Origin of the sequence: Streptomyces sp. NPDC002232 (genome assembly GCF_042890295.1) — a bacterium.
Lineage (GTDB): Bacteria > Actinomycetota > Actinomycetes > Streptomycetales > Streptomycetaceae > Streptomyces.
This window is the reverse complement of the sequence record NZ_JBIARV010000006.1, coordinates 56,493-284,019: the sequence shown is the minus strand read 5'-3', so window position 1 is coordinate 284,019 and position 227,527 is coordinate 56,493. Positions and strand designations below refer to the sequence as shown.

Here is a 227,527-nt window from a genome sequence, read left to right as displayed (position 1 = left end):
GAGCGCGCCCAGGGCGGTGGAGCCGTCGGCGTTGCGCTTGAACCAGATGTTCGGGAAGCCGAGGAAGCGGTGCCAGGCGACGCCCATGTTGGTGTTGAGCGAGACCGTGATCATCCAGGTGAAGGACGTGACGATCTTGAGGCACGCGAAGAAGTAGGTGAGGTACTGGATCGTGCTGAGGTCCAGGCCGTCGAGCAGCGCGATCAGCGGGTACGAGGCGAAGAAGCCGGGCTCCCAGCCGGTCACGTGGTGCTGGACGCCTTCGAGCGCGCGGAGCGTCATGATGCAGACGCCGACGATCAGGATGACGGCCTCGACGAAGTACGCCTGGCCGGTCTTGGAGCCGGCGAAGCGGGACTTGCGGCCGGCCTTGGTCGGCTTGCTCAGCTGGCGGATGACGATGAGCGTCACGATGCCGAGGACCGTCATGAGGCCGAGGAACTCGGTGAAGATCTCGTACGGCAGCCAGTCGCCGATGATCGGGATGAGCCAGTCGGCCTGGAAGAGCTGGCCGAAGGCGTTGACGATCGTGAGGAGCAGCGAGAAGAAGCCCACCGCGACGAACCAGTGCGCGAAGCCGACGATGCCCCATCGGTTCATGCGCGTGTGGCCGAGGAACTCCTTGACCAGCGTGATGGTGCGCTGCTTGGGGTCACCGGTGCGCGTGCCGGCGGGCACCGGCTGACCGAGCCGCACGAAGCGGTAGATCTGCACGGTGGCGCGGCCGAACAGCGCGACGGCCACCACCGTGATGGCGATCGACACGATGATCGCGGCGAGTTGCATGACGGGCTCCTCGGGCGGGCCTACTAAGCGGTAACTTATTGAGTTCCTGCTGAGATTACCCGGTCGCGGCGCCGCGCTGTAGCGGCGCTCGCGGTGATATGTGTCGCTCAGGCAAACCTTGCCGCGCGACGCCTGCGGACTGCTGGAAGGGTACGCGCAAGGATCACCAGGTCCATCCCCAGCCAATGGTGGTCCACATAGTGGAGGTCGAGCAGTTCGCGCTCCTCCCACGGCAGGTCCGAGCGGCCGCTGATCTGCCACGGTCCGGTCAGCCCCGGACGTACGGACAGCCGGCGGCGGCCCTCGCCCGCGCACTCGCGGTGGGCCGGGGTCAGCGGGCACGGTCCGACCAGCGACATCCGGCCCGCGACGACGTGCAGGAGAAGGGGGAGCGCGGCGAGCGGGCTCCTGGTGCGGAAGGTCAGCATGGTGAACGGCCGCCCTTCCAGGCCCGCCACCGTGCGGCGGCGCAGCACGGCGCCGCCGCCGAGCGCGACGGACAGGGCGATCCCGGCGATCAGGGGTGAGAGCGCGAGGAGCAGGGCGAGCCCGCCCGCCACGTCGAACGCGCGCTTCGCCGTCATGCGCTCACACCCTTCGGCGGGAATCCTGGGATATGTCCAGACTATGTCCGGACCCTCTCATGCGAATCGGGTCAAACGGGGGAACGGCACGCTCGTTGAGCGCTCACCTCGGCGAAGAGTTGAGTCGACCCCGCTCATGTCTGTTGACGCGATCCGGTTCGTCGTGCATCCTTGAGTCAGTTCCACTCAAGTCAGTCAGCTGGAGGAATCGAAATGGCACGTGCGGTCGGCATCGACCTGGGCACGACTAACTCCGTCGTCAGCGTTCTGGAAGGCGGCGAGCCCACCGTCATCACCAACGCCGAGGGTGCCAGGACCACGCCGTCCGTCGTCGCCTTCGCGAAGAACGGCGAGGTGCTCGTCGGCGAGGTGGCCAAGCGTCAGGCCGTCACCAACGTCGACAGGACCATCCGGTCGGTCAAGCGCCACATGGGCACCGACTGGAAGATCGAGATCGACGGCAAGAACTTCAACCCGCAGCAGATGAGCGCCTTCATCCTGCAGAAGCTCAAGCGTGACGCCGAGGCGTACCTGGGCGAGAAGGTCGTCGACGCGGTCATCACCGTCCCGGCGTACTTCAACGACTCCGAGCGTCAGGCCACCAAGGAGGCCGGTGAGATCGCGGGCCTCAACGTCCTGCGCATCGTCAACGAGCCGACCGCGGCCGCCCTGGCCTACGGCCTCGACAAGGACGACCAGACGATCCTCGTCTTCGACCTCGGTGGCGGCACCTTCGACGTGTCCCTCCTGGAGATCGGCGACGGCGTCGTCGAGGTGAAGGCCACCAACGGTGACAACCACCTCGGTGGTGACGACTGGGACCAGCGCGTCGTCGACTACCTGGTGACGCAGTTCCAGAACGGCCACGGCGTGGACCTGGCCAAGGACAAGATGGCTCTCCAGCGTCTCCGCGAGGCCGCGGAGAAGGCGAAGATCGAGCTCTCGTCCTCGACCGAGACCACGATCAACCTGCCCTACATCACGGCTTCCGCCGAGGGCCCGCTGCACCTGGACGAGAAGCTCACGCGCGCCCAGTTCCAGCAGCTCACGTCCGACCTGCTCGACCGCTGCAAGGTGCCGTTCCACAACGTCATCAAGGACGCGGGCATCCAGCTCTCCGAGATCGACCACGTCGTCCTCGTCGGTGGCTCGACCCGCATGCCGGCCGTCGCCGAGCTCGTCAAGGAGCTGACCGGCGGTCAGGACGCCAACAAGGGCGTCAACCCGGACGAGGTCGTCGCCATCGGCGCCGCGCTCCAGGCCGGTGTCCTCAAGGGTGAGGTCAAGGACGTCCTGCTCCTCGACGTGACCCCGCTGTCCCTCGGCATCGAGACCAAGGGCGGCATCATGACCAAGCTCATCGAGCGCAACACCACGATCCCGACCAAGCGGTCCGAGATCTTCACGACGGCCGAGGACAACCAGCCGTCCGTGCAGATCCAGGTCTACCAGGGCGAGCGCGAGATCGCGGCGTACAACAAGAAGCTCGGCATGTTCGAGCTGACCGGTCTCCCGCCGGCCCCGCGCGGCGTCCCGCAGATCGAGGTCGCCTTCGACATCGACGCCAACGGCATCATGCACGTGACCGCGAAGGACCTGGGCACGGGCAAGGAGCAGAAGATGACCGTCACCGGCGGCTCCTCGCTGCCGAAGGACGAGGTCGACCGCATGCGCCAGGAGGCCGAGCAGTACGCGGACGAGGACCACCGCCGCCGCGAGGCCGCCGAGTCCCGCAACCAGGGTGAGCAGCTCGTCTACCAGACCGAGAAGTTCATCAAGGACAACGAGGACAAGCTCCCCGGCGACGTCAAGGCCGAGGTCGAGTCCGCGCTCGTCGAGCTGAAGGAGAAGCTCAAGGGCGAGGACACCGCCGAGATCCGCACCGCCACCGAGAAGGTCGCGGCCGTCTCGCAGAAGCTCGGCCAGGCGCTCTACGCCGACGCCCAGGGCGCCCAGGCCGCCGGTGCCGAGGGCGGCGCCCAGGCCCAGGCCGACGACGACGTCGTCGACGCCGAGATCGTCGACGAGGACAAGCCGAAGGGTGGCCAGGCGTGACCGAGGAGACCCCGGGCTTCGAGGAGAAGCCCGACGTCCCCTCCGGCGCCACCGCTGACGACGCCGCCGAGGCCGTCGAGTCCGACGAGGACGCGACGGCCCCGGCCGGGGACGCTACGGACGTAGCCCTGCTGGCGCAGCTGGACCAGGCCCGCACCGCGCTCTCCGAGCGCACCGCGGACCTCCAGCGGCTCCAGGCCGAGTACCAGAACTACCGCCGCCGCGTGGAGCGGGACCGGGTCACGGTCAAGGAGATCGCCGTCGCGAGCCTCCTCGCCGAGCTCCTTCCCGTGCTCGACGACGTCGGCCGGGCCCGGGACCACGGCGAACTCGTGGGCGGGTTCAAGTCGGTGGCCGAATCGCTGGAGACCGTCGTCGCCAAGATGGGTCTGCAGCAGTTCGGCAAGGAGGGCGAGCCCTTCGACCCGACGATCCACGAGGCCCTGATGCACTCGTACGCGCCGGACGTCACGGAGACGACGTGCGTGGCGATCCTCCAGCCGGGGTACCGCATCGGCGAGCGGACCATCCGGCCCGCCCGCGTGGCCGTCGCCGAGCCCCAGCCCGGGGCCCAGGGCAAGGCCGAGGAGTCGGAGGACGCCGACTCCTCCGAGCAGGACAGCGAGTAACAGCCGTACCCGTGCGCGGGAGGAGGGACGTCGATGAACACGAAGGACTTCGTCGAGAAGGACTACTACAAGGTTCTCGGCGTCCCCAAGGACGCCACCGAGGCCGAGATCAAGAAGGCGTACCGGAAGCTCGCCCGCGAGAACCATCCGGACGCCAACAAGGGTGACGCGAGCGCCGAGGCGCGCTTCAAGGAGATCTCCGAGGCGAACGACATCCTCGGCGACCCCAAGAAGCGCAAGGAGTACGACGACGCCCGCGCCCTCTTCGGGAACGGCGGCCTCCGGGCCGGCGGCCCCGGCGGCGGCTCGTTCAACTTCGACCTGGGCGACCTCTTCGGAGGCGCCCAGGGTGGGGCGGGCGGCGGCTTCGGGGGCGGCGGCGGCATCGGCGACGTCTTCGGCGGCCTGTTCAACCGGGGCGGGGGAGCGGGCCCCCGCACCCAGCCGCGGCGCGGTCAGGACATCGAGTCCGAGGTGACGCTCAGCTTCACCGAGGCCATCGAGGGCGCGACCGTCCCGCTGCGGATGTCCAGCCAGCAGCCGTGCACGGCGTGTTCGGGCACCGGCGACAAGAACGGCACCCCCCGGGTGTGCCCGACCTGCGTCGGCACCGGGCAGGTCTCGCGCGGCAGCGGCGGCGGCTTCTCGCTGACCGACCCCTGCGTGGACTGCAAGGGCCGCGGCCTCATCGCCGAGCACCCCTGCGAGGTCTGCAAGGGCAGCGGCCGGGCCAAGTCCTCCCGCACCATGCAGGTCCGCATCCCCGCGGGCGTCAGCGACCACCAGAAGATCCGTCTCCGCGGCAAGGGCGCGCCGGGCGAGCGCGGCGGGCAGAACGGCGACCTGTACGTCGTCGTGCACGTCGACGACCACCCGGTCTTCGGCCGCAAGGACGACAACCTCACCGTCACGGTGCCGGTCTCCTTCACGGAGGCGGCGCTCGGCGGCGAGATCAAGGTGCCGACCCTCGGCGGCCCCGCGGTCACCCTCAAGCTGCCCGCGGGCACCCCGAACGGCCGGACCATGCGCGCCCGGGGCAAGGGCGCGGTCCGCAAGGACGGCACCCGCGGCGACCTCCTCGTCACGGTCGAGGTGGCCGTGCCCCAGGAGCTGGACGACAAGGCACGCGAGGCCCTGGAGACCTTCCGCGAGGCGACCGCCTCCGAGGACCCGCGGGCCGAGCTGTTCCAGGCGGCGAAGGGAGCGTGACCCGGTGAGACGCAATCCGTACGAACTGACCGACGAGAGCCCCGTGTACGTCATCTCGGTGGCGGCGCAGCTCTCCGGTCTGCACCCGCAGACGCTCCGGCAGTACGACCGCCTCGGTCTGGTCTCCCCGGACCGCACGGCGGGCCGGGGCCGGCGCTACTCGGCCCGTGACATCGAGCTGCTCCGCCAGGTGCAGCAGCTGTCGCAGGACGAGGGCATCAACCTGGCCGGAATCAAGCGGATCATCGAACTGGAGAACCAGGTCGCGGCGCTCCAGGCCCGGGTGTCCGAGCTGTCGGCGGCCGTCGAGGGCGCGGCGGCGACGCTGCGCCAGCGCGAGGCCCAGGTGCACGCCTCGTACCGCCGGGACCTGGTCCCGTACACCGACGTGCAGCAGGCGAGCGCCCTCGTGGTGTGGCGCCCGAAGCGCGGCGAGTAGCTCCGCACCCCGTACGACGTCCGGAAAGAGGCCCCCTCCCCCAGGGAGGGGGCCTCTTTCCGCTGTCCCGGCCGAGGTTCAGCTGTCCCGTTCGAGGATGCCGGACTGGGCGATCAGATAGCCGAGTTGCGCCCGGCTGCCGCTGCCGAGGGCGGCGGCCAGCTTGGCGATGTGCGCCCGGCAGGTCCGCACGTTCATGCCGAGCCGGCGGGCGATGGCCTCGTCGACGTGCCCCTCGACCAGGAGCCGGGCGATGGAGCGCTGCACGCCGCCGATGCCGTCGGTCTTGATGTCGTACGGGATCTCCTCCCGTATCGGCACGGCCAGCTGCCAGAACTGGTCGAAGACACCGCAGAGGTACGCGACGAGGCCGGGGTGGCGCAGCTCCAGGGCGACCTGGCGGTCGCTGCGGGCCGGGATGAAGGCGACCTCGCGGTCGACGATGATCAGCCGGTCGATGATCTCCTCGAGGGTGCGGACCTGCACCTCGGGGCCGACGTGCTCCAGATAGGTCAGCGTGAGCTCGGTGTGGCGCGCGGTGTGCTGGTAGAGCGTGCGCATGGTGATGCCGCGGCCGAGGAGCGGGGAGACGCGGTCCAGGGCCTCGCTGAGGGCCTGGGCGGGGCGGCCGCCGCCCGGCTGGACGGTGAGGAGCTCGTGGCGGCAGTTGGCCACGACGCGGTCGAGGGTCGAGTTGATGCGGTCGATGCCCTCGAGGACCGTGATGGCGTGTGTGGTGGGGGAGTCGTGGGCGCTGATGGCCATGAACGGCTCGAACGCGTCCGACAGGGCGACGGTGCGCCGACGGCGGTCGAGTATCTCCCGTTCGATCGGCTGGAGCAGCTGGGCGAGGGCCGCGGACGGGGGAACCGGGCGGAGCCACTGCGCGTCGTCGGGGTCGGGGTGGAGCAGCGAGAGGTCGAGGAGGCACGGCGTTCCGACCGCCTCTGACCGGGGTATTCGCCCGGTGTGCAGAGCGGCCGCATACAGCTCGGACCCCGCTTCGCACAGTTCGGCGTGCGAATGAGGGTGACCTGATTCGTCCGCTTGTTTCCGCATATGTACACCCCCAGGCTCCTGCATCTCAGGAACATGATGCCTGGGTTTGGTGGTGCAGGCGCAGAGAGTAAGCCATCGTCTTACTCGCGGGGGTTGGAAAGAGACGTTGCCTTCAAGTGAGGTTGCTCGGTGATGATGAAGAAGCTCATACGCGCGGCGGCCGGAGTCGCCTTCATCGCGGCCGCCACATTGGGCGCGGTGGGAGTGGTTCCGGATCCGGGCTGGCACTCGGAGACGGCGCAGGTGCAGGCCGCTCCGCTCGACCCGGGCTGGCACCTCGCCGGCCCCGCGCTCCTCGGTGACCCGGGCTGGAGCGTGGCCCCCCAGCAGGACCCCGGCTGGAATTAGACGGGCGCATGAACGTTCCCGATGACCCCAGGTTCCGCCGTGAGATGGCCTCGGCCTATCGCTCCGGCTGGCACTTCGTCGACCTCGCCTCGGCCATCCCCCACCGTGGTGACTCGCTGAAGGTCACGCTCTTCGGAGAGCCGATCGTCGTCGCCCGTGAGCAGGACGAGGATGTCCGTGCGTACCGCTGTCTGCGCCGCCCCCGAGGCGCTCCACAGCCCATCCGCTGTGCCATCCGGTACGGCATGATCTTCGTCAACCTCGACCAGCGAGACCACCAGCTGATCGAGCCCGAGACCATCACCGCCACCCCCCGCAGTGCCTGAGCGATTCCCCCGTCGTTGTAGATCGCTCCGGCACTTCCCCCACACAGCGGCGCCATCGCGGACCTGAAACGCGATGGCGCCGCTGTGCGTTCCGCCGTCCGCCGTCAGGCGCGGCCCATCGCCCGGGTCAGGGCGATCTCGATGACGACCCGGTCCGGGTTCGGGGCCGGGGTCCGGCCGTAGCGCTCGGCGTAGCGGGCGACGGCGTCCGCGACCGTCGCCGCCTCCGTGCGGATGTGGGCGACGCCCTCCAGGGTGGCCCAGCGCCCCTTGTCGACCTGGCAGACCGCGACCCGCGCGCCGTCCGCGCCCGCCGCCAGGACGTGGGCGACCTTCCGGCTGTTCCTGTTGGTGATCACGCGCGCGTACCCGCCCTCGGGGTCGTACGTGACGCCGACCGCGACGACGTGCGGCGTGCCGTCCGGGCGCGGGGTGGTGAGGGTGCACATGTGGTACTCGCGCCAGAAGCTCAGGTACGAGTCGGACGGGTTCCTGGGGTCTGTGGCCATGCCCGGAAACTACCCGTGACGCACCTCCCTCCGATACCTTGAGCGGAATAGGCTCAACTTTGTGTACGTTGGAAGGGTCAGAGAGAGAAGTCGACCCACGACGTTCGAGGAGGAGCACCGCACGTGGACGCCGAGCTGACCAACAGGAGCCGGGACGCGCTCAACGCGGCGAGCAGCCGCGCCGTGTCCGAGGGGCACGCCGACCTGACCCCCGCCCACCTACTCCTCGCCCTCCTGGCCGGTCAGGACAACGAGAACATCATCGACCTGCTGGCCGCCGTGGGCGCCGACCAGGCCGCCGTCCGCGCCGGAGCCGAGCGGCTGCTCGCCGCCCTGCCGAGCGTCACCGGGTCCACGGTCGCGCCCCCGCAGCCCAGCCGGGACTTCCTCGCCGTGATCGCCGAGGCCGACCGGCGCGCGAAGGAGCTCGGCGACGACTTCCTGTCGACCGAGCACCTGCTCGCGTCGGTCGCGGCCAAGGGCGGCCCGGCCGGTGAGATCCTCGACGCGCAGGGCGCGAGCGCATCGAAGCTGCTCGACGCGTTCGAGAAGAGCAGGGGAGGACGCCGGGTGACCACACCCGACCCGGAAGGGCAGTACAAGGCGCTGGAGAAGTTCGGCACGGACTTCACCGCCGCCGCGCGCGAGGGCAAGCTGGACCCGGTCATCGGCCGCGACCACGAGATCCGCCGCGTGGTCCAGGTGCTGTCCCGCCGCACCAAGAACAACCCGGTCCTCATCGGCGAGCCCGGCGTCGGCAAGACCGCCGTCGTCGAGGGCCTCGCCCAGCGGATCGTGAAGGGCGACGTCCCCGAGTCCCTGAAGAACAAGCGGCTCGTCTCGCTCGACCTCGGCGCGATGGTCGCCGGCGCGAAGTACCGCGGCGAGTTCGAGGAGCGCCTGAAGACCGTCCTCTCCGAGATCAAGGCGAGCGACGGCCAGATCATCACCTTCATCGACGAGCTGCACACGGTCGTCGGCGCGGGCGCCGGCGGCGACTCCGCCATGGACGCCGGCAACATGCTGAAGCCGATGCTGGCCCGCGGCGAGCTCCGCATGGTCGGCGCGACCACCCTCGACGAGTACCGCGAGCGGATCGAGAAGGACCCCGCCCTCGAGCGCCGCTTCCAGCAGGTCCTGGTCGCCGAGCCGACCGTCGAGGACACCATCGCCATCCTCCGCGGCCTCAAGGGCCGCTACGAGGCCCACCACAAGGTGCAGATCAACGACTCCGCCCTGGTGGCCGCCGCGACCCTCTCCGACCGGTACATCACCTCCCGCTTCCTCCCCGACAAGGCCATCGACCTCGTCGACGAGGCCGCCTCCCGGCTCCGCATGGAGATCGACTCCTCGCCCGTCGAGATCGACGAGCTCCAGCGCTCCGTGGACCGCCTCCGCATGGAGGAGCTGGCCCTGAAGAACGAGACGGACGCGGCGAGCCGGCAGCGCCTGGAGAAGCTGCGGCGCGACCTCGCCGACCGCGAGGAGGAGCTGCGCGGCCTGACCGCCCGCTGGGAGAAGGAGAAGCAGTCCCTCAACCGGGTCGGCGAGCTCAAGGAGCGCCTGGACGAGGCCCGCGGCCGCGCCGAGCGCGCCCAGCGGGACGGCGACTTCGACACCGCCTCCCAGCTGCTCTACGGGGAGATCCCGGGCCTGGAGCGGGAGCTGGCGGAGGCGAGCGAGGCCGAGGCCCAGCAGGAGTCCTCGAAGGGCGCCGACGGCAAGGACGCCATGGTCAAGGAGGAGGTCGGCCCCGACGACATCGCGGACGTGGTCGGCGCCTGGACCGGCATCCCCGCCGGCCGCCTCCTGGAGGGCGAGACGCAGAAGCTGCTCCGCATGGAGGACGAGCTCGGCCGGCGGCTCATCGGCCAGTCCGAGGCCGTGCAGGCGGTGTCCGACGCCGTGCGCCGCACCCGCGCCGGGATCGCCGACCCCGACCGCCCCACCGGCTCCTTCCTCTTCCTCGGCCCGACGGGCGTCGGCAAGACGGAGCTGGCGAAGGCGCTCGCGGACTTCCTCTTCGACGACGAGCGGGCCATGATCCGCATCGACATGTCGGAGTACGGCGAGAAGCACTCCGTCGCCCGCCTGGTCGGCGCGCCCCCCGGCTACGTCGGCTACGAGGAGGGCGGCCAGCTCACCGAGGCGGTCCGCCGCCGCCCGTACAGCGTCGTCCTGCTCGACGAGGTCGAGAAGGCGCACCCGGAGGTCTTCGACGTCCTGCTCCAGGTCCTGGACGACGGCCGCCTCACCGACGGCCAGGGCCGGACGGTGGACTTCCGCAACACCATCCTGATCCTCACGTCGAACCTGGGCAGCCAGTACCTCGTGGAGCCGCTGACCCCGGCGGACGTGAAGAAGCAGCAGGTCCTGGAGGTCGTGCGGGCGAGCTTCAAGCCCGAGTTCCTCAACCGGCTGGACGACCTGGTCGTCTTCTCGGCGCTCGACCGGGCCGAGCTGGGCCGGATCGCGCGGCTCCAGATCGACCGGCTCGCGAAGCGGCTCGCCGACCGGCGGCTCACCCTGGAGGTCACGCCCGAGGCCCTGGAGTGGCTCGCCGAGGAGGGCAACGACCCCGCGTACGGCGCGCGGCCGCTGCGCCGGCTCATCCAGACGGCGATCGGCGACCGGCTCGCGAAGGAGATCCTCGCGGGCGAGGTCGTGGACGGCGACACGGTCCGGGTGGACCGCGTCGAGGACGGCCTGATCGTCGGGGCGGCCCGCTGAGGGGTGTCCTCGGCCCGGCTCACATGTCGAAGGCCTCCACGCGTACGAGGGCGGTCCCCCCGTCCTCGTACGCGACCCGGACGTGCACCCACAGGACGTCGTCGAAGGACACGTCCACGCACCGGTCGGCGTCGCAGGAGAACGGCGGCTTCCCCGTCGGATAGGCGGCTTCCAGCCACCCGGCGACCTCGGAGCGCGGCATCCGGAAATCGGCGGTCGCCCGGGTGTCCTGGAAGTGGGCCGCGGTGCAGTGGGCGTCCTCGGCGCCCATCGGGAGGCTGCCCCGGGCGAACGTCATCACCTCGGAGCAGTCCACCTGCTTCGTCTCGCCGAGTCCGCTCCACGCCATCGCGCCCCAGACCACGAAGGCGATCGGGCCGCCGCAGAGCAGGGTGACCACGGCAGAGGCCCAGACCCAGGTCCAGGGCTTCGGCCGTACCGGTCGCGTCCGCTTCCCCGTGTTCTCCCCCATGAGGACCAGATCTTGTCAGCCCGCAGCGGATCGCGGGAGGGGGGACTTGCCACGTACCGCCCGGCATGGGGGAGGATGGCGAGCATCCGTACGAAGGGAAATAACGGTGAGCATCGACCCGTCCTCGATTCCGAATTTCGGGGGCCAGCCCCAGCCTCAGGCCGCAGGACCGGCGGGCCCCGTCGTCCCCGACCAGGACCTCGTCAAGCAGCTCCTCGAGCAGATGGAACTCAAGTACGTCGTCGACGACGAGGGTGACCTCGCGGCGCCGTGGGAGGAGTTCCGCACGTACTTCATGTTCCGCGGCGAGGGCGAGCAGCAGGTCTTCTCCGTGCGGACCTTCTACGACCGTCCGCACGCCGCCGACGACCGCGCGAAGATCCTCGACGCGATCGACGACTGGAACCGCCGCACCCTGTGGCCGAAGGTGTACACGCACCTGCACGAGGAGGAGGACGGCTCCGCCACCCTCCGCCTCATCGGCGAGGCGCAGATGCTGATCGGCACCGGCGTCGCCCTGGAGCACTTCGTGTCCTCCACGGTCAGCTGGGTCCGCGCCTCCATCGAGTTCGACAAGTGGATCGTCGAGCAGTTCGGCCTGGAGTCCCCCGAGGGCCAGGCCCCGGGCGACGAGGAGGCGTAAGCCCCCTCGTACCCCCGGCGTCTCGGACCGCCACGCGCGCGAGCGCCGGGGCGTACGCCCCGTAGCAGCACGACAGCCCGGCCAGGGCCGCGACCACCAGGACCGCGGCCCCTCGGCCGGGCTTTCGCGCGTGCCGCCACGGGCGGCCCGCCGTCAGGTGCTGAGGGCCTTGAGCCGGGAGACGGCCTCCTCCAGGACCTCGGTCCGCTTGCAGAAGGCGAAGCGGACGAAGGGGGCGCCGGCCTCGCGGTGGTCGTAGAAGACGGCGTTGGGAATGGCGACGACGCCGGCGCGCTCCGGGAGGGAGCGGCAGAAGGCGAAGCCGTCGGTGGCGCCGAGGGGACGGATGTCGGTGGTGACGAAGTACGTGCCGGCCGGGCGGTAGACCTCGAAGCCGGCCTGCGCGAGGCCCTCGCTCAGCAGGTCCCGCTTGGCGCTCAGGTCGGCCCGCAGGCCGTCGAAGTAGGCGGCCGGGAGGCGCAGGGCCTCGGCGACCGCGTACTGGAAGGGGCCCGAGGAGACGTACGTGAGGAACTGCTTGGCCGAGCGGACGGCGGAGGTCAGTTCCGGGCTCGCGGTGGTCCAGCCGACCTTCCAGCCCGTGAAGGAGAACGTCTTGCCGGCCGAGCCGATCGTGACCGTGCGCTCCCGCATGCCGGGGAGGCTCGCGATCGGCAGGTGCTCGGCGTCGCCGAAGACCAGGTGCTCGTAGACCTCGTCCGTGACGACCAGCAGGTCCCGCTCGACCGCGAGCTCGGCGACGGCGGTCAGCTCGGCCCGGGTGAGGACGGTGCCGGTGGGGTTGTGCGGGGTGTTCAGCAGGATCAGCCGGGTCCGGTCGGTGACGGCGGCCCGCAGTTCGTCGAGGTCGAGGACGTAGCTGCCCTCGTGGGGGCGCAGGGTGACGGGGACCCTGGTGCCGCCGGCCATCGCGATGCAGGCCGCGTAGGAGTCGTAGTAGGGCTCCAGGGCGATCACCTCGTCGCCCGGCTCGACCAGGGCGAGCAGGGACGCCGCGATGGCCTCCGTGGCGCCCGCCGTGACGAGGACCTCGGTGTCGGGGTCGTACGCGAGGCCGTACCGCTCGCGCTGGTGGTCGGCGATCGCCGCGCGCAGCTCGGGTACGCCGGGGCCGGGCGGGTACTGGTTGCCGTGGCCGTCCCGCAGGGCGCGGACCGCGGCCTCCCGGATCTCCTCCGGGCCGTCGGTGTCGGGGAAGCCCTGCCCGAGGTTGATCGACCCGGTCCTGGCGGCGAGCGCGGACATCTCGGCGAAGATCGTCGTCCCGAACTCGGCGAGGCGGCGATTGAGCAGCGGTCGTGTCATGCCCGCCATCCTGGGGGCAAGCTCGGGACTTGCTCAAGTGGGCGCCGGGTCGGTGGGCGCCGGGTCCTCGCGGCGGCTCCTGGCGCAGCGGCCTCTCCTGCACCGGTTCCTCGCGGGCCGGCTCCTCGCGCACGGGCCCCTCCCGCACCGGTTCGTCGCACCTGTTCCTCCCGCACCGGTTCGTCGCACCTGTTCCTCCCGCACCGGTTCGTCGCACCTGTTCCTCGCGCGCCGGCTCCTCGTGCGGCCGAAGCTCTGGACTCGCTCAAGTCGGCTTTGGCGGGGGATCGCACCGGGCATCTCCCTCGCACAGAAGAACGGGGGTAGTACCGATGGGATTCTTCCTTCTCCTCATCGTTGTGTTCGTGGTGATCGGAGTGTTCTCCGGCGCCCGGAAGAGCGGGCGCAAGCGGCGCGGCGGACCGCTCTCCGGCACCCGGAAGAGCGGGCGCAAGCGCCGGAGCGGTGGCGGCTGGGCCGACGGGGGCGGTGGCGGCTGTGGCGGCAGCAGCTCGTGCGGCGGCAGCAGCTCCTGCGGATCGGGGAGCTCCTGCGGGTCCGGCTGCGGCGGTGGTGGCTGCGGAGGCGGCAGCTGAGTGAACAAGTGAACTGTGGGGGCCCCGAAGGGGTTGGAAAACACAGCAAGTTGGGTAAAAACGCTGCGAGTCGCCCGGGGTCCGTGGTTCTCTCACTCTTGACAGAGACAGCCCTCGGACCGTCTGTGGACCCGAGTCGGCGATTCCCCTCTGCCGTAGAACCCTTCTCCGGGGCGCCCCCGGCCCACCCGTCGAACCGTGTTTGCGGAGCCGACCCATGCTCACCACCCTGAAGACCACCTACACCGATACGCGCGCGGCCGATCTGGCCTGGGCCCTCGGGCGCGAGCCGCTGCCCGCGCTCGCCATGCTCGACCTCGAACTCTCCGGCGCCAAGCTCCAGTTGAGGCTGCTCGGCGCCTCGCACCAGGTCCTCCTGGAGGAGGAGGGGCGGCACTGCTCGGAGACCGTGGCCTGCATGGCCGGCAGCAGCACCCCGCTCCCGCTCGGCGTCTCCAAGCGCGTCGGCGGATGGGAGTACGAGTTCGCGGCGCGCGTCGAGACGCTCTCGCACGGCTCCTTCGCGGGCCGTGCGCAGGAGCTGCTCGCGCTCGTCGCCGACCACCCGAACGGGCTCGCGGGGACCTTCCCCGGCTCCCCGCACGCCTTCACGGCCATGCTGGCGCAGCGCCACGAGGGCCAGGTGCGGTGGCGCACCTGGCACGCCTACCCGCAGGAAGGGCAGTTGGTGGTGACCAGGACACGGATCGGTGCACGTATGCCCGCAACGCTCTGATGCGCCCGCCTGGAGCCCCATGTGCACTCGTGTGGGTGACAAGGGGTGTGGCGGTCGTGACGTAGCGTTACGGGCATGATCGAGCCGACCGTGACCATGCCGCCCACGAGGGTGCGCCGGCCGCCTCCGCGGCGGTCCGTGCGGCCGCCGCGCGACGCGGTGCGGTTCCCGGTCCTCGCGGTCGTCTTCGTCTGCGCCGCCTGCGGGCTGGTCTACGAGCTCGAACTGGTCGCCCTCGCCTCCTACTTGATCGGCGACTCGGTCACCCAGGCCTCCGTCGTGCTCTCCGTGATGGTCTTCGCGATGGGCGTGGGCTCGCTCCTCGCCAAGCGGCTGCGCTGCCGCGCCGCCGTCGGCTTCGGCCTGGTCGAGGCCGGGCTCGCGCTGATCGGCGGCTGCTCCGCGATGGTGCTGTACGCGTCCTTCGCCTGGCTCGGCGAATCGCGGTACGTGCTGGTCGCGTTCTCGCTCGCGATCGGGGTGCTCATCGGCGCCGAGATCCCGCTCCTGATGGCGCTCATACAGCGGCCCGCGCGCCCGGGCGGGCCGGTCCCCGCCGACCTCTCCGGCGCGGGACTCCCGGGTCCGGGGCTTGCGGCGGCGGGCCTTACCAGCCCGGGTCTCCCCGGGCCGGTCCTTCCCGGGGCGGTCGCGTCCGGTCCGATCCTGCCCGGGGCGGTAGCGTCCGGTCCGGTGGCGTCCGGTCCGACGGGCCGGGCCGGGCGGCCGGCCTCGCTCGGGGAGCAGGACGACGCCGCCGGGACGGTCGCCGACCTCTTCGCCGCCGACTACGTCGGAGCGCTCGTCGGCGGCCTCGCCTTCCCCTTCCTGCTGCTGCCCTGGCTCGGTCAGCTCACCGGCGCGCTCGTCACCGGCGCGGTCAACGCCGTCGCGGGCGGCGGCCTGGTGCTCTGGGTCTTCCGGCGCGACCTGACCCGCCGCTCCCGCGCGCTCCTGGTCGCCGTGAACGTCGGGGTCCTCGCCGTCCTCGCCACCGCGACCGTCCTCGTCGACGACTTCGAGCAGGCCGCGCGCCGCGCCGTCTACGGGGAGCGGGTGCGCGTCGCCGTCCACACCGGCCTCCAGGAGGTCGTGGTGACCGGGGACCGCGAGCACGCGCCCGACCTCTTCCTCGACGGACGCCTGAGGGTGGCCGGCCGGGACGAGTACCGCTACCACGAGGCGCTCGTCCACCCCGCGATGAACGGCCCGCACACGCGCGTCCTGATCGTCGGCGGCGGCGACGGGATGGCCGCCCGGGAGGCCCTGCGCTACGCCGGGGTCCGCTCCGTCACCGTCGTCGAGCTCGACCCGGGCGTCGTCCGCCTCGCCCGCACGGACCCGGCGCTCTCCGAGCTGAACGCCCAGGCCTTCCGCGATCCGCGCGTCCACGTGGTCTCCGCGGACGCCTTCCGCTGGCTGAGGGACGCCGCCGACCGTCCGCGGGAACGGTACGACGTGGTGATCTCCGATCTGCCGGACCCCGGGATCACCCCCAGCACCAAGCTCTACTCGGAGGAGTTCTACGGTCTGGTCGCCCGGGTGCTCACCGACACGGGACGGTTCTCCGTGCACGCCGGATCCGCCACCGACCGGCCCCGCACCTACTGGACCGTCGACGCCACCCTGCGCGCCGCCGGGTTCGCGACCCGCCCGTACAGCGCGAGCGGCCGCACTCCCGGCTTCGCCGCAGGGCCCGACCGCGCCGACCGCACCGGCGGCACCGGACGGGGCCCTGGGGACTGGGGCTTCCTCCTGGCCGTACGCGGCGGGCGGCCGCCCGTGCTCGGCCTCGCCCCCGACGCGCCCCGCCTGCGGTCGCTCGGCGCGGGCACCCTGGAGGCCGCCGCGCGCCGCGCCGAGCGGACCCGCGGCGCCGCGCCGCCGCCCTCGACCCTGGTGCACCCCCGCTACGGGGCCTGACCCGCCCGCCGGGCGCAAACAGGCGACGCCGCGCCCCGCCCTGAGTAGGCTCGGCTTCCATGGAGCATGAGGTGTTCGTACCCGTCCCGGCCGAGTCCCTGCGCGCGACGCTCACGGACCCGGCCCGCGTGGCGCGCTGCGTGCCCGGTCTCCAGCGCGACGCCGACGCGGCGGCGGGCCCCCTCGCGGGCCGCCTCAAGGTGCGGATCGGCGGCGCCACCATCACCTACCGGGGCGCCCTGCGGATCGTCGAGCGCGACGGTGCCATCACCTACGAGGGCGAGGGCGCCGAGGCGCGCGGCAAGGGCTCCGCCGAGCTGTCCCTCACCGTCGTCCTCACCCCGGTGGCCGAGGGGACGAGCCTGAGCTTCACCGGCGCCCTCACGGCGGCCGGCCGGCTTGCCGACGCCACGGACGAGGCGCGCTCCGCGGCGGGCGCCAAGCTCCTCGACCGGTTCGTGGAGGCGCTGGCCGCCCTGAAGGAGCAGCCGCCCGCCGACGACGCCCCCGGCGCCGGAACCGACACCGACGAGTCCGGAACCGACGCGGACACCACCGCCGGCGCGGCGGACACCGCCGACACCGACGACGACGGGGTCGACGACGGAGCCGAGGAGCCGTCCGGCCGGAGCGCGGGTCTCGCCGCACCCGTCCCGCCGGTCCCCCTCGAACCCCTCCTCGGCGAGGACTTCGCCGACACCCCGATCGAGTTCCCCGCCCCGCAGCCCGCCGCCGAGGCCGCGCACGCCCGCCGGACCATGATCGGGCGGAGCGCCGAAGAGGTCGACCACGCCCCGCCGCGCGGCCGGTACGCCCCCGTCCCCGCCCCCGAGTCGACGAGCGCCGGGGCCACCCTGCGCTGGATCGCGCCGGCCGCGGCCCTCGCGCTGGCCTCCGCCGTCGTCGTCGGCCGGGCGCTGCGCCGCCGCCGCTGACCCGGCCCCAGGCCTTAGGGTCGGGGCGTGAGCATGCAGACGCGACTGACGGCGGGCGACGCCGAGTTGACCATCGACCCCGAGAACGGCTGCCGGATCGAGAGCCTGCGCATCGGCGGCACCGAGGTGCTGCGCCAGGGCGAGCGGTTCGGAAGCTTCCCGATGGTGCCCTGGTGCGGGCGGACCGAGAACGGCCGCTTCCGCAACGGCGCCACCACGCACCAGCTGCCGGTCAACGCCGCCCCGCACGCCATCCACGGCACCGTCCGGGACCGTGCCTGGAAGCCCGCCCGGACCTCCGCGACCGAGGCCGTCCTCACCTGCGAGCTCGACGACCCCTGGCCGTACAAGGGCCTGGTGACCCAGGTCTTCGAGCTCGCCGAGGACTCCCTCACGCTCCGTTTCGGCGTCGAGACCTCCGACGCCTCCTTCCCGGCGCAGGCCGGCTGGCACCCCTGGTTCCTGCGCAATCTCGGGCAGGGCGGCCAGGACGCCTCGATCGCCTTCGCACCCGCCTGGCAGGAGGAGCGCGGCGAGAACCACCTCCCCACCGGCCGCCGCATCGACCCCCTCCCCGGCCCCTGGGACGACTGCTTCGGCATGCCCGGCGGCGTCGACGTCACCCTCACCTGGCCCGGGGAGCTGGAGCTGAGGGTCGCGAGCCGCGCCGAGTGGGTCGTCGTCTACGACGAGCCCGAGGAGGCCATCTGCGTGGAGCCGCAGTCCGGCCCGCCGAACGGCCTCAACACCCTCCCGCGCCTGGTCACGCCGATCGACCCCCTGGAGGTCGAGGCCACCTGGAGCTGGCGGCGGCTTTAAGCTCGGGGCATGACTGACGTACGCGCTGAGCTGCTCCAGCAGATCAAGGACAAGGCCGTGGTGCACGGCAAGGTGACCCTCTCCTCGGGTCTGGAAGCCGACTACTACATCGACCTGCGTCGCATCACGCTGGACGGCGAGGCCGCGCCGATGGTCGGTCAGGTCATGCTCGACCTGACGGCCGACCTGGACTTCGACTGCGTCGGCGGCCTCACCCTCGGCGCCGACCCGGTCGCCACCTCGATGCTGCACGCCTCCGCCGCGCGCGGACAGCGCCTCGACGCCTTCGTCGTCCGCAAGGCCCAGAAGGCGCACGGCATGCAGCGCCGCATCGAGGGCACCGACGTCAAGGGCCGCCGCTGCCTCGTCGTCGAGGACACCTCGACCACCGGCGGCTCGCCGCTGACCGCCGTCGAGGCCGTGCGCGAGGCCGGCGGCGAGGTCGTCGCCGTCGCCACGATCGTGGACCGGGGCGCCGCCGGGGCCATCGACGGGGCGGGTCTGCCGTACCTCACGGGCTACCAGCTCGGCGATCTTGGCCTGGCGTAACCGCCGCGAAGTCGTGACTTAGGTCCCGGACCCCGCCCAGAGCGGTCCTGACCTGCGTTTTTACCCAAGGGCGGGGTGTTTCACGTGAAACACCCCGCCCTTCGGCATGCCGCGCCCGTGGGAGCCAGGTCAAGAGTCTGGAAGGATGGGCGGCGACGATGACGTCGCCCCTAGGTCAGGGACCGCAACGCACACACCCCGCACATCACAAGGAGCGGACGAATGCCCATCGCAACCCCCGAGGTCTACAACGAGATGCTCGACCGGGCGAAGGCAGGCAAGTTCGCCTACCCGGCCATCAACGTGACCTCGTCCCAGACCCTGCACGCTGCGCTGCGCGGCTTCGCGGAGGCCGAGAGCGACGGCATCATCCAGATCTCGACCGGCGGTGCCGAGTTCCTGGGCGGTCAGTACAACAAGGACATGGTCACGGGCGCCGTTGCCCTGGCCGAGTTCGCGCACATCGTCGCCGCGAAGTACGACATCACGGTCGCCCTGCACACCGACCACTGCCCGAAGGACAAGCTGGACGGCTACGTCCGCCCGCTGCTGGAGGTCTCCGCCGAGCGCGTCGCCCGTGGCGAGAACCCGCTCTTCCAGTCGCACATGTGGGACGGCTCCGCCGAGACCCTCGCCGACAACCTGGCCATCGGCCAGGAGCTGCTCGCGAAGGCCGCCGCCGCCAAGATCATCCTTGAGGTCGAGATCACCCCGACCGGCGGCGAGGAGGACGGCGTCAGCCACGAGATCAACGACGAGCTGTACACCACCGTCGACGACGCGCTCCGCACCGCCGAGGCCCTCGGCCTGGGCGAGAAGGGCCGCTACCTGCTCGCCGCGTCCTTCGGCAACGTCCACGGCGTCTACAAGCCGGGCAACGTCGTGCTCCGCCCGGAGCTCCTCAAGGACCTCCAGGCGGGCGTCGCCGAGAAGTACGGCAAGGCCTCCCCGTTCGACTTCGTCTTCCACGGCGGCTCGGGCTCCACGGCCGAGGAGATCGCCACCGCGCTGGAGAACGGCGTCGTGAAGATGAACCTCGACACCGACACCCAGTACGCCTTCACGCGTCCGGTCGCGAACCACATGTTCAAGAACTACGACGGTGTCCTGAAGGTCGACGGCGAGGTCGGTGTCAAGTCGACCTACGACCCCCGCACCTGGGGCAAGCTGGCCGAGGCCGGCATGGCCGTCCGCGTGACCGAGGCGTGCGCCGCGCTGCGCTCGACCGGCACGAAGCTGAAGTAAGCGTGTGAACGACGGGCCCGGTACCTCCCGAGGTGCCGGGCCCTCGTGCGTCCCTGGAGGGCAGATGTACGACTTCGACCGGGAGATAGACCGGCACGGGACCTGGTCGGTCCAGTGGGACGGCGTGGCCGCCCGCTTCGGCGTCCCCGACCTGCTGCCGTTCACCATCTCCGACATGGACTTCGCGTCCCCGCCGGAGGTCCTCGCGGCGCTGCGGGAGCGCGTCGACCACGGGGTCTTCGGCTACACGGACTGGCGGCTCGGGGAGTTCCGCGAGGCGATCCGCCACTGGTACGCGAGCCGGTACGGCGCCGAGATCGACCCCGACACCCTGGTGTACGCGCCCTCGGTGCTCTCCCAGCTCTCGCAGCTGCTCCAGATGTGGACCGCCCCCGGCGACGGCGTGGTCGTCCACACCCCCACGTACGACGGCTTCCGCAAGGCCGTCACCGGGCTCGGGCGCGAACTGCGGGGCGTCCCGCTCGGGGACACCGAGGCCCTGGAGCGGGAGCTCGCCCGGCCGGACAGCCGGATGCTGCTGCTCTGCTCCCCGCACAACCCGACCGGCCGGGTGTGGACGGAGGAGGAGCTCCGGGACTTCGCCGCACTGGCCGAGCGTCACGGCGCCGCCGTCGTCAGCGACGAGATCCACGGCGACCTGACGGCCGACGGTCACCGGCACGTCCCCTGGACCCGGATCGCCGAGCCGGGACGGGGCCGCCGCTGGGCCCTGGTCACCTCCGGCACGAAGGCCTTCAACTTCCCGGCCCTCTCCGGCTCGTACGGCATGATCGGCGACCCCGACGAGCGCGAGGCCTTCGTCCGCCGCATGGAGACCGGCGAGGGGCTCGCCTCGCCCGCCGTGCTTTCGCTGACCGCCCACATCGCGGCGTACCGGCAGGGCGCGGCCTGGCTGGACGAGCTGCGCGGCTATGTCGCGGGCACGATGGAGCTGGTCCGCGAGCGCCTCGCGGGGCTGCCGGGCGTGGACTGGGCGCCCCCGCAGGCCGGGTACCTGGCCTGGATCGACCTGCGCCCGCTCGGGATCGAGGAGACCCGCCTCCAGGAGGAGCTGGTGGAGGTGGAGAAGGTCGCGATCATGCCGGGCGGTGTGTACGGCACGCCCGGTTTCGTCCGGCTGAATGTCGGCTGTCCCCGGAGCAAGGCCGAGCGGGGCGTGGACGCGCTGGTCAGGGCGGCGGAGCGGCTGCGTCGCGCCTGACGGGCAAACCGGTGGGCGGTGTGTCGGCGGCGTGATCTACTCTGCGCTGACCGAGCCCCGATGTCCGTGGGCCGGAGACCATGTTGTGTGGGGGGTCTCTTCATCGTGCGCAAGCGCACTCTCTCGGCCGCGACGTCGCTCGCGGTCCTCTTCAGCTCCGCGGCCCTCGTCGCGGGCACGGCCGGCCAGGCGGCCGCCGACAGCAGCACCGCAATTCCCGTGTCGTCCGTGGGCGACATGGTGGTGGACGGCGTCCACCGCAAGATCTTCATCAGCGACCCTTACCTCGGGAAGGTCGTCGCGACCGACTACGCGGGCCGGGTGCTCAGCACCGTCACCGGCCTGCCCGGGGTCACCGGTCTGGCCCTCTCCGCCGACGCGGGGAGCCTGTACGCCGCGGTGCCGGGCGCCGACGCGGTGGTCGCCCTGGACGCGGCGACGGTGACCGAGCGGGCCCGGTACGCCACCGGCGAGGGCACCGATCCGCAGTACGTGGCCCCCGCGGGGGGCCGGATCTGGTTCGGCTACGGCACGAACCAGGACGGTGACATCGGCTCGATCGACGCGTCCGGCGAGCAGCCCGTGGTGACCCTGGGCCAGGACGAGGAGATCAACTACTCCGGCGCCCCGCGGCTCGTCGCCTCGCCGACGGACCCGAACGCCATCGCCGCGGTGTCCTCGTACTACCACTGGTTCCGCATCGGCGCCTACGACGTGAGCACGGGCACCGCCGTCCGCACCGCCCGGTCGTCCGAGTCCCTCTCGGGCAGCGGGGGCATGGTCAGCGACCTCGCCTACACCCCGGACGGCAGCAAGCTGATCACGGCCACCGCCGGCAACCGCCACCGCGTGTGGCAGACCTCCGACCTCACCGAGGCGGGGGCCTACGCCAGCGAGTTCCACGGCGCCGCCGTGGCCGTCGCGCCCGACGGCACCGTGGCGGCGGGCTCCGACGCCTGGTACGCCCCGGACGTGTTCGTCTACCGCTCGGGCGAGACCAAGGCCGTGCGGCAGTACGACTTCCCCGGCACCGGCAGCAGCAGCGGGGGCGACAGCCTCGCCCCGAGCGCCCTCGCCTGGGAGCCGGGCGGCAGCCGCCTCTTCGCGGTGACCACGGCCAGCGGCGGCAGCACCCGCCTGCACGTCCTCGACCAGCCCACCAAGTCCGTGCCGACGGTCACCGTGAAGGTCCCGGCCTCCGGCACGGTCCTCAAGGCGGTCACCGTCTCCGGCACGGTCGGGGCGACGCTGGGGCTGCCGGCCGGCACGCCGGTCACCGCGACCCGGTACGACGCCGAGTTCCCCCAGGGCAAGGCCCTCGGGACGAAGAAGCTCGGGGCGTACGGATCGTTCTCCTTCACCGACACCCCGACCGCGGCGGGCAACGTCACCTACCGCGTGACGTACGCGGGCGACGCCACGCACGTGGGCGCGAGCGGCACGGCGCTGGTCAAGGTGGCGCCGTTCAAGTCCGCGCTCACGCTGGACCAGAACCGCCGCACCGTCAACTACGGCACCAACGTGACGTACACCGCCACCCTCGGCTGGTCGTACCGCAACCGGGTGGTGGAGATCTGGGCCGACCCGTACGGCAAGGACCCCAAGCGGCTGCTGAAGCGCGGCACGGTCAACTCGGCGGGCAAGCTGTCGGTCACGATGAAGATGACCCGCGACACCTGGGTGACCGCCGACTTCGCCGGTGACACCCGCTCCGGCCGCGCCCACACCGGATCCACCGTGTACACGCGGGCCGGTGTCACGACCGCGCTGTCCCGGCACTACAAGTGGTCGAAGATCGGCTCCATCTGGTACCAGACGTACCACCAGACCGCCGACCCGCTGGTCACCGCCTGGAACAACCCGTACCCGGGCCGCAGGACCAAGGTCGAGCTCCAGGTCTGGTACTCGGGCGCCTGGCGCTCCGGCGGCGAGGACTACGTCCCGCTGAACAGCGGCGGCATGGCGTACATCGCGTTCGACGGCGACGGAGCGGCCGGCGTCCGCGCCAGGGTCCGCACGGCGTATGTGGACGGCACCTCCGGTGACGACGTGAACACCTCGGTCTACGGCGCGTGGAAGTACTTCAACTTCACCCGCTGACCCGTCGGCCTCCCGCGGCCCCGCCCACCCTTCCCGGTGGGCGGGGCCGCGGCGTTCGCGGGATCATGCAGGCATGGACATCCGGATGAGATCCGGGACGGGACGCTGGATCGTCTTCACCACCGTCCTCGGGTCCGGGATGGCGCTGCTCGACTCGACCGTCGTCAACGTCGCCCTGCCCCACATCGGCGAGGACCTGGGCGCCGACCTCGCCGTCCTCCAGTGGACGGTCAACGCCTACATGCTCACCCTGGCCGGACTGATCCTGCTGGGCGGCTCGCTCGGCGACCGGTTCGGGCGGCGGAAGGTCTTCCTGGTCGGCGTGGTCTGGTTCGCCCTCGCCTCCCTGCTGTGCGGGCTCGCCCCGAACGCCGGAGTGCTGATCGGGGCCCGCGCCCTCCAGGGCGTCGGCGGGGCGCTGCTCACCCCCGGCTCCCTCGCGCTGATCCAGGCCAGCTTCCACGAGGACGACCGGGCGCGGGCCGTCGGGCTCTGGTCGGGCTTCGGCGGCGTCGGCGCGGCGATCGGCCCGTTCGTGGGCGGCTGGCTGGTGGACGGCCCCGGCTGGCGGTGGGTGTTCCTGCTGAACGTGCCGCTTGCCCTGATCTGCGTGCCCGTCGCCCTGCGGCACGTGCCGGAGTCGCGGGACGAGACGGCGCACGGCCGGTTCGACGTGCTGGGCGCGTTCCTGGGCGCGGCGGGGCTCGCCCTGGTCACGTACGCGCTGATCGGCGCGGCCTGGTGGGCCGGGGTGGCCGGAGTGCTGGTCGGGGCCGGGTTCGTCGCGGTGGAGCGGCGGCGCGGGGAGCGGGCGATGGTGCCGCCGTCGATCTTCCGCTCGCGGCTGTTCACCGCCGTCAACCTGGTCACGCTCTGCGTGTACGCGGCATTCGGCGGGTTCTTCTTCCTGGCTGCCCTCCAGCTCCAGGTGGTGGCCGGCTACTCCGCCCTCGGCGCCGGCACCGCGCTGCTGCCGACGACCGTGCTCATGCTGCTGTTCTCGGCCAGGTCCGGCGAGCTCGGGGAGAAGATCGGGCCCCGGATCCCGCTCACCGTCGGGCCGCTGCTGTGCGCGGCGGGCATGCTCCTGATGATGCGGGTCGGGGAGGACGCCTCGTACGTACGGGACGTGCTGCCCGCGACGCTCGTCCTCGGAGTCGGCATGACCGCCCTGGTCGCCCCGCTGACCGCGACGGTCCTCGCCTCGGTGGACGTGGCCCGGGCGGGCCTCGCGAGCGGCATCAACAACGCGGCGGCCCGCGCGGCCGGCCTGGTCGCGGTGGCCGCGCTGCCGCTGCTCGCCGGGATGGGCCCGGACGCCTACCTGTCGGCGGACGAGTTCGACGCGACGTTCCGCCGGGCGATGCCGATGTGCGCGGGGATCCTGGTGGTGGGCGCCGCCCTCGCCTGGACGACCATGCGGACCCCGGCCGCACCGGCCGGCTGCCACCCTGAGTGCCGGGTCCACTGCGGCGTGCAGGCGCCGCCCCTGGACCCGGGACGGGGGGACGCCCGCGCCGGGGAGGGGGAAGCCGGGCGGGACGGGGACGGCGGGGCGCGCGCCTGAGGCAGACTGGGCCCATGGCCATCCACGAGAACCTCCTGGGGGGACCGGCCCCCACCCACCTGCCCGACGACCCGGGTCCGCGCGAGCTGCTCGCGAACGGCACGGCGCCGGCGGACGTCGCCGCGAAGTACCCGACGTCGTCGCTCGCCTGGGCCCGGCTCGCCGACGACGCCTACGAGCGCGGCGCGGTCGTCGAGTCGTACGCCTACGCCCGTACGGGCTACCACCGCGGACTGGACGCGCTGCGCCGCAGCGGCTGGAAGGGCCACGGCCCGGTGCCGTGGGAGCACGAGCCGAACCGGGGCTTCCTGCGCGCCCTGCACGCCCTGGCCCGGGCGGCCGGTGACATCGGCGAGAAGGACGAGTACGAGCGCTGCACGACCTTCCTGCGGGACTCCTCGGAGACCGCGGCGGAGACGCTCGGCTGACGTCTCCCGACCCTCTCGCGGCACGCCCTTCCCTCCCGTACGGAGGGAAGGGCGTCCCTGTTGATCGAACTCCGATTCGTGTCATGATGCGCTTGGGACGCGCGCGAAGGAGCGCGCCTCCCGAGGGGACCGGAGCTCCCGTGGCGCACCGCCGAGTGCGCGCGGTGGAGCGGACCGCTACCCGGTAGCACGTATCGAGGAGACAGAAATGTCAGCCTTCTCAGGTTCTCCCGATGCCTCCGGAGCCGGCTCGGTCGTCGACGACCCGAACCTCGACTTCGCGGGCACGACGCCGTACGAGGACTACGTCCAGGCGGACGTCCTCACCCACCTCCAGCACCTCCGCTCGGACGACCCCGGCGAGATGGTCTTCCTGGTCACCACCCAGGTCATGGAGCTGTGGTTCACGGTGATCGTCCACGAGTGGGAGACCGCGAGCCGGGCCCTGCGCGAGGACCGCGTCCCGGTCGCGATGGACGCGCTCAAGCGCTCCGTGCGCGAGCTGGAGGCGCTCAACCACTCCTGGCGTCCGCTCGCCCAGCTCACCCCCGGCCAGTTCAACGCCTACCGGGCGGCGCTCGGCGAGGGCTCCGGCTTCCAGTCGGCGATGTACCGGCGCATGGAGTTCCTGCTCGGCGAGAAGTCCGCGTCGATGCTCGTCCCGCACCGGGGCGCGCCCCGCGTCCACGCCGAGCTGGAGAAGGCGCTCCAGGAGCCCAGCCTGTACGACGAGGTCCTCGGGCTGCTCGCCCGGCGCGGTCTGCCCGTGCCGGCGTCGGTCCTCGGCCGCGACCTGGCGCAGCGGTACGAGCCCTCGCCCGAGGTCGAGGCGGTCTGGGCCGGGATCTACGCGGACGCCGACCAGAACGCCGAGCTCGTCCGGCTCGGCGAGGCGCTCAGCGACGTCGCCGAACTGGTCTGGCGCTGGCGCAACGACCACCTGGTGGCGACCCGGCGCGCGATGGGCGCGAAGACCGGCACCGGCGGCTCCGCCGGCGTGGCCTGGCTGGAGAAGCGCGCGCAGAAGAACGTGTTCCCCGAGCTCTGGACGGCCCGCAGCCATGTCTGAGACGTACGAGGAGAGGGCCGCGCGACTCGACGCGGCCGACGGACTGGCCGGGCACCGCGCGAAGTTCGCGCTCGACGAGGAGACCGTCTACCTCGACGGCAACTCGCTGGGCGCGCTGCCCGCGCACGTCCCGGCCCGGATGGCCGACGTCCTCACCCGCGAGTGGGGCGAGCTGCGCATCCGCTCGTGGGACGAGTCCGGCTGGTGGACCGCTCCCGAGCGGATCGGCGACCGGATCGCCCCGATCGTGGGGGCCGCCCCGGGGCAGATCGTGGTGGGCGACTCGACGAGCGTGAACGTCTTCAAGGCGGTCGTCGCCGCGGCCCGGCTGAGCCCCGCCGGACGGGACGAGATCCTGGTCGACGCGACGACGTTCCCCACGGACGGGTACATCGCGCGGTCCGCGGCGCGGATGACAGGCCACACGATCGTGCCCCGCGACCCGGCCGACATGGCGGCCGCGGTGAGCGACCGCACCGCCCTCGCGCTCGTCAACCACGTCGACTACCGCACGGGCCGGCTCCAGGACCTGCCCGGACTCACCGCCGCGCTCCATGCGGCGGGCGCCCTCGCCGTCTGGGACCTGTGCCACAGCGCGGGCGCCCTGCCCGTCGGCCTGGACGCGCACGGGGTCGACCTGGCCGTCGGCTGCACCTACAAGTACCTGAACGGCGGCCCCGGTTCGCCCGCGTACCTGTACGTCGCCGAGCGCCACCAGGCCGCCTTCGACTCGCCGCTGCCCGGCTGGAACTCGCACGCCGACCCGTTCGGCATGACCCCCGGCTACGAGGCGGCGACCGGCGCGCTCCGGGGCCGGGTCGGCACGCCCGACATCCTGTCCATGCTGGCCCTCGAAGCGGCGCTCGACGTCTGGGACGGGGTCGGCATCGAGGAGGTGCGGGCCAAGTCCCTGGCGCTGACGGACTTCTTCCTGGAGTGCGTCGAGGCGTACGTCCCCGCCGGCCGGGTCACCTCCGTGACCCCCGCGGCGCACGGCAAGCGCGGCAGCCAGGTGGCCCTGCGCTGCGAGGACGCGGCCGCCGTGATGCCGGAGCTGATCAAGCGCGGGGTCATCGGTGACCTGCGCCGTCCGGACGTCCTGCGCTTCGGGTTCACGCCGCTGTACGTGGGATTCGCGGACGCGGAGCGGGCGGCGAGGACCCTCGCGGAGGTTCTCCGCTAGGCGCCGGATCGGGTGCTCCGGCAGGTCGGTTCGGGTGTCGGGCGGGTCGGTTCGGGTGTCGGGCGGGTCGGTTCGGGTGTCGGGCGGGTCGGTTCCGGTGTCGGGTGGGTCGGTTCGGGTGTCGAGCGGGCGGGTTCGGGTCTTCGGCGGGCCGGATCGTCGGCTGATCCGCGGGGTTCCGGTGCTGGTACCGTCCCCGCAGGTCAGGCCGATTCGGCCGCACGTCCGAGAGGTTGGAACAGCATGTCGGACCCCGCCGCGCGCGATGCCGCCGAAGAGGCGTCGGCCTTCTCGCACCCGGCCGTCGCCCCGGACGCCACCGCCGCGTACGGCGACCACCCGGACCAGGTGGTCGACTTCTACGCCCCGCGTGACGGGCGGACCGGCGCCCCGCTCGTCGTCGCCCTGCACGGCGGCGCCTGGCGGGCGCCGTACGACCGGTGGCACCTGACCCCACTCGTGGACTTCCTGGCCCGGCGGGGCTTCGCCGTGGCGAACGTCGAGTACCGGCGCGGCCCCGGCCTGCCGCACCAGGGCGGCACGGCCCCGGTGGCCGGGCGCTGGCCGGAGACCTTCGACGACGTGGCGGCGGCGCTCGACGCGCTGCCGGAGCTGGCCGCCGCGCACCTGCCGCAGGCCGATCCCCGGCGGACGGTCCTCACCGGCCACTCGGCGGGCGGCCACCTCGCGCTGTGGGCCGCCGCCCGGCACGTCCTGCCCGCCGGGTCCGCGTGGCGGCTGCCCGCCGCGCCGGAACTGCGCGGGGTGGTGGCGCTGGCCCCGATCGCCCACTTCGGCCGGGCGGTCGAGCGGGGGGTGTGCGGCGGCGCGGTCACGGAACTCCTCGGCGGCGAGGCGCGGTACGGCACGAGGGCGGCCGAGGCGGACCCGTCCGTCCTGCTCCCGACGGGCATCGCGACCACCGTCGTCCAGGGCCGCGAGGACATCGTCGTCCCGTACGCGGTGGCCGAGGCGTACGCCGAGGCGGCGGCGAAGGCGGGCGAGGAGGTCGGCCTGACGCTCCTGGAGGGCATCGGCCACTTCCCGCTGATCGACCCGGCGGCGGACGCGTGCGCGGTGGTGGCGGAGGAGATCGCCCAACTGGCCTGGTGAGCCGGACGATCCGTACAACCATGCGAAGGGCTCGGAGGTCTCATCGGGCGGCGCGACTGCCGCGCCCGGTCCTTCTCGTGGGGGTTTCACCTTGCAGCTCCGTTCCACCGGCACCCGTCTCGCCCTGGCCGTCACGGCCGTCCTCGCCGTCACCGCCGTGGGCGCGGGCACCCTGGCCACGGCGCCTGCCGCCTTCGCGGCGCCCGCGGCCCCGGCCGAACGGGCGGACGGCCTCGCCGTCTTCCCCGAGGGCTCCCAGCTCGGAGGGGCCGGCACCACCGGTTTCCTCAGCTTCTCCTTCGCCTCCGACAGCAGCCGGGAGCTGCTGTGGACGCCGTACGACGGCGGCGCGGTCCCCCTCGGCGCCCCCGAGGGCTGGGCCACCGGAGCCGGTGACGTGGTCGTCCTCGGCGACGCCTCCTGGTCCGCCGAGTTCCGCTCGATCACCCTGCGGAACATGGCCGCCCCCGGCGCCCCGGCCGTGGCCCTCGACCTCGGCGCGCTGCACGCCACCTACGTCGCCGTGTTGAGCCCGACGAGCGTGCTCGCCCAGGTGACGAACGCGGTCGGCCAGGCGGAACTGCACGTCGTGACCAAGGACGGCGCCTCGACGACGAGCCGCAAGGTGACGGGGCTGCCCGCGGACGCCACCGACTACTTCGGCTCCGCCGTCGACGACGGCTCCGTCCTCGTCGGGTACGAGACGGGCCCTGAGGGGAACCGGACCGGCGGCCGTGCCGTGGTGGACGTGGCGGCCGGGCAGGTGACGGCGACGTACGCCTCCCCCCAGTCCGGCTTCGGCTACGGCGGCCTCGGTCTCTCCGCCTCCCACGTGACCTGGTTCGGCTACGAGTCCGGAGTCGGCGACTACGTCACCTCCGTCGACCGCGCGACGGGCACGGAGAAGAGGACCTCCCTCGGCCCCCACCTCGACGAGTGGTACCAGGCGCTCGTCGGCGGCTGGCTCGTCCACGGCAACCCCGAGAAGCCCGCCCAGGCCGTCTCCCTGACCAGCGGCGAGATCGTCGACCTCGGCGTCACGGCCTCGGGCGTCGTCTCCTCGTCCGACGGCAGCGCGGTGCTCCAGGGCACCCGGGCGGCCGACGGCAGCGGCCTGTTCCGCGTGGTGGCGGGCGCCGACGGCGCCCCGACCGTCACCAGGACCGCCGAGACGGGCACGCCGCCGGTCGTCGCGCCGCCGCTGGAGATCCGTGAGGTCGACGTCCCCGACCGGGCGGAGCTGGACAAGAACGACGGCAAGGTCGTCCTCGGGTGGACGCTGTCGCGCGCCGATGCCTACCTGGACGTCACGCTCACGCACATCGCCACCGGCAAGGAGTTCACGAAGCGTCTGACCGCCCCCGCGTCCGGCACCGAGTTCCTCCTCGACTGGGACGGCGTCATCGGAGGGGTGGACGCGCCGAACGGCAAGTACGGCGTGGAGGCCGAGGCGACGCTCGCCGACGGCACGGGCGAGCCCGCCTACCAGGGCTGGTTCATGAACGTCGTCCGTACGGCCAACCCGCACGACTACAACGACAACGGCTCCACCGACGTCCTCGCCCGGGACGCCTCCGGCGTGCTGTGGCGCGACGACCTGCGGGACCGCCCGGTCGACGGCACGTTCACGAGCGCCCAGCGGACCAGGATCGGATCCGGCTGGAACACCTACCAGCAGATCGAGTCCGTCGGCGACCTCGGCGGCGCCGCCACCGGCGACCTGATCGCGGTCGACGGCGCCGGCCTTCAGTGGTCCTACCTCGGCAAGGGCGACGGCACGTTCGCCGCCCGCCGGCAGGTCGGCACGGGCTGGCAGATCTACAACAAGATCACCGGAGGCTCGGACCTCGACGGCGACGGCCGCGCGGACCTGGTGGGTACGGACGGCGCCGGCGTCCTGTGGTTCTACAAGGGCACGGGCGACTACGCGAAGCCGTACGCGGCCCGCGTCCGGGTCGGCGGCGGCTGGCAGGTCTACAACCAGATCACCGCCGTCGGGAACATCGCCGGCACGGCCGCCGGCGACCTGGTGGCCCGCGACACCACCGGTGTCCTCTGGCTCCACCCGGGCAACGGCCGCGGCGGCTTCGACCCGCGCGTCCGGATCGGTGGCGGCTGGGGCGTCTTCTCCCAGCTCGTCGGCGCCGGCGACTTCGACAACGACGGGCGCCCGGACCTGATCGCCTACGGCGCGGGCGGCACCTCCGTCTACCGCTCCACGGGCTCCGTCACCGCCTCCTTCGTCCGCCGGACGACCTCGCTGTACGCGGGCGAAGGCGCGAAGTTCACCAGCGTGCTCTAGGGGCTCCGGGGGCTCCGGGGGGAGTCTTGTCGATCGGGCGTCGCGAGCCCGGCCCGATCGACAAGGCTCCCCCTAGTCCTCAAGGGGGACCCGGAAGGATCCGCATCCAGCGGGACGACCGGGTCCCCCACCCCCCCGTACCGTTTTCGGTGTGACTCAGACACAGACCACCGAGACGAGCCGCAGCCCCGAGTTCCGCCTGGCGCAGGACGCCCTCGGTGGACTGCGCGCGGACCTCTTCCACGACGCCTTCGCCTTCCGGCCGCTGTCCCGCATGGACGTGAACACCGGCCCGACGCGCTTCCTGCCGCAGCGCATACGGATCTACGCGGGACTGTTCCCGCACGCGGTCGTCGCCTTCTGCGCCGTGATCGTCTTCGCCCTGGGGTACGAACGCATCTACTACTCCTTCGGTCTGCTGGCGCTCGTGACCACCGCCGTCCCGGCCGCGGTCGTCCTGCTCACGCTGGTCCGCCCGGTGCTCGCCTTCTGGGCCTCGCTCGCGTCGGCCCCCTTCGTCGGGTACATCTCCGGCTACGAGATCGGCTGGCCCTGGGCGGCGAACTCGCTCGCCGCCCACCTGGTGGTCCTCGCCGTCGTCGCCGCCCGCACCCGGCCCCGCACCGCCGCCTGGATGTGGCTGGTGACCGCCGGCTACTGCCTCTTCTCCGAGGTGTTCCTCGGCGTCGGGCGCGGCTCCGACTCCGTCCCGCTGCTGTTCGTCGCGGCTCTGGTCCTCCTCACCGTCACCGTCTTCCAGGTCCGCCGCCAGGCCGATCGCGCGGTCTCCGCCGAGCAGACCGTCACCGCCCAGGAGCGGTCCAGGCGGACCCTCCTGGAGGAGCGGACGACCATCGCGCGGGAACTGCACGACGTCGTCGCCCACCACATGTCCGTCGTCGCCATCCAGGCCGAGGCCGCGCCGTACCGGGTGGAGAACCCGCCGCCGGAGCTGGAGCAGGCCTTCCTCACGATCCGCGAGAACGCCGTCGCCGCGCTGACCGAGCTGCGCCGGATCCTCGGGGTCGTACGGGCCGAGGACTACGAGGCCCCCGACGCCCCGCAGCCCACCCTCGGCGACCTGGACGCGCTCGTCGCCAACGTCCGCGAGGCCGGGCTCGACGTGGAGAAGACGGTGACCGGCGCGGTGCGCGAGCTGCCGCAGGGCGTGGAGCTCTCCGCCTACCGGATCGTCCAGGAGGCCCTGTCGAACGTGCTCCGGCACGCACCCGGAGCGGCGGCGAAGGTCGAGGTCAGCTATGTCCTGGGCGGCCTGGGACTGCGCATCGCCAACGGTCCGGCGCGCGGGCTCGTGAAGCCCTCCCCGGGGGCCGGGCACGGCATCACCGGCATGCGGGAACGTGTGACGATGCTGGGCGGGGAGATGACGGCCGAGGCGACCGAGGACGGTGGCTACGAGGTGGCGGCCTTCGTCCCCGTGAGCCGTGAGGAGGCCGAGCAGTGATCCGCGTACTGATCGTCGACGACCAGATGATGGTCCGTGAGGGCTTCTCGGTGCTGCTCGGCGCGATGCCGGACATCGAGGTCGTCGGCGAGGCGGTCAACGGCCGGGAGGCGATCGCGCAGGTCGCCGCCCTCCGCCCCGACGTGGTCCTCATGGACATCCGGATGCCCGAGCTGAACGGCATCGACGCCACCCGGGAGATCGTCGCCGCCGACGCGGACGCGAAGGTGCTGGTCCTGACGACCTTCGACCTCGACGAGTACGTGTACCAGGCGCTGCGCGCCGGAGCGTCCGGCTTCCTGCTCAAGGACGCCTCGGCCCGGCAGCTCGCGGAGGGCGTCCGGGTCGTCGCGGCCGGCGAGGCGCTGCTGGCGCCGACCGTCACCCGCCGGCTGATCACCGAGTTCGCGAAGGCGCCGGGTACGTCTCCGCGCCCGCCCGCGATGGCCCAGATCGGCGAGCTGACGGAGCGGGAGACGGAGGTCCTGGTCCTCATCGCCCAGGGCCTGTCGAACGCCGAGATCGCCGACCATCTCGTCGTCGCCGAGTCCACGATCAAGACGCACGTCAGCCGGATCCTGGTGAAGCTCGGCCTCCGCGACCGCACCCAGGCGGCCGTCTTCGCGTACGAGGCGGGCCTGGTCCGCGTCGGCGGCTGACCGGTCGGGGCGGGGCGCGTGCGTTCCGGGGGCGGGCCGCGACGGGTGTGTGTCGCGACGGGTGCGCGTCGGGGGCGGGCAGGAAGCGGTGTGCGGCGGGCGCCGGGGTGGGGTGGCGGGGGTAGCGTCCGGGCATGGACGCTGAGGACGCTGTGTACGACCCCTGGTCGGCGGAGTTCGTCGCCGATCCCTATCCCGCCTACGCCCGGCTGCGCGCCGCCGGCCGCGCCCACTGGCACGGCCCCACCCGCCAGTGGCTGATCCCGCACCACGAGGACGTGTCGGCGCTGCTGCGGGACCGGCGCCTGGGCCGGACGTACACCCATCGCTTCACGCACGAGGAGTTCGGGCGCACGCCTCCGGACGCCGCCCACGAACCGTTCCACACGCTCAACGACCACGGGCTGCTCGATCTGGAGGCGCCCGACCACACCCGGATCCGGCGGCTCGTCTCCAAGGCCTTCACACCGAGGACCGTGGAGAACCTGGCCCCGACGGTGCGGCGGCTCGCCGCCGGTCTCGTCGGCGACCTGGTGGCGGCGGGCGGCGGCGATCTGCTGTCCGCCGTCGCCGAGCCCCTGCCCGTCGCGGTCATCGCCGAGATGCTGGGCGTCCCCGAGGAGGACGAGGAACGGCGGCTGCTGCGGCCCTGGTCGGCGGCGATCTGCGGGATGTTCGAGCTGAACCCCTCGGAGGAGACCGCCCGGCGGGCGGTCGAGGCCTCGGTCGCGTTCTCCGCGTACCTGCGGGAGCTGATCGCGCGACGGCGCAAGAGCCCGGGGGAGGACCTGATCTCCTCGCTGATCGCGGTGGAGGAGCTGACGGAGCAGGAGATGATCTCCACCTGCGTCCTGCTCCTCAACGCGGGCCACGAGGCCACCGTGAACACCACGGTCAACGGCTCGTGGACGCTCCTCCGGCAGGGCGTCCGTCCGGATCCCGAAAAGTTGTCCACAGCTGTGGAAGAACTCCTGCGCCACGACACCCCGCTCCAGATGTTCGAGCGCTGGGTCCTCGACGACATCCAGCTCGGCGACGTGACCATCCCGCGCGGATCCGAGGTCGCCCTGCTCTTCGGCTCGGCCAACCGCGACCCCGCCCGCTTCGGTCCCACCGCCGACGTCCTCGACCTCGAACGGGCCGACAACCCGCACGTCACCTTCGGCGCCGGCATCCACTACTGTCTCGGCGCCCCGCTCGCCCGCCTCGAACTGACCGCCGTCTTCGGCGAGCTGCTGCGGCAGGCCCCGGGCCTGCGGCTCGCGGCGGAACCGACGTGGAAGCCGGGCTACGTCATCCGGGGCTTCGAGGAGCTGCTCGTGGAGCTGTGACCCCGCCCCCCGGCTCAGCACGTCTCCGCCAGGACCTGGCGCAGACGCGCCGCGTAGGCCTCCGGGTGGCTGGTGTTGCCGTTGTGGCCGCCGGGGAACTCGGCCGGCTCATGGCCGACGAGCCCGGCGAGCGCGGTCGCGCAGGCGTGGTCGAAGACGGTGCGGGGCGTGGTGCGTCCGGCCGCCGGGACGATGTGCGTGCCGGTGCCCGCCAGCGCGGCGGGGTCGAGGGTGTCGTGGACGATCGCGCCGAAGTCGTGACGGATGAAGTGGTCGAAGTTGGCGATGCGCCGGGCGTTCATCGGCTGGGGCGTCAGGCCCGGCTCGGCGTCGGCGCGGGCGGGGTCTATGCCCAGGGTCCGGGCGATCTCCGGCAGCGCGGCGCCGAGACCCCCTCGGGCGTAGAGCTCCTGGAGTGCGGTGAGCTCCCGCTCGTGGCGGGCGCGCTCCGCCCCGGGCAGCAGGCGCGGGGCGACCGGCTCGTGGGCGACGAGCGTGCGGAGGAGGCCGGGGTGGCGCACCGCCGCGTGCAGCCCGATGACGGCCCCCAGGCTGCATCCGAGCATCAGGACGGGCGCGTCGGTGAGGGCGCCGAGGAGGCGGTGGACGTCGTCCGCGTGCTCGACCAGCGTCGCCCCCCGCTCCGGGTCGTCGAGCCGGCTGCGGGAGAGGCCGCGGCGGTCGTAGGTGATCACGCGGTAGGAGTCGGCGAGCCGGTCGACGAGGTCGGTGCTGCGGTCGGCGTCGCCCTCCCCGCTCTGCGAGATCAGAAGCGTCGATCCCGCGCCCCGGACCTGGTAGTGCAGGACCGCGCCGGGCACGTCGAGCGTGCCGGTGGTCGCGGTCGTGGTCGCCCTGGCGGTAGCGGTGGTCGTTGCGGTCGCGGTCCTGGCGGTCGCGGTGGCGGTCCCGGTCATGCTGCTCCCCCTCGGTGCGCGGCGGGCCTCGCGTCCGCCGTCTTCCTCGACAATATTCTATCCAATTCGATACATCAATCCTGATGCATCAAGATGGATGAATCGAAATGGATGTATGTTGACGGGGTGAATGGAGCCGAACTGTTCCTGCTGGGCCGTGTCCTGATGAAGATCGGCGAGGAGTCGCTGCCCGAGCCCCCCGGCGGCGAGGGCCGCTACGCCGGCAGCGCACGGCTGGTGCTGATCGTCGCCGGCGACATCGCGGCGCACCCCGACAGCGCCGTCGGCGAGATCGCCGCCCGGACCGGCCTGCCGCAGAGCCAGGTGTCCACCGCCGTGGCCCGCCTGAAGGAGGCCGGATCGGTGCGGGCCGTGCCGGACCCCGCCGACCGCCGCCGCGTCCTCGTCCGCCCGGCCGCCGAGGTCTCGGACCGTGTGGCCGAGGTCAGGGCCACCCGGATCGAGGGCGCCCTCGCCGCGGCGCTGGGGTCCGACGACCCGCACCGCCTGCGCGAGGTCACCGACGCGCTGGAGGTGCTGGCCCGCACGCTCATGCCGGAGTCCCCGGCCAGGTCCTGACCGCGGAGGACGGCCTCAGGGCGTGCCGGGCGTCCCGGGGCGGACGGGAGTGCGACGGCACGCCTCAGCCCGTCGTCGCAGCACCGCGAGCCCCGCGAGCGCCCAGACGGCCGGCAGCTGCACGAGCGCGGCGCCCATCACGGGGCCGGGCTCGTGCCCGTACGAGAGGGCGGCGAGCGCCCGGACGGCCGCCAGCTGCAGGCCGAGTCCGGCCAGGGCCAGGATCAGCACGGAGCCGCCGAAGGCGATCGCCAGGTGCCCGGCGGCCCGGCGGAGCCGGCCGAGGGCGCCCGCGAGGAGCGGTTCGGCCCGTACCGTCAGGCTGCGTCCTCGGGAGGGTCAGGCCCCCACGCCCGACCGCCCGTACCGTCAGGCTGCGTCCTCGGGAGGGTCAGCCCCCACACCCGACCGCCCGCCCCGTCAAGCCGTGTCCCGAGGCAGCGTCAGCCCCCACGCCCCCGCCCGTACCGTCCACGTCCGGCGGCGTACCGGTCCCGTCAGCCGGCCGTCCGCGCGGTAGCGGAAGTCCGGGCCCGAGACCGTGATCGTCCGGGCGGTCGCGTGCCGGGCCGGAGCCGCGGCCGGGCGGACGGTGACCTCGGCCGAGCCGCCCACGGCCCGCACCGTCAGGCCCTCCACCGGCGCGTCGACGTCGGCGAGCAGCACCCCGTCCGCCTCCACCCTCAGCCGCGCGGCGGGCGCGGGCGCCGGGCGGACCAGGGTGCGGACGAGGGAACGGCAGGTGCCCCAGACGGTGGGCGCGGCGGGGACGGCGGCGGGGGTGCCGGGGACCCACAGGTCGCCGAGGACGACGCCGTCGCTGTCGTCGACGAGCAGGTCGAGGCGGCGCACCGCTCCGTGCAGGACCACCCGGGCCGCCGCCGGTGTGGAGTGCGGCACGCCGAGCGCGTGGGCCACTTCCAGGGCGTCCGGGGCGCCGATCGGGACGAGTGAGAGGGCCCCCTCGGCGAGCTCCCGCTCGCGGTGCAGCAGGGCCACCGTGCGGAGCAGCGCGCGGTCGTCGCCGAGCACCACGGGGCGCCGGGAGCCGCGCCGGGCCAGGGCCCGGGAGAATTCCTCCGGCCCGTCCGGCAGGCAGATCTTCGCCTCGGCGCCCGCGGACAGGACATCCTTCGCGATCCGTACGGACTCGCCGTCACTTCGGCGGGCGACCGGGTCGACGATGACCAGCAGCTGGTCGTGATCCGACACCTCGGTCCTTCCTCGGGTAGCATCTTTGTGCAAGAGCCCCTTGCGCTATTGCGCCAGGGGCTTCGTCTATTCCGGGGCACACCGGTGAGGCGGCGTATGCCCCCTGACCTTGGACATGCCCCACCCGGAAGGGGTGTACGCCTGTGCCCGCACTTGTGCTGCTCGGTGCTCAGTGGGGTGACGAGGGCAAGGGAAAGGCCACCGACCTGCTCGGTGGATCCGTGGACTACGTGGTGCGTTACCAGGGCGGCAACAATGCCGGCCACACGGTCGTCGTAGGCGACCAGAAGTACGCGCTCCACCTCCTCCCTTCCGGAATCCTCTCCCCGGGGTGCACCCCGGTGATCGGAAACGGTGTCGTCGTCGACCCGGCGGTCCTGCTCTCCGAGCTGAGCGGGCTGAACGACCGCGGCGTCGACACGTCGAAGCTCCTGATCAGCGGCAACGCCCACCTGATCACCCCGTACAACGTCACCCTCGACAAGGTGACGGAACGGTTCCTCGGCAAGCGCAAGATCGGCACCACGGGTCGGGGCATCGGTCCGACCTACGCCGACAAGATCAACCGCGTCGGCATCCGGGTCCAGGACCTGTACGACGAGTCGATCCTCGCGCAGAAGGTCGAGGCGGCGCTGGAGGGCAAGAACCAGCTCCTCGCCAAGCTGTACAACCGCCGCGCGATCGAGGCGGAGCAGATCGTCGAGGAGATGCTCCAGTACGCGGAGCAGATCAAGCCCTTCGTCGCGGACACCACGCTGATCCTGAACAAGGCGCTCGACGACGACAAGGTCGTGCTCTTCGAGGGCGGCCAGGGCACCCTGCTCGACGTCGACCACGGCACGTACCCCTTCGTCACCTCCTCGAACCCGACCGCGGGCGGCGCCTGCACGGGTGCGGGCGTGGGCCCGACGAAGATCTCCCGCGTGATCGGCATCCTGAAGGCGTACACGACCCGTGTCGGCGCCGGCCCGTTCCCGACGGAGCTCTTCGACGCGGACGGCGAGGCGCTGCGGCGCATCGGCGGCGAGCGCGGTGTGACCACCGGCCGTGACCGCCGCTGCGGCTGGTTCGACGCGGTCATCGCGCGCTACGCGACCCGGGTCAACGGCCTGACGGACTTCTTCCTCACCAAGCTCGACGTGCTCACGGGCTGGGAGCAGATCCCGGTCTGCGTCGCGTACGAGATCGACGGCAAGCGCGTCGAGGAGCTGCCCTACTCGCAGACCGACTTCCACCACGCGAAGCCGATCTACGAGATGCTGCCGGGCTGGTCCGAGGACATCACGAAGGCGAAGACCTTCGCGGACCTGCCGAAGAACGCGCAGGCGTACGTGAAGGCGCTGGAGGAGATGTCCGGCGCCCCGATCTCCGCGATCGGCGTCGGCCCCGGCCGCACCGAGACGATCGAGATCAACTCCTTCCTCTAGGAGCGCGTGACGAAGGGCCCGCACCCCGGCCGGACCGGGGTGCGGGCCCTTCGTCGTGCCTCACCCCCCCCAGGAGGGCGGGCGTGGCTCAGGCGTCGAGCTTCGTGTCGCGGCCGACCTTCTCCCAGGTCGTGAGGTCCGAGCGGACCTGGTCCAGGTGGCCCAGGATCGTGTCGATCGAGTCGTCGCCGAGGGCGAGGCGGAGCGGGGTCTCGTCGGCGTCCAGCGCGGCGATGACGGCCGCCGCGGCCTTCGCCGGGTCGCCGGCCTGCGTGCCGCCGCCGGTCTCGACGAAGCCGCGGGTGGCGCCGACGGTGTCGGCGTAGTCGGCGATGCCGTCGCCGCTGAGGCTGTGGTTGCCGAAGAGGCCGGTGCGGAAGGCGCCGGGCTCGACGATGAGGACCTTCACGCCGAGCGGTCCGACCTCGGCGGCGAGCGCCTCGGACAGGCCCTCCAGGGCGAACTTGGTCGCGCTGTAGGCCCCGAAGCCGGCCATCGACATCTGGCCGCCGACACTGCTGAGCTGCACGATCGCGCCGGAGCGGCGGGCCCGCATGTGGGGCAGGACGGCGCGGGTCAGGGCGGCGGGCCCGAAGACGTGCACGTCGAAGAGCGAGCGCAGCTCCGCGTCGGCGGTCTCCTCGACCGAGCCGACGTGGGTGCGGCCCGCGTTGTTGACGAGGACGTCGACGCGGCCGTGCCGCTCGACCAGGCCGGCGACGACCCGGTCGACCGCGGCCGTGTCGGTGACGTCGAGGGCGACCGGATCGACCTGGTCGGGGTGGGCGGCGACCAGGTCGTCCAGGGTCTCGGTGCGGCGGGCCGCGGCGACGACGACGTCGCCGGCGGCGATCGCGGCCTCGGCGAAGGCGCGCCCGAACCCGCTGTTGGCCCCGGTGATCAGCCAGACCTTGCTCATGTGCGTGTTCCCCCTGCTCGTATCGGTCTCTCCGTCCCGACAAGCTTGGGACGGCGGGCCGTTGCCTGTCCAAGATCCGCCGTGATAGCCAGAGGGCATGGATGTGCACGGGCGGGAGCTGCGGTACTTCCTCGCGGTCGCCGAGGAGCTCCACTTCACGCGGGCCGCCGCCCGGCTGTACGTCTCGCAGCCCGCGCTCAGCAAGCAGATCCGGGCGCTGGAGCGGCAGCTCGGGGCGGCGCTCTTCGACCGGGACCGGCGGGGCGTGGCCCTCACCCCCGTCGGTACGGCCCTGCTGCCGCACGCGCGGGCGGTGCTCGCCGCGTGGGAGGAGGGCAGGGGGGCGGTGGAGCGGGCCCGGACGGCCGCAGACCGGACCCTCGTCGTCGGGATGACCACCAGTCCGGGGCGCGGCGGGCTGCTGCCCGCGATCCGGTCCCGGTTCACCGAGGCGCACCCGGAGGCGCGGCTCAGGCTGCGTCAGGTGGGCTGGGAGGACCCGACGGCGGGGCTCGCGGACGGCACGAGCGACGTGGCGTTCGTGTGGCTGCCGATGATCGGTCCGGACCGCTTCCGCTGGGTCGTCGTCGCCGCCGAACCGCGCCTCGCCGCCCTTCCCGAGGCCCATCCGCTGGCCGCCCGCGCCACCCTTGCCATGGCGGACCTCCTCGACGAGCCGTTCCTCGCCCTGCCCGGCACCGGGCCCGAACTCCGCGACCACTGGCTGGCCGTGGAGGCCCGGGGCGGCCGCCCGCCGGTCGTCGGCGCCGAGATCGCCAGCGCGGACGAGGCGTACGAGGCCCTGGTCGGCGGCCTGGGGATCTGTCTGGTCGCCGCCGGGAACGCGCCGCTGCTGACCCGCGGCGGCGTCGTCACCCGCCCCGTCCGCGACGTCACCCCGAGCCGCTTCGCCGTCGCCTGGCGCGCCTCCGACGACCGCCCCCTGGTCCGGGACTACGCGCGCGCGGCGGCCGACGCCGTCCACAGAGAGACCTGAACTCCCCTTGTGGGAAAGGTGGTTCGGGTGCGTAATGAGGGGCACGTCGTAGCGGTTCCACTCGGGGGGATGCATGGGAACGAACGAAACGCCGCCGCCGAAGCCGACGAGACCGCCCGGGCCGCCGTCCCGGCCGCCGAGGCCGTGGAACGAGCCGGGGAGGTCCGCCGACGCCCCGGCCGCCCCGGTCGGGACGCCGATCCGGCACGGACTGGTCATCAGCAAGCGGCTGCTGTGGGTGCACGGCGGCGCCTATCCGCTGGAGAACATCGTCCGTGTCCACACCTTCGTGCTGCGGCCCCGGCGCGGGGAGGCCCTCGCCCACTTCCTGAAGCGGGGAGGAGTCACGCTCGTCGTCCTCCTGATCCTGGCCAACTTCACCGACTCGTCGTCGAGTTCGTGGGACTCGTCCGGATCCGACAGCGGTCTCGACGGGTTCCTCTCGATCGCCACGGTCTTCGTGGTGTTCCTGCTGATCTACTACTTCGCCGACATGGCCTCGGTGGTCTTCGCCGGCTCCCACGACGTCCTCGCCGTCGAGACGAACGGCCGGTCCACGGCCCTGGTGACGGGAAAGCGCAAGCATCTGGACGACCTCGTCCACGCGATCGCCGAGGCGATCGACAAGCCGGACGCGGAGCTGCACGCCCACGTGGCGGCGCTGGCGATCACGAACTACGGCAACTACCACTTCGGGGATTCGGTGAACATGTACGGCGGCAGCGGCAACACGGGGGTGGCGAAGTGAGCGGGGACCACTACTACGGCGACGTCGTGAACATGCACGGCGGCCAGGGCAATCAGGGCATCGTCCACCACCACGGCTCGCCCGACCTCGAACGGGCCCTGGCGGCGGTTCTCCAGCAGGTCGAGGAGCTGCGCGGCAGCCTTCCGGCCGGGGCGCTGGAGTCCGTGGACGGCGCGACGACCGACCTCGCGGTGCCGGACCGGCGGCGCGGCGCGCTCCAGGTCCTCCTGGCCGTCGCCGCCACCGTCGGCGGCATCGGCCAGCCCCTGCTGGAGTCCGTGCGGACCGCGCTCGAACTCCTCGCGCGGTAGCCCGGTGTCCGCTACGGCTTGTCCCGGACGAACTCGGCCGGCTCCCCCTCCGCCGACATCCCGTAGACCTGGAGCCGGTCCTTGCCCTGGTACGGGACGATGCGCAGGTTGCTGGAGCCGTTCTCGACGCAGTCCGGGTCCCAGCTGCCCGGGTCGCGGGTCTCGGGGCCGATGACGAGCAGGGAGCCCGCCGCGCCGACGAGGGCGGTGGTGGCGCAGTCGATGTCCTCGGCGAGCGCGTTGCCCTGGTCGTCCATGCGCGGGTACGACTGCTCGAACCGGACGAGCGGTGCGCCGACCGGGCCCTGGCTGACGGTCACCCGGTAGGACCAGCGGTCCGGGTCGGGCTGGTTCATCGTGTCCGGCGCCTGCTTCCAGGTGCCGACGTACGCGGCGGGCACGACGTCCGTGCCCGCCTTCACCCGGCGGAAGGTGCTCGTGGCGACGCCGGAGCCCCATTCGACGACATCGGCCGAGCGCAGCCGCAGGGTCTGGCGGGCGGCCGGCGTGCAGCGCCGGGCGGGCACGCTCGCGGTGATCTCCGCCTCGCCGAGGACGAGCTCGCCCTCGGTGGCGGAGACCAGGGTGGCCCGGCCCATGCAGAGCTGCTCGCCGGTGACGTGGGTGTAGACGGCGGCCCTGGCACCGGCGGGTCCCTGGGTGATCTCGATCCGGCTGGTCTCGTACGGGACGTTCGCCGAGCCCTTGAGGACACCCTCCCAGGCGCCGAGGAAGGCGGCCGGGACGATGCCGGAGGGGCCGGCGGAGGAGCCGTTCCTCCCGCCCCCGCCGGTGTCGCCGTCCTGGGGCCAGTAGGTGTACGCGGCTCCGGCCGCCGCCGCGACGACGAGGGCCGTGACGGCGGCGAGCAGGGCGGTACGCCCCCGGCGCCGGGGCGCGACGGGAGCGGCCCCGGGGCCCGTACCCGCGGTCCCGGAGGCACCTGCGGTCCCGGCAGCCCCTGCGGTCCCTGAAGCACCCCCCGTCCCCGTAGTCCCGGAAGCCCCCGCAGTCCCAGAGTCACCCGTAGCCCTGGAAGCCCCCGCGGTCCCGTTAGTCCCCGCCCCGCCCCGGCCACCCTCCCCCGGGTCCGGGCTGCCCTCCGCCTCCAGGAGCCGGGCCGCGTGCCGTCCGAGCCGGGCCAGGACGTCCGCCGGGAGCCAGGGATCGGCGACCGGGAGCGTCTCGACGATCTCGGCCGCCGTGGGCCGGGCCTCCGGGTCCTTCGCGAGGCAGGCCCGGATGAGCCCGGAGAGCTCGGGCGGGAGGTCCGTCAGGTCGGGCTCGTCGTGGGCGATGCGGTACAGGGTGGCGTGGACGCCGCTGTCCGCCGTGCCGAAGGGCGCGCGGCCGGTCGCCGCGTACACGAGCACGGACCCGAGGCAGAAGACGTCGGAGGCGGGCGAGACCGGGTCGCCCCGGACCTGCTCGGGCGACATGAAGCCGGGGGAGCCGACGACGGCCCCGGTGGTGGTCAGGTTGCCGCCCTCGGCGACGTGGTCGACGGCGCGGGCGATGCCGAAGTCGATGATCCGGGGCCCGTCGACGGTCAGCAGCACGTTGGACGGCTTGAGGTCGCGGTGGACGAGCCCGGCGGCGTGGATGTGGTCGAGGGCGCGGGCGAGTCCCGAGGCCAGGGTCCGTACGGTCGCGGGCGGCAACGGCCCGAACTCGTCGCCGACCACGGTCCGCAGCGAGGGGCCAGGGACGTACCCGATGGCGACCCACGGCGAGCCGGCGGTGGTGTCGGAGCCGAGGACGGGCGCGGTGCCGGTGCCGCCGACCCGCTCCAGCGCGGCGACCTCGCGGGCGAACCGGCGCCGGAACTCGTCCTGCGCGGCCAGCTCCGCGTGCACGACCTTGACCGCGACGGTCCGCCCGCCGGCCGAGCGCGCCAGGAAGACCCGGCCCATCCCGCCGACCCCGAGGCGGCCGATCAGACGGAACGGGCCGACGCTGACCGGATCTTCCGCGTTCAATGACTCCACGTCGCCAGAGCATGCCAGACGGCGAGTTCGGCGATCAGTCCTCTCCGCACACCTTCAGCCCCTTCGGGGTGGAGCAGGGCAGGTGGCCGTGGGCGCTGATGACGTCCTGGCCGCGCCCCGACCGGAGGTAGGTGAGGAAGTCGGCGGTCAGGGAGTCGGCCCGGGGCACGCCCCAGGTGTACGCGTACTCGATCTCCCGGTACGGGTAGGGGGAGGTGCCCAGCTCGTCCACGGCGGGCCGGCGGCCGTCGACGGAGACCCGGTGCAGACCCTCGCGGCCGTCGCTCGCGCGGAGTTCGGCGTAGCCGAGGGCCCCGGGGAGCCGGGCGACGGCGGACAGGACCTGTTCCGTCGAGTCGAGCTCGCAGCGGATCACCCGCGCCGCCGGGTCGTCCGCGTGCTCGCAGTCCCGGGAGGAGTTGGCGGGCTCGTTGTGCCCGAGGACCCGGCGCTGGAAGACCTCCCGGGTGCCCGAGTTGGCGTCCCGGCTGACGAGGAGGACGGGACGGTCGGGACCGCCCACCTCGCTCCAGTTCCGGATCTCGCCCCGGTAGACGGCCCGGACCTGCTCCAGGGTGAGGTCGTCGACGGGGATCCCGTCGTTCACGACGAGGGTGAAGAGGGAGACCGCGACCCTGTGCTCCCGCAGCTCCGGGTAGCCGCCCGGCTTGCGCCCGTCGGAGAGGGCGACGACCGGCGGCGACCCCTTCCCGGCCTTCGCCCCCGCCTCGGCGAGCTCCCGGATCCCGGCGGTGGAGCCGTGCACGTCGACGGCCACGGTGGAGCCCTCGCAGTCCTTCTCGTACTGCCGTGCCGCCGCCCGCAGGGCGGGCGCGAAGGCGGTGGACCCGGTGACGGTGAGGGTGCCCCGGGCGCAGCCGATGGGCGGCGGGGTCTGCTCGCGGACGATGATCGCGGCGAGGGCCATCACGCAGACGGTGAGGACGACGGTGACGGTCCGGGAGGCGGGGCTGAACCTGGGCGGCTTCTCGTCGGGGGTGATGCTCCTGTTGCGCCGGATGGAGCCGCCCTGGAGGCTGCCGACGATCCGGATGTCGCGGTCGGCGACGCCGCCGGAGAGCTGGACGAGCAGCTTGAAGTACTGGCCCCGTTCGAGGGCGACCTTGGGGACGAGCACCGCGCTGCCGCTCCGGCCGAGGGTGGGGGAGCGCTCCAGGTCCTCCCGGACGGAGTCCCAGGCGGCCGGGATGGAGGCGACGACGCCCTGGACGGTCCGGTCGGCGAAGGTGATCCGCAGGCCGTGGGGCTCGGCGGCGGCGCCGTAGTCGTCGGAGCTGATGTCGAGCTCGCGGTCGTTCTCGATGCGGAGGAGGACGAGCGTGGACCCGTCGGCGGGGGGTGCCATGCCCACCACCTGGCCCTCCCGCACGGTCGTGACCTCGCTGTCGCGGCGCTCCTCCCGGTGGAGCGGGGTGTTCAGCTGCACGCGGTAGCCGAGCCGCTTGCGCTGGGGCGAGAACCGGTCGATCCAGACGACGGCGAGCGTCACCAGGACACCGACCAGGGCCGTCCCCACGGCGATGACGTTCTCTGCGGTTATCCACTCCATGGCCGGGACGGTACGGAGGCCCGGACGGGGGCGGGGGCGGCGTAGCGGGAGGCCACCTGGACTTCTCCGTTCCTTCAGGTGGACCGACCGGGGTTGCTGGGGGCTGCGGGGCGTGGGTGTAATGGCGGCGAGGGGGCCTTCCGTCTGAGGAGATACCCCATGCGCGTCGTCGAAGTGACCGCCTACGGCGGACCCGAGGTCCTCAGGATGGCCCGTCGGCCGGAACCGGAGGCAGGGGCCGAGCCGGGGAAGGTGCGGGTGCGCCTGAAGGCGGCCGGAGTGAACCAGGCGGACCTGCGGATCCGCGCCGGCCTGTACGCCGACGTGGTCGGCCCGCTCAAGCCCCCGTTCGTGCTGGGGACGGACTTCGCGGGGAAGCTGCTCGACGCCGCGCCCGGCGTGCCCGTGGGCACCCGTGTGGGCGGTTTCGTGCCCTGGTTCGAGATGCTGACGGGCGACGGGACGTACGCCGAGACGATCTGGGCCGACCCGGAGTGGCTGGCCGTGATCCCCGAAGAGGTGGACTTCACGGTGGCCGCCTCCCTCCCGCTGGCCTCGGCCACCGCCCAGCAGGGCCTGGACCGGCTCGACCTCCCGGCGGGGTCGACGGTGCTCGTGACCGGCGGGAGCGCGGTGGTGGGCCGTGTGGCGGTCCAGCTCGCGCAGGCCGCCGGGCTGCGTGTCGTGGCCGTGGCCCACGCGGGTGACGAGCCGGAGCTGAGGGTGCTCGGTGCGGAGCACGTCGTCGCGCGGGGCACTCCGGAGGACGTGGTCGCGAAGGTGCGGGCGTCCGAACCGGAGGGGGTGGACGCGGTCTTCGACGGCGGGATCATCGGCGACGGCCTCCTGCCGGTCCTCAAGGACGGCGGGGTGTTCGTGGCGATCGCGCCGGACCGGGTGCCGGCCGTCGAGCGGGGCATCCGCGTCGAGGCCGTACGGGCCGTGCCGGACGCGGTCCGGCTGGCGGAGAACCTGCGGAAGGTGGCGGACCGGGAGCTGGTCACCCGGGTGGCCGATGTGATGCCGCTGGAGGAGGTCGCGGAGGCGCACCGCAGGGCGGAGGCGGGTCACCGGCCGGGCCGGATCGTCCTGATGATCTGAGTGCGGGACGGTACGGGGGTCGTCCGGACGATCCGAGTGCGTGACGGCGCGGGGATCGTCCTGATGATCTGAGCGGGTGGCGGCGCGGGGATCGCTCTCAGGGTCTGAGCGGTTGACGCACGCGGATCGTTCTCAGGATCTGAGCGGGTGACGCACGGGGAGCGTGATCCGGGTCACAGGGGCTGGACCTCAAGTCCGCTTGAGGTAGCAGGCTTCTTCCTGTCCGGCCGAGACGTTCGGCCGGGCGGGAACCGCGACCCAGGAGACGATCCCCATGGCCACGCTGCTGCACATCGACACGTCCTTCAACGGCGACGACTCCCACTCGCGCGCCGTCACCGCCGCCTACCGCACGGCCTGGGAGGCGGAGCACCCCGAGGGGACGGTGATCTACCGCGACCTCGTCGCGGACCCGGTCCCCCATCTGGAGGCGGCGGCGTACTACGCGGGCGCCACGGCTCCCGGCGACCGGTCGCCCGAGCAGCGGGCCGCGTTCGAGCTGCGGGGGCGGCTCATCGAGGAGGCCGAGCGGGCGGACGTCATCCTGCTGGGCGCGCCGATGTACAACTACACGATCCCGTCCACCCTGAAGTCCTGGATCGACCACGTCTTCCTGGTGGGCCGCACCTCGATCACCGAGAACCCCTCGCTCGCCGGCAAGCGGGCCGTGGTCGTCGCCAGCCGTGGCGGCTCCTACCGCGAGGGCACGCCCCAGTACGGCAACGACTACGTCGAGAGCTACCTGCGGCTGACCCTCGGTGACATGTTCGGCATGGACGTCGACTTCATCGCCCCCGAGCTGACGCTCGCTCCGTACGTCCCCGCGATGGCCGAACTGGTCCCGCTCTTCGAGGCCTCCCGCACCGACGCGCTCGCCGCGGCCGAGTCCCTGGCGAAGGAGACGGCGGTGCGTCTGGTCGCGTAGCGGACGGGGCCGTCCGGAAAAAGGCACTCCGGGTCGCGGAGTGCCTTCTTTCTGGTCTGGACCTTGACAGGTCCAGACCAATCGCGCTTCGCTGTGGATTCCCCATCCGGCTCCACCCGGCCCCACCCGGAAGGAAGTTCGCATGCTGCGCAAGCTGTTCACCTCTTTGGCCGCACTCTGTACGGCCGTGGGACTCGCCGTCCTCCTCCTCCCCACGGCCTCCGCCGGCGCGGCCGCCGCCTGCGCCGCCGCGTGGAACTCCTCCGCCGTCTACACGGGCGGGATGGCGGCCTCGTACAACGGCCACAACTGGCAGGCCAAGTGGTGGACCCAGAACGAGACCCCCGGCTCGACCGGCGAGTGGGGCGTCTGGGCCGACCAGGGCGTCTGCGGCGGCGGGGGCACCACCCCGCCCACCACGCCGCCCACCACCCCGCCGTCGAGCGGCGGATTCGTGGTCTCCGAGGCCCAGTTCAACCAGATGTTCCCGAGCCGGAACTCCTTCTACACGTACGCCGGCCTCGTCGCCGCGCTCAAGTCGTACCCCGGCTTCGCCAACACCGGCAGCGACACGGTGAAGAAGCAGGAGGCCGCCGCGTTCCTCGCGAACGTCTCCCACGAGACGGGCGGGCTCGTGTACGTCGTCGAGCAGAACACCGCCAACTACCCCCACTACTGCGACACGAGCCAGCCCTACGGCTGCCCGGCCGGCCAGGCCGCGTACTACGGGCGCGGCCCGATCCAGCTCTCCTGGAACTTCAACTACAAGGCCGCCGGTGACGCCCTCGGCATCGACCTCCTGAACAACCCCTGGAAGGTCGAGCAGGATCCGGCCGTCGCCATGCAGACGGGCCTCTGGTACTGGAACACCCAGAACGGCCCCGGCACGATGACCGCCCACAACGCCATGGTCAACGGCGCCGGCTTCGGCCAGACCATCTGGGCGATCAACGGCAGCCTGGAGTGCAACGGCCGGAACCCGGCCCAGGTCCAGAGCCGGGTCACCAAGTACCAGCAGTTCACCCAGATCCTGGGCGTGCCGGCGGGGTCCAACCTGTCCTGCTGACGCTCCCGGTCCCGCCCGACGAGGACCGCGCTCCACGAGAACGGCCCCACGGCACACGTGGGGCCGTTCCGCGTGGGAGGCACGGGCCTGCCGGTCCGTGGGCGGGGCCATGTGGCGCCCGGTTCAGTCCCGGTCCGGGCTCCCGGTTCACGCCCGGTCCGCGGGCAACGCCTCATGGCTCGCGCTCACCGTCTCCAGGGCCGACGACAGCCGCTCCAGGACGCGTACGGTCTCGTCGAAGGCCTCCTGGCCGCCCAGTTCGCGGGCGAGCAGCGCGGCGAGCTCCGCGTGGCCCGGGTCGATGCGGTGCACGGCCGCCCGTCCGGCCTCCGTGGGGGCGAGCAGCTTGGCGCGCCGGTGGGCCGGGTTCGGCTCGTAGGCGGCGAGCCCCTCCCGTACGAGCAGGTCGGCGACGCGCTGGACGCTCTGCCGGGTGATCCCCATGGCGCGCGCGATCCCGGCGACGGGGAGGGGCTCGGGGAGCACGGCCCCGAGGACCTGCCACCAGGCGGCGGTGAGGCCCGCCGGTTCGGCCAGCCGCTCGGACACGGCGAGGAACTGGCCGTTGAGGCGGAAGACGCCCAGGGCCGTGCGGGAGAGGGCGTCCTGCTGCTCGCGGCTCATGCGGGGCCTCAGCCGTTCAGCTCGGCGTAGGCGGCCGGGTCGGAGTGCTGGAAGAGGCGGTACCAGGCGTCCCGCTTGCCCTCGTAGGCGCCGAGCCGGGCGAAGATCTCGCGGGCGAAGGCGACCGGGTCCGTGGGGCCCGCCGTGATGAGGTCCCCGTCCCGCACGGCGTCCGCGTCGACGTAGTGCTCGCCGCCCCGGTAGCCCGTGGCGGCGAGGTAGAACGAGACCGCGCTCGTGTGGGGGCGGTCGTCGAGCAGTCCCTCCCTGGCCAGTCCGGCCGTGGCGCCGCAGATCGCGGCGACCGGGACCCCGGCGTCGAGGAAGGCGCGGGCCTTCGCCGCGAAGGGGGCGAGCTCGTCGCCCTCGTCGTACTTCTCGGCGCCCGGGAGGATCAGCAGGGCGCTCTCCCCGGGGTCGAGGTCGGCCAGGGCGAGGTCGGGGACGATCCGGAGGCCGGCGATGGTCGTGACGGGCTCCCCGGCGACCGGGCCGACGGTCCGGATCGTGTAGCCGGCGCGGGCGAGCCAGGCCGTGGCGTGGCCGGTCTCCCAGTCGGCGAGGGTGTCGTAGACGGCGAGATGGACGGTCGTGGTGTCAGTCTCGGTTCCCATGACAGAAGGCTGTCACATCGACAGCATGCTGTCAATGTTGGCCCGAGAGAAGAGCGGGAACAACAACGTGTCGCGTCCGTCCCGGTCTCGGTGGACAAGATGGCCATGGCCGGTCCCACCTGCGGTTCCTTACCCTCGACCCATGACCCCTCATGTCGAACCCGATCCGCAGGCCGGCGCGGCCGTCAAGGCCGCCGACCGCGCGCACGTCTTCCACTCCTGGTCCGCACAGGGACTGATCGACCCGCTCGCCGTCGCCGGCGCGGAGGGTTCGTACTTCTGGGACTACGACGGCAACCGCTACCTCGACTTCACCAGCGGTCTCGTCTACACGAACATCGGCTACCAGCACCCCAGGGTCGTCGCCGCGATCCAGGAGCAGGCCGGGAAGCTCGCGACCTTCGCCCCCGCCTTCGCCGTGGACGTCCGCTCCGAGGCCGCACGCCTCATCGCCGAGCGCACCCCGGGCGACCTGGACAAGATCTTCTTCACCAACGGCGGCGCCGAGGCCGTCGAGAACGCCGTCCGCATGGCCCGTCTGCACACGGGCCGCACCAAGGTGCTCTCCGCCTACCGCTCGTACCACGGCGCCACCTCCACCGCGATCAACCTGACCGGTGACCCGCGCCGCTGGGCCTCCGACACCGGCTCCGCGGGCGTCGTGCGCTTCTGGGCGCCCTTCCTCTACCGCTCGCCCTTCTACGCCACCACCGAGGCCGAGGAGAGCGCCCGGGCCCTCCAGCACCTGGAGGACACGATCGCCTTCGAGGGTCCGGCGACCGTCGCCGCGATCATCCTGGAGACCGTGCCCGGCACCGCCGGCATCATGACGCCGCCGCCCGGCTACCTCGCCGGCGTCCGCGCGATCTGCGACAAGTACGGCATCGTCTTCATCCTCGACGAGGTCATGGCCGGCTTCGGCCGCACCGGAAAGTGGTTCGCCGCCGAGCACTTCGACGTCGTGCCCGACCTGATGACCTTCGCCAAGGGCGTGAACTCCGGCTACGTGCCGCTCGGCGGCGTCGCCATCAACGCCGAGATCGCCGCCACCTTCGACAAGCGTCCGTACCCCGGCGGCCTGACCTACTCCGGTCACCCGCTGGCCTGCGCCGCGGCCGTCGCCACCATCCAGGTGATGGAGGACGAGAAGGTCGTCGAGCACGCCGCCCACATCGGCGAGAACGTCCTCGGCCCCGGCCTGCGCGAGCTCGCCGAGCGCCACCCGTCCGTCGGCGAGGTCCGCGGCCTGGGCGTCTTCTGGGCCCTCGACCTGGTCAAGAACCGCGAGACCCGCGAGCCGCTCGTCCCGTACAACGCGGCCGGCGAGGCCAACGCCCCGATGGCCGCCTTCGGCGCCGCGGCGAAGAAGCAGGGCCTGTGGCCCTTCGTGAACATGAACCGCACCCACGCCGTTCCCGCCTGCAACGTCTCCGAGGCCGAGGTCAAGGAGGGTCTGACGGCCCTCGACGCGGCCCTCTCGGTGGCCGACGAACACACCGTCTAGCAGCGAAACGGGGAGGTCCTCTCCGTCTGGACTAGGGTGTCCGGAGCCGGACGGAGGGGGCCGACCCATGCCCGCGAGCGGAGCTGTCACTCGCAACACCTTGCGGCAGCAGATCGCGGACGCGCTCCGTGACGAAGTGCTCGCGGGCCGTCTCCAGCCGGGCGAGGAATTCACCGTCAAGCAGATCGCCGAGCAGTACGGAGTCTCCGCGACACCCGTCCGCGAAGCCCTCGTCGACCTCTGCGCGCAGGGCCTCCTCGACTCCGACCAGCACCGCGGCTTCCGGGTCCACCAGTACTCGGTCGCCGACTACCGGAACATGGTCGAGGCCCGGATGCTCGTCGTCGACGGCATCTTCCGCCGGCACGCCCCGCGGACCGTGCCCCCCGAGCCCGACCACGGCATCGGGGTCGCCCTCGTCTCCGTGCGGCGCCGGGGCGAGGCCGCCGCCCGCGCCGCCCGCGCCGGGGACCTGGACATCCTCATCGGCTACGACATCCGCTACTGGCGCGAGCTTGGCCGCCTGATCGCCGCGAACGACCACATCGCCGACTTCCTGCACCGGCTCCGCGTCCAGGCCTGGGTCTTCTCCGTGCCCTACCTGCGCTCCGAGCGGGACGTCCTCGGCTGGCTGTGGAACGGACACGTGGACCTGGTCGACGCCATCACCCGAGGGGACGCCGAGGCGGCCGTCCAGGTGGTCCGGGAGTACAACGCGCACGCGCTGGAATGGGCCGACCGGCTGGAGCACCGGGCCCGCTGAGGACGGCGCCGGCCGGGGCGTACCCGGGGTCGTATCAGGTGCGGGGCGCGTCGTGCAGGGTCCGGAGCCCGGGGCCGGGCGCGCCGGGCCGGGGCCCGGGTTCGGGTTGAGGCCGGGTCCGTGAGGGCAGGTGGTCAGCGGGTGGGCGTCGTCGTCCGATCCGACTACCCTGGCCGTCCCTGCAACTGACGGAGAGCGAGCCTCCCTTGGCCTGTGACCTGTGGCTGGTCCCCCTCGTCGACGTGCTGTGCCACAGCCCCGACAACCCGTTCGCCGAAGAGATAGCCGCCTACGACGCCGTCCTGACCGCCTCGGGCATGCCGACCGTGCCGGTCTACGCGTACATGCCGGGGCTCTCCGGCGACGTCGCCCCGGTCGCCGGCTTCGACTACGAGGCCCTGCACTTCCTGCGCCGCGCCTACCTGCTCGGCATGTGCGGGCTGCCGGTCGAGCCGGTCGGCGAGCTCGGCGGGGACTACGAGCAGCTCCTGGAGATGTTCGAGGCCACCGCCCAGCAGTCCCACCTGGTCTGGCACTACGACCACGCGGGCGCCTACGTCCCCGTGGACTTCCCGGTGCCGCTCGCCAACGACGAGCTCCTGGAGGGCGGCGGGCCGCTCGGCTCCTCGTACGGACTGCTGCGCGAGCTGCAGTTCGTGGCGCCCTGGATCGGCATCGACCCGGCGAACCCGCCGGCCGCCCCGCAGCCGCCCGACCGGCCCACCACCCTGGAGGAGCCGGCCGCGGTGCCGTCCGAGGACCACCCCTTCGCCCGGGAGCGGCACGTGTGGCTGGGGCTGCACGCGGCGGCGACCCGGAGCCTGGCCCAGGGCTCGATGATCATCCTGAGCTGACCGCCGCGTCCCGGAGGCCCGCCCTAGCGGGCCTCCGGGGGGCGCTGGCGCGGCATGTTCGGGCGGGTGACGGGCGGCAGCGGGAAGCGCCCGGACGGGTGGGAGCTCTCCGACCTGGCCGGGACCACGCCGACCGACTGGAGCGCCAGCGGCGCCGGTCCCGAGCGGAACTCGACCATCCAGTCCGCGGTCTCCGCCCGTACCAGCTCCGTCACGTCCTCCGAGAAGCGGCGCAGCACGCCGAGGCAGCGCTCGGCGGCCTCGCTGGCCGTGCCCTCGGTGGGCCCCAGGACCTCCCGGACGCTCTCCGAGGCCCAGTCGAACTGGAGCGCCTGGAGACGGCGCTGCACGGCCTGGGCGGTCGCCACGTCCCTCATCCAGCCGGACGTGAGGCCGAAGTAGCGGTCGCAGGCCAGGCAGGCGGCGCCGAGCAGCAGCGACAGATAGCCCCAGCCCGCGGTGCCCTCGGCGACGCCGGTCAGGTCGAGCAGCGGCAGCGCCGCCCCGGCGATCACGCCGGCGGCCGTGCCGAGCCGCAGGATCCGGGCGCTGCGGCGCTTCCAGACGCGGTCGGAGAGGTACCACTCGGCGGTGCGCAGGGCGTTCGACTCGACCCAGCGGTACAGCTCGTCGAGCCGTTCGGCCGGCTCGCCCCAGTCGCCCAGGGGGAACGGCGTACCGGTCAGATCGCGGGTGACGTCTCCCCCGGGGGGTCCCGGTGGCTGCATCTCCGGCTGCTGGCTCACCGGGGGACTCCTCTGTTCAGCTCAGCGCGCGTGTCCTTCTGTGACGTGCGGTGCACGTGGTGCCTGCCCTTCCTACCGCCGAATGGTGGGCGGCGGGCCCGGAATCCCGGGATTTCCGTCCGCAAGAGGGTCTTGATCAGGTAGAGGAGCCCGCAGTTTCTCACTCGAAAGAGTTGCGTCGGCACCCCGGTCGAGGAGCACGTAGGCTCGGGATACCGACGTTCCGAAGACCCGGACGTCCGGCCAGACGTTCCGACCAGCAGGAGTGAGTGACCGTGATCCCCGGTGGTGGCCAGCCCAACATGCAGCAGCTCCTCCAGCAGGCCCAGAAGATGCAGCAGGACCTCGCCCGCGCGCAGGCGGAACTCGCCGCCACCGAGGTCGACGGGCAGGCCGGCGGCGGGCTCGTCAAGGCGACCGTGACCGGCTCCGGCGAGCTCCGCGGCCTGGTCATCGACCCCAAGGCGGTCGACCCGGAGGACACCGAGACGCTGGCCGACCTGATCGTCGCCGCCGTCCAGGCCGCCAACGACAACGCGCAGCAGCTCCAGCAGGCCAAGCTCGGTCCGCTGGCGCAGGGCATGGGCGGCATGCCGGGCCTGGGGTTCTGAACCCCTTCTAAGGCTCGCTTCCAGCCACTACCGTAAGAATCAGGCACCTCCGAGAAGGGCGCGGCGTTGTACGAAGGCGTGGTTCAGGACCTCATCGACGAACTGGGCAGGCTGCCCGGCGTCGGTCCCAAGAGCGCGCAGCGGATCGCCTTCCACGTCCTCCAGGCCGAGCCCACGGACGTCCGGCGTCTCGCGCACGCCCTGCTGGAGGTCAAGGAGAAGGTCCGCTTCTGCGCGGTCTGCGGGAACGTGGCGCAGCAGGAGCAGTGCAACATCTGCCGCGACCCGCGCCGCGACCTGACGGTCGTCTGTGTGGTCGAGGAGCCCAAGGACGTCGTCGCGATCGAACGGACGCGCGAATTCCGTGGGCGGTACCACGTCCTCGGCGGCGCGATCAGCCCGATCGAGGGCGTCGGCCCGGACGACCTCCGCATCCGCGAGCTGCTCGCCCGCCTCGCGGACGGCACCGTCACCGAGCTGATCCTCGCGACCGACCCGAACCTGGAGGGCGAGGCCACCGCGACCTACCTGGCGCGGATGATCAAGCCCATGGGCCTCAAGGTCACCCGGCTGGCGAGCGGGCTCCCGGTCGGCGGCGACCTGGAGTACGCCGACGAGGTGACCCTCGGCCGTGCCTTCGAGGGGCGGAGGCTGCTAGATGTATGACGACAGGGTCGGCGCGCTCGCCCGCGCTCTCTCAGGGAGGCTCCTCGATGTCTGACGCCACACTGCACTCCGTCACGCAGGACCCGGACGACTTCGCCGTCCAGATCGCCGACTCGATCGAGAGCTTCATCGTCGCGACGACCGAGGTCGCCAAGGGCGACGAGCCCGACAGCGCGGTGCCCTTCCTGCTCCTGGAGATCTCCCAGCTGCTCCTGGCGGGCGGCCGGCTCGGCGCGCACGAGGACATCGTCCCGGACGAGCAGTACGAGACGGACACGGGCCCGGAGCCGGACGTCGACGACCTGCGCGAGCGGTTCGCGCTGATGCTGGACCCCGTGGACGTCTTCTCCGAGGTCTTCGACCCGTACGAGCCGCGCAAGGCCCCGGTGCCGGCCCGGATCTCGGACAACCTCGCCGACATCGTCACCGACCTCCGGCACGGCCTCGCGCACTACCGCGCCGGCCGCACCAGCGAGGCGCTGTGGTGGTGGCAGTTCTCGTACTTCTCGAACTGGGGCCCGACGGCCTCGGCCACCCTCCGCGCCCTCCAGTCCCTGGTCGCGCACGTCCGCCTCGACCAGCCCCTCGCGGCCCTCGACGGCCTCGACACCGACGAGGACCTCACCGAGGACGACCTCGCGGAGGAGGCGGGCCGCGTGATGCTGGAGGAGATCGGCACACCGCTGGGCCTGCGCGGCGGACCCGTCACGAAGTGAGCTCCAGAAGGGCGCTGATGTCCTTCTCGTACGTGAATTCGCGCAGCAGCGTCCCCCAGCCGCCGTGGGGGGCGCGCCGCCAGACGAACGTGTAGAGCACGGGCAGGCCGTCCTTCACACGGCGCATGACGATCGAGCCGTACGCGTCACAGGTGCTGGTCGTCACGAAGGTCGCGTCGTCGACGGACTCCCCGATGCTCACCCCCCGCGCCTTCAGGGCGCGGAACCGGCCCATGAACAGGCCCTTCGAGAGGGTCACGGTCCGGCCCTCCTCGTCGCAGCGGACGTTCTCGAAGGCGGGGTCGTACGTCGCGTCCAGTGCCTCGACGTCCATGGTGAGGCCCGCGTCCAGGTAGGCGCGCATCCGGTCCACCAGGGTCTGGTCCATGATCGGCTCCTCTGCTCGGTGTTGTCCGTGACTGCACCCTGGCGCAGCCCGCCGACAGATCGCCGACCGACCACCGACCGTTCACCGACGGGCCCGGCCGATCTCCTCTCCCAGTCCCGAGTGATCACTCCGTGAGCGGCCCGTCTCACGATGCGATATCACGCTGGCGTTTCCAGGTCCCTCGATAGACTGAACCGATCGCAGCACCGGCTGCGGCACAGACTGAGCGAGGAGCGCACGTGGGCCTTGTCGTGCAGAAGTACGGAGGCTCCTCCGTTGCCGATGCCGAAGGCATCAAGCGCGTCGCCAAGCGGATCGTGGACGCCAAGAAGAACGGCCACCAGGTGGTCGTCGTGGTTTCCGCGATGGGCGACACGACGGACGAGCTGATCGATCTCGCCGAGCAGGTATCCCCGATCCCTGCCGGGCGTGAGTTCGACATGCTGCTGACCGCCGGAGAGCGGATCTCCATGGCCCTGCTGGCCATGGCGATCAAAAACCTGGGCCACGAGGCCCAGTCGTTCACGGGCAGCCAGGCAGGTGTCATCACCGACTCCGTCCACAACAAAGCGCGCATCATCGATGTCACGCCGGGCCGCATCCGCACCGCCCTCGACGAGGGCAACATCGCCATCGTCGCGGGCTTCCAGGGTGTGTCCCAGGACAAGAAGGACATCACCACGCTGGGCCGCGGCGGGTCCGACACCACCGCCGTGGCGCTCGCCGCGGCACTCGACGCCGAGGTCTGCGAGATCTACACCGACGTCGACGGTGTGTTCACGGCCGACCCGCGCGTGGTGAAGAAGGCGAAGAAGATCGACTGGATCTCCTTCGAGGACATGCTGGAGCTCGCCGCCTCCGGCTCCAAGGTGCTGCTGCACCGCTGCGTGGAGTACGCGCGCCGCTACAACATCCCGATCCACGTACGCTCGTCCTTCTCGGGGCTTCAGGGCACCTGGGTCAGCAACGAACCGCTCTCCGACGCAAAGGACCAGAAGGTGGAGCAGGCCATCATCTCGGGTGTCGCCCACGACACCTCGGAGGCGAAGATCACCGTCGTCGGCGTGCCGGACAAACCGGGCGAGGCCGCGGCCATCTTCCGGGCCGTCGCGGACGCCGAGATCAACATCGACATGATCGTGCAGAACGTGTCCGCCGCCTCCACCGGCCTCACGGACATCTCCTTCACCCTCCCCAAGGCCGAGGGCCGCAAGGCCATCGACGCCCTGGAGAAGGCGAAGACCTCGATCGGCTTCGACTCGCTCCGCTACGACGACCAGATCGGCAAGATCTCCCTGGTCGGCGCCGGGATGAAGACCAACCCGGGCGTCACCGCGGACTTCTTCCGCGCGCTGTCCGACGCGGGCGTGAACATCGAGCTGATCTCCACGTCGGAGATCCGCATCTCGGTCGTCACCCGCGCCGACGACGTCAACGAGGCCGTGCGCGCTGTCCACTCCGCCTTCGGCCTGGACAGCGACTCGGACGAGGCCGTCGTCTACGGAGGCACCGGCCGATGACCCCGAAGCCGACGCTCGCGGTCGTGGGAGCGACCGGGGCGGTCGGCTCGGTGATGCTCCAGATGCTCACGCACCACGCGGACGTCTGGGGCGAGATTCGCCTCGTCGCCTCCCCGCGCTCGGCCGGCTCCAAGGCCGCCGTGCGCGGGGAGGAGTGCGAGATCCTCGCGCTGGGCGAGGAGGTCTTCGACGGCGTCGACCTGGCGCTCTTCCTGGTGCCGGAGGACGTCGCCGCCCGCTGGGCGCCCGTTGCCGTCTCCAAGGGCGCCGTCGTCGTGGACAGCTCCGCCGCCTTCCGCGCCGACCCCGACGTGCCGCTCGTCGTCCCCGAGCTCAACGGGCACGCCGCGCGCGTACGCCCCCGGGGCATCGTCGCCGGACCCGGCTCCACCACCCTCGCGCTCATCGTCGCCGTGGGCTCCCTGCACGCCGAGTTCGGGGTCGCCGAACTGGTCGTCACCGCCCAGCAGGCCGCCAGCGGCGCCGGCGCGGGACAGGCCGGTGTCGACGCGCTCCGGGCCCAGCTCGGTCTGGTGGCCGCCGCGGGCGACCTGGGCACCCACCCCGGCGACGTACGGCGGGCCGTCGGCGAGAACACCGGACCCTTCCCCGGTCCCCTCGCGCTCAACGTCCTGCCCTGGTCCGGCACGCCCGGCGCCGACGGCGCCTCCTCCGAGGAGGAGCACGTCCGCGACGAGACCCGCCGGATCATCGGCCTGCCCGGCCTCCGGATCGCCGCCACCTGCGTGCGCGTGCCCGTCGTCACCGGGCACTCCGTCTCCGTCCACGCGCGCTTCGAGCACCCCGTCCCGCTCGGACGCGCCCACGAGGTCCTGGCGACCGCGCCGGGGGTCGTCCTCTACGACGACCCGGCCGAGGGCGACTTCCCCACCCCCGCCGACGTCGTCGGCACCGACCCCGCCTGGGTCGGCCGGGTCCGGCGCTCCCTCGACGACGAGCGCGCGCTCGACTTCTTCGTCTGCGCCGACAACCTCCGCAAGGGCGCGGCCCTGAACGCGCTTCAGATCGCCGAATCGCTTGTCACGGATTTGTGGGATCTGTGAACGTCCTGTGAGCAAAAAGGCGTCAGATACCTCTTGAACTGCGGTGATGCCGTGGTTGACGATGCAATTTCCCCGTTCTGCAACCAGAGTTGGGCGGGGCGCGTCTCTGCGTGCACCCACGACCGTGTGGCGCGGGACACGCCGAAAGCGGGGCATCGGGGGAGAACGGTTACGCATGAGGACGAAGAACTCGCCGTCGAAAAGGGTGGCGTACGCGTACAACCCTTTCGGGGAGAAGCGTGTCCAACAGGCGTGGCAGAGGTACTCGACATCGCGACCATCGCCCCGCTGCGCGGCGCGGGCACGGCGGTGCTCCCCGTGCGGAGCAGCGCCGTCGTCCCCGTACGCGGCCCCGCGGTTCGTCCGCTCAGGCGCCCGCGCGCACTCGGCGGCATGCCGGTGATCGCTCCCGTGCCCACCGGATCCCGCACCGGCGAGGTGGACGGCATCCCGGCGCCCCGCAGGAGCACCGAGACCGTCCCGACGGCCGGCACCACCGTCGACCACCTGACCGAGACCTACCGCGCCCACTACCGGTCGCTGCTGGGTCTCGCCGCGCTGCTCCTCGACGACACGGCCTCCTGCGAGGACGTCGTCCAGGAGGCCTTCATCCGCGTCCACTCGGCCCGCAAGCGGGTCCGTGAGCCGGAGAAGACGCTCGCCTACCTGCGCCAGACCGTCGTGAACCTCTCCCGGTCCGCGCTGCGCCGCCGCATCCTCGGACTGAAGCTGCTGTCCAAGCCGATGCCGGACATGGCCAGTGCGGAGGAGGGGGCGTACGAGCAGCTGGAGCGCGAGGACCTGATCAAGGCGATGCGCGGCCTCCAGCGGCGGCAGCGCGAGGTGCTCGCCCTGCGGTACTTCTCCGACATGACCGAGGTTCAGGTCGCCGAGACGCTCGGGATATCCCTGGGTTCGGTGAAGGCGTACGGTTCGCGGGGCATCGCGGCGCTGCGCGTCGCGATGGGAGCGACGACATGACCCAGGCACCAGGCGGGGACGGCGTGGCCCACGAGCACCGTGACGGCGACGACGCCCCCGAGAGCCATGCGGCGGAGACGGCCGCGGGGGAGACCCGCGAGGCTGCTGCGGGGAAGGCCGGCGAGGCGGGGCCGGAGTCTGCCGCGGGGGAGTCCCGCGAGGCGGGGCCGGAGTCTGTTGCGGGGAAGCGCCGCGAGGCGGCACCGGGGGCGAAGCCCGAGGCGGGTCCCGAGGTGGCGTCCGGCGTGGCGCCCGAGGCGGGGCCGGGCGCGGCGTGCGGTGCCGGTGCCGTGTCCGACAAGCCTGACGCCCTGGATGAACGTGACGAGCTGAGTGGACAGCGCATGGTGAAGATCGAACACGGGCCCGGCGCGGGCGACGACGAGCTCGCGCTGCGGCGGCTGTTCCAGAACACCGTGGGCGACCTGGAACCGGCCCGCGGCTCGCTGGAGCACCTGCGTCGCGCCGTGCCCGCGCGCCGTGCCCGCAAGCGGCAGGCCGTCGTCGGCGCCGCGGCGGCCGCCGTCCTCATCGGCACCGCCGTCCCCGCCTTCGTGCACGTCGCCGCGTCCGGCGGCCTCTCCGCCGCCAACCCCGTGAACGCCGGCCACGGCGAGCAGGCCCAGGGCGGCACCGGCACCGAGACCGGCATCGAGGGCGGCCACAGCTCCACCGCCCCCGCGAGCAGCGTCTCGCCGAGCCCGGAAGGTGCCGACGGCACCTCGGGCAAGCCGGAGCGTCCTGGCGGCGGGGCCTCCGGAGACGGCCCCCGGGCCACGCTGGGCGGCGACCCCGGCTCCACTCCGCGCTGCACCCCGGGCCAGCTCGGCGTCGGCGCGGCCCAGGCCGGTGGCACCGAGGCCGACGGCAAGGTGTACGGCACCTTCCGGATCGCCAACGTCTCCGGCCAGGACTGCCTCGTGGACGGCGCGGGCCTCGTCGGCTTCGAGGCCCGCGGCGCGGCGGACCCCGGGAGGATCTCGGTGGCCCGGCACACCTCCGGGGACGAGGGCGGCGGACTGCCCGACCCCTCGCAGGAGGCGTCCTCGCTCGTCCTCAAGCCGAGCGCCAGCTACGAGGTGCGGTTCGTCTGGGTGCCGAGCGAGACCTGCCCGACGACCGGCGGCACTCCGACCCCCACACCGACCACCCCGCCCGAGCCCACGGCGACCCCGCCGGAGCCGACGGCCACCCCGACGGGTGGCACGAGCAGCCCCGACCCGAGCACGGGCACCGATTCCGGCGGCACCGGCACCGGACCGGGCCCGGAGCAGGGTGCGGGAGCCGACTCCGGTGCGGCACCCCAGCTGCTCCGCGCCGACGGAGGCACGGCGGACGGCAGCGTCGTCATCAGCCACACGGCAGAGCCGGGCGGCCCGACGGCCTCGGCCGTCGTCCCGAACGCCTGCGCCGGCACGATCTACCGCACCGGAGTCCTGGCCACCTCCTGAGCCCTTGCCGGACTCCTCCGACAGGGCCCCCGGTGGAACGGAACGGCCCCCGGCAGCTGACCCCGGGGTCCCGGCCCCAGCCGGGATCCTGCGGGCGGCCGGCCTCCGACGGGCCCGTTCCGGCCTTAGGGCTCCAGACAGGCGGGCCCTGGCGAACCAGCTCCACCAGGGTGTCCCGGCGGGCGGCCACCGGCGGGCCCGCTCCGGCCTCACGGCTCCAGGCTGCCGGGCCCTGGGAAAACCAGCTCCACCAGGGGTGTCCCCGCGGACGGCCACCGACGGGCCCGCTCCTGCGGCCCGACTCACACGGGCCCCGCGACGGGCAGGCTCCTAAGCGCTCACGCGGCGCCCCCCGCCACGCTCCGCAAGACCGGCTCTACAGCCCCAACGCCTCGTCGCGGGAGGCCTCCGCCTCGCGGCGGAAGAGGCGGAACCACATGAAGACGACGAAGCCCGCGAAGACGAACCACTCCGCCGTGTAGCCGAGGTTCTGGAAGGCCTTCGCGTCCAGGCTCGTGCCCGCCGCGGCCGCTGCCGGGACCGGGGTGAGCCCGGCGGGGGAGTCCGCGAGGGTGATCCAGCCGTCGTAGACGTCGTCGGTGACCACGTTCACCAGGGCCGCCGCGCTGATCATGCCGAGCTGCCCCTCCGGCAGCCCGCCCGCCGCGTGGACGCCCTTCGTGCCCGGGTTCTCCGAGGCCTGGAGCGCGCCCACCACCGTCACCTCGCCGGACGGCGGGGCGGGCGCCTTCGCGCCCGTGGGGAGCCAGCCCCGGACCACCGGCAGCGCCCGGCCGCCGTCGGTCTTCAGCAGCGTCAGGACGTAGGCGCCGGTCCTGCCGTCCAGCTCGCGGTTCGGCACCAGGAACTGCGCCCCGAACCGGCCGCGCGCCTGCGCCGACCGGCCCGAGGTCTCCGTGTCCACCGGCAGCAGCGAGTCCAGCGGCTCCGCCTTCAGCGAGCCCCGGTCGGGCCGCTCCTCGGCCTCCCGGTGGGAGTCGACGCGGTCCTCGAACTTCCCGAGCTGCCAGGTCCCCATGAACACGCAGAACGGGATCGCGAGGAGGACGAAGACGTTGATCCCCCACCAGCGGGGTGTTCTCAGGAACCGGTACACACCCCCCACGGTACGCAAGCCGGGTCAGCTGCCCGACGTCCGGGTCCCCAGGTGTCGGGCCGCGAAGTCCAGGTCCAGGGCGACCTGCTTGATCCGCTCCTCCACCACCAGCGAGCCGTGGCCCGCGTCGTACCGGTACACCTCGTGGACCGCGCCCCGCTCCGCCAGCCGGTCGACGTAGTTGTCGATCTGCCGGATCGGGCAGCGCGGGTCGTTGACCCCGGCCGACACGTGCACCGGGGCCTTGACCGCGTCCACGTACGTCAGCGGCGACGAGGCCGCGTACCGCTCGGGCACCTCCTCCGGCGAGCCGCCCAGGAGGGTGCGGTCCAGCGCCTTCAGAGCCTCCATCTCGTCCTCGTACGCCGTGACGTAGTCGGCGACCGGGACGGCCGCCAGACCGACCGCCCAGTCGTCCGGGCGGGTGCCCAGACCCAGCAGCGTCAGATATCCGCCCCAGGAACCGCCGGAGAGGACCAGCCGCTCCGGGTCGGCGAGGCCGCTCGCCACCGCCCACGCACGGACCGCCGTGATGTCCTCCAGCTCGATGAGGCCGACCCGGTGCTTGAGCGCATCCGTCCACTCCCGGCCGTACCCGGTGGAGCCCCGGTAGTTGACCCGCACCACCGCGTACCCGTGGTCCACCCAGGCCGCCGGGCCCGACGCGAAGGCGTCGCTGTCGTGCCAGGTGGGGCCGCCGTGCACCTCGAAGACCGTCGGGAAGGGGCCCTCGCCCTGCGCCGGGCGCTGCACGAGCGCGTGGACCCGGCCGCCGGGGCCGTCCACCCACACGTCCTCCACCGGCACCGACGGCGGCGCCTTCGGGCCGGGCGGGTCGAGGACGACACCGCCGGCCGTGGAGCGCACCACCGGCGGCTCGGCGGCCGAGGACCACAGGTACTCCACGGAGCCGTCCGGCCGGGCCGTGGCGCTCGACACCGAACCGGCCGGGGTCTCCACCCGCACCAGCGCACCCGTCGCGATCTCGTACCGCCACAGCTCGCTGCGGGCCTCGAAGCCGTGCACGATCAGCAGCCCCGAGCCGTCCGGGTACCACTCCGCCGACACGTCGCCCGGCAGATCGAGCCGGAGGTCGGTCTCGGTGCCCGTCGCCACGTCCCAGAGCATCGGCTCCCAGCGGCCGCGACGCTGGTGCCCGACCAGCAGCCGGGTGTCCCCGGCCAGCGGGGCGAAGCCGAGGACGCTCAGCCCCAGCTCCTCCGTGCCGCCCTTGGTGTCGTCGAGCTCGGCCACCACAGCCGCGTCGGAGGCGCGGAGCACGCGCAGCGAGGAGTGCATCGCGTCGCCGTGCTCGGTGTGCTCGATCGCGATCAGCGAGCCGTCGTACGAGAGGTCGCCGACGCCGGCCGACTCCCGGTGCCGGTAGATCTCGACCGGGGCGCCGGCCCCGGGCCGTACGAGATGGACCGTCGAGCCCTCCTCGTCCGTGGAGCGGCCCACCACGACCGTGCCCTCACGGCCGATGGCAAGCCCGGCCGGGTAGGACGCGGCGAGGCCGGGCACGGCCGGCTCGTCCGCCCCGCCCGCGAACGGCTGGCGCATCCACACCCCGAACTCGTCCCCGTCGGTGTCCGCGAACCACCAGATCGAGGCCCCGTCCGGCGACAGCGTGCCGTCCGTCGTCCCGTTCGGCCGGTCCGTCACCTGCCGCTGCCCTCCACTCGCCCGGTCCCAGGCGTACAGCTCGTAGGTCCCGGTCGCGTTGGACACGAACAGTGAACGGTCCGGGGCCTCCTCGGCCCACTCGGGCAGGGAGACGCGGGGCGCCCGGAAGCGCTGCTCCCAGAGGGGGGTGTCGCTGTGCTTGCTCTCGGTAGTCATGGCATCCATCATGCTCCGCGCGGCCGACAATCGGGTCGCGTCCTCCGCAGCCTGTGGATAACCTCGCCGACATGTACTCTCCGACGCCCGAGGACTGGCGCGACGCCAACCGCGCACGGTGGGACGAGCGCGTTCCGATCCACGCCTCCAGCGCGTTCTACGACCTCGACGCCTTCCGTGCGGGCCAGGACGCCCTGCGGGACTTCGAGCTCGCGGAGGTCGGTGACGTCACCGGACGCTCCCTGCTCCACCTGCAGTGCCACATCGGTCTGGACACCCTGTCCTGGGCCCGGCACGGCGCCTCCCAGGTCGTCGGCCTGGACTTCTCCGAGCCGGCCGTGGACACCGCCCGCTCGCTCGCCGCCGACCTGGGCCTCCCGCAGGAGCGGGCCGCGTTCGTCGCCGCCGACGTGTACGACGCCGCCGAGGCCGTCCCCGACCGGTCGTACGACATCGTCTACACCGGCAGCGGGGCGCTGTGCTGGCTGCCCGACATCGAGCGCTGGGCGGAGACCGCCGCCTCGCTCGTCGCCCCGGGCGGCTTCCTCTACGTGGCCGAGTTCCATCCGCTCACCGACTCCCTCGACGACGAGACCGGCAGCCGGGTGGTGCACGACTACTTCGTCCGCGACCCGTGGGTGGACACCACCCCGGGGACGTACGCCGACCTGGACGCCGTCACCGTGAACAACCGCAGCGTGGAGTGGGTGCACCCGGTCGGCGAGGTCGTCACGGCGCTCGCGCGGGCGGGCCTGCGGATCGAGTTCCTGCACGAGCACGACGCGTCGCTCTTCCCGCGCTACGGCTCCCTCCAGCGCCACGAGGACGGCTCCTACCGCTTCCCCGCGGACCGCCCCCGCATCCCCCTGATGTACTCGGTCAAGGCCTCGCGCCCCGCCTGATCCGGCTGTCCGCCCCGCTCGCGTGTCAGGGGTCGGTCGCGGGCCGGACGTGGTGGGTCCGCCGGCCGTCCGCGCCGATGACCTGCGCGCCGATCTTGTGGGTGCGCAGGGACACCGCGGTGCCCGTGATCCGCAGCGAGGGAGCGGCCCGCACCAGACCCGCCGTCACGGCGTCGAGCTCCTCGACCGTGCGGAGCCACAGCGCGAGGGCCAGGTTGTGCGGCCCGGTGACCGAGGTGACCACGCGGGTGTGGCGCAGCCGGGACAGCGACGCCACGCACTCGGCCACGTCCAGCGGCGGCACGACCGCGGTGACCCTCGCCCACACGGGCCGCCCGGAGAAACGCGGCGCGGGCAGACAGTGGTGGTGGCAGGCGCCTGACGTGCCGAGGGCGTCCAGCCGGCGGCGTACGGTCGACTCGCTCGTCCCGCACTGACGGGCCAGCTCCGCCGCGCTGCGCCGGGCGTCGCCCGCCAGCTCCGCGACGATCCTCCGGTCGAGCTCGGTGACGACCGGGTACGCGCGCGGGGCGGCCCGCGTCCGCCGGTCGCCGCCGATGATCTCGGTGAGGTGCTGCACCTGCCCCGGGGTGAGCTGTTCGATCCGCGAGCGGTACGGGCGGTTGTGCATCTGCGTGACGACCTGCGTGCGCGCCCTGAGCACTCCGGGGAGGCGCCGCACCCGTCCGGTGAGGTAGCCGTCGAGGGCGCGCAGGTCGGGGCAGTCGACGAGCAGGACGAGGTCCGCGTCGCCGGTCACCTGATGGACGCCGAGGGAGTGCGGATCCTCCGCGATCGCGAGTGCGGTGGCCTCGGTGGCTCCGGCGGCGCATTCCAGCTCCACCCACGCGTAGAGGGTGCCTTCGGTGCCTCGGCGGGCGGTGAGCAGCGAACTCCACGCGTACCCGCCGGTGGTGAGGGTCTCCCAGCGCCGGGCCAGGGTGTCCGGGCTCACCGCGAGCACCCCGGAGAGCTGGGTCCAGCTGGCGCGCGGTGCGATCTGCAGCGCGTGGATCAGCGCCAGATCCGCCTCCCCCAGGACGGATTCCCTGGTATGCATGTGCCTCCTTGGTCGATCCCGGGGAAACCCTGGGCGCGGGCACGGGAAGGCCCCAGGATGTGGACCGGGGCACATGCATTCAAGCCGCGAAGCTGGCTGATTTCCATTGAATCCGTCCGAAGGTGCAGGAGAAGGGCGGAGAAGTGACACGGGGGCTGGAAACACATGTGGGCTGGAGCACCACGGGGGACCGAACTTCTGTGGGGTGAACACGTCGGTCTCGACCAGGTCGCCGCGGCGGAGCGCGGGTACGAGAGCTGTGGACCGGCCGAACGGCTCCTGTGGGAGCGGCTCTCCGTCTTCGAGGGCGCCTTCGGCCGCGAGGCCGTCCGCGAGGTCTGCGCCTCCGGCGCCCTTCCGGCCGGAGTGATCCAGGCGGTCCTGGACCGGCTCGCGCCGCACGCGCTCCTTCCCGTCGACGACCTCTTCGACGGCGAGGACGGCCTGCCCCGCTACTGGATGCCGCACCCGATGCGCGCCGTCGGCGCCCGCCGGCTCACCGCGCGCGGCGACCGCTGGGCCGTCCTCCTGCACCACCGCAGATGGTGCGTGAAGGTGGCCCGCAGGGCCGCCGACTGGTGGCAGCGGGGCCGGCAGCTCGACGCCCGGGACCTCGCGCTGCGCGAACTCCCCGACCTGGCGGCCGCCATGGACCCGACGACCGCACGGCTCTCGCCGGGCGCGGAGGCCGAGACGTCGGTCGAGGTCGCCGTCTCCCTGTGGTTCCTGTGGGTGGCCTGCGGCCGCGTCGCCGAGGGCCGCACCCGGCTCCGGCACGCCCTCAGCCTCCAGGAGGGGCAGCCCTCCGCCCGCGCCCTGTGGCTCGCCGCCTTCCTGGAGCTGGAGTCGGGGCGCCCCGAGGACGCCGACCCGCTCCTGGTACGGGCGTGGGCGGCGGCCGTCCGGGACGGCGACGAGCGCTGTCTGGCGCTCCTGGCCCATCTGCGCGGCGCGACCGCGCTCTACCAGGGGCGCACGCGCGCGGCGGAGGCCGAGTTCCGGGAGGCCCTCGCCCTGATGGAGGAGCACCCGGAGTTCGGGCCGACCCGGCGGGCCTGCTGGGTCGGGATCGCGCTCTCCCTGTGCCGCTCCGACCCGGACGCCGCGCAGGAGGCGCTGGACCAGGGCGACCTGGACCGCGAGAGCCGCCGGGCCTTTGTGGGCCGGGACATGTCCTCCGAGGCCTGGGCCCACCACGTACGGGCCGAACTCGGCGCCTGGGACGGGGACCGGGAGCGCGCCTCGGAGCACGCCCGGCGGGCCCTGCGGGAGCATCTGCGGCTCGGTTCCACGGTGGGCGCGGCCTGCGCGGCGGAGCTCCTGGCCCAGATGCGCGCCCTGGAGGGGCGGCGCGGCGCGGCCGCCCATCTCCTGGGCGCCGTGGACCTGTTGCGGACCTCCGTCTTCGACTCCTCGTACCGGCCAGCGGAGTACTGCGTGGTCACGCGCGTGCGGGGCGAGGAGGCCCTCGGCGCGCCCCTCGTCGACCCGGAGCTGCGGAGCGCGTACGAAGAGGGCGCGAGACGCGGCCTGTTCGCGCTGTCGGCCGAGGTCTAGGGCGTGTCGTCGGACCGGAGCGGAGTTGTCCACAGGCCGCGGCTCTCGTCGGCCCGGCCGTCGGTCCCGGTGCCTACGATGTCGCCATGATCGCCTTCGTCGTGGCCGCCGTCTGCCTCCTGCTCGCCATGGTCGGTGTCCTGCGCGACCGGCGCCGCTTCGGCAACGCCGTGTACCTCGGTCTCGCCGTCACCTTCCTCGGCATCGGGCTGCTCTCCGGCATCGACGACGCCCCTCCCGGTCTCGCCGAGACCGCGATGGTCCTCCTGGTGCTCGTGCTCGGCCTGGGCCCCGCCGTCCTCGCCGGACTGCTGTGCGCCAACGGCGTGAAGATGCTCCGCAAGGAGGGCAGGAGCCCGGCCAACCTCCTCGCGCTCCTCGCCGGACTCGCCATGTTCGGGGTCATGGGCCTCACGGCGGCGACCGCCGCCACCGGCTCCCCGGTCCTGGGCCTGATCACGGGGACCAGCCTGCTGCTCCTCGGCTACGTCTCGTTCCTGTTCGTCTGCTTCGTCGGCTACGCCTTCCTCTACGGCCGGCTGAGACTCCGCCGCGACGCGGACTACGTGGTCGTGCTCGGCTCGGGCCTGATCGAGGGACATCGGGTCCCGCCGCTCCTCGCGAGCCGCCTCGACCGGGGGCGCGAGGTGTGGGAGGCGCTGGCCGCCAGGAACGGGTACGCGCCCGTCCTCATCACCTCCGGAGGCCAGGGACCCGACGAGACGGTGCCCGAGTCCCACGCGATGGCCGACTACCTGATCGACGGCGGATTCCCGGCCGCGGCGGTGGTCCGCGAGGACCGCTCGCGCACCACCGAGGAGAACATGCTCTACAGCAGGGAGCTGATGGAGCGGGACAGGCCGGGCTCCGCCTGCGTGATCGTCACCAACAACTTCCACGCCTTCCGGGCCGCCCTGACGGCCCGGAGAGCGGGGATCGACGGACAGGTGGTCGGCTCGCCGACCGCCGCCTACTTCTGGCCCTCGGCCACGCTCCGCGAGTTCGCGGCGGTCTTCCTCCAGTACAAGGTCGTCAACCTGGGGATCTGCCTGACGCTGGTCCTGCTGGGCGTCCTGGCGTGGGTCGTCCGGTGACGGCTCATGCGGGGGCTCCTTCGCCGTTCAGGGCGTGACGATCGGGAACCGGGGATCGGGCTTCGTCACGTACGAGAAGAGCCGGGCGAGCAGGGCCGGGTCGCCCTCCACCCCGATCCCGAGCTCCTGGAGACTCCTCCCGGCGAGGAGGCCGAGCAGCTGGGCCTTCGCCAGGGTGAGGGTCAGTCCGGCGGGCGTCCGGGGCTCGGCGAGCACCCGGTGGGTGAGGACGCCGTGGCGCAGGGTGAGGCGCCGCAGCTCGCCCGCGCCGGTGGGAGCGCCCTCGTCGGTCAGGACGAGGTCGATCGTCAGGTCGTCGTCCCAGGCGCGCGGCCCGTCGACCGCGATGGCGATCGAGTCGACCAGCATCGGGACGGTCAGCGCCATCGCCATCTCGGGGTTCGTCATGTCGACCATGTCGCCGGTGACGCCCCGGCGGAGCTCCTGGGCGCCGCGCAGGTAGAAGTTCCGCCAGGTGGCGTTCTCGGCCCCGTACCCGAGCGTCTCGTACACCCCGGCAAGCGCGTCCTTCGCCTCCTCGTTGCCGGGGTCGGCGAAGACCACGTGATTGAGGAGGGTCGCGGCGAAGCGCGGGTCGCCGCCCTCCGCGTACGAGCGGGCCTTGGCCACCGCCTCGGCGGGGCCGCCGGCCACGTCCACGTACCGCCGCGCCAGCTCCACGGGCGGGTGCTCCCACAGGTGGGCCGGGTTGCCGTCGTACCAGCCGAGGTACCGCTGGTAGACCGCCTTGGCGTTGTGGCTGAGGGAGCCGTAGTACCCGCGGGCGTGCCAGGCCTTCTCCAGCGCGGGCGGCAGCTCGATCCGCTCGGCGATCTCGACGCCCGTCCACCCCTCGTTGAGCAGGCGGAGGGTCTGGTCGTGCACGTACGCGTAGAGGTCGCGCTGCTCCTCCAGGAAGCGGACCACGTTGTCGTGGCCCCAGGTGGGCCAGTGGTGGGAGGCGAAGCCGACGTCGTACTGACCGTGGAAGAACTCGATCGCCTCGTCCAGGTAGTGGGCCCAGATCCGGGAGTCCCGGACGACCGCGCCGCGCAGGGTGAGCACGTTGTGCATGTTGTGCGTGGCGTTCTCCGCCAGGCACAGGGCACGGTGGTCGGGGAAGAGGAAGTTCATCTCGGACGGGGCCTCGGTGCCCGGTGTCAGCTGGAACACGATCCGCACGCCGTCGACCGTCTCCTGCTGCCCGGTCTCCGTGATGTCCACGGTCGGCGGGATCAGGCTGATGGTGCCGGTGGAGGTGCCCTGGCCGAGGCCCACGCCGATCTGGCCGTCCGGCGCCTTCGGCAGGCCGACGCCGTACATGTAGCTCGCCCGCCGGGTCATGGCCGTGCCCGCGTACACGTTCTCGCTGATCGCGTGCTCCAGGAAGCCGGCCGGGGCGAGGATCGGGACGCCCTCCTCGGTGCCGTGCGGGAGGACGCCGCGGACCCCGCCGAAGTGGTCGCCGTGCGAGTGGGTGTAGATCACGCCGGTGACGGGCCGCTCGCCCCGGTGCTCCCGGTAGAGCGCGAGGCCGGCGGCGGCCGTCTCCACGGAGATCAGCGGATCGATCACGATCACCCCGCGCTCGCCCTCGACGAGCGTCATGTTGGAGAGGTCCAGGCCGCGGACCTGGAAGACGCCCGCGGTCACCTCGTAGAGCCCCTGGCGCGCGCAGAGCTGCCCCTGCCGCCACAGACTGGGGTGCACGGTGTCCGGGCAGTCGCCGCCGAGGAACGCGTACGCGTCGTTGTCCCAGATCACGCGGCCGTCTTCGGCCGTCACGACACCGGGGACGAGCGCGCCGAGGAAGCCCCGGTCGGCGTCGGCGAAGTCGGTGGTGTCGTCGAAGGGCGGCAGCGTGTCGCTCATGACCCGGGTGCTCCGTTCCGCGGGGGCGGTGATCGGCGTACCGGTCCATCTGAACACCGGGGTGGTACGACCGCACTCCGGAGCGGCGGGGGCGCCGGACCGTGCCGGGGCCATCGTCGTGCCGCCGGGAACGTACCGAGCCGCTCAGGCCGCGCTCACCCTGCCACCGGGATCGTACGGAGAGGCTCCGGGCCCGCTCAGGACAGCCAGGCCATCCCGATGATCAGGAAGACCACGAAGGCGATGGCCCCGGCCACCGCGGCCGTCTTGCGCGGGCGGCGACGGGAGATCTCCGCGAGCCGGTCGCTGGTGCTCGCCTGGCTCTGGCGCCGCCGCGCGGCGGGCGCGGAGCGGGTGACCGGCGGCCGGTTCGCCGGCGGCGGGGTCGGCGCGGGCGTGTGCGCCGCGGGCATGGGCAGGGGAGCGGGCCGCTGGGGCGCGTGGGTGCGGCCCCGGGAGTGCCCGGCGGGCTGATGGGACGCCTGGGGCGGCCCGGAGACACCCGCGGAGTAGGAACGCCAGGCGCCGGACGAGAACCAGTCCGCGATCGCCTGCGCCGAGGGCCGCTGCTCCGGTTGCTTGGCGAGCAGGCTCAGCAGGTACGTCTCGAAGGCGGGCGGCAGAGCGGCCCCGAGCCGGTTCGGCGGCATCGGGGCGGTGTCGATGTGCTGGTACAGCAGGGCGGTCGCGGTGTCCGCGCGGAACGGGGGTCTCCCGGTCAGGAGTTGATAGAGCACGCAGCCCAGCGAGTACACGTCCGAGGCGGACGACGCGGGCTGCCCGAGGGCCCGCTCGGGCGCGAGGTAGAGCCCGGTGCCCACGATCTGACCCGTCGTCGTGAGCGCGCCCGACGGATCGTCGACGAACCGCGCGATGCCGAAGTCGGCCAGCTTGACGGTGCCTTCGGCGTCGACGAGCAGGTTCCCCGGCTTGATGTCGCGGTGCACCACGCCCTGCCGGTGCGCGGCGGCGAGCCCGGCGGCGGCGTGCGCGGCGACCACGGCGACCCGCTCGGCGGGCAGGATCAGCGGATCGGCCGGGTTCCCCTGAAGGCTGTCGCCCTCCACCAACTCCATGACCAGGAACAGCTTTCCGTCCCAGGTGCCGAAGTCGAAGACGCCCACCACGTGCGGGTGGCTCAGCCGCGCGGCGGTCTGCGCCTCCAGGCGGAAGCGGTCGGCCGCGGAGGGGTCGGCGGCCTGGGCCAGCATCAGCTTCACGGCCACGGAGCGGCCCAGGACCTCGTCGGTGGCCTGCCACACCTCGCCCATGCCGCCCCGGCCGATACACACATGAAGCCGATATCGGTCCGCGACCAGCACCGGGAGACCACCCTTTCGACGATCGATCAACCTGACGGAAGAGAACCAGCGTAGAGCCGCCCGCCGCCGCCCCGCGCCGCGCGCCCCCCTCCGGGCTCCCGACGGGTGCACGACACCCGTGGTCCGGGTGAACGGAAGGTGTCCCCGGCCGGTTAGCATCGCGTGCCCGGAGCACGTTTCCGGGGCGAGTGCCGGAGCCGAGGCCCGGCGGACATGGACGGAGTGGGTCGTGGCGCGACCGCGTGTAGGTGTGGCGGTACTGACGATGGGCACGCGCCCGGCCGAGCTGCGGGCGCTGCTCGACGCCGTGGCGGGCCAGGACGAGCCCGCCGCCCGGATCGTCGTCGTCGGCAACGGCACCGGGTCCCTCCCGGCGCTGCCCGAGGGCGTGACCGGAGTCGAACTCCCCGAGAACCGGGGCGTCTCGGGCGGGCGGAACGTCGCGATCGAGACGCTGCGCTCCTTCGGCGACGTCGACATCGTCGTGGACCTCGACGACGACGGCCTCCTCGTCGACAAGGACGTCTTCCGTCGCCTGGCCGACCTGTACGAGGCGGACCCCGCGCTCGGCATCGTCTCGTTCCGCATCGCCGACGAGACCGGCGAGACCCAGCGCCGGCACGTGCCCCGCCTCGGGGCGAAGGACCCGCTGCGCGGCGGCGAGGTCACCACCTTTCTCGGCGGCGGGCACGGCCTGTCGATGCCGATGCTCGACCGGATCGGCGGCTGGCCCGAGGACTTCTTCTTCACCCACGAGGAGACCGACCTCGCCTGGCGGGCCCTCGACGCGGGGTGGAAGGTCCTGTACGCGCCGGAACTCCTGCTCCAGCACCCGAAGACCAGCCCGGCCCGGCACGCCGTCTACTACCGGATGACCGCCCGCAACCGTGTCTGGCTCGCCAAGCGCAACCTGCCGGCCCTCCTGGTCCCCGTCTACCTGGGCGTGTGGACCCTCCTGACCCTGGCCCGCACCCGCTCCCTGCCGGGCCTCAGGGCCTGGTGCGGCGGCTTCGCGGAGGGCGTCCGCCGCTCCTGCGGCCCCCGCAACCCGATGCGCTGGACCACGGTCCTCCACATGACCCGCCTGGGCCGCCCACCGGTGATCTAGGGAGCCCGCCTTCGGGGCCGCGACGCGGCGGCCCCGAAGGGCCCATGACCCGACGGACCAAGCCTCGGACGGGGCTGCTCCCTTGGGCTGCTGCGCCTCTCAGCTGCGACGACGGTTCGCAGACATCCGCGCTTGTCCACCGCTGTTCGTCGGCGTTGTCACGCAGTTAACAGTCAGAGCGAACAGGAGGAACGGTCAGTCCGATGATCCCCCTGACCCCCTCCTGGATCGGGCACGCGAGGGGCACCGTGATGGTCAGGGCGGCTGCTGAGCCCCCATGCCCTGCTGCTTTGATCGGAGCATGTCCCACTCTGATGATCCGGCCGGCGACAGATCTGGGCGGATGAGCCGTTCTGTCGTTTTCGGCGGGGCTTCCGTCGCGTTCTGGTTCTGCTGCCCGTTCTGGATGCTCGTCTGGGCTCTGGCCCTGCCGCTCGGCCTCACGGGCCTCGTCCTGGGCGCCATCGAATACCGCGCTGCCTCGCGACAAGGCGTCAGCCGTGCGCAGCCTCTGGTGGCCCTGGCGCTCTCGTCGGTGGGTACGGCGGCGGCCGTTGCGTACATGCTCTTCGTGTTCACCCATCCAGACCTGGCGATCCAGGAGTAGGTCGACGGAGTGGCGTCGGGGTGGAGCTGCCACGATGTGCCGCCTTCGCCGCATACTCGCTCTGGCCCTCATCCCGTCTACCGTCGGCCTCCCTACCGTGGAGCGTGCGCAGGTCCGGTGTCGGACGACACGCTCATCGGCCACGGTGACACCGGCACCGACGCGGAGCGACCACACCGGTGCCGTGGTCATGGACGGGATCTTCGGCGCCCACCCGCAGCGGCCGTAGACACGCGCGGAGCGGTGGTCACGCAGATGGACACGCAGACAGAAACAGGTGAGGCAGTTACTGGATTCAGTAACTGCCTCACCTGCTGTTTCGGCTGTCGGGGTGGCGGGATTTGAACCCACGACCTCTTCGTCCCGAACGAAGCGCGCTGCCAAGCTGCGCTACACCCCGATGTCGCTGCTTTGTTCTTCACGTCGCGGCGACATCGATTACTTTAGCCCACGCGCGCGCTGAGACGAAATCCGGTATTCGGGGGACCTCGGCGCAGGTCGGATGCGGTCCAGGCCGACGATCGCGAGACCGAGGACGTAGAAGGCCGCGCCGAGGACGACGGCGTTCGTGAGGACGCCCGCGTAGCCGTGGACGGTCACGTCGAGGAACGGGTACGGGTAGCGGGTGGGCGTGGCGGGGGAGACCAGCGCGCCGCGGACCAGGGCGAAGACGAGGTAGAGGCCCGGGGCCGTGAGCCACTGGGCAGCGTGGCGCCACCGGAGGGCGCCGGGCGCCGTGAGCAGGAGGAAGTCGAGCGCCGTGCCGATCGGGGTCACGGTGTGCAGGAGCTGGTTCGCGACGGCCCTCGGGCCCGTGAGCCGGGCGATCTCGGCGACCTGGTTGAACTCGCTCGCCTCGTTGTCGAGGACCAGGTGGAAGACGAGGCCGACCACCGCGACGCAGAGCAGTGCCCCGCCGGTCCACAGCGCGGGCGGCGGCGGCCGGCGGGTCCAGGCGCGGACCGCGCCCAGGCCGAGGACGACCCCGACCAGGATGTTGGACCAGACGGTGAAGAAGCTCAGGACGACGGGCACGTCCCCGTGGGCGCACTCGATGCCCACGCCCGTCGCCGCGGCCAGGGCGATCAGCGCCCGGAAGGCCGCCGCCCCGGGGCGGCGGCGCGGCGGAGGGAGGACGGCGGAGGCCGGCACGGCCGCGGGGCGGGGCAGCATGCCCCCACCGTAGGGGCTCAGGCGCGGGCGGTCAGGGTGAGCAGGGTGACCTCGGGCGGGCAGGCGAAGCGGACGGGGGTGTACCGGTTGGTGCCGCAGCCCGCGGAGACGTGGAGGTAGGAGGTCCGGTCGCCGACGGTGTGCGTGGAGAGCCCCTTCACCCGGTCGGTGTCCAGGTCGCAGTTGGTGACCAGGGCCCCGTAGAAGGGGATGCACAGTTGGCCGCCGTGGGTGTGCCCGGCGAGGAGCAGCTCGTACCCGTCGGCCGTGAAGGCGTCGAGCGCGCGCAGGTACGGGGCGTGCACGACGCCCACGGAGAAGTCCGCCGAGACGTCCGGGCCGCCGGCGACCCGCTCGTACCGGTCGCGCTTGATGTGCGGGTCGTCGAGGCCGGTGAACGCGAGCTCGGCCTGCGGCAGCTTCAGCCGGCCGCGGGTGTTGGTCAGGTTAACCCAGCCGGCCGCGTCGAACGCGTCCCGCAGGTCCTCCCAGGGGTTGTGGACGGCGCCGACGACCGGCGGGTTGCCGTTGAGGCCGTGCTTGCCCTGCACCTTCTCCAGGAGGTAGCGGGCGGGGTTGCGCGGCCGGGGGCCGTAGTAGTCGTTGGAGCCGAAGACGTACACGCCGGGGAACTCCATCAGCGGCCCGAGCGCGTCGAGTACCTCCGGCACGGCCTCCGTGTCGGAGAGGTTGTCGCCGGTGTTGACGACGAAGTCGGGGCGGAGCCCGGCGAGGGACTGCAGCCAGGCCCGCTTCTTGCCCTGGCCGCGGACCATGTGGATGTCGGAGACCTGAAGGACCCGCAGATCGCGCATGCCGCGCGGGAGGACCGGGACCGTCACCCGGCGGAGCCGGAAGGAGCGGGCTTCGAAGCCGGCCGCGTAGACGACTCCGGCCGCCGCCGTCGCCGTGAGGCCTGCCGTGATCTTCAGGGGGATGCCGTACCGTGCGCGCATCCCCCCATCGTCGCAGACCCGCTGAGCCGAAATGCGCGGGCGGTTCGGGTGGCGCACCTGCCACACTTGACCCCATGACCACGCTCAAGGCGAAGCTGAAGGACGACCTCAACGCCGCGATCCGGGAGCGCGACGAACTGCGCTCCTCGACCCTGCGGCTCACCATCACCGCGATCCAGAAGGAGGAGGTCGCGGGCACCACCAAGCGCGAACTCTCCGACGACGAGGTGCTGAAGGTGATCGCGAAGGAGGCGAAGAAGCGCCGCGAGGCCGCGGACGCCTTCGCGAAGGGCGGTCGCCCCGAGTCGGCCGAGCGCGAGAAGGCGGAGGGCGTCCTCCTCGACGCGTACCTGCCGAAGCAGCTCAGCGACGAGGAGCTCGACGGGATCGTCGCGGCGGCCGTCGAGGAGGCGAAGGCGGGCGGCGCCGAGGGGCCGCGCGCCATGGGCGCCGTCATGAAGATCGTGAACCCGAAGGTGGCCGGCCAGGCCGAGGGCGGCCGTGTCGCCGCCGCGGTGAAGAGGCTGCTCGCGGGCTGAGCCCGAGGAGTACGTACGGAAGAGGGCGACTCGCGGGCTGAGGCCGAGCAGTACATACGGAAGAGGGCGGCTCGCGAGCTGAGCCCGAGGAGTACGTACAAGAGAGGGCTGCTCGCGGGCTGAGCCCGAGGAGTACGTACGAGAGAGGGCGCCCCACCGGTCAGGTGGGGCGCCCTCTCCCGTCTCGGCGCGTCAGCGCCGGCGTGTCGGCCGGGTCAGTGGTTTCCGCCGCGGCCGTTGCCGCGGCCGTCGCCGCCACCGATCAGGTCCGTCGGGAAGGTGATCCCGGGGATGTTCGGCTTGGTGTCGGCCGGCTTGCCGTCACGGGGCTTGCGGGGCTTGTTCGGGCCCTCGTCGCCCTCCTTCGGGTCCTTGGGCTTGTCGGCGCGCGGCACGGACACCGGGACGAAGGACGGGGTCTGGCCGGCGTCCAGGGCGCCCGTCATCGCGATCTTCCAGATGGGGCCGGGGAGGCAGCCACCGCAGACCTTGTCGTAGTACTCGCCGCCGATGGTGATGTTGTACATCGACTTCTTCTCGCCGACGTCGTCACCGACCCAGACGGCCGTGGACAGGTTCGGGGTGTAGCCGACGAACCAGGCGTCCTTGCGGTCGTTGGTCGTACCGGTCTTGCCCGCGTTGTCGCGGTCGCTGAGGCCGGCCTTCGTACCGGTGCCGTCCTCGACGACGCCCTTCAGCATCTGGTTGACGGTGTCGGCGGTCCGGTCGCTCATGGCGCGCGTGCACTTGGTCTGCGGCACGTTCAGCTTGTCGCCGTTGGCGGCCTTGATCGACTCGATGGCGATCGGCGTGCAGTAGATGCCGCGGTTGGCGAAGGTCGCGTAGACGGACGCCATGTCGAGCGGGGTGCTCTCGACACTGCCGAGGGTGGCGGAGGGGCTCTGCTTGATGGGCTTGCCCAGCTCGCGCTCGTAGCCGACGTTCTTCGCCATGGTCAGCGTCTCGCAGAGACCGGCCATCCCCTCCAGGCGGGCGAAGTAGGTGTTGATCGACTTGCCGAGGGCGCTCGTCATGTCGAAGACGCCCTTCTCCGACTCCATCTCGTTGTTCACCTCCCAGTTCGCGTAACCGGAAGGCTTGCCGTCGCAGCGGCGGTAGTCGCTCTCGTCGATGTTGATCTGCGCCGGGTCGTTGAAACTCGTCGCCGGGCTGATGCCCTTCTCCAGCGCCGCCGCCGCCGTGATCGGCTTGAAGGTCGAGCCGACCTGGAAGCCGTACGTCGTGCCGCCCATCTTGCTGCCGACGGCCAGGTTCAGCGTCGTCTGGTGCTGCTTCTGGTCCAGGCCGTACGGGCGGGACTGGCCCATCGACAGGATGCGGCCGGTCTTGGGCTGGACCTGGACCACCGAGGCGGCGACCGGGTCGTCCTTGTTGATCTTCGCGATGGCGGCCTCGTTGGCGGCGGCCTGCGCCCGCGGGTCGAGCGTGGTCCTGATGGTGAGACCACCCAGGTTCCACAGCTTCTGGCGCTCCTCGGCGGTCTTGCCGAAGGTCGGGTCGCTGAGGATCGTCTTGCGGACGTAGTCGCAGAAGAAGCCGGCGCCGTTGACGGCGGTGATGCAGCCGTTCTTCGGGGTCTTGACCTTCAGCTTGAGCGGAGTGGCCTTCGCCTTGTCCGCCTCCGCCTGGCTGATGTCCTTCACGTCGGCCATCCGCTGGAGAACCACGTTGCGGCGCTTGGTGGCTTCCTGGATGTCGTTGATCGGGTCGTAGCGGCTCGGGGACTGGACGAGACCGGCCATCATCGCCGCCTCGCCCAGGGACAGGTCGGCGGCCCGCTTGGAGAAGTACCGCTGCGAGGCGGCCTCGATGCCGTAGGCCTGCTGCCCGAAGAACGTGATGTTGAGGTAGTTCTCCAGGATCTTCTTCTTGCCCAGCTCCTCCTCGACCTGGATCGCGAACTTCAGCTCGCGGACCTTGCGGCCGATCGTCTGCTGGGTGGCCTGGGCGACCTTCTCGGGGTCGTCACCGGCCTCCTCGACGAAGACGTTCTTCACGTACTGCTGGGTCAGCGTGGACGCGCCCTGCGCGACCCCGCCCGACTGCGCGTTGCGGTTGATGGCACGCAGCACGCCCTTGAGGTCGATCGCCCCGTGCTCGTAGAAGCGGCCGTCCTCGATCGCGACGATCGCCTTCTGCATGTACGGGGAGATCTTGTCGATCGGCACGACCTTCCGGTCCCGCGAGTACACCGTGGCGATCTGACCGCCCTCGGCGTCCAGGATCGTGGTGCGCTGACTCAGCGGTGGGGTCTTCAGGTTGGAGGGGATCTCGTCGAACCCTTCCACCGTCCCCTTCGCGGCCAGTCCGAGTGCACCGGCCGCGGGCAGGGCGATGCCCGCCAGCACGGCTCCGGCGAGCACACTCACACCGAGGAACTTGGCGGCCTGCTGGGTCCCGGTCAGACCACCGCCCGAGCGCTTCTTTGCCATGGGGGCAGCCTAATCCGTAGTGATGTGCGATCCGCAGGAGCAGGGGCCTCTCGGAGCGTTCGAGTACCAGACCGTGACATCCGGGCGCCGCCGGGCCGCCGAGGCCACGACGTGGATCGGTGCGCGGGGCGGTGCGGATGGTGGTGGCTGTCCCGTGGGCGCCGGGCCGATGTCTGAGTGCGTCCAGGAGCTCGACGCGATCCTGGAGCCGGTCACCGGAGAAGAAGGAAGGCGGGTTCTCATTCGCCGGACACGCGCATATGCCTTGGCCTAAGCTGCTCCCAACTGTCACAGCAGTGTGGTCGCGCATCAAGACCCGTGCGTGACATCGGTATGAATTCCCGTGACCCCGAAACACGGGAAGCTCGTGCCCGATTCCGGCTCATGCGTCACACGGTGTCCGAAGTGGAACCGTCGAGGTCGGACATATCTGAGGGATATGTCCGCTTCCTCACGTATGTCCTTCGATCACTCCCCTGGGTGATCTGACGCGCACGCATAGTCCGTTCGGGCCATTCAAGATTGGGCCCGAAGGGGGTGTTGCGCTGTGCCCACCTTCCGTAACGTCCCAACTGGCAGCGGTGAATATGCCGCTGCCGCCGTGGGGGAGCCTCGATTCGGGAGAGGACGGCGCCGGTATGGGCTGGGTAGCTGACTGGAGTGCGCAGGCGGCCTGCCGCACTACCGATCCGGATGAACTTTTCGTGCAGGGAGCGGCGCAGAACAGGGCGAAGGCGGTGTGCACCGGATGCCCGGTGCGGACCGAGTGCCTCGCCGACGCCCTCGACAACCGGGTGGAGTTCGGCGTGTGGGGCGGGATGACGGAGCGCGAGCGCCGGGCCCTGCTGCGCAGGAGGCCGACCGTCACCTCGTGGCGCCGGCTCCTGGAGACCGCGCGGACCGAGTACGAGCGCGGAGCGGGCCTGCTGCCCGTGGCGATCGAGGACGACGCCACGTACGAGGCGTACGCCGCGGTCGGCTAGCCCCAGGGCTCAGTACGCCGAGATCGGCCAGCCCCGGGGCCTCGTACGCCGCGGTGGGCTGGGAGCCGGTGGCTCGTACGCCGGAGCCGGTCGGGTGCAGGACGGTACGCCGAGGTCGGCTGGGAGCCGGCCCTTACGCCGGAGCCGGTCGCGTGCCGGACCATGCGTCGCGGTCGATCGAGTGCCGGACCGAACGGCGCGGTCGGCTGGTACCGGGCCGTGCGAGAAGACGTGCGACAAGACACGTGCGACAAGACACGTGCGAGAAGACGTGCGTACGCGTGCCGATACGCGTGCTCGTGCGCGAGACGGCTCAGGCCGAGGGCGTCCGCCCCGCCGTGAGCCGGTCACCGATGGCCCGCAGCCCGGCGAGGTCGTGCACATCGCCGGGCAGGGCGGCCACTTCGGTCACCGCCACCTCGGGGTGGAGCGCGGTGAAGCGGTCGCGGGTGCGCTGCTCACGCGCGAGCACCCGCATGCGCTCGGCATGCAGGCGAAGAAGTCCCGCGGTGAGATGGGGTACGTCGACGTCCGACGCGTCTGTTTCCTGTGCCGGTGCGGCTGTGGGGGCAGCCTCGGATACGGAGTGCGGTGCGGCGGCGGTGGCGAGATCGTTCGGCTCGTGCTCGGATTCGGGCTCGGCTTCGGTGGCCGGGGAGCCACCCCGAGCAGCATTCCCGTCCGGCTGATCCACCATGCGCCCCTCCTCAAGATTTTCCGCGGCGGCCCGCGCCCGCTCGGCCGACAGCCAGGAGGCGCCGCTGCCGTGGACGCGGTTGAGGACGAGCCCGGCCAGTGGCATGTCCTCGGAGTCCAGCCGCTCCACGAAGTACGCGGCCTCGCGCAGCGCGTCCCGCTCCGGCGTGGCGACCACGAGGAAGGCCGTGCCCGGGGCCTGGAGCAGCCGGTACGTCGCGTCCGCGCGCGTCCGGAAGCCGCCGAACATCGTGTCCATCGCCGCCACGAACGTCTGCACGTCCTTCAGGAACTGACCCCCCAGCAGCTTCCCCAGGGTCCCCGTCATCATCGACATGCCGACGTTGAGGAACTTCATCCCGGCCCGGCCGCCCACCTTCGCCGGGGCCATGAGCAGCTTGATGAACTTCCCGTCGAGGAAGGAACCGAGCCGCTTCGGCGCGTCCAGGAAGTCCAGCGCCGACCGGGACGGCGGGGTGTCGACGACGATCAGGTCCCAGTCGTCGCGCGCCCTGAGCTGGCCCAGCTTCTCCATCGCCATGTACTCCTGCGTACCGGCGAATCCGGCCGACAGGGACTGGTAGAACGGGTTCTCCAGGATCGCCCGCGCCCGCTCGGGCTCCGCGTGCGCCTCGACGATCTCGTCGAAGGTCCGCTTCATGTCCAGCATCATCGCGTGCAGCTCGCCGCCGTCCGAGCCCTTGATGCCGTCGACCTTGCGCGGGGTGTTGTCGAGGGAGTCGATGCCCATGGACTGGGCGAGCCGCCGTGCCGGGTCGATGGTGAGGACGACGACCCGACGGCCGCGCTCCGCCGCCCGCACGCCGAGGGCCGCCGCCGTGGTCGTCTTGCCGACCCCGCCCGCGCCGCAGCAGACGATGATGCGCGTCCCCCGGTCGTCGAGGATCGGATCGAGAGCGAGGACGGGCGCGTGGTCGAGCCCACCGCCGCCGGGGGTCGCCTCGGCGCCCTCGGCCCCGGCGCCTGCCTTCTCCGTCACGCGCCCACCCCTTGCTTCCGCAGTTCCTTCGCCAGCCGGTAGAGGCCGGCGATGTCCGCCCCGTCGCCCAGGAAGGGGAGTTCGTACGAGGGGACGCCGACGCCGTCCAGGACCGAGCGCTGCGCCCGCTCCAGCTCCACCCGCCGCGCGTGCTCGGAGGCCTGGTCGAGCAGCGGCTCGACCAGGCGCGCGCCGCCCGCGACGCCGGCGGAGGCCAGGGTCCGGGCGATCGCCGCGCGGTGGTCGCCGGAGGCGGCCCGTACCGCCGCCTCGTCGAGGACGTGCGGGCGGACCATGTTGACCACGACCCTGCCCACCGGCAGTTCCGCGGCGCGCAGCTCCGCGATGCCGTCCGCGGTCTCCTGGACCGGCATCTCCTCCAGGAGGGTCACCAGGTGCACCGCGGTCTCGGGGGACTTGAGGACCCGCATGACGGCCTGCGCCTGGTTGTGTATCGGGCCGATCCTGGCCAGGCCCGCGACCTCGTCGTTCACGTTGAGGAAGCGGGTGATGCGGCCGGTGGGCGGCGCGTCCATCACCACGTGGTCGTAGACCGGGCGGCCGTCCTTCTCGCGCCGCCGGACCGCCTCGCACGCCTTCCCGGTCAGCAGCACGTCCCGGACGCCCGGCGCGATCGTCGTCGCGAAGTCGATCGCGCCCAGCTTCTTCAGGGCCCGCCCCGCGCCGCCCAGCTTGTAGAACATCTGGAGGTAGTCGAGGAGCGCGCGCTCGGCGTCGATCGCCAGCGCGTACACCTCTCCGCCGCCGGGGGCGACGGCGATCTTGCGCTCCTCGTACGGAAGGGCTTCCGTCTCGAAGAGCTGTGCGATGCCCTGCCTGCCTTCGACCTCGACGAGGAGGGTCCGCTTCCCCTCCGTCGCGAGGGCGAGGGCGAGGGCGGCGGCGACCGTCGTCTTACCGGTACCGCCCTTGCCGCTGACGACCTGGAGCCTGCTCACACCGTCGAGCCTAACCACTGGCGGCCGCGCGCAATCAGCGGACCGTCCCGGAGAAGCCACCTAGGGGCGGCCTCGGGGGAGCCGGGAAGGGAGCGGGGAGCGCAGCGGATACAGTCGGCCCCATGACCAAGTGGGAGTACGTCACGGTGCCGCTTCTGGTGCACGCGACCAAGCAGATTCTGGACACCTGGGGCGAGGACGGCTGGGAGCTCGTCCAGGTCGTGCCCGGGCCGAACAACCCCGAGCAGCTCGTGGCCTACCTGAAGCGGGCCAAGTCGTGAGCGGGACCGTCGAGGCGCGGATCGCCGAGCTCGGACTGACCCTGCCCGAGGTCGTGCCGCCGATCGCCTCGTACCAGCCGGCCGTGCAGTCCGGCGTGTACGTCTACACCTCGGGCCAGCTCCCGATGGTGGCGGGCAAGCTTCCGGTGACCGGCAAGGTCGGCGCCGAGGTCACGCCGGAGGAGGCCAAGCAGCTGGCCGCCACCTGCGCGCTCAACGCGCTCGCGGCCGTGAAGTCGGTCGCCGGTGACCTCGACCGCGTCAAGCGCGTCGTGAAGGTCGTGGGCTTCGTCGCCTCCGCCGCCGACTTCACCGGCCAGCCCGCCGTCATCAACGGCGCCAGCGAGCTGCTCGGCGAGATCCTCGGCGAGAAGGGCGTGCACGCGCGCAGCGCCGTCGGCGTCACCGTGCTGCCGCTCGACGCGCCGGTCGAGGTCGAGGTCCAGGTCGAGCTCGTCGACGCCTGATCCCACCCGCACACCTCCGCACGCCTCCGCACACCTCGTGCGACGGGGAGCCGGTTTTCCACAGCCCTGGGAAACCGGCTCTCGTGCATTCCGATGCTTGCGCATAGCATCCGGCCATGTCGAATGGTCAGCCGAAGCAGGCGAAGCAGTCGAACGGTCAGTGGTACCCCGCGGAGTGGCCCGACCGCATCCGCGCCCTCGCCGCCGGCGAGCTCACCCCGGTGGAGCCCCGGCGCGCCGCCACCGTCCTGCTCCTGCGGGACGGGGCCACCGGGCCCGACGTCCACATGCTGCGCCGCCGCACCTCGATGGCCTTCGCGGGCGGTGCGTACGCCTATCCCGGCGGCGGCGTCGACCCGCGCGACGAGCAGCCGGTGCGCTGGGCGGGCCCGTCCCTGGAGACGTGGGCGGCCCGGCTCGGCCTCGACGACCCGGCGCAGGCCCAGGCCGTCGTCTGCGCCGCCGTGCGCGAGACGTTCGAGGAGGCGGGCGTGCTGCTCGCCGGGCGGACCGAGGACGGCGTCGTCGGCGACACCACCGACGAGGACTGGGAGCGGGACCGGGTGGCCCTGGTCGCCCGGGAGCTGTCCTTCGCCGACTTCCTGGACCGGCGCGGGCTCGTCCTGCGCTCGGACCTGCTGGGCGCGTGGGCCCGCTGGATCACCCCGGAGTTCGAGCAGCGGCGGTACGACACCTGGTTCTTCGTGGCGGCGCTCCCGGCCGGTCAGCGCACCCGGGACGTCTCCGGGGAGGCGGACCGCACGGTCTGGATCCGTCCGGCGGAGGCCGCCGCGGGCTACGACCGGGGCGAGCTGACGATGATGCCGCCGACGATCTCGACCCTGCGCACCCTGGAGCCGTACGGGACGGCCGCCGACGCGCTGGCGGCGGCCGCGGAGCAGGACATGGCCCCCGTCCTCGCGCAGGCGCGCCTGGAGGGCGACGAGCTGGTCCTGAGCTGGCCGGGGCACGAGGAGTTCACCAAGGTCCTCCCCGCCGGGGGTGAGCGATGAGCGACGCCGCCGCCCTGCCGGGGCAGCCGCGCGGTCTCGTGGTCTCCGGACCCGCGACCGACCGCGCCGTGAACGTCCTGGCGCCCAACCCGTCCGCGATGACCCTCGACGGCACCAACACCTGGCTGCTCTCCGAGCCGGGCTCCGACCTCGCCGTCGTCGTCGACCCGGGGCCGCTCGACGACGGGCACCTCCGTCAGGTGATCGACACCGCCGAGCGGCTCGGCAAGCGGATCGCGCTGACCCTGCTGACCCACGGCCACCCGGACCACGCCGAGGGCGCGGGCCGGTTCGCGGAGCTGACCGGGACGGCCGTGCGGGCCCTCGATCCGGCGCTGCGGCTGGGGGACGAAGGTCTCGGCGCGGGGGACGTGGTGGCGGTCGGCGGTCTGGAGCTGCGGGTCGTCCCGACGCCCGGGCACACCTCCGACTCGCTCTCCTTCCACCTCCCGGCCGACCGGGCGGTGCTGACGGGCGACACGATCCTGGGGCGCGGGACGACGATGGTCGCGCACCCGGACGGGCGGCTCGGGGACTATCTGGACTCGCTGCGGCGGCTGCGCTCGCTGACCGTGGACGACGGGGTGCGCACGGTCCTGCCGGGCCACGGGCCGGTCCTGGAGGACGCGCAGGGCGCGGTGGAGTTCTACCTCGCGCACCGGGCGAGCCGGCTCGCCCAGGTGGAGACCGCGGTCGAGGCCGGGCACCGGACGGCGACGGAGGTCGTCGCCCACGTGTACGCGGACGTGGACCGCTCCCTGTGGCCGGCGGCCGAACTGTCCGTACGGGCCCAGCTGGAGTACCTGAGGGAGCACGGCCTGGTCTAGGGGGCGACGTACGGGCCGGGAGCGGCGCCCGGCCCGGTGCCGAGGGAGCGGCCGGGCCCCCGTCCCGAGGAGGGAGGCCAGGAGGCCAGGAGGCGGAGCCGGGGAGGCACGGGGAAGGCCTCGCCCCGGCGTCCCGAGGAAGGAGACCGGGAGGTGGGGCCCCGGTCGTCACGATCCTGTCCCGAGGCGACCCCCGCTCTTTTGGCGTTCCTGACCCGTGTTTTACGCTCCGCTTACTTCTGGCCGTAGCTTTCGGGGGGAACGCCCGTGTTCGTCATCGCCATCCTGTTGGTCATAGCCGCAGTGGTGCTCTATTTCGTAGGCCGCGCCAACGACTCCACCGGGCTGAAGTTCGGTGCCCTGGGCGCGGTCCTGGCCGGCCTCTTCTCGCTGATCGTGAGCATGACGTACGTGATCAGCGCGTACGAGGTCGGCGTCCCGGTCGCGTTCGGCAAGGTGGGGCAGCCGATGGCCTCGGGCATGCACGTGAAGTCGCCGTTCACGGACGTCACGACCTTCTCCACCCGCCCGGTCGACCTCAACCTCTCCGACAAGGACGTGGTCGAGGTCCGCTCATCCCAGGGCGGCGTCATGTACGCCGAGGTGACCGTGAAGTGGTCCGTCGACCAGGCGAAGGCCGTCGAGCTCTACAAGCTCGCGGGCAGCGAGGACGCCATCCAGCAGCGGCTGGTCTACCCGGACAGCCGCGAGATCGTCCGTAACGTCTTCGCCCACTACACGAGCGAGCAGGGCTACGCCTCCGCCCGGGAGAAGATCAACGCCGAGCTCGGCCGCCTGATCACGGACCGCCTGGCCCCGCGCGGCATCGACGTGACCACGGTCAACCTGCGCAACGTGAAGCCCTCGGACTCCCTCCAGGCCCAGATCGACCGCAAGATCCAGCAGCAGCAGGCCACCGAGCGGGCCCTGGAGGCCTCCCGTACGGCGAAGGCCGAGGCCGACCGGCGCCGGATCGAGGCGGAGGGCATCTCCCGCGCCAACAAGATCCTCAACGACTCGCTGACGGACAAGGTCCTGATGAACCAGTGCATCGACGCGTACAAGGAGGCCGCGGCGAAGAACCCGGTCTACGCGGTGCCCTGCGGGAACGCCGGCTCCGCGCCGGTGATCGTGGACGGCTCCAAGCGCTGACCGTCCCGGAGGACGCGGAAAGGCCGCCCCGGTCCTCGGACCGGGGCGGCCTTCGCCGTACGCCTGGGAGCTAGCGCGAGCGCTTCGCGAGGCGCTCCACGTCCAGCAGGATCACCGCGCGGGCCTCCAGCCGCAGCCAGCCGCGCTGGGCGAAGTCGGCGAGCGCCTTGTTGACCGTCTCGCGGGAGGCGCCGACCAGCTGGGCCAGCTCCTCCTGGGTGAGGTCGTGGACGACGTGGATGCCCTCCTCCGACTGCACGCCGAAGCGGCGCGACAGGTCGAGGAGCGCGCGGGCGACACGGCCCGGGACGTCGGAGAAGACCAGGTCGGACATCTGGTCGTTGGTCTTGCGCAGGCGGCGGGCGACGGCGCGCAGCAGCGCGGTGGCCACCTCGGGGCGGGCGTTCAGCCAGGGCTGGAGGTCGCCGTGGCCCAGGCCGAGGAGCTTGACCTCGGTCAGCGCGGTCGCGGTGGCGGTGCGCGGGCCCGGGTCGAAGAGGGACAGCTCGCCGATCAGCTCGCCGGGGCCGAGGACGGCCAGCATGTTCTCGCGGCCGTCGGGGGAGGTGCGGTGCAGCTTCACCTTGCCCTCGGTGACCACGTACAGGCGGTCACCGGGGTCGCCCTCGTGGAAGAGCGCGTCGCCACGGGCGAGCGTCGCCTCACTCATCGAGGCGCGCAGCTCGGCGGCCTGCTCGTCATCGAGCGCCGCGAAGAGCGGGGCGCGCCGCAGAACGTCGTCCACGAGTTCTCTCCTACTGTCGACCTGCTCAAAGGACCTGGGTCCCATGATGCCGGACGCACAAAACAGTGCGATCAATCACAACAAGTTTGACGCACCGGGCGGCCCGTCCGTACGTCAGGGGCCGATTGAGCTCCGATCGGCCGTGCCCGGGGCGGATGTCGGTGGCGACGCCTAGGCTGGCCGGGTGTCCAACTCGCCGGTGAGAGCGCAGGCCAAGGGGGCTGAAAGAGTGTCGGGCGAAGGTGATTCCGCTGTGGGCGAACACGGCGTGTCCAAACGGGCGAAAGCCGCAAATAGGAAGGCGGTGAAGCCCGAGTCGCGGCTCGCGATGGTCCGCCGGGCGCGCCGGATCAACCGCGAGCTGGCCGAGGTCTATCCGTACGCCCATCCGGAGCTCGACTTCCGCAACCCCTTCGAGCTGCTCGTCGCCACGGTGCTCTCGGCCCAGACCACCGACCTGCGGGTGAACCAGACGACCCCCGCCCTCTTCGCGAAGTACCCGACGCCCGAGGACCTCGCCGCGGCCGTACCCGAGGAGGTCGAGGAGCTGATCCGGCCGACCGGGTTCTTCCGCGCGAAGACCAAGTCGATCATGGGCCTCGCCGCCGCGCTCCGGGACGACTTCGACGGGCAGGTCCCGGGCCGCCTCGACGACCTCGTCAAGCTTCCCGGCGTCGGCCGCAAGACCGCCTTCGTCGTCCTCGGCAACGCCTTCGGAGTCCCCGGCATCACCGTCGACACCCACTTCATGCGCCTCGCCCGGCGCTGGCGGTGGACCGAGTCCGATGACCCGGTGAAGATCGAGGCCGAGATCGCCACGATCTTCCCGAAGAGCGAGTGGACGATGCTCTCGCACCGGGTGATCTTCCACGGCCGCCGGATCTGCCACGCCCGCAAGCCCGCCTGCGGCGCCTGCCCGATCACCCACCTCTGCCCCGCGTACGGCGAGGGCGAGACCGACCCCGAGAAGGCGAAGAAGCTGCTCAAGTACGAGAAGGGCGGCTTCCCCGGCCAGCGGCTGAACCCGCCGCCCGGCTACCCGGGCCGCCCGGCGCCCCCGCTCGGCGGCGGAGCCTGAAGCCCGCCCCGGGCCGGCGGAACAGGGGAAACACCGCCACCCCGGGCCGGCGGAACGGCGGGAGTCCCGCCGCCTCGGGCTGGCGGGAGCACCGCGCCTGTTCCCCGAGCGGCCCCCTCCGGAATCCCAGGTGCCGCCGCACCACCATCCGGAAACCCCGGTGGTGCCACACCACCGGGAACGAACCCGTCCATCGATCGCGTTGTGAACCACGGGGGTGCCGATGACGCGCACTGACGAAGAGATCCACGGGCCCGGCACGGCCGGCCTGCTCAGCCGCGACGGGCTGCCCGACTGGCTCGGGCCCGTCGACCGGGCCGCCCGCACGGTCAGGCCCGAGCAGCTGAGCCGCTTCCTGCCGCCCGCGAGCGGTGCCGGCCGCCAGTCCGCCGTCCTCGTCCTCTTCGGCGAGGGCGAGCGCGGACCCGAGCTGCTCCTCATGGAGCGGTCCGGCAGCCTCCGCTCGCACGCGGGACAGCCCTCCTTCCCCGGCGGCGCCCTCGACCCCGAGGACGGCGACCCGGCCGACGGCGGACTGCTGCGCGCCGCGCTGCGCGAGGCCCAGGAGGAGACCGGCCTCGACCCGCGGGGCGTCCAGCTCTTCGGCGTGCTCCCCCCGCTCTACATCCCGGTCAGCCGCTTCGTCGTGACCCCCGTCCTCGGCTGGTGGCGCGCGCCCAGCCCGGTCGGCGTCGTGGACCCGGGGGAGACCGCCCGCGTCTTCACCGTGCCCGTGGCGGATCTCACGGATCCCGAGAACCGCGCGACGGCCGTGCACCCGAGCGGCCACCAGGGCCCCGCCTTCCTCGTCGCATCCGCTCTGGTCTGGGGTTTTACGGCCGGAGTCATCGACCGGCTCCTCCACTTCGCCGGCTGGGAGCGCCCCTGGGACCGGTCCAAGCAGGTCCCGCTCGACTGGCGCTCATGACAGGCTGATCTCCGGGCGGGCCGGCCTGAGGGCCGACCTGCCCCGGTTGACCGGGAAACGAATCTGCGAGGCTACTGACGGTGAACGTGCTGGACATCCTGTTGCTGCTCGCCGCCGTGTGGTTCGCGATCATCGGTTACCGCCAGGGATTCGTGGTCGGAATCCTCTCGGTGATCGGCTTCCTCGGCGGCGGACTCGTCGCCGTTCTGCTGCTCCCGATCCTCTGGGACCAGCTCACCGACAACAGCGAGGTCTCGACCACCGCCACCGTCGTCTTCGTGATGGTGGTCATCGTCTGCGCCTCCGTCGGCCAGGCCTTCACCACCCACCTCGGCAACAAGCTGCGCCGCCACATCACCTGGTCGCCGGCCCGCGCCCTGGACGCCACCGGCGGCGCCCTCGTCAACGTCGTCGCGATGCTGCTCGTGGCCTGGCTGATCGGCTCCGCCCTGGCCCGCACCTCGCTGCCCACCCTGGGCAAGGAGGTACGCAGCTCCAAGGTGCTGCTCGGGGTCGAGCAGGTGATGCCGGATCAGGCCTCCGGCTGGTTCGACGACTTCAGCTCCACCCTGGCGCGCAGCGGCTTCCCCCAGGTCTTCAGCCCCTTCGCGAACGAGCCGATCACCCCGGTCACCCCGCCCGACCCGGCGCTCGCCGACAGCCCGGTCGCCTCCCGCGCGCAGCGCTCCATCGTGAAGGTCGTCGGCACCGCGCAGAGCTGCGGGAAGGTCCTCGAAGGCACCGGCTTCGTCTTCGCCGACCGCCGCATCATGACCAACGCCCACGTCGTCGGCGGCGTCGACGAACCGACCGTCCAGATAGGCGGCGAGGGCAAGCTCTACGACGCGAAGGTCGTCCTCTACGACTGGCAGCGCGACATCGCGGTCCTGGACGTGCCGGACCTCAAGGCCACACCGCTGAACTTCACCGACGAGGACGCCCGCAGCGGTGACGACGCGATCGTCGCCGGATTCCCGGAGAACGGCTCGTACGACGTCCGCTCCGCCCGCGTGCGGGGCCGCATCAGCGCCAAGGGCCCCGACATCTACCACCGCGACGAGGTGCGCAGGGACGTCTACTCGCTGTACGCGACGGTCCGCCAGGGCAACTCCGGCGGCCCGCTCCTCACCGAGGACGGCGAGGTGTACGGCGTGATCTTCGCCCGCTCCCTCGACGACGCGAACACCGGATACGCCCTGACGGTCGACGAGATCCGCGAGGACATCGAGCACGGCCGGACCGCCGACCGGCAGGTCGACACCCAGGCCTGCGCCCTCTGACCCGTCCGCCGGGACCCCGCACCGGGCGGGGCCTGGTGAGAACGGGCCCCGGCCCCCGGGTCAGGCCGTCCTAGGCGGTGTCTCTGGCGTGCAGGAGCCGCGCCGAGACCCAGCGGGCCCGGCGTCGCAGGATGCGCGAGATCCCCACCGCCTGCACCGCGTGGCCCTGGTCCGGCGGGCCACCCCTCTCGCGGGAGCCCGGCCCCGTGGCCGAGCGGCGGTCGCGTGCTGTCGTGTCACCGTAGTCGTGCGTCCAGCCCATACCTCGACGTCTGCCCGGGGGCCAAGGTCGGTAACCTCCCCGGGGCCCGCCAATTGGAGTATGCGCCAGGCACATGGCCGTTCGACGGACGCCTGTGCGCCGACGGCTTCGTGACGGAGGCTCAGCGGTCGGGCTCGGGGTCCTTCAGCCAGTTGACGAGCTCCGTGGTGAAGGCCGCCGGGTCCTCCTCGTGCGGGAAGTGCCCGAGCCCGTCGAAGAGCCGCCAGCGGTACGGCGCCTCCACGTACTCGCCCGATCCCGCGGCGCTGCGGGTCCGCATCACCGGGTCCAGCGAGCCGTGCAGGTGCAGCGTCGGCACCCGTACCGGCCGCTTCATGCGCCGGTTGAACTGGATGCCGTCGGGCCGGGCCAGCGACCGCACCATCCACCGGTACGGCTCGATCGAGCAGTGCGCCGTGGACGGCACGCACATGGCCCGCCGGTACGCCTCGATCGCCTCCTCGTCGACCGGCCTCGGCCCCGACCAGTCACGGATCAGCTCGCCCACGAGCGCCCCGTCGTCCGCCACGAGCTGACGCTCCGGCAGCCACGGACGCTGGAAGCCCCACACGTGCGAGCCGGCCCGCGACTGGGCGAAGTCGGAGAGCATCGCCGAGCGCCAGCGGCGCGGGTGCGGCATCGAGGAGACCACGAGCCGGCGCACCAGCTTCGGCCGCATGACGGCGGCCGTCCAGGCCAGGTAGCCGCCGAGGTCGTGCCCGACGAGCGCCGCGTCCGGCTCGCCGAGCGAGCGGACGACGCCGGTGATGTCGAGCGCGAGGTTGGCGGGGTCGTAACCCCGCGGGGTCCGGTCGCTGCCGCCCACCCCGCGCAGGTCCATCGCGACCGCCCGGAACCCGGCCTCGGCCAGGGCGGGCAGCTGGTGGCGCCAGGTCCACCAGAACTGCGGGAAGCCGTGCAGGAGCAGCACCAGCGGGCCGTCGCCCATCTCGGCGATGTGGAAACGGGCACCGTTGGCGGCCACGTCGCGGTGGGTCCACGGCCCGTCGAGGCGCACGGGCCCGCCGTTGCCGCCACTGCTGCTCTCGGGGAGGGTCATACCGATGAGCGTGCCACAGAGGAGGCCTTCTCCAGGGCCGGGCGCTGCTCCGGACGGGGGTGCGGCTTCACGTTCTGCATGATCGCCGCCGTCTGCTTGGCCGAGGCGATGGACTTCTCCGGCGGCTTGACCTTCTTGAACTTGGAGTACGCGATCAGGCCGAGCAGGGCCGCGAGCAGCACGTTGAAGGCGAAGGACAGCAGGAAGCACCAGACGAGGTTCCAGCCCCCGTTGCCGTTGTGCCCGCCGGTCCAGGTGTTGATGGCGTACGCGAGCGCGAAGCTCAGCATCGGCAGCGAGAACAGCAGCACCACGAGGGCGCCGACGCCCATGATGCTGCCGAACACGCCGCGCTTGACGTCCTGTCGCAGTTCGGCCTTGGCCAGGGCGATCTCGTCGTGCACCAGCGCGGACATCTCGGCGGTCGCCGAGGCGACCAGCTGGCCGAGGCTGCGCTCGGTTCCGTCGAACGGGTCGCTCATCGCTGCTCCCTCTTCTCTTCTGGTCCGAGGTCCTCTTCTACGGTGCGAGTCCTCTTCCACGGTCGCATCAGATCATGCCGGACGGTCGGCCCCGTCGCGCGATGCCCCCGCCAGTCGGGCGCGCTCGCGGTGCTCCGCGGCCTTCCGCTCGTGGATCCGGGCCATCCGCAGGTGGTACTCGGGGTTGTCCTGCTCGTAGATGTCGGGGATGCCGTCCTCGTCCTCGTCGCGCTCCTCCTCGGAGACGAGGGCCTGGTACTTCCGGACCCGGAGCTTCAGCAGGAGGGAGGCGAGGACCGCCGCGATGAGCGAGCCCATCAGGACGGCGGCCTTCACCTCGTCGGTGAGCACGGCGTCGCCGGCGAAGGCGAGCTCGCCGATGAGGAGCGACACGGTGAAGCCGATCCCGGCGAGGGTGGCGACGGCGAACACGTCGGGCCAGGCCAGGTCGGGGTTGAGCTCCGCGCGGGTGAAGCGGGCGGCGAACCAGGTGCCGCCGAAGATGCCGATCGCCTTGCCGACGACGAGACCGAGGACCACGCCGAGGGTGACCGGCTGGGTGAAGACGTCCCGGATGGCCCCGCCGGAGACGCTCACCCCGGCCGAGAACAGGGCGAACAGGGGCACGGCTAGCCCGGCCGACAGCGGGCGGACCAGGTGCTCGATGTGCTCGCCGGGGGACTGCTTCTCGCCCTCCCGGGTGGTGCAGCGGAGCATCAGGCCCATGGCGACGCCGGCGATGGTGGCGTGGACGCCGCTGTTGTACATCAGGCCCCAGATGACCAGGGCCAGCGGCACGTACACGTACCAGCCGCGGACCTCCTTGCGGAGCAGCACCCAGAAGACGACGAGTCCGGCGACGGCGCCGCCGAGCGCGGCGAAGTTCAGGTCGCTGGTGAAGAAGATCGCGATGATCAGGATGGCGAACAGGTCGTCGACGACGGCGAGCGTGAGCAGGAAGGCGCGGAGCGCCGAGGGCAGTGAGGTGCCGATGACGGCGAGCACGGCGAGCGCGAAGGCGATGTCGGTGGCGGTGGGCACGGCCCAGCCGCTCGGGGAGCCGCCGCCGACGGTGTTGACCAGGGTGTAGACGAGGGCGGGGGCGGCCATGCCGCAGAGCGCGGCGACGACGGGGAGCATGGCGGCCCTGGGGTCGCGCAGCTCGCCCGCGACGAGCTCGCGCTTGAGCTCGATGCCGGCGACGAAGAAGAAGACCGCCAGGAGGCCGTCGGCGGCCCAGTGCTGGATCGACAGGTCGAGGCCGAGGGCGGCGGGGCCCAGGTGGAAGTCGCTGACGGTCTCGTAGCTCGCGCTGAGCGGGCTGTTCGCCCAGACGAGGGCCGCGATGGCGGCGAGCAGGAGCAGGACGCCGCCGACGGTCTCGGTGCGCAGCGCGTCGGTGAGGTACCGCCGCTCGGGGAGCGAGAGACGGCCGAGGAACTTGCGGTCGGTGGACACGGACACGGGGGAGACCTCCGTCGGGCAGGCAGGGCGAAGCACATGCCGACCAGACTTCCCGGCTCACCTAGGTCTTTCTGTCGCGTTCCTGACGCGGTCTTTACTTTACCTAACGAGCCCGAGTGGTGTCCGGCGGGATTCACTTTAGGGAGATTCACCCTTTTCGTCCCGTCGGGAACGCGAACGCCCGCCCCGGGCGGAAGCGGCTCGGGGCGGGCGTTCGCGCGCGTCTGCGGGGCGGTCAGTCCTCGCTGGACGAGGCCGGCAGCTGGGTCTGGATGAGCGACATGACGGAGGAGTCCGTCAGCGTGGTGACGTCACCGAGCTCACGGTTCTCCGCGACGTCACGGAGCAGACGGCGCATGATCTTGCCCGAGCGGGTCTTCGGCAGCTCCGCCACCGGCAGGATCCGCTTCGGCTTGGCGATCGGGCCGAGCGTCGCGCCCACGTGGTTGCGCAGGTCGGCGACCAGGCCCTCGTCCTCGCTCGCCGTGCCGCGCAGGATGACGAAGGCGACGATCGCCTGGCCGGTGGTCTCGTCGGCGGCGCCGACGACGGCCGCCTCGGCGACCGACGGGTGCGAGACGAGCGCCGACTCGACCTCGGTCGTCGAGATGTTGTGCCCCGAGACGAGCATGACGTCGTCGACCCGGCCGAGGAGCCAGATGTCGCCGTCGTCGTCCCTCTTGGCGCCGTCACCGGCGAAGTACTTGCCCTCGAAGCGGGACCAGTACGTGTCGATGTAGCGCTGGTCGTCGCCCCAGATGGTGCGGAGCATCGACGGCCACGGCTCGGTGAGCACCAGGTAGCCGCCACCGCCGTTCGGGACCTCGTTCGCCTCGTCGTCCACGACGGTGGCGGAGATGCCCGGCAGCGGGCGCTGGGCGGAGCCCGGCTTGGTCTCGGTGACGCCCGGCAGCGGCGAGATCATCATCGCGCCGGTCTCGGTCTGCCACCAGGTGTCCACGATCGGGGTCTTGTTGGCGCCGATGTGCTCGCGGTACCAGACCCAGGCCTCGGGGTTGATCGGCTCGCCGACCGAGCCCAGCACGCGGAGGCTGGACAGGTCGAACTTCGCGGGGATGTCGTCGCCCCACTTCATGAACGTGCGGATCGCCGTGGGCGCCGTGTAGAGGATCGTGACGCCGTACTTCTGCACGATCTCCCAGAACCGGCCCTGGTGCGGGGTGTCCGGGGTGCCCTCGTACATGACCTGGGTCGCGCCGTTGGCCAGCGGGCCGTAGACGATGTATGAGTGCCCGGTGACCCAGCCGATGTCGGCGGTGCACCAGTAGACGTCGCTCTCCGGCTTGAGGTCGAAGACGGCGTGGTGGGTGTAGGCGGCCTGGGTGAGGTAGCCGCCGGAGGTGTGCAGGATGCCCTTGGGCTTCCCCGTGGTGCCCGAGGTGTACAGGATGAAGAGCGGGTGCTCCGCGGGGAAGGCCTCCGGGGCGTGCTCGGCGGACTGCCGGGCGACGATGTCGTCCCACCAGACGTCCCGGCCCTCGGTGAAGGCCGTCTCCTGGCCCGTACGGCGGACCACGAGGACGTGCTCGACCTGCGGGCACTTGGCGACGGCCTCGTCGATGGCCGGCTTGAGGGCGCTCGGCTTGCCTCGGCGGTAGCCGCCGTCGGCGGTGACGACCAGCTTGGCGTCGGCGTCCTGGATGCGGGAGGCGACGGCGTCGGCCGAGAAGCCGCCGAAGACCACCGAGTGGGCGGCGCCGACACGGGCGCAGGCCAGCATCGTGATGGCTGCCTCGGGGATCATCGGCAGGTAGACGGCGACGCGGTCGCCCTTGCGCACGCCCAGCTCGGTCAGGGCGTTGGCGGCCTTGGAGACCTCGTCCTTGAGCTCGGCGTAGGTGATCGCGCGGCTGTCGCCGGGCTCGCCCTCGAAGTGGATGGCGACCCGGTCGCCGTGACCGGCCTCGACGTGCCGGTCGACGCAGTTGTACGCCACGTTCAGCTCGCCGTCGGCGAACCACTTGGCGAACGGCGGGTTCGACCAGTCGAGGGTCTCGGTCGGCTCGGTGGCCCAGCTCAGTCGCCTGGCCTGCTCGGCCCAGAAGCCCAGCCGGTCCGCCTTGGCCTGCTCGTACGCCTCCGCCGTCACATTGGCGTCCGCGGCCAGCTCGGTGGGCGGCGCGAACCGCCGCTCTTCCTTGAGCAGGTTGGCCAAGGATTCGTTGCTCACGACATCTCCCTTTCCCAGGGCGTCCTCTGTGCGTATGTGTCCCGCGTCATACCTCATCAGTCGAAGGCCCGGGTGACAAGAGCATCCAGAGAATTGGTTTAGACCTGTGAGCGGCCAGACGCGCGGTGGCCCCTTCTTCCCGAGCGGTGGGAAGAAGGGGCCACACAGTCTCACGGCCGGTCGGGGCGGAAGGTTCAGGACGCGCGCGCCGCCTCCCGCTGCCCCGTCGGCATGACCTGGGTGAAGACGTCGTCGTAGCCGTGCACCTCGTCCGTCCCGGAGAGGAGGTACGCCTGCGCCTCGCCCACGTGGAAGTACACGCCGTGCAGCGTCAGCGTCCCCTCGGCCAGCCGGCGCGCCACCGGCTCGTACGCCCGCAGGTGCTCCAGCTGCTGGACCACGTTCGTCAGGCAGAGCTGCTCGACCGCGTCGGCCGGGAGGCGCCCGGAGATCCGGGCCCAGGCGTGGCGACGGCTCGCCATCCGCTCCAGGCTGGGCAGACCGTGCCGCAGCCAGCGGCGGAGCGGGGTCGGCGGGTCGTCCGGACCGCCGTTGAGCAGGGCCTGCATCGCACCGCAGCCCGAGTGGCCGCACACGGTGATCGACGAGACCCGCAGCACGTCCACGGCGTACTCGATCGCCGCCGCCACCGAGTCGTCGCCGCTCTCCTCGCCGGGGAGCGGGACGAGGTTGCCGACGTTGCGCACGGTGAAGAGGTCACCGGGGCCGCTGGAGGTGATCATGCTGGTGACGAGACGGGAGTCGGCGCAGGTCAGGAAGAGCTGCGAGGGCCGCTGGCCCTCCCGAGCGAGCCGGGCGAGCTCGTCCCGCACGAGCGGGGCGGTGTTCCGCTGGAACTTGCCGATGCCGCTCGCCAGGTGCAGCCCCGCCGACGGTCCGGCCCCGGCGGTGCCGGTGGCCTCGTCGGCCTCGCCGGTGCCGGTGGCCGGGGCGGGCCGCTCCCCGCACTGGTGGTTGTGCCAGGGCGTCCAGGGGCGGCAGCAGGGGTGCGCGGCGGACGCGGTGACGGGGGTGGGATCGGCGATCCTGGCGCCGGACGGGCCCGTCGTCTCGACCGTCCCGCCGTGGGCCAGGTGCCCGGTGGTCCAGTCGCTCAGGCTCTCGTAGGCGGCGTGGTCCATGAACGACCCGTCCAGCTCGACCACCACGTCGGAGCCGTGCGGCAGTTGGTGCAGGGCCCGGCTGAGCCGGGGCACGGCGAGGAAGGTCAGCTGGCCCCGGACGTGCAGATGATGGCGTCCGTCCCGCTCCTCCCGGGTGATCCGGGTGCGGGTCAGCCGGTTCAGGGCGACCGCGATGGCCACGGCGATGCCGAGGGCGACGCCCTCCAGGATGCCGATGAGGACGACACCGGTCAGGGTCACCGCGTAGACGACGACCTCGCGATGGCGCGTGACCGTACGGATGTGCGTGATGCTCACCATCTGGATGCCGACCACCATGACGAGCGCGGCGAGCGCGGGCAGCGGGATCAGGTCGAGCACCGGCACGAGCAGCAGGGCCGCGAGGACGATCCACAGGCCGTGCAGCATCGTCGAGGTGCGGCTCACCGCGCCCGCCGAGACGTTCGCGACGCTGCGGACCGCGACACCGGCGACCGGGAGGCCGCCGAGCGCCCCGGAGAGCACGTTGGCCGCGCCCTGTCCGGCGAGCTCCCGGTCGAGGTCGGAGCGGGGGATGCCCCGGCCCCGGTCGGCACGGGCGGCGACGAGCTTGTCGACCGCGACGGCCGACAGCAGCGACTGCACGCTCGTGACGAGGGTGATCGTGAGGACGCCGGCCGCGATGCCGAGGACCGGCCCCTCGGGCAGGCCGGGCAGCGCGTGGCTGCTCCAGGACGGCAGGTGCACGCGCGGTACGGCGAGTCCGGCGACGGTGGCCACCGCCGTCGCGCCGGCGACCGCGACGAGCGCGGCCGGGAGCTTGCGCGCGATCCGCCCCGCCCGGCCGGGCAGCCGGGGCCAGCACAGCAGCGCGGCCACCGTGAGGGCGCTGATGGCGAGCGCGGCGGGCTGGGCGCTCGCCAACTCGGCGGGCAGCCCCAGGACGTTGTCCACGGCGGAGCTCTGGGGGGTGCCGCCGAGCACGATGTGGAGCTGGGCGAGGGCGATGGTGACGCCGATGCCGGCCAGCATGCCGTGCACGATCGCGGGCGAGACGGCGAGCGCCGAGCGGGCCACGCGCAGGGCGGAGAGGGCGATCTGGGTGAGCCCGGCGAGGACGGTGATGGCGCAGGTGGTGCGCCAGCCGTACCGCTGGATGAGCTCGGCGGTGACGACGGTGAGTCCGGCGGCGGGGCCGCTCACCTGGAGCGGCGAGCCGCCGAACCGCCCGGCGACGATGCCGCCGACGGCGGCGGCCACCAGGCCGGCCTGGAGCGGGGCTCCGGTGGCGAGCGCGATGCCCAGGGACAGCGGCAGCGCGATCAGGAAGACGGCGACGGACGCGGAGAGGTCGGCGCCGGCGACGCGGAAGCGGCGGGGCCCCTCCGGCGGGCTGTGAGGCCGCTGGATCCGGGGCCGGTTGGTCGTGCGGTCAGGGGTGCAGAGGGTCATTCCCGTCTCCTCCGGGGCAGCGCGGTCGCGGCTCTTGCGGGGTGCAGCGGCGGGATTCCCGGCGAGTGACTCCGACGGGGACATCAACGCTCGGTAAACGAATCGTAATGGAGAGTAAAGCCTGCGGCATTATTTTCGGGGCAAATAGGGCAATGATTCACCGGTTCCGGTGACAGAACGTGTGCATGCCGCTTGTCGTTGACGCCCCTCGGTCCTCCTGGTGCGACGTTGGCGCCGCTTGTACGGAAATCGTTTGTAGGGAAATCCGAGGATCTGAGGAGAGGTGCGCGGATGTCAGTCGCCCGCAGAACCACCACCGTCCGGAAGAGGGCGCTCGCCGTCGGCGCCGCCACCCTCGCCCTCGCCACCGGCCTCGCCGGCTGCTCGGGCTCCGACGACGCCGCCACGAAGGGGGTGCACGGCGGCGCGGGCGCCAAGAAGCCCCCGGCCGCGGCCCCGCAGGCCGTACCGCGGCTGATCGGCGACGGCTCGACCGCCTTCACCGGCGCCCAGCCCCACCAGCCGGTCTGGGCCAGGCTCAAGCCGGGCGAGGCGCCGCCGCAGTTCGTGGTCTTCTCCTGGGACGGCGCGGGCGAGGACAGCCAGAAGCTCTTCTCCCACTTCCGCACGGTGGGCAAGAAGTACGACGCGAAGATGACCTACTTCCTCAGTGGCGTGTACCTGCTGCCGGAGGAGAAGCGGGCGCTCTACGACCCGCCGCAGCACAACGCCGGCAGCTCCGACATCGGCTTCAACGACGCCGAGGGCATCCGTGCCACCGTCCGCGAACTGCGCGGCGCGTGGCAGGAGGGCAACGAGATCGGCACCCACTTCAACGGTCACTTCTGCGGGAAGGAGGGCGGCGTCGGCAACTGGTCGGTCGAGGACTGGAAGAGCGAGATCAACCAGGCCAAGTCCTTCGTCAAGAACTGGAAGACCAACGCCGGACTGCGTACCGAGCAGCCGCTGCCCTTCGACTACGACAAGGAGCTCGTCGGCGCCCGCACCCCCTGCCTGGAGGGCCGGAACAACTTCGTCCAGGCGGCGTCCCAGATGGGCTTCCGCTACGACACCAGCGGCGTCAACGACCAGATCTGGCCCAAGAAGGACCTGGGCCTGTGGGACCTGTCGATGCAGCTCGTGCCGGTCCCGGGCCGCGCCTTCCAGACGCTCTCCATGGACTACAACTTCCTGGTGAACCAGTCTCCCGGCACGACCCAGGGCGACCCCTCCCAGCAGGAGTACTGGGGCGACCAGATGCGCGACGGTCTGGTGCAGGCCTTCGACCGCTCCTACCGGGGCAACCGCGCGCCGCTGATCATCGGCAACCACTTCGAGTCCTGGAACGGCGGCACCTACATGCGCGCCGTCGAGGAGACCATCGCCACCGTCTGCGTGCAGAAGGACGTCAAGTGCGTCTCCTTCCGCCAGCTGGCCGACTGGCTCGACGCCCAGGACCCCGACGTCATCGCCAAGATGCGGACCCTGAAGGTGGGCGAGGCCCCGACGGCCGGCTGGAAGGCCTTCCTCGCCCCGCAGCCGGCCGCCCAGGCGGGCGCCCCGGCCACCCAGCCGGCCGCGCGTCACTGAGCGGTCGCGCGGCACTGAGCGGTCGTACGGCACTGGGCGGTGGTGCGGCACCGAGCGGTCGTACGGCACTGAGTGGTCGTGCCGCGCTGAGCGGGGGGCGCAGCGCACTGAGTGGTCGGGTGGCTCGGAGCCGGGGGCGCGTGCGGGTACGGGCGGGGCGCGGTCCTAGGCGGGCTGTGCCGTGCTGAGCCCCTCGTCCAGCACGAACTCGGGGTCGACCTGCGCCGCCAGGTCGGCCCCGGTCTTCGCGTTGCCCCAGCTCTCCGCGTTGCGCAGGTGGAAGTGGACCATCTGGCGCGTGTAGCGCTCCCAGTCGCGGTGGGCGTACGAGTCGTCCGCCGCGTCCTGGAGCGTCTGGAGCGACATGCGGTTGTCCGCCTCCAGGAGCTCGAAGCGCGGCGGGCGGCCCTTCTCCATCGCGCGGACCCAGTCCGAGTGACCGACCGTCACGAGCAGGTCCTCGCCGACCTCCTCGCGCAGGAAGTCGAGGTCGTCCTGGCCCTGCACCTTGTTGCCGACGACCTTGAGCGCCACGCCGAAGTCCCGCGCGTACTCCTTGTACTGGCGGTAGACCGAGACGCCCTTGCGGGTCGGTTCGGCGACCAGGAAGGTCATGTCGAAGCGGGTGAACAGACCCGACGCGAAGGAGTCCGAACCCGCCGTCATGTCGACGACCACGTACTCGTCGGGCCCGTCGACCAGGTGGTTGAGGCAGAGTTCCACCGCCCCGACCTTCGAGTGGTAGCAGGAGACCCCGAGGTCCGACTCCGTGAACGGACCGGTCGCCATCAGCCGGATGTCACCGTCGTCGAGCGGGACCGGGCGGGCACAGGCCTCGTACACCGGGTTGTCCTCGCGGACCCGCAGCAGCCGCGAACCCTCCCCGGGAGGTGTCGTCTTGATCATCGTGTCGGCGGAGGCGATCCGGGGATTGCTGCCCCGCAGGTACTCCTTGATGAGCGGAAGGTGCGCGCCCATCGCGGGCAGCGCGGCGGCCTCCGCCTCGGGCAGGCCGAGGGCGGCGCCCAGGTGCTGGTTGATGTCGGCGTCGACGGCGACGACCGGCGCTTCGTTGGCGGCGAGGTGGCGGATGAAGAGCGAGGACAGCGTCGTCTTGCCGCTGCCGCCCTTCCCCACGAAAGCGATCTTCATGTTCACCTAGGGTAGCGGTTCGATCGCGGCGCGTGGTCGGAGTGCGTGAAGAAGACCACTCCATCGTGGGGCGGGCCGTCGGGACGCGTAGCCTCCCTACTTATGAGTACGCACGCCTCTGACCCCTTGGCCGCCCTCGGCTCCCTGCCGGGCGTCGCCGAAGCGGTGGACTCCGTACGCAAGGCCGTCGACCGGGTCTACGGCCACCGCGTGATGCGCCGCCGCAGCAACGAGATCTCCTCCGAGGCGGCCCTGCGCGGCGCACGCGGCTCGGCCGCCCTCTCCGGGGCCGACTGGGCCCTGGAGGAGGTCCGACGGCGCACCGACTTCAGCGTCGACGCCGAGGCCCGCACGGTCGGTGCCGCGCTGCGCCTGGGCGCCGAGGCCGGGCAGCTGCTCTCCATCTGGCGCCAGTCGCCCCTGCGCGTACTCGCCCGGCTCCACCTGGTCGCCGCCGGTGACGCGGGCGTCCTGGGCGGCACCGGCCCGGGCGACACCGTGGGCCGGCCCCGGCTGGACGGCGAGAGCGTCGACGAACCGCTGATCGACGGCCCGGTCCCGACCCCCGCCGAGGTCGCGGGTCGGCTGGACGGACTCGCCGAGCTGATCGTGGCGGGCAGCGAGGCCCCGGCGCTCGTGGCGGCCGCCGTCATCCACGGCGAACTCCTCGCGCTGCGCCCCTTCACCTCGTACAACGGCCTGGTCGCGCGCGCGGCGGAGCGGATCGCGCTGGTCGGCAGCGGCCTCGACCCCAAGGCGATCTGCCCGGCGGAGGTCGGCCACGCGGAACAGGGCCGGGCGGCCTACCTGGCCGCGTTCGAGGGGTATCTGTCGGGCACCCCGGACGGCATGGGTGCCTGGATCGCGCACTGCGGACGTTCGGTCGAGCTCGGGGTCCGTGAGTCGACGGCCGTCTGCGAGGCCCTCCAGCGCGGCGCCGCCTGAGCCTCATCCTCGGGGGTCTCGGGCGTCTCGGGGATCTCGGGGTCTCAGGGGGAAGCCCCACGGACGGCACGGGACATGGATCCACGGGCGGCGGGCGCGCAGGGCGGCGGCCCCGCCGGGCAGCGACCCCACTGGGTAGCCGCCGACCCCTGGCATGGGTTGCGGCGGCACCAGTCCTGGTACCGCCGCTGGCACTTCCACCCAGTTACCAAGCGTCCTCGATATGTGCCCATCAGGCCGGGAGCTTTGCCCGTGGCCTGGTGCGGCTGGCCCGTAATCGACGGGTCGACGTCGCGTGGGTGCCCGGTTTCGGTGCTAGGTCCGTGGGGCCTTGATGCTCAACAGGTGATCCTCTCGGATGTCCTCGGTCTCGCGGGCCTGATTCCTTTCTACTCCTGTCCGGGTGGAAGCGAAAGTGCTGGATCCGCTTCCTTCGCAGGTGGATCAAATTCGGGCAAAGTCCCCGGCGAGCCGCTGGGAGAGGGCGGCCTGGCGGCGCCGGGCCGCGTACCAGACGAGTCCGGCCCCGACGGCCGCCGCTCCCACCGCCGCGGCGGCGACGAGCGTGGGGCGCGGTGGCATCCGGAACGCGGGCAGTCGCTGCTTGAGGCGTACCGGCTTCTCGAAGGCGAGGACCGGCCATTCCCGGGCCACGGCCTCGCGGCGCAGCGTCCGGTCGGGGTTGACCGCGTACGGGTGGCCGACGGCCTCCAACATGGGGATGTCGGTCGCCGAATCGCTGTACGCGTAGCAGCGCGAGAGGTCGTAGCCCTCCGACTTCGCGAGCTCCCGGACCGCCTCCGCCTTCGTCGGGCCGTAGGCGTAGTACTCCACCTCCCCGGTGAAGCAGCCGTCCCCGCCGACCACCATCCGGGTGGCGACGACCCGGTCGGCGCCGAGCATCTCGCCGATCGGCTCGACCACCTCGGCCCCGGAGGTGGAGACGATCACGACGTCGCGGTCGGCGGCGTGGTGTCCCTCGATGAGGGACGCCGCTTCGTCGTAGATGATCGGGTCGATCAGATCGTGAAGGGTCTCGGCGACGAGCTCCTTCACCTGGGCCACGTTCCAGCCTTTGCAGAGCGCGGAAAGGTATTCACGCATCCGCTCCATCTGGTCGTGATCGGCTCCGCCCGCCAGGAAGACGAACTGGATGTAGGCCGTCCGCAGGGCGGCGCGGCGGCTGATCAGTCCGCCCCGGTAGAAGGACTTGCTGAAGGTCAGCGTCGATGACTTCGCAATGACCGTCTTGTCCAGGTCAAAGAAGGCGGCTGTGCGCGGCAAGGAGTGGTTTTCCACAAGCCCGAGCATAGGTGCCCGCCATTCGGCGTACGCTGGGGCGCGTGGGTTTGCCTGAGAAGGCTCTCGGGTACACCATGGAAGTCACGGATCGTTCGCGACCGTGCTAACCCGGTCCGGCTCCTCCCCCCCCGAGTCGGCCGGAGAGACGACCCCCGCTCTCCCCCCCGGCGGGGGTCGTCGCATGTCCGGAGCCGTTTTGGCCCTGTGCGCCATCGTCCGCTCCCTTCCTTCCGCTCTTCGGTCCCGCGTCGGCCGGAGCCCCGGTCGACCTTCGATTCGTCACTCACAGTAATCGACAGGCTGCGTTCCGGACAGCCCCTGGATGGGTGGCGAAGTTATTCACAGCCCCTCGCCTATCCACAGTTTTTCGGCAGGATCGGCACGATTTCCGATGCGGCCCCACGGTGATTCCTGTCGCGAAGTTCGCGGACGGCAGGAATCACGAGAGGGGAGTGCGCCGTGGAGACATCCAGGACTTCCGGGGCCAGGGGTGCGGAACGCGGTTCGGCGCCGTGGGGAAGGGACCCGTGGGACCCGGAGCCGCGAGGAGTCGGCGCGCCGGGTGAGGGGTCGCCGGGGCCGGGGTCGATGGGGCCGGGATTGTCGGGGCCGGGCCCGGGGGCGACGGGTCCGGGGTCGCCGGGCCGGGCATCGCGGGGTGTGCGAGGGCCGCGCGGGTGGAGCGCCGAAGGGACGGGCGCGGAGAGGCCGCCAGGGGAGAGGTCGCGAGGGGAGAGGTCGGGGGCCGAGGGGCCGAGCGCTGAAGGGGTGCGCCGGGCCGGGCCGTTGATCGTCACCGAGGACCTCGGGCTGCTCGACGACCTCCTGCGGCTGTGTGCCGCCGCCGGCGTGGAGCCCGAGGTGCACCATCGGGTGCCCGAGAGGCGGGCGAGCTGGACCGACCCGCCGCTCGTCCTGGTCGGGGACGACGCGGCCGCCCACTGCCGAGGGGCGGTGCGCCGGCCGGGGACCCTCCTCGTCGCCCGGGACCGGGACGACCCGGGGCTGTGGCGGCTGGCCGTCGAGATCGGTGCGGAGAGCGTGCTGCGCCTCCCGGGAGCCGAGAGTCTCCTCGTCGACCGCCTCGCCGACGCGGCCGAGGGCGCCGAAGGGGCGGCGCTGACCGTCGGCGTCGTCGGCGGCCGGGGCGGCGCCGGGGCCTCCACCCTCGCCTGCGGTCTCGCCCTGGCCGCCGCGAGGGCCGGGCATCGCACGCTGCTCGTCGACGGAGACCCGCTGGGCGGAGGGCTCGACGTGCTGCTCGGCGGCGAGCGCGAGGAGGGCAGGCGATGGCCCGACTTCGCCGCCTCGAAGGGCCGACTGGCCGGCGGAGCCCTGGAGGAGTCCCTTCCGTCGCTGCGCGGCGTCCGGGTGCTCAGCTGGGGCAGGGAACCGGCGGCCCCGGTGCCGCCCGAGGCCGTGCGCTCCGTGCTCGCCGCCGCGCGCCGGCGGGGTGGGGCCGTCGTGGTCGACCTGCCGCGTGGCAGCGACCCGTCGTCCACCGAGGCCCTGGCACAGCTGGATCTCGGACTGCTCGTCGTCCCGGCGGAGTTGCGGGCCGTCGCCGCCGCTCACCGGATGGTCTCGACGATCGGACCGGCCGTCCGTGACCTGAGGGCCGTGGTGCGCGGGCCGTACGCGGCCGGCCTCGACGAGCGGTGGGTCGCCGACGCGCTGCGGCTACCCCTCGCGGGTGAACTCCCCTACGACCCCGGGATCGTGGGCGACCAGGACGCGGGAGTGCCGCCGGGCGCCGAGCCCCGCGGGCCGCTGGGACGGTTCTGCGCCGCCTTCTGGGAGCGCGTCCTCGTCCCCGGCGGTGCGGCGTGACCGGGGTGGGGACCACCGCCTGGGGCACGGACCACGGCACCCGTCTCCTCGACGCGGTGCGGCAGCGGCTCGCGGCGAGCGGGGCCGAGCCCACCCCGGCGCGTGTGGCGGCGGCGCTCCGGGCCCAAGGGCGGCTGCTCGGCGATGCCGAGGTGCTCGGCGCGGCGGAGGAGCTGCGGTGCGAGCTGATCGGAACCGGCCCGCTGGAGCCGCTGCTCGCCGACCCGGCGGTCACCGACGTCCTGGTCTCCGCGCCCGACCGGGTGTGGGTGGACCGGGGCACCGGCCTCGAAAGGGCGCCGGTGTCCTTCTCCGACGCCGCCGCCGTCCGACGGCTCGCACAGCGGCTGGCGGCCGTGGCAGGGCGCAGGCTCGACGACGCACGGCCCTGGGTCGACGCCCGGCTCCCCGACGGCACCCGGATGCACGCGGTGCTGCCGCCGGTCGCGGTCGGCTCGACCTGCCTGTCCCTGCGGGTGGTCCGTCCACGGGCCTTCTCCCTGGAGGAGCTGGCCGCCGCGGGCACGGTGCCGCCGGGCGGCGCGCCGATCCTCCGTGCCCTGATCGACGCCCGGGTGTCCTTCCTCGTCAGCGGCGGAACCGGGACGGGCAAGACCACGCTGCTCGCCTCGCTCCTGGGGCTCGCGGGGGAGCGGGAGCGGATCGTGCTCGCCGAGGACTCGGCGGAGTTGCGGCCGGACCACCCGCACGTGGTGCGCCTGGAGGCGCGGCCGGCGAACCAGGAGGGCGCCGGGCTCGTCACCCTGCGGGACCTGGTCCGGCAGGCGCTGCGGATGCGGCCCGACCGGCTGGTGGTCGGCGAGGTCAGGGGCGGCGAGGCGGTCGACCTGCTCGCCGCGCTCAACACGGGCCATGAAGGCGGGTGTCTGGTCTAAGCGTACATGGGGTCTACCTGACTCAACCGAGCACTGTTGACTGTCTCAACTCCCCTACGAGGCAGCCCAGTTGCCGGACAGCATAGAGCCCCGCCCATGCACCACGGGGGGAGTGCACAGGCGGGGCCGTCAGGGGCTGTACTGGGTGGAGCGTGCCCGGCCCCTCTCGCACTGAATCGGCGACAACGCGAGAGGGGCGGGCATCTGCCCCGTGCCCCGCACGCTGCCGACAGCGAACGGAGCCGGGAATCTAACCGCGCAGAGTGAGCACCAAGCCCACCAGCACCCCCGCCAGGAATTCAGCGAGGATGAGCACCAGGACCAGCACTCGGCTCATTGCGCGCGAGTCACTCGGGCATGGTCGGTGTAGACGCGCCGGAAGAGGTCATGCCCGGGGTTCAGTCCCGTGTGTCCCAGCGCCCAGTCCTGCGCTGTCTCTTGGGCTTCCTGAGGGCCGGATTGCGCCTCACAGCCGGGGGCAGTGCAGAACGCTTCGTAGGTGATCCCTCCCGCTGGCTCATGGCGGATGGAGTGGGTCACGAAGCGGAGCAGCGCGCGCGTCATGCCGGGCACTTCTCGTGGTGCCGGTAGATCACGACCGGCGCGCCGGACGCCCTTTCCAGCGTTCCCCGCCGGACACGCTCAAGGGACCGGATCGGCTTCATGCAGGCCGGGCACGTCTCGCCCTTCGGCGCGTAAGTCGTGTACTCCCACTGACGGGCGTCTTCCGTGGCCGGTTCGCTGGTCTTGCTAGCCATCCCTCGCCGTCCCCTCTTGGGTGTCCTGCCGTCTGATTGGCAGTCAACAGCCAGTGCGCGGCATTGCTCCACAAACTTGCACGGACTTGCACGCGAGTTTCCCGAAGTGGCCTTGACTAGCGTCGACGAAGGGAGAGGATGGCCATGCAAGTTCGAGCAAGCCACACACGGAAAGCGAGGCTGTCATGGCGCTACGGTTCGTCGGCATCGACCCGAACACCGACCTTGAGCACTGCCCCACCGTTTGGGCGGACGAAGAGGCGGGGGAATTGGTATTGCAGGGCTGGAAGGCCAGCCCGGAACTTCGCGCGGCCTGTGAGGGGAACAGCCCGGCCAAGGGAGGAATCCCGGACAGCGAAGAGGTCATCAGGATTCCGGCGCGCATGGTGCCGATGATCAGGGAAGCGTGCGATGCCGTCGAGCGTTCCGCCGTTTAGTGAGCTACTGGCCAACACCCGTGAATCCGCTGTGCACTTCGAAGGCCGGGACGACTACGGGACGAACCCCCGGCTAGAGGCATGGCAGCGCGGGGAGCGCGTCGATTGGGACGACCGCGAATCCTGGTGGCATCCGTTCCACCAGGCCATTGCGGACGCCGTAGCGCGGGGGGTTTCCGTTCGCCGTGCCCGCATCGTTTCGGAGCCGGTCAGCGAATACATCCGCTGGGAGCACTACGCCACGCACGCCAACGTCATTGCTGGCGAAGATGTGCGCTGGCTGCCTCGAAGTCAGGCGACGGGATTCCTGGTACCCGCCAATGACTTCTGGCTCTTCGACGGAAACCTAATCCGCCTCCACCACTTCGCTGGGGACGGCAGCCACGTCACGGACGAACTCAGCACTGACGCCGAAACCTTGGCGCTCTGCGGCCGGGCATTCGAAGACGTCTGGCAGCGTGCCACCCCGCACAGCGAATACAAGACCTGAGCAACCGGATAGCCAACTCATGTCGTCGCCCTCGTCCAAAGCCCAAGAAGCCAGGGAAGCCGTAGCCGGTCGGTTGCGGGAAATCAGGCTGGACGCAGGAATTACGGCCCGTGAGTTGGCTGTCCGCGCTGGGTGGAGCGAAAGTAAGTCATCTCGTATTGAGCACGCGAAGACGCCCCCCAGCGATGCTGACATACGGGCCTGGTGTGCGGCCTGCGGGGCCCCAGAGCAAGCCGCCGACCTGATCGCCGCCAACCGGCAAGCGGATTCCATGTACGTCCAGTGGAAGCGGCTACAGCGAACGGGACTCAAGCGGCTACAGGAATCGGGGGTGCCGCTGTATGGACAGACCCAGCAATTTCACGTCTATTGCTCCAATGTGGTGCCTGGCTTCTTCCAGACCCCGGACTACGCAACAGCGCTCCTGGCCTCAATTGCGCGCTTCCGGGATACGCCTGACGATGTATCCGAAGCTGTGACAGCACGGATGAACCGATCGCAAGTGATACATGAGGGCGATCACCGATTCGCTGTCTTGATTGAAGAATCAGTCTTGCGTTACCGGATCGGCAGCCCGGAAGTGATGGCCACCCAACTGGGACACCTGCTGTTCGTCATGGGGCTTCCCTCAATCTCACTGGGAATCATTCCGTTCACAGCACCTCGGGCAGCATGGCCGCTGGAAACGTTCACCATCTTCGACCGTAAGCGCGTCCACGTGGAAACCCTTTCGGCGGCAATCAAGGAAACGGAACCCAGTGACGTAGCGCTGTACCTCAAGGCATTCGAGAGCCTGAAAGAGGTTGCCGCGTACGGAACGGATGCCCGCGCGCTCATTACGGCAGCCTTCGATGCCCTGTACTGACTTCCCACGTGTTAACGCCTGCGCAGACGCATGCAAAGACGCCAGCCAGGAAACCCGCAGCTCATAATGCCCGCGCCTCTCGGCCGGCGAAAGGAGCAATTTTCAGCTGCCAATGTACGCTGGGCCGTCGGTCAATCGGCGGTAACATGCGGGCATGTCGAAATGTGTCGAGTGCGAAACAGAGTTCGAGATCGAAGACGCGCGAAGCGAGTACGATCGCGAATTCAACGGAGATCCAAACTTTGACGATTACTACGCGGAGGGGAATCTCTGCGGGCGCTGTGCCGTATCGGATTCCAGCTCAGCCATTGACCATGGCAATGCCATCCTCATGACGCTGGGCGAGGTGGAATACGACGACGACCACGTCCAGAAGTATTTGTAGGTGACCTAGAAACGCCACAAGCCCCACACCCAGCCACCAGTAGGGCAGCGGGTGTGGGGCTTCCTGTCATGCGGGCATGTGCAATAAAGGGGCCGCCTAAAAGTTGCCCCTAATTCGTCGAATTACGCCCCTCGCGCTGACAGTTCTCTATTTCCGGTCCCATCCTCGTCAAGGGCGGCGCTAGCTACCGCAGCGAATTCGTCGACTCTCTCGATTAGAGAAAAGGCGAGTTCGTCAAGGGCGCGCAAAGAGTCCTCGTAAACCTCGGCCGCATCCTCTGCTGAATCGGCGTCTTCGTGTGGACCATGATTAAGCTGATAGGCGAGATCGCGGGTCACGTCCATTTGACTCAAAACATCAAGCGCGCTATCGCGAACTTTCGATCCGCTTACCGTGACGGGGGTTGGTCCCAATAGGCTCAGCGTCACCCACTGATCAAAAACATTATTCCTGAGATCTCTCACTTCCTGCCGCGTGGTCTCCTCGTACCCGTCGTTGTCCAGGACCCGGGTTTTCAGATCAGTGGCCATCTTCATGAAAGATTTGTAACCCGCGCTCCGGGGTGCGTGCAGGTCCTTTACATATTGGGCCCTGGCAGCAATCCGTGCCCCCTCTCGCTGTGACCGTCCTGAAACAAGGGCAGCGCCAATCGTCGCCAGGGAGCCCAACAGTGTTCCGAGTAGTGCTGCTACAACCGCGATCATAGGCCGATTGTGGGGTATTCGTCGCGCGAGCGTCTAGAGCGCCATCTGACAGGGAGCCCGCCGGGTGACGCCTGTCCCTGAAGCCGTCAGGAAGGGTCCGCGCAAACGCTCCGAGTTGCGGCGCTAGCTTTTTCCCTCCCTGCCGGTCGATCTCAGGGGCGGGAGGGGGTCACCCCCCAGGGGTACGGACGGCATCAGAACGGCGGAACGTAATTCGGCTTCCGCTTAGCCTCCTCGGCAGCCCATCCGCCCGGCTGATGCTTAGCCGTTTCCTTGTTGTGGCAGCCAACACACAACGGCCTCAAGTGCTTTGGCGCATCAGGCGTTGCCTCACCTCTTGCCAGCAATTGCTTACGGCTCAGTGGCCAATGGTCAGCGACGTTCGCTTGCCGACCACACAGCACGCACCACGGATTCGCGTACAGATATGCCTTTCGCTTTCGCTGCCATCCAACGTCATAGCCGCGCTTGCTTGCTGATCCTCGCTGTGCTTCTCGCTGCCTCTGGTGTTCAGCGCACGGACCACTTTCCGTGAGTTCGCTACAACCTGGTTGGGGGCATGGCTTCTTGGGCTTACGGGGCATGGCTCATCCAAAGGGTCTGTGTGCCGGGGCATGGCGGCAGCAAAGGGGGAAGGTGTGCACGCGCGGGGCATAGGCGCTGTTCATTGACGGTGTGGCCTCAGGCCGGCGGTGGGGGCCAGGTTGCGCAAGGGAAGGGCCGTGCCGCTGTAGTCGGGGCCCCTTGACTGCCTGCCCTGAAGGCCAGGAAGGTTGCCCGCATGGATGCAGGATTGGCAGCAGTACTCGGGGCGTTGGCAGGTTCAGTGGCGACGATTGGCGCAGCTATGACCACGGGTTGGGCACAGAGGGAAGGCGTACGCATCACAGCTCGGGCGGAGCATCGAAAGGAAAGGCGAGAGCCGCGACATGGTGCCTATAGAGATTTCATCGCCGTGGCGTCGAGGATGAATGACCATGTCGCGATACTCACAGTCTCCTATGAATCATTCCCTTCCGAGCGAATCGATGAAGCATTTTCTGCACGCTGTGAGGAAGCAGCTGATGCGGTGAAGGAGAAATGGGTAGAGGTCGCGCTAGCCGGGCCGAAGGGGATCGCGGAAACGGCTAGCAAGCTGGAAAGGCTCGGTAACGCTTTGGCCTTCCGCGTGATGGGCCTTCGCCAGTACCTGTCTGGGGAGCGAACAGCCAGCGAAGACACACTGCGGGGGATAAGGGATCGTATCGCTACGGAAGCAGCAGAATTTGAGCAGGCCCTAGACCAATTCGTGTTCCGAGCCCAAGCCGCCCTAGATGATGATGGAAGCGTTAGTTAAGGTCCCCGCCCCTCTCTTCGGGGACTCTTTGGCTCTATGGCGAGACTGCCGGTGGGATGATTGGGTCACCGTTCTCCCCGCGTGGAGTCTGATCGATGATGAAGCGCTGTCCGTAGCGAAGAATAGTGGTCACTCCCCGAGGCACGCGGGAACCGTGATAGTTGGAGGGGCAGCGATCTGACCAAGCTGGCGAGCCATCTGGCAGCCGGGGGAAGAACGGATAGTCGCCGTCTGGCCCCGGGTCTAGTGCATCATGCGTCATTACTCGACCATCCATTCTGCCTCTAGCTTATCGGCAAGGTCATCGCCGTGCCGAGAAGAGGCCGCATAAATAGCATCCTCTAGCCGATCCGCGATGCGCATATCACGCCACGGAAGCTCCCGGGCGAACATGTCGTCAGGGTGCTGCCCGTGCAGCCGGTAATAGGCGTTACGCGCATGGGTACGGACGGCATTTCGCTTTGCCCGCTCAACCCAGAAGCGGACCACAGCGGCAATCGGGTCAGCACCCTCATACACGGCATCGGCGGCAGACTTGGAGCCGATCGCCATTAGCTCAGCGTCCAGCTTCTCCCACTGAGCAAGAAATTCAGTGTCTAGCTCATGCTGCCGCTCAATGCGCTCAGCGGCCTTCTCAGCCCCCCGGGCAGCCTCAGCGGCCTCAGCCTCAGCCAGCTTCGTAGCAGCCGCCTCAGCGGCCTTACGCGCCTTCTCAAGGTCAATTGCAGTCATGGTGCTTCCCTTCGAGTTCAGTTGACGGATCCGTAGCCGCGCGCAATGCGTGCTTCCGGAGTGATGCCCTCAGGGCTCACGCTGGTCTGTCGCTGCGGAGCATCGCCTAGCTGAGCGGCAGCCTTACGGGCAACAGTCGCGTAGCCCATAGCCATACGCGTAGAAGGGTCAATCTCAACTCCGCGCGCTTCAGCAGCCTTTAGGTGCGAGACCATGGCGTCACCCTCGGCGCTGGCCGAAGACGCAATGGAGTTAAGGTGCTTGCGCTTGCGCTCAGGGTCGTTGGTCTCAAGCGCGCCCGGGTCAACGGGTCGCATGTACCAAGGAGTTTCAGTCATCAGAAATACCTCACAGAGTGTTGGTCACTTCCGGATTTTCGGAGGTGGTCAGTATTGGTAGTTCACCTGGCTGGCGGTCAGCGTCAGTTAGCTGAGGCATTGCTACCTCCCAGCGCGAGAATGCGAAGCACGGCGAAGGCGGCAAACAGCTCAGTGCGCTGCCCCTCATCCTTCGGCACTGTGGTGCTTTCTTCGAGCACTTCTATTGCCTGTATCAGGTCCATTGGGATCACTCCAAAGTTTCGAGGAATGGGGCCAGATGCCGGCGCCTGGCCCCAAAATCCTGGTAAGGGAAGGGCAGGGGGTTGCGCATGACTCAAACACAGCCCCCTGCCCTGGTCTTAGATGACGCCCGCCGACCAGCGGACCCAGGAAGCCCGTATCTCTTCCGGCGAAATACCAGACGGCCCGTGCGCGTAGGTGCGGCTTATGAGTTCCTGAGCGGCCTTAGTTGCGGCAGCGTTAGCGCTAGAGCGTCGTTCCTTGCGTTCGGACAAGGCGCGTTCGTAGGCATTCCATGCGGATTCGGCCGTAGCCTCAAAAGCCTTGAGGCGTTCTTCGTAGAACTCCCCAGCGGCTTCTCGGAGTGCATCAGCGACCGCAGGAAGCGCCGCCTTGCCGTGGCGCCGGAAAGCGCGGTCATAGGTTCGATGACAGCGCACACAAGCCGGGAAGTAGTGTGCAGTGCTTCCGCTCCACAGGAATCCGTCACGGAAGATCTCTGCCGAATCCTGGTGGTCGTATGCGTGCTCAGTCGCTCTCCGGCCGCAGAACTTGCAAGGGTGGAGTCTGGCCGGGCCGTGAGCGTAAACCACTCGCTTGTGTGCTGCACGATACTCGTACTCTGTCGAAGCCATGATGAAAGTCCTTTGGTGTGGTGGCCCGCGAATCACCGCGCGGAAACAAGAAAAGCCCCCAGCCACAGGGAGAAATCTAAAGGGGCCACCACGCGCCTGATCTCTCAACCCGTGCCCGGGGGCCGGTTCAGTGGCTATGGATATTCCCCCATAGCTGAAGTCTCGCGTCGTGGGCCTGGTGTGGTGGCCGCCCATGCTGAGGGACTAACTCCCCCTCACACCCGGGGTCTAGGGAGTGGAATGCCTGCCGGAGAGCGGCTAATAGGCCCCTGACCTGCGCAAATAGCGAAATGCTGAAATTTGGATGTGGCGCACGTCACGCGAGAATGTGAAATCGGGCGATTCTCGGAGTGTAGGAATGCAGATTTGGGGTGGGGTCGCTGTATTGCTTAGGAACTCCTAGAGCTGAATGAGAGGGGGGTACAGAAACTACATTTCTACATTTATGCAGGTCAGGGTAGGTAGCTGACGGGTAGTCAGAGTAGTTAGCTACATGGGGGTGATTCCCGCTCTGGTTCCCGCTGTCTGCCCAGCGCTCCCCTGGACGCCCTGAGCGCCCCTGTGAGGGCATAGGAAGGCCCTGCCGGTCTCTCTGTGTCCGGCGGGGCTAGAAGAGGCTCGGGTGGCCGCTCAGGGCTTCTCGGGCATGGCGCTGCCCTGGTCCGCCTCAAGCCTGTCGGCAAGCTCCGTGAGGGCTGCCGCTATCTCGTCTGCCGTCTGCCCGGTATCCCGCAGCGCTGTAGCTGTCACCGCCGCTATGCGGACGCCTGCCGCGTACCCGGCCTGAAAGTTGCTCAGGGTCCCTCCCCTGGTAGGTGCTCAGCACACCCTAGGCGGACAGTAGAAGGCCCCCGTCGGTCTGTAACCAGACGGGGGCCTCTAGGGGGTGTCAGCGTTCGGCAGGGGCGTGCAGAGCCATTGCTGCTCGAACGGAATCGGCGGAGTCAAGCCCGTTCTTGAAGCCCCAGAGAACAAGGTCTGTGATGGCGTCCGTGAGTTCGTTCGCGTCGATCAGGTCGCCCGTCATCTCCGCGTAACGAGACATGATCTGCTCAGCGCGGTTGATTGCGTCGGTCATGGTGTTCCCTTCGGTGGCGCGGCTACCGGTGAGCCGTCCTCAAGAGGGAGTTAGGGAGTCGGATGCCAGCACAGCCCCGCCGGTCGTTGTGGACCAACGGGGCTGCACTCAGGTGTCAGGCTGTGAAGGTGTCGGCCAATTGTTCCGCCAGAGAGACTTCGATCAGCTCCGCTTCTGCCGGGTTCAGGTTTCGGCGCCAAGCCGGTCCCGAATAGGTCAGCTTCACTCGCTCCGGATCGAACCTCTTAGGGGCCCCGGGTGTAGCCGGGCGAATCACCACACGCGCCCCTAGGTCAGTGAGCAAACTGCGCCGACCTTCTTCGTCGCGCGCCTCCCATTCCCCGGCGATATTTTTGTCAGTGGTCATCCATCGGCCTTCGGCGTGTTCGGCTTCTGTCTTTAGCTCCGCCTGCCGCTTCTCCAGCGCCGTTAGCTGGCCGATTACCATTCGCGCTGCCGTGCCGTTCGGGTCAAGCTGTGAAAGGTTTCCGGCCAGTCGCTTAATCTGTCCATCCACCTCCGACAGTTGAAGTACGGCGCTGCCGTCAGGCTCAGCCCAGCGCATAAGTGCCATGCTGCCGAATCGCTTCAAGAAGTCCTTAGTGGCCAGCTCTTGAAGATGTGATGCGATGACAACGTTCGGGCGATGAGTGCCCAGCTTGCCAACCCCTTTACGGCAAACGTACGTCGAGTAGTCCTTCCCGTCGACGATGCGGCGCTGTCGGTACATAGGGCCGTCACACTCTGAACAGCGAGCGACGTGCAACAAGAGGGCCTTTCCGGTCCGTTCGGATCCCCGTCCCTTCGCCTTGCTGTCGAGCACGGCCCGGACGGCCGACCAGGTTTCAGCGTCGAGGATCGCGGGACCCGTAGAAACAGGCTTCCCCTCGGCGTCTAGCACGGGTTGATTGGTCAACGCTCCACGCTTGGAACCAGGTTCAGCCTGAATGGCCCATCCGCGCAGCGTGGGTGTGTAGAGAACATCCCGCAGTGTCGACGTGTGCCAGCGCTGATTACGCAGCTTCCGCCCGTCACGCTGGCGCGCATGGTCAGCCGGGGGCAGTACGCCGCGCTTATTCAGGTCCCGGGTCAAGCCTGTCAGCGTCGCGCCGTGGTTGATGAGCCGGTTGGCGCACTCGCGCAGGATTGCCGCCGCTGGCTCATCAATGGCCCAACGCTTGTTATTCGTGGCGCCAGTTACCACGTAGCCGTAGGGGGCCAGTCCGCCCAAGTGGTTTCCTCGGGCGCGAAAATGCTTCTTGCTGTCCGTGATACGGGCCGTGATCATGTCACGTTCGTACTCAGCGAATGCAGCGAGAACGTTGATGATGATGGATGCGTTTTCCGGGGACACCACGCCATCGGCCGTGACAACCGTGGTGTTGGTGGAATCAGCGGCCTTGAGCAAGCGCTGAAATTCGAGGACGCTGCGCGCGTACCGGTCCAGCTTGGAAGCCAGTACGAAGTCAGCGCGGGGAAGCCAGGACAGCACTTCCCGCATTCCGGGCCGGTCCTCCAGTCGGCTGGCTCCGCTGACGTTGGTGTCGGTGGCGATGTGCACCACCTTCCATCCGCGCTGAGCGGCGTACGCCTTGCAGATGTTGATGCGGTGGTCGGGGGCCTCCTCAGCGAAGAGGCGCGACAGACGGTCGTAGATGACGCAGGTGGGTTGGCTCACAGACTTCCCCTAGGGAGTCGAAGGCCTATGCACTGCTAGGCCAGACACCCGGGCGGCTGCGGCACGGTCCATGCCAATACGGCGGCGGACGTCCCCGCACGGCTTGAGGCGCTGGGGACGGCGGCTGGGCTCGACCGGGCCGCCCTGCACAGCCAGTTGGGCGCCGGCCTGTCCGTCGTGCTCCATGTCGCGCGGGACCGGGACGGGCGGCGGCGGATCGCCGAGGTCCACGTCCTGGAGCGGGATCGGGACGGGCTGGTGCAGACGGTGCCCGCACTGCGGTGGGGCGCGTCCGGATTCGAGCGGGAGCGGGGCTGGGAGCGGCTGGGGGCGCTGATCGGAGGGGGAGTGCGGTGACGGGAGACCTGGTGTCGGTGCGCGGTGCTGCACACGGGACGGCGGCGCTCTGCGCGGTGCTCGCACTGTGGTGGGCGGCCGAGCGGCGGCGCGGTGCGGGACGGGCCCGGGCGGTGCTCGCGGGCGAAGCCTCCGGAGGACGGGGCGGCGGGGAGTGGTCGGAGTCGGCCGTGCGGTGGTGGGCCGTGCTGAGGGGGCGCCGCGGGTGGCTGTGCCTGCCGGTCGCGGGGCTCGTCGCGCTGCTCGGGGAGTCACCGCTGCCCCTGGCGGCGGGGGTGATCGCGGTGCCCCTGGTGGGGCGGCGGCTGCGTGCCGCGGAACTCGGGAGGGAACGGGACGCGCGGGCCGAGCGGGTGGTGGCGCTGTGCGGGGCGGTCGTCGGGGAGTTGAGGGCCGGGTGGCAGCCCGCGCAGGCGTTGTCCTTCGCCGCCCGGGAGACCGGCGCGCTCGGCGAGGCGGAGGCCCCGGTGCTGGCGGCGGCCCGGTTCGGCGGGGACGTGCCCGGAGCGCTGCGGTGGGCGGCCCGGCAGGACGGCGCCGACGGACTGGCGGGCATGGCGGCCTGCTGGCAGGTGGCGGTGGACGGAGGCGCGGGCCTGGCCGCCGGCCTCGACCGCCTGGAGGCCGCGCTGCGCGAGCACCGGGAGCAGCGTGACCGCCTGTGGGCCGAACTGGCCGGTGCCTGGGCCACGGTGACGGTCCTCGCGCTGCTCCCGGCGGCGGGACTGGCCCTTGGCGCGGCCCTGGGCGCGGATCCGCTGCGGGTGCTGCTGCACACGCCGGCCGGACTGGGCTGTCTGGTCGTGGGCGGAGCCCTGGAAGCGGCCGGACTGTGGTGGGCCACACGGATCGTGCGAGGAGGGGAACGGGCGTGATCCAGGAAGGTTTTCAGCACGCCTGGCACGGCGTTCGAGGGGCGGGCCTTCTGCTTCCCCTGTCCGTTCTCGGCGCCCTGGGCACGGGGGAGGTGCTGCGCGCGTTGCGGGCGCGCCGGACGCGGCGACGGGCGGGGGCTCTGCTCGGGAGCCCGGGGCCGAGCCTGCGGAAACTCCGGGGCGGCCCCCCGGCCTGGGTACGGCTCTGGCTGCCTCCCCTCCTCGGGGCGGGGGTCGGTTGGGTGCTGTTCGGCGCGGTCGGTGGTCTGTGTGCCGGTCCGCTCGTGGCCGCCGGGACGAAGGTGCGGGCCGCGCGGCGTGCCACAGCGCCGGTCGGGGACGAGGAAGCGGTGCGTCATCTTCCGCTTGCCGCCGATCTGTTGGCGGCCTGTGCCGCCTCCGGGGCCGGACCGGGCGAGGCGGCGGAGGCGGTGGGCCGGTCGCTGGGCGGTCCGCTCGGTGCCCGCCTGGCGCGCACGGCCGCCGAACTGCGGCTCGGCGGCGAACCGTCCGAGGTGTGGGGGAGGTTCGGCGCGATACCGGGCGCCGAAGGACTGGCCCGCTGCATGGAGCGGGCCGGTTCCTCGGGAGCACCGGCGGCGGAGGCCGTCGCCCGGCACGCGGCCGCCCTGCGCGCCAGCCGGGCCCGCGCGGCGGCGGCCGGGGCACGTCGGGCGCAGGTGCTGATCAGCGCACCCGTGGGGCTCTGCTTCCTGCCCGCCTTCCTGGCGGTGGGGGTGGCTCCGGTGGTGATCGGCCTCGCGACGGGCCTGCTGGACGGGTGACCTCGCATGACGACCGACGAGACGACACCACGACTCGACAAGAACACGACACGACACGACACGAATCGACTCGACAAGACAGGACGAGGAGCGACGACATGACGAAGCACAGCGCGGTGAGGCAGGACGAGGCAACGCAGGACGAGGCAGGGCAGGTCGCGGCACGACGGCTGGACGCGGCAGGGCAATCGTGCGAGAAGGGCGGCGGGGAGTGGGGAGCGCGGCTGCGGACGTGGTGGCGGGCGCGGCGGGCGGCGGCGCGGCGCGACGACGGCATGACCACCTCCGAGTACGCGGTCGGGACGATCGCCGCGGCCGCGTTCGCCGCCGTGCTCTACAAGATCGTGACCAGCGGGGCGGTCTCGGGCGCGCTGGAGTCGGTGATCGGGAAGGCCCTCGATGCGCCGTTCTGACCGGGGCTTCGTGACCGTGGAGGCGGCGATGGTCCTGCCCCTCCTGGCGGTCTTCACGGTGACGCTGCTCTGGGCGCTGGCCGCGGCCGCCGCTCAGATCCGGTGCGTGGACGCGGCCAGGGCGGGGGCGCGGGCGGTGGCCCGTTCGGAACCGGTGGCCTCCGCCGAGGCCGCTGCCCGGGCCGCCGCGCCCGAGGGGGCCCGGGTGTCGGTAGCGCGGGAGGGCGAGCTGTGGCGGGTGACGGTGGAGGCGGCGGCACCGGGGCCCGGGGGCATGGGCGTCACGCTGAGAGCGGGTGCGGCCGCCCTGGCGGAGGACGCGGTCGGCGGGGTGGACGAGGCGGGGGTGGCGGGTGCGGTGGCCGGGGTGGGCTCCTCGACCGGAGCGGAGTTCGGAGGGGGGCCATGAGGGGATGTCGGTGGGGAGGTTCGGGGCGTCGGGGTGGTGATCGTGGGGCGGCGACCGTGTGGGCCGCGTTCGCGGCGTGCGCCCTGTGCGTGGTGTTCGGGGCGGTGCTGGCGCTCGGGCAGGCGGTGGCGGCACGGCACCGGGCCGGCGGGGCCGCCGACCTGGCCGCCCTCGCGGCCGCCGACAGGGCCCTGTGGGGCGAGGGCGCGGCGTGTGAGGCGGCCGCGCGCGTGGCCGTGGCGCAGGGCGGCGAGCTGGTGCGGTGCGCGGTGACGGACGCCGTGTCGGAGGTGACCGTCCGGGTGGTGCGAGGTCCCTACCGGCCGGAGGTCAGGTCGCGGGCGGGGCGTCCGGAGGTGTCTCCGGCCGGGTGGGGGTTTCCGGTGCCGGGTGGGCCTCCGGGGCCGCGCGGAGGAGTTCCGTGAGGAGGCGGACGGCGCCGCGCTTGTGGAGCGGGTCGTTGCCGTTGCCGCACTTCGGCGACTGGATGCAGGAGGGGCAGCCCGCCTCGCACTCGCAGGAGGCGATGGCCTCCCGGGTGGCCGTCAGCCAGGCGCGGGCGGTGTGGAAGGCGCGTTCGGCGAAGCCCGCGCCGCCCGGGTGCCCGTCGTACACGAAGACCGTGGGCAGCAGGGTGTCCGGATGGAGCGGGACGGAGACGCCGCCGATGTCCCAGCGGTCGCAGGTCGCGAAGAGCGGCAGCATGCCGATGGAGGCGTGCTCGGCGGCGTGCAGGGCGCCGCCGAGGATCTCCGGGGTGATCCGGGCGGCGTCGAGCTGGTCCTCGGTGACCGTCCACCACACGGCCCGGGTGCGCAGGGTGCGCGGCGGCAGGTCGAGCTTGGTCTCGCCGAGCACCTCGCCGGTGATCAGACGGCGGCGGAGGAAGGAGACGACCTGGTTGGTGACCTCGACGGAGCCGTAGCAGAGGCGGCCGGCTCCCCAGGGGATCTCGGTGTCGGTCTCCAGGACGGCGATGGAGGTGGTGTCGCGGGCGGTGGTCGAGTACGGGGGGACGGCCTCCTCCACGAGGGCCACGGAGTCCTTCAGGTCGAGCTCCCGCACCATGTAGGTGCGGCCCTGGTGGAGGTGGACCGCGCCCTCGTGGACGGCGGTGTGGGAGGCGGCCTCGTCGACCGTGCCGAGGAGGCGGCCGGTGCCGGACTCCACGATCCGGACGGGGCTGCCGCCGCCGCCCCGGATGTCGGCCAGGTCGGCGGCCCGCTCGCGGCGGGTCCAGTACCAGCCGGTGGCGCGTCGGCGGAGCAGCCCGGCGCCTTCCAGCTGGGGGAGCAGTCCGGGCGCGGCCGGGCCGAAGAATGTCAGGTCCCGCTCGGTCAGCGGGAGCTCCGCGGCGGCGGCGCACAGGTGCGGGGCGAGGACGTAGGGGTTGTCGGGGTCCAGGACGGTCGTCTCCACCGGCTGCTCGAAGATCGCCTCCGGGTGGTGGACGAGGAACGTGTCCAGCGGGTCGTCCCGGGCGACCAGGATCGCGAGGGCTCCCTCGCCCGAGCGGCCGGCGCGCCCGGCCTGCTGCCACAGGGAGGCCCGGGTGCCCGGGTAGCCGGCGATCACGACGGCGTCCAGGCCGGACACGTCCACGCCCAGCTCCAGGGCCGTCGTGGCGGCCAGGCCGAGGAGCTCGCCGGAGTGCAGGGCCCGCTCCAGGGCGCGGCGCTCCTCGGGCAGGTAACCGCCCCGGTAGGCGGCGACGCGCCGGGCGAGGGCCCGGTCGGTCTCGGCCAGGCGTTCCTGGGCGATCACCGAGATCAGTTCGGCCCCGCGACGGGAGCGGACGAAGGCGACCGAGCGGACGCCCTGGCGGGTCAGGTCGGTCAGCAGGTCCGCCGTCTCGGCCGTCGCGGTGCGGCGCACGGGCGCGCCGCGCTCGCCGTGCAGCTCGGTCAGGGGCGGCTCCCAGAGGGCGAAGACCAGCTCGCCGCGCGGGGAGGCGTCGTCGGAGACCTCGGTGACCGGCAGGCCGGTGAGGCGGCCGGCGGCGAGGGCCGGTTCGGCGGAGGTGGCGGAGGCGAGGAGGAAGACCGGTTCGGAGCCGTACCGGGCGCAGACGCGGCGCAGACGGCGCAGCACCTGGGCGACGTGGGAGCCGAAGACGCCCCGGTAGGTGTGGCACTCGTCGATCACGACGTAGCGCAGGGAGCGCAGGAAGGAGGACCACCTGGGGTGGGAGGGGAGTATGCCCATGTGGAGCATGTCGGGGTTGGTCAGCACGTAGTTCGCGTACTGGCGCACCCACTCGCGCTCCTCGACCGGGGTGTCGCCGTCGTAGACGGCGGGGCGGATCCGGTTGCCGAGCGGGGCGGCCAGTTCGCGCACGGCGCGCCGCTGGTCGGCGGCGAGGGCCTTGGTGGGCGCCAGGTACAGCGCGGTGGCTCCGCGGCCGTTCGGGGCCTCCGAGCCGTCCAGGAGGGTGCTGAGGACCGGGGCGAGGTAGGCGAGCGACTTGCCCGAGGCGGTGCCCGTCGCGATCACCACGGACTCGCCGTCCAGGGCGTGCTCCGCGGCCTGGGCCTGATGGGCCCAGGGGTGCTCGATCCCGGCCGTCTCGATCGCCGCGATCACCTCGGGACGGATGCGGTGCGGCCAGACTGCATGCCGACCCTCCCGGGCGGGCATGTGCTCCGTATGAGTGATGCGCGCGGCCCGGCTCTCGCCCGAGGAGAGCCGGTCCAGGACCATGCCGGGAGACGGGCGGCTGCCCGTTTCTCCGGCCGGACGACGGGGGCGGTGATTCTTGGCCATCGGCACCGAGTGTGTCACTGCCATGACGGACAATGCTCCCAAGGCGTCGTGCATGGCTGCAGGTAAGTGATTGAATGCCATCGCGGCTGGCGTTCCGTTCCTCGGCTCCGCCCCGGAGACCCGAGGGAACGATCGCCCGATAGCAAGGTGCTGGAGGATCCGTGGACCTGTCCCTGTCGACTCGCAATGTGTCCGGCGCTGGTGGCGACCGTACGGTCGTCGAGGTCGGTGGCGAGATTGATGTGTATACCGCGCCCAAGCTGCGCGAGCAGTTGGTCGAGTTGGTGAACGACGGCAGTTACCACCTGGTCGTCGACATGGAGGGCGTGGACTTCCTCGACTCCACCGGACTCGGCGTGCTCGTCGGTGGCCTGAAGCGCGTTCGTGCCCATGAGGGCTCGCTGCGACTGGTGTGCAACCAGGAGCGCATTCTCAAGATTTTCCGGATCACGGGTCTCACCAAGGTGTTCCCGATCCACACCTCGGTCGACGAGGCCGTCAACGCCGTCGACTGAGCCCAGGGGGTTCGCATGGCCACCGTTGAACTCCGCTTCAGCGCTCAGCCCGAGCACGTCCGCACCGCCCGTCTGGTGGCGGCGGCGGTCGCGCGACGGGCGGGTGTGGACGAGGCGGTCCTCGACGAGGTGCGTCTCGCTGTGGGTGAGGCCTGTTCCCGCGCCGTCGGGCTGCACAACAGCAACGGCGTCGCGACCCCCATCCGGGTCGTCCTGACCGAGGAGGAGAAGACGTTCTCCATCGAGGTCGGCGACGAGGTCCCGGGTGCGGGGGTGGCGGCGGCCGACGCGGTAGGCGTGCCCGGCGCGCGGGACTCGGCCCCGGCCGAGGACTTCGACGACGCCGACGGTGAGGACGAGATGGGCCTCGCGGTGATCCGCGGGCTCGTCGACGACGTCGAGGTGAGCGCCGGCGAGGACGGCGGCACCATCCGGATGACCTGGCCGGTGAACGCGGCGGACGTCCTGTCCTGACCCGTGCCCCGGCGCGGGGCGGGTGCCCACCGACCCTGGTGGGCGGCCCGCCCTGCTTCGCCGTGCTCCTGGCGCGGTGGGCGTCCGCCTGGACCGACCCGTGGCCGCACCGTTCGGCGGCAGTCCCTCCGGGACCCGCCCTCCCCGAACGGCGGCACCGTTCCCTCAGGGCCCCCGCTCCCTCGCGCGGCGGCGGGCGTCCGGTCGGGCCCGTTCTCGTGCCGGCCGGCTGTGGTGCGCCCCCGCCCCCGGGCTCGTACCACCACACGTACCAACAGAAGAGGCCCCGCGCTGCGGGGCCTCTTCTGCGTTCCGGGTGCCCTCGCCCACGGATTGGCGCATCCCCGTATGTGCCGGTTCGTCTCCCTATGATCCCTCCCCATGTACCCCACAACTCTCGCCGCGGCGGTGCTCACGAGCGGGAACCGGACGATCGTGATCGTCGTCGCGGCCATCGCCCTCGCCGCCCTGGTCGTCGCCCGGCTCCTCGTCCGCCAGGTGCTCGCGGCCGGTGAGGGCACCGGGAGGATGAAGGAGATCGCCGCCGCCGTGCAGGAGGGCGCCAACGCCTACCTCGCCCGGCAGCTGCGGACCCTCGCCGTCTTCGCCGCCGCCGTGTTCTTCCTGCTGATGCTGCTGCCCGCCGACACCTGGTCGCAGCGCGCCGGACGCTCCCTGTTCTTCCTGGTCGGGGCCCTGTTCTCGGCGGTCACCGGTTACATCGGGATGCGGCTCGCCGTACGGGCCAACGTGCGGGTCGCCGCCGCGGCGCGGGAGGCCACCCCGGGGCCGGGTGAGCCCGAGAAGGAACGGAACGAGGTCGCCCACCGGGCCATGCGGATCGCGTTCCGCACCGGCGGGGTCGTCGGCATGTGCACGGTCGGACTCGGGCTGCTGGGGGCCGCGTGCGTCGTCCTCGTCTACGCCGCCGACGCGCCCAAGGTCCTGGAGGGCTTCGGCCTCGGCGCCGCACTCATCGCGATGTTCATGCGCGTGGGCGGCGGCATCTTCACCAAGGCCGCGGACGTCGGCGCCGACCTGGTCGGCAAGGTCGAGCAGGGCATTCCCGAGGACGACCCGCGCAACGCCGCCACGATCGCCGACAACGTGGGCGACAACGTCGGGGACTGCGCCGGCATGGCGGCCGACCTCTTCGAGTCCTACGCCGTGACCCTGGTCGCCGCGCTCATCCTCGGGAAGGCGGCCTTCGGCGACCACGGGCTCGCGTTCCCCCTGATGGTGCCGGCGATCGGCGTGGTCACCGCGGTGATCGGCATCCTCGCGGTCGCCCCGCGCCGCGCCGACCGCGGCGGCATGAGCGCGATCAACCGGGGGTTCCTGGTCTCGGCGGTGGTCTCGCTCGCGCTGGTCGCCGTCGTGTCCTTCGCGTACCTGCCGTCCTCGTACGCCGAGCTCGAAGGCGTCACCGAGCCCGGCATCCGCGGCCACGGCGGCGATCCGCGGGTCCTCGCCCTGGTCGCGGTCGCCCTCGGCATCGTCCTCGCCGCGCTCATCCAGCAGCTCACCGGCTACTTCACCGAGACGAGCCGGCGGCCGGTCAGGGACATCGGGAAGTCCTCCCTCACCGGCCCCGCCACCGTCGTCCTCGCGGGCGTGGCGCTCGGAATGGAGTCCGCCGTCTACACGGCCCTGCTGATCGGGCTCACGGTCTACGGGGCGTTCCTGCTCGGCGGGGCCTCGATCATGCTGGCGCTCTTCGCGGTCGCCCTCGCCGGGACGGGGCTCCTCACCACCGTCGGCGTGATCGTCGCGATGGACACCTTCGGCCCGGTCGCCGACAACGCCCAGGGCATCGCGGAGATGTCCGGGGATGTCACGGGCGCGGGCGCGCGGGTCCTCACCGACCTCGACGCCGTCGGCAACACCACGAAGGCCATCACCAAGGGCATCGCCATCGCCACCGCCGTCCTGGCGGCCTCGGCGCTCTTCGGCTCGTACCGGGACGCCATCGCGTCCTCGGTCGCCGACGTCGGGGCCTTCGGAGCGAGGGCGGGCGAGGTGACACTCTCGATGGACATCTCGCAGCCCAACAACCTCTTCGGGCTGATCCTCGGCGCGGCCGTCGTCTTCCTCTTCTCCGGCCTCGCGATCAACGCCGTGTCCCGCTCGGCGGGATCGGTGGTCTACGAGGTGCGGCGGCAGTTCCGCGAGCACCCCGGGATCATGGACTTCACCGAGAAGCCGGAGTACGGGCGGGTCGTCGACATCTGCACCAAGGACGCGCTGCGCGAACTCGCCACGCCCGGGCTGCTCGCCGTGATGGCCCCGATCGCGGTCGGCTTCGCGCTCGGCGTCGGCCCGCTCGGCGCGTATCTCGCGGGGGCGATCGGCACCGGCGCGCTGATGGCGGTCTTCCTCGCCAACTCCGGCGGAGCCTGGGACAACGCGAAGAAGCTGGTCGAGGACGGGAACCACGGCGGCAAGGGCAGCGAGGCGCACGAGGCGACCGTCATCGGGGACACGGTCGGCGACCCCTTCAAGGACACGGCGGGTCCGGCGATCAACCCGCTCCTGAAGGTGATGAACCTGGTGGCGCTGCTGATCGCCCCTGCGGTCGTCCGGTTCAGTTACGGCGGTGACGCGAGCGCCGGGCTGAGGGCGGCGGTCGCGCTGGTCGCGCTCGCTGTCGTGGTGGCCGCGGTCCGGGTGTCCAAGAGGCGTTCGGTGGCCATGTCCTGACGTGCTGTCCGCACCGGGACGACGTGGTGTCCGTCTCATTCCGGGGGGTCTTCGACGTGATCAAGACCCGTATCGCTTGGTTCAAAAGGTGGCAATATGGGCGGAATCCGTCGCACGAAAGGTGGAAGTAGCCCGTTCGGCGTGTATGTTCCGGGGCCGAGAGCCTTGGAAGGGACCGATCCGTTGAACAAGAAGCTTGCGGCCGCACTGTCCGGCGGCGCGGTACTGGTGCTCGCGCTGTCGGGTTGCAGCGACGACGAGGGCGACAAGGTGGGTGACTGGGCCAAGACGTTCTGCGACCAGGCCAAGCCCCAGATCCAGAAGCGCGCCGACGCCCACCAGATCATCATCTCGACCGCTGCCGACAGCAAGCCGGCCGAGATCCAGGCCGCCGACTCGAAGGCGTTCCAGGACATCGCGAACGCCGACCGTGCCCTCGCCAAGGCCGTCGAGGGCGCCGGCGCCCCGCCGGTCGAGAACGGCGAGAAGGTCCAGCAGGACGCGATCAAGGAGCTCAACGCCACCGCGCTGGCCTACGAGGGGCTCAAGAAGCAGGTCGACGCGCTGGACCCGACGAACCAGCAGAAGTTCGCGGACGGCCTCCAGGGCGTCGCCGACGGTCTGACCAAGATCGAGAAGATGGACCAGAACGCCCTGTCCAAGCTGGAGGAGGGCGAGCTGGGCCAGGCGATGGCCAAGCAGCCCGGCTGCCAGAAGCCCACGGCCTCGGTCCCGCCGAAGGCCTCCGCCTCCCCGCAGCCCGGATCCACCTCGGACTCCGACGCGGACACGGGCTCGGACTCCGGATCCTCGGACCCGAGCAAGAAGCCCTCCGCCAAGCCGACCAAGTCGTCCGGCGCGCCCAAGACGTCCGCGACGCCCAAGACCGAGGAGTAGGCCCCCGGGCCCGGACGGCCCGGCGTGCGACCGCGATCCGCGGCCGCACGCCGGGTCGGCCCCCCGGATGTCGGTGGCGGCCGTCACAATGGAGCGGTGAGTACGACCAGCCTGCCCTCCGCCCTCCCGGTGCCCGCGCACGCCGCCCGTCTGCGCGAGGCCCTGCTCGCCGCCGACTTCACCGCCGACGGTCTGCTCGACCTGCTCGGCGCCCCGGCGTACGCGGCGCTCGCCCGCAGCGAGACCGTGCCCGCCCTGCGCGCCACCCGCGGCGACACCCCGCTGGCGACCCTCGTCCGGCTCTTCCTGCTCCAGGAGCCCGTCGAGGACGGCCGGGCCGCCGCCGCGCTCCCGCTCGACGAGGCCCTCGCCGACGGCTGGGTGGTCCGCGAGGACGGCACCGTCCGCGCCACGGTCGACGTCCGGCCGTACGGCGGACCCGACGGCGAGGACTGGTTCATCGTCTCCGACCTCGGCTGCGCCGTCGGCGGTGCCGGCGGCAGCGGCAGGAACGGCCGCCAGGCGGACGCCGCGGTCGTCCTGGGCGTCGGCGGCGCCTCCACCACCCTCGCCGGCATCACGGTCCGTACGCCGGTCTCCTCGGCGCTCGACCTCGGCACCGGCTCCGGCATCCAGGCCCTGCACGCCGCCCAGCACGCCACCCTGGTCACCGCCACCGACCTCAACCCGCGCGCCCTGGACTTCACCCGGCTCACCCTCGCCCTGTCCGGGGCCCGGGAGGCCGAGCTGCTGACCGGCTCGCTCTTCGAGCCCGTCGACGGCGACACGTACGACCTGATCGTCTCCAACCCGCCGTTCGTGATCTCCCCCGGCACCGGACTCACCTACCGGGACGGCGGGATGAGCGGAGACGACCTGTGCCGCACGCTCGTGCGGCAGGCCGGCGAGCGGCTCAACGACGGCGGGTACGCCCAGTTCCTCGCGAACTGGCAGCACGTCGAGGGCGAGGAGTGGCAGGAGCGGCTGCGGTCCTGGGTGCCGAGCGGCTGCGACGCCTGGATCGTGCAGCGCGAGGTCCAGGACATCACGCAGTACACGGAGCTGTGGCTGCGGGACAGCGGCGACCACCACGGCGAACCGGAGGCCTACCGGGCGGCGTACGACCGCTGGCTCGACGCCTTCGAGGCGGGCAAGACCCGTGCGGTGGGCTTCGGCTGGATCACCCTCCGGCGGAACGAGGCCGTGGCCTCGGGCGCGGTCGAGCCCTCGATCGTCGTCGAGGAGTGGCCGCACCCCGTCGAGCAGCCCCTCGGCCCCACCGTCCGGGCCCACTTCGAGCGCCAGGACTACCTGCGCGGCCACGACGACGCCGCGCTCCTCGCCGACCGCTTCACCCTCGCGCCCGAGGTGGTGCAGGAGCAGGTCGGGCTGCCGGGCGCCGAGGACCCGGAGCACGTAGTGCTCCGGCAGAACCGCGGCATGCGCCGCGCCACCCGGGTGGACCACGTCGGCGCCGGGTTCGCCGGCGTGTGCGACGGCACGCTCAGCGCGGGCCGCATCCTCGACGCGATCGGGCAGCTGATGGGCGAGGACCCGGTCGTGCTCCGCGACCGCACCCCGCAGGCCATCCGGCTGCTCGTCGAGGAGGGCTTCCTGCTGCCGGTGACCGAGGCGCCCGCGGACGACCCGTCCGCGGCGGGCGGGAGCCGCGCTTGACACGGATCGAGCTGGAGGAGGCCTCGCTCGGGGCGACCCGGATCGCGATCAGCCCGCTGCGCGACGCGTTCTGCGCGATGCATCTCGCGCTCCCGCACCGCCACCCCTCCTGGCCCTACCAGGAGTGGGTCGGGCGGGCGCGCGAGGTGGGGCGCTAGGACGACCGGCTCCGCCCGCTGTGGGACCTCTTCGCCGAGGGGCGGTACGACGTCTCCGACTTCCTGCTGCCCCGGCCGTTCTGCACCGTCCAGGTCCACGAGGAGCTCGCCGCGCTGCGGGCCACCGACCCGGAGTTCGTCCGCGCCCAGGTGGCCGCCTGCTACCCCGGCATGACCGACGCGCCCTTCGTGCGGCCCTACCTGAACGACCCCGAGGCCGCCTGCGCGGCGCTCGCCGACGCGTACGCCGCCCACTGGGAGGGCGCCGTCGAGCCGTACCGGCCGACGATGCGCCGACTCGTCGAGGACGAAGTGCTGCTCCGGGCCAGGACGTTCGCCACCTAAGGCGTCGACGCGCCGTTCGCCGGCCTGGAGACGCGGGCGCGCCGGCAGCCGCCCGTGCTCGAACTGACCAAGCACGTCGACGCGGAGTACGCGCCGGGCGAGCGGCGCCTGGTCCTCGTGCCGCTGGTCTTCGCCGAGGGCTGCCGCCTCTACTCCACCGACGACCCCGAGGTCTTCGCGGTCAGCTTCCAGGCCCGGGGCGCCCCCGCTCTGCGGGAGCCCGCCGAGGCCGTCGCCGAGGACCGGCTCGGGCTGATGCTCGGCAAGGGCCGGGCGGCGGTCCTGCGCGAGCTGGGCGGGCCCCTGACCACCGCCGGGCTCGCCGACCGGCTCGGCCTCGCGCCCAGCACGGTCTCCGAGCACCTGTCGGTCCTCGCGGAGGCCGACGTCGTGACCCGGCCCCGCGTGGGGCGCTCGGTGTACTACCAGCTGACGGACACGGGCCGTTCGCTGCTCGCCCTGCTCGCCGGGCGGGACGTGCTCACGGCGGTGGCCTGACCCCCGGGCCCGACGATTCGGGGCCTCCCGAATCGATGGACCGGGCCCCGACCCGGCTCCTCACGTCCGCCGCATGCTCGCAATCGAGGCGGACGCGCTGCGCCGCACCTACACCAGCAGGACCGGGTGGCCGAGGTCCCGGCGGACCGAGACCGAGGCCGTGCGCGGAGTCACCTTCGAGGTGGCGCCGGGGGAGCTGTTCGGCCTGCTCGGGCGCCCAACGGCGCCGGGAAGACCACCACCCTCAAGATGCTCGACACCCTGCTGCTGCCGACCTGCGGCACGGCCCGGTGTCCGGCCACGACGTGGCCCGCGACCCCGTCGCCGTACGCCGCAGGATCGGATACGTCTTCGGCGGCGACCGGGGCCTCTACGACCGGCTCTCCGCCCTCGACAACCTCCGCCACTTCGCCGAGCCGTACGGCGTCCCGGCCCGCGGGCAGCGGCGGCGCATCGCCGAACTCCTCGGTCGGGTCGGCCTGGTGGGCCGGGAGAGAGGGCGGGTCGAGGGGTACTCGCGCGGCATGCGGCAGCGCCTCCACATCGCCCGCGTGCCGCTCCACCACCCCGACGTCCTCTTCCTCGACGAGCCGTCCCTCGGCGTCGACCCCGTCGCCGCCCGTGACCTGCGCCGCGCGGTCGCCGACCTGGCCGCCGCCGGCACCACCGTCCTCCTCACCACGCACCACATGGCCGAGGCCGACGAGCTCTGCGACCGGATCGCCGTCATCGCGGGCGGCCGGATCCGCGCCCTCGGCACCCCCGGGAGCCTCAAGTCGCGCGTCGGGGACCGGGACGTCCTCGACATCGAGGCGTACGGGGCGGACGAGGAGGTCCTCGACCGGGTCCGCCGGGTCCCCGGCGTGCGGGGCGTGGCGGCCGAGGACCGGGGCGCGGTCCAGACCCTGAGCGTCCAGACGGACCGCGGCGCGGAGCTGCACGCGCCGGTCCTCGCCGCCCTCGACGGGGTGCGGATCGGGCGGGTCGTCAGCCGCGAACCCTCCCTGGAGGACGCCTACATCGCGATCGTTGAGGAGACGGCGGCCGAGGGGCCGACGGGGTCCGCCGAGCCGGATGGGGCCGGGGAGTCGACGGGGTCCGCGATGCCGGACGGGGCCGGGGGGCCGACGGGGTCCGCGATGCCGGACAGGCCCGGGGAGCCGATGGCGTCCTCCGAGCCGTACGCGGCCGGGGGGCCGAGGGGGTCCGCGGCACCGGACGCGGCCGGGAAGCCGACGGCGGCGTCCGCCGCGCCGGACGGGGTGTCCGCGTGATCCGCGTCCTGCGCCTGATCGGGGTCGGAGTCCGCACCCACGTCTCGTACCTGTCGCGCTCCCCGATCGAGATCACCTTCGCCGTCCTCGTCCCGCTCGTCCACGCCACCCTCGCCGTCCATCTCTTCCGCGCCGCCGGCGACCCCGACCGGCTCCTCACCGCCTCCGTCGGCGTCGGACTCCTGGGCATCTGGGCCTCGGTGCCCCTCGGTTCGGGCGGCGCCGGGCAGAACCAGCGCCGGCTCGGCACCCTGGAGACCCTGGTCGCGGCGCCGACGCCGCTCGCGCTCGTCCTCCTGCCGATCACCCTCGCGACCGCCGTCATCGGCACGTACGCGATGGGCGCGACCGTCCTGTGGGGCGTGCTGCTCTTCGGCGTGCCGCTCGACTTCGCGCACCCGCTGCTCTACCTCGTCGCCGTCCCGGTGTGCGTCCTCGCCCTCGGCATGACGGGGCTCCTGCTCGCCGCGACCTTCGTCCTGCTGCGGAACGCCAACGCCCTGGCCAGCCCGCTCGACACGCCCGTCCGGCTGCTGTCCGGGCTGCTCGTGCCCTTCACCGTGCTGCCCACCTGGACCCGCCCCGTCTCCTGGGCGCTGCCCACGACCTGGGGGCGCGCGGGCCGTGCACGCGGCGACCTCCGGCGGGGACGTGATCGGCCCGCTGCTCACCGCCGTCGCGCTCGGCGCCTGCCACCCCCTCGCCGCCGTCCTCGTCCCCGGCCGGGTGGAACGCCGGGCCCGCGCCGCCGCCACCCTCTCCCTCACCTGAACCCCTCGCCTGAACCCCCATCCGCACCGTCACCCGAGCCCCCTCCGCCCGAACGCCCCACGCCCGAAAGGCCTCCGTCGGATGTTCCGCTTCCGGTGCCGACTCCTTGGCTTCCGCTTCCACGCCTCCTCCCGGCTGCTCGTGGTCGGCGGAGCCCTCTCCTACCGCGCCCTGTCCAACTGGACCACCCCGCCGATGTTCCTCGGAACCCTGCTGGTCGGGCCGCTGCTCCAGGTCTTCTTCTTCGTCTTCCCCGGCCGGGAACCGGGCGTCGCCGACGATCGTTTCCACCTCGTGGGCAACGCCGTCCTCGCAGCTTCCGCCTCCTGCGTGTACGGCGGCACCATGGCCGTCGCCAACCTCCGCGCTGCTGCTCCTGACCGGCGCGGCCGTGTCCAGGGAGACGCTGCCCGGGTGGATGCGGGCCGCCGGCGAAGTGCTGCCGCTCACGCACGCGGCGGGCGCCGCGCGCGGGCTGACCGCGGGCGGTGGCCTGGACGGGCGGCTGCTCGGGGCCGAGCTCGCGGTCGGTCTCGGACGGGGGCTGCTCGCCGTCGTCCTCCTCGCCGCCTTCGAGCGGGGGAGCAGCCGCCGGGCCACGCTCGACACGATGTGACCGGCCCCGCACGCACCGGGCAGAGGGAGGAGCGGGTCACTACCGGCCATCTTCGTGAAAAGCGTACGAGACGGCCCAGTCCGTTCACCCGGAGTTCGCACCTGCGATGCCCGGGGGTGTCAGCCTCGGCCGCGAGGGGCGAACGCCGCACGGGGACGGAACGGGGTACGGGCATGGAGAGCGGGCCGGCGATCTTCGCGGGGGCGGCGTTCACGCTGTTCGGAGGCGCGCTGCTGCTGTGGACGACCGTGCGGACGCTGCACCGTGAGCCGGTCGCGCACGGGTTCGCCCCGCGCGCGGCGGTCGTGCTGACGAGCCTCTCCGGCGCCCTCTTCCTAGCCCTCGGCCTCTGGTGCTTCGGCCGCCTCTGACCCCCGCCCGACCTCTCCGCCAGCGCCGCCCGTGATCCCTCCGGGGACGGCACCCGCCGGGACGTGCGCCCCGCCGGACCAGGAGTCCGGGCGGCAGGAATGCCAGGACTCGGGTTACCGTTCGAGTGGCCGTTGCGGGCTTTCGCCGTTTGACACGGGGGCGGGTTGTACCGTCACACTCCGCAGCGACGGGAGCGTCACCGTCCGTGCCGCTGCCGTGCGTGCCAGTGCCGTACGTGCCAGAGAGTGTCGATCCGGAGAGAAGAGCGAAGTTGTCCCCGACCAGCGAGACCGCACACGGCGGCCGCCGACTCGTCATCGTCGAGTCGCCTGCCAAGGCGAAGACGATCAAGGGCTACCTCGGCCCCGGCTACGTCGTCGAGGCGAGCGTCGGGCACATCCGCGACCTCCCCTCCGGCGCCGCCGAGGTGCCGGAGAAGTACACCGGTGAGGTGCGCCGCCTCGGCGTCGACGTCGAGCACGACTTCCAGCCGATCTACGTCGTCAACGCCGACAAGAAGGCCCAGGTCAGGAAGCTCAAGGAGCTCCTCGCCGAGTCCGACGAACTCTTCCTCGCCACCGATGAGGACCGCGAGGGCGAGGCCATCGCGTGGCACCTCCAGGAAGTCCTGAAGCCCAAGGTCCCGGTCCACCGGATGGTCTTCCACGAGATCACCAAGGACGCGATCCGCGAGGCCGTCGCCAACCCGCGCGAGCTGAACCAGCGCATGGTCGACGCCCAGGAGACCCGCCGCATCCTCGACCGGCTCTACGGCTACGAGGTCTCGCCGGTCCTGTGGAAGAAGGTCATGCCGAAGCTGTCGGCGGGCCGCGTCCAGTCGGTGGCCACCCGTCTCGTCGTCGAGCGGGAGCGCGAGCGCATCGCCTTCCGCTCCGCCGAGTACTGGGACCTCACCGGCACCTTCGGCACCGGCCGCTCCGGTGACGCCTCCGACCCGTCGCAGCTGGTCGCGCGGCTCGCGACGGTCGACGGCAAGCGCGTCGCCCAGGGCCGCGACTTCGGCGCCGACGGCCGGCTGAAGACCGAGAGCGTCCTCCACCTGGACGAGGGGAACGCCCGGGCGCTCGCCGCCGCGCTCGCCGAGACCTCCTTCGCGGTGCGCTCGGTCGAGTCGAAGCCGTACCGCCGCTCCCCGTACGCCCCCTTCCGGACCACCACCCTCCAGCAGGAGGCGAGCCGCAAGCTGGGCTTCGGTGCGAAGGCGACCATGCAGGTGGCGCAGAAGCTGTACGAGAACGGCTTCATCACCTACATGCGTACGGACTCCACGATCCTCTCGGACACCGCCGTCTCGGCGGCCCGGGCGCAGGTCACCCAGCTGTACGGCGCCGACTACCTGCCGGAGAAGCCGCGCGTCTACGCCGGCAAGGTCAAGAACGCCCAGGAGGCGCACGAGGCGATCCGGCCTTCGGGTGATCGTTTCCGCACCCCGGCGGAGACCGGCCTCACCGGCGACCAGTTCAAGCTGTACGAGCTGATCTGGAAGCGGACCGTCGCCTCCCAGATGAAGGACGCGACCGGCAACTCGGTCACCGTGAAGATCGGCGGCACCGCCGCCGACGGCCGCGACGCCGAGTTCAGCGCCTCCGGCAAGACGATCACCTTCCACGGCTTCATGAAGGCGTACGTCGAGGGCGCCGACGACCCGAACGCGGAGCTCGACGACCGCGAGCGGCGCCTCCCGCAGGTCGCCCAGGGCGACCCGCTGACCGCCGACGAGATCACGGTCGACGGCCACGCGACCAAGCCGCCGGCCCGCTACACCGAGGCCTCGCTGGTCAAGGAGCTGGAAGAGCGCGAGATCGGCCGCCCGTCGACGTACGCCTCGATCATCGGCACCATCCTCGACCGCGGCTACGTCTTCAAGAAGGGCACGGCGCTCGTCCCGTCCTTCCTGAGCTTCGCCGTCGTCAACCTCCTGGAGAAGCACTTCGGGCGGCTCGTCGACTACGACTTCACCGCCCGGATGGAGGACGACCTCGACCGCATCGCACGCGGTGAGGCCCAGTCCGTGCCGTGGCTGAAGCGCTTCTACTTCGGCGAGGGCGAGTCCGGCGGAACGGGCGGCGCCGCCGACGCCGGGAACGGCGACGGCGACCACCTCGGCGGCCTCAAGGAGCTCGTCACCGACCTCGGCGCCATCGACGCCCGCGAGATCTCCTCCTTCCCCGTCGGCAACGGCGTCGTGCTCCGCGTCGGCCGCTACGGCCCGTACGTCGAGCGCGGCGAGAAGGAGCAGGAGGGCCACCAGCGGGCCGACGTGCCCGAGGACCTCGCCCCCGACGAGCTGACCGTCGAGCTCGCCGAGGAGCTGCTCGCCAAGCCGAGCGGCGACTTCGAGCTGGGCACCGACCCGGTCAGCGGCCACCAGATCGTCGCCAAGGACGGCCGCTACGGCCCGTACGTGACCGAGATCCTGCCCGAGGGCACCCCGAAGACCGGCAAGAACGCGGTGAAGCCGCGCACGGCCTCCCTCTTCAAGTCGATGGCCCTCGACACCGTCACCCTGGAGGACGCGCTCCGGCTGATGTCCCTGCCCCGGGTCGTCGGCACGGACGCCGAGGGCGTCGAGATCACCGCGCAGAACGGCCGCTACGGCCCGTACCTGAAGAAGGGCACGGACTCGCGGTCGCTGACCGAGGAGGACCAGCTCTTCACGATCACGCTCGACGAGGCGCTCGCGATCTACGCCCAGCCGAAGCAGCGTGGCCGGGCCGCCGCCAAGCCGCCGCTGAAGGAGCTCGGCACCGACCCCGTCAGCGAGAAGCCCGTGGTCGTCAAGGACGGCCGGTTCGGCCCGTACGTGACGGACGGCGAGACCAACGCGACCCTGCGCACCGGCGACAGCGTGGAGACGATCACGCCCGAGCGCGGCTACGAGCTGCTCGCCGAGAAGCGGGCCAAGGGACCGGCGAAGAAGACCGCCAAGAAGGCCCCGGCGAAGAAGACCGCGGCGAAGAAGACGGCCACCAAGACGGCGGCGAAGAAGACCACCGCCGCCAAGAAGACGGCCGCGAAGAAGACGACGACGACGGCGAAGAAGACCGCTGCCCGGAAGACGGCGGCGACCGAGCAGGAGTAGGACCCGAAGGGGTGCGTGGGAGGGCGGGAGCGGTCGCTCCCGCCCTCCCACGTTTGTTCGGGCGCGGGCCACGGGGAGCTGGACCGTCCGGATAGGGTGGACGGATGACGCGAGCAGAGCAGCCAGACCGCCTGGGCGATTCCGACGCGGCACTCGTCGCGGATTCCCGGGAGCGCGCCGTACGCGCCCTGTTGCGCCATCAGCCCTTGCGCCGGCTGTGGAGCGCCCACCTGGTCGGCAGCACCGGTGACGCGCTCGCCCTCCTGGTCCTCGTCCTCCTCGGCCTCCAGGCCGCGGTCGCCGAGGGCGCGCTCGGGGGCGGCTACCGGGGGGCCGCGCTGGCCGTGGCCACCGTCGTCGGCGCCCGCCTCCTCGCCTCGGTCCTCTTCGGCGCCGTCCTGCTCGGCCCCCTGACCGCCCTCACCGGGCCGTCCGGCGCGCTCGACCGGCGCTGGACCATGATCGGCGCCGACGGGGTGCGGATCGCGCTGCTCGTCATCGCCCCGCTGTGGATCGACTGGACCCCCGGCAGCGCCCTCTGGTACCTGCTCGGCACCGTCTTCGTCGCGGGCGCCGCCGAGCGCCTGTGGACCGTCGGCCGCGAGGGCGCCGCGCCCGCGCTGCTGCCCGCGCCGCCGCTGGAGGGCGCCGCCGTGCGCCCGCTGCCCGACCACCTCGGCGCGCTGCGCCGGCTGTCCCAGCGGACCGGCTTCCTCGCCGTGCCCGCCGCGGCCGCCGTCCTGCTCGTCGCCACCCTCGTCGGGAACCTGCTGGGCGCCGGCATCGACTGGTTCACGCTGCACCAGGCCGCCCTCGGCGCCTACGTCGCCGCCGGACTCTTCGCCGCCTCCGTCACCGTCCTGTACGCGATGACCCTCCCCGGCGGCGAGACCCCCCGGCCCCGCTCGCCCCTGGAGGGCCTGCGCCGCCCGTCCGCGAAGACCGGCCCCGACGGGGGCCGGGGCCGCACCGGCGCCCTGCCGCTGCTCGTCCTCGCCTCCGCGACCGTCGCCGGGGCGATCGCCGCCGCCGCGTCCGTCGCCGTGCTCGACGCCTTCGACCTGGGCGGCGGGCCCGTCACGTACGCCCTCCTGATCCTCGCGCTCAGCGGCGCCACCGCCGTCGGCATCCGCACCGCCGGCTCGGTCCTGCCCGTCCTGTCCCGGCGCCGGCTCCTCGCCCTCGCGATCGCCGTCACCGGGGTCGCCCTGATCGCGATGGGCCTGGTCCCGGACACGGCCACCGTCCTCTTCCTCGCCGTCCTCGCCGGATACGCCGCCGGGGTCGCCGCGAACACCGGCCACACCCTGATCGACCAGGAGACCGAGGAGCCCCGCCGGGCCCGCACCACCGAGCACCTCCAGGCCACCGCCCGTGTCGCCATGGGCCTCGGCGCGCTCGCCGCCCCGCTGCTCGCCGCCGCGATCGGGCCGCACCGGCTCGCGTCCGGCGAGTTCGTCTTCGCGCACGGCGGCGCCGCCTTCACCCTCGCCCTCGTCGGCGCCCTGCTGCTCCCGGTGGCCGCGCTGATCCTCGCGAAGACCGACGACCGGGCGGGCGTCCCGCTCCGCCGCGACCTGCGCGACGCGCTGCGCGGCTCCGACCCGGTCCAGGCACCCTCCCCGACCGGCTTCTTCATCGCCCTGGAGGGCGGCGACGGCGCCGGGAAGTCCACTCAGGTCCAGGCGCTCGCCGAGTGGATCCGCGCCAAGGGCCACGAGGTCGTCGTCACCCGCGAGCCGGGTGCCACCCCGATCGGCAAGCGGCTGCGCTCGATCCTCCTCGACGTCTCGTCGGCGGGCCTCTCGAACCGCGCCGAGGCCCTGCTGTACGCGGCCGACCGCGCCGAGCACGTCGACTCCCTGGTCCGCCCGGCCCTGGAGCGGGGCGCGATCGTCCTCTCCGACCGGTACATCGACTCGTCCGTGGCCTACCAGGGCGCCGGACGCGACCTGTCCCCGACCGAGATCGCCCGCATCTCCCGCTGGGCGACCGACGGCCTCGTCCCGCACCTGACCGTCGTCCTCGACGTCTCCCCGGAGACCGCGAGGGAACGGTTCACCGAGGCGCCCGACCGGCTGGAGTCCGAGCCGCCGGAGTTCCACGCGCGCGTACGGGCCGGATTCCTCGCCCTCGCCGCCGCCGACCCCAGCCGCTACCTCGTCGTCGACGCCGGCCAGGAGCCGGAGGCCGTCACCACCGTCGTGCGCCACCGGCTCGACCGGATGCTGCCGCTCTCCGAGGCCGAGGTGAAGGCCGCCGAGGAGGCCCGCCGGAAGGCGGAGGAGGAGGCCCGGCGCCTGGCCGAGGAAGAGGCCGCGCGCAAGGCGGAGGAGGAGCGCCTGGAGCGCGAGCGCCAGGAGCAGCTCGCCCGGCTCCGTGCCGAGGAGGAGGAGCGCAAGCGCCGCGAGGAGGAGGAGGCGCGCCGCCTGGAGGCCGAACGGCAGGCCGAGGAGGCCCGCCGCAGGGCCGAGGAGGCCCGGCTCGCCGCCGAGGAGGAGGCCCGCCGCCGCGCCGCGGAGGAGAAGGCCCGCAAGGAGGAGGAAGAGCGGCTCCGCAAGGAGGCCGAGGAGGAGGCCCGGCTCCGCAAGGAGGCCGAGGAGCGCCGCCTGGAGAAGCAGCGCAAGGCCGAGGAGGCGCTGCTCCGCGCCGAGGAGGCCCGCCGGACGGCCGAGGCCGCGGCCGCCGCGAAGGCCGCGGAGGAGGCTGCCGCCAAGGCCGCAGCCGCGAAGGCCGCAGCCGAGGCCGCCACGAGGGCCGCGGCCGAACGCGCCGCCGCCGAGCGCGCGGCGGCGGAGATCGCCGCCGCGCAGCGCGCCGAGGCCGCGAAGGCGGGCCGGGAGAAGGCCGCCCGGGAGCGGGAGGCCGCGGAGCGGGCCGCCGCCGAGCGGACCGCGGCCGCCGAGCGGGCCGCCGCGGAGAAGGACTCGTCCGAGCGGGCCGCCGCGGAGAGTGCCTCGTCCGAGCGGGCCTCTCGTGCCGCCTCCGAGTCGGCGAACGAGGTCACCGTGGCGACCCCGATCGTGCGGCCGGACGCGCCGACCGTCTCGCCGGAAGAGATCACCGTGGCCACCCCGATCGTGAAGCCGGAGCAGGCGTCGGATCGGTCCTCGGCCACGGAGCAGGGCTCGGGGTCGAAGCGGACCACGACGTCGAAGCGGGCGTCGGCGTCGGAGCGGACGGCGGCGTCGAAGCCGGTGCCGTCCGAGCGGCCGGAGGCGGAGACCGCCGTCCTGCCGCAGATCCGCGACCCCCGGGCCGCCGACGAGACCGCCGTGCTGCCCGTCGTGCGTGCCGCCGACGAGACCGCGGTGCTGCCCACCGTCCGCGACGCCAAGGCGTCCGACCCGGTGGACCGGGTGCCTCCGGGCATCTTCCGCGACGAGCGGTCCGAGCCGGACGGCGCCAACGACCGGACCCGCGAGCTGCCCCAGCTCGACGAGAACGGCCGGCCCCGCCGCCGCTCCGACTGGGCCGAGGAGACCCCGCTCGACGACCTGCCGACCCTCGCGGACGAGCTGTTCGGCCCGCACGACGACGAGGACGACGGCCGCAGCCGCCGCCGCTGAGGCCCGTGGGGGTGGAGCTGGCTCCACCCCCACTCCGGTAGCGGGCTCCATACCGTCGTGACCTGCGCTTTTCTAGCGTGGGCGGTATGAAGACGACAGCAGTGACGGAGCATTCCGCCCTTGCCCTGGACGGGGTGACCCGCACCTACGGGCGCGGCGCGCCCGCGCTCGACGGGGTCGACCTGGTCGTGCCGCGCGGACGCTTCGTGGCCGTGATGGGCCGCTCGGGCTCCGGCAAGTCCACCCTGCTGCGCTGCGCGGCGGGACTCGAACGGCCGACGGCCGGGCGGGTACGGATCGGGGGCACCGACCTCGCGACCCTCAAGGCGGCCGGTCTGACCCGGCTCCGGCGCGACCGGATCGGCTTCGTCTTCCAGTCGCTGAACCTCGTCAGCGCCCTGAACGTGCGGGAGAACGTCACCCTGCCGCTGCTCCTCGCCGGGGCCCGCGAGGGGCGGGCCCTCGACGCCCGCGCCCTGGCCGGCCTCGACGCCGTCGGGCTCGCCGACCGGGCCGAGGACCGGCCCGAGAGCCTCTCCGGCGGCCAGCGCCAGCGGGTGGCGATCGCCCGAGCCCTGATCGACGAGCCCGAGGTGATCTTCGCCGACGAGCCGACCGCCGCCCTCGACCCCGTCACCGCGGCCGGAGTCCTCGCGCTGCTGCGGCGCGCGGTCGACGAGCGGGGCCGCACGGTCGTCCTGGTCACCCACGACCCGGTCGCCGCCACCTGGACGGACGAGGCCGTGTTCCTGGACCGGGGCCGGATCACCGGCCGCCTCGACCGCCCGGACGAGGCGGGCGTACGGGCGGCGCTCGGCGCGCCCGCAGGGCCCGCGCGGCGCCTGGCGGTGGCGCGATGAGGCGTACGGCGGGGATGGGAGCGCCTGGCGGTGGCGCGATGAACCGTACGGCGGGGATGGGGGCGCCTGGCGGTGGCGCGGTGAGGCGGGCACGGGAGCGGGCGGTGGGCGGGAGCGGCGGGCCGTCCGTGCGGCGCGTCGGGAACCCGGCCGTGCGGCTGCTCGCCGCCCGGTCGCTGCGGGCCCACCGCGCGGCCTGGACCGCCGTGTTCGCGGCCGTCGCCGTCACCTCCGCCCTGCTCGGCACGCTCGCCCTCGCGCTCGGCTCCGCCGGACTCGGCCACGCGCGCGTGGAGCGGTACGCGGCCGCGCCCGTCGTCGTCGCGGGGGACCAGGAGATCCGCTGGACGACCACGCCGTGGGGCGGCGAGCCGCAGACCGAGACGGCCGGACTGACCGAGCGGGTGCGGATCCCCGAGACGGCCGCCGACGCCCTGCGGGCCGTCCCCGGGGTACGGGAGGCGGTGCCGGACCACGCCTTCGTCGTACGGGACGGGGGCGCGGACGGCGCCGACACGCGCGCGTACACCGGGCGTTCCTGGCCGGCGGCCCGGCTCGCCCCGTACCGGCTCACCGACGGGCGGGAGCCCCGGCGGGCCGGGGAGGCCGTCGCCGGTGCCGCTCTCGGCGCCGCCGTCGGCGACACCGTGGCCGGGCGGACGGTCGTCGGCGTCGCCGACGGTCCCGCCGCGCTGTACGTCACGGCGGGGGAGGCGCGGCGGCTCGCCGGGCACCCCGGATCCGTCGACGCCGTCGGGGTCCTCGGCGAGCCCGGCGTCCCCGCCGCCACCCTCCACGCGCGCGTGCGGGCCGCCCTGGACCGGGCCGGGCTGAAGGACACCGCCGCCGGGCAGCCGCTGCGCGCCCTCACCGGGGACGGCCGGGGCGGCGCCGAGCACCTCGGCGCGCCGCCCGCCCGCGCCGAGCTCCTCCAACTGCTCGGCGCCGTGTCCGGGACCGTCCTCATGGTCGCCGTCCTCGTCCTCGCCTCGCTCGTCGCACAGGCCCTCCGGCAGCGCGCCCCCGAAAGGGACCTGCTGCTCGCGATCGGCGCGACGCCCCGTCAGGTGCGGGCCGCCGCGGGCCGGGAGGTGACGCGGGTGGCCGGTGCGGCGGCGCTGCTCGGCGCGCTCGCCTCGGCGGCGCTGTTCCCCGCCCTGTGGACGGCGCTGGAGGCCCGCCCCGGAGTCGTGCCAGAGGGCCTCGAACTGCCCACCCCGCCGTGGCTGTTCGCCGCAGTGCTCGCCGCCGCCGCGCTCGTCGTCGGCGTCACCCGGCTCGTCGTCCTGGTCGCCGCCCGGCGCCCGGGACGCCCGGGGAAGGGCGGCGCCCGCCGCGTCACCGGGATCGTCCTGCTCGTCGCCGGCGCGGGTGCGGCCGGCACCGCCACGCTCCAGGGCGGCGACGCGGCAGGGGCCGCGGCCGGGGCGGCGACCGTGACCCTGGTCGCCGGGTGCGCGCTGCTCGGGCCGTGGATCGCGGGGGCCGCGATGACGGTCCTGGACCGGCCGCTGCGCCGCCTGGGCGGCGCTCCCGGACGCCTCACCGCCGCCGGAGCCGGAGCCCACTCGCGCCGGCTCGGGGCCGCGCTCGTCCCCGTCGTCCTCGTCACCTCCTTCGCCCTGGTGCAGCTCTCGGCGGGCGCCACCATGGAACGGGCCGCCACCGCGCAGGCCCGGGCGGCGACCACCGCCGACCTCGCCCTCACCGGGACGACGGCGGAGCGGGTGCGCGGGCTCCCCGGGGTGGCGACGGCCACGGACGTGCTGCGTTCGTCGGTGGTCCTCGCCCGCACGCAGGCCGGTACGCCGCGCCTCGACCGGCTCCCGGTGCTCGGCGTGGACGCCGACGGGCTCGCGGGCACGCTCGACCCGGGCGTCGTCGCCGGAGACCTGGACGGGCTGCGCCGCCCGGGCACCGTCGCCGTGGGCGCCGACACGGCCCGGTCCCTGGACGTGGAGCCCGGCGGGACGGTGGAACTGCGGCTCGGCGACGGGACGCCGAGGCGGCTCCGGGTGGTCGCGGTCTACGAACGGTCGCTCGCGCTCGGCGAGTTCCTGCTGCCGAAGGCCGAACTGGCGCCGCACATGAGCGATCCGTACCCCGCGCGCGTCCTGGCGGCGCGAAGTGGCCGCGCCTCGACCGCTCCTGAGTCGGTGACGTCCTCCGTGGGGCCCGAGGCGGTGAGGACCCCCGTCGCTCCCGAGGCGGTGACGCCCTCCGTCGCGCCCGAGGTGGTGGCGACCCGTGTCGCTCCCGAGGCGGTGACGGCGCCCGGGGCCGCGCTGAACGGGATCGTCTCCACCGGGATCGTCGCCGCGATCGGCGGGCTCACCGTCCTCTCCGTCCTGAGCACCCTCGCCCTCATCGGCGCCGGACGGCGCGCCGAGCTGGGCCTGTTGCGCCAGGTCGGGGCCTCGGCGGGTCAGGTGCGCCGGATGCTGGGCCTGGAGGCGGGGTTCCTGACCGCGACCGGCCTCCTCGTCGGGCTCGTGGTGGGCGCGGTGCCGCTGACCGCGTTCGCCTGGGCGCTCACCGGTGGTCCGCCCCACGTGCCGCCCGCCCAGGCCGCCGCGATCGCGGGCGTCGTCCTCGCCACGGTCGTCGCGGGCGTGTTCCTGCCGGTGGCCCGCAGGCGGTCGGGGCGCTGAGAGGTACCACCCGTGCCCTCCACGGCGTCCCGGCGCCGAGACGTACCCGTGCGTCCCACGGCGTCCCGACGCCGAGAGAAGCCCCGCGCGTCCCACGGCGTCCCGATGCCGAGACGTACCCGTGCGTCCCACGGCGTCCCGGCGGCCCCGTGCCGTCCTACGCGTCCAGGTAGGCCAGCACGGCGAGGACCCGGCGGTGGCCGCCGCTGTCGGTGGGCGGCAGGCCCAGCTTCAGGAAGACGTTCCCGACGTGCTTGTGCACGGCCCGCTCGGTGACCACCAGCGAGCGGGCGATCGTGCCGTTGTCGTGGCCCTGCGCCATCAGCGCCAGGACCTCACGCTCGCGCGGGGTGAGGGAGTCCAGCGGGTCGTCGCGGCGGCGGGCCATCAGCTCGGTGACGACCTCCGGGTCCAGGGCCGTACCACCGGCCGCGACCCGCTCCAGGGCGTCCAGGAACTCGTCCACCCGGCCCACCCGGTCCTTCAGCAGGTAGCCGACGCCCCGCGCGCCGCCGCCGAGCAGCTCCGTCGCGTACGTCTCCTCCACGTACTGCGAGAGCACGAGCACCGGCAGCTCCGGGAGCCGCTCCCGGGCCGCCAGCGCCGCCCGCAGCCCCTCGTCGCGGAAGCCCGGCGGCAGCCGCACGTCGAGGACGGCCACGTCGGGCCGGTGCTCCAGGAGCAGCGGCAGGATCTCGGGGCCGGTGGCCGCGACCCCGGCGACCTCGTGGCCCGACGAGGTCAGCAGCAGCACCAGGCCCTCCCTGAGGAGGGCGTTGTCCTCGGCGATCACCACACGCACGGAAGCTCCACTTCGACGACGGTCGGCCCCCCGGCGGGGCTGGTCAACCGTACGGTGCCGTCGAGCGCGGCGACCCGCCGCCGCATGCCCGTCAGGCCGGAGCCGCCGCCCTCGCCGGCCTCGGCCCCACCGCGGCCCTCGTCCCGCACGCGCACGCGCAGACCGGCCGGTTCGCGGCTCAGGCAGACGGAGGCCCGGTCGGCGCCGCTGTGCTTGGCGGCGTTGGTGAGCGCCTCCGCGACCACGAAGTACGCGGCGGCCTCGACGGCCGCCGGGGCGCGCGGACCGTCCTGGTCGTGGTCGCCGAGGCCCGTCACCGCGACCGCCGCCTCCAGGCCGCTGCTCGCGGCGAGCGCCCGCACCGCGCCGGTCAGTCCGCGGTCGGTCAGGATCGGGGGGTGGATGCCGCGCACCACGTGCCGCAGCTCGGTCAGCGCCGCCTCGGCCTGCGTCTGCGCGTCGTCGAGGAGCTTGCGGGCGCTCGCGGGATCGGAGTCGTACGCCCGTCGGGCGAGCCCGATCCGCAGGGACAGCGCCACCAGGTGGGCCTGCGCCCCGTCGTGCAGGTCGCGCTCGATCCGGCGCAGCTCGGCGCCGTGCGCGGCGATCGCGCCCGCCCGGGTGGCCGTCAGCTGCTCGATGCGGGCGGCGAGGGCGGCGTCCCGGGCCGCCGAGGGGACCGGGGTCAGCAGGGCGCGCGACCACTCGGCCGCCAGGCCGGTCAGCCGGCCGAACAGCGGCAGGGCCACCGGCCGCCGCCCCGCGAGCCCCGTCCAGACGCCGTCGACGAGCAGTGCGGGCACCCAGAGGATCATCGACAGGTACCAGAGCACCAGGCCGTACAGCAGCTGCGCGGCGGCCCAGACCAGGTCCTGGCGGGTGCCCGGATCGGCGACCGCGGTCCGCACGCGCGCGGGGAGGGGCCCTTCCAGCGGCAGATACGCCTCGGGGACGGGGATCCCGGTCCACTCGGCCGTCCGGCGCCGCTGCCATCCGGCCAGCCGCCGCAGCAGCAGCACGCTCTCGGGCAGCACACCCGCTCCGATGACCGTGACGGTCAGGAACGCGGTGAAGAGGACGACGCCCACCATCAGATAGCAGAGCAGGGAGATCGCGGCCCCGATCGTGAGGTGGAGCCATCCCCGGGCCGCTTCCTTGATCGCCTCGCGCATGGGGCCAGGGTAGGCGGCGGCCCCCCGGGCCCACGGTGGAGCGGGCTACACCATCGCTCCGGGAGCGGGCACCGCTGTGCGCGGGCCCGGCGGCGACCAGGATCGAAGAGCCCCGGGAGCACCCGGGGAACTCCTCCCCGATCCGCCCCACGGAGGCACCCATGCGCGCCCTTCTCTGGCTCCTGCTCGCCGCGAGCGTCCTCGCGAACGTCTTCATCACCACCTTCGCCGGCTGGACCGGAGCCCCGCAGATCCTCGGGAGCGTCTGCACCGGAGCGGTCCTCCTCGGCTCCGCCGCCGGCCTGTGGCTGACCCGGCCCCGCAGGGAGGTCTGACGGGGGTTGTCAGAGCGCTGCCCCACAATGGAGGACGTACCTGAGGAGGGGCAGACATGGCCGTATGGGACGACCTGGTCGGACAGACCCGGGTCGAGGAGCAGCTCGCCGCCGCCGCGCGCGACGCCGACGCGCTCGTGACCGCCCACGCCGCCGGCGGTCCGGACCCCGAGGCCTCGAAGATGACCCACGCCTGGCTCTTCACCGGCCCCCCGGGGTCCGGCCGGGCGACCGCGGCGCGCGCCTTCGCCGCCGCCCTCCAGTGCGTCAGCCCCGACCGGGCGCTCGGCGGGTCCCCGGGCTGCGGCTTCTGCGACGGCTGCCACACCACCCTCGTCGGCACGCACGCGGACGTCGAGATCGTCCGTACGGACCTGCTGTCCATCGGCGTCAAGGAGACCCGTGACCTCGTCCGGCGCGCCCAGCTCTCCCCGGCGGGCGGCCGCTGGCAGGTCATCGTCCTGGAGGACGCCGACCGGCTCACCGAGGGCGCGGGGAACGTGCTCCTGAAGGCCGTCGAGGAGCCCGCGCCGCGCACGGTCTGGCTGCTCTGCGCGCCCTCCCTGGAGGACGTGCTGCCCACGATCCGGTCCCGCTGCCGCCACCTGACGCTGCGGACCCCGCCCGTCGAGGCCGTCGCCGACGTCCTCGTGCGGCGCGACGGCATCGAGCCGGAGGTGGCGCAGGCCGCCGCCCGCGCGACCCAGGGGCACATCGACCGCGCCCGGCGGCTCGCCACCGACGAGCGGGCCCGCGCGCGCCGGTCCGTCGTCCTGAAGCTGCCGCTGCGCGTCGAGGACATCGGCGGCTGCCTCAAGGCGGCGCAGGAGCTCGTCGACGCGGCCGCGGAGGACGCGAAGCAGGTCGCCGAGGAGGTCGACGTCAAGGAGACCGAGGAGCTGAAGGCCGCCCTCGGCGCCGCGCAGGGCGGACGCATGCCGCGCGGCACGGCCGGGGCGATGAAGGAGCTGGAGGAGCGGCAGAAGCGCCGCAGGACACGCACCCAGCGCGACAGCCTCGACCTCGCGCTCACCGACCTGACCGGCTTCTACCGCGACGTCCTGGCGCTCCAGCTCCGCTCCCGCTCGGCCCTGGCGAACACGGACGTGCGCGACGCCCTGGAGCGGATCGCCCGCGACACCACGCCGGAGCGGACCCTGCGCCGGATCGAGGCGGTGCTCGCCTGCCGCGAGGCCCTCGACCGGAACGTGGCGCCGCTGCTCGCCGTGGAGGCGATGACGATGGCGCTGCGGGGCTGACCTCCGGTGCTCCGGTCCCGGCGGGCGATTGGACACGGTCCGTACCGGTCCGGATACGCTCCGGGGATGGACTCCAGGCGCTTGCTCCGTATGTCCGCCACGGCCCTCGCGGCCGCCGGGCTGATCCTCTCCGGCTGCTCGGGCGGGAGCGACGCCGCCGCGTCCCGGACGACCTCGCCGCCGGCGCCCGCCTCCCCGTCCGCGTCGCCGCAGCTGAAGAAGTACTACGACCAGAAGCTGAAGTGGCGCGACTGCGGTGTCGAGGGCTTCCAGTGCGCGACCCTGCGCGCCCCGCTCGACTACGCGAAGCCGGACGGCGAGGCGATCGACCTCGCCGTCTCCCGGGTCCGCGCCACCGGCCCCGGCAAGCGGCTCGGCTCGCTGCTGGTCAACCCCGGCGGGCCCGGCGGCTCCGCCGTCGGCTACCTCCAGGGGTACGCGGGCATCGGCTACCCGGCCCCCGTCCGTGCCCGCTACGACATGGTGGCCGTCGACCCGCGCGGAGTCGCCCGCAGCGAGCCCGTCGAGTGCCTGACGGGCCCGCAGATGGACGCGTACACCCAGGTCGACCAGACGCCCGACGACACCGCGGAGACCAACCTCCTGAGCGCGGCCTTCAAGGACTTCGCGGCGGGCTGCGTGAAGAAGTCCGGGCAGGTCCTGCCCCACGTCTCCACCGTCGAGGCGGCCCGGGACATGGACCTCCTGCGGGCGGTCCTCGGGGACGCGAAGCTGACCTACGTGGGCGCGTCGTACGGCACCTTCCTCGGCGCCACGTACGCCGAGCTGTTCCCGGACCGGGTCGGCCGGCTCGTGCTCGACGGCGCGATGGACCCCTCGCTCTCGGCGCTGGAGCTCAACCGCGACCAGACCGGCGGCTTCGAGACCGCCTTCCGCGCCTTCGCCGCCGACTGCGTCCGCATGAAGGACTGCCCCCTGGGCGCCGGGTCCGTCGAGGCGGCCGGGGCGGCGATGAAGAAGTTCTTCCGGGACGTGGACGCCCGTCCGGTGCCCACGGGCGAGAGCCGGGAGCTCGGCGAGTCCCTCGCCACCACCGGTGTGATCGCCGCGATGTACGACGAGGGCGCCTGGCCGCAGCTGCGCGAGGCGCTCGGCCGGGCGAAGGCCGGCGACGGCTCGGGCCTGCTCGCCCTGGCCGACAGCTACTACGAGCGCGAGGCGGACGGCACGTACGCCAACCTCATGTCCGCCAACGCAGCCGTGAACTGCCTGGACCTGCCGCCGGCCTTCACCGGCCCGGCCGACGTCCAGAAGGCCGTCCCGTCCTTCGAGAAGGCCTCCCCGATCTTCGGCGAGGGCCTCGCCTGGGCCGCCCTCAACTGCACCTACTGGCCCACCCCGCCCACCGGGCGTCCGCACCGCATCACCGCCGAGGGCGCCGCGCCGATCCTCGTCGTCGGCACCACCCGCGACCCGGCGACGCCGTACCACTGGGCCCGGTCCCTCGCCGAGCAGCTCTCCTCGGGAACCCTGCTGACCTACGAGGGCGACGGCCACACCGCGTACGGCCGGGGCAGCGACTGCATCGACACCGCGATCAACACGTACCTCCTCGAAGGCACCCCGCCCCAGGACGGAAAGCGCTGCTCATAGGCCTGATCCGGGGATGGTCGGAGCACCTCCGGAAACTGTGTAGACTTGGCGACGCTGCTGCACCACGATGTGTCTGCGCAGCGCGCCGCCTTAGCTCAGCTGGCCAGAGCAACGCACTCGTAATGCGTAGGTCTCGGGTTCGAATCCCGAAGGCGGCTCGGAATTACCCCAGGACTCACTCGCCGTGACCTGGGGTTTTTTCATGCCCGGGGCATGCCGAGGCGCACGACGGGGATGCCGTGGAAGTGCTTGCGTGAGCGATGCGTGAGCGGAGCGGCTGTCAGCCCTTCTTCGCGGCCTTCTTGGCCTTGGCCTTCTTCTTCCGCTTGGCCTTCGCCTTGGCGGCCTTCTTCGCTTCCTCGGCGGCCTGTCGGACCTGCGCTTCTTGCTCGGCCTTGCGCTGGAGGGGGACGAGCTTCGCGGTGGCCTCGGCGGCGCTCTTGCCGACGTGGGGGAGCACGCTCTGGTAGATGTCGCGCGTGATCCGGGTGTCGCTGTGCCCGAGCGTGTCCGACACGATCTTGATGTCGATGTCGGCCGCCAGCATGAGCGTGGCCGCGCCGTGCCGGAGGTCGTGCAGCCGGATCGGCGGCAGGCCGGAGGCGGCGACGAGCCGCTCGAAGAGATCGGTGACCTTGCCCGGGTGGAGCCAGGAGCCGTCCTCCTGGGTGAAGACGAGCCCGGTGTTCACCCAGGCCGAGCCCCACTCGGCGCGGTCGGCCTCCTGCTGCTCGCGGTGCCGCTTCAGGACGAGGACGGTGTCGTCGTCCAGGGCCACGACGCGGAAGCCTCTGTCCGTCTTCGGCTCGGACGCCTCGACCCCCCAGCCGTCCTGAACGAGCTGGCCGGTGACCGTGAGGGAATGCCGGTCGAGGTTGGTCTCCGACCAGGGCTGCCCGCACGCCTCCCCGCGCCGCAGGCCGCGGAAGGCGATCAGGTGCCACATCGCGTACAGCCGGTCTTCGGTGACGAAGTCGAGGAAGGCGCCGGTGTGTTCCGGCGTCCAGACCATCACGGGGGACGGCTTCTCGCCGGTCTGTTCCCACTTGGCGACCCGCTCGTCCGTCCACACGAGCGCCTTCGGCTTACGCACCGGATCGATCTCGACATGGGCCGCCGGGTTGAACGTGATGATCTGCTGCCCGATCGCGTCGTTGAGGGACGCGCGGAGCGTGGCCTTGATGTGCTGGCGTGTGGCGGGGCCGGTGACGCGGCGGAAGGGCGGCATCGCGTCGATCGCGGCCTTCATGGCCTTGCGGCGGGCGCGGTTCGCCGCACCCTTCCACAGGACGGTCGCCAACTCCTCGACCGCCGCACGTCGCTGGGCGTTCTGCTCCAGGATCTCGGCGTTGGCGTCGGTGATGGCGGTGAACATATCGCTGAGGTGGCTGACGCGCAGCCGGTCGAGACGTCGGTGGCCGATGTGCGGCTTGAGGTGCACGCGGACGTCGGTCTCGTACCGGCTGATGCCCGACTTTCGGATGCGCTTGCCGGAGAGCCACCGGTCCAGCCACTCGGCCACGGTCAGGCTGCCGATGAGATCCTGGCCGGCCCTGAGCCGGCGCCGGGTCTCCTCCACGTCTGGCAGGGGCAGCTTCTCGCCGCTGACCTCAGCCAGCATCGCGGCGACCAGTTGTATGCCCTCGGGGTCGTCGACCTCGGCGAGCCCCAGGAGAGCCCGCACGTGGTCGAGATCGGCCTGGGCGGCCTTGAGACTGCCGTACCCGCCTCGCGCGAAGGACCGCCGGCCGCCGTCCTCGCGGGGCGGCAGCTCCTGGCGTATGGAGTAGGTGCAGTGATTCCTGCTGTTGCGCTTGGGGCAGGAAGTGCCTAGCTCCTTACCGGTCTTGGGGTCACGGCAGGAACAGCGGCGGTAGGTGGAGCCTTTCAAGCGTCTTCCTCCTGGTCGGGGTCAGGTTGTGGCTCGATGTCTTCGAGCCATGGGGACAGTTCGGGTGGGATGGCGCCCTCCTCGCGGATGCTGCTTCGGAGGTTGAGGAGCCGGCGCTTGGCTTCCTTGGCGCGCTGGGCGTACTCGGTGGCCTTCCGCTCGGCTTCCTCGCGCTGGCCGGGGGTTGTCGCGGTCTCGGCGTCGAAGGTGGCGCTTTCGGCCTCGCGTCGGGCGGCGATGACAGTTCGGGTCAGGCTGGCGTGCAGGTTGAACTCGGGCATGAGGCCACTGTCGGTCTCGTAGTCCCACTCCTCGCCGGTGAACTTCCGCATGGCGTCCCAGGTCGGGATGAGCGAGTGGAAGGGGAGCTCCTGGGTCTGCTCGACGTAGCCGAGGGGGAAGATCAGGCAGATCGGATACGTCTCCAAGGCCGCGGCCAGCACCATGACGTCCACCAGGGGCAGGCTCGCCTTGCGGCCGGATTCCAGGTTGGCGATCACGTTGCGGGGGATGGGGTGACCCAGTTCTTCGCAGCGGTCGGCCAGCCGTTGGGCGCTCCACCCCCTCTCCTTCCTGCGGCGCCGGACTTCGCCGGCGACGTTGTTCCTGATGCGGTCGACCCACTCCGGGAAGTCGTCGTCCTCTTCATCATCGAAATCGTGTTGTGTCATGGCGACACATTAGCTTCTTCATCATGGTTCTCGTTGGCCTGGAGTCGGACGCGAAGAGCGTGTTTGCCGAGGGCTGCGACGAGAGGGGGCGCCGCATGCGCGACGACATCATGGGAACCGGCCCGAAGGGCATGAGCCGGGACGAGCTGCTGGCCCTGCCGGCGGCCATTGACCTGGACACGGGCAACCGCGCGTTGGGTCTCGGGCGGAGCAAGGGCTACGAGTTGGCCAAGCGGGGCGAGTACCCGTGCAGGGTCCTACGCCTGGGGAAGGCGTACCGCGTGGTGACGGCGGACCTGCTCAGCCTGTTGGGGCTGGCTGCGTGAGGGTGGAAGAAGATAGCAGGCGATTCTGCGCTGAGCTGACACAGAATCGCTGGACTGTCGCGGGGAGTGGACGTACGGTCCGTGTTCCCTCGCCCCGCTCGGGACGCGAGAGAGCCTCCGGCGAGGCAACGCCGGAGGCTCAACGGCCCCCGCCCGTAATCCCACGAACGAACCCGCGCGCCGGGCCCGTATGCCTGGCGACGCGAGAAGAGGAGCTGCCCAGTGCAACCCGCGATGCCCGAGCCCTATTCCGACCAGGGCACGACCGCGTGGCCGCCGGTCGCCGTGCCCGGCCAGCCGGGCCTGACCACAGTCGAGACCGGGCGGGCCGCCGACGATCCGGCACAGACCTCGCCGCCCGACGAGCGGTCTCCCGAAAATGAACGGCCCGACCTCCACTCCAGGCGGTGTCCCGAAACGGAACAGTCGGATCCGGCGCCGACGCACGGATCGGAGCTGCTCGACGAACTGCGTACGCAGCTATCGAAGTTCGTCATCCTGCCCTCCGAGCAGGTGCTCGACGCGGTCACCTTGTGGGTGGCGGCGACGCATCTGCAGCCTGCGTGGCAGCACGCCCCGCGCCTGGCGGTGGTGGGACCGGCGAAGCGGTGCGGCAAGTCCCGGCTGCTGGACGTTCTGACCGAGACGGTCCACGAGCCGATGCTCACTATCAACACCACGCCGGCGGCGATCTTCCGCTCCATTACCGAGGAGCCGCCCACGCTCCTCGTGGACGAGGCGGACACGATCTTCGGCACGCCCAAACAAGCCGAGAAGAACGAGGAGATGCGCGGCCTGCTGAACGCCGGCCACCAGCGCAACCGGTACGTGACCCGGGTGGTCGGCAACGACCACACACCCCACCGGTTCGCCACCTTCGCCATGGCGGCCATCGCCGGGATCGGTGACCTGCCCGACACGATCATGGACCGGTCGGTGGTCATCCGCATGCGCCGACGGGCGGAAGGCGAGACCGTCCGCCCCTTCCGGTCACGGCGGGACATCCCGTCCCTCCATGACCTGCGCAACCGTATCGCCGCCTGGGCGAGGCCCCTTCTGGACGAGGCCGCCGACCTGGAACCGGCGATGCCGGTCGAGGATCGCGCTGCAGACACCTGGGAACCGCTCGTCATCGTCGCCGACCTCGCCGCTGGCACCTGGCCGCGCCGCGCCCGTACCGCGTGCGAGCAGATGGTCGCTGCCGAGGCGGCGGCCGAGGAGGACCACCCCAGCGGGGCCCGCATCCTGGCCGACATCCGGCGCGTCTTCGCCGCCCAGCGCGAGGTCGACAGCCTCTCCACGGAGGAGCTGATCCACTACCTGCGCCAGGACCCGGAGAGCCCGTGGGCCGAGTGGGGGCGCAGCGGGCTGAGCCCGCGTGACCTCGGCTTGATGCTGCGGCAGTTCGGCATCAAGCCCGGTAACGTCCGCATGGCCGACGGAACCCAGCGCAAGGGCTACATGCGCAACAAGTTCCTCGACCCCTGGCGCCGCTACTGCCCGACCGTCCACCCGGTCGACGCCGCACCAACCCTCCCGCAGGGCTGACCCCGTCCCGTCCCCCGCTGTTGCCGTCCTTGCCGTCCCTGCCGTGATCGCGCAGGTCAGAGGGCATACGCGCAAGTCGGCAACCGGGCCCAAGACGGCAACACGATCAGACCGCCCGCGTGAAGCGCGGGGACGTCGCCCGCATCCGTCTCGTGCCGTCCCACCCGTACGCGCCGTATCGCCGCAGGTCACCGGCCATGAGCCTAAGACGGAAGGCCGACCCGTGCCGCCCCCGCCAGGGCGCGGCCAAGACGGACGCCGACCGGGCATGCCGTACCGGCCCTGACCTGCGCTTGCAACGGCCAAGACGCCCAAGACGCATCACGCCACCACCACAGGAGCCTCCCGCTTGAGCACCCCTGCCATACCCGCCCACCACAGCACAACCCACCAGGCGACGGTCTGGGACCGCGCTGCGATCCTCACCCTCGGCGCCGCCGCGTGTGCCCTCTCGTACGACGCACTCCAGCAGATGGCCGTCGCCATCCATGTCCGCGGGTTCCTCACCTACCTCTTCCCGCTCGTGATCGACGGGTTCATCGCGTACGGGGTACGAGCCCTCCTCGTCCTGCGCACCGCCCAGTTCCGAGCCCGCCTCTACGTGTGGACCCTGTTCGGAACAGCGACCACGGCAAGTATCTGGGCGAACGCCCTGCACGCCCTCCGCCTCAACCAACAGGTCACATCCGACGGCCTGTACCTGGGCGACGTCACCGTGGGCGTCCTCTCCACCATCGCGCCGCTCGCTCTGGCCGGAGCGGTCCACCTCCACATCCTGATCACCCGCGAGACCACCACCGAGGCTCCGGAACAGCCTGCCGGGGATTCGGAGGCCAAGCGGCGAGGCGGACGACCGCCGGACGCTTCGCTGGAGGACCTGGTCGAGATCGGCCGTGCCGCTGCCGCTGAGCAGGGCGAGCTGTCGCGAGCCATCGTGAAGAAGGCCGCTCGGGACCAGGGGCTCGGCATGGCAGGCGAGCGACTGACCGAGGTCATGAAGATCCTCCGGGCCGAGGCAAAGGCCGCTTCCGAAACCTCCTGACCGGCCCAACCCTGAGCCCGGACGGGGTGGTCGGAACCCTTCCGACCACCCCGACCACGGCCTTGTCCACACCCTGCGGGCCACTCCTGTGGATACGCACACAGGCCCTCCCCGTGCCCCTGACGCCCGCCCCGTCCCGCGCATCGGAGAACGCCCATGCCCCGTGACTCCCACGACGACGCCACTACCGGCACCGACACGGCATCCGTCCAGCTGAAGTCGCCTGGGTTCATGGACCGTTTGCGGCGGGCGTTCGGACGGACGGCCCCTGGCGGAGCCAGTAGTACCCCGAGTCCGACTCAAGGCCGGACTTCGGGGATCTCCGCCCCGGGGGTGGCGGAGACGGCCCGGCGCCAGGGGGCGCCGGACCGGGAGGTCGGGACCGATGGCGGCCCCGACCAGGACGAACTCCACACCGTCCAGCAGCAGATCCTCCACCCCGCACCCGCCACCGAGCCGACAGCTGGCGAGCGAGCCGTGCAGAGCGTGCAGCCGACGATCCGCCGTTTCACCGGCACCAAGCGGACCGTCCGCGTCGGCCCGCTGCGGTTCACCGGCGACGAGCACGCCGGCCTCCAGGAGGCCGCCGCCGAGCACGGCTACAAGGGGGAATCCGGCTTCGCCGCCGACATCGTCCTGGCGTTCATATCCGGTCGGTTCACGGCGAACCTGCCGCTGTCCGAGGACCGCCGCCGTACCCACATGTTCCGCGCCCAGGTGCTGCGCGAGCTCAACCGGATCGGCGTCAACGTCAACCAGATCGCCCGCGCTCTCAACAGCGACCTCACCCCACCCGACATCCGCCTCCGTCTCGACGAGCTCCACCGCCTGCTGGAGCTGATCGCCGCGGCCCTGCGCGAACCGACCGACTCCAGGAAGGGCCAGGCCGCGTGATCGCCGCCATCAAACCGGCCGGGTCCAACACCCGTGGCCTGCTCGCCTACCTCTACGGCCCCGGCCGCCACGACGAGCACGCCGACCCACACATCGTCGCCGGCTTCGCCATGCTCGGCGTGCCCGACCCCGGCCGCGACCAGGACGCCACCCTCACCCAGCTCGCCCGCCACCTGGACGCGCCCGTTCAGCTTCGGAACAGCGAGTTCGGCAAGAAGGTCACCGACCACGTCTGGCACTGCTCCGTCCGCGCCGCACCCGAAGACCGCTACCTCTCCGACACCGAGTGGGCCGACATCGCCCAGCGCATCGTCGAATCCGCCGGCATCGCCCCGCCTGGCGACGACCTTGGCTGCCGCTGGATCGCGGTACGCCACGCGGACGACCACATCCACATCCTCGCCACCACCGTCCGCGAAGACGGCCGCCGCCCCAGGCTCCACGACAGCGGCATCCGCGTCGGCGACGCCTGCCGCCAGATTGAGACCGACTACGGCCTACGCCAGCTGAAGAAGGGCGACCGCACCGCCGGACGCCGGCCCACCCAGGCCGAGATACACAAGGCTGAACGCCTCGGCTGGGAGCAGACCAGCCGCGACTGGCTCCAGGACCGCATCCGCGCCGCGATCCCCCACGCCAGCAACACGGAGGAACTCCTTGCCTACCTCGAAGCCATGGGCATCGCGGTCAAACCGCGCCGCGGACCGTCCGGAGACCTCCTCGGCTATGCCGTCGGCCGCCCTGGAGACCTCAACAAGGACGGCGAACAGATCTTCCACCCTGGCGGAAAGATCGCTCCCGACCTCACCCTCCCCAAGCTCAGGGCCCGCCTGGAGGCCATGGTGCCGGAGGAGCACCCCACCGCCCGCCGCGGCCAGCCTGCCACCCCCTGGCATCAGGCCATCGACGCCCTCGACACCCTTCGTACCGGCATGGACGACGACACACACGCGCAGGCCCACATCACCGCGCTCGGCGAACTCATCGAAGCCACCGCACAGAAAGCCCCCGCCCACCTCCACGCCGAACTACGTGCAGCCTCACAGGCATTCGCCCGTGCCCAGCGCTCCCAGGTCCGCGCCGAGAACCAGGCCGCCCACACCCTGCGCCGAGCGGCCCGCGACCTCGCCCACACCGCCACCGGCCCCGACGGCAGCGGCCTGGCGACCCTCCTAGCTGCCCTCGTCTGGGCCACGATCGTCGCCGCCCGCTGGCACGACGCGAAGAACCACGCCCACCAGACTGAAGCCGCCCGCCAAACCCTCCACCACCTCCAGGCCGCCGCCGACAACGCCCTCACGCCCGTCGTCGACAGCCTCGCCACCCGCCGGCCGAGCGATCAGGCCCGCCGCACCCTCGCCCACGACGTCCGCGCCGCCGTCCCCGACCACGCCGACCGCATCCTCACCGACCCCGCCTGGCCGGCCCTCGCCACCGTCCTCGCCGACGCCGAAGCCCGCGGCCACAAACCCCACCAACTCCTCAAAGAAGCCGCCGCCCAGCGCGAACTCACCACCGCCCGCCAACCCGCCCGCGTCCTGATCACCCGCATCCAGCACACCACCCGCAACCCCGCCCCCAACCCCCGCGCCGAAGCAGCCCGCCGTCGCTCGACGCTCGCAGGGGTCCAGGGGCACGGCTACGGGGAACATGTGGCCTTGCCGGTAAGGCCCGCTGTCGTTCCGGGGGAGAACATTCGTCGTCGTCAGCTGTAGTAGCGCAAGGGGCAGAGCTGATCAGTCTCCCCTCCCCTCCCCTCCTGAGACACGGTGTCTGGGTGCGTGAGGGGAGCTGTAGCTCCGGAGAAGGGGGGCTCTGCCAAGTAGCCGACTTTCGCGATGTCCGAAATAACTCGACCTCGAATAATTCTCGTAGCTATTGCTCGGGAGTTACGAGTCTCAATTATCTCACGAAGAATTGGGGTTCAAGTTAATTCGGGTGCCAGGGGGTGGAGTGTGGCCTCTGACCTGGGTTTATCTGATCCTGCGGTTTCTTCGGTCGTTCAGGTTGACAGTGAGGGGAGGGCTGCTCTGTAATTACTTGAGCCCTTCGAGCTCGACCTTAATTCCTATCTTTCTAGGGGGAGTCATGCCTGCTGGCGATCGCGTTTCTCGATTCACGGACTTGATCCGTGGGAGTCTTGCGGACACCGACTCGATCACCCTGACCCGCCGCGACCTGACGAAGACTTGGCGCACAGTCGAGATGGCATGCCTCCTTGAGGAGTGGAAGACCGATCCGCACGACTCGGAGGCCGTTGCGCCGCGGAGTGGGGAGGACATGATGGCGAGCCTGATGAAGACGCAGCGCGCGCGCCTGAGCAAGGGGAACGCGATGGAGATTCAACTTTCCCTTGAAGATGCTGGAATCCATTGCGAGCCCACCCTGGGGCGCCTGGGCTCCGGCACCTCTATTGTCCGCATCTACCGGAAATGGCATCCTGCGAAGGGCGTGGCGTAAAGCTCCAGCGACTGCTGTACCGACTGGTCGACCTGGCCTATACGCTCGACCAAGCACGGTCCCCAGCGACGTGCCGCCGGGCACCTGCTCGGCGATCACGTGCACCAGGGCCCCAGCCTCGGCGAGAACGATGGCTGTGGTGAGTCCAGCCACCCAGCGACGACAGCGCGCTCCCCTGCCCCAGGCCGTTCAGGAAGTCAGAGCCGCGTCGAGGTAGTCCTGCACCGGCTCGAACAGCCCGTACGGCACGTACTCCGGGATTTCGCCATGGGCGACCCAGGCCAGTTCGGCCAGCTCCTCGGTGTCCGCGACGTGTGCCGTGCCGTCCAACACCTCGCAGGCGGTGTACGACATCAGCCGGCCTGTCTTCGGATGGACGCGCTCGCCGAGCAGCTTCACAGCTGTCACGGTCAACCCGGTCTCCTCATGCGTCTCACGCACTGCGGCGTCCTCACGGGCTTCACCGGGTTCGATCTTGCCGGCTGGGAACTGCCAGGAGAGCTGCCCCTCGCTCACCCGTCGGCGCACCAGGAGGACGCGTCCCTCGTGAACGATTACGGCTGCCGCTACGCCCGACTGCTTCTCCGAGTGCTGCTGAGTCACGTCTACTCCTCGTGGCGGCCACGATGGGCGGAACGACAGTACCGAGAGGGATGAAGCGGGACGCCCGTATCGCTGAGAACTGCCCGGATCCCGCCGTTCTGGCGTTGGCGTCGTCGGCGCCAAGTCTCGGCAGAATGAAGCCCGCCCCGGTCACAGGGCTCATGCCGTGGGGTACGGCCAGGCACTTCCGTGATCAGGGCGGGGGATTAGCGGCGTAGGAACCTGCTTTGGCCTCGGTGCCGACCAGAACGCCGTTCAGCGGGTGCACCGGATCCAGCGGTCTGACTCGGGTGCGGGGCGTGAGCCGGCTGGTCATCGAGGGCGATCGATCGCCAGACCCGCTCCTGGAGCTCCTGGATGCAGGGGCCGCAGGCGTACATCGCTGCCTGGGCGCCGGCGACGCTCGCGGGGCCGATCCAGAGGACGCGGGTCCATCGCTGTCCGCAGTAGAGCCAGCAGAGTCCGTCGACCCACTCGTTGCCGTCGTTGGTCGCGGCTGGCGCGGGCAGTCCGCCGCGGGCGAATTCGGCGATTCCAGGGATCACCCTGTTCGGTAAGGCGAGTTCTGTGAGCATCGCTTCTCGCCTGAGGTCACCGGCCTCGGACCGGTTCGGAGTGAACCTTCTGCTTGTCGGAATCGGCGAAGAGGAGCGTGGGCTCGGCGAGGATGTCGCGGCCGGCCTCGCTCTTGTAGATCTCGTCGACGCTGCCGAAGCGGGCATCGGTGTAGTCGAGGTCGAGCAGGCCGGCGGCCTGGCGGACGGACGCCTCGTCCGGGCCTTCGATCTCCACGAACGTGGGGAGGTCCGGCCAGGTGTCGAAGTCGAAGGCCACCTCGCCCAGGCGCCACTCCTCGCGGTAGTTCTCCTGGTAGCGGACCTCGGTGAGGCCGAGGCGGCGGAGGATGTCGGCCATGGCGTGGAGGTCGGCGACCTTGGTTTCGATCTCCGTGGTGCCGTCGATGGTCGTCGCGTCGGTGACCTGCTTGAGCGTGAGGGTAGAGCGGGTCCCCTCGTCCCGCAGCCGGAGCCACGCCCCGCCGTCGAGGGCGTCGTTCTCGAAGATCTTGCGGGTGAGGAGAGTGCGGGGGAACGCTCGCGTGGCGCCCAGGGCTGTGAGCTTGTCCTGGAGGACGGTGACGTCGACGTTGAGGAACTTGGCCTCGTACTCGTGCTTCATGGTCGTCTTCCTCGTTGGGTGCGATTACCTGGTGCGGGCCGCGATGAGCAGACCCATGCGGTGCGTGTGGTCGTGGGGCTGGCCGAGGTGCGGGCGCTCGATGAACTGGTTCGTGCGCACCGTGAGCAGGACGTCCCAGCCAGGGGTGAAATGGCGAGCGAGTCTCTCGGGCGAGGTGTAGTGCTCGATGAACTGGTGGCGCTCTTCGACGGGCATCATGAACTCCGCGCCGAACAAGCCCCCTTCGCGAACGAGGGCCTGCATGCGGCGGACGAAGTCGCCGAGCGGGCTGTGGTGGTTGGCACTGTAGTGCCATGAACAGCTCGTCCAGACGGCGTCGCAGTGACCCTCGGGGAGCTCGGTCGTGAGGAAGTCCTCGCCGATGACCTGGACGCGGTCGTGGAGTTCCTCGGTCTTGAGGCGGTCGATGAGGCCGGGGGCGTGGGCCCGGGTGTCACCCGGAAGGCTGACCTTGCCTCCGTGGAGGGCGAAGGGGTCGCGCTCGATGACGATGACGCGGTAGCCGGCGGCGGCGAGGGGCAGCACGAACTTGCCGTCGCTCGCGCCCACGACCGCGACCGTGGCGTCAGGAGACGTGCGCTCCTTCAGGGCGGCGAGGAACTGGGGGAAGAACGTGAGGGTGTGCTCCCACAGGCTCTGCGTCTGCACGGTGCTGTCCTTCCTGGGTGGCGGTGAGAATCGTCTGGACGACCTGCTCCGGGGCACTGCCGGTGGTGTTGATCCGATGCATCGGGAACTCGGCGTAGGCGGACGAGATCCGGTCCGAGGCTTCCTCGCTCAGGGCGTCCCACCATGAGGTGGGCTTGACCCGTTGAGAGAGGCGCCGCTGCCGTTCGTCCTCCGCGCACAGCAGGTGGTACGTAGTCGGCTGGGGCAGGTCGGGCGGGAGGGTGACGCCGAGGCGGGCCCCGAAGGCGTGGTGGTTCGCGAGGCACCGGGCGAAGTAGCTCTCGACGACCACGGGGGTGCCGGCGGCGAGGTGCCCTTGGATCTCCTCGGCGGCTGTGAAGAGGGCCGAGAGGTAGAAGCACAGGCGGGCGTCGGCGCTCTCCCTCAGATCCACCTGACGCCGTAGCGGCTGGTAGAAGAGAGGCACGGTGGGGACGAGGACGGCGCCCCTGGCCGCCGCGAGCAGAGGCGCGACGGTGGACTTGCCGCTCCCCGTAAGCCTTCGAGCGCCTCGAAGGACGGCTGGTCAGGCACGGGCGTACACCACGTCCGGGATGGCGAGGGTCAGCTCGTCGGTGGCGGAGGGCCGGTGGACGATGCGGTGAGCGGCCTTCTCGTACCAGAAGGCGTGCGAGTCCTTGCCCACTGCCTTGCAGGACATGGTGAGAGCGCCGCGCGGGTCGGCCTCGATCCGCTCGATCTCGCGCGGGCCGCCGGCCGGCGCGCAGACCTCCGGAGCCCCGCCCTCGGCGAGATCTTCGTCGAGGACCACCTCGATGGAGAGCCCGGCCGTCCGGAGGTCCTCACGGAGCCGGGTGCACGCGGACGGGTCGTCGACCAGGAGCTCGGGGTGGTCGGCGGCGTTGCCGACCGGGCGGAGGCAGTGCAGCTTGAGCTGACGGGCGCCGAACCGCTGCATGATCCGCGCCAGCGGGAGCACCTCGTCGAGGTTCCGCGATGTCACGGTCATGGTGGCGGCGGTCGTGACGCCGAGCTCGCGAGCGAGGTTCAGCGTGCTGAGCGCGGCGTGGTAGCTGCCCTGCCTGCGGATGTCGTCGTTGGTGTCGGCGACCCCTTCCAACGAGACCCGGAGCAGGTCCACGTAGGGGGCGATTTCGGTGAGGCGACGCTCGATCCGGTAGCCGTTGGTGCAGATCTCCACCCCCATCCCCAGCTCCTGCCGGGTGTAGCGGACGACCTGCGGGAGCTCCTTGTAGAGGAAGGGCTCACCTCCGAGCAGGGTCACCGCCTCGGTGCCGTACTCCTCGTGCATGAGCCGGATGAGGCCGACCGCCTCCTCGGGGGTGAAGGCGTCGCCCTGCTTGAGGCGCTCGCCGTGGAAGCAGTGCAGGCAGGAGAAGTTGCAGCGGTAGAGCAGCTGCAAGTACAGCATCCGGATTCTGCGGATTCCGGTGACGTCGTGGATCACTCGGGCCTCCTGGGTCAGTTGACTGGCGGGGAGGATCCGATCGTGGCCGTGCGGGGGTGGACGGCGTCACCGCGTACGTGGACGGTCCGAGGACGTCCTGGGACGTTTTCAGCGCCCGGCGACGCTCTCAAAGTGGCGCATCAGCCCTGCGGTGTCCGAAAGGTTTGGCAGCACGACCGTCGCGCCGGCTGCGGCCAGTTCCTTCTGGCTGTGAATGCCTGAGGCGACGGCGATGACGTGAGAGTCCGTGGAGAGCGCGGCTTCGACGTCCCGCGGCGTATCCCCCACGAGTACGACGGGGACGTCCTGCTCCGCTCCATAAGCGCGGCGGATTCGCTCACGCGCCACCGCCACGAGATCCGGACGCTGGACCCCGTCAGCCCCGTAGGCGCCGACGGAGAGGTCGAGCAGAGAGTCGAGGCCGAAGGCGGCGAGTTTCACCTCGGCATTCGCCGCGATATTGCCCGTGAGTACCGAGGACACCCACCCCTTCGACTCCGCAACGCTCTTGAGGGCGTCGCATGCGCCCGGCAGGGCTGTACCGCGCGTCCGTAGCGCCGCGAACCGCTCCTGCCCGGCATTGACCAGGGCGTCCTGGATCCGGCCCCATTCAGGCTCGGTAAGGTCGTGCCGAACGAACAGCTCCCGCATGATCAGACGGTCCGTACGCCCCTCCGTGCGCGCGGGATCGATCGGCGCGAAGCCGGCCAGCGCGGTGAACGCGGCGGAGTAAATCTCCTTGCTCACCCCCGCGTTGTCGATGAGCGTGTGGTCGATGTCCCACAGGATGCTGAGCTGCATGCCGCCAGCGTAAGCACTGGCTTGGTGTCGCCCAGCACGCAGAAACGTCCCACGACGTCCTTGCTCTTGCCCTCACGACTCGGCTTGTATTGCGCCCGTGAACGAGCGACTCCACTCCGTACTCGCCCAGCGCGGTGTATCTCCAGAATCGCTCGCCGAAGCCTGCGAAGTGGACCCCAAGACTGTCGGTCGATGGCTCGGTGGACGCGTGCCCCACCCGCGGCACCGCTTCAGCGTTGCCCAGCACCTGCGCGTCGAGGAGACCTTCCTCTGGCCGGCACCGCTGGCGGCGCGCAGCGGTCGGCCCGGCACTGGCTTAGGCAGCGCCGAGATCATCGGTACCTACCAGAACCGGGCCAGCGTCCCCCGAGACACGTGGCTCGCCCTCCTCCAGGGCGCCCAGCGGCAGATCGATGTCCTGATCTTCTCCGGCACCTTCTTCGCCCAGACCAACCCGCACGTCGCCAAGATGCTCGCCGAGCGCGCGTCCACGGGGGTTCGTGTACGCCTCTGCTTCGGCGACCCGAGCGGCAACGCAGTCGCCACCCGAGGCCGCGAGGAGGGTATCGGCGACACCCTCGCCGCCAAGATCCGTGCCTCCCTTACTTACTACCGCCCGCTGCTGTCCGAAGCCGGATGCGAGGTGCGGCTCCACGACACCACGCTCTACAACTCCCTCTTCCGGTACGACGACGACCTGCTGGTCAACCCGCATGTCTGGAGCCAGCCGGCGAGTGCCAACCCCCTGTTCCACCTGCGAAGAGTGGATGCCATGGGCTGGTTCGACAACTACGCTCAGAGCTTCGCTGCCGTCTGGGCCGGCGCACGGCCCTGGACGCCCGATCACGAGGGGACCGCCGCACATGGGCAGGACTGAGTACTACAACGACCCCAACGCCCCCAAGGCCAACACCCTCATCCCCGCCAGCAACCTCCTGGTCGTCGACGAGAGCGGCGCCATCCTGCTCCAGCGACGCCGCGACACCGGCCAGTGGGCGCTGCCCGGCGGTGCCCAGGACATCGGCGAGACCGCCGCCGAGTGCGCGGTACGCGAATGCCTGGAGGAGACGGGGATCGTCGCCGAGATCACGGGCTTCCTCGGCGTCTACACGAACCCCCGTCATATCGTGGCGTACACCGACGGTGAGATCCGCCAGCAGTACGAGAACACCTACATCGGCCGCCCCGTCGGCGGCGAGCCCACCATCAACGACGAGGCCGACGGCGTCCGCTTCGTCCAGCCCGCCGACCTCGACCAGTACGACATTCACGCCAGCATGCGCCAACAGATCGGCGACTACCTCGCCGGCACGTACCCCTACCTCGGCTGAGCCGCCAACGCGGCCTCCACCCGCCCCACGGCGGCGAAGATCTCCGGCGCTGCCCGGCGGATGAACCGCCCGACCACGCTGTCGTCTCCGTAGCGGCCAAGGATCTCCGCGACCCGCTCCTCGGCGGTGGTCCGGCCGCCATCGGGCGTCGTCGTCATGTCGCAGCACACGAGCGCGTCCACCAGCAGCGGCTCCTCCAGCAACGGAAACTCGCTCGCGAGCTCCTCCCGGAGCCCTCGCTCCTCGGCCTCCAAGAGCGCGAACGAGTGGTTCGCGACCAGCCGCACGAGCCGCTCGTCGGCCCCGTGCCCGTGCCGAAGGAACCGGGCCCCGTCCAGCGGATGGAACCCAGTCATGGCCAAGCGAGGCGCGTACCCGACGTCGTGCAGCGTGGCGGCAGCGACTAGGAGGCTGGCGTCCTGGCCGAGAACCTGACTTACTTCGACCGCACGCTTGGCCACTCCCTGTGTGTGCGCCCACCTCCGTGGAAGCGTGCTGCTGAGCTCGGCCTCCGCGACCTGCGTCGCCCATACCTCGAGATCGCCCATGTGAACTCTCTGCCCTGGGCATGGCCCGCACAAGCCTGGCCAAGGGAGGGACTCCTCTCGGCAGCGACCGGCACCGGCCGTAGCCGTGTCACCGCAGGGCAGAAGATCAATTTTCTACTTCCCACCTGCCGTCCGGCTTCTAGACTTGCGCTGATTCGACACAACAGGGACGCGTCACGGCCGGTGTCACGGGGATGGAGTAGCTGGTGGGGGACATGGACGAGCGGCTGAAGAAACTGGCGAAGTCCTCTCCGAACTTCGGCATCCTCTACTCACTAAAGCCCCTGCTGTCTCTCTACGGCGCCCAGGCCGAGGCCACGGTCTTCACCAACCCGAACTCCTCGCTCGTCCAGGCGGGCCAGTTCGGCGAAGTCCTAGCAGAGGAGCTCATCACCCGGATCGGCATGCGGGTGGACGGCGATCGACAGATCGACCGGTTGACCGCTCTGACGCGAGCTGGCGTCCTGATTCCCGAGACACGGAGGGATTTTGACCAGCTGCGGGTGGACCGTAATAAGGCTGCCCATGCCCACCTGTTCGATACGGCACGGGCGCTGGACGCCGTCCGCGTCTGTCACAAGCTCGGCCTGTGGTTCCACGACGCGATCTCTGGGCGCCGCACGGTCGTGGAGTTCGTGCCGCCTACGGATCCGCAGGCGGTCGAGCGTCTCTCAGATCCGGGCGAGGTCGCGGAACTGAATGAGGCCCTGGACGGCCACCGCCAGGCCCTGACCGACGCGCGCACGCGACTCACGGAATCCACGAGCGAGCTTGAGGCTGAGCGTAAGGCGCGGGCCGAGGCGGAACGCCTCATCACCAGTGCCAGCGTGAACAACGCAGAGCTCCTGGCCCAGATCGAGCAGCTGGCAGCGCAGGTTGCCGAGATGCGCGTTGTTCAGACGGCCGCTTACGAAGAGGCCCGTCAGGCCCCGCGCAAGGTCGATCCGGGGGCTCGCGACCTGATCATCCATCGTGCGCAGCGGCGGGCTCCGCTCAACGAGATCGAAGCCCGTAAGGAGATCGACAAGCTGCTGCGCGCCGCCGGCTGGGTGGTGCAGGACCGCAGCGAGGTCAACCCCATGGCTGGTCGGGGTGTGGCCGTGCGTGAGTTCACGCTCGCCACGGGGCGGGCCGACTACGTCCTGTACGTGGATGGACAGATCGCCGGTGTCATCGAGGCCAAGCGTGAGGGCACGCACCTGGCCAGTGCGGTCGAGCAGAACGACCGCTACGCAGGCGGAGTGCTCAAGGAGCATCGGCTTGCTGTGTGGCGGGAGGAGGAGCCGTTCGCCTTCCGATATGCGACCACAGGCACCGAGACCTACTTCATTAACCGGTTGGACCCCGAGGCACGCTCTCGTGAGGTGTTCGCCTTTCACAAGCCCGAGACCGTCGCGGACTGGATGCGCCGAGCGGAGGAGCACCTGGCGGCCCCGACCTTCCGCGCCGCTCTGCGGAGTGTTCCGGAGCTGCACCGCAACGCCCTGCGGCCGGCGCAGTTCGATGCGATCAAGAAGCTGGAACGCTCACTCGCCCTGGACAAGCCGCGGGCGCTGATTCAGATGGCGACCGGCGCGGGCAAGACCTACACCGCCGTCTCTCAGACGTACCGGCTGCTCAAGCACGCGCGAGCCCGTCGCGTGCTGTTCCTGGTGGACCGAAACAACCTCGCTAAGCAGGCACTGGACGAGTTCCGGAAGTTCATGACCCCAGACGACGGCCGCAAGTTCTCGGACATCTACAACGTCGAGCGCCTAGGCGCCGCAGGACTGCAGGACAGCAGTTCGGTGGTGATCTGCACGATCCAGAAGATGTACCACCTGCTGACTGGTGAGCAGCTTGTCGACGACGACCCGGTAGACGAGGCGAACGACGACAAGGCGTACGAAGAGTCCTACGCCACAGACAAGCCCATCGAGGTGGGCTACAACCCGGCCGTGCCGATCGAGTCCTTCGACCTGATCATCGTGGACGAGTGCCATCGCTCGATCTACGGCCTCTGGCGTGCGGTGCTGGAGTACTTCGATGGCCACCTCGTCGGGCTGACCGCCACTCCGACCCTCCAAACCCTCGGCTTCTTCGGGCAGAACCTGGTCTCTGAGTACACCTACCCTCAGGCAGTAGCTGACGGCGTCAACGTCGACTTCGACGTCATCCGCATCCACACAGATTTGCGGGAGAATGGCGGCGCGACCATTGAAGAGGGGACAACGGTCAAGATCCGTGACCGGAAGACCCGGTACCAGCGCTACGAGCAATTGGCGGACGACTTCACCTACACCACACGTCAGATCGGACGCTCTGTGGTGACTGTCGATGAGATCCGAGCCGTTCTCACCGCCTATCGGGACAATTGGCAGCGGTGGTTCCCCGGTCGCGAGGTGGTTCCCAAGACACTGATCTTCGCGGTCGGTGAGGACCACGCCGAGGATGTCCTGGCTCAGGCCAAGGAGGTCTTCGGGAAAGGCGACGAGTTCGCCAAGAAGATCACGTACAAGAGCCGCAAGGCCGGCGAGGACCCGGACGAGCTGATTCGTGCACTGCGAACGTCCCCGCGCATGCGGATTGCCGTGACCGTCGACATGATTGCGACCGGCACGGACGTGAAGGCACTGGAGTGCGTGATCTTCCTGCGGGAGGTTCGCAGCGCGGTCCTCTTCGAGCAGATGAAGGGACGTGGTGCCCGCACCATCGACGCCACCGAGCTGCTTGAGGTGACCCCGGGCGGAGATGATCGCGTGCGCAAGGAGCGCTTCGTCCTCGTCGACGCAGTCGGCGTTACCGACTCCCCGCTTGTAGATGCACGACCGCTCGTTCCGGCCGGGGAGCGCCAGGTCTCCCTGGCCAAGCTCCTCGACAAGGCCGGCACCAAGTCGATCAGCGCCTCGGAGGCGGAGATCCTTGCCGGTCGCCTTGCCCGCCTGAACCAGCAGCTCAACGACGGCGAGCGCGACCAGATCACCAAGGCGGCAGGCGGCCGTACCCTCTCGGATATCGCGAGCAAGATCGTCCAGGCCGCCGACCCTGACAGGCAGGACCAGGCCATGGCGGAGGGCGGCGAGAGGGCAGCCCACGCGCTGATCGTTTCTGCCGTCGCCCCGCTCACCGCCAGCCCCGACCTGCGCCGCCTGATCATCGAGATCCGCCGGGACAAGGACTACGTGATGGATGAGACCACTGCGGTTGCCGTCACCAACGTTCACGCGATTCCCCGCGAGGAGCGGGCACGCGAGCAGGTCGACCGCTGGAGTCGTTTGCTGGAGGATGAGCGCGACAAGATCGCCGCGATCTCCATAGCGCTTTCCAGTCCCCGCTCGGTCGGACCGACGGAGGCGTACGCGGCGCTCAAGGAGCTGGCGGACAAGATCCGGCGCCCGGACTTCGCCTGGACCCCGCAGGTCCTGTGGACGTACTACGAGGACCTGGGCCGCGCCACCGAGCAGCCGAGCAAAGAGGCCGGCGTGCCCGATCTCATCTCGCTCATCCGATACGAACTTGGCGTGGATTCGGAGCTGAAGCCGTACCGTGAGACGGTAGAAGTGCGCTTCGAAGGCTGGCTGCTCCGGCAGCGGCAGGCCGGCGTGGAGTTCACGGAGGACCAGATGTGGTGGCTGGAGGGCATCCGCGATGTTGTCGCCAGCGACGTCGGCATCGCCCCGCCTGACTTCCGAGCTGAGCCGTTCGTCAGCCGCGGTGGCGGCAGGGGTCTGGCGTTGGCCTTTCCGGGGCGCAACCCGCACGACTTCCTGAATGAGTTGAATCGAGAACTGGCTTGAGCAACACGGAGCTTCCACCGGGGTGGGCTCGAACAACCCTGGGGGAGATTGCGCTTTCGGTAAAGAACGGGATGAGCATTTCCCGTCCCGGCGCTATTCCTGATGGGATTCCAATCCTGCGCATTAGCGCCGTACGTGCTATGCGACTTAGCTTGGGTGATCTTCGCTATACCGGCCTCGGCTCGGATGAAGTGCAGAAGGCGGATGGCCTTGCCAATCCAGGAGATCTTCTCTTCACGAGGTACAACGGAAATCCTAATCTTGTCGCCGCCTGCGCTCGCGTCCCCGACGATGCGCCGAAGCTCGCGTACCCCGACAAGCTGATTCGCGTGCGGCTTCCCGAGGGTAAAGTCGATAGTCGTTTCGTCTGCTACGCCTGGGCTTGGCAGGGAACTCAAGATCAAGTGCGCCAGCTTGTGAGGACTACGGCGGGACAGGCTGGCATTTCGGGAAGCTCGCTGAAGAGCGTTTCGCTCCCCCTTCCTCCTTTTCCGGAGCAGCAGCGGATTGTCGATGAGCTCGAAGGCTACTTGTCTCGCCTTGACGCCTCAGAGACGCTTGTCGAAGCTTCACTCAAGCGCGCTGCGGCCCTACAGAAAGCGCTTCTTCAAAAGGCCGCGGATAGTTGCAGTGCCTATCCATCGGTCACCCTCGAGAGTCTGATTCGTGAACCCCTCCGCAACGGGCATTCTGCTCGGGCAAGTGACTCGGCTGAGGGTGTCCGAACTATTAGCCTCACTGCAGTCACGACTGGAGATTTCTCAGACCGAAACTCCAAGTTGACGGTTGCGGATCCGCATCGCGTGAAGGATCTGTGGCTGAAGCCGGGCGATATTCTAATCCAGCGATCAAATACGCCCGAACTTGTGGGGACTGCAGCCCTTTACTCTGGCTCCGAAGGGTGGGCGATCTACCCGGACCTTCTCATTCGGGTTCGCGTTAGCGATCGAATCCTGCCGGAGTTTGCGGTCACGATGCTGCGCTCCCCTCGGATGCGAAAGTACTTTCGAAGTGCTGCGAAGGGGCTCGCGGGATCAATGCCGAAGATTGACCAGGCGACGATCCTGGGGGCCTTGTTGCCAGTCCCGCCCATTGATGTGCAGCGGGAAATTGTCAAATGGACATCTTCTATTTCTGGGCAGGTTGAGCTGCTCTCGGTAGAGGTCGCGCGCGGGGCGAGGAGGGCGCAACACCTCCGGCATGCAGTGCTCCGGCGCGCTCTTACGGGCGGCTTGGTGGCGCAGGACTCGGGCGACGGGTCTGCGCACGATTTGATTGAATCTATTCAAATGGGACGGAGCGGGAAGTCGAGGAGTGGGGCTGTGACCCGCGCTCGGCGATCTCGGCGACCGGCGAGTTCCTCTGAAGATTCCCGCGAATTGTCTTGGCCCGACCGTGATTCGCTACCTCTCCCTCAATCCGCCGTTCAGCAGGAGTTCGAGCTCTGATGAGCACCATCGATACCACCTCGGCCGCCCCTGCCAAGGCGATCGCTCAGACCAATTCGCTCGTCGCAAAGCTGTGGAATTACTGCAACGTCCTGCGCGACAACGGATTGTCGACCATTGAGTACGTGGAACAGCTGTCGTACCTCCTGTTCCTCAAGATGGCTGACGAGCTGGCCGCCGATCCGTTTGCCGAGGAGGCGGCCGCCCCGATCGTTCCGCCCGCCGTCGACTGGAAGTCGCTTGCTTCCAAGCGTGGCGAGGAGCTGGAGGGCCATTACCGCACGGTGCTCACCGAACTTGGTAGGCACCCGGGTACGACGCTCGGTACCGTTTTTGCCAAGGCTCAGAATCGGATCACGGAGCCCGCTCTCCTCGAGAAGCTGGTCGTTGAGCTGATCGGCAAGACCGACTGGGTGCTGGAGGGTACTGACCTCAAGGGCGACGCGTACGAGGGCTTGCTTGCCAAGGGAGCTGAGGACACCAAGACCGGCGCCGGCCAGTACTTCACGCCGCGTCCCCTGATCGACGCCATGGTGCAGGTGATGCAGCCGGGTCCCAAGGACCGGATCACTGACCCGGCCTGCGGCACTGCTGGCTTCCTCATCGCCGCACACAGCTACATCCGGGAGCGCCACCTCAAGGGCCTCTCCCGTGAGCAGCGCCTCGCGCTGGGCCAGGGCACGATCTGGGGCAACGAACTCGTTCCCGGCACGGCCCGCCTGGCTGCGATGAACATGCTGCTCCATGGCATCGGCGAAGCTGGCGGTGAGTCCCTCATCACTACCAGCGACGCGCTCGCCAGCGCTCCCTCTCGGCGTGCTTCGCTCGTTCTGGCGAACCCGCCGTTCGGAAAGAAGTCGGCCATCACAGTCGTCGGAACGGACGGCAAGACCGACCGGGAAGACATCACCTACGACCGGACCGACTTCCGGGCGACGACGACCAACAAGCAGCTGAACTTCCTGCAGCACATCATGTCGCTGCTGGAGATGGACGGCCGTGCAGCGGTCGTCCTGCCCGACAACGTCCTGTTCGAGGGCGGGGCCGGCGAGAAGATCCGGCGGCGCCTCCTCCAGGAGTTCAACCTCCACACGATCCTGCGCCTGCCCACGGGCATCTTTTACGCCGGCGGCGTCAAGGCGAACGTCCTGTTCTTCGATAAGAAGCCCCCGCGGGCCGACGAAGCACCGAACACGTCCGAGGTGTGGGTGTACGACTTCCGGACCGGGATGCACTTCACGCTCAAGCAGCGTCCCCTCCGCCTGGCTGACCTGGCCGACTTCATCGAGGCGTACAAGGCGGACGACCGCTCGGCGCGCAAGGAGACCGAGGACGGCCGCTTCAAGCGGTTCACGTACGAGGAGCTCATCGCCCGCGACAAGGTCAACCTGGACGTCACCTGGCTGAAGGACCCGGCGCTTGACGACGCCGACAGCCTGCTCCCTCCTGAGGTCATCGCCCAGGAGATCGTGGAGGACCTCCAGGCCGCCCTCGCCGAGTTTGAGGCTATCGCCGAGGCGCTGGGTGGCGAGGTTAAGCCGGACGTTGCCGCCGAGGAAGTTATCGCGGAGGCGTAGGGCCGGGGAGCTTTCGCCGGTGCCGATCTCGCTCAAGGTGCGAGGCCGGCACCAGCTTGCTGGGGGGAGAGCCTCGTGGGGTTCCTGTTTCTCCTCAGCGGGCTCCCCAGCCGCGGTGTGCTTCGGGGCCGTGTGGGCTCCAGCCGTTCAGGTGCGGTGCCAGCTCCTCGGGCTTTGGTTCGCGAGGGGTGGGCATGGCGGGTAGGCGGATCAACGGGTCGAGGCTCTGAACGTATCGGCGGGCCCAGGCCAACCACCCGTGTGCCGAGGCCACCGCCGCCTCGTCCTGCCCGGCCGACTCTTCCAGCCGACGCTCCAGGGCGTTGCAGTACGCGGTCAGACTTGCCGCTTCCTGCCACTGGCCCGCCTGCGCACGGAGTACCTCGGCGTATTGCTCCTGGGCGGCCAGCTCCTTCGCCTTCTCCATGGCCGCCCGCCAGCGGACCTCGCGCTCCGCCTTCGCCCGCTCCTCGTCCGCCTTCCGTTGGGCGTCCTCTACGGCGCGGGTCTCGATCTCCCGGAGCACAGCTCCCAGGATGTCCTCCAGCACCCAGCGCTTGCGATCGGCCCAGCGGGACTGTCGGCTGGCTTGGCTATAGCCGAGTTCGATCACGAGGCTCTTCGAGCGCTCTGGGTCGGTGGACTGGGGAGACTCCTGCTGGATCGTGACGGTGTAGGTGAAGCCGTTCACGACCAAGTCCACTTCGCCCTCACGGAGGGAGTAGCTGGAAGGGTAGTGCCGCCCGTTGTACGTGTAGGCATGGCTGCGCCGACGGGAGGGGACTTCATGCTCCTTCACGTTGTGCCCTCGACGGACTGCCTCGGCGGCGAGGCCCTGGAGGAGCAGCAACGATCGGCGGCGCAGCGGGGCGGGCATGACGAGTCGGCCCTCGTCGTCTCTCAGTGCGGCCACGACCGGATGCGGAGAGCGCAACTGAGTGGGTACGTGGACGGGCGGCGCCTCGTCCGGTCTCTGTCGCAGCGAGTTGGGGTGTGGCCCCTCGACCAAAGAGATCTGCAGGTCGCGATTCCACATGCGGAGACTTTCGATGCGCTTGCCCTCAGGGATGAGGCTGTGGCGCTTCGCGTAGTCGATCACGCGTCGCCACTCCGTCACCGTGGCTTCGTCGGGCTTGGTGAAAGTGACCCGTCTGTCCGTAACGAGTCGTTCGATGAGCTCCTTCGCCTTGGTCCGACGGGCGAGTGTCACTGGGCTGTCGGCGTAGGAAGCGGAGCGCGTACCACCTGCCGCCTTCTTTCTGGCGGTCTTGTTTTCCCCGGCGTGCGCGGGGTCCTCCGGGTGATGGCCGTGCTGGATGTAGAAGGTGCCGGCCTCGGTGACCTTGGCATCCACCTCACTCCCGCTGCGCTTGATCGCCACCAGCCCTCGGTCGCGCAGCGCGTAGGCCGTGCGGAACTCACCGGGGTCCCAGGGCTCCTCGGACTCCTTGCCGTTCGCGAGCCGGCTGAGCAGGACGAGCTGTCGTTCGTTCAGGGGAGACCAGCGATGCATGGAAACAGCTCACCCCGGTGCCGGGCCTGGTGCAATGACTCGTACGGGTGGTCGCTTCTGGCAGCACCGGAGACCTGCGGTTTTGCGGTCGTCGGACGGCCTGCTTGCGTGAGCGCTGCGTGAGCGGACTGGGTGGCACTAGGGTGGACGTGGCGTCATGGTGATCACGGTCGGACGCCTCTGATCTGGGAAAACGGGATTCGGTGGCACCTTCCGGCACTACCCGGGATGATCTTGCGGGCCCTCGTAATGCGTAGGTCTCGGGTTCGAATCCCGAAGGCGGCTCAGAAAAGGGCCAGGTCAGACAATGTCTGACCTGGCCCTTTCTGTTGCCCTCCTGGCGGGGTATCGGAGTCGTCAGGTCGGCACGGACGCGAGCTGCCAGGCGACCATGCCCGTGGACCCGGGCGTCTCCGTGATGTCGATCGGCAGTCGTGTCGGGGCGTGTTCGATGCGCTGGGTGGTGGGGACGCCGTCGCACGCGACGGTGCGGGGGGTGCCGTCCGCGACGGCGAGCTTCACGTGGCCCGTGCCGGCGCACGCCACGGAGAGCCGGTAGCCCTTGCCCCGGGTGAGCGGTGACCGGGCGTGCACGCCGTCGCCGACCCGCTCCAGGCCGGACTCCACGAACTCCGGGTCGTCCGGCGAGGTCGTCGACACGGCGGCCTGGGCGCGCTCGCCGTGTTCGCGCTCGTCGTCCGGGCGGGTGTTCGTCGGGTTGCCCGTCGCGGACGGTGGCGGAGGGGGCGCGGGCGCCGCGGTGGTGCAGCCCGTCGCCAGGAGCGAGGCGAGCGCCAGGGCCGCGGCCGTCGTGAGTGGTGTGCGCAGTGCCGTCATGTGTGCGTCTCCCCCGTGGTGCCGTCCGGTCTCAGGGCCGAGACCGTAGCCGTGTCCTTGGGTGGGGAGGGGTGAATTGGTGCTGTTCTGAGCAAGAATTGAGGTGGGTTCGGCCCCGGCCCGTCAGTTCGCCAGGCCCGGCTGGTCGAAGGTGTCCGGGGCGGGGAGGGTCGACCAGTGGGGGATCGGCCAGGCGACGACGATCGCGCGGCCCACCACGTCCGACACCGGCACCATGCCGGCCCTGGCGTCGCTCTGGTGGTAGCGGGAGTCCTGGGAGGCCTGGCGGTGGTCGCCCATCACCCAGAGGCTGCCGGCCGGGACCGTGACCTCGAACTGGCCCTCCGGGTCCGTGCTGCACGGCGTGTTGCCCTGGAAGACGTACGGCTCCGTCAGGGGCTTGCCGTTCACCTTCAGGGGACCCGTGCCCTTGCACTCGACCGTGTCGCCCGCCACGCCGATCACCCGCTTGATCAGGTGCTGTTCCCCCGCCGCCGGCATCAGGCCCACGAAGCCCAGCGCCTTCTGGAGCGACGTGGGCTCCTTCACCGGGCGTCCCGCCAGCCAGCCGCCCGGGTCGCGGAAGACCACGACCTCGCCCCGGTCGGGCTCGGACCCGAACCAGGGCGTGAGCTTGTCCACCAGCACCCGGTCGTCCACCCGCAGGGTGTTCTCCATCGAGCCCGACGGGATCAGGAACGCCTGGAGCAGGAACGTCTTGATCAGGAACGCCAGCACCAGCGCGATCCCCGCGAGCATCGGCAGCTCGACCCAGAACGGCCGGCGTCGTCTCGCGGGCTCTGCCTCCGGCTCCTCCCGGTCGGATCGCACCCCGGTCGCCAAGTCGCTCATGTCCACCCTGACTTCTACGTGTCCCTGTTGTCTGCACGGACCCTATGCCCCGGGCTGCCCGAGAAATGACCACGTGGCGCCCCTTCGCCACGTACGGGTGACCCCGCGCCTCAGAGCGCCGGCTGCTCGCGTTCCTGCTGGGCCAGGAGGTAGCCCGCCTGGAAACGGCTCTCCGCCCCCAGCGCGGCCATCACGTCCGCGACGTGCCGACGGCAGCTGCGGACCGACAGGCCCAGCCGGCGCGCGATCGCCGCGTCCGTCAGCCCCTCCGTGAGCAGACGGACGATCGTCTGCTTCAGCTCGTCGGAGATGTCCATGATGGTCTGCCGGTCCCACTCCGTCTCGAACGGCAGCGCCTCCAGCCACAGCCGCTCGTACGCGCCCACCATGAACGCGACCACGTGCGGCTCGCGGATCAGCACCGCCGCGTGCGGGTCGTCCGGCACCGGGATCACCGCCGTGGCGCGGTCGAAGACGAGCATGCGCATGAACTCGTCGTCCAGGGTGCGCACCTGGGCCCCCAGCCGGCCCACCCGCTCCACGTACGCGCACGTGCCCGAGGAGAACCGGGCCGTGTGCTGGTAGAGGACGCGCATCCGGACCCCGCGGCGCAGGAGCTCCTCGTCGCGGGCCACGGCCTCCTCCAGGACCTCGGCCCGCCGCCCGCCGCCCGGCTGCGCCGTCATGACCTCGCGCTCGCACGTCCGGCCCAGTTCGGTGATGGCCTCCCGCACCGCCCGCAGATCGGTGAGCACTTCGACGTACTCCGCCTGCCGCAGGTGCGTCAGCCGCAGCAGATGGGACTCGTACAGCGGCATGAAGGCCATCAGCTGCTCGCGGGTGCGCTCCATGTGCTGGCGCCGGGCCCGCATCTCGCGTTCCAGGGGGCCCAGGGTCCGCTGGACCGCGTCGTCGGGCGCCACCGGTAGCACCGCGCGGTCCGGGTCGCGGCGCAGCAGGCCCATGTCGAGGAGGGCCGAGACGGCCGACTCCACCCGGGCCTGCGGCAGTTCCAGCTCCGCCGCGAGGTCGGCGGGGTGCGCCGGCGGGCGGGCCGGGTCCCGGGCGAGGAGGCAGGTGTAGACCCGGGTCAGGGGGTCGTCGGGGTCGTCCAGGCCGCCGGGGTGCGCGGCGGGCGGCGCCGGGACCGGCGGGCCCGCCGCGTCGATCGCCGCGAGGGCCGTGGTCCTCGGCCCGGGCCCGGTCGGCACCGGAAGAGCCTCGCTCCGACCCTGCTCAATGTCTTTTATCGCCACCTTTTCCCCCGTTTGTGACGGCGTCCTCTTGCTGCCATGCAGCCTAATGAGCCATGCGCTCCGCCCCATAGGCATTCCGCCGCCGATACGTTCGTACCACCGCCCACAAGGTCAAAGCGCACCAGGCTCGCACAGCCCGCGAAGCTCGCAATCCCCCACGGAATCCCACCACTTACTCCTCGCGGAAGCGGAAAGAGAGCACTCGACATGAAGCGGCGGATCCGCACCACCCTCCTCACCACCCTCGTCGTCGGCCTCGCGGGCCTCGGCACCGTCACCGCCGACCGGATCGGCACCCGCACCGACGACACCGGCTGGGGCGCGGCCGTCCTCACCGGCGTCCACGACACCGGGTGGGGCGCCCCGGGCTCCGGCGCCCGCACGAACGACACCGGCTGGGGGTGACCCCGGTGACCCTGCTCGACTGCACCCTGCGCACCGGCGGACGGCTCACCGGCGGATCCGTACCCCCCGCGCTGGCCGCCGACTACCTCGCGGTCTGCGCGCGGCTCGGCATCGACGTCATCGAGCTGGGCGCCGTCCACGACCCCGCCGACCGCTCGGCCCCGCGCGGCGCGCTGCTGCCGGTCCCGCTCCCCGAGCGCTACGGCCCCCGCCTCTCCGTCCTCCTCGACACCTCCGCGCTGCCCGCCTCGGACGCCGCCGCCACGGCCTCCGCCGGGCGGATCGCCGACGCCCTGTCCGCCGGGCCGGTGACGGTGGGCCTCGTCCGCCTCGCCGTCCGGTACGACCGGGTGGCCCGCGCCGCCGCCCCCCTGCACCGCCTGCGGGAAGCCGGCTTCGGCGTCTGCCTCTTCCTCACCCACATCGACCTCGCCTCCCACCCGGAACTCGACCGCTGCCTCGGCGAGAGCGCCGCCCTCGGCCCGCTCGACGCCGTCTTCCTCGTCGACTCCCTCGGCTCGCTCCGCCCCGAGCGCGTCATCGACCTCGTCCAGTCCACCCGCGCCGCGCTCGCCGCACCCGTCGGCATCCACGCCCACGACAACCAGGGCTTCGCCCTCCACAACACCGTGGTCGCCGGGAGCGCCGGCGCCACCTGGCAGGACGCCGCCGTGCACGGGATCGGCCCCGGCGCGGGCCTGACCCGCACCGAACAGCTGCTGGCGCTCCTCGGCGCCACCTCCACCGACCTCGCGCCCCTCCTCGCGCTCATCGCCACCCACGTCGCGCCGCTCAAGCGGCGGTACGGGTGGGGGGCCGGCCCGCGCCAGGTCATGGCCGGTCTCGCCCGGATCCCGGTCGCGTCGGTGACGGGCCTGGACCCCCGGCCGCACCTGTCCGACTGAGGCCCGCTCCTCGTCCCTCTCGCGCCGTCGCGTCCTGAGAGCCATGCGCTTCGTCTGTCGTCGTCGCGTCCTGAGGCCCCCGACCGCGGCCTCCCGCCCCGCCGCCATCGCGTCCTGAGGCCCCGACCGCCGCCGTCGTGTCCTGAGGCCGCCCCGGCCGCCTCCTCCCGCCGTCCCAGGAGACCCGTATGCCCTTCACCTCGCCGATCCCGCCGCCCGGAGAACCGGCCCTCGCCCCCACTCCGTACCGCGACCCGCCCTCGAATCCGAAACCCGGAGCCGCCCCCATGACCGATCGCCGCTTCCGCATCGACCGCAGCGCCGCCACCGAGGAGTTCGGGCTCGCCTGCCAGCGGCTCGTCCCGTGGCCCGGCGGGGACGCCGAGCCGCCCGTCGGGGCGATGGCCTGCTTCCTGGAGCCCGGCGGGGACTCCGCGCCCGACTGCCACAACCAGGACGAGGTCATGATCATCCTGTCCGGCACGGGCAGCGTGACCCTCGACGGGGTGCTGGAGCCGCCCTTCCGCACGGGTGACGTCGTCGTGCTGCCCCGCAACCAGGAGCACGTCGTCCACAACACCGGCGAGGCCGAGCTGAGCTGGGTCTCCCTCTACTGGCCGCTGCGCGAGCCCGCCCTGCGCACCGGGAACGACACCGACGGCACCGACAACGAGGAGGTCGCCGCGTGAGCGCCGACGTGTCCGCCCACTGGATCACCGCCACCCCGCCCACCCCCAACGGCGACCTCCACCTCGGCCACCTCGCCGGGCCCTACCTCGCCGGTGACGTCCTGCGCCGCTTCCTCGCCGCCGAGGGCGACGGCCCGGTCCGCTACACGACCGGGCTCGACGACCACCAGAGCTACGTGCCCGTCCGCGGACTGAACGACGGCGGCCGCAAGGGCGACGAGGTCGCCGACGGCTACGGCGCCTCCATCGAGTCCGTGTGGCGCCAGGCCGGCGCCGACTTCGACGCGATCGTCCGCCCGCGCCGCGACGTCGGCTACCACGCCGCCGTCCAGGACTTCTTCAGCCGGCTGTACGACGCCGGGCACATCGTCGCCCGGACGCGGCCCCTGCCCTACTGCACCGGCTGCGAGCGCTGGCTGTACGAGGCGCACCTCAAGGGCGGCTGCCCGCACTGCGGCTCCGCCTCCAACGGCAACGCCTGCGAGCCCTGCGGCCGCCCCAACGACTGCGCCGACCTCACCGACCCCGTCTGCACCGGCTGCGGCGCCGCCCCCGAACTCCGCGACTGCGAGCGGCTCTACTTCCCCCTCGCGCCCTGGGAGGACCGGCTCACCGCCTTCTGGGACCAGGTCGACATGCCGCCGCACCTGCGCTCCCTGTGCGAGCGGATGCGGGCCGACGGGCTCCCCGAGATCGCCGTCAGCCACCCCTCCGAGTGGGGCGTGCCGGTGCCCGTCGCGGGCTTCGCCGACCATCGGATCTACGTCTGGTTCGAGATGGCCCCGGGCTACCTCCTGGAGTGGACCGGCGACGAGGGGACCGGACCGGCGCCCGCGCCCGTCCAGTTCTTCGGCTTCGACAACGGCTACTTCCACGCCCTGCTGTTCCCCGCCGCGTTCCGGGCGTACGACCCCGCGATCGCGCTGCCCCGGGCCTTCGTCGTCAACGAGTTCTACCGGCTCGAAGGGCTCAAGTTCTCCACCAGCCGGCGCCACGCGATCTGGGCGCACGAGGAGCTCGCCCGGACGAGCGCGGACGTCCTGCGCTACCACGTGCTGTCCGACCGCCCCAACGGCCGTCAGACCAGCTTCAGTTCCGGCGCCCTCACGCTGAGCCGGGAGCGGCTCGCCGAACGCTGGGACGGCTGGCTCGGCCGGCTGCTCACCGCCGTCGCCGAGGCCGGTGGCACCGCCCCCGCCGAGGCGCCGAGCGGCCCCGCGTGGGAGCGGCTGCGCGCCCGGCTCACGGAGACCGTCGGACAGCTCCGCGAGGCGTACGGCGTCGAGGGGTACGACGCGCGGCGCGCGATCGCCCTGCTCGACGAAGTGGTGTACCTCGCCGAGGACTTCGGTTACGTGAACGGCTTCGAGGCCGAGCGCCCGGACGGGGCCCCCGCCCACCGCTCCGCGCTCTCCGCCCAGCTGGCCGTCGCCGCCGCGCTGTCCGCCTGGGCCGCGCCCGCCCTGCCGTACGGCTCCGCCCGGCTCGCCGCCCTCCTCGGCCTCGCGCCGGAGCGCCGGGTCGACGCGGAGGCCCTCGCGCCGCTCGCCCCGGGGACCCCGGTGGCGGCCTGGCCCGGGGCGGTCTTCGGTGCCTGAGGTGCCTGAGGCCTTGGAAGTGCCTGAGGTGTCTGAGGTGCCTGAGGTGTCGGGTGGGCCCGAGGTGCTGGGTGTGGCCGACGTGGCGGGTGCGGCGGGGCTGCCGCGCGGGGCCGTCGTCGGGCCCTTCTCCGGGCCCCGGGCCGCCTGGGGCGAGCACCTGGAGCGGGCGGCCGAGCGGTACGGGACGGCCGTGAACTGGGAGCTGTACGACGACCGGGGCGAGGCCGAGACGGCCCGGCAGATCGCCGAGGCGGTCGTCGCCGAGGGCCGGCACGCGCTCGTCGTCGGGCACTTCAACAGCGCCGGAGCCGCGGCGGCCCTCCCCGTCTACCGGGCGGCCGGGCTCCCCGTGCTCCTCCCGCTGGCCACCGTGCCCGGCCTCCTCGCCGACGGCGCGGGCACGCTCCTGCGCTGGTGCCCCGACGACCGGGCCCAGGCGGTCGACCTGCTCGCCGCCGTACGGGACGCCGGACACACCCGGGTCGCCGTCACGCACGACGGCAGCCTGTACGGGGAGCGGCTCGCCCTCCTCGTACGGGACGCCTCGGCGGTCGCGCCGCGGCCCGCGCTCCCCTCGGGGGCCGTGGTCTCCGACGGGAGCGGGCCCGCGACGGGCGCCGTGCCCGTCCCGGCCGTCCTGGCCGGGGAGCTCGCGGGCGTGCCCGTCCTCGACGGCCCCGGCGACCCCGCCGCGCTCACGGCGCTCGTCGTCTGCGGGACCCACGTCGGGGCCGCGCGGGCGGCCCGCGTCTGGCGGGAGGCCGGATTCCGGGGCGGTTTCTGGTTCACCGACGACTGCGCGGTCGACGAGTTCGCGGCCCTGCTCGGCGAGCCGGCGCCCGGCGGCGCGTCCGTGGCCCGGATGCGCGGCGGGCCCGAGGCCCACGTGGACGCGGCCTTCGCCGCCGCCACCGCAGCGCTCTCCGAGGACCCGGGGCGCACCGGCCGCAGCCTGCTGGCCGCCGTACGGGCGCACGCGGACCGGGGGTTCACGGCGCTCGGCGAACCCGAACCGGGCAGCGTGGGATGGGACTTCGTGCCTGTGCCCGTGCCCGCCCCGGCCGGTGCGGCGGCCCCGCGCGGCGGCGGGCGGCACGGGCGCGCCTACGACGTCATCGTCGTCGGCGCCGGGGTCGTCGGCTCCGCCACCGCCGCCGCACTCGCCCGGCGCGGTGCGCGGGTCGCGCTCGTCGCCCCCATGGACGGCCGCCAGGACCACGCCACCGCCTGGTCCGGCGGGCTCGTCCGCTCCTTCGAGGCCGACCCGTACCTGCGGGCGCTCGCCCTGCGCAGTCACCAGCTCGCCTGGGGACCGGCCGCGCTCGCGCCGGGACCGTACGGCTTCATGACCACCGGATCGCTCGTCCTCTGCGGCGACGACGACCTGGAGCAGGCCGAGAAGGGCGTCGCCGAGCTCAACGGGGCGGGAGTCACCGCCGAGTTGCTGGACCCCGGCGTGCTCGGGGCCCGCTTCCCCGCGCTCTCCGTCGACGGCGTCACCGCCGCCGTCTGGGAACCCCGGGCCGGTTACGCCGACCCGCCCCGCACCGCCCGGGTCTACCGCGACCGCGCCCTCGCCCACGGGGCCCGGCTGCTGCCCGCCCGGGTCCGGGAGCTCGACGCCCCGCCCGGGGCCGACCGGGTCCGCGTCCTCCTCGAACCGGGCGGACCCGTCGAGGCCCGCGCCGTCGTCCTCGCCGCGGGCGGCGGCACCGGGGAGATCGCCGGCCACCGGCTGAGCGGCGCGGAGGCCGGACGCACCAAGAGCATCCGGTACGGCTTCTTCCACCACCCCGCCACCGCCGGACTGCCGACCGTCGTCGACCTGGTGAGCGGCGTCTGGGGGCGGCCCCAGCTCAGCGGCGAGGCGGCCGGCGGCTACATGGCCGGACGGCCCGTCGACGAGTGGGACGTGGCGCCGGGCGGCGAGGCCACCCTGACGGACGCGCACGTGGCGTACATCCGGGAGGGGGCGGCCGTGCGGTGGCCCTGGCTCGCCGACCCCGCCACCCGCTTCCTCGGCGGACGCCGGGGCGTCGACCTCTACACGCCGCACTCCCGCCCGCACCTCGGCCGCGAGCGGCCCGGGAGCCGGATCGTGCTCGCCACGGGGTGGTCGGGGGCGGGCTTCAAGACGGCGCCGGGGGCGGCGGAGCTCGCGGCGACGGAGACGCTGGAGGTCTTGGCGGAGCCTTGAACGAACGGGGCGGGTGGGGGTGCGGGTGGGTGCCCCGGTGTGCCTGCGCCCGCGCCGGTCCGGGTGGGCCCCGGGACGCGCCAGGTGCGGGGCCGCCGCCCGTGCCCGGGTGGGGCCGCCGCCGCCCGTGGGCCGTCGCCCGCTGCCCGTGTGGCCTTCGCCCCGCCTCCGTGTGGGCAATCGTCCCGCTGGGGCGGGACGGGTGGGCACACGGGACGGCGCCCTTTCGCGGCGCCTCCGCGTTCCGTGCCTCGACCCGCACCGCCCAGCGACCGTGCACGTGGGCGCGGGTCCAGGCACAAGAGCCTCTGGCGCCGGCAAGGGCGCCGTTCCGTTGTGCCCACCCGTTCCGCCCCTTGCGGAACGCCTGCCCACAACGGGTGGGCGCGGGCCCGCGACGGGCGGGGCGTCGACCCGGCGCTACGCAAGGCACAACTCATCCTCGGAGGTGACACCATGACCGATCTTCTGAAGCCGACGCCCGTCGCGCGGCGGAGTCCCGCTCTCGGGGTGCGCGCGCTCGTCGTGTTCTACGTCAGCAGCCTCGTCGGGACCGGCATCCTTCTGGTGCCGGGTCTGACCGAGCGGCAGGCCGGCCCCGCCGCGATCCTCGCCTGGCTGGCGCTCGCCCTCAGCTCGTACCCCTTCGCCCGCTTCTTCGCGGAGATGTCCGCCTGGCGCCCCGACGCCTCCGGTCTCGCCGCGATGGTGGAGGCGGGCTTCGGGCGCCGCCCGGGCCGCGCGGCGGCGCTGCTGCTGGTCGCCACGTACGTCATCGGCAATCCGGTGATGGGCATCGTGTCCGCCCGCTGTCTGCTGGGGCTGCTGGGCCAGCCCGACGGCCCGGTGTACCCGATCGCGATCGGGTTCATGGCGCTGTCGGCCGCGTTCACGCTGCTGGGACTCACGGCCGGAGCCCGCGTGCAGGCCGGGGCCCTGGCCGTGCTGCTGCTCGGCCTGGGCGCGGCCGTGGTGCTCGCGGTGCCGCGGTTCGACGCGGGCGCGTACACCCCGTTCCTCACCCACGGCTGGGGCGGCGTCGGCATCGCCGTCGTCACCGCCTTCTTCTCCTTCCTCGGCTGGGAGAACGTCTCCACGCTCGCCGAGCAGGTCGACGACCCGGCCCGCAGCTACCGCCGCGCGATCCGCTGGGCGGTCCCCATCGTCGGACTGCTGTACGCGGCGGTGACGGCCGCCTACCTGGCCGTCCCCGGCGACGAGCCCGTCGTCATCACCGCCCTCCTCGGCGCCTCGCTCGGCGACGGCGGCGCGCTCGCGGGCGATCTCCTCGCCCTCGGACTCGCGGTCGTCGCCACCAACGCCTGGGTGCTGGGCGCCACCCGCGTCGTCCGGGCCGCGGCCCGGGAGCGGATCCTGCCGCGCGTCCTGGCCGACCGCCCGCTGTCCGCGACCGTCGCCCTGGCCCTCGCCTACGCGGCCGTCCTCGGGACCCTGACTCTCACCGACACGGGTGAGGAGCTGGTCCTCGTCATCACCAGCAGCGCGTTCCTGCTGCTGTACGTGGCCGCCGCCGCGGCCGCCCTGCGGGCCCGGGGCACCGGCCGGGCCCTGCGGACGACGGCCGTCGTGACGCTGCTGATCGCGGCCGTCTTCCTCTCCTTCGCCGGTACGGGGCTGCTGCTCGCCCTGCTCCTGGCCGCCGGCTGCGCGGTCGTCACCGCCCGCACCCGGACCTCCTGAACCCCTCTCCGCCGAAAGGTGCTCCGCCATGAACGAGACCACTCCCGTCTACGACGTCGTCGGTGTCGGCTTCGGTCCCGCCAACCTCGCCCTCGCGATCGCCATCGAGGAGCACAACGAGCGGGCCGCGCCCGACGAGCGGCTCACCGCCGTCTTCCTGGAGAAGCAGCCGGCCTTCGGCTGGCACCGGGGCATGCTCCTGCCGGACGCCACCATGCAGGTCTCCTTCCTGAAGGACCTGGCCACGCTCCGCGATCCGCGCAGCCGCTTCGGCTTCGTCCCGTACCTCCACGACCGGGGACGCCTGGTCGACTTCATCAACCACAAGGTGCTCTTCCCGACCCGCGAGGAGTTCCACGACTACCTCCAGTGGGCCGCCAACGGCGTGGACCACATGGTCCGTTACGGGCTCGAAGTCACCGCGGTCCGGCCCGCGGGCCCGGCGGAGCCCGCCGGCCGCGTCGTCGAGGTCGACGTCGCCACCGTCGGAGAGAGCGAGGCCGTCACCTACCGGGCGCGCAACCTCGTCGTCGGCACCGGCCTCGTCCCCCGGCTCCCCGAGGGCGTCACCTCCTCCGAACGCCTCTGGCACAGCAGCGAGTTCCTGCACCGGCTCGCCGCCCTGCCCACCACCGAGCCGCGCCGCTTCGTCGTCGCCGGGGCCGGGCAGAGCGCCGCCGAGATCGCCGACCACCTGCACCGGGAGTTCGCGGGGGCCGAGGTCGTCGCCGTCCACACCCGCTACGGCTACAGCCCGGCCGACGACAGCCCCTACGCGAACCGGATCTTCGACCCGGAGGCCGTGGACCTCTACCACGGGGCCGAGCCGGCGGTCCGCCGCACGCTCATGGACTACCACCGCAACACCAACTACGGCGTCGTCGACATGGACCTCATCGAGGAGCTGTACCGCCGCTCCTACCAGGAGAAGGTCCGCGGCGAGCAGCGCCTGAGGATCCTCGGCGTCACCCGCCTCACCGAGGTCGAGGAGGGCCCCGACGGAGTCCGCGTCCAGGTGCGGAACCTGGCCACCGGGGAGACGGAGACGATGGACGCGGACGCCGTCGTCTACGCCACCGGCTACTCCGAGCCCGATCCGGGCCGGCTGCTCGGGGAGCTCGACGCCGCCTGCGCGCGCGACGAGGACGGCCGGCTGCGGGTGCGCCGCGACTACCGGGTGGAGACCGCGCCCGAGGTCGAGGCCGGGATCTACCTGATGGGCGGTACGGAGCACTCGCACGGCATCACGGCCAACCTGCTGTCGATGGCCGCCGTCCGGGCCGGCGAGATCTGCGACAGCCTGGTGGCGGGCCGCCGTTCCGACAGGCGGGCGCCGGTGGCGGTGACGGGCTGATCCCCCGTACAACACCTACACCCGCACGGAACGAGAGGTCATCATGAGCAGCACCACCACAGAGCTCGGCGACGAGCTGGCCGTCACCGAGCGGACCCGGCTGCGCCGGATGCGTCACAAGGGCAGCCACCGGCGGGCGGACCTGGACGCCGTGCTCGCCGCCGGCTTCCTCTGCCACCTCGGGGTCACCGTCGACGGCACGACGATGGTGGTGCCCACCGCGTACGGGGTGGACGGCGACCGGCTCTACCTGCACGGCTCGGTCGCCAGCCGCAGCCTGGTCCAGGCCCCCGACACCACCGTGTGCGTCACGGTCACCCACGTCGACGGCCTCGTCCTCGCCCGGTCCGTCTTCGAGCACGGCGTCAACTACCGCTGCGCGATGGTCTACGGGGTCCCCGAGATCGTCACCGACCCGGAGGAGAAGCTCCGCGGCCTGCGGGCCCTGACCGAGCAGAGCTCTCCGGGGCAGTGGGAGTACGTCCGCCGGCCGAGCCGCAAGGAACTGGCCGCGACCGCGCTGCTCGCGCTCGACCTCACCGAGGCCTCCGTGAAGACCGCCGACGGCCCGCCGGACGACGGCGAGTCCGAGGACGCGGCGCTCGGCCTGTGGGCGGGAGTGCTGCCGGTCGTGACCACCTTCGGCGAACCCGTCACGGACCCGATCCTCCCCGCGGACCTCGCCCCGCCCGCCCACATCGCCTCGCGCGCGGGCCGGGAGGTGCACGCACCCCGGACCCGGTGACGCGGGCGGGGAGGTGCACGCCCGTGACGCGGGCCGCGAGGTGCACGCCCCCGGTCCCGGTTACCGTGCGCCGACCCCGCGGACCGACCCCAGCCGTGACCGAGTGACCGCGCGCCCGTCTCGCGGACCGAGCCCAGCCGTGACCGACCGGCTGGGCTCTGCTGTGTCCGCCGCGCCGGGGCGGGGGCGTCAGTCGCCGTGCCCGGTGCCTCCGCTGCCGAAGCCGCCGCTGGAGATGCCGCCCCACTTGCGCTTCTCCTCGGTCGGTGGCTCGGGTGAGGTCTCCGTGCCGGATTCCTTCAGCTGGTAGGGCATGAGCCGGTGCTCGCCGTCGGTCTGCGGCATCGCGGCCGGCCTGCGGTACTCGGACGTCTCGCCGGGCAGTGCCCCGGTGTCGGGCCGGTGCGGCTGTTCCTCCGGCTTCGGCGTACGGGACTCACGGTCGCTGAGCCGGAAGCCGAGAATGACGGCGCCGATCAGCACGAAGACGACGACGAGTCCGCCGACGACCTGGGCCAGACCTGACTGCCAAACCCCAGCGGCCAGGTTCTCTGTTGCGCTGAGAGTGTTCATACCTTCAGGATTACCCGATTCCGCTTGTTCGGATACGTCGGGCGGGGATCCGCCGCGATTCCGCGATCCCGCGATCCCGTGAATCCGCGAATCCGTGAATCCGTCTGAAACATTTCCGCGCCCCCGTCGCGTCAATGAGGTGTACGGCGACCACGCCATGTGACCGCGAGGGAAGGGAGGGGCATGAGAAAGTCCCGCGCGGACGAGTTCCTGGAGTTCGCCTCCGCACGCACGGGCCATCTGTTCCGCTCGGCGTGCCTGCTGACCAGCGGCGACACCCACCTGGCCGAGGACCTCACGCAGGAGACGCTCGGCCGGATGTACGCCCACTGGGGCCGGATGGCCCGGATCGGGAACCCCGCCGCATACGCCCAGACCGTGCTCGTCCGCATCTTCCTCAGCCACCGCAGGCGCCGCTCCGCCACCGAGCGGCCGCTCGGCGAACTGCCCGACCGCGCCCCCGAGCACGGCGAGGACCCGGCTCTGAGGATCGCGCTGCTCGACGCGCTGGCCGGCCTCGCGCCGAAGGACCGGGCGGTGGTGGTGCTGCGGTACTGGGAGGACCGCAGCATCGAGGAGACCGCCGACGCCCTGCATGTCAGCTCCGCCGCCGTCCGCACCCGGTCGGTGCGGGCGCTCGCGAAGCTGCGGGAACGGCTCGGCGGCAGCGTGGCCGAGTTCGCCACCCGCTGACCAGGTCTTTCCCGGTCTCCTCGATCTCCCCATCTCTCGAATGGCTCGATCTCCTCGACTCATTCGACCCATCGACCTTCTCGATCTTCTCGACTTCCCTCCGACCGGAGACGGTGATCTCGGCATGCCCCAGAACGAAGGACACCCGCACGACGGAGCGCCGCACCCGCGCTTCGAGGAGGAGCTCGGCGCCGTCCTGCGCACCACCGGCGACGGCTTCTCCGCCGACGGCCGGCGCGAGCTGGTCGAGGGCGGGCTCCGGCGCGGCCGGCGCCGCCTGATGCGCCGCCGCCTCGCGGTGACCGGCGGCGCCCTCGCGCTCGCCGCCGTCGGCATCGGCGGCGTCTACGGCGGCTCGCTCCTCGACCCCGCCGGGGACCCGACGGCCACCTCCGTGGCGGGGCCCCCGCGCCCCGCCCCGAGCGAGGACACCGGCGGCGGCAAGGAGAACCGGCCCGAGGCCGGCGTCCCCGTCCGGGACATCGCCGCCGTCCTCAAGGCCCACACCCCTGCCGGGAAGTGGCAGTTCGACGGCCTCGAAGGCCGGGGCCAGTCGGTCACCGGCGTCTACGACGACGGCGGGGGCAAAGCGGGCGTCAGCGTCGGCCTCTTCCGGGCGGGCACGGGCGGCGAGGCCGGCAAGGACCAGGTCACCTGCCCCGACAAGGCGCTCGTCCGCTACGACAGGTGCGCCGACGGGCAGGTCCCGAACGGCGACCGGATCATGATCCTCCAGGGGTACGTGTACTCCGACGGGCGCGAGGAGACCAAGAACTGGCGGGCCGTCCTGCTCACGAAGGACGGCTTCCTCGTCGACGTGAGCGAGTACAACGCCGCCGCCGAGAAGGGCGCCGCGGTCACCCGCGAGAACCCGCCCTTCAGCCTCTCCCAGCTGAAGGCCCTCGTCACCGCCGACGGATGGCGGCCGCTGCTCAAGAAGCTGGGCGCGCCCCCGCAGCCCGACCCCGGCACGCCCCAGCGGCCCCCCGTGCCGAGCGCCGCCGCCGTGCAGGCCACGCTGCGCTCGCTGCTGCCGAAGGGCGCCGCCGTGATGTCCCACGGCGGCGGTGACGGCCACGGCTACGTCGTCGTCGACGACGGCAGGGGCAGGAGCCTCGTCGGCGTCGACGTGCAGCCCTCCGCGGGGAAGTCCGGCGCCCAGCTCTTCACCGGCGCGGGCGTCTCCACCCTGCCCGACGGCACCAAGGTCAAGTCCGTCCGGCAGCCCGGTGAGAAGGGCGGCGCCGGGGTCGTCTGGTGGAGCGTCGACACGCTGACCCCGCAGGGCTTCCGGGTCGTCGTCTCCGCCTTCAACGCGGGCGCCCAGTACGAGGCCGCGACCCGCGACGAGCCCGCGCTGACGATGGAGCAGCTGAAGGCCCTGGCCCTGAGCCCGAAGTGGCACGAGCTGCCGCTGAACTGAGCCGCGCACGAGACCGCCGGTGGCACGGGGAGCTCCGTGCCACCGGCTCCTTCGCGCGCGCACCGCCCGGCGGTCCGCTTCCGAAGTCCCGCCCTCGGCCGCCTACTTGGCGTCCGCGTACCGCTCGACCGTCGCCGTCGTGAACGGGAACCGGACCGGCGTCTCCCCGAACGCGATCCGCCCGGCCTCGTCCCCGGCGGTCCGGATCGCCTCCGTCACCGCCGCGGCCTCCTCCGCGGGACAGTGCACGATCACCTCGTCGTGCTGGAAGAAGACCAGCTCCGCCCGCATCCCCGCGAGGGAGCGGCGCAGGGCCGCCAGCATCAGCAGCGCCCAGTCGGCGGCGCTGCCCTGCACGACGAAGTTGCGGGTGAAGCGCCCGCGCGCCCGGGCGTTCCCCGAGGCGTACCCGGGGACGAACTCGCCGCTCTCCGGCTCCGGGGCGCCCGCCCCCTCCTGCGGGAGGCCCGCCTCCTCGTCCTCGCCCGCGCCGACCGCCCGCGGACTGGTCCGGCCCAGCCAGGTCCGTACGAGCCGGCCCTCCTCGCCCGCCTTCGCCGCCTCGTCGACATAGGCCACCGCGCGCGGGAAGCGGCGGCGCAGCGCCGCCAGGTTCTTCAGGCCGTCGCCGCTGGTCTGTCCGTAGATCGCGCCGAGCAGGGCGAGCTTGGCGTGGTCGCGGTCGCCGGAGAAGGCCCGGTCGGAGAGGCGGGTGTAGAGGTCGTCGGGGTGCCCCGCGACGTCCATCAGGCCCGGGTCGCGGGAGATCGCGGCGAGGACGCGCGGCTCCATCTGGTCGGCGTCGGCCACCACGAGGCGCCAGCCCTCGTCGGCGACCACCGCCCGCCGGATCACCTTCGGGATCTGCAGGGCGCCGCCGCCGTTGGTCGTCCAGCGCCCGCTGACCGTGCCCCCCGGCAGGTACTCCGGGCGAAAGCGGCCGTCCCGGACCCAGTCGGCCAGCCAGGACCAGCCGTGCGCCGTCCAGATCCGGTAGAGCTTCTTGTACGCGATGAGCGGCTCCACGGCCGGGTGGTCGATCTCCGCGAGCTCCCAGCGGCGCGTGGAGCGGACCCGGATCCCGGCCTGAGCGAAGGCCTTCACCACGTCGGCGGGCAGGTCCGGGCGGACCCGGCGGCCGAACGCCGCCGACACCTCGTCCGCGAGCTCCGCGAGCCGGCGGGGCTCGCCGCCGCCCGCGTACCGCTCGCCGAGCAGCTCGCCCAGCAGGTCCCGGTGGACGTCCGCCCGCCAGGGCAGCCCGGCCCGGTGCATCTCGGCGGCCACGAGCATCCCCGCCGACTCCGCGGCCGTGAGCAGCCGCATCCGGCCCGGGTGCTCCGCCCGGTCGTGGCGGCGCAGCTGCTCCGCGTAGACCGCGAGGAGGCCGTCGAAGGGCACGGAGGCGGTGGGCCTCGGCTCGAAGAGCGAGTCCTGCGAGCCGGGCTCGGCGGCGCGCTGCGGCGGGTCGGGCGGCACGGGGGCGTTCCGCAGGCGGGCCAGGGCGGCGGCCGCCGAGCGCGGCTCGCCGAGGCGGCCCTCGTGGCCGAGGAGGAGCTGCTCGGCGTCCTCGACGTCGTAGCACCGCTCGACGCGGACGCCGGCGGCGAGGAGCCGCGGGTAGACCTCGGCCGTGGACCGCCACACCCAGCGGGCCACCTCGGGGCGGGTCCGCACGGCCGCCACGAGGTCCGGCTCGCGCCGCACCGGTCCGGCGGGCAGCCCGTCCGGACCGAGGGGCACGAGCAGTGCGCCGTCCCCTCCGTCCGCGTCGACGCCCAGCGCCCACCGTTCGCTCACGGGTGCGAGTCTGGCACCCACCACTGACAGCGCCGGGCGACGGCACGCCCGCGTCGCCCGCGGGTTGCCGCCGCGCGCCCCCGGTGTGGGCCTTCGCCCCCGCCCGTGTGGGCAATCGTCCCGCTGGGGCGGGACGGGTGGGCACACGGGACGGCGCGTTCAGCGGCGCCTCCGCGATCTGGGCCCGACCCGCACCACCCGGGTGCCGTCACTGGTGGTGCGGGTCGGGGCGCTACAGCCTCTGGCGCCGGCAGGGGCGCCGTTCCGTTGTGCCCACCCGTTCCGCCCCTTGCGGAACGCCTGCCCACAACGGGACCGGCGGGTCCGTCAGGCGGCTGCGTGGAAGAGGGCCGCCGCCTCGCCCCGGGAGTCGACGCCCAGTTTGTTCAGGATGTTCGCCACGTGGAACTTCACCGTCGACTCGCTGATGTGCAGCTGCTCCGCGATCCGCCGGTTCCGGTGTCCGAGCGCCAGGTGCCGCAGCACCTCCACCTCCCGCTCGCCGAGCCCGGTCAGGGGGTGCGCGGCCTCGACCGGGGCCTCCGGGGTGGCCAGCGGGACGACCGCCGTGATCGTCGTCCCCCAGCCGGGCACCGCGTCCACGTCGAGCCGCCCGCCGAGCACGTCGAGCCGGTCCCGGATCGTGCCCGCGCCGAGGTCGCAGGCGGCGAGGGCGCCCGCGCCGTCGTCCCGTACGGAGGCCCGCAGCTCGTGCTCGGTGAGCTGCCAGCCGACGTGGACCCGGTCCACGGAGTCCTGCTCCAGGACGATGAGCAGCAGCGACCGGACGATGGCCCGCGCGCTGTGCGCGACGTCGGCCGCGAGCGAGCGCGCGGAGTCGGGCGCGCCCAGGTCGAGCCGGACCCTGCTGTGCCGCAGCATGGGCCGCAGTTCGCCGGCCAGCCGCTCGAAGGCGTCATCGGCGGGTTCCTCCGCGAGGGACCGGTCGCGCCGCTGCTCGGCCCGCCACTCGACGAGCGCGGACGCGGCGAGGTCGGTCGCGGTCGTCCGGGCCGTCGTGTCGTCGAGGGCCCGGCTGCGCAGCACCCCGAGGACCCCGGAGAGCGCCGCCGCGTGTGAGGCGGTGAGTTCGGCGATCACGCGCGCGCGGGTGTCGGCCGCCGCCCGGGAGCGGGCCAGCGCGCCCGGCATGGCCTCCGTCGCGAACCGCTCGAAGTGTCCGGTGACGAGGTCCCACAGGGCCTGCGCCGTGGTGAGCGAGGACGGGTCGGCCGGGGCCGTGCCGTCCGCGCGCACGAGCACGAGGACCGCCCCGCGCCGGGTCGCGTGGCTGGTGACGGCGACGACCTCGCGCTCCCGGCCGCCGATCGTCGCGCGGCCCTGCCAGGGCGCGCCGGGGACGCCCGCCGTGAGAAGCGGCGTCAGTTCGGCCGCGGTCATCAGCTCCGTACCGCCGAGCGTCTTGAAGGGGGAGTGGGCGCAGTGGGTGGACAGTTCGGCGGCGTCCACGTGCGGGACCAGCGGTGCGAGGGCGGCCGAGACCTTGGGGAGGATCTCCCCGAGCGGCTGCCGGATGATCTCGTACGCGGTCGTCAGGGTGGGCGCGTCCATGCGACTCAGCCTAGTCGGGGACCGCCGGGTGACGGCCCGTCTTCCGGCCAGGTGCGACTGGCCGTTGGGAGGGCGGGGAGGGGTGCGACGGAAGGTCAGGATGGGGGCGTCGAAGAGCGAACGGGCGGCAGCGGAGGCTGAGATGGAAGCGATCGTGTACGAGGAGTTCGGCGGCCCCGAGGTGCTGCGCCACGAGACCGGGGTCGAGAGGCCGGAGCCCGGACCCGGCGAGGTCCGGGTCAAGGTGGCCGCCGTGGGCGTCAACCCGGTGGACTGGAAGCGGCGTTACGGCTGGGTCGAGGAGTTCTACCCGACGACCTTCCCGGCCGTCCCGGGGCTTGAGTTCGCCGGCACCGTCGACGCGCTCGGCGAGGGCGTCACCGACCTGGCCGTCGGCGACGAGGTCCTCGGCTGGACGAAGACCGGCGCCTACGCCGAGTACGCCCTCGCCGGCACCGTCGCCCCCAAGCCCGCCGGGCTCTCCTGGCAGGCCGCCGCCGCCCTCCCGGTGGCCGGCGAGACGGCCCGGCGCGTCCTGGACCTCCTCCGGGTGCGGGAGGGCGAGACGCTGTTCCTGCACGGCGCGGCGGGCGTCGTCGGCTCGGTGGCCGTGCAGCTCGCGGTCGCCGCCGGGATCACGGTGGTCGGCAGCGCATCGGAGTCCAACCACGCGTACCTGCGGGAGCTCGGCGCGATCCCCGTCGCGTACGGCGACGGGCTCGCGGACCGGGTCCGGGCCGCCGCGCCGGAGGGCGTCGACGCCGTCTTCGACGCGGCCGGGCACGGAGTCCTGCCGGTCGCCATCGGGCTGCTCGGCGGCGGCGACGCGGCGAAGGAGCGGATCGTGACGATCGCCGCGACGGACGCGGCGGAGCACGGCATCGTCTTCTCCGGCGTCACCGGGGAGCCGGACGCGGTGCGGCGCGGGCTCACCGCCCAGGCCCGTCTGGCGGTCGAGGGCGCGCTCACGGTCCGCATCGCGGAGACGCTGCCGCTGAAGGAGGCGGCCCGTGCGCAGGAGGCGAGCGAGTCGGGTCACGTACGGGGCAAGATCGTCCTGATCCCGTGAGACCGATGTGACGTGAGGAAGGCGACGCCGATGTACGCGATGTCCCTGGGCGAGGACGGGGCCGAACTGCGGCCGCTCGAACCGTGGCAGGCCGAGGAGTTCCTGGCGCACATGGACCGGGGACGGGAGTTCATCGGCGCCCGCAACGGGCTCCCCGACGTCGTGACCGACCTGGAGTCCAGCCGGGCCTTCCTGCGGACGTACGCGGAGCGGGCGGCGGCCGACACCGGACGCATCCACGGCATCTGGCACGGCGGCACGCTCGTCGGCGCGGTGATCCTGCGGACGTTCGACGCGGCCGGCGGCACGGCCGAGGCGGGCTGCTGGCTGGAACCGGCGGCCGCCGGCCAGGGCCTGGTGACCCGGGCGGCGCGGGCGCTGATCGACTGGGCGGTCGAGGTGCGGGGGATCCACCGGGTGGAGTGGGTGGTCTCCTCGTCCAACGAGCCCAGCATCGCGGTGGCCCGGCGGCTGGGGATGACGCGGGACGGGGTCCTGCGGGGGAGCTATCTGTACCGGGGCGAGCGGCACGACGAGGAGATCTGGTCGATCCTGGCCCCGGACTGGCGCGCGGCCCGAGCCGGGGCGTAGCGCCCCCGGCTCGCGTGGGGCGGGCCCTGACGGACCTGGGGCGGCGGCCTTGACCCACGCAGGGCGCCCCGGGTGTCGAGCGGTGCGGATCCCACGGGGGTGGACCGGCACCGCTTCATGCGCCCGGGTGCCCGTTCCAGGCCCGCGCGGGGCGGGGCGGTGACCCGGCTCCGACCCCGGTCGCCGCCCCGTCGTCCCACCATCGCCGCTCAGCGCGTGAGCCGCCACGCGGGGACGGCCGACGCGGCGACCGCGACCGCCGCGCACACCCCGGCCGCCGCGCCCACCGTGCCCCACGGCAGGACCAGGGCGACCGGTGCCGACAGCGCCGCCAGGGCCGCGCCCAGTGTGCCCAGGACCACCGCCGTGACCGCAAGGCCCAGCGCCGTCCCGATCGCGACGGCCAGCGTCGCCTCGCCGGTCACGACCCGCAGGATCTGGGCGCGGGTGGCCCCGGCGAGCCGCAGCGAGGCCAGCTCTCCGGCCCGTACCGAGGTCGCCATGAGCAGGGTGTTGGCGAGGCCGATCACCGTGTAGACGAGGGCGATGCCCAGGACCAGGACCATCCCGAGGCGGGACCCCCGGCCGGCGCCCCCCTCCGCGCGCGGGGGAGCCGTTCCGCCGCTCGCCTCCAGGGCCCTCACCGTCGCCGCCCCGCCCCCGCGCGCGTCGATCCGGTCGACGGCGGCGCCGGGGGCGTTGGCCCGGGTGACGTACGGCCCGTTGTCGCCGGTCCCGCGCGCGAGGACGGCCGCGACCCGGAGCCGTACGGGACCGCTCCCGTCCGCCCGCCACACCTCGACGCTCTCGCCGACCCGGTGCCGCTCGAACTCCTCGTTCACCACGATCGACCGGTCGTCCAGGTCCCGCAGGTCCCCCGCCGTCACCGGCAGCCGGGCGAGCTCGGCGAAGGCGGCGGGGTCGGCGACCGCCCGCGCCCCGTACTTCACGACGGCCGCGTCCCCGTCCCGTACGAAGACGGAGGTCGCCCCGGTCGCGGAGAGGACGGCTCCGGCCGGTGCGGCGGCCGGGAGCCGCAGGTCCGTGCCGCTCACCGCGTACGGGGCGGACGTCCGCTCCCGCGCCTCGGTCTCCTTCGCGCGCGTGACGCTCGTCGCCGAGCCGAACAGCGTGCCGGCGAGCGCCACGGTCACGAGGACGGGCGCGGCGACGGCGGCGGTGCGGCGGACGGCGGCCGCGCTGTTCTCCCGTACGAGCGTCCCCACCGCCCCGCGCGCCCGTAGCAGCCGGGCGGCCGGCCGGACGAGGAGCGGCGAGAGCAGCGCGGCGCCGGTGATCAGGAGCATCGGGAGGGTCGTGTACGTCTTCCGCTTGAGCAGGGCGGACGGGTCGGTGGCGCAGGTCCAGGCGAGGAGCCCGAGCCCGGCCAGGACGAGCCCCGTGCCGAGGACCGCGCGGCCGAGGGGCAGGACGTCGGCGTCGATGTCCGCCTCGCGCAGCGCGGCGGCCGGACCGACCTTCCCGGCCCGGCGGGACGCGGCGAAGGCTCCGGCGAGGGCGACGGTCACCCCCGTCCAGAAGGCGGTGTGGAAGGGCCAGGAGGGGCCGCCGGTCGTGAACCACGCGGGCGCGAGGCCGCCGTCGACGAGGGTCCGGGCGAGGAGGGGCGCGCCGAGGGCGCCGAGCGCGCACCCGGCGGCGGAGGCGAGCGCGCCGAGCACCGCGGCCTCGGCGAGCAGGAGCCGCCGGAGCTGGCCGGGGGTGGCTCCGGCGGTGCGCAGGAGCCCGAACTCGCGGCGGCGCAGCGCGACGGCGAAGGCGAAGGTGGAGGCGACGACGAAGACGGAGACGAAGGCGGTGACGCCGCCGGAGGTGCCGAGGAGGGCGTCGAGGGTGACGAGGGCGCGGGCGTCCCGCTCGGGGTCGGGGTCGGCCCGGGCGCGCTCGCTGCCGGTGAGGACCCGGGCGCGGTCGCCGACGAGCGCCCGGACCTCGGCGGCGGGGGCGTCGACGCCGAGGGCGTCGGGGCCGCCGGAGGAGGTGACCTTCCAGCGGGCGCGGAGCTCGCGGACCAGCGCGCCGTCCACAGGCTGTGGACGGTCGAGCATCCGCTCCACGGGCACGGTCGCGGGCCCGCGCCGCACGTCCACCGTCAGCCGGTCCCGGCCCTGCACGACGACGGGCGAGGAGGCGAACCGTTCCGGCGGACGCTCGGGCGCGTGGGACGTCGCGGCGAGCCCGAGCCCCATGGTGGCGAGCAGCCCGACGCCGAGCGCGAGGGCGACGAAGCCGCCGACGAAGGAGGCCCAGCGGTCCCGGAGCCCGGAGAGCACGACGGTCAGCACGCCGCACCCCCGGCCGGGAGGCCCGCGGTCTCCAGCGAGGTCATCCGTGCCGTCACCGACTCCACGGTCGGGCGGGCCAGTTCGCCCGCGACCCTTCCGTCGGTCAGGAAGACCACGCGGTCCGCGCGGGACGCCGCCACCGGGTCGTGGGTGACCATGACGATCGTCCGGCCGTCGCGGTCGACCAGCTCCCGCAGCATGCCGAGGACCTCGCGGCTCGTCGTCGAGTCGAGCGCGCCGGTCGGTTCGTCGCCGAAGAGGACGGCCGTCCGGGTGATCACCGCGCGGGCGATCGCGACCCGCTGCTGCTGGCCGCCGGACAGCTCGCCGGGCCGGTGCCGTTCCCGGCCGGCCAGACCCACGCGCGCGAGGGCCTGCCGCACCTCCGCGCGGGACGGGCGGCGGCCGGCGAGCCGGAGCGGCAGGGCCACGTTCTGCGCGGCGGTCAGGGAGGGCAGCAGGTTGAAGGACTGGAAGACGAAGCCGATCCGGTCCCGCCGCAGCAGCGTGAGGCGCCGCTCGCTCAGCCCCTCCAGGGCGGTGCCGCCGACCTCGACGGTCCCGGCGGTGGGCCGGTCGAGACCGGCGGCGCACCTCAGGAGCGTGGACTTGCCGGAGCCGGAAGGGCCCATGACGGCGGTGAAGGTCCCGCTGTGGAAGTCGAGGTCGACGCCGTCGAGGGCGCGGACGTGGCGGTGGTGCCGGGTGAGCCGGCGGAGCCGTACGGCGGCGTTCGAGGTCATGGGGCAAGCGAACCGTCCCGGGCGCCCCCGATCACGACCCCCACCGGGCGTCCCGGAGGTGGGCCTGGCCCTACCCCCGGGCTCGGCTCACCCCTCTCGGGCCGCCCGCACGGCGCGCGCGAACACGTCGAGCGCGTCCCGGGGTTCGCGCCCGCCGAGCAGGGCGCGCAGGTGGCCCCGCTCCACGCCCGTGCCGTCGAGGAAGCCGTGGGCGATCGCCGAGTACGTGCTCGCCAGCATCGGCACCTGGAAGGGTTCGGCACCGGACGCGGCGAGCGCCGCGCGGGCCTCCGCGAGCGTGCCGGGGGCGTAGACGGCCCCGAGGGCCGCCGCCAGGTCGGCGCCGCCGAGGGCGCGCTCGCCGACGAGCTCGTACACCCGGTTCCGGTGGGCGGCCGGGTCCGTGGCGACCGAGACGGCGACGTCGGCGAGGTCCTCGCGGGCGACGGCGGCGAGCCGGCCCGCGCCGAGGGGCCCGGTGACGCGGTGCTCGGCGTCGGGGGCGGCGATCCACGTGAGGAACTCGGCGTAGAGGCCGTTGCGCAGGATCGTCCAGTCGAGCGTCGTGGACCGCCGCAGCCGCCGCTCGGTCCAGCGGTGGGGGAGCGCGTACGCGAGGTGGTCGCCGTCGCCGGACAGGCTGGTGTAGACGACGTGCCGGACGCCGGCGGCCTCGGCGGCGGAGATCCCGGCCTCGTGGCGGGCGACGACGACGTCGTCCTCCCCGTACCCGGCGGAGACGAGCAGCAGGGTGCGCACCCCGGCGAAGGCCCCGGGGAGCGTCTCCGGGGCGTCGAAGTCGAGGCGGCGGGTGCCGGGAAGCCCGGCGCGGCTGCCGAGGACGACCCCGTCGCGGCCGGCGAGCCGGGCGGCGACGAGAGAGCCGAGGGCGCCGGAGACACCGGTGACGAGCAGCATGGATTCCCCCTGAGGTGGTGACGGCTGAGACCATCGTGGCCGGACGGTCAGAAGTGCGGAAGGAGGCACATTGATGTCGGAGGGGCACACGGAGGTAACCACCGAGCCCGTGGTCAGCTGTGCCGAGGACTGCGGCGTGCGGGACGTCCAGGACCGGCTCGGCGACAAGTGGACGGTGCACGTCGTCGTCGAACTCGCTGCCGGGCCAAGACGGTTCAGGGAGCTCCAGCGGCTCGTCACCGGGATCTCGCAGCGGATGCTGACCCTGACGCTGCGCCGCCTCGAACGGGACGGGCTGGTGTCGCGGACGGTGTACCCGACGACCCCGCCGCAGGTGGAGTACGCGCTGACCGAGACCGGGCACAGCATGACCCGGCTGATCCGGCAGCTGGTCGACTGGTCGCTCGACCACCGCGCGGTGATCGCCCGGTCGCGCGCCGCGTGGGACGCGAGGGACACGGCGTGAGCGGCATCATCGGCAAGGCCTTCGAGGCGCTGTACGCGAGCGACGACGCCTCCCTCGACACGGCGGCCTCCCTGCTGGCCGCCGACCCGGGCACGGACGCGGAACTGGCCCGGCGCGGCGAGGAGTTCGTACGGACGCTGTGGGGGCGGGGCTGGCAGCCCGCGGACCTGGAGCGGACGGCCCGGCGCGAGCTGTCGGACGAGCACGTGCGGCTCCTCGCGGAGCTGATCAGGGCCGAGACGGCCGGATACGAGCGGCTCCCGCACCGCTGGCGGGCGCAGCTGGACGGCCTGGAGGGCCCGGACGCCGGCGCCGCCCGCCCGGACCGCTTCTCACGGGCGACCGCCGTCCTGGAGCTGTACCGGCTGCTCGTCCGGCTGCCGCGCCTCGACGCGGTCGGCCCGGTCCCGGGGGAGGCCCTGCCGCCCGCTTCGGCCGGCGAGCCCCGGATGCTGACCCGGATCCGGGCGCTGCTCGCGAAGGCGGAGGCGACGGGCTACCCGGAGGAGGCGGAGGCGCTCACGGCCAAGGCGCAGGAGCTGATGGCCCGGCACAGCCTGGACGAGGCCACGCTCGCGGCGGGCGCGCCGAGCCCGGAGACGCCGGGCGCGATCCGGATCGGGGTGGAGCCGCCGTACGAGCAGGCCAAGGCGATCCTGCTCGACGCGGTGGCCACGGCGAACCACTGCCGGGCGGTGTGGAACGAGGCGTACGGCTTCTCGACGGTCGTCGGCTTCGAGGCGGACCTGGACCCGGTGGAGCTGCTGTACACCTCGCTGCTCGTGCAGGGCACTGCGGCGATGACGCGGGCGGAGGCGGAGCAGCGGGCGGGCGGCCGCAAGCGCACGAAGTCCTTCCGGCAGTCCTTCCTCCTCGCGTACGCGAACCGGCTGGGCGCGCGGCTCTCGGCCACGTCCCGCCGGGTGGCGGCCGAGGCGCCCACGCTGCTGCCCGCGCTGGCCTCCCGGGAGGTGGCGGTGGGCGCGCGGACGGACGAGCTCTTCCCGGAGACGCGGACGACGCGGGTGCGGGCGGCGTGGGACGAGGCGGGGTGGACGGACGGGTCGTCCGCCGCCGACCGAGCGGGCCTCCACCCGAACCGGCCGCGGCTGGGGTAGGGGCGGGGGGTGGGGGCGGTGCGGGGCGGTGTGGGGCGGTGCCCGCCGCCTGCTGCCGCGCGGCCGTCCGGCCTGCCGGCCCGTCCGCCGTCGCCCGTGCCTGTGCGGGCCCGTCGGCCGCTGTCCGTGCCCCGTCGCCCGTGCCCGGACGTGCCCGTCGCCCGCTGTCCGTGCGGGCCGCGCCCGCTGCCGCCGTTTGCGGGCCTTCGCCCGCTGCCCGTGTGCCCATCGCCGTGTGGGCCCGTCGCCCGCTGCCGTGTGGGCAATCGTCCCGCTGGGGCGGGACGGGTGGGCACACGGGACGGCGCCCTTTGCGGCGCCTCCGCGTTCTGTGCCCGGACCCGCACCACGTGTGACGGCACGGATCCGGTGCGGGGCCAGGTCCAGGAGCCTCTGGCGCCGGCTAGGGCGCGGGTCCGTTGTGCCCACCCGTTCCGCCCCTTGCGGAACGCCTGCCCACAACGGGGCCCGGCTGGGCGCGCCGCCCACAACAGGGCCCGGCGGGGGCGCCGTCCCCGGAGGGGGCTTGGTCGCAACGGGGGAAATGACCGGTTCGCGGATACGCTCTGCGTATGAGCTGGCTCCGGGCGCTGAAGGAGACCGCCCGCTCCGGACTCACCGTGGAGCGGCGGCGGCTGGAGCCCGCCGTCGCGGCCCGCGGAGCCCTCGGTCTCGCCCTCGTCGTCGGCTTCTCCCTCACCCTCTTCGGCCCCTCCGTCGCCGTCTCCTCCGCCTTCGGCGCGTTCCAGGCCGCCATCGCGACCTTCCAGCGTTCCTGGCGCCCCCGCCCCACCCTCGCCCTGGCCTCCGGCGCCAGCCTCGCCGTGTCCACGTTCCTCGGCTACCTCACCGGGGCGCACGCCGTCCTCTTCCTCGCCCTGCTGGTCCTCTGGACGTTCCTGTCGGGGCTGGGCTGGGCCGCGGGGCCGACCGCCGGCATCATCGCCTCCTCCAACGTGGCGATCATGCTGGTGACGGTCACCCTGCCGACCTCCGTCGCCGCCGCCGCGGGCCACGCCGCCGTGATCTTCGCGGGCGGGGTCGTCCAGGCCGCGCTGGTCGTCCTCCTGCCGGTCCGCCGCTGGGGCGCCCAGCGCGACGCCCTGGCGGACGCGCTGGCCGCCGAGGCGGACTACGCCCGTCGCCTCCGCCACGACCCGGTCGCCCCGTTCGACCCCGTACCGCTCATGACGGCCCGCAGCGCCGCCGCCGTGACGCCCCGCCAGGCCCGTAGCCGTCCGGCGGAGCTGCACGGCGCGCGCGGCCTCGCGGAACGCATCCGTCCCGTCCTCGCCTCGCTGGCCGACCCGGCGGTCGGCGTCCCGGAGGAGGGGCCGCAGCGGGCCCGGGTGCGGGAGCTGCTCGGGGCGGCGGGCGAGGTCCTGGACGCCGCCGCGCACGCCATCCGGCACGGCGAACCGGTCGTGCTGCCGCCGCCCGCGCAGGCCGCCCTCCGCACCCCGGACACCGCCGCGATCCTCCGGGGCCCGTCCCGCCGCGCGGCCCTGCGTCTGGCGGCGCTGCTCGGCGACGTCGTGGAGACGGCCGAACCACGCACCGAGACGTCGGGCGCGACGGGGACCGGCCACGGGCGCCACCGGCCCCGCCCGACCCTGATCGCCCTCGCGCCCGTCGTCCTGGCGCAGGCCCGCGCCGAGCTCCGCCCCGACTCCCCGGTCCTGCGGCACGCGGTCCGGGTCTCCGCCGTCACGGCCGCGGGGTACGTCCTCGGCGGCCTGCTCCCCTTCGGCCACGGCTACTGGGCGCCGATGGCCTCGGTGATGGTCATGCGCCCGGACTTCTCGCAGACGTACGCGCGCGCGGTGGCGCGGTTCGGCGGCACCCTCGTGGGCGTGGCGCTGGCGACGGCGGTCGTGCAGTCGGCGCACCCGGGCACGTACCTCTCCGGCGTGCTCGCGGTGCTGTGCGCGTTCGGGATGTACCTGCTGATGCGGACGGGGTACGCGGCGGCCCAGGTCTTCGTCTCCGCGTACGTCGTCTTCCTGCTCGGCATGGTGGGCGCGGGCCTGACCCAGACCGTCCGGGACCGGGTGCTGCTGACCCTGCTCGGCGGGCTCCTGGCGATGCTGTCGTACGCCGTCTACCCGGCGTGGGAGACGCCCCGGCTGCGCGGCCGGCTCGCGGACTGGCTGGCGTCGGTCGGGGCGTACGCGGCCGTCGTCACCGCCCGGTACGCCGACCCGGCCGGGCCGGCCAGCCCCGACGTGCGGGAGGCGCTGCTGCGGACCCGCGCGGCCCGGGTGGCCTGGCAGGAGGCGGTGGCGCGGGCGACCCACGAACCGGTGCGGCACCGGGGGCTGTCGCACGCGGCGGTGGAGCAGGCCGAGCACGCGCTCGCGGAGTTCGGCCGGGTGGCGATGCTCCTGGAGGCGCACCTGCCGGAGCGCGGCGCCCCGCCCGTGCCCGCCGCCGCGGCCCTCGCCGAGGCCCTGCGCCGGTCGGCGGAGCGGGGCGCGAAGGAGGTGCGGGAGCGCGGGGAGCCGCACTGGGAGGACCTGCGCGAGACGATCGCCGCCTGGTCCGACGCCCCGCCCGACCACTTCCTGCTGGACAAGGGGGCGGTCCTGCTCCTGAGCTGTCTGGAGGAGCTCACGACGGCCCTGACGGAGTCGAGCCGGCGCCACTGACACCGCGCGGCTCCCGCCGGTGAATTTCGACGGCGTGTCATCCAGGGACGTGCGAGCCGGAGTTGAAAGGGAGGAGGGGCGCGAACGGTCGCCGTCCCCGGAGATCCCAGGAGCACCCGGATGAAGAAGTACCTGCTGGCCGCGGCGGGCGTCGTGGCCGCCGCGGTGATCGCGGCGCCGGCCGCCGTGGGCGCCGCCGAGGCCCCCGCCGCCCCCGCAGAGGTGGCCGCGCCGGCCCCGGTGCGGGCCGCCGCCCCCGTCGTGACCGCCGCCGCGGCCCAGGCTCCCGCCCGGATCCGTACCGTCCGCCCCGGCGAGCGGATCGACGCGGGGCAGGGGTACACGGTGTGGCTGACGGCGGACGGCAAGCACTGGGCGGACCCGGACGGTTTCGAGAACTTCCGCAGCGTGGTCGACGGCAACATCGACCGTTCGCTGCCCGGCGTCAGCCACCAGAGCGAGGGCGGTCCGGCGGACGCGTTCCACTCGGGCCTGTTCTACGGGACGAGGAAGGCGGGCCGCGTCGTCCTGACCGACGCCGGGGGCCGCCGGACCGCCGCCACGCTCGTCGCGCTGCCGGGCCACCCCGACTGGGGCGTCTGGTACGCCCACGCGGGAGCATCCGAGGACAGCCCGTCCGTGACGCTCTACGACCGTGCGGGCAAGGTCCTGGCCGAGCTGCCGGCCCGGACGTCCTGACCGGCGTACGCGACGCGTACGCCACGGCGTGGGGCCCGGCACGGGGCGGGCCCCACGCCACCCGCCCCTCCCACCGACAGATCGCGAGGTCCGACACCGTGCCGCAGCCGCAGGAGTCCGCCGAAGAGGACGACGGCTTCGCCGAGTTCGCCGTCGCCGCCTGGCCCCGCCTGGTGCGCACGGCGCAGCTCCTGACCGGGGACTTCCACGAGGCCGAGGACCTGGTGCAGACGACGCTGGCCAAGGTCTACGGGCGCTGGCGGCGGGTTCCCCGGGCCGAGATCGACCTCTACGTGCGCCGCGCGCTGATCAACAACAACCTCAGCAGGATCCGCCGGAAGCGGGTCGCCCACCTCCTGACGCCGGTGCTGCCCGAGTCCCTCCGCCCCACCTCGTCGGGCCACGCCGAGGCGGTCGAGGACCGCACGGCGCTCCTCGCGGCCCTCGCGGACCTCACCGCGCGCCAGCGTGCCGTGATGGTGCTGCGCTACTGGGAAGACCTGACGGAGCCGCAGATCGCGAGCGTGCTCGGCTGTTCGCTCGGCACGGTCAAGTCGCACGCCCGGCGCGGCCTCGCGGCCCTGCGCGCCGATCCCCGGCTCGCCGGCGTCCCGGCCGCCCCCGCCCCCGTCCTCCCCCTCGCGTCCGGAGCCCGACGATGAACCCCACGCCCCCGCCCGAGCCCGGCCCGTCCGCGCCCGGCCCCGCCGCCACCGGCCCTGCCGACGCCACCGACGCCACCGGCGTCACCGGCGTCACTGACGCCACCGACGCCACCGACACCGCCGACGCCCCCGACGTCCGGGCCGCCTTCGCGCGCGCCGCGTTCGACGTCACCCCGGGGCCGGTGCCGCTGGCCGCCGTGCGGCGGGCGGGCCGGGCGCGGCGGCGGCGCCGGACGGCGGCCCTCTCGGCGGTCTCGGTGATCGGGGCGGCGGCGGTCGTGGCGGCGGCCGTGGCCCTCGTCCCCGTACGGCCGTCCCCGCCGGAGCCCGCGCGGGTGGCCGCGCGGCCGACCGCCGTCCGGCCCTCGCCGACGGCCCCCGACCGGATCCGTACCGTCCGCCCCGGCGAGCGGGTGGAGGCCGGGCGGGGGTTCACGGTGTGGCTGACGGCGGACGGCAAGCACTGGAGGGATCCGGACGGCCTGGAGAACTTCCGCGGCGTGTCCGACGGCAACATCGACCGCGCGGCGCCCGGTGTCTCCTACCAGAGCGAGGGCGGTCCCGAGGGCGCCTTCCACTCGGGTCTCTACTACGGCACGACGGCGGCGGGCCGGGTCGAGCTGACCACCGGCCCCGAGGGACGGACGGTCCTCGCCACCCTGCTCGCACTGCCGGGCCGTCCCGGCTGGGGCGTCTGGTACGCGTCGACCGGACCGGGCGGCGGGGTCACCGCCGTCACGCTCTACGACCGCGCGGGCGCCCGCCTGGCGACCCTGGAGAACTGACGGACGCGCCGACAGCTCGTTCCCCCGCGCCTCCCTCTCTCTCGCAAGCCCGTCCCCGCGCGGGAGCCTCGCCCCCGCCCGGCCCGGCGGTGGGGCGGCCGGTGATCGCTCTCAGCGCGGCCCGCCGCACGGCGCAGCGCGCCAGGACCGCCTTGCGGCGCACGGCGCGGGCGAGGGTGCGGGGCTCTGCTGCCGGGCCTTGCCCCGGCGTGCGGCGCGGGGTCGGCCCCGTGTCGGATCCGGGTCGTGCTCCGGCCGGCCGGCCGTGTGCGGACAAGGGTGACCCACCTCTCCCCAGAACTATTGGCAATGGGATTCATTTTCATTTACTCTACACACCATGGCACGCAACGAGCACCGCCCCGTCATCAAGCTCCGGTCCACCGCCGGAACCGGATTCACCTACGTCACCCGCAAGAACCGCCGCAACGACCCCGACCGGCTCGCCCTGCGCAAGTTCGACCCGGTCGCCGGCCGGCACGTCGACTTCCGAGAGGAGCGCTGACCTCGTGAGGTCCGGGTGTCCCATCGCCGAGCGGAGCCCTACCCGCCGGTAGCACGCTCTGTCGCGTAGTCGCTACGCCACCCCTTGTGCACGTGCATCTGCTCATGCATCGGCATATGAACACAGCTATGATCCGAGGAAGTTGACACCTGCACCAAGCAACTCGGGGAGCTACCAGTGCATCATGCGCATCACGCGTACAACGGCATGGCGGCCACGGAGCTGCGAGGGGTCGTGTGGCAGAAGAGCCGGCACAGCAACTCCCAGGGATCCTGTGTGGAGTTCGCGAAGCTGCCGGGGGGCGACGTCGCCGTACGGAACTCACGGCACCCCGACGGGCCGGCGCTCGTCTACACGCCCGCCGAGATCGAGGCCCTTCTGCTGGGTGTCAAGGACGGCGAGTTCGACCACTTCGTGTGACGACACCTGAGACGCGAGAAGGGCCCCGACGGTTGCCGTCGGGGCCCTTCTGTCGTTCTCGGCGCTACTCCGGTCCGATCCGGAACAGCGCCCACACCACCTTGCCCTGGAGCGTCCCGGCGAGCGGGTGCCAGCCCCAGCTGTCGCTGAACGAGTCCACCAGGAAGAGGCCCCGCCCCGACTCGGCGGCGAAGTCCTCCTCGCCGCCGCGCGCCTCCGGGCTCTCGCGGCTGGGGTCGCGCACGGCGCACACCAGGCGCGAGGCCCAGCGCATCAGGTGCAGCCGGACCGGCGGGTTCTGGCCTTCCTCCTGCGGCGCGTCGGCGGGCACCGCGTGACGCAGCGCGTTCGTGACGAGCTCGGAGACGACCAGGGCCACGTCGTCGAAGCGCTCCGACAGCTCCCAGCGGTCGAGCGTGCTGCTGGTGAACTTGCGGGCCCCGCGCACGGCTTCGTACCGGGCGGGCAGGGCACAGGAGGCGGAGGTGGAGACGGCGCCGGGATCGATCGGCGGCAGGCCCTGCCGTAACGGCTCGAGCACGGTCGATCCATTCGTCCCCATGCGAGGCACTCCCGGGAATCGCGACTGTGGTGCGACAACACGACAACACGAACGAGTACGCGGCTGCGCGGGCACCATGGTTCCGAATGCGACCACTGGATGCAAGGGCAGATGCACGTGCACGCGCCGGACCTGTCCGTCGACGTGCCGAATCTGTGCATAAGTCGTCCACCCGATGAGGGGAACTTTCCCGGATCCGCACCCACTGTGACCGTGTGGTGCGCTCCGTTGCCCGGAAGTCGCCGCCTTTCCGTAATCGAATGTGTACGCGCTGAAGCGTTTGATGGCAGAATCCGGGGCTCGACGGGGGCTCGACACCGTATAGGGGAGGCGAAGAGCCGTGACCGCAGGCGAATCGGGCGGAGCGAGCGGGAGTGTGGTGCGGCGCATCCTGCTGGGCTCCCAGCTGAGGCGGCTGCGCGAGTCGCGCGGGATCACCCGCGAGGCGGCCGGGTATTCCATCCGTGCGTCCGAATCCAAGATCAGCCGCATGGAGTTGGGACGGGTGAGCTTCAAGGCCAGGGACGTCGAGGATCTGCTCACCCTCTACGGGGTCGGGGACGAGGCCGAGCGCGGCGCGCTCCTCGGACTCGCCCGCGAGGCCAACGTCGCCGGGTGGTGGCACAGCTTCGGCGACGTCCTGCCGGGCTGGTTCCAGACGTACGTCGGACTCGAAGGCGCCGCCTCCCTCATCCGTGTCTACGAAGTGCAGTTCGTCCACGGCCTGTTGCAGACCGAGGCCTACGCCCAGGCCGTCGTCACCCGGGGCATGCCCGACGCCCCGCGCGCCGAGATCGACCGCCGGGTCGCCCTGCGCCTGGAGCGCCAGAAGGTCCTCGTCTCCGAGCGCGCCCCGCAGTTCCACGCCGTCCTCGACGAGGCCGCGCTGCGCCGCCCCTACGGCGACCGGTCGGTCATGCGGGGGCAGTTGAGGCATCTCATCGAGATCTCCGAGCACCCGGGCGTCACGCTCCAGGTCATGCCCTTCAGCTTCGGCGGCCACGCCGGCGAGAGCGGCGCCTTCACGATGCTGAGCTTCCCCGAGTCCGACCTCTCCGACATCGTCTACCTCGAACAGCTCACCAGCGCCCTCTACCTCGACAAGCGCGAGGAGGTCGCCCAGTACCAGCGGGTGATGGAGAAGCTGCAGAAGGACGGGCCGGATCCGGCCGAAAGCCGGGACCTTCTCCGAGGTCTCCTTCAACTCTCCTGATACATCAGTACGATGACGCCACATCAGTCGCACTGCAGATAGCGGGTAGAGGGGTCACCACCATGTCGCACTTCACCGACCTGGCCCACCAGTACATCGACGGCGAGTGGAAGCCGGGCAGCGGTTCGTGGGACATCATCGACTTCAACCCGTACACGGGGGAGAAGCTCGCCTCGATCACCGTCGCCACCGCGGGTGAGGTCGACCGGGCCTACCGGGCCGCCGAGCGCGCCCAGACGGCGTGGGCCGAGACCAACCCGTACACCCGGCGTCTCGTCTTCGAGCGGGCGCTGCGGATCGTCGAGGACCGCGAGGAGGAGATCGCCGAGACGATCGTCGCCGAGCTCGGCGGCACCCGTCTCAAGGCGGCCTTCGAGCTGCACCTCGCCAAGGAGTTCCTGCGCGAGGCGGTCCAGCTGGCGCTGCGCCCCGAGGGCCGCATCCTGCCCTCGCCGGTCGACGGCAAGGAGAACCGCGTCTACCGCGTCCCGGTCGGCGTCGTCGGTGTCATCTCCCCCTTCAACTTCCCCTTCCTCCTCTCCCTGAAGTCGGTCGCGCCCGCGCTCGCGCTCGGCAACGCCGTCGTCCTCAAGCCGCATCAGAACACCCCGATCTGCGGCGGCACGCTGGTCGCGAAGGTCCTGGAGGAGGCCGGTCTGCCGGCCGGGCTGCTCAACGTCGTCGTCACCGACATCGCGGAGATCGGCGACGCCCTCCTCACCCACCCGGTCCCGAAGGTCATCTCCTTCACCGGCTCCGACAAGGTCGGTCGGCACGTCGCCACGGTCTGCGCGCAGAACTTCAAGCACGCGGTCCTCGAACTCGGCGGCAACAGCGCCCTGATCGTCCTCGACGACGCCGACGTCGACTACGCGGTCGACGCGGCCGTCTTCAGCCGCTTCGTGCACCAGGGCCAGGTCTGCATGGCCGCCAACCGCATCCTGGTGGACCGCACGCTGGAGGAGGTGTTCACCGAGAAGTTCGTGGCGAAGGTGAAGACCCTGCGCGTGGGCGACCCGGCCGACCCCGCCACCCACATCGGTCCCCTCATCAACAGCCAGCAGGCGGAGGCCGTCTCCTCGGTCGTCGACCAGACGATCGCGGGCGGCGCGACGGCGCTGCTGCACGGCACGGTCGACGGGAACCTCGTCTCCCCGTCCGTGCTCGCCGGCATCCCCGCCGACTCCCCGGTCCTGGGTCAGGAGATCTTCGGCCCGGTGGCCCTGATCGTCCCCTTCGACGGCGAGGAGGAGGCCGTACGGATCGCCAACGACACGCCGTACGGGCTCAGCGGCGCCGTCCACACCGGGGACGTCGAGCGGGGCGTGCGCCTCGCCAAGCGCATCCACACCGGCATGATCCACATCAACGACGGCACCGTGCACGACGAGCCGATCGTGCCCTTCGGCGGCGAGAAGCACTCGGGCGTCGGGCGGCTGAACGGCGAGGCGATGGTGGACTCCTTCACCACCCAGAAGTGGATCTCGATCCAGCACGGCCGCAGCCGCTTCCCGTTCTGATCCCCTTCAGGACAGTAGGTGTCCGCAAGGGTCCGTAGCGTGAGGGTTGTCGGAGAAGCCACAGCTACGTAAGGCGGAGATCATGGTTGCCCTTGTTCCCACGGAGGCCCACGGCGACGAGCGCGGCGCGTTCCTGAACTTCGTCGAGGCCCAGCGCGCCGCGCTCCGCCGCTCGCTCCTCGGGCTCACCGAGGAGCAGGCGGCGAGCCGCCCCAGCGCCAGCGAGCTCAGCCTCTCGGGGCTGGTCAAGCACGTCGCCGAGGTCGAGCTCAACTGGCTGAGGCTGGCCCAGGAGCGGCCGAACGAGCGGCAGCGCTCCGAGGAGACCTGGGGCGAGGCCTTCCGGCTGGTGGACGGGGAGACGATTCCCGGCGTCCTCGCCTTCTGGGCGGACGTGGCGAAGCAGACCGAGGACTTCGTCCGTACGGTGCCGAGCCTGGACGACACCTTCCCGCTGCCGCCCGCGCCCTGGTTCCCGGCGGACGGGCGGGTGTCGGTGCGCTGGATGCTGCTGCACCTGGTCCAGGAGATGGGACGGCACGCGGGCCACGCGGACGTCGTCCGCGAGTCCCTGGACGGCAAGGGCTCCTTCGACCTGATCGCGGAGGAGCGCTCCCTCGCCTAGGGGGTGGTGCCCCGTCGATCGGGCCGGGCTCGCGGCGGCGGCGCGCGGCCGGGGCGCGCCCGCCACGGCCCGGGCTCCCGCCCGGATCCGCACCGCCGCTGACTAGCATCGAGGCATGTCAGCCATCCGACTTCTCGTCCTGGGCGCGGTCAAGCAGCACGGTCGCGCCCATGGCTACCAGGTGCGCAACGACCTGGAGTACTGGGGCGCGCACGAGTGGTCCCACGCCAAGCCCGGCTCGATCTACCACGCGCTGAAGCAGATGGCGAAGCAGGGACTGCTGCGCGCGCACGAGGTCGCGCCGAGCGCCGTGGGCGGGCCGCCGCGCGTCGAGTACGAGCTGACGGAGCGCGGCACGGAGGAGTACTTCGCGCTGCTGCGCGAGGCGCTGACCACGCACGACCAGAAGATGGACGTCCTGTCGGCGGCCATCGGCTTCATGGTGGACCTGCCCCGCGCGGAGGCCGTCGAGCTGCTGCGCCGGAGGGTGAGGGCGCTGGACGAGTGGCGGGCGACGGTCACGGAGTACTACACGCCGGAGGGCGGTCCGGAGCAGCTCGGGCACATCGGCCAGATCATGCACCTGTGGGTCCACTCGGTGGACTCCGGCAAGGAGTGGACGCTCGGTCTCATCGAGCGGATCGAGGGCGGAGCGTTCGTGTTCGCGGGCGAGGGCGATCCGTTCGTGGGGGTGCTCGCGGAGGGCGAGGAGAACCCTTATGCGAGCTAATCAAGTTTGATTATTGCCCACGAGGGGCATACCCTGCTCCGTCGCAGCCCGCTAATCAATTTTGACTACTGAGCTCACGGGAGGAAACGGATGACATCGGAAGCCGTCCTGGTGGAGGGCGCACGGAAGCGGTACGGGGGGAAGAGCGCCCTGGACGGGCTCGACCTGGCCGTCGGCCGGGGGACCGTCCACGGCCTGCTCGGCCCCAACGGAGCGGGCAAGACCACGACCGTACGGATCCTGGCCACGCTGCTGCGGCACGACGAGGGCCTCGTCCGGGTCGCGGGGCACGACGTGCGCACCGGCGCGCGGGAGGTGCGCCGGCGGATCGGGCTGCTCGGCCAGCACGCCGCGCTCGACGAGGAGCTGGGCGGCCGGCAGAACCTGGAGATGTTCGGCCGTCTCCACCACCTGGGCGCCCGGGGCGCCGGGGCGCGGGCCGACGAGCTCCTGGAGCGCTTCGGCCTCGCGGACACCGGCCGCAAGCCGGTCCGGCAGTACAGCGGCGGCATGCGGCGGCGGCTCGACCTGGCGGCCTCGCTGATCACCGAGCCCGAGGTGCTCTTCCTCGACGAGCCGACCACAGGGCTGGACCCGCGCGGCCGCACCGAGGTCTGGGACTCGGTGCGCTCGCTGGTCGGCGGGGGCACGACCGTCCTGCTCACCACGCAGTACCTGGAGGAGGCCGACCGGCTCGCCGACCGGATCTCGGTCGTGGACCGGGGCAGGGTCGTCGCCGAGGGCACGCCCGACGCGCTCAAGGCGCGCGTGGGCTCCGACCGCATCACCGTGGTCGTCCGGGACGCGGCGCGGCTCGACGAGGCGGCCGGGCTGCTGCCCGTCCCGCGGGCGACGGTGGACGTGGACGCCGACGCGCGGCGGATCGGCGCCCCGGTCACGGACCGGACGGCCGCGCTCGCCGAGACCGTCCGGGCCCTCGACGAGGCCGGCATCGAGGCGGAGGACATCGCCCTGCGGCGGCCGACCCTGGACGAGGTCTTCCTGCACCTGACGTCCCGTACCGAGGAGGTGGCGGCATGACCGCGGCGCACGTGGCGGGCGACTGCTGGACGATGACCCGGCGGGAGCTCGCCCACTGGGCGCGGCAGCCGGTCCAGGTCCTCGTCGGGCTGGTCTTCCCGGTGATGATGCTGCTGATGTTCGGCTACCTGGTCGGCGGCGGCCGGACCGTCGACGGCGCGTACGTCGACTACCTGGTGCCGGGCATGCTCACCCTGACCATGGTGTTCGGTCTCGAAGGCACGATGACGGCGGTCGTGCGGGACCTCGACAAGGGCGTCATCGACCGCTTCCGGTCCCTGCCGATGGCCGACGGGGCGGTGCTCGTGGGGCGGGCGGCGGCCGACATGCTCCAGTCGGCGGTGGGGCTGCTGGTGATGGTCGGCGTGGGGTACGCGCTCGGCTGGCGCGCGGACGGCGGTCCGGCGGCCGCCGCCGGGGCGCTGGGGCTGCTGCTCCTGCTGCGCTTCGCGATGCTGTGGGTCGGGATCTTCCTGGCCCTGGTCGCCGGGAAGGCGGAGCTGGTGCAGGCCGTGCAGATCCTGGTGTGGCCGGTGGGCTTCCTGTCGAACGCCTTCGCCTCGCCGGAGTCGATGCCGGGCTGGCTCGGCACGGTCGTGGAGTGGAACCCGATGTCGGCCACGGCCACGGCGGTGCGCGACCTCTTCGGCGGTCCGGGAGGGGCGCCGGGGCACGTCACGGAGGCGGTGCTGTGGCCGCTGGCGCTGCTGCTGGTCTTCCTCCCGCTGGCCGTGGGGAAGTTCGGGCGGCTCGGGAAGTAGCCCGCCGCGGGAGGCGCCCGGGTCAGTGCAGGGAGTGGCCCTCGTGGTCGAGTTCGAGCTGGGGGCGGCCGGTGACGATCAGCCAGGCCGGGAGGGAGGCGAGGCAGAGCACGGCGAGCATCGCGGGGGAGGCGGCGAGGACGGCGCCGGTGAAGAGGCTGATCCAGCCCTGACGGGTGGTGGCGAGCAGCACGCCCAGCACGGCGGAGGAGACGGCGACGGCCGGGTGGACCTCGGGGACGAGGGCCTGGGCGCACAGGCCGAAGGAGGCGCCGATGAAGACGGCCGGGAAGATCCGGCCGCCCGGGAAGCCGCAGGAGGCGGCGACGAGGAGGGCGAGGAGCTTGACCACGGCCAGCTTGAGCAGCTCGCCCGAGGACCAGCCGCCGATCGAGGCGGTCAGCTCCTTGGTCTCCGCCAGGCCCTTGAAGAGGGTCAGGTGTCCGCCGAGGGCGCCCAGGAGCCCGAGGGTGAGGCCGCCGACGGGAAGCATCACCAGGGGGTGCCGCAGCCGCCGGTAGGCGGCGTGGACGTACGGGAAGAGGTAGCAGGCGGCGAGGCCGAGGAGGGCGGCGACGGAGGCGATCACCAGGGCGGCGGCGACGTCGCCGAAGCCGGGGTCGTCCAGCGGCGGGAGCCCGATGTCGAAGCTGGGCTCGGCGAGGAGCTGGGTGGTCAGCGCGCCGGTGCCGGCGGCGACGAGCGGGGCGAAGAGCCGGTCCCAGAGCGAGCCCCGGCCCGGCTGCCCGACCAGGGCCTCCGAGAGGACGAGGGCGGCCGCCACCGGAGTGCCGAAGAGGGCGCCGATGGTGGCGGCCGAGGCCAGCGCGACCCAGGCGGCGCCGGGCGCCTCCGGGGCGGCCTTGCGGCCGAGCCAGTACACGAGCGCGATGTTGGCGGTGATGATCGGGTTCTCGGGGCCGAGGCTGACGCCGCCGGCCAGCGCGAGGGTGCTGGCGAGGAGCAGGCCCGGCACCATCCCGGGGGTGTGGGGCGGTCCGCCCAGTCCCTCGGCGGACGGGTCCGGTCCGGCGTGTCCGGGGATCTTCCACACCACGAGGCCCACGGCGACGCCGGTCGCGGTGAGCATGACGATGATCCAGAGCGAGGAGTACCGCCCGACGCCGAGCGCGTCCGGGAGGTCGTTCCAGAGCACGTGCTGGAACTCCTCCGCGACGAAGCTGACCCCGAGGAACAGCAGGCTCGCGCCCACACCGACGAGGAGCGCGGGGAGGATCTGGGGGAGGAGGAGCCGGGCGGACGCCTCGGGGGGAGGCGGAGCATGATCGGTGGCCACCGCCCCACCATAGGTGAGCAAATGCCGCACAACACCCTGAATAGCCCGGAACGGCCCCGGCGCGGGGATCCGGGACAACACCCCCGCCCGGACTTGCACCTCACGTCGCGTCAGGACCCAGGCTGGACGGCGTACCGACAGAGAGAAGGGGCGGACGGCCGATGGGCTACTCCGTGGGACAGGTGGCCGGCTTCGCCGGGGTCACGGTGCGCACCCTGCACCACTACGACGCGATCGGGCTGCTCTCGCCGGGCGGCCGCAGCGCGGCGGGGCACCGCCGCTACGAGGACGCGGACCTCGACCGGCTCCAGCAGATCCTGTTCTACCGGGAGCTCGGCTTCCCCCTCGAAGAGGTCGCGGCCCTCCTCGACGACCCGCACGCCGACCCGCGGGAGCGCCTGCGGCGGCAGCACGCGCTGCTGACCGCGCGGATCGGCGAGCTGACGAGGATGGCGGCGGCCGTCGAGCACGCCATGGAGGCGAAGAAGATGGGTATCAACCTCACGCCCGAGGAGAAGTTCGAGGTCTTCGGGGACAAGGACCCCGAGAGGTTCGCGGAGGAGACCGCCCGCCGCTGGGGCGGCTCCTGGTCCCACGAGGAGGCGCGGGCGCGGGCCGCCGCGTACGGCAAGGAGGACTGGCAGCGGATGAAGGACGAGGTCGACGTCTGGGGCGCCGCCTACGCCGACCTGATGGCCGCGGGCACCGGCCCCCGGTCCGAGGAGGCGATGGACCTCGCCGAGGCCCACCGCCGCCACCTCACCACCTGGTTCTTCGCCTGCCACCCGAAGACGCACCTGGAGCTCGCCGAGATGTACGTCGCCGACGCGCACTTCCACGCCTTCTACGACTCGATCCACCCGGGCCTCCCGGAGCACCTGCGGGAGGCGGTCCGGGCGAACGCCGCGCGCCTGGCGGCCTGACCGGGCGAGCCGGCGGGCTCAGACGTGCGGCTCGATCACCACCGCCGTGCCGTACGCGCAGACCTCCGTGCCGACGTCCGCCGCTTCCGTCACGTCGAAGCGGAACATCAGCACGGCGTTCGCGCCGCGCGCCTTCGCCTGCTCCACCAGGCGCTCCATCGCCTGGTTGCGGGTCTCCACCAGGGTCTTCGTCAGACCCTTCAGCTCACCGCCGATCATCGACTTCAGGCCCGCGCCGATCTGGCTGCCCAGATGGCGGGAGCGGACGGTGAGCCCGAAGACCTCACCGATCACCGTCCGGACCTGGTAGCCCGGCACGTCGTTCGTGGTCACGACCAGCACGTCGGGGTGCGGCCCCTGGCCGCCTCCGTACTCCTCGATGCCCATCGGCATGCACCTCCTGACCCCCAAGCCTCGGGCCGGCGGGCCGGGACCGCATCCCGTGGGGGCCGGGTGGAACCGGGTGGCTCCGGCCCGCGTTGATAGCTTGGGGCCAGCCGTCCCCCAAGCCCCCACCACCGCAGGAGCCCGGAACCCGTGAACACGCTTGCCCTCGGACCGAGCTGGCTGGACCCGGACTATCTGATCGGGACCTTTGGTCTGATCGGTGTCCTCGTCATCGTCTTCGCCGAGTCCGGCCTGCTCATCGGGTTCTTCCTGCCCGGCGACTCGCTGCTCTTCACCACCGGCCTGCTGGTCACCACCGGCAAGCTGGACACACCGCTGTGGCTGGTGTGCACCCTGGTGGTGGCCGCCGCCGTCATCGGCGACCAGGTCGGCTATCTCTTCGGCCGCAAGGTCGGCCCGTCCCTCTTCAAGCGCCCCGACTCCAAGCTCTTCAAGCAGGAGAACGTCGAGAAGGCGCACGAGTTCTTCGAGAAGCACGGACCGAAGTCGCTGATCCTGGCCCGCTTCGTCCCCATCGTCCGGACGTTCACGCCGATCATCGCCGGTGTGAGCCGGATGAACTACCGCTCGTTCATCACGTTCAACGTCATCGGCGGCGTGCTGTGGGGCGCGGGCGTGACGCTGCTCGGCGCCTCCCTCGGCAAGGTCGAGTTCGTCCACCAGCACATCGAGATGATCCTCGTCGGGATCGTCCTGATCTCCGTGATCCCCGTCGTGATCGAGCTCCTGCGGGCCCGCTCCCAGTCGAAGAAGAACCCGCCGCGGACCGACCAGGACGGCCCCGGCACGCCGAACCCGCAGTCCTCCCGCGGCCGCCACGCCAAGCGGTAGCACGCCGCCAGGGCGTCGTCACACTCCCGTCGTCGCGGGGCGGACGGGAGTGTGACGACACGCCCTAGAAGCCTCGGGTGCGCTTGGCCGCGCGCCGCGCCGCCGCCGCGCCCGGGGCCTGCATGAAGAGCCGTGCCAGCTCGCTCCCCAGGTTCACGCCGATCGCGATCGCCAGGGCCAGCGCCGCCGCCTTCGCGAGCGAGGCGAAGCCCTGGTCCAGATTGTTCTGGGCGATCGCCAGCACCCCGAAGTACGTCGCCGAACCCGGCAGCAGCGGCCCGATCGCCGCCGTCACGTACGGCAGCGACGAGGTGTGCTCGTAGCGGGCGATCAGCTGCCCGAAGAGCCCGACCAGACCGGCCGCCACCGCCGTCGCCATCACCGTCGAGCCCCCGGCGGTCACCGCGATCGACGCGTAGATCACCCACGCCACCCCGCCGTTCAGCGTCGCGAACAGCACCGTCGCCCGCGACTGCTGGAGCAGGATCGCGAAGGTCGCGCAGAGCACCATCGACGCCAGGATCTGCGTCACCGGCCGCTCCACCGCCCGCAGCGCCCCCTCCGGATTCAGCTGCGCGTCGAACTGCACCGCGATGTACAGCACCGACAGCACGCCCACCACGATCGCGACGAAGAAGTACGCGACCTCCAGGAGCCGGGCCGAGGCCGTGATGTAGAAACCGGTCAGGCCGTCCTGCACCGCGGCGACGAGCGCCCGCCCCGGGATCAGCGCGAACAGGCCACCGGTGATCACCGCCGACGGACGCAGCTCCGCGTGCAGCAGCGTCAGGAGCACCCCCATCGCCGCCGGAGGCATCGCCGCCACCAGGAACTGGTAGAACTCCGGCATGCCGCGCCCGGCGAACAGCCACGCGAGACGGTCGCCGAGGACCGCGCCGAGCGCCGCCACGAAGAACACCGTCAGACCGCCGCCGAGCAGCACCGAGGCCGCGCCCGCCAGGACGCCCGCAGCCGCCGTCAGGACCCACCCCGGATACGGGTGCCGGTTGCGCCGTATCTCCGCGAGCCGCCGGTACGCCTCCTCCGGAGTCACCTCGTGCGCCTGCGCGTTGATGTCCGCGAGCAGCTGGTAGACGGCCGCGAGCCGCGTGTAGTCCGTGCCCCGGCGGCGCACCGTCCGGTTCGCCGTGATCGGGTCGTCCACCAGCGACGGCTGGTACGTCACCGCCAACAGGGTGAACGTGACCGTCGGCTCCACCCGGTCCAGACCGTACGAGCGGCAGATCGCGAACATCGCCGCCTCGACGTCCTCCGCGCCCTCACCGCCCGCGAGCAGCAGCTCGCCGATACGCAGGGTCAGGTCGAGCACGCGCGGCACCGAGGGCCCGGACTCGTCCTCCTTGCGCAGCGACTCCGGCACCGGCCGGTCACCCACCGGCAGCCGCAGCATCGTCCGCATCCGGTCCTGCCACGGCGCGTCCCGCGGGAGCCGCACCATCGGCACCCCGTACGCCGGGGTGAACGCGGGCGGCGAACTCTTCGCCGAGTACGTGGCGGGCGGCGCGAACGCGGAACCCTCCGGCTCCTGCGGCGGCTCGGGCGTCAGCCCCGACGGCAGCGCGAACTCGGAGGTCGCGTGCTCCTCCTCGGGCGGCGCCGGCTGCTCCACCCCGGCCGGCGGGACGAACGCGCTCCGCGCCTCGTCCGACTGCGGCTTCCGGTCCTCAGGAGCACCGTCGTCCCGCTCCGCCACCACGCTCTCCGCCTCACCCCGGGGAATCCTGGATTCCAGTATGAAGGTGCGCCGGACACGCGAAAGCGGCACACCCCAAGAGGTGCACCGCCTTCACACGCTCACGGCATCAGGGGCTCAGTGGCCGCCCTGCTCCTTGGCGCGCGCGTACGACTTCTCGATCTCTTCCTCGGCCTCGGCGCGGCCGACCCAGTCGGCGCCCTCGACGGACTTGCCGGGCTCCAGGTCCTTGTAGACCTCGAAGAAGTGCTGGATCTCCAGGCGGTCGAACTCGGCCACGTGGTGGATGTCGCGCAGGTGCTCCATGCGCGGGTCCGTCGCCGGGACGCACAGCAGCTTGTCGTCGCCGCCGGCCTCGTCCGTCATGCGGAACATGCCGATGGCGCGGCACTTGATCAGGCAGCCCGGGAACGTGGGCTCGTCGAGGATGACGAGCGCGTCCAGCGGGTCGCCGTCCTCGCCGAGGGTGTTCTCGACGTAGCCGTAGTCGGTCGGGTAGGCCGTCGACGTGAAGAGACGACGGTCCAGACGGATGCGACCCGTCTCGTGGTCGACCTCGTACTTGTTCCGCGATCCCTTCGGGATCTCGATGAGAACGTCGAACTCCACGGGTGGCTCCTCCTGAATCAACACAAGTGAATGCTCGCGACGACGCGCGGTGATTAAGTGTCCCTCACGCACGTGTGTGATCGCGAAAGGGGCTGGTCAGCAATGCCGGAGCCGAGGACGTGGCAGCTCACGGCGGGCTCCGCCGCCCTCGGTCTCGTCCTGGCCGCCGTCGCGGCGACCGCGGCCGGACCGTGGGACGGAGGCCAGCGTACGGCCGAGCGGGCCCGCGCCGCCGCCCCGGTGGCGGGTGGCACACGTCACGCCCCGCCCCCGGCGCCCGCCGCGCCCCGCCGCCCCGCCCCCGCCCCCAGCGCCCCCGGCGTCCTCACCGCCCTGCGCGCCCCCGGCACCACCGCCCCCGCCGCCCCCGCCGGACGGGCCGCCGACCTCGCCCCCGTCCTCGTCCCGCTCCTCGCCGACCCCGGCCTCGGCACGCTGCGCACCGCCTCCGTCGTGGACACCGCCACCGGCCGGCAGCTCTACGGCGAAGGCGCCGCGACCCCCATGACGCCCGCCTCCACCGTCAAGATCGCCATCACCGCGGCCGCGCTCTCCGCCCTCGGCCCCGAACACCGCATCGCCACCACCGTCACCGCCGCCCCCGACGGCAGGACCGTCACCCTCACCGGCGGCGGCGACCCCACGCTCGACCCGGCCCGCCTGAAGGCCCTCGCCGCCGACACCGCCCGCGCCCTCGCCTCCCGCGGCCACACCTCCGTACGCCTCGCCTACGACACGAGCCTCTACCGGGGCCCGGCCCTCCACCCCATCGGCCCCAACGAGAACCTCGCCCCCGTCGTCGCCCTCATGACCCGCGAAGGCCGCCTCGACGACAGCCGCAGCGGCCCCGCCCCCCGCACCGCCGACCCCGCCCGCGACACCGCCACGGCCTTCGCCGCCCTCCTCGCCGAGGCCGGGATCCGGATCACCGGCGACCCCGCCCCCGGCCGCACCCCCCGCGCCGACCCGCTCGCCGTCACCCACTCCGCACCCCTCGGCGACCTCGTGGAGCGGACCCTCACGAACAGCGACAACGACCTCGCCGAGGCCCTCGCCCGGCAGACCGCCCTCGCCCGCAGACAGCCCGCCAGCTTCCAGGGCGCCGAGAAGGCCGTACGCGACGAACTCACCCGGCTCGGCCTCCCCGTCGCCGGGGCCCGCTTCGCCGACGGCAGCGGGCTCGACCGCCGCGACCGCGTCTCCGCCGCCCTCCTCACCGGACTCCTCACCCGCGCGGCCGACCCCGCCCGCCCCGCCCTGCGCCCGCTGCTCACCGGACTGCCCGTCGGCGGCTTCACCGGCACCCTCGCCGGCCGCTTCGACACCGACCCCGCCACCGCCGGAGCCGGGCTCGTCCGCGCCAAGACCGGCACCCTCACGGGCGTCAACACGCTCGCCGGGACCGTCGTCACCGCCGACGGACGCCTCCTCGCCTTCGCGTTCCTCGCCGGCCGCACCGCCTCCGCGGCGGAGGCGCAGCCCGCCCTCGACCGGCTCTCCGCCGCCCTCGCGGGCCGGAAGTGACCGCACACGCCCCCCGTCGAACCCTCACCGAACAGGCGCCGAGCCCGTACGGTTGACGCATGACGAGCATCGGTGGCGCAGGCACATCCGGGATGGTCGACTGGAACCTCGCGGTCGCGACCGCGACCCGCCTCGTGCGGCCCGGACCCGAAGTCAGCCGCGACGAGGCCCGCGAGGTCGTCGCCGAACTCCGCAGGCACGCCAAGGCCTCCGAGGAACACGTCCGCGCCTACACCCGGATGTTCCCCGAGGGCACCGACCCCGGCGGCATCGCCGACACGCCCGTCCTCGTCGTCGACCGCGCCGGCTGGATCAAGGCCAACGTCGCCGGCTTCCGCGAGCTGCTCACCCCGCTCCTCGGCAAGATGCAGGAGCGCCGCTCCACCACTCCCGGCAGCGGCGTCCTCGGCGCCGTCGGCGGCAAGGTCACCGGCGTCGAGCTCGGGATGCTGCTGTCCTTCCTCGCCTCCCGCATCCTCGGCCAGTACGAGACCTTCGCGCCCGCCGGCCGCGACCTCCCCGCAGGGGCGCACGGCGGTGGACGCCTGCTCCTCGTCGCCCCCAACATCGTCCACGTCGAACGCGAACTCGAGGTCTCCCCCCACGACTTCCGCCTCTGGGTCTGCCTCCACGAGGAGACCCACCGCACCCAGTTCACCGCCGTCCCCTGGCTACGTGACCATCTCCAGGGCGAAATCCAGTCGTTCCTCGCGGCCACCGACGTCGACCCCGGAACCGTCGTCGAGCGCCTCCGCGAAGCCGCCCAGGCCCTCACCGGCGGCCGCCCCGAGGGCGAGGAGGGCGAACCGTCCCCGTCCCTCGTCGAGCTCGTCCAGACGCCCGAACAGCGCGAGATCCTCGGCCGCCTCACCGCCGTCATGTCGCTCCTCGAAGGCCACGCCGACTACGTCATGGACGGCGTCGGACCCCAGGTCGTCCCCTCCGTCGCCGAGATCCGCGAGAAGTTCCAGGCCCGCCGCGCACGCGGCGCCTCCCGCCTCGACCTGGCCCTGCGCAGGCTCCTCGGCCTCGACGCCAAGCTCCGCCAGTACCGCGACGGGGAGCGCTTCGTCCGCGCCGTCGTCGACCAGGTCGGCATGGACGGCTTCAACCGCGTCTGGACCTCGCCCAACACGCTCCCCACCAAGTCCGAGATCGCCGCACCCGCCGACTGGATCGCGAGGGTGCACCGTAAGGCAGACTCCTGAGACAGGTGCGGCACACGGCACACGAACACGTGAGAAGACCTCGCCAATCACCCATCCGAGGGACCCTTGGCATGGGGTGAGGCGTGCAATGCTCGGGTAACGGCCGGGTTTCTGTCACCATCGACGCACTCTGAGTGACCGAACCCCCCATTCCGACCGTTAAGACTCCGACCGAGGCACCCCACCCCCATCACGAAGGGCACCGGACATGGGTCCCCATCCTGCGGTCGCGGCGATACGCCTGGCGGTCCGCCGCGTACTCCACGACGTCATCACCGAACACACCACCGGCGACGCACCGCTGGTGCTCGTCGCCTGCTCCGGAGGCGCCGACTCCATGGCGCTCGCCTCCGCCCTCGCCTTCGAGGCCCGCAAACTTCCCGTGCGCGCCGGCGGCGTCACCGTCGACCACGGCCTCCAGGACGGCTCCGACACCCGGGCCGCCGAGGTCGCCGACCGCATGACCGCCCTCGGCCTCACCCCCGTCGAGTCCGTCACGGTCACCGTCGGCCGCGAAGGAGGCCCCGAGGCCGCCGCCCGCGACGCCCGGTACGCCGCCCTGGACGCCGCCGCCGAGCGCCACGGCGCCGCCGCGATCCTGCTCGGCCACACCCGGGACGACCAGGCCGAGACCGTCCTCCTCGGGCTCGCCCGCGGCTCCGGCATCCGCTCGCTCTCCGGCATGGCCGCCGTCTCCGGCACCTCCCGCCGCTACCGGCGCCCGTTCCTCCAGCTCGACCGCCAGACCGTCCGCAAGGCCTGTATCGCGCAGGAACTCGCCGTCTGGGACGACCCGCACAACAGCGACCCCGCCTACACCCGCTCCCGGCTCCGCCACGAGGGCCTCCCGGCCCTGGAGAAGGCCCTCGGCAAGGGCGTCGTCGAAGCCCTCGCCCGAACGGCCCAGCTCTCCCGCGACGACGCCGACGCCCTCGACACCTGGGCCGCCGACGCGGAGACATCGGTACGGGACGAGACGGGCGTCCTCGAGTGCGCCAAGCTCTTCGGGCTGCCCCCCGCCGTACGCCGCCGCGTCCTGCGGCGCGCCGTCATCGCCGAGGGCGCCCCCGCCGGCTCGCTCTTCGCCCGGCACATCGAGGAAGTCGACCGGCTCATCACCGGCTGGCGCGGCCAGGGGGCCATCAACCTGCCCGGACGCGTCGAAGCGCGTCGGCAGGGTGGCAGACTGGTCATCCGGCAAGGCTGACGCACGCTGCAACGAAAGTGACCCGGGTGAACGAGAAGGACATGGGCACCGACCTCCAGTCGGTGCTCATCACCAAGGAAGAGATCGACGCCAAGCTGGCAGAGCTGGCCGCGAAGATCGACGCGGAATACGCGGGCAAGGACCTGCTCATCGTCGGCGTCCTCAAGGGCGCGGTGATGGTGATGGCGGATCTGGCTCGCGCCCTTTCCACCCCCGTCACCATGGACTGGATGGCCGTCTCCTCCTACGGCGCCGGCACCCAGTCCTCGGGCGTCGTCAGGATCCTCAAGGACCTCGACACCGACATCAAGGGCAAGCACGTCCTGATCGTCGAGGACATCATCGACTCCGGCCTGACCCTGTCGTGGCTGCTGTCGAACCTCGGCTCCCGCGAGCCCGCCTCCCTCGAGGTGTGCACCCTCCTGCGCAAGCCGGAGGCCGCGAAGGTCGCCATCGACGTCAAGTGGATCGGCTTCGACATCCCCAACGAGTTCGTCGTCGGCTACGGCCTCGACTACGCGGAGAAGTACCGGAACCTTCCGTTCGTCGGCACGCTCGCTCCGCACGTCTACGGCGGCTGAGACCTCGTCCTCACGGGGAACCCGTGCCGCCTTCCCTCCGTTGAACCACGGGAAGGCGGTCGCGGGCGACGATGCTGAGGTACCGTCCGAAGAACAGCTTTTTCATACAGCAGCTCTCACAGCAGCATTTTCCTACGGGCAGGAGGGACGGGGCGTACTCGCTCCGTATGGATGGACGTGAAGCGATACTTCCGTGGGCCGGTCATGTGGATCGTGCTGGCCGTCCTCGCCGTGGTCGTGCTGATGCAGGTCGTCGGCTCGTCCGAGGGCTACAAGACGGTGGACACCGGCCAGGTCGTCCAGGCGATCGACAAGAACCAGGTCAAGCAGGCAAAGCTCACCACCGGTGACGAGCAGATCATCAAGATCGATCTCGCCGACGGTCAGAAGATCAACAAGAGCGACAAGGTCCAGGCCAGCTACATCGGCACCCAGGGCGCGGACCTCGCCGACAAGCTCCAGGAGAAGTTCGAGGCCGGACAGATCGAGAAGGGCTACACCGTCTCCCCGACGAAGCAGTCCCCCTTCGTCTCGATCCTGCTCTCGCTCCTCCCCTTCGTCCTCATCGTGGTCGTCTTCCTCTTCCTGATGAACCAGATGCAGGGCGGCGGCTCCCGCGTCATGCAGTTCGGCAAGTCCAAGGCCAAGCTCATCACCAAGGACACGCCGAAGACCACGTTCGCCGACGTCGCCGGCTCGGACGAGGCCGTCGAGGAACTCCACGAGATCAAGGAGTTCCTCCAGGAGCCCGCGAAGTTCCAGGCGGTCGGCGCCAAGATCCCCAAGGGTGTCCTGCTCTACGGCCCGCCCGGAACCGGCAAGACGCTCCTCGCGCGCGCCGTCGCCGGCGAGGCCGGCGTGCCGTTCTACTCGATCTCCGGCTCCGACTTCGTCGAGATGTTCGTCGGCGTCGGCGCCTCCCGGGTCCGCGACCTCTTCGAGCAGGCCAAGGCCAACGCCCCGGCCATCGTCTTCGTCGACGAGATCGACGCCGTCGGACGCCACCGCGGCGCCGGCCTCGGCGGCGGTCACGACGAGCGCGAGCAGACCCTCAACCAGCTCCTCGTCGAGATGGACGGCTTCGACGTCAAGGGCGGCGTCATCCTGATCGCGGCGACCAACCGCCCCGACATCCTCGACCCGGCGCTCCTGCGCCCCGGCCGCTTCGACCGGCAGATCGCCGTCGACCGGCCGGACATGCAGGGCCGCCTGGAGATCCTCAAGGTCCACCAGAAGGGCAAGCCGGTCGCCCCGGACGTCGACCTCGGCGCCGTCGCCCGTCGCACCCCCGGCTTCACCGGCGCGGACCTCTCCAACGTCCTCAACGAGGCGGCGCTCCTCACCGCCCGCAGCGACCAGAAGCTGATCGACAACAAGGCTCTGGACGAGGCGATCGACCGAGTGGTCGCGGGCCCGCAGAAGCGGACCCGGATCATGTCGGACAAGGAGAAGAAGATCACCGCGTACCACGAGGGCGGCCACGCCCTGGTCGCGGCGGCCTCGCCCAACGCCGACCCCGTCCACAAGATCACCATCCTGTCCCGGGGCCGCGCCCTGGGCTACACGATGGTGCTCCCGGAGGAGGACAAGTACTCGACCACGCGCAACGAGATGCTCGACCAGCTGGCGTACATGCTGGGCGGGCGCGCGGCCGAGGAGCTCGTCTTCCACGACCCGACCACGGGCGCCGCGAACGACATCGAGAAGGCCACCAGTACGGCCCGCGCGATGGTCACGCAGTACGGCATGACCGAGCGGCTCGGCGCCATCAAGTTCGGCGGCGACAACACCGAGCCCTTCCTCGGCCGTGAGATGGCGCACCAGCGCGACTACTCGGAAGAGGTCGCGGCGCTGGTCGACGAAGAGGTCAAGAAGCTCATCGAGACCGCGCACAACGAGGCGTGGGAGATTCTCGTCGAGAACCGGGACCTCCTCGACAACCTGGTCCTCGCCCTGCTGGAGAAGGAGACGCTGGGCAAGGAGGAGATCGCCGAGATCTTCGCCCCCATCGTCAAGCGGCCGGCCCGCCCGGCCTGGACCGGCTCCAGCCGCCGCACCCCGTCCACGCGTCCGCCGGTGCTCTCCCCCAAGGAGCTCGCCCTGACGAACAGCGCGAACGGCTCGGCGACCCCGGCCGTGGACACCACCAAGGGCATCGACATCGCCCCGGTGGACAACCCCGAGGACTGACGGCCCCGGGGCCCGGAATGGATGCCGCGCCCTCACAGGTTCTAGCCTGTGGGGGCGCGGCTTTTCGCGTATCGAGCACAGACGGAACGAGGCAGAGATGACCGACCCGGTGACGCTGGACGGTGAGGGCAGGATCGGCGAGTTCGACGAGAAGCGCGCCGAGAACGCCGTGCGGGAGCTCCTCATCGCGGTCGGCGAGGACCCGGACCGCGAGGGGCTGCAAGAGACGCCCGCGCGGGTGGCCCGGGCGTACAAGGAGCTGTTCGCGGGTCTGTGGCAGAAGCCCGAGGACGTCCTGACGACGACGTTCGACCTGGGGCACGACGAGATGGTCCTGGTGAAGGACATCGAGCTGACGGCGACCTGCGAACATCACTTGCTCCCCTTCCACGGCGTAGCTCACATCGGCTACATACCTGCCGAATCGGGCAAGATCACGGGCTTGTCGAAGCTGGCCCGGCTGGTCGACGTCTTCGCTCGCCGCCCGCAGGTCCAGGAGCGCCTCACGACGCAGATCGCCGACTCGCTGATGCGGATCCTCGATGCCCGTGGCGCGATCGTCGTCATCGAGGCCGAGCACATGTGCATGGCGCTGCGCGGAGTCCGCAAGCCGGGCGCGAAGACGACCACCTCGGCGGTACGTGGGCAACTTCGTGACGCTACTACGCGAGCCGAGGCCATGTCCCTGATTCTGGCCCGTTCGTAGCGAACTGCCCGCCTTGCTCCCTAGCGTCCTTGATCAGCGGACTTCCTCGCGGATCAAGGGGGCGGTATGGGGTACGGGCCGACCAGCAAGATGCTGGTCAACCTGGTGGGCGGCTGCGCGCAGGCCAAGAACGTGGTGCCGGGCAGCGCGATGTGGACACTGGACGGCGACCGGACGGTGCAGACCACGGTCGTGGACGTGACGGCGGTGAAGGGGCGGCAGGCCGTCGACGTGGTCACGGACCACATGACCTTCACCGCCGGCCCGGACCTGCTCCTGCTCACACCGGACGGCTGGACCCGCGCGGCGGACGCGGCGGGGACGGTGATCGCCTGGACCCACGCGAGGAAGCTGTGCCGGGAGCGGTTGACGATCAGGCCGGGGTACGAGTTCGGCTACTTCGTCGGGGCCACGTGCGCGGACGGTACGGTCGGCAAGAACTATGTGTCCCTGGTCGTGAACGACGGGGGCTTCGCTGCCCGGTACGCGACCGCGCTGACGGCCTGTGCGGGGGTCCCCGCACGTGTGGAGGCGGTATCCAGGCCGTCGGGCTATCTGAAGCGGGATCTGCCCGGCTTCCGGGTGCGAGTGGTCTCCTCGTACCTCTCCGACGCACTGCGGCACTACGTGGGTGGCGATGCCCACCACATGCGGCACCGCTTCCCCCGTGTGGTCCTGCGGGACATCGACACCTTCGAAGGCTTTCTCGACGGATACATCGAAGGTGACGGTTTCACGATCAAGCACGGATGGGGGCGGATGATCGCGAGCGCCAACGTGCCGTTTCTCATCGAGATGGCACAGATCATCGGTGCGCGCTTCACTCCGGCGAAGCGAGGGCTGACCTCGCAGCTCTACGTATCGGACCGCTGGGCCGACCGTGGCACCTTCGCCCCCGAGCACCATCCCCTCGAACCGCCCGAGTCCTCCTGGGCCCGGGTCCACGAGGTCCGGGCCCGGCCCGCTCTCGGGGCCAAGCCCTTCACCTTCTACGGCTACCGGCTGGCCCCGTACCCCACCTTCCTGGTGAACGGGCACCTCGCACGTGGGCCCCGGTGACGCCTTCTAGGCGGCCGGGGCCTGGTTCTTTTCGTCGTCCTCGGGGAGCTTGCACACGCGCTCCAGGAAGAGCGCGGCGGCGATGACGGCGATGCCCGCCACGACCGAGAGGGCCGCGTAGAGGGCCTGGTCGCGGCGGGCGGGGATGTCGAGGGAGCCGAGCAGGAAGACGCCCGTGCCGCCGTACATGCCGGCGACGAGGGCGGCCACCAGGGCGCTCGCCTGGCCGAAGACCACCGCGCGGGCCGCCATCAGGGGCTCGACGCCCTTGGCGCCGGGGCGGCGCTCGCGCTGGGCCCTGAGGCGGGCGCGGAGGGAGAGCGCGGTCGCGGTGAGGACGACGGCGATCACGGCGAGGACGATCGGCGCGGCGATCGGCACGCTGGGGAGGGTGCCGACCGCGTCCCAGAGCCGGGCGGCACCCCACGAGAGGATGCCGGCCACGAGGAACAGTCCGGTGAGCACCTTCAGCCGCAGTTGTTTCACCGGATGTCCTTCGTGTCGTCGCTGGGGCGGTCTGGCACGAGCGTAACGACTACTCCGGGAGCCGGAGTTCCAGGTCGGCACGGGGAGTGACGCCTTCGTGGCCGAGGCCGGCGAGGAGCTCGGCCACCGGGCCGCGGCCGGGGATGAGGGCCTCGGGGTCGACGTCGTGCCACGGGGCGAGGACGAAGGCGCGCTGGTGGGCCCGCGGGTGCGGGAGGGTGAGGACGGGGTCCTCGGAGACCACGTCGGCGTACGAGACGATGTCGACGTCGATCGTGCGGGGGCCCCAGTGCTCCTCGCGGACGCGGTGGAAGGCCTCCTCGACGGCGTGGGCCCGCTCCAGGAGGGAGGAGGGCGGCAGCGTCGTCTTCACGAGCGCGACGGCGTTCAGGTAGGAGGGCTGGCTGCCGGGGTCGACGCCCCAGGGGGCTGTCTCGTAGACCGGGGAGACGGCTTTGACCCGGAGGCCGGGGGTGTCGCCGAGGGCGTCCACGGCGCCCTGGAGGGTCTCCAGGCGGTTGCCGAGGTTCGCGCCGAGGGCGAGGACGGCCCAGCGGGGGTTGGAGAGCGTCGTGTCGGCGGCGTCGACGGTCGCGACGACGGACGCGGGCACGGGCTGGACGGTGGGATCGCTCTGGGTCGGCTTCATCGTCGGCTCCGGGTGATCGTGATGGTCACGTCGTCGAAGGGCACGGTGATGGGGGCGTCCGGCTTGTGCACGACGACCTCCACTTCTTGTACCCCGGCGTGGCCGAGGCATTGCTGGGCGATGCGCTCGGCGAGGGTCTCGATGAGGTCGACGGGCTCGCCCTGGACGACGTCCACGACCTCTTCGGCGACGATCCCGTAGTGGACGGTCTTCGTGAGGTCGTCCTCGGCGGCCGCCGGGCGGGTGTCCAGGCCGAGGACCAGGTCCACGATGAAGGTCTGGCCCTCCTCGCGCTCCTTGGGGAAGACGCCGTGGTGGCCCCGGGCCTTGAGGCCGCGCAGCGCGACACGATCCACGCGAATCACTCCTGCTGTCGTAGTTCGGGTGGCCACGCAGCCGGGTGCGGACGGCCGGGTGTCCACTTCGAATCTACCTGCGGGGGCCGACAGCGCTTGCCCTTGGGGGGTCGGGGGCGCGTCAGGCGGGTGGATTCGAAGCCTCGGGGCCGTCCTCGGGGCCGCCCGTCTCCTCCGTGTCGCCCAGCACCGGGGAGGCGTGGTGGGACCAGACGCGCCAGCCCGCGGGTGTGCGGCGGAACACATTGGTGGCGACGACGAGCTGGCCCACGAGGGGGCCGAGTTCGGCGCCGTCCTCGGCGGGGCCGCCGCTGAGGATGTTCTCGGTGCAGGTGACGAGCGCGGTGTCGCCGGCGAGGGAGACCTTGAGGTCGGTGAGGAAGAACTGGATGTAGTCCGTGTTCGCCATGATGAGGGCGTACGAGCGGAGGACCTCGCCGCGGCCGGTGAGGACGGGCCAGCCGGGGTGGACGCAGGTGATGGGGGTGGCTCCGTCGTCGAGCCAGAGCGTGGAGAGGCGCTCGAAGTCGCCGGTCTCCATGGCCTCGTAGAAGGCCGTGTTGGCGGCTTCCACGGCGGCCTCGTCGGCGGCGCGGTCCGTGCGGCTCACCTGGCTCCCTCGACGGCCCGGGCGACGCGTACGGCGTCGGCGGTGGCCCGCACCTCGTGGACGCGGACGGCCCACGCGCCCGCGTGGGCGGCGAGGGCGGAGACGGCGGCGGTGGCGGCGTCGCGTTCGCGGGCGGGCGGCGGGGCGGCGCCCTCGCGGGTGAGGACGTGGCCGAGGAACCGCTTGCGGGACGCGGCGACGAGGAGGGGGCGGCCGAGGGCGCGGAGCTCGGGGAGGTGCGCGACGAGCGCCAGGTCGTGGGGGGCGAGTTTGGCGAAGCCGAGGCCGGGGTCGATGACGATCCGCTCGGGGGCGACGCCGCCGTCGACGACGGCCTCCAGACGGGTGCGGAGCTCGGTGACGACCTCGCCGACGACGTCGTCGTACACGGCGAGGCTGTTCATGTCGGCGCTGAAGCCGCGCCAGTGCATGACGACGAAGGGGACCTCGGCGGCGGCGACGGCGGGGACCATGCCGGGGTCGGCGAGGCCGCCGCTGACGTCGTTGACGAGGACGGCGCCGGCCTCGACGGCCCGGACGGCGACGCCGGCCCGCATGGTGTCGACGGAGACGGTGACGCCTTCGGCGGCGAGGCCCCGGACGACGGGGACGACGCGGCGGAGCTCCTCCTCCTCGTCGACGCGGGAGGCGCCGGGCCGGGTGGACTCGCCGCCGACGTCGACGAGGTCGGCGCCCTGGGCGACCAGGTCGAGGCCGTGTTTGACGGCGGCCGTGGTGTCGAACCAGCGGCCGCCGTCGGAGAAGGAGTCGGGGGTCACGTTGACCACGCCCATGACCGCGCAGCGGTCCCACTCCGGCAGGCCCCGGGCCGTGCCCCGGTCGATCGTCGTACGCATGTCTCCAGCGTAGGGCCCGGGGGCGGGGTCAGGCCGCGCGGACCTCGCGGTCGGTCGCCGGGGAGGTGACGATGTGGGCGCAGGGGCGGGGCGCGGGGGTGGGGCGCCTGCGGGTGAAGGGGCGGGGCAGCGAGAGGTTCACGAAGCCTTCGGCCTGCATGGCGGCGAAGCCGATGCGGGGGAGGTCGCGGCTCTTGCGGTAGACGACGAAGCGGGGCTCCCAGCGGGGCCGGAACTTGGCGTTGAACTTGTAGAGGGACTCGATCTGGAACCAGCGGGAGAGGAAGACGAGGAGGCCGCGCCAGATGCGCAGGACGGGTCCCGCGCCGATCTTCTCGCCGCGGGCGAGGGCGGCGCGGAACATCGCGAAGTTGAGGGACACGCGTTCGATGCCGAGGCCGGGGGAGGCCTGGAGGGCGGCGACGATGAGGAGCTCGTTCATGCCGGGGTCGGCGGAGCGGTCGCGGCGCATGAGTTCCAGGGACATGCCGTCGGGGCCCCAGGGCACGAAGTGGATGATCGCCTTGAGGTCGCCGTAGGGGGAGTCCCCGGCGTCGGCCTCGTCGGTCTTGTGGGCGGTCGCTATGACGGCGTCGCCGTCGCCGGGGGCGCCGATGCGGCCGAGGGCCATGGAGAAGCCGCGTTCGGTGTCGGTGCCGCGCCAGTCGGCGGCGGCGCGGCGGACGCGTTCGAGTTCCTCGTCGTCGAGGTCACGGACCCGGCGGACCTGGGTGGTGTAGCCGTTGCGTTCGATCCGTTTCACCATCTGGCGGACGTTGCGCATGGCGCGGCCGGCGAGGGAGAAATCCGCGACGTCGACCACCGCCTCGTCGCCGAGTTCGAGGGCGTCGAGGCCGGTCTCGCGGGTCCAGACCTGGCCGCCGGTCTCGGAGCAGCCCATGACGGCGGGGGTCCAGGAGTGGGCCTTGGCCTCGTCCATGAAGCGTTCGATGGCGCCGGGCCAGGCCTCGACGTCGCCGATGGGGTCGCCGCTGGCGAGCATGACGCCGGAGACCACGCGGTAGCAGACGGCGGCCTTGCCGCTGGGGGAGAAGACGACGCCCTTGTCGCGGCGGAGTGCGAAGTGGCCGAGGGAGTCGCGGCCGCCGTGCTGGTCGAGGAGGGCGCGCAGCCGGGTCTCGTCGTCGTCGGTGAGGCGGGCGGCGGGGTGCTCGGGGCGGAAGGCCAGGTAGATGGTGGTGAGGGCGGTGAGCATGCCGAGGGCGCCCAGGGAGTAGCCGACGGTCCAGTCGACGCCCCGGGTGTAGGCGACGGGGCCTTCGACGCCGAAGAGTCCGTACAGGACGTGTTCGAGGCGGTCGGTGAGGCTGGGGCTGCCGATGACGCGGCGGGGGTGGGCGCTGACGATGACGAGGCCGAGGGCGATGGATCCGGCGCCCATGACGACGAAGTTGGCGAGGGCGCGCCAGCGGCTGCGGGGGTCGGGCAGGGCGGCGAACTCACCCCGGTGGCGTACGAGGAGGGTGAGGAGTACGAGGGAGAGGAGGGCGCCGAGGAGGGAGTGGCGCCAGACGAACTGGGCGGCGGCGCCGAGGGGCAGCAGGACGACGGCGGCGCGCCAGGCCCGGCGCTTGTGCCGCTTGAGGCCGTGGGCGAGGAGCAGCAGGAGGACGCCGGCGCTCAGGGAGAGGGCGGCGGAGAGGGGGCCGAGGGTGCCGGGGAGGACTTCGGCGACGGCGTGCATGCGGCTGACGCGGAAGCGGGGGAAGACCCCCGCGGCGATGTCGATGAGGCCGATGAGGGTGGCGGCCGTGCCGACGAGGGCCGGGACGTTCTCGGGGCGGGGGCCGCGGAGAATCCGCCGCACCCGAATCGGAACCAATCCCGATTTGTCCCCATCTACCGTGACAGACATGGCTTCCCGTACTTCCCGTGGTCCTGCGCAGGGTCTTTGACTCCGGTCGGGTCCTGCGGCGCGTTCGGCGGGCCGTTCCGGCTGGTGCGCCTTCTATGACGGCGGCGTACGGGGCCGGGTTCATTCGTCCCCAGGAAAATCTCGGAAAGAAGGCTCGGTCGTCTCATGGGTCTCACCAGTGACAAAGTCCTCGTGTCGGCCGTGGCGCTGGCCGTGGCGCTGTTCCTGGCCACGGTCTGGATGTGGCCGAGGCTCGCCCGGCGGGGCTGGCGGCCGGTCGTGGGCCGGGTGGGGCTGCTGCTCGTGACCCAGGTGGCGCTGTTCGCGGCGGTGGGCCTCGCGGCGAACCGGTCGTTCCTGTTCTACGGCTCCTGGGCCGACCTGCTCGGCCAGGAGCAGGAGATGGGGGTGGTCGTCGA

The 227,527-nt window shown here is 72.1% G+C and carries 209 protein-coding genes, 2 tRNA genes and 4 pseudogenes (2 of these 215 only partly in view); 141 read left to right on the top strand and 74 right to left on the bottom strand.

Going from position 1 to position 227,527, the window contains the following annotated elements; genetic code table 11:
• Both ACFYXU_RS29525 and ACFYXU_RS29520 read right to left on the bottom strand, forming a co-directional pair.
• Positions 1-786, bottom strand: the 5' portion of a protein-coding gene (locus ACFYXU_RS29525) for a (Fe-S)-binding protein (RefSeq protein ID WP_389460798.1). It extends 1,473 nt beyond the left edge of the window; only the first 786 of its 2,259 coding nucleotides appear in the window; the start codon lies at positions 784-786; its stop codon lies beyond the left edge, outside the window.
• Positions 787-893: 107 nt separating this feature from the next.
• Positions 894-1,370 carry a sugar transferase gene (locus ACFYXU_RS29520; RefSeq protein ID WP_361395421.1) on the bottom strand — a complete coding sequence of 159 codons (477 nt, stop codon included), beginning with the start codon at positions 1,368-1,370 and terminating at the stop codon, positions 894-896.
• Between the two features lie 213 nt (positions 1,371-1,583).
• On the opposite strand from ACFYXU_RS29520, the gene dnaK reads away from it, so the two are divergent.
• From dnaK to ACFYXU_RS29500, 4 genes are read left to right on the top strand one after another with little or no spacing between them, the layout of a single operon-like run.
• Complete coding sequence (dnaK, locus tag ACFYXU_RS29515; RefSeq protein ID WP_329854881.1) at positions 1,584-3,425, top strand: molecular chaperone DnaK; 1,842 nt, start codon at positions 1,584-1,586, stop codon at positions 3,423-3,425.
• Positions 3,422-4,054: a nucleotide exchange factor GrpE gene (gene grpE / locus ACFYXU_RS29510; RefSeq protein WP_376508227.1), complete on the top strand. Its 633-nt coding sequence runs from the start codon at positions 3,422-3,424 to the stop codon at positions 4,052-4,054. The genes dnaK and grpE overlap by 4 nt, the downstream gene beginning before the upstream one ends.
• A gap of 33 nt (positions 4,055-4,087) precedes the next feature.
• Positions 4,088-5,263 carry a molecular chaperone DnaJ gene (gene dnaJ, locus ACFYXU_RS29505; protein WP_376508226.1) on the top strand — a complete coding sequence of 392 codons (1,176 nt, stop codon included), beginning with the start codon at positions 4,088-4,090 and terminating at the stop codon, positions 5,261-5,263.
• Between the two features lie 4 nt (positions 5,264-5,267).
• On the top strand, positions 5,268-5,702 hold the full coding sequence (locus ACFYXU_RS29500; RefSeq protein ID WP_086825514.1) for a heat shock protein transcriptional repressor HspR: 435 nt from the start codon (positions 5,268-5,270) through the stop codon (positions 5,700-5,702).
• Between the two features lie 78 nt (positions 5,703-5,780).
• On the opposite strand, the gene ACFYXU_RS29495 is transcribed toward ACFYXU_RS29500, so the two are convergent.
• On the bottom strand, positions 5,781-6,761 hold the full coding sequence (locus tag ACFYXU_RS29495; protein ID WP_361395415.1) for a helix-turn-helix transcriptional regulator: 981 nt from the start codon (positions 6,759-6,761) through the stop codon (positions 5,781-5,783).
• Positions 6,762-6,893: 132 nt separating this feature from the next.
• Here ACFYXU_RS29495 and ACFYXU_RS29490 point away from each other — a divergent pair, with 132 nt between their 5' ends.
• Positions 6,894-7,109: a hypothetical protein gene (locus ACFYXU_RS29490; protein ID WP_329854874.1), complete on the top strand. Its 216-nt coding sequence runs from the start codon at positions 6,894-6,896 to the stop codon at positions 7,107-7,109.
• An 8-nt stretch (positions 7,110-7,117) separates the two neighbouring features.
• On the top strand, positions 7,118-7,435 hold the full coding sequence (locus ACFYXU_RS29485; RefSeq protein ID WP_389460795.1) for a (2Fe-2S)-binding protein: 318 nt from the start codon (positions 7,118-7,120) through the stop codon (positions 7,433-7,435).
• 104 nt (positions 7,436-7,539) lie between these two features.
• Here ACFYXU_RS29485 and ACFYXU_RS29480 read toward each other — a convergent pair whose 3' ends face one another.
• Positions 7,540-7,944: a TIGR03618 family F420-dependent PPOX class oxidoreductase gene (locus ACFYXU_RS29480; RefSeq protein ID WP_329854872.1), complete on the bottom strand. Its 405-nt coding sequence runs from the start codon at positions 7,942-7,944 to the stop codon at positions 7,540-7,542.
• Between the two features lie 123 nt (positions 7,945-8,067).
• Here ACFYXU_RS29480 and clpB point away from each other — a divergent pair, with 123 nt between their 5' ends.
• The gene (gene clpB / locus ACFYXU_RS29475) at positions 8,068-10,674 is read left to right on the top strand and encodes an ATP-dependent chaperone ClpB (RefSeq protein WP_361395411.1); all 2,607 of its coding nucleotides are present in this window, start codon (positions 8,068-8,070) and stop codon (positions 10,672-10,674) included.
• A gap of 19 nt (positions 10,675-10,693) precedes the next feature.
• Here clpB and ACFYXU_RS29470 read toward each other — a convergent pair whose 3' ends face one another.
• Positions 10,694-11,146: a hypothetical protein gene (locus ACFYXU_RS29470; RefSeq protein WP_389460793.1), complete on the bottom strand. Its 453-nt coding sequence runs from the start codon at positions 11,144-11,146 to the stop codon at positions 10,694-10,696.
• A gap of 106 nt (positions 11,147-11,252) precedes the next feature.
• Here ACFYXU_RS29470 and ACFYXU_RS29465 point away from each other — a divergent pair, with 106 nt between their 5' ends.
• Positions 11,253-11,789, top strand: a complete 537-nt coding sequence (locus ACFYXU_RS29465; protein ID WP_329854869.1) for a YbjN domain-containing protein — start codon at positions 11,253-11,255, stop codon at positions 11,787-11,789.
• 153 nt (positions 11,790-11,942) lie between these two features.
• Here the strand turns inward: ACFYXU_RS29465 and ACFYXU_RS29460 are convergent, their stop codons facing one another.
• A complete protein-coding gene (locus ACFYXU_RS29460; RefSeq protein ID WP_376508224.1) occupies positions 11,943-13,124 on the bottom strand; it encodes a pyridoxal phosphate-dependent aminotransferase in 1,182 nt (393 codons plus the stop codon).
• Between the two features lie 804 nt (positions 13,125-13,928).
• Between ACFYXU_RS29460 and ACFYXU_RS29455 the strand changes: the two genes are divergently transcribed.
• The 17 genes from ACFYXU_RS29455 (at position 13,929) to ACFYXU_RS29375 (ending at position 34,357) form a co-directional block, all read left to right on the top strand.
• Positions 13,929-14,447, top strand: a complete 519-nt coding sequence (locus ACFYXU_RS29455; RefSeq protein ID WP_329854866.1) for a DUF2617 family protein — start codon at positions 13,929-13,931, stop codon at positions 14,445-14,447.
• Between the two features lie 75 nt (positions 14,448-14,522).
• Positions 14,523-16,370 carry a fused MFS/spermidine synthase gene (locus tag ACFYXU_RS29450; RefSeq protein WP_389460790.1) on the top strand — a complete coding sequence of 616 codons (1,848 nt, stop codon included), beginning with the start codon at positions 14,523-14,525 and terminating at the stop codon, positions 16,368-16,370.
• 59 nt (positions 16,371-16,429) lie between these two features.
• The gene (locus tag ACFYXU_RS29445; RefSeq protein WP_389460788.1) at positions 16,430-17,305 is read left to right on the top strand and encodes an SRPBCC family protein; all 876 of its coding nucleotides are present in this window, start codon (positions 16,430-16,432) and stop codon (positions 17,303-17,305) included.
• 33 nt (positions 17,306-17,338) lie between these two features.
• Positions 17,339-18,124 (top strand): aldose 1-epimerase, encoded by a 786-nt coding sequence (locus tag ACFYXU_RS29440; RefSeq protein WP_376508273.1) that lies wholly within the window; start codon positions 17,339-17,341, stop codon positions 18,122-18,124.
• Between the two features lie 9 nt (positions 18,125-18,133).
• The gene (pyrE, locus tag ACFYXU_RS29435; RefSeq protein WP_329854864.1) at positions 18,134-18,673 is read left to right on the top strand and encodes an orotate phosphoribosyltransferase; all 540 of its coding nucleotides are present in this window, start codon (positions 18,134-18,136) and stop codon (positions 18,671-18,673) included.
• Between the two features lie 222 nt (positions 18,674-18,895).
• Entirely contained in the window at positions 18,896-19,918 is a 1,023-nt protein-coding gene (fbaA, locus tag ACFYXU_RS29430; protein WP_231073442.1) for a class II fructose-bisphosphate aldolase, read from the top strand.
• Positions 19,919-19,982: 64 nt separating this feature from the next.
• The gene (locus ACFYXU_RS29425) at positions 19,983-21,140 is read left to right on the top strand and encodes a MalY/PatB family protein (RefSeq protein ID WP_389407744.1); all 1,158 of its coding nucleotides are present in this window, start codon (positions 19,983-19,985) and stop codon (positions 21,138-21,140) included.
• A 105-nt stretch (positions 21,141-21,245) separates the two neighbouring features.
• A complete protein-coding gene (locus ACFYXU_RS29420) occupies positions 21,246-23,240 on the top strand; it encodes an Ig-like domain repeat protein (protein ID WP_389460786.1) in 1,995 nt (664 codons plus the stop codon).
• A gap of 73 nt (positions 23,241-23,313) precedes the next feature.
• Complete coding sequence (locus ACFYXU_RS29415) at positions 23,314-24,807, top strand: MFS transporter (protein WP_376508219.1); 1,494 nt, start codon at positions 23,314-23,316, stop codon at positions 24,805-24,807.
• A gap of 14 nt (positions 24,808-24,821) precedes the next feature.
• Positions 24,822-25,235: a DUF3151 domain-containing protein gene (locus ACFYXU_RS29410; RefSeq protein WP_329854860.1), complete on the top strand. Its 414-nt coding sequence runs from the start codon at positions 24,822-24,824 to the stop codon at positions 25,233-25,235.
• 208 nt (positions 25,236-25,443) lie between these two features.
• Positions 25,444-26,304: a tryptophan 2,3-dioxygenase family protein gene (locus ACFYXU_RS29405; RefSeq protein WP_376508218.1), complete on the top strand. Its 861-nt coding sequence runs from the start codon at positions 25,444-25,446 to the stop codon at positions 26,302-26,304.
• On the top strand, positions 26,297-27,487 hold the full coding sequence (kynU, locus tag ACFYXU_RS29400; protein ID WP_389460784.1) for a kynureninase: 1,191 nt from the start codon (positions 26,297-26,299) through the stop codon (positions 27,485-27,487). The genes ACFYXU_RS29405 and kynU overlap by 8 nt, the downstream gene beginning before the upstream one ends.
• Before the next feature lie 243 nt (positions 27,488-27,730).
• The gene (locus ACFYXU_RS29395) at positions 27,731-28,600 is read left to right on the top strand and encodes an alpha/beta hydrolase (protein ID WP_376508216.1); all 870 of its coding nucleotides are present in this window, start codon (positions 27,731-27,733) and stop codon (positions 28,598-28,600) included.
• 91 nt (positions 28,601-28,691) lie between these two features.
• Positions 28,692-30,902 (top strand): FG-GAP repeat domain-containing protein, encoded by a 2,211-nt coding sequence (locus tag ACFYXU_RS29390; RefSeq protein WP_389460782.1) that lies wholly within the window; start codon positions 28,692-28,694, stop codon positions 30,900-30,902.
• A gap of 151 nt (positions 30,903-31,053) precedes the next feature.
• Entirely contained in the window at positions 31,054-32,367 is a 1,314-nt protein-coding gene (locus ACFYXU_RS29385) for a sensor histidine kinase (protein WP_376508214.1), read from the top strand.
• Positions 32,364-33,026 (top strand): response regulator transcription factor, encoded by a 663-nt coding sequence (locus ACFYXU_RS29380; protein ID WP_329854850.1) that lies wholly within the window; start codon positions 32,364-32,366, stop codon positions 33,024-33,026. Before ACFYXU_RS29385 ends, ACFYXU_RS29380 begins: the two co-directional genes overlap by 4 nt.
• Positions 33,027-33,160: 134 nt before the next feature.
• Positions 33,161-34,357 carry a cytochrome P450 gene (locus ACFYXU_RS29375; RefSeq protein WP_384561513.1) on the top strand — a complete coding sequence of 399 codons (1,197 nt, stop codon included), beginning with the start codon at positions 33,161-33,163 and terminating at the stop codon, positions 34,355-34,357.
• Positions 34,358-34,371: 14 nt separating this feature from the next.
• Here ACFYXU_RS29375 and ACFYXU_RS29370 read toward each other — a convergent pair whose 3' ends face one another.
• Positions 34,372-35,274 (bottom strand): alpha/beta fold hydrolase, encoded by a 903-nt coding sequence (locus ACFYXU_RS29370; protein ID WP_389460780.1) that lies wholly within the window; start codon positions 35,272-35,274, stop codon positions 34,372-34,374.
• Between the two features lie 126 nt (positions 35,275-35,400).
• Between ACFYXU_RS29370 and ACFYXU_RS29365 the strand changes: the two genes are divergently transcribed.
• Complete coding sequence (locus ACFYXU_RS29365; protein ID WP_376508211.1) at positions 35,401-35,853, top strand: MarR family transcriptional regulator; 453 nt, start codon at positions 35,401-35,403, stop codon at positions 35,851-35,853.
• A 78-nt stretch (positions 35,854-35,931) separates the two neighbouring features.
• Here the strand turns inward: ACFYXU_RS29365 and ACFYXU_RS29360 are convergent.
• Both ACFYXU_RS29360 and ACFYXU_RS29355 read right to left on the bottom strand, forming a co-directional pair.
• A pseudogene (locus ACFYXU_RS29360) lies at positions 35,932-36,183 on the bottom strand (hypothetical protein); the annotation flags it as partial.
• A gap of 90 nt (positions 36,184-36,273) precedes the next feature.
• The gene (locus ACFYXU_RS29355) at positions 36,274-37,065 is read right to left on the bottom strand and encodes a diacylglycerol kinase (protein WP_376508210.1); all 792 of its coding nucleotides are present in this window, start codon (positions 37,063-37,065) and stop codon (positions 36,274-36,276) included.
• A gap of 143 nt (positions 37,066-37,208) precedes the next feature.
• On the opposite strand from ACFYXU_RS29355, the gene ACFYXU_RS29350 reads away from it, so the two are divergent.
• A complete protein-coding gene (locus ACFYXU_RS29350) occupies positions 37,209-38,492 on the top strand; it encodes an adenylosuccinate synthase (protein ID WP_329854842.1) in 1,284 nt (427 codons plus the stop codon).
• 88 nt (positions 38,493-38,580) lie between these two features.
• On the opposite strand, the gene ACFYXU_RS29345 is transcribed toward ACFYXU_RS29350, so the two are convergent.
• On the bottom strand, positions 38,581-39,411 hold the full coding sequence (locus ACFYXU_RS29345; protein ID WP_376508209.1) for an oxidoreductase: 831 nt from the start codon (positions 39,409-39,411) through the stop codon (positions 38,581-38,583).
• A gap of 97 nt (positions 39,412-39,508) precedes the next feature.
• On the opposite strand from ACFYXU_RS29345, the gene ACFYXU_RS29340 reads away from it, so the two are divergent.
• The 3 genes from ACFYXU_RS29340 (at position 39,509) to ACFYXU_RS29330 (ending at position 41,467) form a co-directional block, all read left to right on the top strand.
• Complete coding sequence (locus tag ACFYXU_RS29340) at positions 39,509-40,408, top strand: LysR family transcriptional regulator (protein ID WP_389460778.1); 900 nt, start codon at positions 39,509-39,511, stop codon at positions 40,406-40,408.
• Between the two features lie 73 nt (positions 40,409-40,481).
• Entirely contained in the window at positions 40,482-41,156 is a 675-nt protein-coding gene (locus ACFYXU_RS29335; RefSeq protein WP_389460776.1) for a DUF6232 family protein, read from the top strand.
• Entirely contained in the window at positions 41,153-41,467 is a 315-nt protein-coding gene (locus ACFYXU_RS29330) for a hypothetical protein (RefSeq protein WP_376508206.1), read from the top strand. The genes ACFYXU_RS29335 and ACFYXU_RS29330 overlap by 4 nt, the downstream gene beginning before the upstream one ends.
• A gap of 11 nt (positions 41,468-41,478) precedes the next feature.
• Here ACFYXU_RS29330 and ACFYXU_RS29325 read toward each other — a convergent pair whose 3' ends face one another.
• Complete coding sequence (locus ACFYXU_RS29325; RefSeq protein WP_389460774.1) at positions 41,479-43,455, bottom strand: serine/threonine-protein kinase; 1,977 nt, start codon at positions 43,453-43,455, stop codon at positions 41,479-41,481.
• 34 nt (positions 43,456-43,489) lie between these two features.
• Complete coding sequence (locus tag ACFYXU_RS29320; RefSeq protein WP_389460772.1) at positions 43,490-45,025, bottom strand: substrate-binding domain-containing protein; 1,536 nt, start codon at positions 45,023-45,025, stop codon at positions 43,490-43,492.
• 159 nt (positions 45,026-45,184) lie between these two features.
• Between ACFYXU_RS29320 and ACFYXU_RS29315 the strand changes: the two genes are divergently transcribed.
• The 3 genes from ACFYXU_RS29315 (at position 45,185) to ACFYXU_RS29305 (ending at position 48,117) form a co-directional block, all read left to right on the top strand.
• Complete coding sequence (locus ACFYXU_RS29315; protein WP_389460770.1) at positions 45,185-46,126, top strand: NADP-dependent oxidoreductase; 942 nt, start codon at positions 45,185-45,187, stop codon at positions 46,124-46,126.
• Between the two features lie 274 nt (positions 46,127-46,400).
• Positions 46,401-47,051, top strand: a complete 651-nt coding sequence (locus ACFYXU_RS29310; RefSeq protein WP_376508202.1) for an FMN-dependent NADH-azoreductase — start codon at positions 46,401-46,403, stop codon at positions 47,049-47,051.
• 142 nt (positions 47,052-47,193) lie between these two features.
• Positions 47,194-48,117 carry a glycoside hydrolase family 19 protein gene (locus ACFYXU_RS29305; protein WP_361395337.1) on the top strand — a complete coding sequence of 308 codons (924 nt, stop codon included), beginning with the start codon at positions 47,194-47,196 and terminating at the stop codon, positions 48,115-48,117.
• Positions 48,118-48,264: 147 nt separating this feature from the next.
• Here ACFYXU_RS29305 and ACFYXU_RS29300 read toward each other — a convergent pair whose 3' ends face one another.
• Both ACFYXU_RS29300 and ACFYXU_RS29295 read right to left on the bottom strand, forming a co-directional pair.
• Positions 48,265-48,741, bottom strand: a complete 477-nt coding sequence (locus tag ACFYXU_RS29300; RefSeq protein ID WP_389460768.1) for a MarR family winged helix-turn-helix transcriptional regulator — start codon at positions 48,739-48,741, stop codon at positions 48,265-48,267.
• 8 nt (positions 48,742-48,749) lie between these two features.
• Positions 48,750-49,355: a DJ-1/PfpI family protein gene (locus ACFYXU_RS29295; protein WP_376508200.1), complete on the bottom strand. Its 606-nt coding sequence runs from the start codon at positions 49,353-49,355 to the stop codon at positions 48,750-48,752.
• Positions 49,356-49,497: 142 nt separating this feature from the next.
• On the opposite strand from ACFYXU_RS29295, the gene ACFYXU_RS29290 reads away from it, so the two are divergent.
• The 3 genes from ACFYXU_RS29290 to ACFYXU_RS29280 all read left to right on the top strand — a co-directional run bounded on the left by ACFYXU_RS29290 (position 49,498) and on the right by ACFYXU_RS29280 (position 52,476).
• Positions 49,498-50,859: an aspartate aminotransferase family protein gene (locus tag ACFYXU_RS29290; RefSeq protein ID WP_329854829.1), complete on the top strand. Its 1,362-nt coding sequence runs from the start codon at positions 49,498-49,500 to the stop codon at positions 50,857-50,859.
• 67 nt (positions 50,860-50,926) lie between these two features.
• Positions 50,927-51,622, top strand: a complete 696-nt coding sequence (locus ACFYXU_RS29285; protein ID WP_361395325.1) for a GntR family transcriptional regulator — start codon at positions 50,927-50,929, stop codon at positions 51,620-51,622.
• 206 nt (positions 51,623-51,828) lie between these two features.
• Entirely contained in the window at positions 51,829-52,476 is a 648-nt protein-coding gene (locus ACFYXU_RS29280) for a hypothetical protein (protein WP_329854826.1), read from the top strand.
• A gap of 23 nt (positions 52,477-52,499) precedes the next feature.
• On the opposite strand, the gene ACFYXU_RS29275 is transcribed toward ACFYXU_RS29280, so the two are convergent.
• Entirely contained in the window at positions 52,500-53,204 is a 705-nt protein-coding gene (locus ACFYXU_RS29275) for an SLATT domain-containing protein (RefSeq protein WP_329855053.1), read from the bottom strand.
• 293 nt (positions 53,205-53,497) lie between these two features.
• Between ACFYXU_RS29275 and ACFYXU_RS29270 the strand changes: the two genes are divergently transcribed.
• The 3 genes from ACFYXU_RS29270 (at position 53,498) to ACFYXU_RS29260 (ending at position 55,215) form a co-directional block, all read left to right on the top strand.
• Positions 53,498-53,833: a YbaB/EbfC family nucleoid-associated protein gene (locus ACFYXU_RS29270; RefSeq protein WP_086825272.1), complete on the top strand. Its 336-nt coding sequence runs from the start codon at positions 53,498-53,500 to the stop codon at positions 53,831-53,833.
• A gap of 66 nt (positions 53,834-53,899) precedes the next feature.
• Complete coding sequence (gene recR / locus ACFYXU_RS29265) at positions 53,900-54,499, top strand: recombination mediator RecR (protein ID WP_329854825.1); 600 nt, start codon at positions 53,900-53,902, stop codon at positions 54,497-54,499.
• 47 nt (positions 54,500-54,546) lie between these two features.
• Entirely contained in the window at positions 54,547-55,215 is a 669-nt protein-coding gene (locus ACFYXU_RS29260) for a DUF5063 domain-containing protein (protein ID WP_389407738.1), read from the top strand.
• On the opposite strand, the gene ACFYXU_RS29255 is transcribed toward ACFYXU_RS29260, so the two are convergent.
• Positions 55,205-55,603: a hypothetical protein gene (locus tag ACFYXU_RS29255; protein WP_389460766.1), complete on the bottom strand. Its 399-nt coding sequence runs from the start codon at positions 55,601-55,603 to the stop codon at positions 55,205-55,207. The two genes, ACFYXU_RS29260 and ACFYXU_RS29255, sit on opposite strands and share 11 nt — an antisense overlap.
• 239 nt (positions 55,604-55,842) lie before the next feature.
• Here ACFYXU_RS29255 and ACFYXU_RS29250 point away from each other — a divergent pair, with 239 nt between their 5' ends.
• From ACFYXU_RS29250 to ACFYXU_RS29235, 4 genes are all read left to right on the top strand, one after another.
• Positions 55,843-57,123 carry an aspartate kinase gene (locus ACFYXU_RS29250; RefSeq protein WP_329854822.1) on the top strand — a complete coding sequence of 427 codons (1,281 nt, stop codon included), beginning with the start codon at positions 55,843-55,845 and terminating at the stop codon, positions 57,121-57,123.
• Positions 57,120-58,187, top strand: a complete 1,068-nt coding sequence (locus tag ACFYXU_RS29245; RefSeq protein WP_389460764.1) for an aspartate-semialdehyde dehydrogenase — start codon at positions 57,120-57,122, stop codon at positions 58,185-58,187. Before ACFYXU_RS29250 ends, ACFYXU_RS29245 begins: the two co-directional genes overlap by 4 nt.
• Before the next feature lie 252 nt (positions 58,188-58,439).
• The gene (locus ACFYXU_RS29240; RefSeq protein ID WP_376508192.1) at positions 58,440-59,168 is read left to right on the top strand and encodes a SigE family RNA polymerase sigma factor; all 729 of its coding nucleotides are present in this window, start codon (positions 58,440-58,442) and stop codon (positions 59,166-59,168) included.
• Complete coding sequence (locus ACFYXU_RS29235) at positions 59,165-60,619, top strand: hypothetical protein (protein WP_389460762.1); 1,455 nt, start codon at positions 59,165-59,167, stop codon at positions 60,617-60,619. The genes ACFYXU_RS29240 and ACFYXU_RS29235 overlap by 4 nt, the downstream gene beginning before the upstream one ends.
• 376 nt (positions 60,620-60,995) lie before the next feature.
• Here ACFYXU_RS29235 and ACFYXU_RS29230 read toward each other — a convergent pair whose 3' ends face one another.
• Both ACFYXU_RS29230 and ACFYXU_RS29225 read right to left on the bottom strand, forming a co-directional pair.
• A complete protein-coding gene (locus ACFYXU_RS29230) occupies positions 60,996-61,736 on the bottom strand; it encodes an SURF1 family protein (protein ID WP_389460760.1) in 741 nt (246 codons plus the stop codon).
• A gap of 24 nt (positions 61,737-61,760) precedes the next feature.
• Positions 61,761-63,587 carry a prolyl oligopeptidase family serine peptidase gene (locus ACFYXU_RS29225; RefSeq protein WP_376508190.1) on the bottom strand — a complete coding sequence of 609 codons (1,827 nt, stop codon included), beginning with the start codon at positions 63,585-63,587 and terminating at the stop codon, positions 61,761-61,763.
• 62 nt (positions 63,588-63,649) lie between these two features.
• Between ACFYXU_RS29225 and ACFYXU_RS29220 the strand changes: the two genes are divergently transcribed.
• On the top strand, positions 63,650-64,480 hold the full coding sequence (locus tag ACFYXU_RS29220) for a class I SAM-dependent methyltransferase (RefSeq protein ID WP_361395304.1): 831 nt from the start codon (positions 63,650-63,652) through the stop codon (positions 64,478-64,480).
• 25 nt (positions 64,481-64,505) lie between these two features.
• Here the strand turns inward: ACFYXU_RS29220 and ACFYXU_RS29215 are convergent, their stop codons facing one another.
• Positions 64,506-65,540: an Lrp/AsnC family transcriptional regulator gene (locus ACFYXU_RS29215; RefSeq protein WP_376508189.1), complete on the bottom strand. Its 1,035-nt coding sequence runs from the start codon at positions 65,538-65,540 to the stop codon at positions 64,506-64,508.
• 165 nt (positions 65,541-65,705) lie between these two features.
• Between ACFYXU_RS29215 and ACFYXU_RS29210 the strand changes: the two genes are divergently transcribed.
• Positions 65,706-67,097 (top strand): tetratricopeptide repeat protein, encoded by a 1,392-nt coding sequence (locus ACFYXU_RS29210; protein ID WP_376508188.1) that lies wholly within the window; start codon positions 65,706-65,708, stop codon positions 67,095-67,097.
• A gap of 86 nt (positions 67,098-67,183) precedes the next feature.
• Entirely contained in the window at positions 67,184-68,191 is a 1,008-nt protein-coding gene (locus ACFYXU_RS29205) for a YdcF family protein (protein ID WP_389460758.1), read from the top strand.
• Positions 68,192-68,218: 27 nt separating this feature from the next.
• Here the strand turns inward: ACFYXU_RS29205 and ACFYXU_RS29200 are convergent, their stop codons facing one another.
• Together ACFYXU_RS29200 and ACFYXU_RS29195 are read right to left on the bottom strand one after the other, a co-directional pair.
• Positions 68,219-70,063, bottom strand: coding sequence for an alkyl/aryl-sulfatase (locus tag ACFYXU_RS29200; protein ID WP_376508186.1), 1,845 nt, complete (start codon positions 70,061-70,063; stop codon positions 68,219-68,221).
• Positions 70,064-70,260: 197 nt separating this feature from the next.
• Entirely contained in the window at positions 70,261-71,385 is a 1,125-nt protein-coding gene (locus tag ACFYXU_RS29195; protein ID WP_376508185.1) for a serine/threonine-protein kinase, read from the bottom strand.
• 265 nt (positions 71,386-71,650) lie between these two features.
• Here ACFYXU_RS29195 and ACFYXU_RS29190 point away from each other — a divergent pair, with 265 nt between their 5' ends.
• Entirely contained in the window at positions 71,651-72,493 is an 843-nt protein-coding gene (locus ACFYXU_RS29190) for a glycosyltransferase family 2 protein (RefSeq protein WP_389460755.1), read from the top strand.
• A gap of 301 nt (positions 72,494-72,794) precedes the next feature.
• Positions 72,795-73,100 (top strand): hypothetical protein, encoded by a 306-nt coding sequence (locus ACFYXU_RS29185; RefSeq protein ID WP_389460753.1) that lies wholly within the window; start codon positions 72,795-72,797, stop codon positions 73,098-73,100.
• A gap of 326 nt (positions 73,101-73,426) precedes the next feature.
• Here the strand turns inward: ACFYXU_RS29185 and ACFYXU_RS29180 are convergent.
• From ACFYXU_RS29180 to ACFYXU_RS29170, 3 genes are all read right to left on the bottom strand, one after another.
• A tRNA-Pro gene (locus ACFYXU_RS29180) sits at positions 73,427-73,500 on the bottom strand.
• 38 nt (positions 73,501-73,538) lie between these two features.
• A complete protein-coding gene (locus tag ACFYXU_RS29175) occupies positions 73,539-74,273 on the bottom strand; it encodes a Pr6Pr family membrane protein (RefSeq protein WP_389407730.1) in 735 nt (244 codons plus the stop codon).
• A gap of 17 nt (positions 74,274-74,290) precedes the next feature.
• Entirely contained in the window at positions 74,291-75,229 is a 939-nt protein-coding gene (locus tag ACFYXU_RS29170) for a metallophosphoesterase (RefSeq protein ID WP_376508178.1), read from the bottom strand.
• Positions 75,230-75,303: 74 nt separating this feature from the next.
• Here ACFYXU_RS29170 and ACFYXU_RS29165 point away from each other — a divergent pair, with 74 nt between their 5' ends.
• Positions 75,304-75,768 carry a GatB/YqeY domain-containing protein gene (locus ACFYXU_RS29165; RefSeq protein WP_329854804.1) on the top strand — a complete coding sequence of 155 codons (465 nt, stop codon included), beginning with the start codon at positions 75,304-75,306 and terminating at the stop codon, positions 75,766-75,768.
• A 215-nt stretch (positions 75,769-75,983) separates the two neighbouring features.
• Here ACFYXU_RS29165 and ACFYXU_RS29160 read toward each other — a convergent pair whose 3' ends face one another.
• The gene (locus ACFYXU_RS29160; RefSeq protein ID WP_376514263.1) at positions 75,984-78,221 is read right to left on the bottom strand and encodes a transglycosylase domain-containing protein; all 2,238 of its coding nucleotides are present in this window, start codon (positions 78,219-78,221) and stop codon (positions 75,984-75,986) included.
• 638 nt (positions 78,222-78,859) lie between these two features.
• On the opposite strand from ACFYXU_RS29160, the gene ACFYXU_RS29155 reads away from it, so the two are divergent.
• Entirely contained in the window at positions 78,860-79,204 is a 345-nt protein-coding gene (locus ACFYXU_RS29155) for a WhiB family transcriptional regulator (RefSeq protein WP_015034550.1), read from the top strand.
• Positions 79,205-79,517: 313 nt separating this feature from the next.
• Here ACFYXU_RS29155 and ACFYXU_RS29150 read toward each other — a convergent pair whose 3' ends face one another.
• Both ACFYXU_RS29150 and ACFYXU_RS29145 read right to left on the bottom strand, forming a co-directional pair.
• Positions 79,518-80,900, bottom strand: a complete 1,383-nt coding sequence (locus ACFYXU_RS29150; protein WP_376514265.1) for an ArsA family ATPase — start codon at positions 80,898-80,900, stop codon at positions 79,518-79,520.
• Entirely contained in the window at positions 80,897-81,859 is a 963-nt protein-coding gene (locus tag ACFYXU_RS29145; protein WP_329854802.1) for an ArsA-related P-loop ATPase, read from the bottom strand. Before ACFYXU_RS29145 ends, ACFYXU_RS29150 begins: the two co-directional genes overlap by 4 nt.
• A 122-nt stretch (positions 81,860-81,981) precedes the next feature.
• On the opposite strand from ACFYXU_RS29145, the gene ACFYXU_RS29140 reads away from it, so the two are divergent.
• From ACFYXU_RS29140 to ACFYXU_RS29120, 5 genes are all read left to right on the top strand, one after another.
• Positions 81,982-82,140 carry a DUF4177 domain-containing protein gene (locus ACFYXU_RS29140; RefSeq protein WP_015034547.1) on the top strand — a complete coding sequence of 53 codons (159 nt, stop codon included), beginning with the start codon at positions 81,982-81,984 and terminating at the stop codon, positions 82,138-82,140.
• A complete protein-coding gene (locus tag ACFYXU_RS29135; RefSeq protein WP_376514267.1) occupies positions 82,137-82,607 on the top strand; it encodes a RidA family protein in 471 nt (156 codons plus the stop codon). The genes ACFYXU_RS29140 and ACFYXU_RS29135 overlap by 4 nt, the downstream gene beginning before the upstream one ends.
• Positions 82,608-82,723: 116 nt before the next feature.
• Positions 82,724-83,620, top strand: a complete 897-nt coding sequence (locus ACFYXU_RS29130; protein WP_329854798.1) for an NUDIX hydrolase — start codon at positions 82,724-82,726, stop codon at positions 83,618-83,620.
• Positions 83,617-84,447: an MBL fold metallo-hydrolase gene (locus tag ACFYXU_RS29125; RefSeq protein ID WP_376514269.1), complete on the top strand. Its 831-nt coding sequence runs from the start codon at positions 83,617-83,619 to the stop codon at positions 84,445-84,447. Before ACFYXU_RS29130 ends, ACFYXU_RS29125 begins: the two co-directional genes overlap by 4 nt.
• Before the next feature lie 267 nt (positions 84,448-84,714).
• A complete protein-coding gene (locus tag ACFYXU_RS29120; RefSeq protein ID WP_329854794.1) occupies positions 84,715-85,599 on the top strand; it encodes an SPFH domain-containing protein in 885 nt (294 codons plus the stop codon).
• 70 nt (positions 85,600-85,669) lie between these two features.
• Here ACFYXU_RS29120 and ACFYXU_RS29115 read toward each other — a convergent pair whose 3' ends face one another.
• Positions 85,670-86,344 carry a Crp/Fnr family transcriptional regulator gene (locus tag ACFYXU_RS29115; RefSeq protein WP_015034542.1) on the bottom strand — a complete coding sequence of 225 codons (675 nt, stop codon included), beginning with the start codon at positions 86,342-86,344 and terminating at the stop codon, positions 85,670-85,672.
• A 229-nt stretch (positions 86,345-86,573) separates the two neighbouring features.
• Here ACFYXU_RS29115 and nth point away from each other — a divergent pair, with 229 nt between their 5' ends.
• The 3 genes from nth (at position 86,574) to ACFYXU_RS29100 (ending at position 89,630) form a co-directional block, all read left to right on the top strand.
• Positions 86,574-87,422 carry an endonuclease III gene (nth, locus tag ACFYXU_RS29110; protein WP_376514271.1) on the top strand — a complete coding sequence of 283 codons (849 nt, stop codon included), beginning with the start codon at positions 86,574-86,576 and terminating at the stop codon, positions 87,420-87,422.
• Positions 87,423-87,645: 223 nt separating this feature from the next.
• Entirely contained in the window at positions 87,646-88,350 is a 705-nt protein-coding gene (locus ACFYXU_RS29105) for an NUDIX hydrolase (RefSeq protein WP_376514273.1), read from the top strand.
• Between the two features lie 80 nt (positions 88,351-88,430).
• Positions 88,431-89,630 (top strand): MarP family serine protease, encoded by a 1,200-nt coding sequence (locus tag ACFYXU_RS29100; protein ID WP_389460749.1) that lies wholly within the window; start codon positions 88,431-88,433, stop codon positions 89,628-89,630.
• 70 nt (positions 89,631-89,700) lie between these two features.
• On the opposite strand, the gene ACFYXU_RS29095 is transcribed toward ACFYXU_RS29100, so the two are convergent.
• The 6 genes from ACFYXU_RS29095 to ACFYXU_RS29070 all read right to left on the bottom strand — a co-directional run bounded on the left by ACFYXU_RS29095 (position 89,701) and on the right by ACFYXU_RS29070 (position 97,665).
• Positions 89,701-89,892 carry a hypothetical protein gene (locus ACFYXU_RS29095; RefSeq protein ID WP_361395258.1) on the bottom strand — a complete coding sequence of 64 codons (192 nt, stop codon included), beginning with the start codon at positions 89,890-89,892 and terminating at the stop codon, positions 89,701-89,703.
• Between the two features lie 121 nt (positions 89,893-90,013).
• Positions 90,014-90,952: an alpha/beta hydrolase gene (locus tag ACFYXU_RS29090; RefSeq protein WP_329854787.1), complete on the bottom strand. Its 939-nt coding sequence runs from the start codon at positions 90,950-90,952 to the stop codon at positions 90,014-90,016.
• Positions 90,949-91,434 (bottom strand): phage holin family protein, encoded by a 486-nt coding sequence (locus ACFYXU_RS29085; RefSeq protein ID WP_361395255.1) that lies wholly within the window; start codon positions 91,432-91,434, stop codon positions 90,949-90,951. Before ACFYXU_RS29085 ends, ACFYXU_RS29090 begins: the two co-directional genes overlap by 4 nt.
• Before the next feature lie 72 nt (positions 91,435-91,506).
• Positions 91,507-92,898 (bottom strand): Na+/H+ antiporter NhaA, encoded by a 1,392-nt coding sequence (nhaA, locus tag ACFYXU_RS29080; RefSeq protein ID WP_389460746.1) that lies wholly within the window; start codon positions 92,896-92,898, stop codon positions 91,507-91,509.
• A gap of 235 nt (positions 92,899-93,133) precedes the next feature.
• Entirely contained in the window at positions 93,134-95,089 is a 1,956-nt protein-coding gene (acs, locus tag ACFYXU_RS29075; protein WP_389407725.1) for an acetate--CoA ligase, read from the bottom strand.
• 194 nt (positions 95,090-95,283) lie between these two features.
• Positions 95,284-97,665, bottom strand: a complete 2,382-nt coding sequence (locus ACFYXU_RS29070) for a SulP family inorganic anion transporter (RefSeq protein ID WP_376514284.1) — start codon at positions 97,663-97,665, stop codon at positions 95,284-95,286.
• Between the two features lie 291 nt (positions 97,666-97,956).
• On the opposite strand from ACFYXU_RS29070, the gene ACFYXU_RS29065 reads away from it, so the two are divergent.
• Positions 97,957-99,255 (top strand): hypothetical protein, encoded by a 1,299-nt coding sequence (locus ACFYXU_RS29065; protein WP_389407724.1) that lies wholly within the window; start codon positions 97,957-97,959, stop codon positions 99,253-99,255.
• A gap of 165 nt (positions 99,256-99,420) precedes the next feature.
• Here ACFYXU_RS29065 and ACFYXU_RS29060 read toward each other — a convergent pair whose 3' ends face one another.
• Positions 99,421-100,407, bottom strand: coding sequence for an ATP-binding protein (locus ACFYXU_RS29060; protein ID WP_389460744.1), 987 nt, complete (start codon positions 100,405-100,407; stop codon positions 99,421-99,423).
• Between the two features lie 102 nt (positions 100,408-100,509).
• On the opposite strand from ACFYXU_RS29060, the gene ACFYXU_RS29055 reads away from it, so the two are divergent.
• Positions 100,510-101,352, top strand: a complete 843-nt coding sequence (locus ACFYXU_RS29055; protein WP_389460742.1) for an oxidoreductase — start codon at positions 100,510-100,512, stop codon at positions 101,350-101,352.
• Between the two features lie 444 nt (positions 101,353-101,796).
• Here the strand turns inward: ACFYXU_RS29055 and ACFYXU_RS29050 are convergent, their stop codons facing one another.
• On the bottom strand, positions 101,797-102,663 hold the full coding sequence (locus ACFYXU_RS29050; protein WP_389460740.1) for an HAD family hydrolase: 867 nt from the start codon (positions 102,661-102,663) through the stop codon (positions 101,797-101,799).
• 759 nt (positions 102,664-103,422) lie between these two features.
• Between ACFYXU_RS29050 and ssd the strand changes: the two genes are divergently transcribed.
• The 6 genes and pseudogenes from ssd (at position 103,423) to ACFYXU_RS29020 (ending at position 108,315) form a co-directional block, all read left to right on the top strand.
• Positions 103,423-104,484 (top strand): septum site-determining protein Ssd, encoded by a 1,062-nt coding sequence (gene ssd / locus ACFYXU_RS29045; protein ID WP_389460738.1) that lies wholly within the window; start codon positions 103,423-103,425, stop codon positions 104,482-104,484.
• A 5-nt stretch (positions 104,485-104,489) separates the two neighbouring features.
• Positions 104,490-105,371 (top strand): annotated as a pseudogene (locus tag ACFYXU_RS29040) (TadA family conjugal transfer-associated ATPase); the annotation flags it as partial.
• A 952-nt stretch (positions 105,372-106,323) separates the two neighbouring features.
• Positions 106,324-106,575 carry a hypothetical protein gene (locus ACFYXU_RS29035; protein ID WP_389460736.1) on the top strand — a complete coding sequence of 84 codons (252 nt, stop codon included), beginning with the start codon at positions 106,324-106,326 and terminating at the stop codon, positions 106,573-106,575.
• The gene (locus ACFYXU_RS29030; protein WP_389460734.1) at positions 106,550-107,065 is read left to right on the top strand and encodes a DUF6879 family protein; all 516 of its coding nucleotides are present in this window, start codon (positions 106,550-106,552) and stop codon (positions 107,063-107,065) included. The genes ACFYXU_RS29035 and ACFYXU_RS29030 overlap by 26 nt, the downstream gene beginning before the upstream one ends.
• Before the next feature lie 19 nt (positions 107,066-107,084).
• Entirely contained in the window at positions 107,085-107,930 is an 846-nt protein-coding gene (locus ACFYXU_RS29025; protein ID WP_389460732.1) for a helix-turn-helix domain-containing protein, read from the top strand.
• A 154-nt stretch (positions 107,931-108,084) separates the two neighbouring features.
• Positions 108,085-108,315 (top strand): hypothetical protein, encoded by a 231-nt coding sequence (locus tag ACFYXU_RS29020; protein ID WP_389460730.1) that lies wholly within the window; start codon positions 108,085-108,087, stop codon positions 108,313-108,315.
• A gap of 122 nt (positions 108,316-108,437) precedes the next feature.
• Here ACFYXU_RS29020 and ACFYXU_RS29015 read toward each other — a convergent pair whose 3' ends face one another.
• Complete coding sequence (locus tag ACFYXU_RS29015) at positions 108,438-108,851, bottom strand: hypothetical protein (protein ID WP_389460728.1); 414 nt, start codon at positions 108,849-108,851, stop codon at positions 108,438-108,440.
• A 949-nt stretch (positions 108,852-109,800) separates the two neighbouring features.
• On the opposite strand from ACFYXU_RS29015, the gene ACFYXU_RS29010 reads away from it, so the two are divergent.
• Entirely contained in the window at positions 109,801-110,355 is a 555-nt protein-coding gene (locus ACFYXU_RS29010; protein WP_389460726.1) for a hypothetical protein, read from the top strand.
• Between the two features lie 261 nt (positions 110,356-110,616).
• On the opposite strand, the gene ACFYXU_RS29005 is transcribed toward ACFYXU_RS29010, so the two are convergent.
• The 4 genes from ACFYXU_RS29005 to ACFYXU_RS28990 all read right to left on the bottom strand — a co-directional run bounded on the left by ACFYXU_RS29005 (position 110,617) and on the right by ACFYXU_RS28990 (position 115,038).
• Positions 110,617-111,087, bottom strand: coding sequence for a hypothetical protein (locus ACFYXU_RS29005; RefSeq protein WP_389460724.1), 471 nt, complete (start codon positions 111,085-111,087; stop codon positions 110,617-110,619).
• Between the two features lie 421 nt (positions 111,088-111,508).
• Entirely contained in the window at positions 111,509-111,649 is a 141-nt protein-coding gene (locus ACFYXU_RS29000) for a hypothetical protein (protein WP_389460722.1), read from the bottom strand.
• 1,522 nt (positions 111,650-113,171) lie between these two features.
• Positions 113,172-113,360, bottom strand: a complete 189-nt coding sequence (locus tag ACFYXU_RS28995) for a hypothetical protein (protein ID WP_389460720.1) — start codon at positions 113,358-113,360, stop codon at positions 113,172-113,174.
• 115 nt (positions 113,361-113,475) lie between these two features.
• Positions 113,476-115,038 (bottom strand): recombinase family protein, encoded by a 1,563-nt coding sequence (locus ACFYXU_RS28990; protein ID WP_389460719.1) that lies wholly within the window; start codon positions 115,036-115,038, stop codon positions 113,476-113,478.
• Between the two features lie 45 nt (positions 115,039-115,083).
• Here ACFYXU_RS28990 and ACFYXU_RS28985 point away from each other — a divergent pair.
• The 6 genes and pseudogenes from ACFYXU_RS28985 to ACFYXU_RS28960 all read left to right on the top strand — a co-directional run.
• Positions 115,084-115,395 (top strand): annotated as a pseudogene (locus ACFYXU_RS28985) (pilus assembly protein CpaF); the annotation flags it as partial.
• Positions 115,392-116,270, top strand: a complete 879-nt coding sequence (locus ACFYXU_RS28980; protein ID WP_389460717.1) for a type II secretion system F family protein — start codon at positions 115,392-115,394, stop codon at positions 116,268-116,270. The pseudogene ACFYXU_RS28985 and the gene ACFYXU_RS28980, both read left to right, overlap by 4 nt.
• Before the next feature lie 59 nt (positions 116,271-116,329).
• Positions 116,330-117,055 carry a type II secretion system F family protein gene (locus ACFYXU_RS28975; RefSeq protein WP_389461122.1) on the top strand — a complete coding sequence of 242 codons (726 nt, stop codon included), beginning with the start codon at positions 116,330-116,332 and terminating at the stop codon, positions 117,053-117,055.
• A 98-nt stretch (positions 117,056-117,153) separates the two neighbouring features.
• A complete protein-coding gene (locus ACFYXU_RS28970) occupies positions 117,154-117,468 on the top strand; it encodes a DUF4244 domain-containing protein (protein WP_389460715.1) in 315 nt (104 codons plus the stop codon).
• Complete coding sequence (locus ACFYXU_RS28965; RefSeq protein ID WP_376514302.1) at positions 117,455-117,877, top strand: TadE family type IV pilus minor pilin; 423 nt, start codon at positions 117,455-117,457, stop codon at positions 117,875-117,877. Before ACFYXU_RS28970 ends, ACFYXU_RS28965 begins: the two co-directional genes overlap by 14 nt.
• Positions 117,874-118,302 carry an Rv3654c family TadE-like protein gene (locus tag ACFYXU_RS28960; RefSeq protein WP_389460712.1) on the top strand — a complete coding sequence of 143 codons (429 nt, stop codon included), beginning with the start codon at positions 117,874-117,876 and terminating at the stop codon, positions 118,300-118,302. Before ACFYXU_RS28965 ends, ACFYXU_RS28960 begins: the two co-directional genes overlap by 4 nt.
• On the opposite strand, the gene ACFYXU_RS28955 is transcribed toward ACFYXU_RS28960, so the two are convergent.
• Positions 118,208-120,721, bottom strand: a complete 2,514-nt coding sequence (locus ACFYXU_RS28955) for a DEAD/DEAH box helicase (protein ID WP_389460710.1) — start codon at positions 120,719-120,721, stop codon at positions 118,208-118,210. The two genes, ACFYXU_RS28960 and ACFYXU_RS28955, sit on opposite strands and share 95 nt — an antisense overlap.
• An 80-nt stretch (positions 120,722-120,801) precedes the next feature.
• Here ACFYXU_RS28955 and ACFYXU_RS28950 point away from each other — a divergent pair, with 80 nt between their 5' ends.
• From ACFYXU_RS28950 to ACFYXU_RS28870, 17 genes and pseudogenes are all read left to right on the top strand, one after another.
• Positions 120,802-121,155, top strand: coding sequence for an STAS domain-containing protein (locus ACFYXU_RS28950; protein WP_015034520.1), 354 nt, complete (start codon positions 120,802-120,804; stop codon positions 121,153-121,155).
• Between the two features lie 15 nt (positions 121,156-121,170).
• Entirely contained in the window at positions 121,171-121,629 is a 459-nt protein-coding gene (locus ACFYXU_RS28945; RefSeq protein ID WP_329854772.1) for an ATP-binding protein, read from the top strand.
• Between the two features lie 381 nt (positions 121,630-122,010).
• Positions 122,011-124,329: a sodium-translocating pyrophosphatase gene (locus tag ACFYXU_RS28940; protein ID WP_389460708.1), complete on the top strand. Its 2,319-nt coding sequence runs from the start codon at positions 122,011-122,013 to the stop codon at positions 124,327-124,329.
• A 183-nt stretch (positions 124,330-124,512) separates the two neighbouring features.
• On the top strand, positions 124,513-125,226 hold the full coding sequence (locus tag ACFYXU_RS28935; protein ID WP_389460706.1) for a small secreted protein: 714 nt from the start codon (positions 124,513-124,515) through the stop codon (positions 125,224-125,226).
• A 96-nt stretch (positions 125,227-125,322) separates the two neighbouring features.
• Positions 125,323-126,903, top strand: coding sequence for a methyltransferase (locus ACFYXU_RS28930; protein ID WP_389460704.1), 1,581 nt, complete (start codon positions 125,323-125,325; stop codon positions 126,901-126,903).
• Positions 126,900-127,061: a hypothetical protein gene (locus tag ACFYXU_RS28925; protein ID WP_389407714.1), complete on the top strand. Its 162-nt coding sequence runs from the start codon at positions 126,900-126,902 to the stop codon at positions 127,059-127,061. Before ACFYXU_RS28930 ends, ACFYXU_RS28925 begins: the two co-directional genes overlap by 4 nt.
• Before the next feature lie 171 nt (positions 127,062-127,232).
• Positions 127,233-127,406, top strand: coding sequence for a hypothetical protein (locus ACFYXU_RS28920; protein WP_389407713.1), 174 nt, complete (start codon positions 127,233-127,235; stop codon positions 127,404-127,406).
• A gap of 54 nt (positions 127,407-127,460) precedes the next feature.
• Positions 127,461-127,904 (top strand): ArsR/SmtB family transcription factor, encoded by a 444-nt coding sequence (locus tag ACFYXU_RS28915; RefSeq protein ID WP_389407712.1) that lies wholly within the window; start codon positions 127,461-127,463, stop codon positions 127,902-127,904.
• A gap of 290 nt (positions 127,905-128,194) precedes the next feature.
• Positions 128,195-129,178 (top strand): ATP-binding cassette domain-containing protein, encoded by a 984-nt coding sequence (locus ACFYXU_RS28910; RefSeq protein ID WP_389407711.1) that lies wholly within the window; start codon positions 128,195-128,197, stop codon positions 129,176-129,178.
• Positions 129,175-129,732: pseudogene (locus ACFYXU_RS28905) on the top strand (ABC transporter permease); the annotation flags it as partial. The gene ACFYXU_RS28910 and the pseudogene ACFYXU_RS28905, both read left to right, overlap by 4 nt.
• Positions 129,733-129,802: 70 nt before the next feature.
• A complete protein-coding gene (locus ACFYXU_RS28900) occupies positions 129,803-129,949 on the top strand; it encodes a hypothetical protein (RefSeq protein WP_389407962.1) in 147 nt (48 codons plus the stop codon).
• A gap of 391 nt (positions 129,950-130,340) precedes the next feature.
• Complete coding sequence (locus tag ACFYXU_RS28895) at positions 130,341-130,565, top strand: hypothetical protein (protein ID WP_389407710.1); 225 nt, start codon at positions 130,341-130,343, stop codon at positions 130,563-130,565.
• Between the two features lie 173 nt (positions 130,566-130,738).
• Positions 130,739-130,936 carry a hypothetical protein gene (locus tag ACFYXU_RS28890; protein ID WP_389460702.1) on the top strand — a complete coding sequence of 66 codons (198 nt, stop codon included), beginning with the start codon at positions 130,739-130,741 and terminating at the stop codon, positions 130,934-130,936.
• Positions 130,937-131,208: 272 nt separating this feature from the next.
• Positions 131,209-134,040, top strand: a complete 2,832-nt coding sequence (topA, locus tag ACFYXU_RS28885; protein WP_376509928.1) for a type I DNA topoisomerase — start codon at positions 131,209-131,211, stop codon at positions 134,038-134,040.
• A gap of 104 nt (positions 134,041-134,144) precedes the next feature.
• Positions 134,145-137,609, top strand: coding sequence for a dTMP kinase (gene tmk, locus ACFYXU_RS28880; RefSeq protein ID WP_389407709.1), 3,465 nt, complete (start codon positions 134,145-134,147; stop codon positions 137,607-137,609).
• Between the two features lie 86 nt (positions 137,610-137,695).
• Positions 137,696-138,469: an ABC transporter ATP-binding protein gene (locus tag ACFYXU_RS28875; RefSeq protein ID WP_389407708.1), complete on the top strand. Its 774-nt coding sequence runs from the start codon at positions 137,696-137,698 to the stop codon at positions 138,467-138,469.
• A gap of 128 nt (positions 138,470-138,597) precedes the next feature.
• Positions 138,598-141,120 carry an ABC transporter permease gene (locus ACFYXU_RS28870; protein WP_389460700.1) on the top strand — a complete coding sequence of 841 codons (2,523 nt, stop codon included), beginning with the start codon at positions 138,598-138,600 and terminating at the stop codon, positions 141,118-141,120.
• A gap of 157 nt (positions 141,121-141,277) precedes the next feature.
• Here ACFYXU_RS28870 and ACFYXU_RS28865 read toward each other — a convergent pair whose 3' ends face one another.
• Both ACFYXU_RS28865 and ACFYXU_RS28860 read right to left on the bottom strand, forming a co-directional pair.
• A complete protein-coding gene (locus ACFYXU_RS28865) occupies positions 141,278-141,922 on the bottom strand; it encodes a response regulator transcription factor (RefSeq protein ID WP_361395191.1) in 645 nt (214 codons plus the stop codon).
• Positions 141,910-143,094: a sensor histidine kinase gene (locus ACFYXU_RS28860; protein WP_376509920.1), complete on the bottom strand. Its 1,185-nt coding sequence runs from the start codon at positions 143,092-143,094 to the stop codon at positions 141,910-141,912. The genes ACFYXU_RS28865 and ACFYXU_RS28860 overlap by 13 nt, the downstream gene beginning before the upstream one ends.
• Positions 143,095-143,255: 161 nt before the next feature.
• On the opposite strand from ACFYXU_RS28860, the gene ACFYXU_RS28855 reads away from it, so the two are divergent.
• The 4 genes from ACFYXU_RS28855 (at position 143,256) to ACFYXU_RS28840 (ending at position 146,460) form a co-directional block, all read left to right on the top strand.
• Complete coding sequence (locus tag ACFYXU_RS28855; protein WP_376509918.1) at positions 143,256-143,429, top strand: hypothetical protein; 174 nt, start codon at positions 143,256-143,258, stop codon at positions 143,427-143,429.
• 56 nt (positions 143,430-143,485) lie between these two features.
• The gene (locus tag ACFYXU_RS28850; protein WP_376509916.1) at positions 143,486-144,688 is read left to right on the top strand and encodes a DNA polymerase III subunit delta'; all 1,203 of its coding nucleotides are present in this window, start codon (positions 143,486-143,488) and stop codon (positions 144,686-144,688) included.
• Positions 144,689-144,754: 66 nt separating this feature from the next.
• Complete coding sequence (locus ACFYXU_RS28845) at positions 144,755-146,302, top strand: alpha/beta hydrolase (protein ID WP_389460697.1); 1,548 nt, start codon at positions 144,755-144,757, stop codon at positions 146,300-146,302.
• 84 nt (positions 146,303-146,386) lie between these two features.
• Positions 146,387-146,460, top strand: a tRNA-Thr gene (locus ACFYXU_RS28840).
• Positions 146,461-146,582: 122 nt separating this feature from the next.
• Here ACFYXU_RS28840 and ACFYXU_RS28835 read toward each other — a convergent pair.
• Both ACFYXU_RS28835 and ACFYXU_RS28830 read right to left on the bottom strand, forming a co-directional pair.
• The gene (locus tag ACFYXU_RS28835) at positions 146,583-148,193 is read right to left on the bottom strand and encodes a tyrosine-type recombinase/integrase (protein ID WP_389460695.1); all 1,611 of its coding nucleotides are present in this window, start codon (positions 148,191-148,193) and stop codon (positions 146,583-146,585) included.
• On the bottom strand, positions 148,190-148,864 hold the full coding sequence (locus ACFYXU_RS28830) for a helix-turn-helix domain-containing protein (protein WP_389460693.1): 675 nt from the start codon (positions 148,862-148,864) through the stop codon (positions 148,190-148,192). The genes ACFYXU_RS28835 and ACFYXU_RS28830 overlap by 4 nt, the downstream gene beginning before the upstream one ends.
• Before the next feature lie 95 nt (positions 148,865-148,959).
• Here ACFYXU_RS28830 and ACFYXU_RS28825 point away from each other — a divergent pair, with 95 nt between their 5' ends.
• From ACFYXU_RS28825 to ACFYXU_RS28800, 6 genes are all read left to right on the top strand, one after another.
• Positions 148,960-149,190 (top strand): hypothetical protein, encoded by a 231-nt coding sequence (locus tag ACFYXU_RS28825; RefSeq protein WP_389461120.1) that lies wholly within the window; start codon positions 148,960-148,962, stop codon positions 149,188-149,190.
• A gap of 222 nt (positions 149,191-149,412) precedes the next feature.
• Positions 149,413-150,738 carry a DUF3631 domain-containing protein gene (locus ACFYXU_RS28820; protein WP_389460691.1) on the top strand — a complete coding sequence of 442 codons (1,326 nt, stop codon included), beginning with the start codon at positions 149,413-149,415 and terminating at the stop codon, positions 150,736-150,738.
• Positions 150,739-151,087: 349 nt separating this feature from the next.
• On the top strand, positions 151,088-151,780 hold the full coding sequence (locus tag ACFYXU_RS28815; RefSeq protein ID WP_389460689.1) for a DUF2637 domain-containing protein: 693 nt from the start codon (positions 151,088-151,090) through the stop codon (positions 151,778-151,780).
• Positions 151,781-152,113: 333 nt separating this feature from the next.
• On the top strand, positions 152,114-152,674 hold the full coding sequence (locus ACFYXU_RS28810) for a MobC family plasmid mobilization relaxosome protein (RefSeq protein ID WP_389460687.1): 561 nt from the start codon (positions 152,114-152,116) through the stop codon (positions 152,672-152,674).
• Positions 152,671-154,389, top strand: coding sequence for a relaxase/mobilization nuclease domain-containing protein (locus tag ACFYXU_RS28805; protein WP_389460685.1), 1,719 nt, complete (start codon positions 152,671-152,673; stop codon positions 154,387-154,389). The genes ACFYXU_RS28810 and ACFYXU_RS28805 overlap by 4 nt, the downstream gene beginning before the upstream one ends.
• 373 nt (positions 154,390-154,762) lie before the next feature.
• Positions 154,763-155,134, top strand: a complete 372-nt coding sequence (locus ACFYXU_RS28800; protein WP_389460683.1) for a hypothetical protein — start codon at positions 154,763-154,765, stop codon at positions 155,132-155,134.
• Between the two features lie 189 nt (positions 155,135-155,323).
• Here the strand turns inward: ACFYXU_RS28800 and ACFYXU_RS28795 are convergent, their stop codons facing one another.
• From ACFYXU_RS28795 to ACFYXU_RS28770, 6 genes are all read right to left on the bottom strand, one after another.
• Positions 155,324-155,737: an NUDIX hydrolase gene (locus ACFYXU_RS28795; RefSeq protein WP_389460681.1), complete on the bottom strand. Its 414-nt coding sequence runs from the start codon at positions 155,735-155,737 to the stop codon at positions 155,324-155,326.
• A gap of 591 nt (positions 155,738-156,328) precedes the next feature.
• Positions 156,329-156,916, bottom strand: a complete 588-nt coding sequence (locus ACFYXU_RS28790) for a class IV adenylate cyclase (RefSeq protein WP_389460679.1) — start codon at positions 156,914-156,916, stop codon at positions 156,329-156,331.
• Between the two features lie 24 nt (positions 156,917-156,940).
• Entirely contained in the window at positions 156,941-157,585 is a 645-nt protein-coding gene (locus tag ACFYXU_RS28785; protein ID WP_389460676.1) for a class I SAM-dependent methyltransferase, read from the bottom strand.
• Complete coding sequence (locus tag ACFYXU_RS28780; RefSeq protein ID WP_389460673.1) at positions 157,503-158,033, bottom strand: hypothetical protein; 531 nt, start codon at positions 158,031-158,033, stop codon at positions 157,503-157,505. Before ACFYXU_RS28780 ends, ACFYXU_RS28785 begins: the two co-directional genes overlap by 83 nt.
• A 99-nt stretch (positions 158,034-158,132) precedes the next feature.
• Positions 158,133-159,035 carry a radical SAM protein gene (locus ACFYXU_RS28775; RefSeq protein WP_389460671.1) on the bottom strand — a complete coding sequence of 301 codons (903 nt, stop codon included), beginning with the start codon at positions 159,033-159,035 and terminating at the stop codon, positions 158,133-158,135.
• Positions 159,036-159,143: 108 nt separating this feature from the next.
• Complete coding sequence (locus ACFYXU_RS28770) at positions 159,144-159,836, bottom strand: HAD family hydrolase (protein ID WP_389460669.1); 693 nt, start codon at positions 159,834-159,836, stop codon at positions 159,144-159,146.
• 97 nt (positions 159,837-159,933) lie between these two features.
• Here ACFYXU_RS28770 and ACFYXU_RS28765 point away from each other — a divergent pair, with 97 nt between their 5' ends.
• Positions 159,934-160,713: an XRE family transcriptional regulator gene (locus ACFYXU_RS28765; RefSeq protein WP_389460667.1), complete on the top strand. Its 780-nt coding sequence runs from the start codon at positions 159,934-159,936 to the stop codon at positions 160,711-160,713.
• On the top strand, positions 160,700-161,167 hold the full coding sequence (locus ACFYXU_RS28760) for an NUDIX hydrolase (protein WP_389460665.1): 468 nt from the start codon (positions 160,700-160,702) through the stop codon (positions 161,165-161,167). Before ACFYXU_RS28765 ends, ACFYXU_RS28760 begins: the two co-directional genes overlap by 14 nt.
• Here the strand turns inward: ACFYXU_RS28760 and ACFYXU_RS28755 are convergent.
• Complete coding sequence (locus ACFYXU_RS28755; protein ID WP_389460663.1) at positions 161,155-161,715, bottom strand: HD domain-containing protein; 561 nt, start codon at positions 161,713-161,715, stop codon at positions 161,155-161,157. The two genes, ACFYXU_RS28760 and ACFYXU_RS28755, sit on opposite strands and share 13 nt — an antisense overlap.
• Positions 161,716-161,930: 215 nt before the next feature.
• On the opposite strand from ACFYXU_RS28755, the gene ACFYXU_RS28750 reads away from it, so the two are divergent.
• The 3 genes from ACFYXU_RS28750 (at position 161,931) to ACFYXU_RS28740 (ending at position 168,516) form a co-directional block, all read left to right on the top strand.
• Positions 161,931-165,491 (top strand): DEAD/DEAH box helicase family protein, encoded by a 3,561-nt coding sequence (locus ACFYXU_RS28750; protein ID WP_389460661.1) that lies wholly within the window; start codon positions 161,931-161,933, stop codon positions 165,489-165,491.
• Between the two features lie 71 nt (positions 165,492-165,562).
• Positions 165,563-166,939 carry a hypothetical protein gene (locus ACFYXU_RS28745; protein WP_389460659.1) on the top strand — a complete coding sequence of 459 codons (1,377 nt, stop codon included), beginning with the start codon at positions 165,563-165,565 and terminating at the stop codon, positions 166,937-166,939.
• Positions 166,939-168,516 carry an N-6 DNA methylase gene (locus ACFYXU_RS28740; protein WP_389460657.1) on the top strand — a complete coding sequence of 526 codons (1,578 nt, stop codon included), beginning with the start codon at positions 166,939-166,941 and terminating at the stop codon, positions 168,514-168,516. The genes ACFYXU_RS28745 and ACFYXU_RS28740 overlap by 1 nt, the downstream gene beginning before the upstream one ends.
• Positions 168,517-168,610: 94 nt before the next feature.
• Here ACFYXU_RS28740 and ACFYXU_RS28735 read toward each other — a convergent pair whose 3' ends face one another.
• From ACFYXU_RS28735 to ACFYXU_RS28720, 4 genes are all read right to left on the bottom strand, one after another.
• Positions 168,611-170,029 (bottom strand): hypothetical protein, encoded by a 1,419-nt coding sequence (locus ACFYXU_RS28735; protein WP_389460655.1) that lies wholly within the window; start codon positions 170,027-170,029, stop codon positions 168,611-168,613.
• A gap of 357 nt (positions 170,030-170,386) precedes the next feature.
• Positions 170,387-170,866, bottom strand: coding sequence for a hypothetical protein (locus ACFYXU_RS28730; RefSeq protein ID WP_389460653.1), 480 nt, complete (start codon positions 170,864-170,866; stop codon positions 170,387-170,389).
• A 123-nt stretch (positions 170,867-170,989) separates the two neighbouring features.
• The gene (gene lepB, locus ACFYXU_RS28725) at positions 170,990-171,718 is read right to left on the bottom strand and encodes a signal peptidase I (RefSeq protein ID WP_376509910.1); all 729 of its coding nucleotides are present in this window, start codon (positions 171,716-171,718) and stop codon (positions 170,990-170,992) included.
• A gap of 110 nt (positions 171,719-171,828) precedes the next feature.
• Positions 171,829-172,929: a LuxR C-terminal-related transcriptional regulator gene (locus tag ACFYXU_RS28720; protein ID WP_361395169.1), complete on the bottom strand. Its 1,101-nt coding sequence runs from the start codon at positions 172,927-172,929 to the stop codon at positions 171,829-171,831.
• Positions 172,930-173,181: 252 nt separating this feature from the next.
• Here ACFYXU_RS28720 and ACFYXU_RS28715 point away from each other — a divergent pair, with 252 nt between their 5' ends.
• The 8 genes from ACFYXU_RS28715 to ACFYXU_RS28680 all read left to right on the top strand — a co-directional run bounded on the left by ACFYXU_RS28715 (position 173,182) and on the right by ACFYXU_RS28680 (position 182,571).
• Entirely contained in the window at positions 173,182-173,379 is a 198-nt protein-coding gene (locus tag ACFYXU_RS28715; RefSeq protein ID WP_376509906.1) for a hypothetical protein, read from the top strand.
• A 5-nt stretch (positions 173,380-173,384) separates the two neighbouring features.
• Positions 173,385-174,284, top strand: coding sequence for a hypothetical protein (locus ACFYXU_RS28710; RefSeq protein ID WP_389460650.1), 900 nt, complete (start codon positions 173,385-173,387; stop codon positions 174,282-174,284).
• 287 nt (positions 174,285-174,571) lie between these two features.
• Positions 174,572-174,973, top strand: coding sequence for a cupin domain-containing protein (locus ACFYXU_RS28705; protein WP_389460648.1), 402 nt, complete (start codon positions 174,572-174,574; stop codon positions 174,971-174,973).
• Positions 174,970-176,571 carry a class I tRNA ligase family protein gene (locus ACFYXU_RS28700; RefSeq protein ID WP_389460646.1) on the top strand — a complete coding sequence of 534 codons (1,602 nt, stop codon included), beginning with the start codon at positions 174,970-174,972 and terminating at the stop codon, positions 176,569-176,571. Before ACFYXU_RS28705 ends, ACFYXU_RS28700 begins: the two co-directional genes overlap by 4 nt.
• A gap of 37 nt (positions 176,572-176,608) precedes the next feature.
• Positions 176,609-178,771, top strand: coding sequence for an FAD-dependent oxidoreductase (locus ACFYXU_RS28695; protein WP_389460644.1), 2,163 nt, complete (start codon positions 176,609-176,611; stop codon positions 178,769-178,771).
• A gap of 456 nt (positions 178,772-179,227) precedes the next feature.
• Positions 179,228-180,472 carry an APC family permease gene (locus tag ACFYXU_RS28690; protein WP_389460642.1) on the top strand — a complete coding sequence of 415 codons (1,245 nt, stop codon included), beginning with the start codon at positions 179,228-179,230 and terminating at the stop codon, positions 180,470-180,472.
• A gap of 28 nt (positions 180,473-180,500) precedes the next feature.
• Positions 180,501-181,826: a lysine N(6)-hydroxylase/L-ornithine N(5)-oxygenase family protein gene (locus ACFYXU_RS28685; protein ID WP_389460640.1), complete on the top strand. Its 1,326-nt coding sequence runs from the start codon at positions 180,501-180,503 to the stop codon at positions 181,824-181,826.
• A gap of 43 nt (positions 181,827-181,869) precedes the next feature.
• The gene (locus ACFYXU_RS28680; RefSeq protein ID WP_376509893.1) at positions 181,870-182,571 is read left to right on the top strand and encodes a pyridoxamine 5'-phosphate oxidase family protein; all 702 of its coding nucleotides are present in this window, start codon (positions 181,870-181,872) and stop codon (positions 182,569-182,571) included.
• 189 nt (positions 182,572-182,760) lie between these two features.
• Here ACFYXU_RS28680 and ACFYXU_RS28675 read toward each other — a convergent pair whose 3' ends face one another.
• Positions 182,761-183,144 (bottom strand): DUF6479 family protein, encoded by a 384-nt coding sequence (locus tag ACFYXU_RS28675; protein WP_389460638.1) that lies wholly within the window; start codon positions 183,142-183,144, stop codon positions 182,761-182,763.
• A gap of 183 nt (positions 183,145-183,327) precedes the next feature.
• On the opposite strand from ACFYXU_RS28675, the gene ACFYXU_RS28670 reads away from it, so the two are divergent.
• Positions 183,328-183,837, top strand: coding sequence for a SigE family RNA polymerase sigma factor (locus ACFYXU_RS28670; protein WP_376509891.1), 510 nt, complete (start codon positions 183,328-183,330; stop codon positions 183,835-183,837).
• Between the two features lie 124 nt (positions 183,838-183,961).
• Entirely contained in the window at positions 183,962-185,260 is a 1,299-nt protein-coding gene (locus tag ACFYXU_RS28665; RefSeq protein ID WP_389460635.1) for a hypothetical protein, read from the top strand.
• A 102-nt stretch (positions 185,261-185,362) separates the two neighbouring features.
• Here the strand turns inward: ACFYXU_RS28665 and ACFYXU_RS28660 are convergent, their stop codons facing one another.
• Positions 185,363-187,060, bottom strand: coding sequence for a bifunctional 3'-5' exonuclease/DNA polymerase (locus tag ACFYXU_RS28660; RefSeq protein WP_389407687.1), 1,698 nt, complete (start codon positions 187,058-187,060; stop codon positions 185,363-185,365).
• A 327-nt stretch (positions 187,061-187,387) separates the two neighbouring features.
• Entirely contained in the window at positions 187,388-188,632 is a 1,245-nt protein-coding gene (locus ACFYXU_RS28655; RefSeq protein ID WP_376509885.1) for a LuxR C-terminal-related transcriptional regulator, read from the bottom strand.
• A gap of 142 nt (positions 188,633-188,774) precedes the next feature.
• On the opposite strand from ACFYXU_RS28655, the gene ACFYXU_RS28650 reads away from it, so the two are divergent.
• Both ACFYXU_RS28650 and ACFYXU_RS28645 read left to right on the top strand, forming a co-directional pair.
• On the top strand, positions 188,775-189,701 hold the full coding sequence (locus ACFYXU_RS28650; protein ID WP_376509883.1) for an NADP-dependent oxidoreductase: 927 nt from the start codon (positions 188,775-188,777) through the stop codon (positions 189,699-189,701).
• A gap of 30 nt (positions 189,702-189,731) precedes the next feature.
• Complete coding sequence (locus ACFYXU_RS28645; protein ID WP_376509881.1) at positions 189,732-190,292, top strand: GNAT family N-acetyltransferase; 561 nt, start codon at positions 189,732-189,734, stop codon at positions 190,290-190,292.
• A gap of 209 nt (positions 190,293-190,501) precedes the next feature.
• Here the strand turns inward: ACFYXU_RS28645 and ACFYXU_RS28640 are convergent, their stop codons facing one another.
• The 3 genes from ACFYXU_RS28640 to ACFYXU_RS28630 form a co-directional block, all read right to left on the bottom strand.
• Entirely contained in the window at positions 190,502-192,598 is a 2,097-nt protein-coding gene (locus ACFYXU_RS28640; RefSeq protein WP_389460632.1) for an FtsX-like permease family protein, read from the bottom strand.
• Positions 192,592-193,341, bottom strand: a complete 750-nt coding sequence (locus tag ACFYXU_RS28635; protein ID WP_389460630.1) for an ABC transporter ATP-binding protein — start codon at positions 193,339-193,341, stop codon at positions 192,592-192,594. The genes ACFYXU_RS28640 and ACFYXU_RS28635 overlap by 7 nt, the downstream gene beginning before the upstream one ends.
• A gap of 87 nt (positions 193,342-193,428) precedes the next feature.
• A complete protein-coding gene (locus ACFYXU_RS28630) occupies positions 193,429-194,259 on the bottom strand; it encodes an NAD(P)H-binding protein (RefSeq protein ID WP_389460628.1) in 831 nt (276 codons plus the stop codon).
• A gap of 73 nt (positions 194,260-194,332) precedes the next feature.
• Between ACFYXU_RS28630 and ACFYXU_RS28625 the strand changes: the two genes are divergently transcribed.
• From ACFYXU_RS28625 to ACFYXU_RS28590, 8 genes are all read left to right on the top strand, one after another.
• A complete protein-coding gene (locus tag ACFYXU_RS28625) occupies positions 194,333-194,725 on the top strand; it encodes a winged helix-turn-helix transcriptional regulator (RefSeq protein ID WP_389460626.1) in 393 nt (130 codons plus the stop codon).
• Positions 194,722-195,843 carry a DUF2786 domain-containing protein gene (locus tag ACFYXU_RS28620; protein WP_376509875.1) on the top strand — a complete coding sequence of 374 codons (1,122 nt, stop codon included), beginning with the start codon at positions 194,722-194,724 and terminating at the stop codon, positions 195,841-195,843. Before ACFYXU_RS28625 ends, ACFYXU_RS28620 begins: the two co-directional genes overlap by 4 nt.
• Positions 195,844-196,415: 572 nt before the next feature.
• The gene (locus ACFYXU_RS28615; protein WP_389460624.1) at positions 196,416-198,491 is read left to right on the top strand and encodes an FUSC family protein; all 2,076 of its coding nucleotides are present in this window, start codon (positions 196,416-196,418) and stop codon (positions 198,489-198,491) included.
• A 120-nt stretch (positions 198,492-198,611) separates the two neighbouring features.
• Positions 198,612-199,190 (top strand): hypothetical protein, encoded by a 579-nt coding sequence (locus tag ACFYXU_RS28610; protein WP_389460622.1) that lies wholly within the window; start codon positions 198,612-198,614, stop codon positions 199,188-199,190.
• A gap of 98 nt (positions 199,191-199,288) precedes the next feature.
• Complete coding sequence (locus ACFYXU_RS28605; protein WP_384563207.1) at positions 199,289-199,852, top strand: SigE family RNA polymerase sigma factor; 564 nt, start codon at positions 199,289-199,291, stop codon at positions 199,850-199,852.
• Positions 199,849-200,640 (top strand): hypothetical protein, encoded by a 792-nt coding sequence (locus ACFYXU_RS28600; RefSeq protein WP_389460620.1) that lies wholly within the window; start codon positions 199,849-199,851, stop codon positions 200,638-200,640. Before ACFYXU_RS28605 ends, ACFYXU_RS28600 begins: the two co-directional genes overlap by 4 nt.
• Before the next feature lie 340 nt (positions 200,641-200,980).
• Positions 200,981-201,145 (top strand): 50S ribosomal protein L33, encoded by a 165-nt coding sequence (gene rpmG / locus ACFYXU_RS28595; RefSeq protein ID WP_329854716.1) that lies wholly within the window; start codon positions 200,981-200,983, stop codon positions 201,143-201,145.
• A 207-nt stretch (positions 201,146-201,352) separates the two neighbouring features.
• Positions 201,353-201,565 (top strand): DUF397 domain-containing protein, encoded by a 213-nt coding sequence (locus tag ACFYXU_RS28590; protein WP_361395750.1) that lies wholly within the window; start codon positions 201,353-201,355, stop codon positions 201,563-201,565.
• 64 nt (positions 201,566-201,629) lie between these two features.
• On the opposite strand, the gene ACFYXU_RS28585 is transcribed toward ACFYXU_RS28590, so the two are convergent.
• On the bottom strand, positions 201,630-202,127 hold the full coding sequence (locus tag ACFYXU_RS28585) for an ATP-binding protein (RefSeq protein ID WP_361395097.1): 498 nt from the start codon (positions 202,125-202,127) through the stop codon (positions 201,630-201,632).
• 340 nt (positions 202,128-202,467) lie between these two features.
• Between ACFYXU_RS28585 and ACFYXU_RS28580 the strand changes: the two genes are divergently transcribed.
• From ACFYXU_RS28580 to ACFYXU_RS28555, 6 genes are all read left to right on the top strand, one after another.
• A complete protein-coding gene (locus tag ACFYXU_RS28580; protein ID WP_376509865.1) occupies positions 202,468-203,340 on the top strand; it encodes a helix-turn-helix domain-containing protein in 873 nt (290 codons plus the stop codon).
• 62 nt (positions 203,341-203,402) lie between these two features.
• Entirely contained in the window at positions 203,403-204,860 is a 1,458-nt protein-coding gene (locus ACFYXU_RS28575; protein WP_389460617.1) for an aldehyde dehydrogenase family protein, read from the top strand.
• A gap of 82 nt (positions 204,861-204,942) precedes the next feature.
• Positions 204,943-205,485, top strand: a complete 543-nt coding sequence (locus tag ACFYXU_RS28570) for a DinB family protein (protein ID WP_376509861.1) — start codon at positions 204,943-204,945, stop codon at positions 205,483-205,485.
• Positions 205,486-205,600: 115 nt separating this feature from the next.
• Positions 205,601-206,215, top strand: coding sequence for a PadR family transcriptional regulator (locus ACFYXU_RS28565; protein WP_376509859.1), 615 nt, complete (start codon positions 205,601-205,603; stop codon positions 206,213-206,215).
• 90 nt (positions 206,216-206,305) lie between these two features.
• Positions 206,306-207,256, top strand: a complete 951-nt coding sequence (locus tag ACFYXU_RS28560; RefSeq protein WP_376509857.1) for an ATP-binding cassette domain-containing protein — start codon at positions 206,306-206,308, stop codon at positions 207,254-207,256.
• Positions 207,253-208,017, top strand: coding sequence for an ABC transporter permease (locus ACFYXU_RS28555; protein WP_376509855.1), 765 nt, complete (start codon positions 207,253-207,255; stop codon positions 208,015-208,017). Before ACFYXU_RS28560 ends, ACFYXU_RS28555 begins: the two co-directional genes overlap by 4 nt.
• A 22-nt stretch (positions 208,018-208,039) precedes the next feature.
• On the opposite strand, the gene ACFYXU_RS28550 is transcribed toward ACFYXU_RS28555, so the two are convergent.
• Positions 208,040-209,314, bottom strand: coding sequence for an ion channel protein (locus tag ACFYXU_RS28550; protein ID WP_384563230.1), 1,275 nt, complete (start codon positions 209,312-209,314; stop codon positions 208,040-208,042).
• 161 nt (positions 209,315-209,475) lie between these two features.
• Between ACFYXU_RS28550 and ACFYXU_RS28545 the strand changes: the two genes are divergently transcribed.
• On the top strand, positions 209,476-210,237 hold the full coding sequence (locus ACFYXU_RS28545) for a MerR family transcriptional regulator (RefSeq protein ID WP_389460615.1): 762 nt from the start codon (positions 209,476-209,478) through the stop codon (positions 210,235-210,237).
• A gap of 18 nt (positions 210,238-210,255) precedes the next feature.
• Here ACFYXU_RS28545 and ACFYXU_RS28540 read toward each other — a convergent pair whose 3' ends face one another.
• Positions 210,256-210,624 carry a YbjQ family protein gene (locus ACFYXU_RS28540; RefSeq protein WP_329855046.1) on the bottom strand — a complete coding sequence of 123 codons (369 nt, stop codon included), beginning with the start codon at positions 210,622-210,624 and terminating at the stop codon, positions 210,256-210,258.
• A gap of 150 nt (positions 210,625-210,774) precedes the next feature.
• Here ACFYXU_RS28540 and ACFYXU_RS28535 point away from each other — a divergent pair, with 150 nt between their 5' ends.
• Positions 210,775-211,476 carry a DedA family protein gene (locus tag ACFYXU_RS28535; RefSeq protein ID WP_389407676.1) on the top strand — a complete coding sequence of 234 codons (702 nt, stop codon included), beginning with the start codon at positions 210,775-210,777 and terminating at the stop codon, positions 211,474-211,476.
• A 64-nt stretch (positions 211,477-211,540) separates the two neighbouring features.
• Here the strand turns inward: ACFYXU_RS28535 and ACFYXU_RS28530 are convergent, their stop codons facing one another.
• A complete protein-coding gene (locus ACFYXU_RS28530; RefSeq protein ID WP_329854698.1) occupies positions 211,541-213,193 on the bottom strand; it encodes a threonine/serine exporter family protein in 1,653 nt (550 codons plus the stop codon).
• A gap of 114 nt (positions 213,194-213,307) precedes the next feature.
• A complete protein-coding gene (locus tag ACFYXU_RS28525) occupies positions 213,308-213,799 on the bottom strand; it encodes an inorganic diphosphatase (RefSeq protein WP_024758444.1) in 492 nt (163 codons plus the stop codon).
• A 102-nt stretch (positions 213,800-213,901) separates the two neighbouring features.
• On the opposite strand from ACFYXU_RS28525, the gene dacB reads away from it, so the two are divergent.
• The 7 genes from dacB to ACFYXU_RS28490 all read left to right on the top strand — a co-directional run bounded on the left by dacB (position 213,902) and on the right by ACFYXU_RS28490 (position 222,274).
• Positions 213,902-215,323 carry a D-alanyl-D-alanine carboxypeptidase/D-alanyl-D-alanine-endopeptidase gene (gene dacB / locus ACFYXU_RS28520; protein ID WP_376509847.1) on the top strand — a complete coding sequence of 474 codons (1,422 nt, stop codon included), beginning with the start codon at positions 213,902-213,904 and terminating at the stop codon, positions 215,321-215,323.
• A 59-nt stretch (positions 215,324-215,382) separates the two neighbouring features.
• Entirely contained in the window at positions 215,383-216,531 is a 1,149-nt protein-coding gene (locus tag ACFYXU_RS28515; protein ID WP_376509845.1) for a zinc-dependent metalloprotease, read from the top strand.
• 208 nt (positions 216,532-216,739) lie between these two features.
• Complete coding sequence (gene tilS / locus ACFYXU_RS28510) at positions 216,740-217,738, top strand: tRNA lysidine(34) synthetase TilS (RefSeq protein ID WP_361405586.1); 999 nt, start codon at positions 216,740-216,742, stop codon at positions 217,736-217,738.
• A 41-nt stretch (positions 217,739-217,779) separates the two neighbouring features.
• Positions 217,780-218,319 carry a hypoxanthine phosphoribosyltransferase gene (gene hpt / locus ACFYXU_RS28505; protein ID WP_030219931.1) on the top strand — a complete coding sequence of 180 codons (540 nt, stop codon included), beginning with the start codon at positions 217,780-217,782 and terminating at the stop codon, positions 218,317-218,319.
• A 171-nt stretch (positions 218,320-218,490) separates the two neighbouring features.
• Positions 218,491-220,509 carry an ATP-dependent zinc metalloprotease FtsH gene (ftsH, locus tag ACFYXU_RS28500; protein WP_329854692.1) on the top strand — a complete coding sequence of 673 codons (2,019 nt, stop codon included), beginning with the start codon at positions 218,491-218,493 and terminating at the stop codon, positions 220,507-220,509.
• A 97-nt stretch (positions 220,510-220,606) separates the two neighbouring features.
• The gene (gene folE / locus ACFYXU_RS28495; RefSeq protein ID WP_389407674.1) at positions 220,607-221,215 is read left to right on the top strand and encodes a GTP cyclohydrolase I FolE; all 609 of its coding nucleotides are present in this window, start codon (positions 220,607-220,609) and stop codon (positions 221,213-221,215) included.
• Between the two features lie 66 nt (positions 221,216-221,281).
• Complete coding sequence (locus tag ACFYXU_RS28490) at positions 221,282-222,274, top strand: hypothetical protein (RefSeq protein WP_389407673.1); 993 nt, start codon at positions 221,282-221,284, stop codon at positions 222,272-222,274.
• A gap of 6 nt (positions 222,275-222,280) precedes the next feature.
• On the opposite strand, the gene ACFYXU_RS28485 is transcribed toward ACFYXU_RS28490, so the two are convergent.
• From ACFYXU_RS28485 to ACFYXU_RS28460, 6 genes are all read right to left on the bottom strand, one after another.
• On the bottom strand, positions 222,281-222,760 hold the full coding sequence (locus ACFYXU_RS28485) for a DUF3180 domain-containing protein (RefSeq protein WP_329854690.1): 480 nt from the start codon (positions 222,758-222,760) through the stop codon (positions 222,281-222,283).
• Between the two features lie 49 nt (positions 222,761-222,809).
• Complete coding sequence (folK, locus tag ACFYXU_RS28480; RefSeq protein WP_329854689.1) at positions 222,810-223,409, bottom strand: 2-amino-4-hydroxy-6-hydroxymethyldihydropteridine diphosphokinase; 600 nt, start codon at positions 223,407-223,409, stop codon at positions 222,810-222,812.
• Complete coding sequence (gene folB, locus ACFYXU_RS28475) at positions 223,406-223,765, bottom strand: dihydroneopterin aldolase (protein ID WP_376509840.1); 360 nt, start codon at positions 223,763-223,765, stop codon at positions 223,406-223,408. Before folB ends, folK begins: the two co-directional genes overlap by 4 nt.
• A 121-nt stretch (positions 223,766-223,886) precedes the next feature.
• Positions 223,887-224,375, bottom strand: coding sequence for a nuclear transport factor 2 family protein (locus ACFYXU_RS28470; protein WP_389407672.1), 489 nt, complete (start codon positions 224,373-224,375; stop codon positions 223,887-223,889).
• Positions 224,372-225,232 carry a dihydropteroate synthase gene (gene folP, locus ACFYXU_RS28465; RefSeq protein ID WP_389460612.1) on the bottom strand — a complete coding sequence of 287 codons (861 nt, stop codon included), beginning with the start codon at positions 225,230-225,232 and terminating at the stop codon, positions 224,372-224,374. Before folP ends, ACFYXU_RS28470 begins: the two co-directional genes overlap by 4 nt.
• 28 nt (positions 225,233-225,260) lie before the next feature.
• A complete protein-coding gene (locus ACFYXU_RS28460) occupies positions 225,261-227,108 on the bottom strand; it encodes a phosphatidylglycerol lysyltransferase domain-containing protein (protein ID WP_376509837.1) in 1,848 nt (615 codons plus the stop codon).
• A 165-nt stretch (positions 227,109-227,273) separates the two neighbouring features.
• Here ACFYXU_RS28460 and ACFYXU_RS28455 point away from each other — a divergent pair, with 165 nt between their 5' ends.
• Positions 227,274-227,527, top strand: the start of a protein-coding gene (locus ACFYXU_RS28455) for an alpha/beta hydrolase (RefSeq protein ID WP_376509835.1). 859 nt of this gene lie beyond the right edge of the window; the window shows 254 of its 1,113 coding nt (coding positions 1-254); its start codon is at positions 227,274-227,276; the stop codon falls past the right edge of the window.

Coding starts and splice junctions, on each gene's coding strand:
- ACFYXU_RS29210 (WP_376508188.1), top strand. CDS start 65,706: ATGTGGGCTGGAGCACCACGGGGGACCGAACTTCTGTGGGGTGAACAC.
- ACFYXU_RS28845 (WP_389460697.1), top strand. CDS start 144,755: ATGGACTCCAGGCGCTTGCTCCGTATGTCCGCCACGGCCCTCGCGGCC.
- ACFYXU_RS29220 (WP_361395304.1), top strand. CDS start 63,650: ATGTACTCTCCGACGCCCGAGGACTGGCGCGACGCCAACCGCGCACGG.
- ACFYXU_RS28490 (WP_389407673.1), top strand. CDS start 221,282: ATGGGGTACGGGCCGACCAGCAAGATGCTGGTCAACCTGGTGGGCGGC.
- ACFYXU_RS29255 (WP_389460766.1), bottom strand. CDS start 55,603: ATGGACCAGACCCTGGTGGACCGGATGCGCGCCTACCTGGACGCGGGC.
- ACFYXU_RS28685 (WP_389460640.1), top strand. CDS start 180,501: ATGAACGAGACCACTCCCGTCTACGACGTCGTCGGTGTCGGCTTCGGT.
- ACFYXU_RS28705 (WP_389460648.1), top strand. CDS start 174,572: ATGACCGATCGCCGCTTCCGCATCGACCGCAGCGCCGCCACCGAGGAG.
- ACFYXU_RS29015 (WP_389460728.1), bottom strand. CDS start 108,851: ATGAAGATGGCCACTGATCTGAAAACCCGGGTCCTGGACAACGACGGG.
- ACFYXU_RS28590 (WP_361395750.1), top strand. CDS start 201,353: ATGGCGGCCACGGAGCTGCGAGGGGTCGTGTGGCAGAAGAGCCGGCAC.
- ACFYXU_RS29370 (WP_389460780.1), bottom strand. CDS start 35,274: ATGACCGGGACCGCCACCGCGACCGCCAGGACCGCGACCGCAACGACC.
- ACFYXU_RS29060 (WP_389460744.1), bottom strand. CDS start 100,407: ATGAAGATCGCTTTCGTGGGGAAGGGCGGCAGCGGCAAGACGACGCTG.
- ACFYXU_RS29215 (WP_376508189.1), bottom strand. CDS start 65,540: ATGCATACCAGGGAATCCGTCCTGGGGGAGGCGGATCTGGCGCTGATC.
- ACFYXU_RS28680 (WP_376509893.1), top strand. CDS start 181,870: ATGAGCAGCACCACCACAGAGCTCGGCGACGAGCTGGCCGTCACCGAG.
- ACFYXU_RS28790 (WP_389460679.1), bottom strand. CDS start 156,916: ATGAAGCACGAGTACGAGGCCAAGTTCCTCAACGTCGACGTCACCGTC.
- ACFYXU_RS28960 (WP_389460712.1), top strand. CDS start 117,874: ATGAGGGGATGTCGGTGGGGAGGTTCGGGGCGTCGGGGTGGTGATCGT.
- ACFYXU_RS28670 (WP_376509891.1), top strand. CDS start 183,328: ATGAGAAAGTCCCGCGCGGACGAGTTCCTGGAGTTCGCCTCCGCACGC.
- ACFYXU_RS28745 (WP_389460659.1), top strand. CDS start 165,563: ATGAGCATTTCCCGTCCCGGCGCTATTCCTGATGGGATTCCAATCCTG.
- ACFYXU_RS28995 (WP_389460720.1), bottom strand. CDS start 113,360: ATGACCGACGCAATCAACCGCGCTGAGCAGATCATGTCTCGTTACGCG.
- ACFYXU_RS29165 (WP_329854804.1), top strand. CDS start 75,304: ATGACCACGCTCAAGGCGAAGCTGAAGGACGACCTCAACGCCGCGATC.
- ACFYXU_RS29140 (WP_015034547.1), top strand. CDS start 81,982: ATGACCAAGTGGGAGTACGTCACGGTGCCGCTTCTGGTGCACGCGACC.
- ACFYXU_RS28585 (WP_361395097.1), bottom strand. CDS start 202,127: ATGGGGACGAATGGATCGACCGTGCTCGAGCCGTTACGGCAGGGCCTG.
- ACFYXU_RS29315 (WP_389460770.1), top strand. CDS start 45,185: ATGCGCGTCGTCGAAGTGACCGCCTACGGCGGACCCGAGGTCCTCAGG.
- folK (WP_329854689.1), bottom strand. CDS start 223,409: ATGAAGCCGACCCAGAGCGATCCCACCGTCCAGCCCGTGCCCGCGTCC.
- ACFYXU_RS28600 (WP_389460620.1), top strand. CDS start 199,849: ATGAACCCCACGCCCCCGCCCGAGCCCGGCCCGTCCGCGCCCGGCCCC.
- ACFYXU_RS29130 (WP_329854798.1), top strand. CDS start 82,724: ATGTCGAATGGTCAGCCGAAGCAGGCGAAGCAGTCGAACGGTCAGTGG.
- ACFYXU_RS28545 (WP_389460615.1), top strand. CDS start 209,476: ATGGGCTACTCCGTGGGACAGGTGGCCGGCTTCGCCGGGGTCACGGTG.
- ftsH (WP_329854692.1), top strand. CDS start 218,491: ATGGACGTGAAGCGATACTTCCGTGGGCCGGTCATGTGGATCGTGCTG.
- ACFYXU_RS29055 (WP_389460742.1), top strand. CDS start 100,510: ATGAGTACGCACGCCTCTGACCCCTTGGCCGCCCTCGGCTCCCTGCCG.
- dnaJ (WP_376508226.1), top strand. CDS start 4,088: ATGAACACGAAGGACTTCGTCGAGAAGGACTACTACAAGGTTCTCGGC.
- ACFYXU_RS29160 (WP_376514263.1), bottom strand. CDS start 78,221: ATGGCAAAGAAGCGCTCGGGCGGTGGTCTGACCGGGACCCAGCAGGCC.
- ACFYXU_RS28645 (WP_376509881.1), top strand. CDS start 189,732: ATGTACGCGATGTCCCTGGGCGAGGACGGGGCCGAACTGCGGCCGCTC.
- ACFYXU_RS28565 (WP_376509859.1), top strand. CDS start 205,601: ATGTCAGCCATCCGACTTCTCGTCCTGGGCGCGGTCAAGCAGCACGGT.
- ACFYXU_RS28860 (WP_376509920.1), bottom strand. CDS start 143,094: ATGCGCGAGGCGATCAAGGAAGCGGCCCGGGGATGGCTCCACCTCACG.
- ACFYXU_RS29125 (WP_376514269.1), top strand. CDS start 83,617: ATGAGCGACGCCGCCGCCCTGCCGGGGCAGCCGCGCGGTCTCGTGGTC.
- ACFYXU_RS29455 (WP_329854866.1), top strand. CDS start 13,929: ATGCTCACCACCCTGAAGACCACCTACACCGATACGCGCGCGGCCGAT.
- tilS (WP_361405586.1), top strand. CDS start 216,740: ATGGGTCCCCATCCTGCGGTCGCGGCGATACGCCTGGCGGTCCGCCGC.
- ACFYXU_RS28945 (WP_329854772.1), top strand. CDS start 121,171: ATGGCCACCGTTGAACTCCGCTTCAGCGCTCAGCCCGAGCACGTCCGC.
- ACFYXU_RS29310 (WP_376508202.1), top strand. CDS start 46,401: ATGGCCACGCTGCTGCACATCGACACGTCCTTCAACGGCGACGACTCC.
- dacB (WP_376509847.1), top strand. CDS start 213,902: ATGCCGGAGCCGAGGACGTGGCAGCTCACGGCGGGCTCCGCCGCCCTC.
- ACFYXU_RS28740 (WP_389460657.1), top strand. CDS start 166,939: ATGAGCACCATCGATACCACCTCGGCCGCCCCTGCCAAGGCGATCGCT.
- ACFYXU_RS28760 (WP_389460665.1), top strand. CDS start 160,700: ATGGGCAGGACTGAGTACTACAACGACCCCAACGCCCCCAAGGCCAAC.
- lepB (WP_376509910.1), bottom strand. CDS start 171,718: ATGAGCGACTTGGCGACCGGGGTGCGATCCGACCGGGAGGAGCCGGAG.
- ACFYXU_RS29480 (WP_329854872.1), bottom strand. CDS start 7,944: ATGGCCACAGACCCCAGGAACCCGTCCGACTCGTACCTGAGCTTCTGG.
- ACFYXU_RS29000 (WP_389460722.1), bottom strand. CDS start 111,649: ATGGACCTGATACAGGCAATAGAAGTGCTCGAAGAAAGCACCACAGTG.
- hpt (WP_030219931.1), top strand. CDS start 217,780: ATGGGCACCGACCTCCAGTCGGTGCTCATCACCAAGGAAGAGATCGAC.
- ACFYXU_RS28675 (WP_389460638.1), bottom strand. CDS start 183,144: ATGAACACTCTCAGCGCAACAGAGAACCTGGCCGCTGGGGTTTGGCAG.
- ACFYXU_RS28825 (WP_389461120.1), top strand. CDS start 148,960: ATGCGCGACGACATCATGGGAACCGGCCCGAAGGGCATGAGCCGGGAC.
- ACFYXU_RS28650 (WP_376509883.1), top strand. CDS start 188,775: ATGGAAGCGATCGTGTACGAGGAGTTCGGCGGCCCCGAGGTGCTGCGC.
- rpmG (WP_329854716.1), top strand. CDS start 200,981: ATGGCACGCAACGAGCACCGCCCCGTCATCAAGCTCCGGTCCACCGCC.
- ACFYXU_RS29275 (WP_329855053.1), bottom strand. CDS start 53,204: ATGCAGCCACCGGGACCCCCCGGGGGAGACGTCACCCGCGATCTGACC.
- ACFYXU_RS29020 (WP_389460730.1), top strand. CDS start 108,085: ATGTCGAAATGTGTCGAGTGCGAAACAGAGTTCGAGATCGAAGACGCG.
- ACFYXU_RS29340 (WP_389460778.1), top strand. CDS start 39,509: ATGGATGTGCACGGGCGGGAGCTGCGGTACTTCCTCGCGGTCGCCGAG.
- ACFYXU_RS29050 (WP_389460740.1), bottom strand. CDS start 102,663: ATGCTCGGGCTTGTGGAAAACCACTCCTTGCCGCGCACAGCCGCCTTC.
- ACFYXU_RS29410 (WP_329854860.1), top strand. CDS start 24,822: ATGGCCATCCACGAGAACCTCCTGGGGGGACCGGCCCCCACCCACCTG.
- ACFYXU_RS29025 (WP_389460732.1), top strand. CDS start 107,085: ATGTCGTCGCCCTCGTCCAAAGCCCAAGAAGCCAGGGAAGCCGTAGCC.
- ACFYXU_RS28730 (WP_389460653.1), bottom strand. CDS start 170,866: ATGACGGCACTGCGCACACCACTCACGACGGCCGCGGCCCTGGCGCTC.
- ACFYXU_RS28970 (WP_389460715.1), top strand. CDS start 117,154: ATGACGAAGCACAGCGCGGTGAGGCAGGACGAGGCAACGCAGGACGAG.
- fbaA (WP_231073442.1), top strand. CDS start 18,896: ATGCCCATCGCAACCCCCGAGGTCTACAACGAGATGCTCGACCGGGCG.
- ACFYXU_RS29335 (WP_389460776.1), top strand. CDS start 40,482: ATGGGAACGAACGAAACGCCGCCGCCGAAGCCGACGAGACCGCCCGGG.
- ACFYXU_RS29090 (WP_329854787.1), bottom strand. CDS start 90,952: ATGACCCTCCCCGAGAGCAGCAGTGGCGGCAACGGCGGGCCCGTGCGC.
- ACFYXU_RS29155 (WP_015034550.1), top strand. CDS start 78,860: ATGGGCTGGGTAGCTGACTGGAGTGCGCAGGCGGCCTGCCGCACTACC.
- ACFYXU_RS29030 (WP_389460734.1), top strand. CDS start 106,550: ATGCCGTCGAGCGTTCCGCCGTTTAGTGAGCTACTGGCCAACACCCGT.
- ACFYXU_RS29190 (WP_389460755.1), top strand. CDS start 71,651: ATGGGCACGCGCCCGGCCGAGCTGCGGGCGCTGCTCGACGCCGTGGCG.
- ACFYXU_RS29470 (WP_389460793.1), bottom strand. CDS start 11,146: ATGGGGGAGAACACGGGGAAGCGGACGCGACCGGTACGGCCGAAGCCC.
- ACFYXU_RS28655 (WP_376509885.1), bottom strand. CDS start 188,632: ATGGACGCGCCCACCCTGACGACCGCGTACGAGATCATCCGGCAGCCG.
- tmk (WP_389407709.1), top strand. CDS start 134,145: ATGACGCGAGCAGAGCAGCCAGACCGCCTGGGCGATTCCGACGCGGCA.
- ACFYXU_RS29235 (WP_389460762.1), top strand. CDS start 59,165: ATGACCCAGGCACCAGGCGGGGACGGCGTGGCCCACGAGCACCGTGAC.
- ACFYXU_RS29260 (WP_389407738.1), top strand. CDS start 54,547: ATGTCTGACGCCACACTGCACTCCGTCACGCAGGACCCGGACGACTTC.
- ACFYXU_RS28920 (WP_389407713.1), top strand. CDS start 127,233: ATGACCGACGCGCCCTTCGTGCGGCCCTACCTGAACGACCCCGAGGCC.
- ACFYXU_RS29070 (WP_376514284.1), bottom strand. CDS start 97,665: ATGACCCTCTGCACCCCTGACCGCACGACCAACCGGCCCCGGATCCAG.
- ACFYXU_RS28515 (WP_376509845.1), top strand. CDS start 215,383: ATGACGAGCATCGGTGGCGCAGGCACATCCGGGATGGTCGACTGGAAC.
- ACFYXU_RS28630 (WP_389460628.1), bottom strand. CDS start 194,259: ATGCTGCTCGTCACCGGTGTCTCCGGCGCCCTCGGCTCTCTCGTCGCC.
- ACFYXU_RS29345 (WP_376508209.1), bottom strand. CDS start 39,411: ATGAGCAAGGTCTGGCTGATCACCGGGGCCAACAGCGGGTTCGGGCGC.
- ACFYXU_RS28955 (WP_389460710.1), bottom strand. CDS start 120,721: ATGGCATTCAATCACTTACCTGCAGCCATGCACGACGCCTTGGGAGCA.
- ACFYXU_RS29245 (WP_389460764.1), top strand. CDS start 57,120: ATGACCCCGAAGCCGACGCTCGCGGTCGTGGGAGCGACCGGGGCGGTC.
- ACFYXU_RS29005 (WP_389460724.1), bottom strand. CDS start 111,087: ATGACTGCAATTGACCTTGAGAAGGCGCGTAAGGCCGCTGAGGCGGCT.
- ACFYXU_RS29290 (WP_329854829.1), top strand. CDS start 49,498: ATGACCCCTCATGTCGAACCCGATCCGCAGGCCGGCGCGGCCGTCAAG.
- ACFYXU_RS29225 (WP_376508190.1), bottom strand. CDS start 63,587: ATGGATGCCATGACTACCGAGAGCAAGCACAGCGACACCCCCCTCTGG.
- pyrE (WP_329854864.1), top strand. CDS start 18,134: ATGACTGACGTACGCGCTGAGCTGCTCCAGCAGATCAAGGACAAGGCC.
- ACFYXU_RS28635 (WP_389460630.1), bottom strand. CDS start 193,341: ATGACCTCGAACGCCGCCGTACGGCTCCGCCGGCTCACCCGGCACCAC.
- ACFYXU_RS29320 (WP_389460772.1), bottom strand. CDS start 45,025: ATGGAGTGGATAACCGCAGAGAACGTCATCGCCGTGGGGACGGCCCTG.
- ACFYXU_RS29460 (WP_376508224.1), bottom strand. CDS start 13,124: ATGGCGGGCATGACACGACCGCTGCTCAATCGCCGCCTCGCCGAGTTC.
- ACFYXU_RS29425 (WP_389407744.1), top strand. CDS start 19,983: ATGTACGACTTCGACCGGGAGATAGACCGGCACGGGACCTGGTCGGTC.
- ACFYXU_RS29445 (WP_389460788.1), top strand. CDS start 16,430: ATGGAGCATGAGGTGTTCGTACCCGTCCCGGCCGAGTCCCTGCGCGCG.
- ACFYXU_RS29205 (WP_389460758.1), top strand. CDS start 67,184: ATGATCGCCTTCGTCGTGGCCGCCGTCTGCCTCCTGCTCGCCATGGTC.
- ACFYXU_RS29405 (WP_376508218.1), top strand. CDS start 25,444: ATGTCAGCCTTCTCAGGTTCTCCCGATGCCTCCGGAGCCGGCTCGGTC.
- ACFYXU_RS28615 (WP_389460624.1), top strand. CDS start 196,416: ATGAGCTGGCTCCGGGCGCTGAAGGAGACCGCCCGCTCCGGACTCACC.
- ACFYXU_RS28575 (WP_389460617.1), top strand. CDS start 203,403: ATGTCGCACTTCACCGACCTGGCCCACCAGTACATCGACGGCGAGTGG.
- ACFYXU_RS29035 (WP_389460736.1), top strand. CDS start 106,324: ATGGCGCTACGGTTCGTCGGCATCGACCCGAACACCGACCTTGAGCAC.
- ACFYXU_RS29185 (WP_389460753.1), top strand. CDS start 72,795: ATGTCCCACTCTGATGATCCGGCCGGCGACAGATCTGGGCGGATGAGC.
- kynU (WP_389460784.1), top strand. CDS start 26,297: ATGTCTGAGACGTACGAGGAGAGGGCCGCGCGACTCGACGCGGCCGAC.
- ACFYXU_RS28750 (WP_389460661.1), top strand. CDS start 161,931: ATGGACGAGCGGCTGAAGAAACTGGCGAAGTCCTCTCCGAACTTCGGC.
- folE (WP_389407674.1), top strand. CDS start 220,607: ATGACCGACCCGGTGACGCTGGACGGTGAGGGCAGGATCGGCGAGTTC.
- ACFYXU_RS28735 (WP_389460655.1), bottom strand. CDS start 170,029: ATGCATCGCTGGTCTCCCCTGAACGAACGACAGCTCGTCCTGCTCAGC.
- ACFYXU_RS29495 (WP_361395415.1), bottom strand. CDS start 6,761: ATGCGGAAACAAGCGGACGAATCAGGTCACCCTCATTCGCACGCCGAA.
- ACFYXU_RS28570 (WP_376509861.1), top strand. CDS start 204,943: ATGGTTGCCCTTGTTCCCACGGAGGCCCACGGCGACGAGCGCGGCGCG.
- ACFYXU_RS29105 (WP_376514273.1), top strand. CDS start 87,646: ATGACGCGCACTGACGAAGAGATCCACGGGCCCGGCACGGCCGGCCTG.
- ACFYXU_RS29085 (WP_361395255.1), bottom strand. CDS start 91,434: ATGAGCGACCCGTTCGACGGAACCGAGCGCAGCCTCGGCCAGCTGGTC.
- ACFYXU_RS28560 (WP_376509857.1), top strand. CDS start 206,306: ATGACATCGGAAGCCGTCCTGGTGGAGGGCGCACGGAAGCGGTACGGG.
- ACFYXU_RS29285 (WP_361395325.1), top strand. CDS start 50,927: ATGCCCGCGAGCGGAGCTGTCACTCGCAACACCTTGCGGCAGCAGATC.
- ACFYXU_RS28540 (WP_329855046.1), bottom strand. CDS start 210,624: ATGGGCATCGAGGAGTACGGAGGCGGCCAGGGGCCGCACCCCGACGTG.
- ACFYXU_RS29065 (WP_389407724.1), top strand. CDS start 97,957: ATGTCAGTCGCCCGCAGAACCACCACCGTCCGGAAGAGGGCGCTCGCC.
- ACFYXU_RS29520 (WP_361395421.1), bottom strand. CDS start 1,370: ATGACGGCGAAGCGCGCGTTCGACGTGGCGGGCGGGCTCGCCCTGCTC.
- dnaK (WP_329854881.1), top strand. CDS start 1,584: ATGGCACGTGCGGTCGGCATCGACCTGGGCACGACTAACTCCGTCGTC.
- folP (WP_389460612.1), bottom strand. CDS start 225,232: ATGCGTACGACGATCGACCGGGGCACGGCCCGGGGCCTGCCGGAGTGG.
- ACFYXU_RS29450 (WP_389460790.1), top strand. CDS start 14,523: ATGATCGAGCCGACCGTGACCATGCCGCCCACGAGGGTGCGCCGGCCG.
- ACFYXU_RS28625 (WP_389460626.1), top strand. CDS start 194,333: ATGTCGGAGGGGCACACGGAGGTAACCACCGAGCCCGTGGTCAGCTGT.
- ACFYXU_RS29095 (WP_361395258.1), bottom strand. CDS start 89,892: ATGGGCTGGACGCACGACTACGGTGACACGACAGCACGCGACCGCCGC.
- ACFYXU_RS29175 (WP_389407730.1), bottom strand. CDS start 74,273: ATGCTGCCCCGCCCCGCGGCCGTGCCGGCCTCCGCCGTCCTCCCTCCG.
- ACFYXU_RS28875 (WP_389407708.1), top strand. CDS start 137,696: ATGAAGACGACAGCAGTGACGGAGCATTCCGCCCTTGCCCTGGACGGG.
- ACFYXU_RS29490 (WP_329854874.1), top strand. CDS start 6,894: ATGATGAAGAAGCTCATACGCGCGGCGGCCGGAGTCGCCTTCATCGCG.
- ACFYXU_RS28800 (WP_389460683.1), top strand. CDS start 154,763: ATGCCTGCTGGCGATCGCGTTTCTCGATTCACGGACTTGATCCGTGGG.
- ACFYXU_RS28890 (WP_389460702.1), top strand. CDS start 130,739: ATGGAGAGCGGGCCGGCGATCTTCGCGGGGGCGGCGTTCACGCTGTTC.
- ACFYXU_RS28965 (WP_376514302.1), top strand. CDS start 117,455: ATGCGCCGTTCTGACCGGGGCTTCGTGACCGTGGAGGCGGCGATGGTC.
- ACFYXU_RS29395 (WP_376508216.1), top strand. CDS start 27,731: ATGTCGGACCCCGCCGCGCGCGATGCCGCCGAAGAGGCGTCGGCCTTC.
- ACFYXU_RS29010 (WP_389460726.1), top strand. CDS start 109,801: ATGGATGCAGGATTGGCAGCAGTACTCGGGGCGTTGGCAGGTTCAGTG.
- ACFYXU_RS28940 (WP_389460708.1), top strand. CDS start 122,011: ATGTACCCCACAACTCTCGCCGCGGCGGTGCTCACGAGCGGGAACCGG.
- ACFYXU_RS28665 (WP_389460635.1), top strand. CDS start 183,962: ATGCCCCAGAACGAAGGACACCCGCACGACGGAGCGCCGCACCCGCGC.
- ACFYXU_RS28755 (WP_389460663.1), bottom strand. CDS start 161,715: ATGGGCGATCTCGAGGTATGGGCGACGCAGGTCGCGGAGGCCGAGCTC.
- ACFYXU_RS28850 (WP_376509916.1), top strand. CDS start 143,486: ATGGCCGTATGGGACGACCTGGTCGGACAGACCCGGGTCGAGGAGCAG.
- ACFYXU_RS29485 (WP_389460795.1), top strand. CDS start 7,118: ATGAACGTTCCCGATGACCCCAGGTTCCGCCGTGAGATGGCCTCGGCC.
- ACFYXU_RS28610 (WP_389460622.1), top strand. CDS start 198,612: ATGAAGAAGTACCTGCTGGCCGCGGCGGGCGTCGTGGCCGCCGCGGTG.
- ACFYXU_RS28830 (WP_389460693.1), bottom strand. CDS start 148,864: ATGACACAACACGATTTCGATGATGAAGAGGACGACGACTTCCCGGAG.
- ACFYXU_RS29170 (WP_376508178.1), bottom strand. CDS start 75,229: ATGCGCGCACGGTACGGCATCCCCCTGAAGATCACGGCAGGCCTCACG.
- ACFYXU_RS28460 (WP_376509837.1), bottom strand. CDS start 227,108: ATGTCTGTCACGGTAGATGGGGACAAATCGGGATTGGTTCCGATTCGG.
- ACFYXU_RS29440 (WP_376508273.1), top strand. CDS start 17,339: ATGCAGACGCGACTGACGGCGGGCGACGCCGAGTTGACCATCGACCCC.
- ACFYXU_RS28855 (WP_376509918.1), top strand. CDS start 143,256: ATGCGCGCCCTTCTCTGGCTCCTGCTCGCCGCGAGCGTCCTCGCGAAC.
- ACFYXU_RS28770 (WP_389460669.1), bottom strand. CDS start 159,836: ATGCAGCTCAGCATCCTGTGGGACATCGACCACACGCTCATCGACAAC.
- ACFYXU_RS29415 (WP_376508219.1), top strand. CDS start 23,314: ATGGACATCCGGATGAGATCCGGGACGGGACGCTGGATCGTCTTCACC.
- ACFYXU_RS29200 (WP_376508186.1), bottom strand. CDS start 70,063: ATGAGCGACACGCTGCCGCCCTTCGACGACACCACCGACTTCGCCGAC.
- ACFYXU_RS28715 (WP_376509906.1), top strand. CDS start 173,182: ATGAAGCGGCGGATCCGCACCACCCTCCTCACCACCCTCGTCGTCGGC.
- ACFYXU_RS29375 (WP_384561513.1), top strand. CDS start 33,161: ATGGACGCTGAGGACGCTGTGTACGACCCCTGGTCGGCGGAGTTCGTC.
- ACFYXU_RS28690 (WP_389460642.1), top strand. CDS start 179,228: ATGACCGATCTTCTGAAGCCGACGCCCGTCGCGCGGCGGAGTCCCGCT.
- ACFYXU_RS28555 (WP_376509855.1), top strand. CDS start 207,253: ATGACCGCGGCGCACGTGGCGGGCGACTGCTGGACGATGACCCGGCGG.
- ACFYXU_RS29295 (WP_376508200.1), bottom strand. CDS start 49,355: ATGGGAACCGAGACTGACACCACGACCGTCCATCTCGCCGTCTACGAC.
- ACFYXU_RS29300 (WP_389460768.1), bottom strand. CDS start 48,741: ATGAGCCGCGAGCAGCAGGACGCCCTCTCCCGCACGGCCCTGGGCGTC.
- ACFYXU_RS29305 (WP_361395337.1), top strand. CDS start 47,194: ATGCTGCGCAAGCTGTTCACCTCTTTGGCCGCACTCTGTACGGCCGTG.